The 230686-nt window shown below is 32.4% G+C and carries 218 protein-coding genes and 2 tRNA genes (1 of these 220 running past the window's edge); 52 read left to right on the top strand and 168 right to left on the bottom strand.

What is annotated here, in order from left to right:
• Positions 1–53, top strand: the end of a protein-coding gene (gene lepB, locus RB619_RS16160) for a signal peptidase I (RefSeq protein WP_308099316.1). 1504 nt of this gene lie to the left of the window's left edge; 53 of the gene's 1557 nt are visible here — the last part of the coding sequence; its start codon lies beyond the left edge, outside the window; the stop codon is at positions 51–53.
• Between the two features lie 90 nt (positions 54–143).
• Complete coding sequence (locus RB619_RS16155; RefSeq protein WP_308099314.1) at positions 144–758, top strand: WbqC family protein; 615 nt, start codon at positions 144–146, stop codon at positions 756–758.
• An 87-nt stretch (positions 759–845) separates the two neighbouring features.
• On the opposite strand, the gene RB619_RS16150 is transcribed toward RB619_RS16155, so the two are convergent.
• The 6 genes from RB619_RS16150 to RB619_RS16125 form a co-directional block, all read right to left on the bottom strand.
• Positions 846–1868 (bottom strand): endonuclease/exonuclease/phosphatase family protein, encoded by a 1023-nt coding sequence (locus RB619_RS16150; RefSeq protein WP_308099651.1) that lies wholly within the window; start codon positions 1866–1868, stop codon positions 846–848.
• A 47-nt stretch (positions 1869–1915) separates the two neighbouring features.
• Entirely contained in the window at positions 1916–2782 is an 867-nt protein-coding gene (locus RB619_RS16145; protein WP_308099313.1) for a rhomboid family intramembrane serine protease, read from the bottom strand.
• 46 nt (positions 2783–2828) lie between these two features.
• On the bottom strand, positions 2829–3578 hold the full coding sequence (locus tag RB619_RS16140; protein ID WP_308099312.1) for a rhomboid family intramembrane serine protease: 750 nt from the start codon (positions 3576–3578) through the stop codon (positions 2829–2831).
• Positions 3575–5506, bottom strand: coding sequence for a DNA mismatch repair endonuclease MutL (mutL, locus tag RB619_RS16135; RefSeq protein WP_308099310.1), 1932 nt, complete (start codon positions 5504–5506; stop codon positions 3575–3577). The genes RB619_RS16140 and mutL overlap by 4 nt, the downstream gene beginning before the upstream one ends.
• 206 nt (positions 5507–5712) lie before the next feature.
• Positions 5713–6285, bottom strand: a complete 573-nt coding sequence (ribH, locus tag RB619_RS16130; RefSeq protein ID WP_308099307.1) for a 6,7-dimethyl-8-ribityllumazine synthase — start codon at positions 6283–6285, stop codon at positions 5713–5715.
• Positions 6286–6369: 84 nt separating this feature from the next.
• Positions 6370–7149: a hypothetical protein gene (locus RB619_RS16125; protein ID WP_308099305.1), complete on the bottom strand. Its 780-nt coding sequence runs from the start codon at positions 7147–7149 to the stop codon at positions 6370–6372.
• 241 nt (positions 7150–7390) lie between these two features.
• On the opposite strand from RB619_RS16125, the gene recF reads away from it, so the two are divergent.
• The 3 genes from recF to RB619_RS16110 all read left to right on the top strand — a co-directional run bounded on the left by recF (position 7391) and on the right by RB619_RS16110 (position 10462).
• Positions 7391–8470 carry a DNA replication/repair protein RecF gene (recF, locus tag RB619_RS16120; RefSeq protein ID WP_308099303.1) on the top strand — a complete coding sequence of 360 codons (1080 nt, stop codon included), beginning with the start codon at positions 7391–7393 and terminating at the stop codon, positions 8468–8470.
• A 173-nt stretch (positions 8471–8643) separates the two neighbouring features.
• On the top strand, positions 8644–9321 hold the full coding sequence (locus tag RB619_RS16115; RefSeq protein WP_308099301.1) for a DUF2461 domain-containing protein: 678 nt from the start codon (positions 8644–8646) through the stop codon (positions 9319–9321).
• A 100-nt stretch (positions 9322–9421) separates the two neighbouring features.
• Complete coding sequence (locus RB619_RS16110; protein WP_308099298.1) at positions 9422–10462, top strand: glycosyltransferase; 1041 nt, start codon at positions 9422–9424, stop codon at positions 10460–10462.
• 95 nt (positions 10463–10557) lie between these two features.
• Here the strand turns inward: RB619_RS16110 and RB619_RS16105 are convergent, their stop codons facing one another.
• Positions 10558–11232: a hypothetical protein gene (locus RB619_RS16105; RefSeq protein ID WP_308099296.1), complete on the bottom strand. Its 675-nt coding sequence runs from the start codon at positions 11230–11232 to the stop codon at positions 10558–10560.
• A gap of 232 nt (positions 11233–11464) precedes the next feature.
• On the opposite strand from RB619_RS16105, the gene murB reads away from it, so the two are divergent.
• From murB to RB619_RS16075, 6 genes are all read left to right on the top strand, one after another.
• Positions 11465–12478, top strand: a complete 1014-nt coding sequence (gene murB, locus RB619_RS16100; RefSeq protein WP_308099294.1) for a UDP-N-acetylmuramate dehydrogenase — start codon at positions 11465–11467, stop codon at positions 12476–12478.
• Positions 12479–12615: 137 nt separating this feature from the next.
• Positions 12616–13230, top strand: coding sequence for an FMN-binding negative transcriptional regulator (locus RB619_RS16095; protein ID WP_308099292.1), 615 nt, complete (start codon positions 12616–12618; stop codon positions 13228–13230).
• A gap of 83 nt (positions 13231–13313) precedes the next feature.
• The gene (locus RB619_RS16090; protein ID WP_308099290.1) at positions 13314–14420 is read left to right on the top strand and encodes a glycosyltransferase; all 1107 of its coding nucleotides are present in this window, start codon (positions 13314–13316) and stop codon (positions 14418–14420) included.
• A complete protein-coding gene (locus RB619_RS16085; RefSeq protein WP_308099288.1) occupies positions 14411–14962 on the top strand; it encodes a sigma-70 family RNA polymerase sigma factor in 552 nt (183 codons plus the stop codon). The genes RB619_RS16090 and RB619_RS16085 overlap by 10 nt, the downstream gene beginning before the upstream one ends.
• 155 nt (positions 14963–15117) lie before the next feature.
• Entirely contained in the window at positions 15118–15942 is an 825-nt protein-coding gene (locus RB619_RS16080) for an energy transducer TonB (RefSeq protein ID WP_308099286.1), read from the top strand.
• Positions 15943–16108: 166 nt separating this feature from the next.
• Positions 16109–16489 carry a PH domain-containing protein gene (locus RB619_RS16075; protein WP_308099284.1) on the top strand — a complete coding sequence of 127 codons (381 nt, stop codon included), beginning with the start codon at positions 16109–16111 and terminating at the stop codon, positions 16487–16489.
• 53 nt (positions 16490–16542) lie between these two features.
• Here the strand turns inward: RB619_RS16075 and RB619_RS16070 are convergent, their stop codons facing one another.
• Positions 16543–17424, bottom strand: coding sequence for a M48 family metalloprotease (locus RB619_RS16070; RefSeq protein ID WP_308099279.1), 882 nt, complete (start codon positions 17422–17424; stop codon positions 16543–16545).
• A 330-nt stretch (positions 17425–17754) separates the two neighbouring features.
• Between RB619_RS16070 and lipA the strand changes: the two genes are divergently transcribed.
• The 3 genes from lipA (at position 17755) to RB619_RS16055 (ending at position 21923) form a co-directional block, all read left to right on the top strand.
• Complete coding sequence (lipA, locus tag RB619_RS16065; protein WP_308099277.1) at positions 17755–18621, top strand: lipoyl synthase; 867 nt, start codon at positions 17755–17757, stop codon at positions 18619–18621.
• Between the two features lie 102 nt (positions 18622–18723).
• The gene (gene gap, locus RB619_RS16060; protein WP_308099275.1) at positions 18724–19722 is read left to right on the top strand and encodes a type I glyceraldehyde-3-phosphate dehydrogenase; all 999 of its coding nucleotides are present in this window, start codon (positions 18724–18726) and stop codon (positions 19720–19722) included.
• A 26-nt stretch (positions 19723–19748) separates the two neighbouring features.
• Complete coding sequence (locus tag RB619_RS16055; protein WP_308099273.1) at positions 19749–21923, top strand: ATP-binding protein; 2175 nt, start codon at positions 19749–19751, stop codon at positions 21921–21923.
• A 19-nt stretch (positions 21924–21942) separates the two neighbouring features.
• Here RB619_RS16055 and lpxK read toward each other — a convergent pair whose 3' ends face one another.
• Positions 21943–22986: a tetraacyldisaccharide 4'-kinase gene (gene lpxK / locus RB619_RS16050; protein WP_308099271.1), complete on the bottom strand. Its 1044-nt coding sequence runs from the start codon at positions 22984–22986 to the stop codon at positions 21943–21945.
• 79 nt (positions 22987–23065) lie between these two features.
• Between lpxK and RB619_RS16045 the strand changes: the two genes are divergently transcribed.
• The 3 genes from RB619_RS16045 to RB619_RS16035 all read left to right on the top strand — a co-directional run bounded on the left by RB619_RS16045 (position 23066) and on the right by RB619_RS16035 (position 26014).
• A complete protein-coding gene (locus tag RB619_RS16045) occupies positions 23066–24160 on the top strand; it encodes a Nif3-like dinuclear metal center hexameric protein (RefSeq protein WP_308099269.1) in 1095 nt (364 codons plus the stop codon).
• 13 nt (positions 24161–24173) lie between these two features.
• Positions 24174–24953 carry a zinc ribbon domain-containing protein gene (locus tag RB619_RS16040; protein ID WP_144338743.1) on the top strand — a complete coding sequence of 260 codons (780 nt, stop codon included), beginning with the start codon at positions 24174–24176 and terminating at the stop codon, positions 24951–24953.
• A 188-nt stretch (positions 24954–25141) separates the two neighbouring features.
• Complete coding sequence (locus RB619_RS16035; RefSeq protein ID WP_308099265.1) at positions 25142–26014, top strand: alpha/beta hydrolase; 873 nt, start codon at positions 25142–25144, stop codon at positions 26012–26014.
• A gap of 197 nt (positions 26015–26211) precedes the next feature.
• Here the strand turns inward: RB619_RS16035 and RB619_RS16030 are convergent, their stop codons facing one another.
• A complete protein-coding gene (locus tag RB619_RS16030; protein WP_308099263.1) occupies positions 26212–26904 on the bottom strand; it encodes a winged helix-turn-helix domain-containing protein in 693 nt (230 codons plus the stop codon).
• A gap of 62 nt (positions 26905–26966) precedes the next feature.
• Between RB619_RS16030 and RB619_RS16025 the strand changes: the two genes are divergently transcribed.
• The 3 genes from RB619_RS16025 to rluF all read left to right on the top strand — a co-directional run bounded on the left by RB619_RS16025 (position 26967) and on the right by rluF (position 29537).
• Positions 26967–28118 carry a cytochrome P450 gene (locus RB619_RS16025; protein WP_308099261.1) on the top strand — a complete coding sequence of 384 codons (1152 nt, stop codon included), beginning with the start codon at positions 26967–26969 and terminating at the stop codon, positions 28116–28118.
• 11 nt (positions 28119–28129) lie between these two features.
• Positions 28130–28474, top strand: coding sequence for an antibiotic biosynthesis monooxygenase (locus RB619_RS16020; protein ID WP_308099258.1), 345 nt, complete (start codon positions 28130–28132; stop codon positions 28472–28474).
• Positions 28475–28712: 238 nt separating this feature from the next.
• A complete protein-coding gene (rluF, locus tag RB619_RS16015; protein WP_308099256.1) occupies positions 28713–29537 on the top strand; it encodes a 23S rRNA pseudouridine(2604) synthase RluF in 825 nt (274 codons plus the stop codon).
• A gap of 52 nt (positions 29538–29589) precedes the next feature.
• On the opposite strand, the gene RB619_RS16010 is transcribed toward rluF, so the two are convergent.
• From RB619_RS16010 to RB619_RS15960, 11 genes are all read right to left on the bottom strand, one after another.
• Positions 29590–30984 carry a DUF4173 domain-containing protein gene (locus RB619_RS16010; RefSeq protein ID WP_308099254.1) on the bottom strand — a complete coding sequence of 465 codons (1395 nt, stop codon included), beginning with the start codon at positions 30982–30984 and terminating at the stop codon, positions 29590–29592.
• A gap of 58 nt (positions 30985–31042) precedes the next feature.
• The gene (locus RB619_RS16005; RefSeq protein ID WP_053472423.1) at positions 31043–31333 is read right to left on the bottom strand and encodes a transcriptional regulator; all 291 of its coding nucleotides are present in this window, start codon (positions 31331–31333) and stop codon (positions 31043–31045) included.
• A gap of 4 nt (positions 31334–31337) precedes the next feature.
• Positions 31338–31952, bottom strand: coding sequence for a hypothetical protein (locus RB619_RS16000; protein ID WP_308099249.1), 615 nt, complete (start codon positions 31950–31952; stop codon positions 31338–31340).
• Positions 31953–32566: 614 nt separating this feature from the next.
• A complete protein-coding gene (locus RB619_RS15995) occupies positions 32567–33493 on the bottom strand; it encodes a magnesium transporter CorA family protein (RefSeq protein ID WP_308099247.1) in 927 nt (308 codons plus the stop codon).
• A gap of 219 nt (positions 33494–33712) precedes the next feature.
• Entirely contained in the window at positions 33713–34600 is an 888-nt protein-coding gene (locus tag RB619_RS15990) for a tetrahydrofolate dehydrogenase/cyclohydrolase catalytic domain-containing protein (RefSeq protein WP_308099245.1), read from the bottom strand.
• A gap of 128 nt (positions 34601–34728) precedes the next feature.
• Positions 34729–36081, bottom strand: coding sequence for a signal recognition particle protein (gene ffh / locus RB619_RS15985; RefSeq protein ID WP_035650191.1), 1353 nt, complete (start codon positions 36079–36081; stop codon positions 34729–34731).
• Positions 36082–36328: 247 nt separating this feature from the next.
• Positions 36329–38011, bottom strand: coding sequence for an MBOAT family O-acyltransferase (locus RB619_RS15980; protein WP_308099242.1), 1683 nt, complete (start codon positions 38009–38011; stop codon positions 36329–36331).
• 1 nt (position 38012) lies between these two features.
• Complete coding sequence (locus RB619_RS15975) at positions 38013–39431, bottom strand: GDSL-type esterase/lipase family protein (protein WP_308099240.1); 1419 nt, start codon at positions 39429–39431, stop codon at positions 38013–38015.
• Positions 39424–40905 (bottom strand): SGNH/GDSL hydrolase family protein, encoded by a 1482-nt coding sequence (locus RB619_RS15970; protein WP_308099238.1) that lies wholly within the window; start codon positions 40903–40905, stop codon positions 39424–39426. The genes RB619_RS15975 and RB619_RS15970 overlap by 8 nt, the downstream gene beginning before the upstream one ends.
• A gap of 279 nt (positions 40906–41184) precedes the next feature.
• On the bottom strand, positions 41185–42594 hold the full coding sequence (locus RB619_RS15965) for an HmuY family protein (RefSeq protein ID WP_308099236.1): 1410 nt from the start codon (positions 42592–42594) through the stop codon (positions 41185–41187).
• 21 nt (positions 42595–42615) lie between these two features.
• Positions 42616–44769 carry a TonB-dependent receptor domain-containing protein gene (locus tag RB619_RS15960; protein WP_308099234.1) on the bottom strand — a complete coding sequence of 718 codons (2154 nt, stop codon included), beginning with the start codon at positions 44767–44769 and terminating at the stop codon, positions 42616–42618.
• 105 nt (positions 44770–44874) lie between these two features.
• Here RB619_RS15960 and RB619_RS15955 point away from each other — a divergent pair, with 105 nt between their 5' ends.
• Positions 44875–45780, top strand: coding sequence for a DUF6607 family protein (locus tag RB619_RS15955; protein ID WP_308099232.1), 906 nt, complete (start codon positions 44875–44877; stop codon positions 45778–45780).
• Between the two features lie 181 nt (positions 45781–45961).
• Here the strand turns inward: RB619_RS15955 and RB619_RS15950 are convergent, their stop codons facing one another.
• The 5 genes from RB619_RS15950 to argS form a co-directional block, all read right to left on the bottom strand.
• Positions 45962–47353 carry a SusD/RagB family nutrient-binding outer membrane lipoprotein gene (locus tag RB619_RS15950; RefSeq protein ID WP_308099230.1) on the bottom strand — a complete coding sequence of 464 codons (1392 nt, stop codon included), beginning with the start codon at positions 47351–47353 and terminating at the stop codon, positions 45962–45964.
• A 17-nt stretch (positions 47354–47370) separates the two neighbouring features.
• Entirely contained in the window at positions 47371–50436 is a 3066-nt protein-coding gene (locus RB619_RS15945; protein WP_308099228.1) for a SusC/RagA family TonB-linked outer membrane protein, read from the bottom strand.
• A 372-nt stretch (positions 50437–50808) separates the two neighbouring features.
• Entirely contained in the window at positions 50809–52311 is a 1503-nt protein-coding gene (locus RB619_RS15940) for a SusD/RagB family nutrient-binding outer membrane lipoprotein (RefSeq protein WP_308099226.1), read from the bottom strand.
• A 9-nt stretch (positions 52312–52320) separates the two neighbouring features.
• Complete coding sequence (locus RB619_RS15935; RefSeq protein WP_308099224.1) at positions 52321–55578, bottom strand: SusC/RagA family TonB-linked outer membrane protein; 3258 nt, start codon at positions 55576–55578, stop codon at positions 52321–52323.
• A 581-nt stretch (positions 55579–56159) separates the two neighbouring features.
• On the bottom strand, positions 56160–57938 hold the full coding sequence (gene argS / locus RB619_RS15930; protein ID WP_308099222.1) for an arginine--tRNA ligase: 1779 nt from the start codon (positions 57936–57938) through the stop codon (positions 56160–56162).
• Between the two features lie 323 nt (positions 57939–58261).
• On the opposite strand from argS, the gene RB619_RS15925 reads away from it, so the two are divergent.
• Positions 58262–60679 (top strand): TonB-dependent receptor domain-containing protein, encoded by a 2418-nt coding sequence (locus RB619_RS15925; protein ID WP_308099221.1) that lies wholly within the window; start codon positions 58262–58264, stop codon positions 60677–60679.
• Between the two features lie 90 nt (positions 60680–60769).
• Here the strand turns inward: RB619_RS15925 and RB619_RS15920 are convergent, their stop codons facing one another.
• The 3 genes from RB619_RS15920 to RB619_RS15910 form a co-directional block, all read right to left on the bottom strand.
• Positions 60770–61441 (bottom strand): copper homeostasis protein CutC, encoded by a 672-nt coding sequence (locus tag RB619_RS15920; protein WP_308099220.1) that lies wholly within the window; start codon positions 61439–61441, stop codon positions 60770–60772.
• Positions 61442–61545: 104 nt separating this feature from the next.
• Positions 61546–61869: a GIY-YIG nuclease family protein gene (locus RB619_RS15915; protein WP_308099218.1), complete on the bottom strand. Its 324-nt coding sequence runs from the start codon at positions 61867–61869 to the stop codon at positions 61546–61548.
• A 333-nt stretch (positions 61870–62202) separates the two neighbouring features.
• Positions 62203–63210 carry a beta-ketoacyl-ACP synthase III gene (locus tag RB619_RS15910; protein WP_308099216.1) on the bottom strand — a complete coding sequence of 336 codons (1008 nt, stop codon included), beginning with the start codon at positions 63208–63210 and terminating at the stop codon, positions 62203–62205.
• A gap of 262 nt (positions 63211–63472) precedes the next feature.
• Here RB619_RS15910 and RB619_RS15905 point away from each other — a divergent pair, with 262 nt between their 5' ends.
• Positions 63473–65884 (top strand): prolyl oligopeptidase family serine peptidase, encoded by a 2412-nt coding sequence (locus RB619_RS15905; protein ID WP_308099214.1) that lies wholly within the window; start codon positions 63473–63475, stop codon positions 65882–65884.
• 111 nt (positions 65885–65995) lie between these two features.
• Here the strand turns inward: RB619_RS15905 and RB619_RS15900 are convergent, their stop codons facing one another.
• The 3 genes from RB619_RS15900 to RB619_RS15890 all read right to left on the bottom strand — a co-directional run bounded on the left by RB619_RS15900 (position 65996) and on the right by RB619_RS15890 (position 68283).
• Positions 65996–66946, bottom strand: a complete 951-nt coding sequence (locus RB619_RS15900; protein WP_308099211.1) for an ABC transporter ATP-binding protein — start codon at positions 66944–66946, stop codon at positions 65996–65998.
• Between the two features lie 107 nt (positions 66947–67053).
• Entirely contained in the window at positions 67054–67749 is a 696-nt protein-coding gene (locus RB619_RS15895; RefSeq protein ID WP_308099209.1) for an OmpA family protein, read from the bottom strand.
• Between the two features lie 30 nt (positions 67750–67779).
• Positions 67780–68283: a lipocalin family protein gene (locus RB619_RS15890; RefSeq protein ID WP_308099207.1), complete on the bottom strand. Its 504-nt coding sequence runs from the start codon at positions 68281–68283 to the stop codon at positions 67780–67782.
• 202 nt (positions 68284–68485) lie between these two features.
• Between RB619_RS15890 and htpG the strand changes: the two genes are divergently transcribed.
• The 5 genes from htpG (at position 68486) to RB619_RS15865 (ending at position 73668) form a co-directional block, all read left to right on the top strand.
• On the top strand, positions 68486–70369 hold the full coding sequence (gene htpG, locus RB619_RS15885) for a molecular chaperone HtpG (protein WP_308099205.1): 1884 nt from the start codon (positions 68486–68488) through the stop codon (positions 70367–70369).
• 171 nt (positions 70370–70540) lie between these two features.
• Positions 70541–71467: a thrombospondin type 3 repeat-containing protein gene (locus tag RB619_RS15880; RefSeq protein WP_308099204.1), complete on the top strand. Its 927-nt coding sequence runs from the start codon at positions 70541–70543 to the stop codon at positions 71465–71467.
• Complete coding sequence (locus tag RB619_RS15875; protein ID WP_308099202.1) at positions 71468–71893, top strand: hypothetical protein; 426 nt, start codon at positions 71468–71470, stop codon at positions 71891–71893.
• Between the two features lie 98 nt (positions 71894–71991).
• Positions 71992–72798 (top strand): hypothetical protein, encoded by an 807-nt coding sequence (locus RB619_RS15870; protein ID WP_308099200.1) that lies wholly within the window; start codon positions 71992–71994, stop codon positions 72796–72798.
• Between the two features lie 132 nt (positions 72799–72930).
• Positions 72931–73668, top strand: coding sequence for a DUF4369 domain-containing protein (locus RB619_RS15865; protein ID WP_308099198.1), 738 nt, complete (start codon positions 72931–72933; stop codon positions 73666–73668).
• A 61-nt stretch (positions 73669–73729) separates the two neighbouring features.
• Here RB619_RS15865 and RB619_RS15860 read toward each other — a convergent pair whose 3' ends face one another.
• The 8 genes from RB619_RS15860 to idi all read right to left on the bottom strand — a co-directional run bounded on the left by RB619_RS15860 (position 73730) and on the right by idi (position 77561).
• A complete protein-coding gene (locus RB619_RS15860) occupies positions 73730–74188 on the bottom strand; it encodes a hypothetical protein (protein WP_308099196.1) in 459 nt (152 codons plus the stop codon).
• Positions 74189–74463: 275 nt separating this feature from the next.
• Positions 74464–74540 (bottom strand) — tRNA-Thr (locus tag RB619_RS15855).
• A gap of 109 nt (positions 74541–74649) precedes the next feature.
• A tRNA-Thr gene (locus tag RB619_RS15850) sits at positions 74650–74723 on the bottom strand.
• 76 nt (positions 74724–74799) lie between these two features.
• Positions 74800–75066: a hypothetical protein gene (locus tag RB619_RS15845; protein WP_308099194.1), complete on the bottom strand. Its 267-nt coding sequence runs from the start codon at positions 75064–75066 to the stop codon at positions 74800–74802.
• 56 nt (positions 75067–75122) lie between these two features.
• Complete coding sequence (locus tag RB619_RS15840; protein WP_308099192.1) at positions 75123–76091, bottom strand: type I phosphomannose isomerase catalytic subunit; 969 nt, start codon at positions 76089–76091, stop codon at positions 75123–75125.
• Between the two features lie 47 nt (positions 76092–76138).
• Positions 76139–76597, bottom strand: coding sequence for a peroxiredoxin (locus tag RB619_RS15835; protein ID WP_155103810.1), 459 nt, complete (start codon positions 76595–76597; stop codon positions 76139–76141).
• Between the two features lie 3 nt (positions 76598–76600).
• Positions 76601–77011, bottom strand: a complete 411-nt coding sequence (locus RB619_RS15830) for a 6-carboxytetrahydropterin synthase (RefSeq protein ID WP_308099188.1) — start codon at positions 77009–77011, stop codon at positions 76601–76603.
• Positions 77012–77033: 22 nt separating this feature from the next.
• Positions 77034–77561, bottom strand: a complete 528-nt coding sequence (gene idi / locus RB619_RS15825) for an isopentenyl-diphosphate Delta-isomerase (protein ID WP_308099186.1) — start codon at positions 77559–77561, stop codon at positions 77034–77036.
• A 293-nt stretch (positions 77562–77854) separates the two neighbouring features.
• On the opposite strand from idi, the gene msrB reads away from it, so the two are divergent.
• Positions 77855–78409, top strand: coding sequence for a peptide-methionine (R)-S-oxide reductase MsrB (gene msrB, locus RB619_RS15820; protein ID WP_308099184.1), 555 nt, complete (start codon positions 77855–77857; stop codon positions 78407–78409).
• Positions 78410–78416: 7 nt separating this feature from the next.
• Complete coding sequence (msrA, locus tag RB619_RS15815; RefSeq protein WP_308099182.1) at positions 78417–79025, top strand: peptide-methionine (S)-S-oxide reductase MsrA; 609 nt, start codon at positions 78417–78419, stop codon at positions 79023–79025.
• A gap of 90 nt (positions 79026–79115) precedes the next feature.
• Here the strand turns inward: msrA and RB619_RS15810 are convergent, their stop codons facing one another.
• Positions 79116–79553 carry an META domain-containing protein gene (locus RB619_RS15810; RefSeq protein WP_308099180.1) on the bottom strand — a complete coding sequence of 146 codons (438 nt, stop codon included), beginning with the start codon at positions 79551–79553 and terminating at the stop codon, positions 79116–79118.
• 263 nt (positions 79554–79816) lie between these two features.
• Here RB619_RS15810 and RB619_RS15805 point away from each other — a divergent pair, with 263 nt between their 5' ends.
• Both RB619_RS15805 and RB619_RS15800 read left to right on the top strand, forming a co-directional pair.
• The gene (locus RB619_RS15805) at positions 79817–81220 is read left to right on the top strand and encodes an aminopeptidase P N-terminal domain-containing protein (protein ID WP_308099177.1); all 1404 of its coding nucleotides are present in this window, start codon (positions 79817–79819) and stop codon (positions 81218–81220) included.
• A gap of 82 nt (positions 81221–81302) precedes the next feature.
• The gene (locus RB619_RS15800; RefSeq protein ID WP_308099175.1) at positions 81303–82262 is read left to right on the top strand and encodes a quinone oxidoreductase; all 960 of its coding nucleotides are present in this window, start codon (positions 81303–81305) and stop codon (positions 82260–82262) included.
• A gap of 355 nt (positions 82263–82617) precedes the next feature.
• Here the strand turns inward: RB619_RS15800 and RB619_RS15795 are convergent, their stop codons facing one another.
• Entirely contained in the window at positions 82618–84177 is a 1560-nt protein-coding gene (locus RB619_RS15795) for an FAD-dependent protein (RefSeq protein WP_308099173.1), read from the bottom strand.
• Positions 84178–84501: 324 nt separating this feature from the next.
• On the opposite strand from RB619_RS15795, the gene RB619_RS15790 reads away from it, so the two are divergent.
• The gene (locus RB619_RS15790) at positions 84502–84741 is read left to right on the top strand and encodes a hypothetical protein (protein WP_308099171.1); all 240 of its coding nucleotides are present in this window, start codon (positions 84502–84504) and stop codon (positions 84739–84741) included.
• Positions 84742–84837: 96 nt separating this feature from the next.
• Here RB619_RS15790 and recQ read toward each other — a convergent pair whose 3' ends face one another.
• Positions 84838–87033 carry a DNA helicase RecQ gene (recQ, locus tag RB619_RS15785; RefSeq protein ID WP_308099169.1) on the bottom strand — a complete coding sequence of 732 codons (2196 nt, stop codon included), beginning with the start codon at positions 87031–87033 and terminating at the stop codon, positions 84838–84840.
• An 88-nt stretch (positions 87034–87121) separates the two neighbouring features.
• On the opposite strand from recQ, the gene RB619_RS15780 reads away from it, so the two are divergent.
• The 4 genes from RB619_RS15780 (at position 87122) to lptB (ending at position 90073) form a co-directional block, all read left to right on the top strand.
• Entirely contained in the window at positions 87122–88087 is a 966-nt protein-coding gene (locus RB619_RS15780; protein WP_308099167.1) for a KpsF/GutQ family sugar-phosphate isomerase, read from the top strand.
• Positions 88087–88902: a twin-arginine translocase subunit TatC gene (gene tatC, locus RB619_RS15775; protein WP_308099165.1), complete on the top strand. Its 816-nt coding sequence runs from the start codon at positions 88087–88089 to the stop codon at positions 88900–88902. Before RB619_RS15780 ends, tatC begins: the two co-directional genes overlap by 1 nt.
• Complete coding sequence (locus tag RB619_RS15770) at positions 88895–89248, top strand: carboxymuconolactone decarboxylase family protein (RefSeq protein ID WP_308099163.1); 354 nt, start codon at positions 88895–88897, stop codon at positions 89246–89248. The genes tatC and RB619_RS15770 overlap by 8 nt, the downstream gene beginning before the upstream one ends.
• Before the next feature lie 84 nt (positions 89249–89332).
• On the top strand, positions 89333–90073 hold the full coding sequence (gene lptB, locus RB619_RS15765) for an LPS export ABC transporter ATP-binding protein (RefSeq protein ID WP_012022391.1): 741 nt from the start codon (positions 89333–89335) through the stop codon (positions 90071–90073).
• A gap of 151 nt (positions 90074–90224) precedes the next feature.
• Here lptB and RB619_RS15760 read toward each other — a convergent pair whose 3' ends face one another.
• Positions 90225–91079, bottom strand: coding sequence for a glycoside hydrolase family 25 protein (locus RB619_RS15760; protein WP_308099159.1), 855 nt, complete (start codon positions 91077–91079; stop codon positions 90225–90227).
• 11 nt (positions 91080–91090) lie between these two features.
• Positions 91091–91801 (bottom strand): CDP-alcohol phosphatidyltransferase family protein, encoded by a 711-nt coding sequence (locus RB619_RS15755; RefSeq protein ID WP_308099157.1) that lies wholly within the window; start codon positions 91799–91801, stop codon positions 91091–91093.
• Positions 91802–92129: 328 nt separating this feature from the next.
• Between RB619_RS15755 and RB619_RS15750 the strand changes: the two genes are divergently transcribed.
• Both RB619_RS15750 and RB619_RS15745 read left to right on the top strand, forming a co-directional pair.
• On the top strand, positions 92130–93113 hold the full coding sequence (locus RB619_RS15750) for a PorV/PorQ family protein (RefSeq protein ID WP_308099649.1): 984 nt from the start codon (positions 92130–92132) through the stop codon (positions 93111–93113).
• Positions 93114–93152: 39 nt separating this feature from the next.
• Entirely contained in the window at positions 93153–94289 is a 1137-nt protein-coding gene (locus RB619_RS15745; protein WP_308099155.1) for a DUF4105 domain-containing protein, read from the top strand.
• Position 94290: 1 nt separating this feature from the next.
• Here the strand turns inward: RB619_RS15745 and RB619_RS15740 are convergent, their stop codons facing one another.
• The 74 genes from RB619_RS15740 to RB619_RS15375 form a co-directional block, all read right to left on the bottom strand.
• Positions 94291–95682, bottom strand: coding sequence for a sugar transferase (locus tag RB619_RS15740; protein WP_374119723.1), 1392 nt, complete (start codon positions 95680–95682; stop codon positions 94291–94293).
• Between the two features lie 73 nt (positions 95683–95755).
• Entirely contained in the window at positions 95756–97093 is a 1338-nt protein-coding gene (locus RB619_RS15735) for an O-antigen ligase family protein (protein WP_308099152.1), read from the bottom strand.
• 19 nt (positions 97094–97112) lie between these two features.
• Positions 97113–98201: a glycosyltransferase gene (locus RB619_RS15730; RefSeq protein WP_308099150.1), complete on the bottom strand. Its 1089-nt coding sequence runs from the start codon at positions 98199–98201 to the stop codon at positions 97113–97115.
• A gap of 3 nt (positions 98202–98204) precedes the next feature.
• Positions 98205–99320: a glycosyltransferase gene (locus tag RB619_RS15725; protein WP_308099148.1), complete on the bottom strand. Its 1116-nt coding sequence runs from the start codon at positions 99318–99320 to the stop codon at positions 98205–98207.
• 30 nt (positions 99321–99350) lie between these two features.
• The gene (locus RB619_RS15720; protein WP_308099146.1) at positions 99351–100280 is read right to left on the bottom strand and encodes a methyltransferase domain-containing protein; all 930 of its coding nucleotides are present in this window, start codon (positions 100278–100280) and stop codon (positions 99351–99353) included.
• 8 nt (positions 100281–100288) lie between these two features.
• Positions 100289–101275: a glycosyltransferase gene (locus RB619_RS15715; RefSeq protein WP_308099144.1), complete on the bottom strand. Its 987-nt coding sequence runs from the start codon at positions 101273–101275 to the stop codon at positions 100289–100291.
• Between the two features lie 3 nt (positions 101276–101278).
• The gene (locus tag RB619_RS15710) at positions 101279–102817 is read right to left on the bottom strand and encodes a glycosyltransferase family 2 protein (RefSeq protein WP_308099142.1); all 1539 of its coding nucleotides are present in this window, start codon (positions 102815–102817) and stop codon (positions 101279–101281) included.
• 12 nt (positions 102818–102829) lie between these two features.
• Positions 102830–103972: a glycosyltransferase family 4 protein gene (locus RB619_RS15705; protein ID WP_308099140.1), complete on the bottom strand. Its 1143-nt coding sequence runs from the start codon at positions 103970–103972 to the stop codon at positions 102830–102832.
• A gap of 4 nt (positions 103973–103976) precedes the next feature.
• Complete coding sequence (locus RB619_RS15700) at positions 103977–104858, bottom strand: hypothetical protein (protein WP_308099138.1); 882 nt, start codon at positions 104856–104858, stop codon at positions 103977–103979.
• Complete coding sequence (locus tag RB619_RS15695) at positions 104858–106291, bottom strand: MBOAT family O-acyltransferase (protein WP_308099136.1); 1434 nt, start codon at positions 106289–106291, stop codon at positions 104858–104860. Before RB619_RS15695 ends, RB619_RS15700 begins: the two co-directional genes overlap by 1 nt.
• Before the next feature lie 28 nt (positions 106292–106319).
• Entirely contained in the window at positions 106320–107393 is a 1074-nt protein-coding gene (locus tag RB619_RS15690) for a glycosyltransferase family 4 protein (RefSeq protein ID WP_308099134.1), read from the bottom strand.
• Positions 107386–108783 (bottom strand): hypothetical protein, encoded by a 1398-nt coding sequence (locus tag RB619_RS15685; RefSeq protein ID WP_308099132.1) that lies wholly within the window; start codon positions 108781–108783, stop codon positions 107386–107388. Before RB619_RS15685 ends, RB619_RS15690 begins: the two co-directional genes overlap by 8 nt.
• Before the next feature lie 66 nt (positions 108784–108849).
• Entirely contained in the window at positions 108850–109824 is a 975-nt protein-coding gene (locus RB619_RS15680; protein WP_308099130.1) for a glycosyltransferase family 10 domain-containing protein, read from the bottom strand.
• A gap of 112 nt (positions 109825–109936) precedes the next feature.
• Positions 109937–110845 (bottom strand): alpha-1,2-fucosyltransferase, encoded by a 909-nt coding sequence (locus tag RB619_RS15675; RefSeq protein ID WP_308099127.1) that lies wholly within the window; start codon positions 110843–110845, stop codon positions 109937–109939.
• A gap of 2 nt (positions 110846–110847) precedes the next feature.
• Positions 110848–111612 carry a class I SAM-dependent methyltransferase gene (locus RB619_RS15670; protein ID WP_308099125.1) on the bottom strand — a complete coding sequence of 255 codons (765 nt, stop codon included), beginning with the start codon at positions 111610–111612 and terminating at the stop codon, positions 110848–110850.
• A gap of 18 nt (positions 111613–111630) precedes the next feature.
• A complete protein-coding gene (neuC, locus tag RB619_RS15665; protein WP_308099123.1) occupies positions 111631–112770 on the bottom strand; it encodes a UDP-N-acetylglucosamine 2-epimerase in 1140 nt (379 codons plus the stop codon).
• Positions 112763–113803 (bottom strand): N-acetylneuraminate synthase, encoded by a 1041-nt coding sequence (gene neuB / locus RB619_RS15660; protein ID WP_308099121.1) that lies wholly within the window; start codon positions 113801–113803, stop codon positions 112763–112765. The genes neuC and neuB overlap by 8 nt, the downstream gene beginning before the upstream one ends.
• Positions 113804–113818: 15 nt before the next feature.
• Complete coding sequence (locus RB619_RS15655) at positions 113819–114487, bottom strand: acylneuraminate cytidylyltransferase family protein (protein ID WP_308099119.1); 669 nt, start codon at positions 114485–114487, stop codon at positions 113819–113821.
• A 59-nt stretch (positions 114488–114546) separates the two neighbouring features.
• Positions 114547–115365, bottom strand: coding sequence for a hypothetical protein (locus RB619_RS15650; protein ID WP_308099117.1), 819 nt, complete (start codon positions 115363–115365; stop codon positions 114547–114549).
• A gap of 35 nt (positions 115366–115400) precedes the next feature.
• Complete coding sequence (locus RB619_RS15645) at positions 115401–116318, bottom strand: glycosyltransferase (protein ID WP_308099115.1); 918 nt, start codon at positions 116316–116318, stop codon at positions 115401–115403.
• Positions 116308–117303: a glycosyltransferase family A protein gene (locus RB619_RS15640; RefSeq protein WP_308099113.1), complete on the bottom strand. Its 996-nt coding sequence runs from the start codon at positions 117301–117303 to the stop codon at positions 116308–116310. Before RB619_RS15640 ends, RB619_RS15645 begins: the two co-directional genes overlap by 11 nt.
• A gap of 82 nt (positions 117304–117385) precedes the next feature.
• A complete protein-coding gene (locus RB619_RS15635) occupies positions 117386–118591 on the bottom strand; it encodes a hypothetical protein (RefSeq protein WP_308099110.1) in 1206 nt (401 codons plus the stop codon).
• On the bottom strand, positions 118588–119484 hold the full coding sequence (locus RB619_RS15630) for a glycosyltransferase family A protein (protein WP_308099108.1): 897 nt from the start codon (positions 119482–119484) through the stop codon (positions 118588–118590). The genes RB619_RS15635 and RB619_RS15630 overlap by 4 nt, the downstream gene beginning before the upstream one ends.
• A gap of 16 nt (positions 119485–119500) precedes the next feature.
• Positions 119501–120412, bottom strand: coding sequence for a glycosyltransferase family A protein (locus tag RB619_RS15625; protein ID WP_308099106.1), 912 nt, complete (start codon positions 120410–120412; stop codon positions 119501–119503).
• A 10-nt stretch (positions 120413–120422) separates the two neighbouring features.
• Positions 120423–121337 carry a glycosyltransferase family 2 protein gene (locus tag RB619_RS15620; protein ID WP_308099105.1) on the bottom strand — a complete coding sequence of 305 codons (915 nt, stop codon included), beginning with the start codon at positions 121335–121337 and terminating at the stop codon, positions 120423–120425.
• Positions 121338–122387, bottom strand: coding sequence for an acyltransferase (locus RB619_RS15615; protein WP_308099104.1), 1050 nt, complete (start codon positions 122385–122387; stop codon positions 121338–121340).
• An 11-nt stretch (positions 122388–122398) separates the two neighbouring features.
• The gene (locus RB619_RS15610; protein WP_308099102.1) at positions 122399–123226 is read right to left on the bottom strand and encodes a glycosyltransferase family A protein; all 828 of its coding nucleotides are present in this window, start codon (positions 123224–123226) and stop codon (positions 122399–122401) included.
• Positions 123227–123228: 2 nt separating this feature from the next.
• Positions 123229–124008, bottom strand: coding sequence for a glycosyltransferase family 2 protein (locus RB619_RS15605; protein WP_308099100.1), 780 nt, complete (start codon positions 124006–124008; stop codon positions 123229–123231).
• A gap of 14 nt (positions 124009–124022) precedes the next feature.
• A complete protein-coding gene (locus tag RB619_RS15600) occupies positions 124023–125240 on the bottom strand; it encodes a glycosyltransferase (RefSeq protein ID WP_308099098.1) in 1218 nt (405 codons plus the stop codon).
• Complete coding sequence (locus RB619_RS15595; protein ID WP_308099096.1) at positions 125237–126334, bottom strand: DegT/DnrJ/EryC1/StrS family aminotransferase; 1098 nt, start codon at positions 126332–126334, stop codon at positions 125237–125239. The genes RB619_RS15600 and RB619_RS15595 overlap by 4 nt, the downstream gene beginning before the upstream one ends.
• A 1-nt stretch (position 126335) precedes the next feature.
• Positions 126336–127085: a class I SAM-dependent methyltransferase gene (locus RB619_RS15590; protein ID WP_308099094.1), complete on the bottom strand. Its 750-nt coding sequence runs from the start codon at positions 127083–127085 to the stop codon at positions 126336–126338.
• Positions 127086–127087: 2 nt separating this feature from the next.
• Positions 127088–127516 carry a hypothetical protein gene (locus tag RB619_RS15585; protein ID WP_308099092.1) on the bottom strand — a complete coding sequence of 143 codons (429 nt, stop codon included), beginning with the start codon at positions 127514–127516 and terminating at the stop codon, positions 127088–127090.
• Positions 127513–128478 (bottom strand): sugar transferase, encoded by a 966-nt coding sequence (locus RB619_RS15580; protein WP_308099090.1) that lies wholly within the window; start codon positions 128476–128478, stop codon positions 127513–127515. Before RB619_RS15580 ends, RB619_RS15585 begins: the two co-directional genes overlap by 4 nt.
• Positions 128471–129175, bottom strand: coding sequence for an FkbM family methyltransferase (locus tag RB619_RS15575; protein WP_308099088.1), 705 nt, complete (start codon positions 129173–129175; stop codon positions 128471–128473). The genes RB619_RS15580 and RB619_RS15575 overlap by 8 nt, the downstream gene beginning before the upstream one ends.
• On the bottom strand, positions 129151–130440 hold the full coding sequence (locus RB619_RS15570; protein WP_308099087.1) for an ABC transporter ATP-binding protein: 1290 nt from the start codon (positions 130438–130440) through the stop codon (positions 129151–129153). Before RB619_RS15570 ends, RB619_RS15575 begins: the two co-directional genes overlap by 25 nt.
• Positions 130441–130482: 42 nt before the next feature.
• Positions 130483–131349 (bottom strand): ABC transporter permease, encoded by an 867-nt coding sequence (locus RB619_RS15565; protein ID WP_308099085.1) that lies wholly within the window; start codon positions 131347–131349, stop codon positions 130483–130485.
• A 151-nt stretch (positions 131350–131500) separates the two neighbouring features.
• Entirely contained in the window at positions 131501–133444 is a 1944-nt protein-coding gene (locus RB619_RS15560) for a polysaccharide biosynthesis protein (protein ID WP_374119722.1), read from the bottom strand.
• Between the two features lie 112 nt (positions 133445–133556).
• Complete coding sequence (gene rfbA, locus RB619_RS15555) at positions 133557–134435, bottom strand: glucose-1-phosphate thymidylyltransferase RfbA (protein WP_308099081.1); 879 nt, start codon at positions 134433–134435, stop codon at positions 133557–133559.
• A gap of 91 nt (positions 134436–134526) precedes the next feature.
• Complete coding sequence (gene rfbD, locus RB619_RS15550; RefSeq protein WP_308099079.1) at positions 134527–135369, bottom strand: dTDP-4-dehydrorhamnose reductase; 843 nt, start codon at positions 135367–135369, stop codon at positions 134527–134529.
• A complete protein-coding gene (gene rfbC, locus RB619_RS15545) occupies positions 135369–135917 on the bottom strand; it encodes a dTDP-4-dehydrorhamnose 3,5-epimerase (RefSeq protein WP_308099077.1) in 549 nt (182 codons plus the stop codon). The genes rfbD and rfbC overlap by 1 nt, the downstream gene beginning before the upstream one ends.
• Before the next feature lie 18 nt (positions 135918–135935).
• Positions 135936–137069: an aminotransferase class I/II-fold pyridoxal phosphate-dependent enzyme gene (locus RB619_RS15540; protein WP_308099075.1), complete on the bottom strand. Its 1134-nt coding sequence runs from the start codon at positions 137067–137069 to the stop codon at positions 135936–135938.
• Positions 137062–137499, bottom strand: a complete 438-nt coding sequence (locus RB619_RS15535) for a WxcM-like domain-containing protein (protein ID WP_308099073.1) — start codon at positions 137497–137499, stop codon at positions 137062–137064. Before RB619_RS15535 ends, RB619_RS15540 begins: the two co-directional genes overlap by 8 nt.
• A 56-nt stretch (positions 137500–137555) precedes the next feature.
• Positions 137556–138716, bottom strand: a complete 1161-nt coding sequence (locus tag RB619_RS15530; RefSeq protein WP_308099071.1) for a DegT/DnrJ/EryC1/StrS family aminotransferase — start codon at positions 138714–138716, stop codon at positions 137556–137558.
• Positions 138713–139303 (bottom strand): sugar transferase, encoded by a 591-nt coding sequence (locus RB619_RS15525; protein ID WP_308099069.1) that lies wholly within the window; start codon positions 139301–139303, stop codon positions 138713–138715. Before RB619_RS15525 ends, RB619_RS15530 begins: the two co-directional genes overlap by 4 nt.
• Positions 139287–139898 (bottom strand): GNAT family N-acetyltransferase, encoded by a 612-nt coding sequence (locus RB619_RS15520; protein ID WP_308099067.1) that lies wholly within the window; start codon positions 139896–139898, stop codon positions 139287–139289. Before RB619_RS15520 ends, RB619_RS15525 begins: the two co-directional genes overlap by 17 nt.
• 92 nt (positions 139899–139990) lie before the next feature.
• On the bottom strand, positions 139991–141118 hold the full coding sequence (locus RB619_RS15515) for an N-acetyl sugar amidotransferase (protein WP_308099065.1): 1128 nt from the start codon (positions 141116–141118) through the stop codon (positions 139991–139993).
• A gap of 18 nt (positions 141119–141136) precedes the next feature.
• The gene (locus RB619_RS15510) at positions 141137–141898 is read right to left on the bottom strand and encodes an AglZ/HisF2 family acetamidino modification protein (RefSeq protein WP_308099063.1); all 762 of its coding nucleotides are present in this window, start codon (positions 141896–141898) and stop codon (positions 141137–141139) included.
• Entirely contained in the window at positions 141898–142530 is a 633-nt protein-coding gene (gene hisH, locus RB619_RS15505; RefSeq protein WP_308099061.1) for an imidazole glycerol phosphate synthase subunit HisH, read from the bottom strand. Before hisH ends, RB619_RS15510 begins: the two co-directional genes overlap by 1 nt.
• Positions 142531–142541: 11 nt before the next feature.
• On the bottom strand, positions 142542–143786 hold the full coding sequence (locus RB619_RS15500) for a glycosyltransferase family 4 protein (RefSeq protein ID WP_308099059.1): 1245 nt from the start codon (positions 143784–143786) through the stop codon (positions 142542–142544).
• The gene (locus tag RB619_RS15495) at positions 143786–144889 is read right to left on the bottom strand and encodes a DegT/DnrJ/EryC1/StrS family aminotransferase (RefSeq protein ID WP_308099057.1); all 1104 of its coding nucleotides are present in this window, start codon (positions 144887–144889) and stop codon (positions 143786–143788) included. The genes RB619_RS15500 and RB619_RS15495 overlap by 1 nt, the downstream gene beginning before the upstream one ends.
• A 1-nt stretch (position 144890) precedes the next feature.
• The gene (locus tag RB619_RS15490; RefSeq protein ID WP_308099055.1) at positions 144891–145346 is read right to left on the bottom strand and encodes an acyltransferase; all 456 of its coding nucleotides are present in this window, start codon (positions 145344–145346) and stop codon (positions 144891–144893) included.
• A complete protein-coding gene (locus RB619_RS15485) occupies positions 145347–145760 on the bottom strand; it encodes an FdtA/QdtA family cupin domain-containing protein (RefSeq protein ID WP_308099049.1) in 414 nt (137 codons plus the stop codon).
• Position 145761: 1 nt separating this feature from the next.
• Positions 145762–146169, bottom strand: a complete 408-nt coding sequence (locus RB619_RS15480; RefSeq protein ID WP_308099047.1) for an FdtA/QdtA family cupin domain-containing protein — start codon at positions 146167–146169, stop codon at positions 145762–145764.
• Positions 146170–146175: 6 nt separating this feature from the next.
• Positions 146176–147387 (bottom strand): glycosyltransferase family 4 protein, encoded by a 1212-nt coding sequence (locus RB619_RS15475; protein WP_308099045.1) that lies wholly within the window; start codon positions 147385–147387, stop codon positions 146176–146178.
• Positions 147362–148600, bottom strand: a complete 1239-nt coding sequence (locus tag RB619_RS15470; protein ID WP_308099043.1) for an O-antigen ligase family protein — start codon at positions 148598–148600, stop codon at positions 147362–147364. Before RB619_RS15470 ends, RB619_RS15475 begins: the two co-directional genes overlap by 26 nt.
• 12 nt (positions 148601–148612) lie before the next feature.
• The gene (locus RB619_RS15465) at positions 148613–149779 is read right to left on the bottom strand and encodes a glycosyltransferase family A protein (RefSeq protein ID WP_308099041.1); all 1167 of its coding nucleotides are present in this window, start codon (positions 149777–149779) and stop codon (positions 148613–148615) included.
• A 1-nt stretch (position 149780) separates the two neighbouring features.
• Positions 149781–151286 carry an oligosaccharide flippase family protein gene (locus RB619_RS15460; protein ID WP_308099040.1) on the bottom strand — a complete coding sequence of 502 codons (1506 nt, stop codon included), beginning with the start codon at positions 151284–151286 and terminating at the stop codon, positions 149781–149783.
• A gap of 10 nt (positions 151287–151296) precedes the next feature.
• Complete coding sequence (locus tag RB619_RS15455; RefSeq protein ID WP_308099038.1) at positions 151297–152157, bottom strand: SDR family oxidoreductase; 861 nt, start codon at positions 152155–152157, stop codon at positions 151297–151299.
• The gene (locus RB619_RS15450) at positions 152157–153173 is read right to left on the bottom strand and encodes a polysaccharide biosynthesis protein (protein WP_308099036.1); all 1017 of its coding nucleotides are present in this window, start codon (positions 153171–153173) and stop codon (positions 152157–152159) included. Before RB619_RS15450 ends, RB619_RS15455 begins: the two co-directional genes overlap by 1 nt.
• Positions 153174–153282: 109 nt before the next feature.
• Positions 153283–154578: a nucleotide sugar dehydrogenase gene (locus RB619_RS15445; RefSeq protein ID WP_308099034.1), complete on the bottom strand. Its 1296-nt coding sequence runs from the start codon at positions 154576–154578 to the stop codon at positions 153283–153285.
• 41 nt (positions 154579–154619) lie between these two features.
• Positions 154620–155690 (bottom strand): Wzz/FepE/Etk N-terminal domain-containing protein, encoded by a 1071-nt coding sequence (locus RB619_RS15440; protein ID WP_308099031.1) that lies wholly within the window; start codon positions 155688–155690, stop codon positions 154620–154622.
• A 9-nt stretch (positions 155691–155699) separates the two neighbouring features.
• A complete protein-coding gene (locus RB619_RS15435; RefSeq protein ID WP_308099029.1) occupies positions 155700–158144 on the bottom strand; it encodes an SLBB domain-containing protein in 2445 nt (814 codons plus the stop codon).
• A gap of 33 nt (positions 158145–158177) precedes the next feature.
• Complete coding sequence (gene rfbB, locus RB619_RS15430) at positions 158178–159224, bottom strand: dTDP-glucose 4,6-dehydratase (protein WP_308099026.1); 1047 nt, start codon at positions 159222–159224, stop codon at positions 158178–158180.
• 12 nt (positions 159225–159236) lie between these two features.
• The gene (locus RB619_RS15425) at positions 159237–160244 is read right to left on the bottom strand and encodes a mannose-1-phosphate guanylyltransferase (RefSeq protein ID WP_308099024.1); all 1008 of its coding nucleotides are present in this window, start codon (positions 160242–160244) and stop codon (positions 159237–159239) included.
• Between the two features lie 32 nt (positions 160245–160276).
• On the bottom strand, positions 160277–161560 hold the full coding sequence (locus RB619_RS15420; RefSeq protein ID WP_308099022.1) for a nucleotide sugar dehydrogenase: 1284 nt from the start codon (positions 161558–161560) through the stop codon (positions 160277–160279).
• A gap of 298 nt (positions 161561–161858) precedes the next feature.
• Positions 161859–162323, bottom strand: a complete 465-nt coding sequence (locus RB619_RS15415) for a UpxY family transcription antiterminator (RefSeq protein WP_308099020.1) — start codon at positions 162321–162323, stop codon at positions 161859–161861.
• 82 nt (positions 162324–162405) lie between these two features.
• Entirely contained in the window at positions 162406–163797 is a 1392-nt protein-coding gene (locus RB619_RS15410; protein ID WP_308099018.1) for a UDP-glucose 6-dehydrogenase, read from the bottom strand.
• Positions 163798–163817: 20 nt separating this feature from the next.
• Positions 163818–164807 (bottom strand): SDR family oxidoreductase, encoded by a 990-nt coding sequence (locus tag RB619_RS15405; RefSeq protein ID WP_308099016.1) that lies wholly within the window; start codon positions 164805–164807, stop codon positions 163818–163820.
• 11 nt (positions 164808–164818) lie between these two features.
• On the bottom strand, positions 164819–167260 hold the full coding sequence (locus RB619_RS15400) for a polysaccharide biosynthesis tyrosine autokinase (protein ID WP_308099013.1): 2442 nt from the start codon (positions 167258–167260) through the stop codon (positions 164819–164821).
• A gap of 15 nt (positions 167261–167275) precedes the next feature.
• Positions 167276–168070 carry a polysaccharide biosynthesis/export family protein gene (locus RB619_RS15395; protein ID WP_308099006.1) on the bottom strand — a complete coding sequence of 265 codons (795 nt, stop codon included), beginning with the start codon at positions 168068–168070 and terminating at the stop codon, positions 167276–167278.
• Between the two features lie 71 nt (positions 168071–168141).
• Complete coding sequence (gene recR / locus RB619_RS15390) at positions 168142–168762, bottom strand: recombination mediator RecR (protein WP_308099004.1); 621 nt, start codon at positions 168760–168762, stop codon at positions 168142–168144.
• A 151-nt stretch (positions 168763–168913) separates the two neighbouring features.
• Positions 168914–169279 carry a CoA-binding protein gene (locus tag RB619_RS15385; RefSeq protein WP_308099002.1) on the bottom strand — a complete coding sequence of 122 codons (366 nt, stop codon included), beginning with the start codon at positions 169277–169279 and terminating at the stop codon, positions 168914–168916.
• A 129-nt stretch (positions 169280–169408) separates the two neighbouring features.
• The gene (locus RB619_RS15380; protein WP_308099000.1) at positions 169409–169879 is read right to left on the bottom strand and encodes a hypothetical protein; all 471 of its coding nucleotides are present in this window, start codon (positions 169877–169879) and stop codon (positions 169409–169411) included.
• Between the two features lie 4 nt (positions 169880–169883).
• Positions 169884–171080: a C10 family peptidase gene (locus tag RB619_RS15375; RefSeq protein ID WP_308098999.1), complete on the bottom strand. Its 1197-nt coding sequence runs from the start codon at positions 171078–171080 to the stop codon at positions 169884–169886.
• A 252-nt stretch (positions 171081–171332) separates the two neighbouring features.
• Between RB619_RS15375 and RB619_RS15370 the strand changes: the two genes are divergently transcribed.
• Positions 171333–171959 carry a MarC family NAAT transporter gene (locus RB619_RS15370; RefSeq protein WP_155103717.1) on the top strand — a complete coding sequence of 209 codons (627 nt, stop codon included), beginning with the start codon at positions 171333–171335 and terminating at the stop codon, positions 171957–171959.
• A gap of 84 nt (positions 171960–172043) precedes the next feature.
• On the opposite strand, the gene ctlX is transcribed toward RB619_RS15370, so the two are convergent.
• The 37 genes from ctlX to rpsL form a co-directional block, all read right to left on the bottom strand.
• Complete coding sequence (gene ctlX / locus RB619_RS15365) at positions 172044–172979, bottom strand: citrulline utilization hydrolase CtlX (RefSeq protein WP_308098997.1); 936 nt, start codon at positions 172977–172979, stop codon at positions 172044–172046.
• A 77-nt stretch (positions 172980–173056) separates the two neighbouring features.
• Complete coding sequence (locus RB619_RS15360) at positions 173057–173971, bottom strand: arginine deiminase family protein (protein ID WP_308098994.1); 915 nt, start codon at positions 173969–173971, stop codon at positions 173057–173059.
• A gap of 64 nt (positions 173972–174035) precedes the next feature.
• Entirely contained in the window at positions 174036–175313 is a 1278-nt protein-coding gene (locus RB619_RS15355) for a citrate synthase (protein WP_308098992.1), read from the bottom strand.
• A gap of 156 nt (positions 175314–175469) precedes the next feature.
• Positions 175470–176762 carry a phosphopyruvate hydratase gene (gene eno / locus RB619_RS15350; protein WP_308098989.1) on the bottom strand — a complete coding sequence of 431 codons (1293 nt, stop codon included), beginning with the start codon at positions 176760–176762 and terminating at the stop codon, positions 175470–175472.
• A 100-nt stretch (positions 176763–176862) separates the two neighbouring features.
• Positions 176863–177981: a glutamine-hydrolyzing carbamoyl-phosphate synthase small subunit gene (gene carA, locus RB619_RS15345; protein WP_308098987.1), complete on the bottom strand. Its 1119-nt coding sequence runs from the start codon at positions 177979–177981 to the stop codon at positions 176863–176865.
• A gap of 246 nt (positions 177982–178227) precedes the next feature.
• Positions 178228–178716 carry a 50S ribosomal protein L17 gene (gene rplQ / locus RB619_RS15340; protein ID WP_017495007.1) on the bottom strand — a complete coding sequence of 163 codons (489 nt, stop codon included), beginning with the start codon at positions 178714–178716 and terminating at the stop codon, positions 178228–178230.
• Between the two features lie 62 nt (positions 178717–178778).
• Positions 178779–179771, bottom strand: a complete 993-nt coding sequence (locus RB619_RS15335) for a DNA-directed RNA polymerase subunit alpha (RefSeq protein WP_026109818.1) — start codon at positions 179769–179771, stop codon at positions 178779–178781.
• 21 nt (positions 179772–179792) lie between these two features.
• Positions 179793–180398 (bottom strand): 30S ribosomal protein S4, encoded by a 606-nt coding sequence (gene rpsD / locus RB619_RS15330; protein WP_029272055.1) that lies wholly within the window; start codon positions 180396–180398, stop codon positions 179793–179795.
• Positions 180399–180490: 92 nt separating this feature from the next.
• The gene (rpsK, locus tag RB619_RS15325) at positions 180491–180874 is read right to left on the bottom strand and encodes a 30S ribosomal protein S11 (protein ID WP_007803677.1); all 384 of its coding nucleotides are present in this window, start codon (positions 180872–180874) and stop codon (positions 180491–180493) included.
• An 8-nt stretch (positions 180875–180882) separates the two neighbouring features.
• A complete protein-coding gene (gene rpsM / locus RB619_RS15320; RefSeq protein ID WP_012022478.1) occupies positions 180883–181257 on the bottom strand; it encodes a 30S ribosomal protein S13 in 375 nt (124 codons plus the stop codon).
• 2 nt (positions 181258–181259) lie between these two features.
• Positions 181260–181376, bottom strand: a complete 117-nt coding sequence (gene ykgO / locus RB619_RS15315; RefSeq protein WP_002987490.1) for a type B 50S ribosomal protein L36 — start codon at positions 181374–181376, stop codon at positions 181260–181262.
• A gap of 12 nt (positions 181377–181388) precedes the next feature.
• Positions 181389–181604 (bottom strand): translation initiation factor IF-1, encoded by a 216-nt coding sequence (infA, locus tag RB619_RS15310; RefSeq protein ID WP_026714631.1) that lies wholly within the window; start codon positions 181602–181604, stop codon positions 181389–181391.
• A 7-nt stretch (positions 181605–181611) separates the two neighbouring features.
• The gene (gene secY, locus RB619_RS15305; protein ID WP_029272054.1) at positions 181612–182958 is read right to left on the bottom strand and encodes a preprotein translocase subunit SecY; all 1347 of its coding nucleotides are present in this window, start codon (positions 182956–182958) and stop codon (positions 181612–181614) included.
• Between the two features lie 12 nt (positions 182959–182970).
• Entirely contained in the window at positions 182971–183423 is a 453-nt protein-coding gene (rplO, locus tag RB619_RS15300; protein ID WP_308098966.1) for a 50S ribosomal protein L15, read from the bottom strand.
• Positions 183424–183434: 11 nt separating this feature from the next.
• A complete protein-coding gene (gene rpmD, locus RB619_RS15295; protein ID WP_017495010.1) occupies positions 183435–183617 on the bottom strand; it encodes a 50S ribosomal protein L30 in 183 nt (60 codons plus the stop codon).
• Between the two features lie 12 nt (positions 183618–183629).
• Entirely contained in the window at positions 183630–184154 is a 525-nt protein-coding gene (rpsE, locus tag RB619_RS15290; RefSeq protein ID WP_085950926.1) for a 30S ribosomal protein S5, read from the bottom strand.
• A gap of 3 nt (positions 184155–184157) precedes the next feature.
• On the bottom strand, positions 184158–184508 hold the full coding sequence (gene rplR, locus RB619_RS15285; protein ID WP_035650451.1) for a 50S ribosomal protein L18: 351 nt from the start codon (positions 184506–184508) through the stop codon (positions 184158–184160).
• Positions 184509–184519: 11 nt separating this feature from the next.
• On the bottom strand, positions 184520–185062 hold the full coding sequence (rplF, locus tag RB619_RS15280) for a 50S ribosomal protein L6 (RefSeq protein WP_111285050.1): 543 nt from the start codon (positions 185060–185062) through the stop codon (positions 184520–184522).
• Between the two features lie 18 nt (positions 185063–185080).
• Entirely contained in the window at positions 185081–185479 is a 399-nt protein-coding gene (gene rpsH / locus RB619_RS15275) for a 30S ribosomal protein S8 (protein WP_029272051.1), read from the bottom strand.
• 106 nt (positions 185480–185585) lie between these two features.
• Entirely contained in the window at positions 185586–185855 is a 270-nt protein-coding gene (rpsN, locus tag RB619_RS15270) for a 30S ribosomal protein S14 (RefSeq protein WP_031456037.1), read from the bottom strand.
• Positions 185856–185858: 3 nt separating this feature from the next.
• Positions 185859–186410, bottom strand: coding sequence for a 50S ribosomal protein L5 (gene rplE, locus RB619_RS15265; protein WP_017495015.1), 552 nt, complete (start codon positions 186408–186410; stop codon positions 185859–185861).
• Between the two features lie 2 nt (positions 186411–186412).
• A complete protein-coding gene (rplX, locus tag RB619_RS15260; RefSeq protein WP_144338057.1) occupies positions 186413–186727 on the bottom strand; it encodes a 50S ribosomal protein L24 in 315 nt (104 codons plus the stop codon).
• Positions 186728–186738: 11 nt separating this feature from the next.
• Entirely contained in the window at positions 186739–187107 is a 369-nt protein-coding gene (gene rplN / locus RB619_RS15255) for a 50S ribosomal protein L14 (protein ID WP_007803649.1), read from the bottom strand.
• A 2-nt stretch (positions 187108–187109) separates the two neighbouring features.
• Positions 187110–187370 carry a 30S ribosomal protein S17 gene (gene rpsQ / locus RB619_RS15250; protein ID WP_007803646.1) on the bottom strand — a complete coding sequence of 87 codons (261 nt, stop codon included), beginning with the start codon at positions 187368–187370 and terminating at the stop codon, positions 187110–187112.
• Positions 187371–187387: 17 nt separating this feature from the next.
• Complete coding sequence (rpmC, locus tag RB619_RS15245; protein ID WP_008464297.1) at positions 187388–187579, bottom strand: 50S ribosomal protein L29; 192 nt, start codon at positions 187577–187579, stop codon at positions 187388–187390.
• Positions 187580–187591: 12 nt separating this feature from the next.
• Complete coding sequence (gene rplP, locus RB619_RS15240) at positions 187592–188017, bottom strand: 50S ribosomal protein L16 (RefSeq protein WP_017495016.1); 426 nt, start codon at positions 188015–188017, stop codon at positions 187592–187594.
• 19 nt (positions 188018–188036) lie between these two features.
• Complete coding sequence (gene rpsC / locus RB619_RS15235) at positions 188037–188795, bottom strand: 30S ribosomal protein S3 (RefSeq protein ID WP_008464292.1); 759 nt, start codon at positions 188793–188795, stop codon at positions 188037–188039.
• Positions 188796–188800: 5 nt separating this feature from the next.
• Positions 188801–189214, bottom strand: coding sequence for a 50S ribosomal protein L22 (gene rplV / locus RB619_RS15230; RefSeq protein WP_007803631.1), 414 nt, complete (start codon positions 189212–189214; stop codon positions 188801–188803).
• A gap of 6 nt (positions 189215–189220) precedes the next feature.
• Positions 189221–189499, bottom strand: coding sequence for a 30S ribosomal protein S19 (rpsS, locus tag RB619_RS15225; RefSeq protein WP_012022488.1), 279 nt, complete (start codon positions 189497–189499; stop codon positions 189221–189223).
• Between the two features lie 6 nt (positions 189500–189505).
• Positions 189506–190330 carry a 50S ribosomal protein L2 gene (gene rplB / locus RB619_RS15220; RefSeq protein ID WP_308098957.1) on the bottom strand — a complete coding sequence of 275 codons (825 nt, stop codon included), beginning with the start codon at positions 190328–190330 and terminating at the stop codon, positions 189506–189508.
• A gap of 9 nt (positions 190331–190339) precedes the next feature.
• A complete protein-coding gene (rplW, locus tag RB619_RS15215) occupies positions 190340–190630 on the bottom strand; it encodes a 50S ribosomal protein L23 (RefSeq protein WP_294789219.1) in 291 nt (96 codons plus the stop codon).
• 7 nt (positions 190631–190637) lie between these two features.
• The gene (gene rplD, locus RB619_RS15210; protein WP_308098955.1) at positions 190638–191267 is read right to left on the bottom strand and encodes a 50S ribosomal protein L4; all 630 of its coding nucleotides are present in this window, start codon (positions 191265–191267) and stop codon (positions 190638–190640) included.
• A complete protein-coding gene (rplC, locus tag RB619_RS15205; RefSeq protein ID WP_057124294.1) occupies positions 191267–191884 on the bottom strand; it encodes a 50S ribosomal protein L3 in 618 nt (205 codons plus the stop codon). Before rplC ends, rplD begins: the two co-directional genes overlap by 1 nt.
• Before the next feature lie 405 nt (positions 191885–192289).
• Positions 192290–192595, bottom strand: a complete 306-nt coding sequence (gene rpsJ, locus RB619_RS15200) for a 30S ribosomal protein S10 (RefSeq protein ID WP_007803605.1) — start codon at positions 192593–192595, stop codon at positions 192290–192292.
• Between the two features lie 11 nt (positions 192596–192606).
• Positions 192607–194763 carry an elongation factor G gene (gene fusA / locus RB619_RS15195; protein ID WP_308098948.1) on the bottom strand — a complete coding sequence of 719 codons (2157 nt, stop codon included), beginning with the start codon at positions 194761–194763 and terminating at the stop codon, positions 192607–192609.
• A gap of 10 nt (positions 194764–194773) precedes the next feature.
• The gene (rpsG, locus tag RB619_RS15190) at positions 194774–195250 is read right to left on the bottom strand and encodes a 30S ribosomal protein S7 (RefSeq protein ID WP_026727879.1); all 477 of its coding nucleotides are present in this window, start codon (positions 195248–195250) and stop codon (positions 194774–194776) included.
• Positions 195251–195274: 24 nt separating this feature from the next.
• A complete protein-coding gene (gene rpsL / locus RB619_RS15185) occupies positions 195275–195658 on the bottom strand; it encodes a 30S ribosomal protein S12 (protein WP_007136570.1) in 384 nt (127 codons plus the stop codon).
• Between the two features lie 167 nt (positions 195659–195825).
• Between rpsL and RB619_RS15180 the strand changes: the two genes are divergently transcribed.
• From RB619_RS15180 to RB619_RS15160, 5 genes are all read left to right on the top strand, one after another.
• A complete protein-coding gene (locus RB619_RS15180) occupies positions 195826–197544 on the top strand; it encodes a hypothetical protein (RefSeq protein ID WP_308098945.1) in 1719 nt (572 codons plus the stop codon).
• Between the two features lie 85 nt (positions 197545–197629).
• The gene (locus tag RB619_RS15175; protein WP_308098943.1) at positions 197630–200860 is read left to right on the top strand and encodes a SusC/RagA family TonB-linked outer membrane protein; all 3231 of its coding nucleotides are present in this window, start codon (positions 197630–197632) and stop codon (positions 200858–200860) included.
• A 10-nt stretch (positions 200861–200870) separates the two neighbouring features.
• Entirely contained in the window at positions 200871–202358 is a 1488-nt protein-coding gene (locus RB619_RS15170; RefSeq protein WP_308098941.1) for a SusD/RagB family nutrient-binding outer membrane lipoprotein, read from the top strand.
• Between the two features lie 88 nt (positions 202359–202446).
• Positions 202447–203181, top strand: a complete 735-nt coding sequence (rlmB, locus tag RB619_RS15165; protein ID WP_308098939.1) for a 23S rRNA (guanosine(2251)-2'-O)-methyltransferase RlmB — start codon at positions 202447–202449, stop codon at positions 203179–203181.
• Between the two features lie 43 nt (positions 203182–203224).
• A complete protein-coding gene (locus RB619_RS15160; RefSeq protein ID WP_308098937.1) occupies positions 203225–204028 on the top strand; it encodes a DUF2490 domain-containing protein in 804 nt (267 codons plus the stop codon).
• Here the strand turns inward: RB619_RS15160 and RB619_RS15155 are convergent, their stop codons facing one another.
• Together RB619_RS15155 and RB619_RS15150 are read right to left on the bottom strand one after the other, a co-directional pair.
• Positions 204029–204535 carry a hypothetical protein gene (locus RB619_RS15155; RefSeq protein ID WP_308098935.1) on the bottom strand — a complete coding sequence of 169 codons (507 nt, stop codon included), beginning with the start codon at positions 204533–204535 and terminating at the stop codon, positions 204029–204031.
• 67 nt (positions 204536–204602) lie between these two features.
• Positions 204603–205367, bottom strand: a complete 765-nt coding sequence (locus RB619_RS15150; protein ID WP_308098934.1) for a rhomboid family intramembrane serine protease — start codon at positions 205365–205367, stop codon at positions 204603–204605.
• A 170-nt stretch (positions 205368–205537) separates the two neighbouring features.
• On the opposite strand from RB619_RS15150, the gene RB619_RS15145 reads away from it, so the two are divergent.
• Positions 205538–206815 (top strand): replication-associated recombination protein A, encoded by a 1278-nt coding sequence (locus tag RB619_RS15145; protein ID WP_308098932.1) that lies wholly within the window; start codon positions 205538–205540, stop codon positions 206813–206815.
• Between the two features lie 15 nt (positions 206816–206830).
• Here RB619_RS15145 and RB619_RS15140 read toward each other — a convergent pair whose 3' ends face one another.
• The 5 genes from RB619_RS15140 to RB619_RS15120 all read right to left on the bottom strand — a co-directional run bounded on the left by RB619_RS15140 (position 206831) and on the right by RB619_RS15120 (position 211275).
• Positions 206831–207610 (bottom strand): hypothetical protein, encoded by a 780-nt coding sequence (locus RB619_RS15140; RefSeq protein WP_374119721.1) that lies wholly within the window; start codon positions 207608–207610, stop codon positions 206831–206833.
• A gap of 2 nt (positions 207611–207612) precedes the next feature.
• Positions 207613–208299: a YjjG family noncanonical pyrimidine nucleotidase gene (locus RB619_RS15135; RefSeq protein ID WP_308098927.1), complete on the bottom strand. Its 687-nt coding sequence runs from the start codon at positions 208297–208299 to the stop codon at positions 207613–207615.
• A 3-nt stretch (positions 208300–208302) separates the two neighbouring features.
• Positions 208303–208992, bottom strand: a complete 690-nt coding sequence (gene radC / locus RB619_RS15130; RefSeq protein WP_308098925.1) for a DNA repair protein RadC — start codon at positions 208990–208992, stop codon at positions 208303–208305.
• Positions 208993–209174: 182 nt separating this feature from the next.
• Complete coding sequence (murC, locus tag RB619_RS15125) at positions 209175–210530, bottom strand: Mur ligase family protein (protein WP_308098923.1); 1356 nt, start codon at positions 210528–210530, stop codon at positions 209175–209177.
• A gap of 58 nt (positions 210531–210588) precedes the next feature.
• On the bottom strand, positions 210589–211275 hold the full coding sequence (locus RB619_RS15120; RefSeq protein ID WP_308098921.1) for a tetratricopeptide repeat protein: 687 nt from the start codon (positions 211273–211275) through the stop codon (positions 210589–210591).
• Positions 211276–211405: 130 nt separating this feature from the next.
• Between RB619_RS15120 and RB619_RS15115 the strand changes: the two genes are divergently transcribed.
• Positions 211406–217918 carry an MG2 domain-containing protein gene (locus RB619_RS15115; protein WP_308098919.1) on the top strand — a complete coding sequence of 2171 codons (6513 nt, stop codon included), beginning with the start codon at positions 211406–211408 and terminating at the stop codon, positions 217916–217918.
• Positions 217919–218087: 169 nt separating this feature from the next.
• Here the strand turns inward: RB619_RS15115 and RB619_RS15110 are convergent, their stop codons facing one another.
• Entirely contained in the window at positions 218088–220232 is a 2145-nt protein-coding gene (locus RB619_RS15110) for a S46 family peptidase (protein WP_308098917.1), read from the bottom strand.
• A 313-nt stretch (positions 220233–220545) separates the two neighbouring features.
• On the opposite strand from RB619_RS15110, the gene RB619_RS15105 reads away from it, so the two are divergent.
• Complete coding sequence (locus RB619_RS15105; RefSeq protein WP_308098915.1) at positions 220546–221076, top strand: outer membrane beta-barrel protein; 531 nt, start codon at positions 220546–220548, stop codon at positions 221074–221076.
• A 119-nt stretch (positions 221077–221195) separates the two neighbouring features.
• On the opposite strand, the gene obgE is transcribed toward RB619_RS15105, so the two are convergent.
• The 4 genes from obgE to hpt all read right to left on the bottom strand — a co-directional run bounded on the left by obgE (position 221196) and on the right by hpt (position 224953).
• Positions 221196–222197, bottom strand: a complete 1002-nt coding sequence (gene obgE, locus RB619_RS15100; protein ID WP_308098913.1) for a GTPase ObgE — start codon at positions 222195–222197, stop codon at positions 221196–221198.
• A 103-nt stretch (positions 222198–222300) separates the two neighbouring features.
• Positions 222301–223575 carry a hemolysin family protein gene (locus RB619_RS15095; protein ID WP_308098911.1) on the bottom strand — a complete coding sequence of 425 codons (1275 nt, stop codon included), beginning with the start codon at positions 223573–223575 and terminating at the stop codon, positions 222301–222303.
• A 202-nt stretch (positions 223576–223777) separates the two neighbouring features.
• Positions 223778–224350, bottom strand: a complete 573-nt coding sequence (locus RB619_RS15090; RefSeq protein ID WP_308098909.1) for an adenylate kinase — start codon at positions 224348–224350, stop codon at positions 223778–223780.
• A gap of 72 nt (positions 224351–224422) precedes the next feature.
• A complete protein-coding gene (hpt, locus tag RB619_RS15085) occupies positions 224423–224953 on the bottom strand; it encodes a hypoxanthine phosphoribosyltransferase (protein ID WP_308098907.1) in 531 nt (176 codons plus the stop codon).
• 191 nt (positions 224954–225144) lie between these two features.
• Here hpt and RB619_RS15080 point away from each other — a divergent pair, with 191 nt between their 5' ends.
• From RB619_RS15080 to RB619_RS15065, 4 genes are all read left to right on the top strand, one after another.
• A complete protein-coding gene (locus RB619_RS15080; protein ID WP_308098905.1) occupies positions 225145–226422 on the top strand; it encodes a sorbosone dehydrogenase family protein in 1278 nt (425 codons plus the stop codon).
• A 183-nt stretch (positions 226423–226605) separates the two neighbouring features.
• Positions 226606–228708 (top strand): TonB-dependent receptor, encoded by a 2103-nt coding sequence (locus RB619_RS15075; protein WP_308098903.1) that lies wholly within the window; start codon positions 226606–226608, stop codon positions 228706–228708.
• A gap of 22 nt (positions 228709–228730) precedes the next feature.
• A complete protein-coding gene (locus RB619_RS15070) occupies positions 228731–229282 on the top strand; it encodes a hypothetical protein (RefSeq protein WP_308098901.1) in 552 nt (183 codons plus the stop codon).
• Between the two features lie 186 nt (positions 229283–229468).
• Positions 229469–230629: a 5-(carboxyamino)imidazole ribonucleotide synthase gene (locus tag RB619_RS15065; RefSeq protein ID WP_308098899.1), complete on the top strand. Its 1161-nt coding sequence runs from the start codon at positions 229469–229471 to the stop codon at positions 230627–230629.
• The last annotated feature ends 57 nt before the right edge of the window (positions 230630–230686 follow it).

Here is a 230686-nt window from a genome sequence, read left to right as displayed (position 1 = left end):
TTTATTTCGTTGGAGATTTCTTCTGGAGAAAGAGAAAAGAAAATAAAGCATAATCAAAAATTGTTATTTTTGTTTCAGGTTTCAAGTTTCAAGTTCGCAAAAACATGAAACTTGAAACCTGAAACTTTTAAACAAAAATCAAAATGAACTCTTTACTACTTCCTACCTATTTTCCTTCAATCAGTCACTTTGCAGTAATGGCTCAATCTGAGACGATTACTTTTGAAATGGAAGATAATTTTCAGAAGCAGACTAATAGAAATCGTACTTATATTTATAGTCCAAACGGAATTCAGTTATTAAATATCCCCGTAAAACATTCAAAATCGGCTCATCAAAAAACGAAAGATGTTTTGATCGAAAATGAATTTGATTGGCAAAAACAGCACTTCAAATCTTTAGAAGCTGCTTATAGAAGCTCTCCATTTTTTGAGTTTTTTGAAGATGACATCACGCCTATTTTCGAAAAGAAGCACACTTTTTTAATGGATCTCAACTTGGAAGTTTTTGATATCGTTACAAAATGTCTGAGAATGAAATTAGAATTCGGAAAGACTACCGAATATTTCCATGAAGTTGAAAATGTTTCGGATTTCAGATATTTGGCAAACGGTAAAAAAGATGCCAATTCATTCGAAAAATATACTCAGGTTTTTGATGATAAACATGGTTTTATCAACAATTTAAGCGTTTTAGATTTACTTTTTAACGAAGGTAAATTTGCAATGGATTATTTAAAGACGCAGAAAATAGTATAAGTTATGAATTAGAAATTATGAGTTATAAGTTTTCTTAAACTTTCAACAATTACTCATAACTTACAACAAACAGCTTCTAACTTTCCTCTAAAACTGATCTATCGAAAGTCGGGTCATTATTGGGTAATGATCTGAATTTTCGAAATCAGAAAAACTTTCAAACTGTTTTACTTTCATTTTAGTATCAGTAAAAATATAGTCAATTCGCGCAGGATAGTATTTAAATTTATAAGTTGCTCCAAAGCCTTCTCCGGCTTCTTCAAAAGCATCTTTAAGCTTTCCTTTAATATTTCGGTAAACGTATGAAAACGGACTGTTATTCATGTCTCCGCAAATAATAATTGGGTATTTACACTTTTTAATATGTTCCTTAAAAATTTCAGCCTGCTCTTGCTGTTGCGTAAATCCTTTACTGATTCTAGCATAAATACGCTGTGATTTTTTCTGGTTTACATTATCAATATCATTCGAAATATCACTTACATCTGGAGATATTTTAATGGATTGCAAGTGCATATTATAAACACGAATAATATCTTTTCCTCGTTTAATATCGGCATAAACCACATTATTATCAGATTTAGGAAAAACGATGTTTCCTTCATCAATAATTGGGAATTTTGAAAAAATAGCCTGGCCCGTTTTAATTTGATTTCCATCGATAAAAATATAACGGTGCGGATATACTTTTAAATCCAAATGCGCTGAATTAGAATATTCTTGAATACACAAAATATCAGGGTCTTTATCATCGATAAAAGTTTTAATATTCTCAGGAATATCATCACGATCTAGCCATTTAAAAACATTAAATAAACGGACATTGTAACTCATAACCGAAAAGTCTCTTTCATCTTTTACATATTCCTTTGCCGAAAATTTATAGAATTTACTAATAAATGTAATTCCCATCAACAACACCAAACCAGATAAAATAAGGCGTTTTTTAAACTGAATCGCCCAATAAACGAAGAACAATCCATTGGCAACAAAAAAAGCAGGCATAAACAACGTAAGCACCGATAAAAGCGGAAAACTTTTAGGTGCTAGAAATGGCAAAATATAGACGCTAAATGTGAGCACAGTTAGCACTATATTCAAAAAGAACATTATTTTATTAAACCACGAAAGGTTTTTCATATTATTTGCTAAAAGGATTATTTTCCAGCTCTAAATAGAAACTCTTTTTCTTCTTTTGTGAGACAATCATAACCAGACTGGCTAATTTTGTCCAAGATTTCATCAATCTGTTGTTGCGTTTTGTCTTTCGTAACAATTCGTGATGTCGTCACTTTTTCCGTAGGTTTTTTGTAATTTTTATGAACTTTTGTAAATGGGGTCGATGGAGATTTTCTAAAGAGATTAGCAAAAAAGTCTAACACTTTAGAAACAATGATACTTAAATCAGTACCATTTTGAAGCAATTTTATAAATATAAATCCAAAAAATGCTCCAGCTAAATGCGAAATATGGCCACCCATATTTTCAAGGCGCAACTGCATTAAGTCTAAAAGCAAAATTACTCCGGTAATATGCCAGAGTTTAACATTTCCAAAAAACAACAATCTAACACTCATTAAAGGTTGATAGGTTGTCGCTGCAACTAATATTGCCATAATTGCCGCCGAAGCACCAACTATTAAAGCTGAATTTCCTAAAATATAATAGCTTAACACAAATATGATTCCTGAAAAAACAGCCCCTAAAATATAGAGACCCAAATATTGTTTTTGAGTAAAAAACGTCAAAAATAAATTACTTGCAAAGTTTAAAACCAGCATATTAAATAACAGATGCATTGGTCCATAATGAAAGAAAGCATACGTTAAAAACGTCCAAGGCTTAAACATAAAAACCTGTGGATCTGACGATAATGCAAGCCAATTAGGAAAATTAAATTGACCATTTGAAAACTGATAGAAAAATATCAAAGAAATTAAAAAACAAGCAACATTCCAATAAATAACACGCATGGCGATACCACCAAGTTTATATTGCAGTTTTAAATCATCAAGAATATTCATAAAGTCTCCGTTTCGTTTTTTAAAGTTAATAAATTAAAGTTAAAAATTAATTCCAACGATTGTTATTAAACTGATTTTTTTTCCAGTACAACATCATCAAAAAACCAGCCACTGCACCACCAAGGTGTGCAAAATGCGCAATTCCTGTTCCTCCGCTTCCAAAAAGCGAACTTCCTTTTAAACCCAAAAATAAATCTACTAATAAAAGTCCTGGCACAAAATATTTAGCTTTAATTGGAATCGGGATAAACATCAGAGCCAATTCTGCATTTGGGAACATAAATGCAAAAGCTGTCAGCAAACCATAAATAGCACCAGAAGCACCTAAAACTGCGCTTCCATAAGCACCTGAAAAATTATCCCATTGAGAAACGGTTAACATTTCTTTCCATTGGACTACAATTTTGCCTTCACTTAAAAGTTGCAATACATAGCTTTTTGAAAATCCATTAGCAACTAAAACATTCAAACCTTCCTGAAAATAATAGTAATTAACTGCAAAATTCAGCAGAGCAGCTCCCAAACCGCATGAGATGTAAAAGAACAAAAACTTTTTACCACCCCAAAAATGCTCCAGCATTGATCCAAAAGAGTAAAGCGCAAACATATTAAATGCAATGTGCAAAAAATTAGCATGCATAAACATATGCGTAATTATCTGCCAGATTCCAAAATTTGGATTTTCTGGAAAATACATAATCAAGTAGTTATAAGAAACTGGCACTATTTGAGCACCAATAAAAAATATAATATTAATAATAAGCAGCTGTTTTACAACTGGAGTGATATTCATCATAAGGCAAACTTTTTATCTATATCTTCAACACGCATGGTGATGAAAGTAGGTTTTTGAAAAGGTGAAATATTTGGATCTTTGCAGGCAAATAAACCACTTACCAAGTTATCCTGCTCTTTTTCGGTTAAATAAGATCCTGTTTTAACCGCTAAACTTTTAGCCATCGATTTTGCAATGGTATCATTTTGACTGTAACTGCTCGCCGGAATTCCATCCTGTAAGTCACTTAACAGCTGATCTATTACGATCGGAACTTCACTTTCGGTAATATTTACCGGAATTCCCGAAATTACTATATGATCTGTTTTGGCATCTTCAAAAATAAATCCGGTTGTTTCTAGTGAAGGTTTTAATTCTTCTATCAATTTCATTTCAACAGCAGAATAAAACAAATCTAACGGAAAAAGCAATTGTTGACTTGAAGCTTGATTAACAGTCATATTCAATAAAAACTGCTCGTACAAAATACGTTGATGCGCACGCTGTTGATCAACAATAATCATCCCCGATTTGATAGGAGAAACAATATATTTTTTATGAATTTGATAGGTTTTTTGACTTGCCTGTTCAACATCATCATCATTAAATAAAGATGAAGTCACTTCTTCATTTTCGAATGTAAAAGGCGAACTCTCGATCGTTTCCGGATTTTCTAAATCTAAGCCAACATACAAACTTTCCCAACTAGCTGTTGGTTCTACTCTTTTTGAATAACCTGAATAGGATGATCCAGTATACGAAGAACCTGAAGAGGACGAAGAAACTGAACTATAACCAGATCCCGAACCTCCTTTAGTATAATGCTGATTCGTTTTATCATCTGTAAAAGGATTAAAAGTTCCATCAACTTGAATTGTTGGTGTTTCAGCTTCTAAATCTTTATAATGATATGGCGTATCTAAATTTGAATCTCTGTCAAAATCTAAAACTGGCGCCACGTTAAACTGCCCTAAACTATGTTTAATTGATGCTCTTAAAATCGCATACAAAGCTTGTTCATCATCAAACTTAATTTCTGTTTTAGTTGGATGAATATTAATATCGATTGTATTTGGCGGTACTTGCAAATACAAGAAATAACTTGGCTGTGAACCATCTTTTAAAAGTCCGTCATAAGCCGCCATAACTGCATGGTGCAAATAACCACTTTTTATAAAACGGTCATTTACAAAAAAGAACTGCTCTCCTCTGCTTTTCTTAGCAAATTCTGGTTTGCAGACAAATCCCTGAATATTTATAATCTCAGTATCTTCATTTACCGGAACCAATTTTTCATTGGTTTTCCCCGACATAATCCCAACAATTCTTTGGCGATAGCCTGCTGATGGAAGATTATACAATTCGCTTCCATTGTGATAAAAGCTAAAATGAATATTTGGATGCGCCAAAGCAACACGCTGAAATTCGTCCATAACATGACGAAACTCAACTGTATCCGACTTTAAGAAATTACGTCGCGCCGGAATATTGAAGAAAAGGTTTTTTACAGCAAATGAAGTTCCTTTTGGCAAAACCGCCACTTCCTGCGAAACAAATTTACTTCCTTCAATTACAATATGCGTTCCAAGTTCGTCCTGATCTTGTTTGGTTTTCATTTCCATGTGCGCAATCGCCGCAATAGAGGCCAATGCTTCTCCACGAAAACCTTTTGTGCCAAGTGAAAACAAATCTTCGGCCTGGCGAATTTTTGAAGTTGCATGACGAGCGAAACACAAACGTGCATCTGTAACTGTCATTCCAACTCCATTATCAATAACCTGAACTAACGATTTCCCAGCATCTTTAATAATCAATTTGATATCAGTTGCTTTTGCATCAACAGCATTTTCTAACAATTCTTTTACCACAGAAGCAGGTCTTTGAACCACCTCTCCAGCGGCAATCTGGTTAGCAACGTGATCGGGAAGCAATTGAATTATACTCGACATTAAGAAATTTGGGTTAAAGGTTTGTCTTTGATTTTACTTAAAAATCTTAGATTGATGTTATTAGTTCACTCTGATTTTAAAAAACCGAGGTGTACAAATTTAATGAATTTTGGTTGTGATTTTGAATATCTGCAGTCATAAAAAAAACAAAAAACCTATACTATTTTACACAGTATAGGTTTTAGCATTTTTAAAACAATTGTGTTTTATTCGTTCTCGATTTTTCTAGGCTTATCTTCGATTTGAAGTGCGCCTGACGATAATAATGGCTGATTAAAAGGATGCGAAATTGAAGCCTGTTGACGAATATACGCCATTTTGATTGCAGCGATTGCCGCTTCAGTTCCTTTGTTTCCGTGAGCACCACCGCTTCTGTCAATTGATTGCTGCATGTTATTATCTGTCAAAACACAGAAAATAACAGGAATATCAGTTTGAACATTCAAATCTTTAATTCCTTGCGTTACGCCTTCACAAACAAAATCAAAATGCTTAGTTTCTCCTTGAATCACACATCCAATTACGATTACAGCATCGACATTTTGTGTTTGAAGCATTTTTTTTGCGCCATAAATAAGCTCAAAACTTCCAGGAACATTCCAACGGATAATTTGCTGCGCTGGAACATCACAGTCAACTAATGCATCAAAAGCACCATTATAAAGTCCTTCAGTTATAATGTCGTTCCACTCAGAAACAACAATCCCAAATCGAAAGTCTTTCGCATTTGGGATTGTGTTTTTATCGTATTCTGATAAATTTTTATTTTCGGTAGCCATCTTTAAATTTTAGATTTTTGAATATAGATTTCAGATTGCTAAAATACGAATCTAAAATCTAAAATCTGAACTCTAGAAATTAAATTATTGCGCTAATCCAATCAATACATCAACAGAAGCTGCTTCTGGAGTTGCATCGAAGTTATCCTTAATATCGTTTAAATATTTTAAAGCGTCTTCTTTTTGACCTAAAGCCAAAGCAGTTTTAGCCGCTTTTAACAAGAAACGAGGCGTAGTGAAATCATTTTTATTTGACTCAGAAGCTTTTACATAATAGCTTAACGCTTCTTTTTGGTTATTTTTCTGAGAATAAGCATCTCCAATAGCACCTTTTGCCAAAGCACTTAAAATTGCATCTTCAGATTTAAATTCTCCAAGATATTTGATAGCGTCATCAAATTTACCTGTATTCAAATATGCCATACCAGCATAGTAGTTTGCTAAGTTACCAGCATCTGTTCCAGAATATTCGTCAGCAATTTTAACGAATCCGAATTTACCTTCAGAACCATTTAAAGCTAATTTGTACAATGAATCACTTGCAACACCATCAACAGCTTTTTGGAAATTTTGCTGTGCAACAAACATTTCATTTGCAGCTTCGTCTTGCTTAGGAGTTTCAATAAATTTTTGGTAAGCCAAATAACCAATAGTAGCCACTGCAATACCTGCAACTAAACCAATAATGATTTTTTGATTTTTAGCCACCCAATCCTCAGTTTTTGAAGCAGTTTCATCCAATTTTGAAAAAACACCAGCTGTTGTGCTGTCTTTTTCGTCAATAATTACCTGTTGTTCTTCATTAACTTCTTTTACTTCCTTCTCTTTTGGTGTCTTATATCCTCTTTTATTGTAAGTTGCCATTTAATAATAATTTAGTGAACGGCAAAAATAAAATTTTTCTTGAAACTGAGGCAAAAAAAATCAATTTTATCACTATTTTAAAAAAAATAATTTTCCGCCAAGCTTGTCCTTTCGCGGAAGCGGTAAAATAAATCAACTTGAAACAGAGCAAAAGCCCCATATATCGATAAAATTAGATAATTTTACAGCCTCAATTTTACTGCTTTCAAAACAGTAATTTTTCTTCTTAGAACCTCTTAAAATGCATTTAAACAAAATTTCTTTATTCAATTATAAAAATTTCTCTGAAGCGAGTTTTGATTTCGACGTCAAGATCAACTGTTTTGTGGGGAAAAACGGAATTGGCAAAACCAATGTTTTAGATGCAATTTATCATTTGGCTTACGGAAAAAGCTATTTCAATCCGCTTGCGGTTCAAAATATCAAACACGGAGAAGAGTTTTTTGTAATTGATGCCGAAATAGAAAAAAACGAAAGAACAGAGCAAATTGTTTGCAGTTTAAAAAAAGGGCAAAAGAAAGTTTTAAAAAGAAACGGAAAAGCCTATGATAAATTTTCAGATCATATTGGATTTATTCCGCTTGTGATTATTTCGCCTGCCGACCGTGATTTAATTGTTGAAGGAAGCGAAACACGTCGCAAATTTATGGACAGCGTTATTTCGCAATTAGATTCAACTTATCTGCATCAATTAATTCAGTATCAAAAAGTAATTGTACAGCGAAATGCACTTTTAAAATATTTTGCCCTCAATCATACTTTCGACAACGACACCTTATCTATATATAATGAGCAACTGAATGAATTTGGAAAATCGATTTTTGAAAAACGAAAAGATTTTCTGGAACAGTTTATACCTATATTTAATATACACCATCATGCAATAACTGGATCTGAGGAAAAAGTGCAATTGGTTTATGAAAGTCAGTTATTCGAAAAAGACTTATTATCGCTTCTTCAGGAAAATATTAATAAAGACCGAGCGTTGCATTACACAACTTCGGGAACTCACAAAGACGATTTGTCTTTTGAAATTGATTCGCATCCAATAAAAAAATTCGGATCACAAGGACAGCAAAAATCATTTTTGATTGCTTTAAAATTGGCTCAATTTGAATTTTTGAAGAAAAAAAGCGGTGTAAAACCTATTTTATTGTTTGATGATATTTTTGACAAACTCGATGAAACCCGAGTTGCAAAAATTGTTGAAATGGTAAATACCGAAACTTTCGGCCAGCTTTTCATTTCTGACACACATCCTGAACGAACGGAAGCAATTGTAAAATCAACGCATCAAAGTTATAAAATATTTAATTTGTGATTTTTATGCCACTAATTACACGAATTTTCACGAATTAAAACTTTGACAAAGTTTTAAACTTTGTCAAAGCTTAACAATTAAGCAATTTAAAAATTCGTGTAAATTCGTGAAATTCGTGGCGAACTAAATCAGTAAATTAGCCCAAACATTAACTGCAATAAAAAAAATCGATTATGCTGACTAAAGAATCATTGCAATTTTTAGACGATTTAAAAAAGAACAACAATAGAGACTGGTTTCAGGAAAATAAAAAACGATACGAAATCTTCAAAAAAGATTACCATCAATTGGTAAGCGACTTTCTGGATATTATGAAACCTCTAGATCCTTCATTAGAATTATTAGAAGTTAAAAACTGTACTTTCAGAATTAATCGAGACATTCGTTTTTCTAAAGACAAATCTCCTTATAAAGCGCATTTAGGCGTTTGGATGTCAGGCGGAACTAAAGGTTTAAACCGTGCGGGATATTATGTTCATATTGAAAAAGGAGCCAGTTTTATTGCGGGCGGATTTTATTCTCCGGAATCAGAAGATTTAAAGAAAGTTCGAAAAGAAATTGCTTTTTTTCACGATGATTTAGAAGAAATTTTAAACAATAAAGATTTCAAAAGAGAATTTGGAAGTCTTGATATCAACGAAAATAATTCACTAAAAAGCATGCCCCGCGGTTACGAAAAAGATCATCCCGCAATTGAGTTTTTAAAATTGAAGAGTTTTACTGCAACTCAAAAATATGATATTTCTGAAGTTACACAGAAAGATTTCGTTTCGAAAATGAGCAAAAAACTAATTGCATTAAAGCCTTTAAACGAATTTATCAATCGTGCTTTAGATACTGAAGAATTTTAATTTTATTTGCCACAGATTAAAAAGATTAACACAGATTATTTTTTCGCAACAGCAAAAATCCTTTTAATCTTTTTAATCTGTGGCAAAAAACAATAAATGAATGAAAAGAAAAATACTTTTTCTTGGAGAATCTTATCGCGCTGACGCCATAACTTGGATGAAAGGTCTGAAAGAATTTGGCGATTTTGAAATTATCACTTGGGAACTTCAAACCTCGAATAATCAAAGATTCAAACGTATTCTAGAATATTTCTTCGCGCCAGTTTCAATTCGAAAAATAATCCGAAGAGAAAAACCGGATATGGTTATCGCCGAAAGAACAACAAGCTACGGATTTCTTGCTGCTTTATCAGGATCTAAAACCATCGCGATTGCACAACAAGGCCGAACGGATTTATGGCCAGAAACTTCTGTTTTATATCCGTTTAAAAAATTCATTCAGAAATATGCTTTCAAAAAAGCACATTTAATTCACGCTTGGGGTCCAGTAATGGCAATTCATATGAAAGCGACTGGAGTTGATATGAATAAAGTTTTGGTTCTTCCAAAAGGAATTGATTTATCGCTTTTTACGCCATCAACAAATACTTCAACTAAAATCGAAGCGATTGTAACGCGTTCTTTACAGCCCGAATATCGTCACGATTCTATATTGAAAGCTTTCGGAATTTTGAATCAAAAAGGAATTGATTTTTCACTGACGATTGTTGGCGACGGAACTCGGTTGCAATTTTTAAAAGATTTAGCCAAAGAACTGCAAATCGACAATAAAGTAATTTTCACCGGAAGAATTCCAAATACAGAACTTCCTAAATTATTACAGCAATCCAATATTTATATCAGCATGCCTATTACCGAAGGCGTTTCGGCCTCTTTATTTGAAGCTATGGCTTGCAATTGTTATCCTGTAGTTTCGGATATTCCAGGAAATCAAAGTTGGATTACGCATCGCGAAAACGGACAATTAATTGAAATTGACAATATCGAAATGCTGGCCGAAGAATTGATTTGGTCTTTTGAAAATGCTGAATATAGAAATGAAGCCATTATTCGAAATAGAAGATTTGTAGAAGAAAATGCTAATTATGATATTAATATGAAGGTTATTGCGGAGAAATATCATGAGCTTCTTGATTCTTAAAAATAATTTAACCGCAAAGACGCAAAGTCTTACGCAAAGTTCGCTAAGCTTTGCGTTCATTGCGTAAGACTTTGCGTCTTTGCGATTATAAAATCTTATTTTCGATAAGCCAAAGAAACCTTTTTGTTAAAAGCATTATAAACTACGTAATGAAAATCTTCATTTCGCCTAAAAAGAAAGACATTTCCATAATCTTCAATTTTAGAAAAAACTATTTTATATTGAGATAAATCAACTGGTATTCTTTTGTCTTCACAATCTTTCACAATTTCGTCTGGCAGATTACTATCTGTATTTCTCCAAACATAATTATAAGACTTCCACTGCTTATCAAAGGAATCAAGCAATTGAGTGTAAAGCATTTTATCTTTATCATCTTGCAAAATGCCGTTACTCGAAATCAATCGAATTGAACCTTCTTCCTTATAAATGTAAAAAATGCCTAAATCTTTAATAATCTTCGATTCATCTACTTTCATCATTCCACAAGTTATACCACTGTAATGAACTTTTCGAACATTAATATGTATGTGATAATCGTCAATTATTTTATAATTTCCAGAAGTAAAAACAGAACAACCACTTAAACATTCTCCATATTCATCACTTAAAAAAGTACCATCATCTCTGAATGTTAAATATCGCCCGAAATCCTGAGTCTTTTGCTCTTTTAAAGAATATTCAAGAACATTATTAAGGCCAATTATTTCCTTAGTACTCCAAATTCCAACTATATTCATTTGAGCATTAGAGCCAATAGAAACAAACATAGTAACTATTAAAAAACCGATAATCTTATAGCTCAGAAATGATTTCGACATAATTATACCTAATATATTCAATCAAACATACAAAAAACAAAAATTCAACTGAGTGCATCGTAAGTAAAACTTTATATTTAATTAAAAGCCTTGTGAACTTTGCGCAAAACTTTGCGTCTTTGCGGTTAAACCAAAAATTATAATCCTTACTTTTGAACTCTGATTAAAAAGCCTTTTATATATGGAAATCCAATCCAATTTTTCTTTAAAAAACTACAATACTTTTGGCATTGAAGCCAAAGCAAAACAATTTGTTGCAGTGCATTCGGTTGCCGAATTGAAAACCATTTTAGAAGAAAACAAAAACGAGAAAAAATTTATTCTTGGTGGCGGAAGCAATATGCTTTTAACCAAAGATATTGATGCTCTGGTTATTCATATTGATTTAAAAGGCAAAGAAATAATTAAAGAAGACGATGATTTTGTTTGGGTTGAAAGTCAAGCCGGCGAAACTTGGCACGATTTCGTTCTTTGGACAATCGAAAACAATTTTGGAGGATTAGAGAATATGTCATTGATTCCGGGAAATGTCGGTACAACTCCTGTTCAGAATATTGGTGCTTATGGAACCGAAATTAAAGACACTTTTATTTCATGCGAAGCAATAAATATTGCAACTCAGGAAATAAAAACTTTCAGTAATGTCGAATGCAATTTCGGATACAGAGAAAGCATCTTTAAAAATGAAGTTAAAGATCAATTTATTATTACTTCGGTTATTTATAAATTGACAAAACGCAATCATAAAATCAATACATCTTACGGCGATATTTTGGCTGAATTAGCTAAAAACAATATTGCTGAACCAACATTAAAAGATGTCAGCAATGCTGTAATTGCGATCAGACAAAGCAAATTGCCAGATCCAAAAGAATTAGGAAACAGTGGCAGTTTCTTTAAAAATCCGATTTTATTGAAATCTGATTTTGAAAAAATTCATCAGAAATTTCCAGAAATGAAATTTTACGAAGTTTCTGCAACCGAAGTAAAAGTTCCGGCAGGATGGCTGATAGAACAGGCTGGTTTTAAAGGAAAACGATTTGGCGACGCCGGAGTTCACAAAAATCAAGCTTTAGTTTTAGTCAATTATGGAAACGCAACCGGACAAGAAATTTTAGCCGTTTCAAAAGAAGTTCAAAAAACTGTTTTTGAAAAATTCGGAATTCATATTGAAGCAGAAGTAAATGTGATTTAAAACACAAATTTCACTAATTATCACGGATTTACAATCATTGTTAAACTGAGCAATCCCGAGGATTCGGGAGAAGTCCTTTTGAGATAAAAACCTTTGAGCCTTTGTTTCTTTGAGCCTTTGAACCTAAAAAAGAAAAAATGTACACTCCAGACTTATACAAAAACGAGAACCCTGAAGAAATCAGAACTTTTCTAAAAGAAAATAGTTTTGGAATTCTGATTAATCAGACTAACGGAAAATTATGCGCAACACATATTCCGATAGAGCTTGAAATTAATGCCGATGGAAAAGAAATTTTACAAGGACATATTTCAAAACTGAATCCACAGGCTGAAGGTTTTGCAGAAAATGATGAAGTTTTAGCTGTTTTTACCGGTCCGCACAGTTACATTTCTTCCTCTTGGTATGATCATGAAAATGTGCCAACATGGAATTATATAGCCGTACATGTTTACGGAAAAATTAAGATTGTAGATTATGAAACTTCGGTCGAGCAATTAAAAAAATTAGTTGACAAATACGAAGCAAATTCAGAAAACCCAATCCGCGTTGAAGATTTATCAGCAAAAACAATGCGCGAAGCGAGAGGAATCTTTGGTTTTGAGATTGAAATCAGTGAAATTCAAGCAACTAAAAAATTGTCTCAAAATCGTGATGATTTTAATTATAAAAACATAATTTCGGAATTAGAAAAGACCGAAAACCCTCAGGCTATTGCTGTTGCAAAAGAAATGTCAAAATGCCGAAAGTAAATTGGTTTTATACATTGAAAATTAGGAATTCATAAGTACATTTGCACTCGCAAGATTCAGAAATTAAAAGATATTAAAATCAGATGCTTACAATTTTATTTTACTTTTTTATTGCTATTGTTGTTGTACAACTTTTTTATTACTTAGGTGTATTTGGAAAGTTTGCCTTTGCTAAACCACAAGAGATTACACCAAAAAAACTTCCCGTTTCGGTAATTGTCTGCGCTAAAAATGAAGAAGAAAATGTAAAGAAATTCATCCCGCTTTTAGCAGAACAAGATTATCCTGATTTTGAAATTGTTTTGATTGATGACGCTTCAAGCGACGAAACTTTAGAAGTTTTTGAAGAATTTGAAAAACAATTCTCTAATATTCGTTTAGTAAAAGTTGAAAACAACGAAGCTTTCTGGGGAAATAAAAAATACGCTTTAACTCTAGGGATCAAAGCTTCTAAAAAAGAATACCTATTATTTACAGATGCTGATTGTTATCCAACTTCTAAAAACTGGATTACTTCAATGACATCGCAATTTACCATGAACAAAACTATTGTTTTAGGTTATGGAGGTTATGAAAAAATCGACCGTTCATTGTTGAACAAAATCATCCGTTTTGAAACTATTTTAACTGCAGTTCAATATTTTTCTTGGGCCAAAATTGGAGCTCCATATATGGGAGTGGGACGAAATTTAGCTTACAAAAAAGAAGAGTTTTTTAATGTAAACGGATTTATTGATCATATCCAGGTTCGTTCTGGTGATGATGACTTATTTATCAACCAAGCCGCAAACAAATCAAATACAACAATTTCATATAATCCAGAAAGTTTTACGTATTCAAAACCAAAGGAGTCTTATAAAGAATGGTTCAGTCAAAAAAGAAGACATGTTTCTACCGCAGAACATTATAAGTTTTTTGATAAAATGCAGTTGGGTATTTTTTATACCTCACAACTATTCTTCTTTATATTCTTTATTCTTTTATTGGCTTTCCAATTTCAATGGATTGCTGTGTTGGCAATTATTGCAACACGTTATACTGTAGCTTGGACAGTAATGGGATTTTCGGCAGGAAAATTAAAAGAAAAAGACCTCAAAATTTGGTTTCCAGTTGTAGAGATAGTGCTTATATTAACACAAATTAATATCTTTATAACTAATATCTTTTCAAAACCGGTACATTGGAAATAAATTCTAAAATAGAAAAAGCAAAAAAAGGCGATCAGATCGCCTTTACTTTTTTATTAGATTTTTACTGGAATGAAGTGTACGGCTTTATGCTAAAACGTACCGAAAACGAAACAACTGCTGAAGATATTACCATTGAAACTTTCTCAAAAGCTTTCGACAAAATTGCCACTTACAACTCTGAATTCAAATTCAATACCTGGTTAATCAGTATTGCAAAAAATGTTTATATTGATTTGCTTCGAAAAAAGAAAACCAATCTTTTTATCGAAATCACAGACAGCGAAGACCAACAGGCATACAATATCGCCGACCCTACTCCCTCTGCAGAAGATGCTTTAATTAAAGAGCAAAATTTATCCCGTTTGCTACTTTGCATCAAAGAATTAAAACCCCATTATCAGGAAGTAATCCAGCTTAGATACTTCCAAGAATTGTCCTATCAAGAAATCGCAGACAAAATTGACGAGCCTTTAAGCAATGTAAAAGTAAAATTATTACGCGCTAAAAAATTATTAGCAGAAATTATAGAACGTAACAGATAATTCATTATCTTTAGGTAAAGAATAAAATATAATCATATTTTTTCTTAAAAAACTTAATTTCTAACATAATAAAACAACAACATCTACGTTGTTTGCTAAAACCCAATCCTAATCGCGTATGATTTAAAGTTACTTAACCTTAAAATCCAAAAATCATGTCTAAATCAAGCATCTATGAAAGCAAGTGGACCAATCTTGTTTTCGAAAACAAAAACAAAGAGTACGGAGCGTATCAATTACGTCAAGAAAATCCGAGAACTACAATTAATGCCTTATTTATCGCATTGTTGTTAATAACCGCCATGGGAAGCGTATCGATGCTGATTAATAAGTTTAGAACACCTGTTGTTGATGACCCAGGAATAATTTCTTGTCCGATAACACCAATTAACATTACACCTGACCTTGTAAAACCAGAACCAAAGGAAACTGTTGCTCCGCCTGCACAAAAACAGGAAGCTGCTAAACCAATTACTTCTGCACAATTAACAAATCCTGTTGTATCTCGTACAGAAGAAGCTGTTCAGGAAATTGCAACTAATAATGAAAACACTCCTGTTGTAGACAATGCTACACCTGGTGATGGAACAATAACAAATGCAATACCAGGAAGTGGCACTAGCGGAAGCGAAGCAATCGGCGAACCAGCAACTAATGAACCTGTAATTGCTGCAACATTAGACAAAATGCCTGGATTTCCTGGAGGAATGGACAAGTTTTACAGCTATGTTGGAAACAACTTTAAAAGACCAGAACTTGATACCGAAATGACTCTTAAAGTATATGTTTCTTTTGTAATTGAAAGAGATGGATCAATAACTGACATCATGGTACAAAAAGATCCAGGATATGGAATGGGCAAAGAAGCTATTAGAGTGTTAAAATCATTAAAAACAAAATGGACTCCAGGTATCTTAAACGGCAAACCTGTTAGAACAGCATATAATCTTCCGATAACAATTAAAACACAACCGGAATAAAATAATAATCAAAAAACGGAGAAAGCAGAACTTAGGTTCTGCTTTTTTTTGCTTACTATTTTTAAATACATTCTTATCAAATCAAAAACAGCTTCTTTTTTAATTTTACTTACCTTTACGCCTCCTTAAAAGGCAAAACAATTTTATTAAAATTAAAAACTAAAAAATGGGAATATTTTCTGCACTAATGGGCAACGCGGGTACTGTCAGCCAAGATGATCTATTAAAAAAATACGGTCAACTTTTAACTGATAACGAAGAAATTGAAATGGGTTTCAAATTAATTCGTGATACTTTTATTTTCACAAATAAAAGATTAATCCTGGTTGACGTACAAGGAATTACAGGAAGCAAAACAGAATACAAATCGATTGCTTATAAAAGCATTACACGTTTCAGCGTAGAAACTGCAGGTACTTTTGATTTAGATGCCGAATTAAAAATTTGGGTTTCAAGCGAATTACACCCAAGTATTGTAAAGCAATTCAACAAATCTGTAAATGTGTATGATGTTCAGAAAGTTTTAGCACATCACGTTTTAGGATAATCAATAAAATAAAAAAACCGGCAAATTTAAATTGCCGGTTTTTTTATAACTTATTATTTCTTTTTTGCTGTTGTTGTTTTCTTAGTTGTTGTTGCTTTTTTTGTCGTTGTAGCTTTAGCAACTGGAACAGTGTTTACAATTTTCTGCTGTACATATGGTTTGTATAAACCGTCTTTCTCAGCTCTCTTTTTTGCGTCATCGGCTCTTTTAGCAGAATCAGGGTGTGAGCTCATCATTCTGTCAAGAAACGAAGCTTCAGCTCCTTCGCTCATTTTTGCTAAAATTCTAAAAGCAGATTCTTCAGCATTCACATCATATCCATTTTTCTTCAAGAAATTATACGAAAACAAATCTGCTTCAGCTTCTTGTTTACGACTGTGTTTACTGTCAATCATTGCGCTTCCAATTTTACCTAACTGGCTATCCGTAACAGAAGAAATTTTTGCTGATTGCGAAGATGCCCCATCGATTAAAGCTTCTTTTTGGTACGCAGCACGCATAGCATCTCTTGTATCATTATTGGCAACGTGACCAATTTCGTGGCCGATAACCGCTAGCAATTCATTATCATCCATAATATCCATTAAACCAGAATATACGCGAACACTTCCATCAGCTGTTGCAAATGCATTTACTTCTTTCAATTTATAAACTTTATAATTCAGCGTATATCCTTCACCTGAAGTATATTTTCCAAAAACTCTGTTTAATCTTAAAGTATAACCATCATTTGGTCCTGCAACTTCATTAGTAGAATCTAATTTACGAACAGCTTCTTTAGATAAAGTCGCCGCATCAGCATTTGTCAAGGTAAAACTAGTAACACCTTTTTGCAGCGCTCCCATTGCCTTATCTCCTAAATTAATTTGCGCATTCATTTTAGTAAAACCTAATGTGGCAAATAAAACTCCTAAAACGATAAATTTCTTTTCCATGTTTTTATTTATTACAATTTAACACCAAATGTACTACATTATATTTCTAATTTTATTTCGAAAAAACGCTATTTTACAACAAATAAAGGTATAAAATTTAAAGGATTAAAAGTCAATCAGATATCATAATTATCAGACTTGGCGGACTAAATAAATTAAAACAGAAATATTTAGACCAATAAAACTCTGAAAAATTGCATTTTTAACATTTAAAACAAATTATATTCAAAACAAACTTCAATTTCATTAAAGGCAAACACACCAAATTAACCCTCAAACAAATCTCAAAATAAACTACATTCCGTATCTTTGTGTTTTGAATTTTGATATATGGAAACAGTCATTGAGAATATACCAAGCGGAAAACCTAAATGGTTGAAGGTTAAACTTCCGATTGGACAAAAATATACTGAACTTCGCGGTTTAGTTGATAAATACAGCTTAAATACGATTTGTACCTCTGGAAGTTGCCCAAATATGGGTGAATGCTGGGGCGAAGGAACTGCAACTTTTATGATTCTGGGAAATGTCTGCACGCGTTCTTGTGGATTTTGCGGTGTAAAAACCGGCCGACCAGAAACTGTAGACTGGGATGAACCTGAAAAAGTAGCACGTTCTATTAAAATCATGAACATCAAACACGCTGTAATTACAAGTGTTGATAGAGATGATTTAAAAGATGGCGGTTCTATCATCTGGATAGAAACAGTAAAAGCAATCCGCCGAATGAACCCAAATACTACCTTAGAAACTTTAGTTCCTGATTTTCAAGGAATCGAAAGAAACCTTGACCGTATTGTTGAAGCAAATCCAGAAGTGGTTTCGCACAATGTTGAAACGGTTCGCCGTTTAACTCGCGAAGTGCGTATTCAGGCAAAATACGATCGTAGCCTTGAAGTTTTACGTTACTTAAAAGAAAAAGGAATCAACAGAACCAAATCAGGTATTATGCTAGGTCTTGGTGAAACTGAAGAAGAAGTTTTTCAAACCATGACTGATTTACGCAATGCAAATGTTGATGTTGTAACTATTGGCCAATATTTACAGCCAAGTAAAAAACATTTGCCTGTAAAGGAATTTATTACTCCTGAACAATTTGCAAAATACGAAAAATTTGGGCTTGAATTAGGTTTTCGTCATGTCGAAAGCGGGCCATTGGTTCGTTCTTCATACAAAGCGCAAAAACATATTTTATAAATAAAAGTTAATCGTTTAATTGGTTAGTCGTTTAATCGTAGATGCGCTTAACGGTTTAAAACAATTAAACGATTTCAACGATTAAACGAATAAACCAAATAATTGAAAACAAGAATTGCTATAAATGGTTTTGGAAGAATTGGAAGAAATTTATTCCGCCTTCTTTTAAACCATCCCGAAATTGAAGTTGTTGCTATCAACGATATCGCTGACAACAAAACAATGGCACATTTAATAAAATACGACAGCATCCATGGTGTTTTGCCTTTTGCTGTAAGTCATAATGAAGAATCAATTATTGTTGACAACAAGCCGTATTTGTTTTTTCATGAAAAAAGCATTTCTAACTTAGACTGGAAAAGCCAAAATATTGATTTTGTAGTTGAATCAACCGGAAAATACAAAACGCACGAAGAATTAAACGCGCATTTAGAAGCTGGAGCAAAAAAGGTAATTCTTTCAGCCCCATCAGAAGTTGACACTATAAAAACTGTAGTTTTGGGTGTTAATGAAACTATTTTAGACGGAAGCGAAACAATTGTTTCAAATGCAAGCTGTACAACAAACAACGCCGCACCAATGATTAAAATCATTGATGAATTGTGCGGGATTGAACAAGCTTACATTACAACCATACATTCATACACAACTGATCAAAGTCTTCACGACCAGCCCCATAAGGATTTACGCAGAGCGAGAGGAGCAAGTCAGTCAATTGTTCCAACAACAACAGGTGCAGCTAAGGCATTAACAAAAATTTTTCCTAAATTGCATGAAAAAATCGGAGGATGCGGCATTCGTGTTCCTGTTCCCGATGGTTCATTAACAGACATTACATTCAATGTAAAGCGTGCTGTTACTATTGAAGAAATTAATAAAGCATTTGAACAAGCTTCTAAAACAAATTTAAAAGGAATATTAGATTACACAGAAGATCCTATCGTTTCTGTTGATATAATTGGCAATACGCATTCGTGCTTATTTGATGCACAACTTACTTCTGTCATTGACAAAATGGTAAAAGTAGTGGGCTGGTACGATAACGAAATTGGCTATTCATCAAGATTAATTGATTTGATTTTACTGATAAGAAAAACATAGAATTCATTGTAAAAGCATTGCCATACATGAAATACCGCATTCTTATTCTTGTTTGTTTTTTAAATTCATTTTTGTATTCTCAAACCAAGAAGAATACAGACAGTGTTTCCTATTATAATAAACTAGCCAACTCAAATCTTGATAAGAAAAAGTATAATCAGGCCGTTTTTTACACTAAAAAATCTATTGACTTTTGCCAAACTAACAATAAAGGTGAAAATTTAGCCAATCAAACTTTCAAACTGGGTAAAATCTATTACAACCAGCAGAAATATGACGCAGCGTTAAAAAACTTTCACAAAAGCGTTTCGTTATTTGATAAGGTAAATCCAACTTGTACTAAAATCTTGGCTTTGCATTATATTGGTGCCACAAATACTGCACAGGGAAATTTTGAAATTGGCAATATTTATTATAAAAAAGCAGACAGTCTTCTAAAACAGCTAAAACTTGTTGATCACGCTGAAGTTTTAGATTATCAAAAAGCAACGGCGTTAAAAATTGGTAAAAATTTGCCACTTGCTGCTAAAACTTTTCAAAAAATAATAAAGAAGTCTGATAATCCAAAAATCATAAAAACCAAAGCAGATTCTTATTATCAGCTTGGATTGATTGAAACAACTCTTAAACGAAATGACTCAGCTTTAGTTTATTTTGACAATGCTTTGGACTACAGCGCTAAAAACAATGATCTATTTCAAAAATCAAAGATCATTCTCGCTATTAGTCAGTATTACAAAAAAAACAGAAACTTTGATCTCGCCTACTCTTATCTCGACGAACATTATCAGATCGAAAATTATATTTCAAAACTTAAAAATGCGAAACTGGATCTCAATGAATTTGAGAAATTCAAAAAAACGCAGTCGATCAATAATACGCTAAAACGCGAAAGCGACCAAAAAATTCAATTAAAAACCTATCGATATTCAAAATTGGTAAGTATTTTGGCGATTGCCTTGATTTCGATTTTATCCCTTTTAAGTTTGGCTTTATACAAAAATAATATTATTCGAAATCAGAATAATTTACTTTTAAGAGAGAAAAACAAAGAACTGATTCTTGCCAAAAACAAAGCCGAAAAAGCATCAAAAGCCAGATCTGAATTTTTATCAACCGTGAGCCACGAACTCCGGACGCCTCTGAATGCCATAAACGGAATTACACATTTGCTTTTAGAAGATAATCCGAAAAAAAATCAGTTGAAATATTTAGAATCGCTGAAATTTTCGGGAAACTATCTCACAACTTTTATTAATGAAATTCTGGAAATCAATAAAATTGATTCTACAAAAGTTGAAGTCGAATACATTAGTTTCAATTTAAAGGAGCTTTTGTTCAACATTCAGAGTTCGTTAAAAGAATTGGCTACAGCCAATAAAAACTATTTCAATCTTGAAATTGACGAAGCTATTCCGGATAATTTAATTGGAGATCCAACAAAATTGTCTCAAATCATATTGAACTTAATCAACAATGCTTTAAAATTTACTCAAAACGGACATGTAAATGTAATTGCAAAATTATATGCAATTGAAGAAGAAAATGCAACCGTTTACTTCGAAATTGTTGATACCGGAATTGGTATTCCTGAAGACAAATTACAATCTGTTTTTGAAAGTTTTTCGCAAGGTTCTATCGAAGTGAACCGCAAATATGGCGGAACAGGATTAGGACTTACGATTGTAAAAAAACTAATTGAACTTTTGGGCGGTGAGATCAAACTTAAAAGTGAAGTTGGCAAGGGGTCAACTTTTACATTTAAACTGAATTTCAACATCAACAAAGAACCATTAGAAGTTACAGAAGAAATCACTAAACTTTACAACGACAAACAATTAGAGCACAAATCGATTTTACTGATTGAAGACAACAAAATCAATCAAATGATTACTCGAAAAATGCTCGAAAATAAAGCAATTCAGTGCCAAATTATCGACAATGGCGAAGAAGCTGTCGAGCTTTTGAAAGTAAATCGTTTTGATATGGTTTTAATGGATGTTCATTTACCTGGAATCAACGGAACAACTGCTACAAAGCTGATTCGGGAATTTGACAAAACTACTCCAATTATTGCTCTTACAGCAATTTCGCTTGACGAAAACAGAGATATGCTTTTATCTTTCGGAATGAACGATGTAATTACAAAACCATTTGTTCCTGACGAATTTTACAGCACAATTGCGAAGTTTTTTGATTGATTTTTGAGATGCTAAGTCTCTAAGTTGCTATCCCGATAGCTATCGGGACCAAGCTTCTTTTGACATACTCCAAAACCGTCGCATCAAAATTTTGATGATGATTAATAAAAGTACTTTTTATAGGTAGATAATACAATTGCGAAACCAGTTTAGAATCTTTTAAGCGAACATAATCTTTCTCTGTTGTGATGATTTTTTTTCCATTTGCTTTATTCTGAATGGAATCTAAATCGGCCTCAGAAAAATGGTGATGATCAGGAAAAGTCAGACATTCATCTGTTTCATTTTTCAGATAATCGAAAAATGGTTTTGGTTTTGCAATTCCAGCAAGAAGCAATTTCGATTCTGATTTTATTTCACTAACCGCAATTTTTTCTTCTTTTCCATAAATTACATCATCATAATCTATAAAAGTAAAAAAGCTTTGTTGCGAACAACTTAAATTTAATTTCAATCGAATTTCAGCCTGTTTATCATCTGATAAATTCCTCGGGCACTTTGTTACAACGACAATATTTGCACGATTTGCTCCGCTCCTACTTTCACGCAAATTTCCTGTCGGAAGCATGAAATCATCTGCGTACAAATCATCGTAAGAAGTCAATAAAATATAAAAACCAGCTTTTACTTTTCGGTGTTGATAAGCATCATCAAGCAAAATAACTTCTGGTTTGTTTTTCTGCGAAAGCAATTGTGAAATTCCGTTTGTTCTGTCGGCATCAACTGCAACTTGAACATTGGGGAATTTTTGATAGAATTGAAAAGGTTCATCTCCCAAAATTTCGGCATTCGAAGTTGCATCAGCCAAAACAAAACCTTCCGATTTTCTTTTATAACCACGGCTTAAAGTCGCAACTTTATATTGACCAGACAATAACCGAATTAAATATTCAATTTGAGGTGTTTTCCCGGTTCCTCCAACGCTTAAATTTCCAACGGCAATAACCGGAATATCAAATGAAGTTGATTTCAGAATTCCTTTATCAAAAAGAAAATTTCTGATTGAAGTAATGAAGCCGTATAAAATGGCGAACGGGAAAAGGATTTTTCGGAGTAGATTCATTTTACGAAAGTATAATTTTTTTCGTTAATTTGTTTCAAGTTTTAGCGAACCTGAAACTTGAAACCTGAAACTTGAAACAATGAAAATATCAAATATAATAGCAGTCCTCGAAGAAATGGCGCCTTTGGCTTACGCCGAAGATTTTGACAATGTTGGACTTTTAGTTGGAAATGCAGAAACGGAAAGCACCGGAGTTTTAGTTTGTCACGACGCATTAGAAAGTGTTATTGACGAAGCAATTTCTAAAAACTGCAATTTGGTGGTTTGTTTTCATCCCATTTTATTTTCGGGAATTAAAAAAATTACTGGTAAAAACTATGTCGAGCGTGCGATTTTAAAAGCGATTAAAAATGACATCGCAATTTATGCTGTTCATACCGCTTTAGACAATCATTCGGCTGGCATAAATAAAATATTCTGTGATGCTTTAGGATTAACAAATGCTAAAGTTTTAATTCCTAAACAGAATTTCATTCAAAAACTAGTGACTTATACTGTTCCAGAAAATGCTCAAAAAGTTCGTCAGGCTTTATTTGATGCTGGGGCAGGAACAATTGGAAATTATGAAAATTGCAGTTTTAATTCTGATGGAATCGGAACTTATAAAGGCAATTCAGAAAGTAATCCTGTTATTGGAGAACGTCACGAATTAACCGAAACTCAAGAAATAAAAATTGAAGTTACATTTGAAAAACATTTGCAATCCAGAATTTTAAAAGCATTATTCTCCAATCATATTTATGAAGAAGTTGCTTATGAAATTTATAATCTTGAAAATTCCCATCAAAACATTGGTTTAGGAATGATTGGCGAATTTGAAAATGAAATGGATGAAAAAGAATTTCTTCAGTTTGTAAAAAGTAAAATGATTGCTGACGGAATCCGTCATTCTACCTTTTTAGGAAAAAAAATCAAGAAAGTTGCCGTTTTGGGAGGCTCAGGAAGTTTTGCGATAAAAAATGCGATTCAGGCTGGAGCCGATGCTTTTTTAACCGCCGATTTAAAATATCATCAATTTTATGAAGCAGAAAATCGACTACTTTTAGCCGATATTGGTCATTTTGAGAGTGAACGCTATACAAAAAACTATATTGTTGATTTTCTTCGAAAAAAAATCCTTAATTTTGCCATCATTTTATCAGAAGAAAATACAAATCCAGTTAAGTACTTATAGAAACTTATAGAATATGGCGAATACGAAAGAATTAAGTGTTGAGGACAAGTTAAGAGCAATATACGATTTACAGCTTATTGACTCTAGAATTGACGAAATCAGAAACGTTAGAGGAGAACTTCCTTTAGAGGTTGAAGATTTAGAAGATGAAGTTGCAGGTTTGAGCACTCGTTCAGAGAAACTGAAAGGTGAACTTGAAGTGATTGAGGAGCAAATCAAAGCAAAGAAAATTGCTATTGAGGAGCACAAAGAAGTTATCAAAAAATACACAAAACAACAAGAATCAGTTCGTAATAACAGAGAATTTAATTCTTTGACTAAAGAGGTTGAATTTCAAGAATTGGAAATTCAATTGGCTGAAAAGCAAATCAAAGAAATGAAAGCTTCTATCGAACATAAAAAAGAAGTTATTTCTAACTTAAAAGAAAAACTTGACGCAAAAAGCTCTCATTTAAAACATAAAAAATCTGAACTTGATGCAATTATGGCTGAAACTCAAAAAGAAGAAATCTTCTTATCTGAGAAATCAGCGGAGTTTGCTGCTCAAATCGAAGACAGATTATTAGCTGCTTACAACAGAATCAGAAGCAGTGTTCGTAACGGATTAGCTGTAGTTTCTATCGAAAGAGGAGCTTCTGCTGGATCTTTCTTTACGATTCCACCACAAACTCAAGTTGAGATCGCTTCAAGAAAGAAAATCATCACTGATGAGCATTCTGGAAGAATTTTAGTTGATACTCAATTAGCTGAAGAAGAAAAAGAAAAAATGGAACAATTGTTCTCTAAATTCTAAATAACACGAGTCCCGATTAAATCGGGACTTTTTTTTTGCACTTATTTTTCGCCACGAATGACACTAATTTCCACTAATTTTTAATTTGTTCCTAAATGGAATAAAAATTCGTGCTAAATTTGTGTAATTCGTGGCGAAACTTTTTTAAATCGATTCCCGCATATTATTTTACATTTAAATTACTTGTTTTGGGAATTAAAAAAGGAATTCGTTTTATCACATTAAAATCAGTTGGATCATATATTAACTTTTTAAGTTATGTTCGTCCGCAAAAAGCTGTTGAACTTTCATATGCACTTTTCAGTCAGCCGAGAATTGGCAGATTGCAGAAAGAAACATTACCTAAAGTTTTAAAAAACACAGAAACCGAAACCTTTCATCATAACGAACATCATTTTCAGACGTATGTTTGGAAAGGAAATGAAACCAAAATTTTACTAGTTCACGGCTGGGAAAGCAATGCTTCACGCTGGAAAAAAACCTTGCCACATCTTCAAAAATCTGGAAGTACAATTATTGCTATTGATGCACCCGCGCACGGACAAAGCAGTGGAAAAGAATTCAACGTCCCGCTTTATGCTGAATTCATCAATAAAGCTGTAGAAAAATATCAGCCGAAAATTATTATTGGACATTCTATTGGAGGCGCCGCTTGCGTGTATCATCAATATTTATTTCCGAATACGAGCATAAATAAAATGGTGATTTTGGGAGCTCCATCCGAATTAAAAACCTTGATTGACAATTACGTTTCAATGTTGAGTTTAAACACCAAAATGTTTTCACTTTTGGAAAGCAAATTCATGGAACGTTTCAACTTTAAATTAGAAGATTTTTCGGGACAGAAATTTGCTTCAGTATTTAATGTTCCTGGCTTAATTGCGCATGATACTTCAGACAAAATTGTTGCTTTTGAAGAAGGAAAAAAAATCGCCAGTAACTGGAAAAACAGCCAATTTATTGAAACCAAAGGTTTAGGCCACGGAATGCATGATGATGAATTGTATGATAAGGTGATTGAGTTTCTTTTTTCTGAAGGTTCTGAGCCACTAAGTCGCTAAGACACTAAGTTTTTTTATAGAACATTTTCCACAATATTGTCATTCTGAGGAACGAGGAATCTCCGCAAGAAACTCCGTTCCTAAAATTGTCAATCTTTGTAGAGCTACTCGTGGAGATTCCTCGTTCCTCGGAATGACAAACTTTATCTAAAGTCTAAACTTCTAAGAAGTCCAACAATCTAATAAGTCTAAGTTGACTAAATAACAATCTTAAAATACTTCAACAACGCCACCTCTCCTTTTCCGGTGACAATTATTGCTCTTGAATTTTCGGTTTTTCTAAGCCAGTCTTCTTTTATCATTTTATTGAAAAGCAAAGTTCCAACTGAACCGGCAATATGATTTCTTCGTTCGCTCCAATCCAGGCAAGGTTTCAAAAATATTCGTTTTTGTTTTTGAGCTTCTTCTAAATTAATTCCAAAATCATAAAACCATTTTTCTCCTTCTCGGCTAATTTCGAAAGCGTTGTTTTTCTCTACAAGTATATTTTGTTCCAATAAACTATCGGTCAAAGCAACTCCAATTTTTCCAGCCAAATGATCGTAACAGGTTCTGCAGAATTTTATTGGAGGATATTTTTCGGGTTTATTTTTTGAAGGAACAACTGGCTTCGGGACAAGATTTGCCATTGCTTCAAGCGCATATGCAACTTCTTTATTCGAAAATCTATAATATTTATGACGGCCTTGTTTTTCTACACAAAGCAAATCGGCATCGAGCAATTTCCCTAAATGCATGCTTATATTTTGCGGTGACGTATTTACAGAAACAGCTAATTCTGTAGCTGTAAAAGCTCTGCCATCCATTAAAGTCCACAGAATTGAGGCGCGCGTTGGGTCGCCAATTAATGATGCCGTTTTTATAAATTGATCTTCCATTTCGATATTCATAGTTAAGCGCAGACTGAAGTATTGCTTTGTAAAGTTAAATAACTTTGTCAAAAACATTCAACATGAATTCGACTTTATTCCTTCAATCTGAGATCGGCAATCCTTATTTGATCTATAAAACTATGTTGCATAACAATCCTGTTTTTTGGGATGAAACGAATAAAATATGGGCAATTTATTCTTATGAAGATTGTGTTTCTATTTTGAAAAATCCGAAAGCCGAAATTCCAGTTGTAAATCGAAATAATGAACAAAAACTGAATAAAAAGGCTTTAGAAATTTTAAATAATCTTACTCGATTATCAAACGGAATTCAGCATGAAATTTCAAAAGAAATCGCAATGTTGTTGTTTTCAAACATGAAATCTGTCAATATTAATTCGATTATTTCTGATTTAATAAAAAGCAACTTAGCAAAGCATAAAATCGATTGGGTAAATTCGGTTTGTAAAAAATTGCCTGTTTTGGTTATTTCGAAAAGTTTTGGTTTTGAAGAAAAGGATTGTGAATTTATTTCAAATCAAATTGAATATTTGGTTAAAATAATGCTTCCGCAGAAAACAGAAGCGCAAGTCGAATCTATAAATAAAATTTCGTCAGCAATCTTTTCGATTGTAGAAAAACAGCTTTCTTCATTAGATTTTTACGAATCTTTGTTAGCCAAAATTTTACAATCAAATTCTCTTTCGCTTGACGAAATCAAAACAATAAGCATTAGTAATTTAATCGGTTTATTTATTCAGAGTTATGATGCCGGAAGAGGAATTTTGAGCAATTCTTTGCTACAAATTCTTAATAATAAAACATTTTCGAATAAAATCGAAATACAAAAATCGGTTATTGAAACTTTGCGTTTTGATCCTCCAATTCATAATACCAGACGAATTGCGACTGAAGATTTTTACATCGGCGAAAGCCTAATTAAAAAAAATGATCCAATTTTAGTCGTGCTTGCATCGGCTAACCGCGATTCTGAAAAGTTTAAAAATCCAATTAACTTTGACATTGGAAGAAGCAATAATAATGAAAATCTAACTTTCGGAATTGGTGGACATATGTGTCTGGCAAAATATTTTTCGATTCAGTTAGCAACTGACGCTTTATGGTTTTTATTTGATAACTATAAAACGATACAACTTTTAGAAAACAATATTCAATACGAACCCATGATCAACGCCAGATTACCAAAGACAATCTGGATTTCATTACAATAAAAAATAAAAATATGATAGCTGTAATTTTTGAAGTTATTCCGAACGAAGGAAAAAAAGAAGAATATTTGGATATTGCTTTGAACTTGCGTCCTGAATTAGACCACATTGAAGGCTTTATTTCGATTGAACGTTTTCAGAGTTTTAGCAATCCTGAAAAAGTTTTGTCTTTGTCTTTTTGGAGAGATGAAGAAAGCATTCAGCAATGGCGAAATCTGGAAATGCATCGCCATGCACAAGCAAAAGGCAGAAATGAAGTTTTTAAAGATTATCATTTGAGAATTGCGAATGTTGTTCGTGATTATGGGATGTTTGATCGGAAAGAGACGCCTCAGGATAGTTCAGAATTTCATTCTTAAAAAAGGTTCTGAGGTTCTGAGTTGCTAAGGTTCTAAGTTTTTTTCGATTATCCAAACCCAGTTTTGTCATTCCGAGGAACGAGGAATCTCCGCAAGTAACTCCGCATAGAAAAGCGAACAATCTTTGTCGAGCTACTTGCGGAGATTCCTCGTTCCTCGGAATGACAAGATTGTGGAAATCTAAGAAGTCTAAAATCTAAAATTCCAAGAAGTCTAAACTTTTGCCTATTTTTGCAGTATGGAAGAGAATTTAAAACGTCTGAATAAATTTATTGGAGAAACCGGCTATTGTTCTCGTCGTGAGGCCGATAAATTAATTGAGGAAGGACGTGTAACAATAAATGGTGCTGTACCGGAAATGGGGACGAAAGTTTCGCCAGATGATGAAGTACGCATCGATGGAAAATTAATCGTGGAGAAGCACGAAAAGTTAGTGTATTTGGCTTTTAACAAACCGGTTGGAATTGAATGCACAACGAATCTTGAAGTTCGAAACAATATTGTAGATTATATTAATTACCCGAAACGTATTTTTCCAATTGGAAGATTGGATAAAGCCAGTGAAGGACTGATTTTTATGACCAATGACGGTGACATCGTAAACAAAATTTTACGCGCCAGAAACAATCACGAAAAAGAATATACGGTTACGGTAAACCGACCAATTACCGATCGTTTTATAGAACGAATGGGAAATGGAGTTCCGATTTTGGACACGGTTACCCGAAAATGTAAAGTGGAACAAATTAGTAAATACACTTTCAAGATTATTTTGACGCAAGGTTTGAACCGTCAAATTCGTAGAATGACCGAGTATTTGGGTTATGATGTTACGGCTTTGAAACGTATTAGAATTATTAATATTTCTTTGGATGTTCCGGTTGGACGCTATCGCGATTTGACTGATGATGAAATCAAAGAATTAAATCAGTTGATTGAACCTTCAAGCAAAACGGAGGAAGCTAGTTTACCGAAAGTTGAAAGTCCGAAACCAGCTTCAAATCGAAGAACAACGTTTATATCGAAACATGATCCAAGATTTAAGAAAAAAGGAGATAATTAAAATAAACACATAAAAAAGTCCGAACCGTAAAACAGTTCGGACTTTTTAATTTTTATTTTTTCTCCGTTAGAAAATCATAATATAAAGCTTTCGACAAAAAAGTAGAATTTTGATAAAAATCGATTAATTCTTCTCTTTGTATTTCCGTTTTGCCTCCATCTAAATGGTTTTGAAGAAAATAAGCTCTTCGCGCGTCATCATTAAAATTCAAACTGCTTAGAAATTGTGGCGTCACTCCTTTGTTTACAGAAATATTATAATTTGTAATTAGATTTCCCCAATTCACATAACTGCATAAAAGAACCGTTCCATAAAAATACCAAACCATTTGATTCACCAAATAAGCATTTGTTTTTTGCTTTGTAATTTTAAGAAAAGAATAAAACAAACCAATAATTGCTAAAACAAGAAAAGCGTAAACTCCTAGTCGTTTGTAAGTTAAACCAAAATATGAAATGTATTCTGAATTTTTAATGATGGTGCTTACAATCAAAATTCCATTTAAAAAAATCCAGATTTTAGCAAGTGTTTTAAGAAAAGTCGCTTTTTTATCAAAATTGAATCCGCCTTTAAAATAAAACATGATTACACCAACTGCCATCAGAATTGAAAAGATAACAGCATTTACTCTTTCATGCGTATCAGCACTTAGTTTAGAAGCTTGTGCTGCGACTACTTCAAAAAACTGTTCGTAATTGTACGTTGCAATAAAAACCAAAAGCATCAAATTTAAAAGTGCTAAAGTAATTTCGCCACTTCTTCTTTCGAAATCTAAATCAAGAAACGAAAATGTATTCTGATTTTTGACTTCGGCTATATCTTTAAATTCATTGTCAAGCAGTTCATTTTTTTCATAGCAAACTTCTGGGACCCAGTAATTCCAAAAACTGAACGAAATATAAAACCCTGCAATGCTCAACAATAAAAACTGTGGCACATCAATATCTAATTGATAATCTGTAAAAAGAGAAGAAAAATGTTCGCTTCCAAAAGAATATACAACGAAAAACAATCCTAGAAAAATAGCAGGAATTAAAACAAAAGCAATCAACTTTTTAGCAAAATTATTATGAATTTGCTTCTCTGGAAGCCATTGCTTAAAAATCCAAATGCGTCCTAATGAAGTAAATCCGTTTAAGAATACCAGCGGAAAAATCTGAACGATTTTTAATTTGTTATCCTGGGTTTTGAACTGCAAAAATAATATTGATAACGCCATTGCAAAAAACGAAGGCGCATCACCGTACCAACCAAAAGCGAGACATGACAAAATTGATGTTACAACTAATAGCAAATGTGTTCGCTCAGTAAATTTATCCTGAAAAAAATAGCAAATAAAACCAGTTAGCACAAGTCCAAAAATAGACCAGTTAAGTCCTGGATCTTCTCTATAAAAAAGCAGTAAAAAAATAAAACTGCAAACAAAAATAATGTGGTGTTTTTTCATGATTACTTAATTAAAAGTACTTTGTTTTTCAAAGTTGTTAGACAAAAAAATATAGTTATTAGGACTTCATTAATTTTTCGAGATAAGAAAGGTGCTCTTTGAACGCCGCGCGGCCAAGCGGTGTTACCTGATAAGATGTTTTAGGCTTTTTGCCAACAAATTCCTTTTTAACCTCGATATATTCTGATTTTTCTAATGCAGAGGAATGACTTGCTAAATTACCATCGGTGATATTCAAAAGCGTTTTCATCTCGGTAAAATCTACCCAGTCGTTAACCATCAGAACGGACATAATACCCAGTCTGACACGGCTTTCAAAATCTTTATTTAGTTTATCAATAATTCCCATTGGGTTATTTGTATTTTTTGAACATCACTAATCCGTATATAATATGCAGGATTCCAAATCCAATGATCCAAAATATCAAACCATAACCTATATAAAAAAGCGAAATACCTCCTAAAATAAGCTCTAAAAAGCCTAAATATTTTATATCCGAAAATGTATATTTTTCGGCATTTATAACTGCAAGTCCGTAAAATATCAAAGTCGATGGCGCAACTAAACCATAATATCCGTGATATATTAAAGCCACACAAAATAGCCCTCCTGACACCAAGGGAACAGCCAAATTGAAAAGCATATTTTTTGTTGCCGATGTCCAAATTGGCAAATTGTATTTTCGGCTTTTTCTAATCGTAAAAAAAGCTCCAAAAACAAAAGCACATACTAAAATTACAACACCAGTTAAAAACAAATGAGAAACCAGATTACCCGTCAATAAAATATGCTCATCTGTAAAATACTCAATACCATTTATTTTGAAAAGCTGGTAAACATACAAACCGCCAATCAAAGCCGAAAGTCCAGCAAAAACTCCTGAAAGTCCGCTTAAGGATATAAATCTTGAAGAACGCTCCATCATGGAACGAATATGTGCTAAATCTTCTTGGTGTTTCTGATTCATAATTAAAGTACTTTGCGGTACAAAGTTATTATTTATTTTGAATTGGCAAATAAAAAAAACGGAAATTGTTGAAATAAATTAAAAAGCCGATCTGATAAGGAATCATTTTATTAAATATATAATCCCTACGGGATATTTTTAGGGTGGTTCATTTTTTTTTTGTTACCGATATTTAACTCCTAGCGGAGTTATTTGGGGAGATTAAATATTCGTTGAAAAGATTGTCCCTTTTTTTGTCCCGTAGAAATCAAAGATGATTATTATTAAACATTCAACGAAGCAATCTCGGAGAGATTAAATATTGGTAGAAAAAATTATTTCCACAGTTTTTTTGTCCCATAGGGACTATATATTTTATTGATATTACTTTTTAATAAATGTCTACAAGGTTTTAAAAATCTTGCGAGAATGATAGTTTCTAATATTACGAGTTGCGTGAGGGATAGGAGCTGGCTACCGAAGTAGCGCGGATAGCCCGACCGGATTTGCGAAAGGCGCAGCTAAGCGGTTTGTTAAATAGCGCCTTTTGTAAATACGGTCACGCCCAAAGTATGAAAATAAAAAAGCCTATTCGCAATGAACAGGCTTTTTCAATATTGTTATTTCTATTTTTATTAAAACCATCTTCGTCTTTTGAATAAAAAGACTCCGAAAGTGGATAGAATAATGGAGACTAATAGTAAAATCCAGATTCCATATTTGCTTTCTTCTAAACCGTTTGGAACATTCATACCATATAAACTGGCGATCAAGGTTGGAATCATTAAAATAATAGAAATTGAAGTCATCTGCTTCATGATGTTATTCATATTATTTGAAATTACCGAGGCGTAAGCATCCATCATTCCGGTCAAGATGTTGCTATAAATATTTGCCGTGTCTTGTGCCTGACTTAATTCAATTTCAACATCTTCCAACAAATCTAAATCGTAACTCGCCTTATGCACTTTTAAATTTTTAATACGTTGAAATAAAACATCATTTGCTTTCAGAGATGTAATAAAGAAAACTAAACATTTTTCAATCTGAAGCAAAGCCTGCAGTTCTTCATTTTTAATCGATTTCTCTAAATTATCCTCGGCAAGTTTTATTTTTTGATTTATTTGTTTTAAATACTTTAAGTACCAAACGCTTGATGAAAGAAGCAATCTCAAAACCCAATCAAAATTGTTCTTTACCTGAATGCATTTGCGTCGCGAATACAACATAAAATCATAGATAACTTCTGTTTTGTAAAAAGTGATTGTGACGCAGATATCATCTTTGAAAATTATCCCCATAGGAATAGTTTGAAAAGGAAGTTTAATGTCGTTGCTTTTTATAGGAACGCGCATGATAATAAGTGTCCAGCCATCTTCGATTTCTATACGGGGTCTCTCGTCGATATCTTCGATGTCATTGTAAAAGGCTTCAGGAATTTGAAGCTCTTCGAGTAAGTATTTTTTTTCTGTTTCTGTAGGATTCTCGATAGTTATCCAGCAATTTGGAATCCATTTTGGTATTTCTAGTAATCCGTTGTCGTTTGTGTAAAAGGCTTTCATTTCAAAATACAGGGTTTTATCGCAGCATTTTGAAATTTCAAAAGCTGCTTTTAATTAAATACTAACGAATAATAATCGTCCATTGCGGAGAAGTGTTTTTTAAGTGGTGCAAAAGTATCCTTTATTTTTAAGAACCAAAAGTTTAAACTATTAATTAAATATTAAAAACAACAAAGCCTGTTCAAACGAACAGGCTTTGTTAAGTTATTATGAAGAGAATTATTTATTTCTTGCGCTTCTCATTTTTCTTGCTAAAAGTGTATTTTTTAACAACATTGCAATTGTCATTGGTCCTACTCCACCTGGAACTGGTGTAATAAATGCAGCTTTTTTGCTTACGCCATCAAAATCAACATCTCCTTTTATCACATATCCTTTTGGGTTAGATGCGTCATCTACACGAGTAATTCCAACGTCAATGATTGTTACTCCTTCTTTTACCATATCTGCTTTTAAGAATTCTGGAACTCCTAAAGCTGTAATGATAATATCAGCGTTTTTAGTATATTCTTCTAAGTTTTTAGTGCGGCTGTGCGTCAACGTAACGGTAGAATCTCCTGGATTTCCTTTACGGCTCATTAAGATACTCATTGGACGCCCAACAATATGACTTCTTCCAATTACTACAGTATGTTTTCCTGAAGTTTCAACTTTATAACGCTCTAACAACTCCATAATTCCGAATGGTGTTGCAGGAATAAAACTTTCCATTTCAAGAGCCATTCTACCAAAGTTCGTTGGGTGAAAACCATCAACATCTTTATCAGGATCAATTGCTAATAATATTTTTTGCTCGTCGATATGTTTTGGCAAAGGCAACTGAACGATATATCCGTCTAGATTGTCATCTTCGTTTAACTCTTTAATTTTTGCAAGCAATTCCTCTTCAGTAATTGTTTCTGGCAGACTTACTAAAGTTGAATCAAATCCGATTTCCTGACATGATTTTACCTTACTTCCTACATAAGTTAAACTTGCACCATTATTACCAACCAAAACCGCAGCCAAATGAGGTACTTTTCCTCCTGCAGCTTTTATAGATTGAACTTCGATTGCAATTTCGTTTTTAATGTCGTTAGATGTTTTTTTACCGTCTAGTAGTTGCATTGTGTTTTGTTTCAGGTTTAAAGTTTCATGTTTCACGTTATTTGTGAAACTTAAATATTTATGTAATTAAAAAAGTTTCAAATTTCAGTCTCTAACTTGAAACCTGAAACTTGAAACTTTTAATTTTATTATCTCGGCATTCCGCCTGGCATTCCTTTCATGCCGCCCATCATTTTCATCAAGTTTTTTCCGCCTGGACCTTGCATCATTTTCATCATTTTGCTCATTTGGTCAAACTGCTTCATTAACTGATTTACTTGCTCGACTTTAGTTCCGGAACCTTTAGCGATTCTGGCTTTTCTTTTTACGTCGATTATGGCAGGTTTGCTTCTTTCTCCCGGAGTCATCGAGTGAATGATGGCTTCGATATGTTTGAAAGCATCATCTTCGATTTCTACATCTTTCATGGCTTTTGAAGCACCTGGTATCATTCCAACCAAGTCTTTCATATTACCCATTTTTTTAACTTGCTGAATCTGCGTTAGGAAATCATCAAAACCAAATTCGTTTTTAGCGATTTTCTTTTGAAGTTTTCTAGCTTCTTCTTCGTCAAATTGTTCCTGAGCTCTTTCAACAAGAGACACAACGTCTCCCATTCCTAAGATACGCTCTGCCATACGTTCTGGATAGAAAACATCAATTGCTTCCATTTTCTCTCCAGTACCAACAAATTTGATTGGTTTGTTTACAATCGATTTGATTGAAAGCGCTGCTCCGCCACGAGTATCACCATCTAATTTCGTTAAAATAACTCCATCAAAATTCAAGATATCGTTGAACGCTTTTGCTGTGTTTACAGCATCTTGTCCTGTCATCGAATCGACAACGAATAAAGTTTCTTGTGGCTGAATTGCTTTGTGAACACGTGCAATTTCGTCCATCATTTCCTGATCTACTGCAAGACGTCCAGCTGTATCGACAATTACGACATTGAAACCGTTTGCTTTAGCATGTTTAATTGCGTTTTGAGCAATTTCAACAGGATTTTTATTTTCTGGTTCTGAGTAAACCTCAACACCTATTTGATCTCCAACAACATGAAGCTGATTAATCGCCGCAGGACGGTAGATATCACACGCTACAAGTAGTGGTTTTTTATTTTTCTTAGTCTTTAAAAAGTTGGCTAATTTTCCTGAGAAAGTAGTTTTACCAGAACCTTGAAGTCCTGACATCAAAATAACAGTTGGATTTCCTGATAAGTTAACACCAGCAACATCTCCACCCATTAATTCCGTCAACTCATCTTTTACCAGTTTTACTAATAATTGTCCTGGTTGTAAGGTTGTAAGTACGTCCTGACCAATTGCTTTGTCTTTTACTCTAGCTGTAAAATCTTTAGCAATTTTAAAGTTAACATCGGCATCAAGCAATGCACGACGCACTTCTTTTAAAGTATCGGCAACGTTTACTTCTGTAATTTTACCGTGTCCTTTTAATATATGGAACGCTTTATCTAACTTATCGCTTAAATTATCAAACATATTATTTTCTTTATTTGAAGTGCAAAGATAATCTAATTAGATATTTCAGGCAATTTTTATTTATACGCAATTTTGCCACGAAGGCACTAAGACACAAAGTTTTTTGTTTCTCGCAGATTTAGCAGATTCAACAGATTATTTTTTAGATTGAGTATAAAAAAATCACCTAGATCTGCAAAATCTGCGAGAGAAAAAAAGGCGCAAAGAATAAAACCTTTGCGCCTTTGTGCCTTTGTGGCTAGAACCTTTAAAATTGGAAGTATATAAACGGCTGTGAACCCGCCACTGCTGTTGCGTAAACAATCCAGTAAACAAATCCCAGAATTATTGCTTTTACTAATAATGGCGTTTTATCAAAAACAGATTTCATTCCGTTTGTGAAAGTTTCTGGCAAGAAATGCCAAACATAACCGAATAACATTAATCCGAATACGTTTTTGTAGCCTATTACAATTGTTTTCCACAATTCTGGCTCGAATGTCAATTGGCCGATATTATTAATTACTTGTAATGCTGTTTCGAAATCTCTTGCGCGGAAAAAGATCCAGCAGAAAACCACAAAATGAAATGTAATTACGATAGAGAAAAATCTCCACAAGAAATTTGGGCTTTTATCTTTTTTAGAAGGGAAAATCTCCACGAAAATTTTATGAATTGCCAAAGCTAATCCGTGTAAAGCTCCCCAAACAATGAACTGTGCTCCGGCTCCATGCCACAATCCGCCCAAAAGCATTGTCGTAAATAGATTCAGATTGGTCACTAAAGTTTGTTTCTTTTTGCTGGAAAGCAAGAAAGACAAACAAAAAAGCAATATTGAAACAGATGCAACAATCAACGGAATTACACTTGTATTGTAACTTGTGATTCCCCAAACCAATAATCCAAAGAAAAATAAACTAGGAAATAAATATCCGGCGAAAGAACCTTCACGGTTTCCTCCCATCGAAATATATAAGAAATCTTTCAGCCAAGTTGAAAGCGAAATGTGCCATCTTCTCCAGAAATCGGTAATCGAAGTTGATTTATAAGGCGTTCTAAAGTTTACCGGTAATTTGAACCCAAGCAATAAAGCAATTCCGATTGCCATATCTGAATATCCTGAGAAATCACAATAAATCTGAATTGCATATCCGTAGGAAGCCATTAAATTTTCGAAAGAAGTATAACTCATTGGCGTATCAAAAACACGATCTACAAAGTTTACTGAAATGTAATTTGAAATTACTGTCTTCTTAATCAATCCACCAATAATCAAAAACAAAGCATTGTTTACATCTTGTCTCGAAAGATTTAATTTTTGATAAATCTGCGGAAGAAAATCTTTTGCACGCACAATTGGCCCAGCAACTAACTGCGGGAAAAATGAAACGAAAAACAAGTATTCAATGTAGTTTTTAGTTGGCTTAATTTCTTCGCGATAAATTTCAATAATATAACTCATCGACTGAAAAGTATAAAATGAAATTCCGACAGGAAGAAAAATATCATGAAGTGCATAATTTCCCTGAAACATATCATTGAAAGTCACAATCATGAAATTCATATACTTGAAATAACCCAGCAATCCTAAATTCAGAATCACACTTATAACAAGATAAATTTTCTTTGTACTGTCTTTTGTTGCTTTAAAAATAATCTGGCTTAGTCCGTAATCAACAACTGAAGAAAGCAATAAAAGCAAAAAGTAAATACCGCTTGACTTGTAATAAAAGAAAAGCGAGAAGAGAACAACATACGTTAATCTCAAATAAAATGTTTTGCGTAAAAAGGCATACACAAAATAAAAAACCAGGAATAATCCGAGGAATAAACCCGTATTAAATAATAATTTTTCGTCTGGATTATAAACAAACCAGCTTTTAACTTGTTCTATTGTAATTGCACCAAAATTTTGGATGAACCAATCATTAATGCTATCTATTGTTATCAATTTAATTCTTTGATTTAAAATTATCGTATGCTTTTAAAACTGCCTGTGCAAACAAATCGCCTTGCTTTTCATATCCTTTTTTAGAATAATGAACCCAGTCTGGACCAATTAATTTCTGAGTTTTTAATTTCCGAATTCCGTCCATTCCACCAAATTCATCGTATAAATCCCAAACGGCAAAACCGTCTTTTTGTGCGATTTCTAAAATTTCTTTTGCATAATCTTTTATATAAGTATTAGGCTTTCTTCTAAGCAAAGACGGAGGTGGCGTCATCACAATTATCGGAACATTTATGTTTTGAGCTTTGATATTGCTTATGAATTCTCTTAAATGCTTAATGTAACCTTCAACTTCTAGTTTGTCATAACTTTCATTTGTTCCGAGTGAAAAAACTAGCAAATCTGGATGCACTGCTTTCAGCTGTTCAAAAAACAAAGGATATTTATTGTAATCTGAATATTTAGCGCCGTTTACTCCAATACCGCTATATAATATTCCTGGTGAATCTTTCTCTAAAACAATTCCGTTCAATTCGTATTTTGAAGCTTCTTTATTCGGAACTAAATAAATTTTTTCTAAAGCTTTATCGGAATTAAAATAATGACAAAAAGAATCCGATTCTAAATTCAACGGAACAAATTCTGAACTTTTAATCGTTTTTTGTTTCGTTTCGTTTGTTGGGATTTTTAACGTTCGACCCGCACGAATATTATTCGATTTTAATCCGTTCGCTTTTTTAATATCTGCAACCGAAATATTGTATTTGTCTGCAATCGTCGAAATCGCTTCGCCTTTTTTGATTTTGTGTGTGATTACTTTTTTCTCTGAAGTCTGAATCAAATTGACTTGAGATGAAGTTGCCAAATCAAACATATGCTGGTTTTGTGGCGTAATAATTTTTATTGTATTGAATTTATAAGCCATATCCTTCACTCGCAATTCTACTGCAAATCCGCCATTGTCTCTCCAAAGTCCAATACCGCTTAAACCAATAGGAGCATTTTTTGTTGGAAGAATATTTCGATAACTTTCCCAAGTTCGGTTTGAATAAAAACGTTCATTATAAGAACCGTTTGTTTTAGCAAGTTGATACGGAAAAACCAAACCTCGTCCCGCATTTCCAAATTGCTGTTGCAGTTTTTTACGCACTTCATTGGTCATTAAATCTCCTTGAATATGAGAATCGCCAATATGAACAATATTTATTTTCCGATTATTGTGGTCTTCATTTTCCTTTAATTTTTCGAAAAAATCTTTTAAAACTTTCGCATTATAAATTTGATCATCAGAAACTGGATCAGCCACTATTGAATCGACTTTATGAATCATATTTTTTGTTGTTGGAAGTGAATCTGTTTTTTGCGCCTTATCATTTGCAGAGAAAAAAAGACAACAGAAAATAATAATCAGTTTATTCATTTACACTATCTTTTTTAACAGAGGTAGAATCTGCATTGGTTTTTCGAGCTGCCTTTTGCTGATTGGCAACAGCTTCACGTTTTTCACGCAATATTTTATATTCTTCGTAACCTTTATTTAATTGAGTATATAATAAATTTCCAATTGCTTTTGCACCACGCTGATTAAAGTGCGTGTAATCTTTATTGGCTTTAGCCGGAGTTTCGTCAACCCATTTTACCATCGATCCGTCACCGCCCATTAAAGTATATAAATTCACAAAACCAGACTCTGTATCCAGCGCGTATCTTTTTTGTGCTTTCATCAAAGGTACAACAGCCGAATCGGTTTTCATTTCTAAATCATATTTGGTCGATTTATCTGCTGTTGAAACAATTAAAATAGAAACACCTGGGAAAGATTCTTTTATTTTATTTACCGTTTTGGTCATTCCTCTTTCGTACCAATTATAGTTTTTGGTTCCGTAATTCAATACATTTGTTCCGTAATGTAAAATAATCAAATCGTATTTCAGGTTGTTATTGAAACCTTGCATTACATTGGCATTAAACATCGAAATTGGCAATCCCGAATTTCCTCTTTGTGAAAAGTTATCGACGTGAACACCACTTCCGTTATCGAAATTGAAACCGTAAATTGGGATTGAATCTGCGCTTACGAAATTAGCTTTAAACGCTTTTAAATGTCCAGAACTTACTTTTAAAGTGTTAATTAAATTATTCGGATTCAGATTCTTCTTTAAAGTATCTTTTCCAATAATAAAATTCACCTTCCCTTTTTTAGATGCTCTTCCGTAGAATAAAGTCGGATTATCTAAAGTCGTAGAATATTTATTGGTTCCGGCTTCATATTGTACCCAAGTTGGATTGGTTTTATCATTAGCAAAAAACACATGTCCGTTTACGCCAAAAGGACTCGAAGGTCTTTTTACATTTAAATACGATTGTGTTTTCCAGTTTTTAGAATAAGTAGATTTTACAGAACCGCGCGACGCAGCTGACTCCGAAGTAATCGAAACAAAACCAACTCCGTTTCCACCAAAACGTTCTTGATAATTTGTTCTCACGTCCTGAACAATCAAATCACCATCGGTCATTGAATCGCCATAATATGCAATTCTGACATTCGATTCTGGATTTTTTTCTAATTGGTAAAGCTTTTCATAAAAAGAAATCAGGTATTGATATCCTTTGTAGTTATCAAAAGTTTCAGATGGAAATTCAATTCCTTCTATATTTTCATAAACGATTTCTTCCTTTCCTTGAGCGTCTTCAATGGCTTCAATACTGTCGTTTTCAGTCAAAGAATCTTTAGCAACAGCCTCTAAAAGCAGACTGTCGATCAAAACGTTTTTAGAATTTATTTTGCTTTCAGAAAAAATCTTATTAGGTAAAACTTGCTTGAATCCAATAAAAGCAACAAATGCTAATGCAACAATGGCGAAAGACTGAAAAAAATATGATTTTGTATTCACTTGTAATTTTAAATTTTAAAGGATGTATTGCAAAAACTAATTTGAACGAAATTTCCTCTAATTTATTATGAAAAAATATGTGCAAAGATAAGATTAAACCTTAATTAATAATTGTTTTTATAAACAAAGTAAAAACAAAAAAAGAGGCCAGACGAATCTAACCTCTTTATCAAAAAAAAATAAAAAAAACAAAGCTAATGATTAACTAAATATCGATGCTTGCACATCATAAGTTAAAATAAAACGATCTTTATAATCTTAATTTTTTTAAATCTTAAATTACTTCAAGATTGCATATTGGAATGTTGGGTGACCTCTTTCTAAATCAGCTTTAGCACCACCTGTAAATTTCAATTTATAAACATTTCCTGCTGGATCTTTTATTACAAAGAAACGATCTGTTCTCAATACGAACTGAGAAACTGGAATTCCGTCAGCACCTGTAACACTAGTTCCTCTCCAGTTTGATCCAATATTTCTTTGGTCTGCAGTAAATTTAGAACTGTCAACATTTGCTAATGTGAAAGCCTCATAAGTAAATGCAGAAGTAAGAACTTGGTATGCTTTTGCATTTCCATTCAAGTTGCTAGTTACGAAATCTGGGTAGAAATATGGAGTTGGAGTCGCTCCAGGAATAATGTTTGTAAAAGTTGTAAAGTTAATATCCCACTGATTTTTTTGTGGTTCAACGTTCACTACTTTTTTATCAATTAAGCTTAAAAATGTAAAGTTATAAGCACTGTTTTTAGAAATTAAAATTTCTTCGTGAGTAGTAGCTGCGATATCAGCGTATTGAACTTTATAATCACTTCCGCTTCTTAAAATTCTAACTTTTTTCCATCCTCTTGTATCACCTCCAACAGCTCCTTCTTTTCCTAAAGCAGGTGCAGCAGCAGCAGGTTTATTACCTAAATAAAGTAAGTAAACTTTATTATCAGCATCGGTAGCAGAAACAGCAGCAATAGTTGTTTTTGTAATATCTCCAGTTGGATCATCAATTTGAGTAGCGATTCCAGTTCCTTGAGCAATAATCATAGTTTCATCAGCAGTTTGAACTTGGTCAATATTTGTTGTAGCCAATTGTTTCGCTGCCATTTTTACAGAACTATTCAAAACTACTCTAAAGTCACTACCTGAATAAAATCCTAAATCCCAAGAATTTCTAACAGCTGTTGTCATTTTTCCGCTGCTTAAATCAACATAAACTTGATTTGGCTGTAAAGGCCCACCAACTTCTGGCGCTAATGCAGTCCCTAAAGAAGCCGCTTCATTAAAATTCAACTGAATTGTTTTGTTTCCTGAAATTTGAGCTCCTAAAGAAGTTCCTGAAATCGTGAAAACTACATTTTTAACCTCAGTTGCAGTTGCATTTTTAATTTTATTAAAAGTAAATTCAACTGAAGTTGCACCTTGTGCGAAAGGAACAACAAGTTTTTTTGAAGCTGCTGCAGGATTAGTAGTATAATCTGTAGTATAAGCTACTGCAGTTTCTGTAATATCAAGAGTAATTGTTCCAGCAACCGGAGCTGCTTTAGAAAATTTTATCTGAACTGGTGTTGCTTCACTTGTCAAATTGTATGATGCCTCTGCAAATGCAACAGCAACATCTGAGTGCTGATCGTCGTCACTATTACAAGCTGTAAAAGCCAATAAGACGAAAGAAAGAATTAAAACGAAGTTCTTTTTCATGGTATTTAAGGTATTTATATATTAATTAAAATTTAGGTTATACGTAAGTTTAAGAAAGCAAGAGCGTCCGTACCCAAGCATCATAGCTGAGACTCCGCCTCCATGTGTGCCACCGGTCGATCCGCCACCGCCTTGTGTAATTTGTACATCTGTAACGTTAAACAGATTACGCGCTCCAACGGTTACTTCAAATTGATTATTAAAGAAGTTTTTTCGAACCGAAGCATCCATCCAGCTGTATGGTTTTATTTCGTTTAAATAAAATTCAGCATTGCCACTTGCATTAGTTCCAGCTGCCCATTGCTGTTGCTGCCCATTGTATTTGTAATAAAGAGCAAACAGTGTATTCCATTTTGGAATATTATATGAAATACTAGAATTTAATTGTAACGAATACAAGTATTTATCATCAGAAGTAATATTCAATTCAGCCAAATCAAGTTTTTGAGAAATTCCCACTAATGCCGCTCCTACTTTTAGATTCCAGTTTTTATAAGCGAATTGTTCTGTTGTCGAAATATTCCACATTTTATATTTGTTGATATTAATGTATTTGTATTTCGAAGGCATAATTTGCGTCAATACCATATCAATTCTATCATCAACATCTAAAAAAGTTACTGCTACATTATTAGCAATCTGTGCACCTGACTTAAAATTGCAAAGTCTTTTAAAACTCACTTCATATGAAGTACTGTTCTCCGGAACCAGGTTAGGATTTCCCTGAACGTTATGATTAGAGTCAACGAAATAAGTATATAACTCATCAAAATTTGGCGTACGATATGATTTCCCAAGTGATGCTCTAGCTTCTAAACCTTTTTTGAAAAGATATCTTAATCCTAAAGAACTAGCATATTGATCTTTAAAAGCTGTCTGAATTGAATAACGAAGTCCTGGACGGATTGAAAATTTATCAGTCAAACTAATTTCGGCAACTGTAAAAATGTCATAATTCTCTAATCGCTTTCTAACATCAACAGATTGCAGTACATCATCTAAGAAAGTTCCCGCCGCACCGCTATAAAAACCATTTTCATTTGTGATTTCATATCCCAATTGAAAATCAACTTTTTTATTATTAAAGAAATTACTCAAAGTTCCTGTAGAATAAAGAACTTCTTTAGATTGATAAGTGAACCTATTGTTATTTGACTCTTCCCCTGTTTCCAATTGATAATCAAACAATTCAGCGTCGCGTTCTTGTTTTTGATGCGATAATGATACATTATAATTTAACTTCGAAAAAAGCTTTCCGTTTGCATTCAAATGGTGGTAAAAACGATTTGTCAAGTAACGTTTATCTCTTGCAAAATACGTTTCTGGAAAAGGATAATTATCTTGAGGGACCAAAATTGGACTATAGTAATCCACATTTTCTCCGTAGTAATCAAACTTGTAAAAAATCTTGAAATTAGTTTTCTGATATCCTAACATAGCGTTACCAACCCATTGTTCTTTTGGCAGCCAACTGTATCCTCTTAAACCATCATTAACGGTATAATCTTTTCCCTGTTTATCATCATAAAAACCTTCAAAATTATTATGATTTCCACCAACATTAATGAACCAGTTATCATTGAAATTATGTCCAAGTTTTGCAGATTGAATATGTCTACCTTTATCTGTAAGCGAATATTCATTACCCACTGTTTCTTCCTGAACAGTTGCGCTGATATCCCATTTATTAGGTCCGCCCTTTTTTGTAATAATATTCAAAATACCGCTGACAGCATTCGCCCCATGAGTTACTCCCATCGAGCCTTCAATAATTTCGATACGTTCTACGTCATCAAGATTTACTTGCGTCAAATCGACATTTGTTCCCATTCCTGTATCACTTACTAATGGTATGTTATCTACTAAGATTTTAAAGTACTGAGAATCCAATCCAAACATTGAAACTGTCGAACGACCGTCACTTCCACTATTCTGAACCGTAATATTCAAGTACTGATTTAAAACATCTGAAAGATTATTTGCCGCTAATTGCTTAATATCTTCTTTAGAAATCACACGAACATTAAAAACAGATTTCTTAATTGATTGTGGCTCTAACTGTCCTGTTACAACAACCTCAGAAAGTTTTTCCTGAGACACGATGCTATCTTTCTGCTGCGCATAAGAATAAGTACAAAAAAGAAGTCCAGCAAAAAGGGTAATTTTAATTTTCATTATTTTTATTCAATCTTAATAATGGCGCAAATATATAAACTATTTTTATTTGTTCTAAATAAATTATTTATATTTGCCAAAAAATTTAAAACAAAACAATAAGTTATGATTACAAAAAGCCTCTATTTAACGGCCGTAATGGCTTTGACTTGTGCTCTTGGTTTCAGTCAAGACAAAAAACAACAAGACATTAAATCAATAAAATCAATGTGTGGTTGTTATGAAGTAAAATTCAATTTCACAGAAACTTTTTCATACCCTAAAGATTCTGCTACTTATAAGCCATCAGAAACTAAACATGAATCTGCTTTAGAATGGGTTCAATTATTAGACGATACACCTAATAAAATTGTAATGCAGCATTTATTGATTGTCAGTGATGATATGATCATCAAACACTGGAGACAAGATTGGTTGTATGAAAACACAGATTTATATTCGTTTGATAAAGGAACTTCTTGGAAATATAAAAAATTAGACAAAAAAGCCGTTAAAGGTCAATGGACTCAAAAAGTATATCAAGTAGATGATAGTCCAAGATACGAAGGATCATCAACTTGGGTACATGTTGACGGACAAGATTACTGGTCAAATGTTGCTGATGCTCCTCTACCAAGAAGAGAGCAGACAAAACGTAATGACTATAATGTTTTAAAAAGAAGAAACATTCACGAAATTACTGCTACAGGATGGAATCATGAGCAAGATAATGACAAATTAGTTAGAGATGACAGCGGAAAAGATGTTCTTTTAGCGCAAGAAAAAGGGTTTGACGTTTACACAAAAGTTCCAGATTCTAAATGTGCTGCTGCTCAAAAATGGTGGGCTACTAATAAAGATCTTTGGCAAAACGTTCGTAACAAATGGCAAGTTCTTTTTGACAGAAAACAAGACTTAAACTTAGAAGCAAAAGTGGATCGTAAAGCTTTATATTCTCTTTTATTTGACTTAAAACCAGATGCAACAAAAGCAGAATCTGACGCTATTATCGACAAGTTCGTTAAGAAATAAAAATATTTTTTTAGATAAAAAAGCCGATAGTTTTAGGACTATCGGCTTTTTGCATATAAAAAAAACCGTCTAAAGTATAGACGGTTTATCCCTTGCATTATTTTTACTAAAAGGGTTACTAATTCAAAATAGCTAAAATGATATAAGGAGTTTTTTTTCTTAAAATCTTTATTTAATCATCTTACTCTTTATCCCACCAGACATTTGTAGTAACATTACTCACTACTGTCGCATTTGGATTGTACTGTCTTTCATCTGAAGGTGTTGGCAATCTCAACGGAATTACTTTTTTGTTCGAAGCTTGATTTGGAATTAAAACCGGAAATCCAGTTCTTCTATAATCATTATAAGGTTCCATAGTTAAGAAAAGAGCAAGATATTTTTGTTTAATAATATTTCCTAAATCAACTGTAGCCGTTGCAGATGCCAAGAATTGAGAGGTTGCGGCTGTTCCAGTAATTTTCAATACCGATGCACCAACAGCCTGTTGTAATGCTGATTTTGCATCTTGTCCTAAACGTAGTTTTGCTTCGGCTTCAATAAATTTTGCCTCAGCATATGTTACAATACCAACTGGCGATGTAGCACTTGCAAAAGCTGACCCGATATAAGACGATGAAGTTGTGTCTAAATCTTCTGGAATATTACCAACATAAATTGGAACTATTGGTGGTTTTGGCTTATTTAAGGCAATTGAAAATGATAATCTTGGATCATTTGAATTTTGTAATGAGTTCACAAAATAAGCTCCAACTTTTAGATAATTTGCACGGCTTCTATCAAAAGCATACCATTGATTAAGTCCGTTTGAAGTACCTGGAAAAAAAGTATTAGCATCATCATCATTTGAACTTACTCCAGAAGCGTTTATATACTCTAAAGCTTTTTTTGCTGCATTATTGTCAACTTGAGTAAGTCGTAAAGCAAATCTCGCTTTAAGAACATAAGCTGTCTGAATCCATTTTTTTGTATTACCATTAAAAATATAATCATCATTAGCCGGCACAGAAATATTACTTGAAACTGATTTGCTTAAATTTACAATTGCTTCATCTAAAATTGTCTGCAGCCTTTGATAGATTTCTTGCTGAGTATTATATTTTGGAGTTTTATTTCCTTCATCTGCTCTAAAAGCCTCATCATATGGAACATCACCCCATAGATCTGTTGCGTAACCTAAATTTATCGCAGTTAGTATCTGACCAATACCGTTGTAATATGGATAATGTACGGCAAAATCGCGGCTTAATATATGACCACTAATTAATGTCGTCCCATATAATGTATTCCATTCGTTATTTACGTCTTGTTCACTGACGATGTAACGCTGAATATCTCCTAATTGCCCCACACTTGTCCCAGCTAAATGCTGATCAAAAATATTTGAAGTCCTAATTAATCCGCCTGTATGGGTTGAAAAAGTAGAAACTTCCATCGCAGATAGCAATAAAGTTGGGGTAGTAGTAATAGGAGAATTTGGATTTTCATTAAAGTGATCTAACTCAGAATCACAACTTGTAAGCAAGCTAAAACCAATCGCTGTTAGAATTATACTTTTTATATATTTTTTCATTTTTATTTAATTTGAAATTAGAAACCTACTTTAAGAGTCATTATAAATGATTTGCTTCCAGGATTATTAAAGTAATCTAGCCCGTTGATTCTTGAGCCTGCACCAGTCAAACTAGTTTCTGGATCAACACCTTTATAATTAGTATCTAACCATAAATTTCTTCCGGTAAACGATAACTGAGCAGAATTAATAGCTGTAAATTTTTTTACAATAAAATCATAACTTAAAGTAACGTCACGAAGTCTAACCCAATTTACATTTGTAATTGCTTCTTCTGAAGCTCCACCTCCATCACCTAAGTATTTCTGGTAGTAGTTTTTGGCAGTAATCGCAATATCATTTGGAGTACCATCAGTTTTTACACCATCAATAATATAAGTATGTTCTCTATCAGCAGAAGCTTCAGAAACTCCAAAGTTGTGCAATCTTGCTAGCGTTCCATTATAAACCGCGCCACCATGCCTAAAGTCTAATAAACCTGACAGCGTAACTCTTTTATAAGAAAAAGTATTTCTAAAACCACCAGTCCATTTTGGAGCAGAATTTCCTAGATTTCCTGTTTCAGATTGTATTAACGGCAAACCATCAGTTCCAATAATTTTTTGTCCGTTTGCATCTCTTTGCCATTTAGTTCCATAAAAACTCCCCAAAGGCTGTCCTTTAACTGCATAATATCCTATTGATCCAAAAGCAGTTTCGATAGAAATTGCATCTAGATTTCCTGAAATATCAGTAACCTTGTTTTCGTTTTTAGACCAGTTTGCATTAACATTCCATTGAAATGCATTCCCTTTCTTAAATAAGTCATAACCTAACTCAACTTCGAGACCTTTATTCACTAATTCAGCAGCATTTTGATATACTACTCCAAATCCGCTGGATTGTGGTAATGGCATTTTTATTAATAAATCTTTAGATGTTTTATAATATAAATTCACATCTAATGTTAAACGATTTTCTAAAAATTTAGTGCTTAGTCCTAATTCATGACCTAAAACTCTTTCAGGTCTTAAATTTTGATTTCCTAAAACACCTGAAACAGACATACCATTAACTCCATTATATGGAAAACTTAAACCATCTGTAAAGCCATCTGTCATGAATGGTTGCGAGTAAGTACTGATGGTATAATAAGGCTGAGGCGCAATACCTACTTCTCCATAACCATATGTCAATTTTGCAAAACTAGTCCATTCAGGAAGATCAAATGAATTCGTCAAAATCCATGATGCTGAAGCAGCTGGAAAAATAGCACTATTTGCATTTGTTCCGTAAGTTGATGACCATTCTTTTCTAACAGAACCTGTTATAAAAAGTTGGTTTTTAATATCAAATTCCAATTGTCCAAACAGTGCTCTTGACATTATATTAACTTCTGAATTAGAAGCATAAAGTTGGGTTGCATTTGACAAATTGTAAACTCCTCTTACAGCAAGTTCTTTCCCTCTTGAAAATACATCTGTATTTTGTGAGGAACGCAAGTTAAGTCCCGCTGTGTAATTTACTTTTAACCATTCAGAATGTAATGGCAATAATCCACTTGCTATAAAATCACCGTAGAACTGCTTATTATTAATATTATTAAAAGCTACTTCTCCAATACCAGCAAGATTATCTCCGTTAGATGAAATTGCATAAACTTGTTTTCTGTAATCTGAATAGGCATCTACTCCTCCTTTTGCAGTTAGTGACAACCATTCAGCTGGAGAATAAGTTAAATACATATTTCCAAAAACACGATTCACATCACTTGTTGCAGGGTTTTCATGAACTGTAAAATATGGATTATCATAACTCGGAACATAATTCATATTATTTCCTTCCGCATCTTTATAATTTCTTAAATCATAATTCCCTACAGAACGCAGTAAACTAAGCATTACTCCAGACACATTACTTCCGTTTTGAGCCAATGTATTTGTTGTGTGCGTATATTGAAGACTTCCTCCTGTTTTCCATCTATCATTTAATTTTAAATCTCCAACAACTCTTAAAGTGTTTCTTTTTAAACCGGTTTCTGGAATCATACCTATTTGTGTAACATTTCCGTAAGAAGCTCTGTAAGTTGCTTTTTCATCACCGCCATAAAATGATAAATTATTTGTAAATGTCAAACCTTCTTGAAAGAAGTTCCCAACATTATCATACATTGGCACACCAATAGACTGTGCAGATGGTCCCCAACTTTGAGGTGTATTGGGGTTTATCACAGTAGCAGAAGCACTTGTCCCTTGTACATATATATTTTGTCTCGCTGGTAATTTATTTACTTTATCAATTCCTAAAGAAGTAGAATAATCAATTCCTAGACCTTTTCCTGCTTTACCTTTTTTAGTAGTATAAATGATTACACCATTTCCGGCTCTTTCTCCATACAAAGCAGCTGCAGCCGGGCCTTTAAGAACAGATACACTTTCGATATCATTTGGATTGATGTCTAAAGCTCTATTTGAATTATTTATCCCTGACAAATTTGCATTAAAAGGATTATCTCCAGCACTCGTTTGACTTGTACTGTTATCAATTGGCACACCATCAACAACAATTAAAGGATCGGACGTTCCTGTAATCGTATTTACACCTCTAATAATAATTTTACTCGAGGCACCTGGGGTTCCACCAGAGCCAATTACTTGAACTCCCGCTGCTTTCCCTGCTAACGCCTGAAGAACATTTTGCTCACCTGATCGTGTAATTTCTTCCGAGGTAACTTTCGAAACAGCATAACCAAGCTTTTTCTCGTCTTTTTTAATTCCCAGCGCCGTAACAACAACACCTTCTAATTCTACAGAATCATCTTTCAATTTCACATTAATTGAAGAAGATGTAGCTGAAACTTCTTGTGTTTTCATTCCGATGTAGCTGAAAACCAAAACTTGATTTGAAGATGCCTTAATAACATACTTACCATCAAAATCAGTTTGCGCTCCTAATTTTGTTCCTTTTATCAAAACACTCACACCAGGCAAAGGAATTCCAGCGTTATCTGAAACAGTTCCTGAAATAGCTCTTTCCTGTGCAAAAATCAATTGTATTCCTGTTATCAAAAACAGCAACACAATTCTTACAATTTTTTGTTTCATTATTTATTTATCTTTTTTGATTATTTGACGCAAATCTATCAAACTAAGATAATTTTAACAAGAATTATAAGTCTTTTAACATTATTAAAAGAAGGTTTTATATTACAAATAAATAATACCCAAATAGAAAAATCACAACACACTACAAATCAACCAACTAATAAATTCTTATAAAATTTACTTTTAACGCTAAAGAATAAAAAAAAGCCAATAGTTTTAAAAACTATTGGCTTAAAAACCTTCAAGCAAAATCAGGTTGAGAAAATCGCACTCCAAATATCTTTATAATTTAGATGTACTTCGCGTAAAACATAACCTAATTAGCAGAGCAAATTATATTCCTTGCTAATCGTAAGTCTGAATATATAATACTTAATTTTTATCCCAAAATAATTTAGTTTTCAATTTATCTCCACCTACTGAAGCAGCCGCCACATTATAATTAGTGGCATTTAAAGTTTGTTCTCTAATTGGATAAGTCATTCTTGACGGAATTTGACCTTCTGCTTCAGCTACAGCGTTAGAAGGAGGCATAAGAACTGGAAAATTTAATCTTCGTGTAAATGTCCATCCTTCAAAACCTCTGTTAAACATTGCATACCAAGCTTGCTCACCAATTTTTTGCTCCCAGCTTCCTGCCGCTGTAGAATAAGCAACTGATGGTTGAGCTAAATATGACTGAATGTCGCTTGATGCTACTCCCCAATCTTCCATTGATGCTTTAATTGCATTTGTATAATGAGTAGCTGCATTTCCATTTATTGATACACCTCTTTCAACCGCTTCAGCTAATAAAAACTCCACTTCGGCATAATCAAGATATGTCCCTTTGAAATCAGGATTTTGGATTGTATCACTTACATGAGTAAATTTTGAATAGGTATTTTTTATACCAATTACTCCTCCTTTATAAGGCAAAGGATTACCATTTTCATCTTTTAGGTTTTGTGCAAAATAAGCTTTTGTTCTAGGATCATTTTTAGAAACCAAAGCATCAACGAAAGGTTTTGCAGGAACAAAATCGTGTCTTCCACCAGAAACTAATTCAACATAAATTGGATTCGTATTTGGAACATTAGTCTGATATGAAATTTTTGCATTATCCTTATTTGATGTAAAACAAGATTTAGAAGCTGATATAATAGCTGCATCAGCCAAAGCATTTTCTAGACCCGAAGCTTTTAAATTGATTGCTAATTTCAATTTAACACTGTTTGCAAACTTTATCCAAGAAGATAAATTGTCTTTATAAATAACATCAGCAGATCCAAAACCTTGATAAGAAGTGTTTATATTAGTAATTGAATTATCTAAACGAACAATTAAATCTTTGTAAATATCTAATGCTTTATCATACTTAGGAAGATAATTTCCCGACCCTTTGAAAGCATCAGAATAAGGTACATCTCCAAATGTGTCTACAAGAATCTGATACGAATAAACAATCAATACGTCAATCATCGCAAGCTGATTTTTTTTAATGGCAGTCTTAGCAACAAAGTCAGGATCTGCTGTCAAAATAACTTCATTTTCAACATAAGATTTTGCTTGTATTAAATCGTAAAGCGAACCATCATTTGTTGTCGTACCAGAAAAAAAAGCATTCCAATGATTATCAGATATTTTTCTAGTTGTCCATTGGTAAATAGATTCATCAATATATGTAGTTTCCGTCCATTGCTGATTAACGAGTCTAAAAATATTTTTATTGACACTTGTGTTAATTACCTGTTCTGCAATTCCTTTTTCAGCACTTGTAAATAAAGTCGATGCAGGCACTTTCGAAGAATTTTTTTCATCTACATTTAAGTCTGATAAATCACTGCAAGAACTTACAAGCATTATGATGCTTAATAAACAAATTATTTTTTTCATGTTATACTATTAAAATTTAAATGTTAGGTTAAATCCAATGTCTCTTGTTGTAGGCAATGACCCAACAGAATAACCTCTTGATTTATTTCCTGATGATAAGCCACTTTCAGGATCTGCATAAGGTAAATTTTTGCTTATGATCCATAAATTTGATCCTAATAAACTTAATGTTGCTGCATTTACAAATGTTCCTTCAAACATTTTTTTAGGGAAATTGTAAGAAATAGAAACTTCTCTTAATTTCACATAAGAAGCATCATACACGAATGCCTTAGCAGGTTGCGCCAAATAACCATAATTATTCGAGTAAGCTCCCGGGCCAGTTTTAGCAGCTGTATCATTATTATTTACCGTCGAAACTGTATTTGGAATAACAGTTTGTGTGCCATCAATTGGGTTTACAATTACACCTACACCTGGATTTACAAGGCCTTTTTCTCTAAGATCTGCTGTTGCAGTTTCTGGATATAGTCCATTTGCAAGACCATAATACATATCTAGTGAAAAAATATCGCCGCCTTTTTGCGTGTCAATTAAAAAACTCATAGAAACATTTTTATAAGAAAATTTATTTCTTACACTACCTATCCAATCCGGTGTAACATTTCCAATTGTTTTATCAGCTGTTCCAGATATTAAATATTTACCTGTTTTTTGATCAACAGTTCTTTGACCATCTGTGTACACATAATCTGTACCTTTAATTGTTCCATATGCCTCACCAGGAGTAGCATTTATAGAAACACCTCCCTGAAAAGAAGCAATTTGCAAATTATCTATTCCTGCAGGCAAAGAGACAACCTTGCTTTTATTATTAGACCAGTTTACAATAACATCCCAAGTAAAATCTTGTGTTTTTATTGGTGTTACTGTAAGTTGAACTTCTAATCCTTTATTTTCAATATTTCCTCCATTTACCCAAGCAGAAGTAAATCCTGATGCTGATGAAGTTTCAGCAGATACTATTTGATCAACAGTATTTGTTTTGTAATAAGTAACATCCAGTCCTAAACGTCTATTAAAAGTGCTTGTTTCTAAACCAACCTCAAATGATTTTGTTCTTTCTGGCTTAAGATTTGGATTCTTATTTATGTTTGGTAAAGTATATATAGGTTCGCCATTAAAGTTTGAACTTCTTGTATAGGTATTAACCAAACTTAAAGGTGTTGCGTCATTACCAACTTCAGCATAGTTTACTCTAAATTTACCCAGGTTTAACCATTTTTTATCTACTAGATTTGAGAATAGGAAAGATCCTGAAATAGCAGGATAAGTGTACGTATTATTGCCTTTTGGTAATGTTGAAGAAACATCTCTTCTAATAGAAGCATCAACAAAATAAGTATCCCTAAAACCTAGAGAGCCCTGAGCATAAACACCATCAACTCCCCACTTTGCTTTGCTTTCTGTTGGAAAAGGAAGTTCATAACGAGAATTAGACAACGCATATTTTCCAGCTTCAACTAAACCACCAATTGTAGAAGACAAAATATTATCTTTTCCATTTCTTCTACTATTTGTTCCAAGAACTCCGGTCAAACTTAGATTATCGCCAAACTTTTTATTGAAGTTCAACATAAAGTCGTAATTAATTTCCTGAAAATTGACATCGTATCTTTGGTAACCTGAACTTTCGTCAACAGGTGACAATCCAAATCCGGATGCAATTGATCCCACTGCTCTTCTTTCTTCCTGAAGTTGTTTAGACGTATCAAGAGAAACTCTTCCTAAAGCACTTAGCCAACTGGTTATTTCATAATTTAAAGAGGCATAACTAAATAAACGCGTTTTATTATCCGAAGAATAATTCTGATAACGAGTAAAATATGGGTTATCCCAATACGCAGGTTTTAATGGAGAAGCTGTTGGATCAGCCCAGTTCCAAGTAATATTTTGACCGCCAGAAGCATTATATACATTTTGAAGTTCTTTAATATCAGTATTTGTTTGCCACCATTGTCTAAAAGTTCCCATTATATTATCATTGTAACCTGTAGAGTTTCTACCGATAGTATTTTGGAGTGTTACAGCCGCATAAGCATTTGCCGTTAGCTTGTCAGTGATTTTTTGACTGAATCTTGCGCTTAACTGATTTTTTTTCAATTCACTATTTGGCAATATTCCAGTTTGCAGTGTATTTACATACGACATAGATAAACTAGATCTCTCAGTTGCTTTTTCCAGAGATAAACTATTCGTACTTGTTTGTGCTGTTTTAAAAAAAGTAATTGGTCCATTTTTAGCTGCACTCCAAGAAGTTGCTTTACCATAATTTTTAGAATATGGAGTAAATGAATCCCATTGATAAACAGGTTGTCCGGTAAAAGCATCTCCGTAAGAAGCATCATTTGATGTATCTACTGTTGGAATTGTTTCGTCATCTAAAAAAGAACTTCCAAATCCGTAACCTGAACCGTATTTATTCTGATATTTTGGAAACGTAGATTTATCAACTGTACCTACTGTAAATGAGCTCGAGAAGGTAAAACCAACTTTTTTATCTTCGCCTTTTTTACCTTTTTTTGTAGTTACCATTACAACACCATTTGCTGCTCTGGATCCATAAAGCGCAGTTGCCGCTGCTCCTTTTAAAATATTAATGCTTTCAATATCTTCCTGATTAATATCCGAAGCATTATTACCATAATCATAACCACCTCTACCTGTCGCTTGAGTATCACTATTTGAATTAGAATTATCAATAGGAACTCCATCTACGACCCATAACGCCTGATTATTTCCTGTAAGTGATTTATTCCCTCTAATTACAACATTTGTAGAGCCTCCAAAATTTGTGTTTCTTGAAACTTCAACTCCTGCGGCTTTTCCAGACAAAAGATTGGCAACATTTTGATTTCCAGCACCGCCATTAACTAAATCTTTACCACTTATTTGTTGTGATGCGTACCCTAAAGATTTTTTTTCTCTTTTAACACCAAGTGCAGTTGTAACTACAAGTCCTTCCAATTCAGTTGCATTATCTACCATCTTTACATTAATAGTAGAAGAACTCGCAGTGATTTCCTGAGTTTTCATTCCCACATAAGTAAATACCAAAACTTGATTTGCTGCAGCTTTGATTGAATATTTTCCATCTAAATCAGTCTGTGATCCAGATTGCGTTCCTTTAACCAAAACACTAACACCGGGTAACGGTATTCCTGCATTGTCCGAAACAGTTCCGGTAATTTTTCTTTCTTGCGCAAATGTCAATTGTAGAGCAAGTGCAAAAAAAAATACCATAAAGCCTTTTAATTTTTGTCTCATTGTTTATATTTTTTTGATTTGAAGGTGCAACTTATCACATTATTATATTTTTAACAAGAAATTTACACTATTTAACATTATAAAATATAAATATTATATTACAAAATAACCAATAAAACATAAAAATTGAAACAATAGATCACTAATTATCTTACAGTTACAGTTTTTTAAAAGACAGCTGATTTGTAAGAATAAATTCCAAGACAAAATCTGCCATAAAACAGAAAAAAGAAGTTTTTAAGATTTTTAAAGCAAAAAGACTAAAATGAAATTCTAAAAAAATGAATTAATTTTTCATAAAAAAAAAACCGCCTAAATTATATTTAAGCGGTTTAATCCTTTTACAATTTTCACTAAAAGCTTACTAATTCAAAATAGTTAAAAATAAATATAAGGAGGTATTTTTGAAATAATAATCAACTGATTGAACCATCAAAGAAACATGCGTGATGGCAATAATATCTTGGTCAAAGATAATTTAGAAGCAAGCGAAAAAGTAGGAATAATACGTTTAAAAAACAATAAAAAAAGCCAACAGTCTTTAAACTATTGGCTTTTTATAATTTTATATGTTTTTATAATTACATTCTCTCAGGAACCTCAATTCCTAATAAATCTAATGCAGATTTAATAACTTCGGCTACTTTTTGAGAAAGCTGTACTCTGAAAATTTTCTTAGTCAAATCAACTTCACCTAAAATATGAACTGATTGATAAAACGAATTATATTCTTTTACTAGATCATAAGTATAATTTGCGATCAACGCTGGGCTATGATTTTGTGCCGCATTCTGAATAATTTCTGGAAAAAGTTCAATTTGTTTGATCAATTCTTTTTCTTTTTCATGAAGTTCTGTTGTATTTGTTTTGGCAGAAAAATCAAAATCGGCTTTACGGATTATCGATTGAATACGCGCGTATGTATATTGAATAAACGGACCTGTATTTCCAGCAAAATCAACTGATTCTTCTGGATTGAACAAAATACGTTTTTTAGGATCTATTTTTAAAATGTAATATTTCAAAGCTCCAAGGCCAATTGTTTTGTACAATTTTGCTTTTTCTTCGGCAGAATAACTGTCTAATTTTCCTAAATCTTCAGAGATTCTTCTTGCAGTATCTGTCATATCTTGCATCAAATCATCGGCATCAACTACAGTTCCTTCACGACTTTTCATTTTTCCAGAAGGCAAATCTACCATTCCGTATGACAAATGATATAACGTTGAAGACCAATCAAAACCTAATTTTTTCAAGATTAAGAATAAAACTTTGAAGTGATGATCTTGCTCGTTTCCAACTGTGTAAACCATTCCACCAACATCTGGCATGTCTTTTACACGCTGAATTGCTGTTCCAATATCCTGCGTCATATAAACCGCAGTTCCATCAGAACGCAAAACAATTTTACGATCAAGGCCTTCATCTGTCAAATCAATCCAAACAGAACCATCTGGATCTTTTTCGAAAACACCTTTATCTAGACCAACTTGAACAACATCTTTCCCTAATAAATAAGTGTTGCTTTCGTAGTAATATTTATCAAAATTAACTCCTAGATTGTTGTAAGTTGTTGCGAAACCTTCGTAAACCCATTCGTTCATCATTTTCCAAAGCTCCATAACTTTCTCGTCACCACCTTCCCATTTTTTAAGCATTTCCTGAGCTTCAATGATTATTGGAGCTTGTTTTTTTGCTTCATCTTCAGTTTTTCCGGATTCAATTAATTGGTTAATTTCTGTCTTGTACGCTTTGTCAAACTCAACGTAATATTTTCCAACTAATTTATCTCCTTTTAAATTTGAACTTTCTGGAGTTTCTCCGTTTCCAAATTTCTCCCAAGCCAACATCGATTTGCAGATATGAATTCCTCGATCGTTGATGATTTGAGTTTTATAAACTTTTTTTCCAGAAGCCTTTAGAATTTCAGCAACAGAATATCCCAACAAATTATTACGAACGTGACCTAAATGCAAAGGCTTATTTGTATTTGGCGAAGAGTATTCAACCATTATTGCTTTGTCTTCCGGATTTGGAGTAACGTAACCAAATTTTGCATTTTCTTTTATTTCATTGAAGAAATTTAGATAATAACTGTCTGAAATAACAATATTCAAAAATCCTGAAACTACATTAAAGCGCGCTACTTCAGAAACATTTTCAACCAGATAATTTCCAATTTTATTTCCTAATTCGACAGGATTGCTTTTAGTTAATTTCAGCAGTGGAAAAATTACCATAGTAATATCGCCCTCAAACTCTTTTCTGGTAGTCTGAAATTCGATTTTATCAACTGAAACATCAAATAATGCCTGTATTGCTTTTTGTATAGAAGGTGTAAGAATTTGTGATAATGACATGTAAACTTATTTTAAAGTGAGCAAAGATACTGCTTATTCATGAATTACAGAAAATGAATAACATATAAAATCGCACAAAACGTTTAGAATTTCTTAAAAAAGTCTTTCAGATGAATGTTAAAATTATCAAAAAATTAAAACGCTAATCTCCTACAAAACAGAAGCTCGGACATTAATTTGAAAATTTTTTAAGTTTTTCTTGTAACATATCAATCATAAAAGAGTCTTAATAGAGACTTTGAATTTATTTAAAGCAAAAAAAATCTAACAAAAACAAAAAAAACAATCATCATCAATCAAATCAAAATAATCAATTATTAATTATGAAATTAAAATTTTTTCTGTTCGCATTATTTAGTTTAATTGCAACAGCACAGGCCCAGAATTCGGGGACAGTCTCCGGGAAAATTATCGAAAAATCAAATAACGCGCCCATTTCGTATGCTACTGTTTCTGTTAAAGAAAATGGTAAAGTTGTATCAGGCGTTAATACTGATGACAATGGTGATTTTACAATTAAAAACTTAGCATTAAAAAGCTACACTATCGAAATTCAATATATTGGTTTCAAAAAATATGTTGGCTCTCTTATTTTAAGCGAAAACAGAAAAACTGCTACTGTAAATGTTTCTCTAGAAGAAGAAGCAACACAGTTAAAAGGTGTAAACATTGTTGCTGAACGTTCAACTATTGAGCAAAAAATTGATCGAAAAGTAATTAATGTTGGTAAAGATTTAACTACTGCTGGAGCTTCGGCATCTGACATTATGAGCAATATTCCATCTGTAAACGTAGATCAGGACGGAAAACTTTCGCTTCGCGGAAATGACAATGTACGTGTATTAATTGACGGACGCCCATCTAATATTGACCCTGCTCAATTATTAAAACAAATTCCATCAACTTCAATCAAAAAAATTGAGTTGATTACAAACCCAAGTGCAAAATACAATCCAGAAGGAATGTCTGGAATTATCAATATCGTTCTGCACAAAAATGCTAACACTGGTTTCAACGGAAGCTACAGTGGTGGTATTACTTTTGGAGAAACTGCAAAATACAATCAGTCTTTAGATTTGAACTACAAAACCGGAAAAGTAAATTTCTTTGGAAATGGAGGACAAAATTTTGGTACTTATTATAACGATGGAAAAATCTTTAGATTAGACCAAGATATTAAGCAAAGACTAGACATTTCAAACGAAAATGACAATTATTTGTATAAACTTGGAATGGATTATTTAATTGATGATAAAAACACTTTATCATTCTATACGAATCAAAACAAATCAACTGGAAACGGAAATGTAATTACTGATATTGATTACAATAATGGAGATCCAAATATTTTAAAAATTTACCAAAATTCAATTTATAAAGGACCAAGCAGAACGGGAACTTACAATTTAGCGTACAAACATATCTTTAAAAAAGAAGGACACACTTTAGATTTTGAAGGTAATTATAGCGATACTAAAGTAAGCCAAAATGCGACTTTTGACACTCAGACAACAAGACCTAATAATTCTGTAAACAGTGTTGTTTACAGTGATAAAATTGGTGACCAAAGAAAATTAAGTACTTTAAACGTTGATTATGTAAATCCGTTAAATGACAAAACTACTCTTGAAGCTGGTGCCGAAGCAAGAATTACAAGAACAACGAATGATTACAACACTGGTAATCCTCTAGTTCCCGTTAACGAGCAAATTTCAAACTATACTTACGACACTGATATTTATTCAGCATATGTAACATTTGGTCAAAAATTCAAAAAATTCAGCTACCAATTAGGAACTCGTTTTGAGAGTTATAAAGTTGCAGCTAACTTAAATCACGGTCAAGATAAATTTGATGATGATTATATTACTTTATATCCATCAGCGTATTTAACTTATAATTTAACTGAGAAAAACACATTACAATTTAGCTACAGCCGTCGTGTTGACCGTCCGAGTTTAGAGCAAACAAAACCTATCCGTGAGTTTTCTACTCCGTTAGTAACTTCATATGGAAATCCTGAATTAAGACCTCAGTTTACAAACTCTGTTGAAGTAAATTATACTAAAACTCTTGAAAAAGGAAGCATTACAGCTGGAGTTTTTGTAAGAAGCATCAACGACCAAATAAGCAGAACGTTAAGCCCAGATCCAAATGACCCATCTGGATACAAACAAATTTTAAGCTACACAAATTTTGATCGCAACAGCGCTTACGGTTTTGATGTTTCGTTCAACTACAAACTTACAAAATGGTGGGATATTCAACCATCTATTGATTTTTCAAGCATTAAACAGCAAGGTGTTGTTTTTCAATTTGATCCAGCAACTGGAACAACTTCACCTCTTGAGCGCAGTGTAACAACTTCAGCATTCAATGCTCGTATGAACTCAAACTTCAAACCAACAAAACGTTTAAGCTTTTTATTATTTGGTTTTTACAGAGGACCAGTTGACGATGTTCAGCAAACAAGAAATGCAATGTACAAAATGGATATTGGTTCACGTTATACATTATTAGACAATAAAATGAACATTAGTGTACGTTTCAATGATGTTTTCAAAACCATGAAATATTCTTTTGATGGAATTTATCCTTATCCACAAACAGGTGAGTTTACTTGGGAAAGTAGAACAGTTTATTTAGGTTTGACTTACAACTTTGGAGGTGGAAAAATCAAAAATTTACAGCGTAAACAAAGAGAAGATAACACTAATAAAGGTGGTGGCGGAATGTTTTAATCCCACTTTGATTAGTAGATTTTAATAGTTCTTGTAGAAAAAAAAATCCTGGAGTATGCCAACTCCAGGATTTTTTATTTTTATAATGGTCTATAAAAAATTTCTCAATTCCTTTATTTCTTCGGGATTTGCAATTTCTGACTTATCTGTAATTGCTGACGAATGATAAAAAGTTGGCGTCAGTTTGTCCTGTAATAATTTAATATTTGAAGATCTTAACCCTCCGCCCGGCATGATTTCGATTCGGTCTTTGGCTAATTTCTGAATCAGTTCTAAATCGAAAATTCCTTCTTCAACATTCTTCCCTCTTCCCGAAGTCAAAATGGTTTGGAAACCACATTCAATTACATCTTCAAGTCCTTTTTCAATTGAGTCGACAACATCAAAAGCGCGGTGAAAAGTACACGAAAGCGGATGCGCTAAATGTACTAATTCTCTATTTTGTTTTTTATTGATTTTTCCGTTAGCCTTTAATATTCCAAAAACAAAACCATCAACACCCAGTTTTTTATACTGTTTGATATCTTGTTTCATTTCCGTAAGTTCTTCATCAGAATACACAAAATCACCACCGCAAGGCCTAATAATAACGTGCATTTTTATATTTATGCTTTCGCGGACTTTCACTACCAAAATAGAATTTGGTGTTGTGCCTCCTAATTCCATGTTTTCGCACAGTTCAATTCTGTCCGCGCCACTTTCCTGCGCAATCAAAGCTGACTCGTAATTAAAACAGGCTATTTCTAGTTGATTTTTTTTCATTGTAAATATCTAAAAGGGCTTCGACTTTGCTCAGCCTGACAACAATTAATTAAGTGACTTTTAACTCGATGTCATCCTGAGCGAAGTCGAAGGCTAAATTACAATTAAAGTTCTTTTTTATTAAATTTTTTATGACTTGATTCATTCAAACATTCTGATAATTTTTCCAAATCTTCCCATTTATCATTTATTATTGCCTCTTTCTTTTTACGGCTCCATCCTTTTACTTGTTTTTCAAATGCAATGGCTTGATTTACATCATTAAATTCGGTATAAAAAACTAATTCTAATGGTCTTCTATCAAATGTATAACACGTCACATTTAAACCATAATTGTGTTCATTTAATCTTCTTTCAATATTATTTGTAAATCCTGTGTAATAACTATTATCAGAACATTTTAATATATAGACGTAATATAATTTCATCTTAATTTAAAAAATTTAATTTCATATAAAAGTAAGAAAATTATTTCATTATATTATAAAACTACAACATTCCAGTTGTCACCCTGAGCGGAGTCGAAGGGCGCCCCAATGGACACGTGGGCTTCGACTCCGCTCAGCCTGACAAATCTATTCTTTTACAATTTTCACACCTTGCTTGTCACCCTGAGCGGAGTCGAAGGGCGTTCCAATTGGCACGCGGGCTTCGACTCCGCTCAGCCTGACAACCGTTGAATTGTCCAACCTAAATAAAGGATACAAAAAAACCTGCTCCAAAATGAAGCAGGTTTAAAATATAATGCAAGATGAATTAATTTACCATTTGATAATAGCACTCGCCCAAGTGAATCCACTTCCGAAAGCGGCTAAAACTACTGTATCGCCAGATTTTATTTTTCCTTGTTCCCAAGCTTCAGTTAAAGCAATCGGAATAGATGCTGCAGTTGTATTTCCGTATTTCTGAATATTATTGTGTACTTGATCGTCTGACAATTTGAATTTATTCTGAATGAACTGCGAAATTCTCAAATTCGCCTGATGCGGAATCAACATATCAATATCTGAAACCTGAAGACCATTTGCTTCTAAACCTTCATTGATTACTTCTGCAAAACGAACTACTGCATTTTTAAATACAAATTGTCCGTTCATATATGGATAATAACTTTCGTCATTTGGATCATTATCAGCAATAATATCAGTTACCCAACGTGCGCCCATTCCTGGTGCCTGTAAAGCTAATTCTTCAGCATGTTGCCCTTCAGAATGTAAATGTGTTGATAAAATTCCTTTTGTCAAATCTTCTTCACGGCTCAAAACAGCTGCTCCTGCTCCATCTCCAAAAATAACTGAAACGCCACGACCACGTGTTGTCATATCCAATCCTGTAGAATGCACTTCAGAACCAATTACCAAAATATTTTTATACATTCCGGTTTTAATATATTGATCAGCAACAGAAATAGCATAAACAAAACCTGAACACTGATTTCTTACATCTAAAGCTCCAACAGTTTTTAATCCTAAATCTCTTTGAACCAAAACTCCAGGACCTGGAAAATAGTAATCTGGACTTAAGGTTGCAAAAACTACAAAATCAATATCTTCTTTGGCTACGCCAGAACGTTCTATTGCAATTTTAGCTGCTTTTACTCCCATTGAAGTTGTGGTATCTTCTCCACGAATGATATGTCTGCGCTCCTGGATTCCAGTTCTTTCCTGAATCCATTCGTCATTAGTATCCATAATTTTAGACAAATCGTCGTTGGTCACAACATTTGAGGGAACATAATATCCTAAGCCCGCTATTTTTGAATGATACATATTCTTTTATTGTTTGTTAAAAATTGGATTGCAAATTTACGTATAGTTTAAAACATAAGCACCCAAATTACTATTTTTTTCGTTATTGACAATTTAATATACTTTAATTCTAAAGTTCTTTAAAACTTTTTCTTTTAAGAAATATCAGTGTTTTGTTAAAAATGATGAAAACTATTGAAAATATGCTTTAAAATGTAACAAGATTGAAGTACTTTAGTCAAACATTACGAATACCATTTTTTAAACCCCTAAAATTCAAATTATGAAATTAAAGGTTACACTGCTCTTATTTCTAAACGTTGGTTTTTTTGCTTTTGCCCAAGAAAGCTTAACGTACCAAAAACCATCAAAATCCATTTTAGACTTAGCCGACTACGAACGTGCTCCGACAGTATCAATGGATACTAAAAAAGAATACATGTTGCTAATGTACAGACCCACTTATAAAACATTAGACGACTTAAACCAAGAGGAACTGCGTTTGGGCGGATTAAGAATTAATCCAATTACTAATATTTCTAGTACAGTTACGTACTTAAACAATTTAAAAGTACGTAAAATTAATAGCACGGCCGAAGTGCAGGTTTCAGGTTTACCAAGTAATCCTAAAATTAGTAATATCTCATGGTCGCCAAATGACAAAAAAATATTGTTTTCGCACACTACTGCAACAGGAGTTGAACTTTGGATTTTAGATGTTGCAACCGCAAGTGCTACAAAACTTACTGAAGGAACTGTTAATGCAAATCTTGGAAATCCGTTTAACTGGTTTTCAGACAATGAAACAATTCTGGTAAAAATGCTTCCTAAAAACAGACAGCCTTTACTAGATGCTAAAAAAGATTTGCCAACTGGACCAATTATCTCAAATACTTCTGGAGAAAAATCTCAAAACAGAACCTATCCAGATATGTTGAAAAACAAAAATGATGAAGTAAATTTTGAAAATATTGTTACTTCTGAATTGTACAAAGTAAACCTTAAAGGTGACGCTGTTTTGTTTAAAGATGCAGCAATGTATTTTGGAGAAAGAATTTCACCAGATGGTAATTACATCATGCTGACTACACTTCAAAAACCATTTTCATATGTAGTGCCTCTTTACAGATTCCCATCACGAACAATTGTTTATGATTCAAGAGGAAAAGAAATTAAAACAGTAAATGAAGTTCCGTTAAACGAAATAATTCCTAAAGGTTTTATGGCTGTTAGAAAAGGAAAACGCGAAATGGCTTGGAGAAATGACAAACCAGCTACATTGGCATTTGTAACTGCTTTAGATGAAGGAGATCCGGCAAACAAAGTTGAATTTAGAGATGAAGTTTTTCTTTGGGATGCGCCTTTTACAAACAATCCAACTTCATTGGTAAAAACACCACAACGTTTTAGTGATGTAACTTGGGGGAATGATAATATTGCTATTATTTCTGACGAATGGTACGATACACGTAATACAAAAACGTATTTAATCAATCCTTCAAATCCAAGTGAACAACCAAAATTGATTACAGACCGAAACGCACAAGATGTTTATTCCGATCCAGGTACATTTGAAACTAAGAAAAACGAGTACAACAAATATGTTTTAGCTATTGAAAACGACAATGCGTTCCGTATTGGACAAGGATTTACTAAAACAGGCCAATTTCCTTTTATCGATGAATTCAATTTAAAGACATTAAAATCAAAACGTATTTACACTTCTTCTTATAAAGACAAAAAAGAAGATTTACTGGAAATTGAAGATTTTAAATCAGGCAAAGTTTTAGTTCAGATTCAGTCTAAAAGCGAATATCCGAATTATTATTTCAGAAACATTAAAAAACAAAATAGCCTGACTCCAATTACGGCTTTTAAAAACCCATTTGAAAGCATTAAAGATGTGAGCAAAGAAGTAATTAAATACAAACGCAAAGACGGTGTTGAACTTTCCGGAACTTTATATTTGCCTGCTGGTTACGACAAAGTTAAAAAAGAAAAACTGCCTTTGTTAATCTGGGCTTATCCAGCAGAATACAAAGACAAAAACAGTGCTGGACAAGTGACTCAAAATTCAAATGAATTTACTGTTCCTTATTATGGCTCGTTTGTATATTGGGTAACAAAAGGATATGCTGTTTTAGATGATGCTGCGTTTCCAATTATTGGAGAAGGCACAACAGAACCAAATGACAATTTTATTTCGCAATTAGTTGACAATGCCGAAGCTGCAATTAACGCTGTAGACGCTTTAGGCTACATCAACCGTAAAAAAGTAGCAGTTGGCGGACACTCTTATGGTGCGTTTATGACAGCAAACTTATTGACGCATTCTAATCTTTTTGCCTGCGGAATTGCTCGAAGCGGTGCATACAACAGAACATTGACTCCGTTTGGATTTCAAACAGAACAGCGTAATTACTGGGAAGTTCCACAAGTTTACAATACAATGTCGCCATTTATGAATGCTGACAAAATGAAAACTCCAATTTTATTAGTTCACGGTGAAGCGGATAACAATCCTGGAACTTTCACCTTGCAGACAGAGCGATATTTCCAAGCTTTAAAAGGTTTAGGTGCCAATGCAAGAATGGTAATTTTACCAAAAGAAGCACATAGTTATGTAGCTAAAGAAAACATTTTACACCTTCTTTGGGAACAAGATCAGTTTTTAGAAAAGTATTTGAAAAACTAATTCTTTTAAAACAATTATATAAAGCAAACCCGACAGGTTTTTAAAACCTGTCGGGTTTATTATTTTAAGCATTAAAAATTTATCTAATTATCAAATTGACACATTCTCTAATTACAGATAATTTAAGCCAAGAAATATTTCCTGTTCAAGAGGCAAATCAATTTCACTTTCAAAAAAGATCAATTGTCTTTTAAAAACAGTTTCAATCAAATAATGATTTCCCCTAAAATAAGTTCTTCTGATTTTAACTGGAAGTTTTGATTCCGCAACCATTTTAAACTGATGCGGATACACTAATGTTTTATGCGCTTCGTCATTATAATCAAGCAATAAATGTGTCGCAACTTCATTTACTTCACCAAACAATGACGCCACATATTTCGTTTCAGGATCTTCGTATATTTTTGTCGGATCACCTTTTACAATCACTTCCCCATTTCGCATTACAATTGCTTCGTCTGCAAATGACAATGCATCTGTACTGTCGTGTGTAGCAATAATACAGGTAATTCCTTTTTGCTTTAAATATCTAAATAAATTTCTGCGTAAAGCATTTTTTCTAAAAGCATCAATCTGGCTGAAAGGTTCGTCAAGCAAAATTACTTCTGGCTCTAAAGCCAAAACCCTAACCAAAGCTACTCTTTGTTGTTGACCTCCACTCAAAAATTTAGTTTTTACATTGGCAAAATTTTCCATTTCGACCATTTCCAATAATTCCTGAACGCGCAGTTTTTTCATATTGGCAAAACCATTCGACAAGAATTTCCCAACATTCTCTGCCACTGTTTCATAAGGAGACAAATCAAAATCCTGAGCCAAGTATTTCATATACGGCATTCCTGGAATCAAATTATATTTTGGACCTAAAACTGGTTTTTCGTTATAAAAAATCTTGCCTTCGTCTAAGTCATACAAACCATAAATGAGTTTGAGCAGTGTACTTTTTCCGCAACCGCTTTCACCAATAATGGCAATATTTTCACCTTTATTTACAGTAAAAGAAACGTTATTTATAACGGGTTTGTCAGTGTACGAAAAAGAAATATTTTGAATGTCGAGCATGAGTTGAATTTGAGAGTTCAAATTTACAATGTTTAATTCCTAAAGTCAAAAAAAAAGCTGCTTCAATTATTGAAACAGCTTTTAAGATTTTTTATTGTCTTCTGAAATTATTTTCCAGATTCAGCTTTTGCGTCATTAACCATTTTGTCATTTGCAGTAATTGAAAACTCTACACGACGGTTTTGAGCTCTTCCTTCTGGCGTATCATTAGTTGCAATTGGATCAACAATTCCTAAACCAGAAGTTTTGAAACGGCTTGATTTTAATCCTTTAGAAACTAAATAAGCTTGTACAGAAGCTGCTCTTTGTCCAGAAAGTGTCAAGTTATATTCTGGTTTTCCAGTATTATCTGTGTAACCAAAAATCTGAATATCAGTATCACCGTAATCTGTAAAAACAGGAACTAATTTATCTAAATTTGCTTTTGCAGTTGCAGTCAAAGTCGATTTGTTAGTATCAAAACGAACAGCATTTTCATTAAGTGTTAAGTGAATTCCTTCACCTACTCTCTCAACATCTGCACCTGGCAATGCCTGATCGATTTCACGAGCCTGTTTATCCATTTTGTTCCCAATAAGAGCTCCAGTTCCTCCACCTACAGCAGCACCAATAGCAGCACCTAAAGCAGCGTTTCCACCATGTCCTAAATTGTTTCCTAAAATACCACCGATAAGACCTCCGGCAACTACTCCAATTCCGGCACCTTTTTGTGTATTATTTGCATTCTTTACTGAATCACAGCTTGCAAAAAAGCTTACTAACACAAGTAAACTACTCAAACCTAAGACTGTTATCTTTTTCATATTTTATATTTTTAATTTTACTTAGCTTTCTTAGTTAGCTCTTTGAAATTGGTATGTAACGTCTTTAACTTGTCCGCCTACATTAATGTTGTCGATTAATTGAAAAGAATTGTCACTTAGTCCAGCAACTTTAAGCAAATAACCTTCTTTCACGTTTTTAGATTTTGTTCCAGGATTAACAATTTTAAGAACAAAAAGACCTTGACTATTTATACTCCAAACAATTGGCGAAGTAAATGCAGTACAGCTTGGCGCTGTTAAAGTCATAGTACCTTTATTATTGTTCGAAATAAAATTCCAAGTACTGCCAATGAAACATTTTGAATCAGCAAGATCAAAAGAATTGACCTTAATATAGTCAGAACCCGGATAAGATACATTGGTTAATACCCAATTTCCTTTAATTGCAACTTGAGTCGATTTGTCAAGTTTAGTAGAAAGAGTTGGCGCTTCTGTTGAGGCAGTTGTAGACGAAGATGATTTACACGCAAATAACATCGTGGCAATCATGCAAATGAAAATAATTTTCTTCATTTTGTACATTTTTTAAGTTAATACTTACACGTTTAACAATTATTGTACCACAAATATACGATTCGTTGCGCTAATTACTCTTCCAAAATCTATTTATTTTCTTTCAAAATTAACACTTCCGACATTTTGTCACCCAAAAAACAATTGGTATTCTATTTGAATAAATGAATATCATCACATTAAACTCAAAAATTAAAAAAATATGACAACAGGTAAAATTAATGTTTCTGTAGAAAACATCTTTCCCTTAATCAAAAAGTTCTTATACAGCGATCACGAAATCTTTTTACGTGAGCTTGTTTCAAACGGAACAGACGCTACTTTAAAATTAAAACACCTAATCAGCATTGGCGAGGCTAAAGTTGAATACGGAAATCCAGTTATCGAAATTAAAGTTGATAAAGAAGGTAAAAAAATCCACATCATCGACCAAGGTTTAGGTATGACAGCAGATGAAGTTGAAAAATACATCAACCAAGTTGCTTTTTCTGGTGCTGAAGAATTCTTAGATAAATACAAAGATTCTGCAAAAGATTCTGGAATTATTGGTCACTTTGGTCTTGGTTTCTATTCTGCATTTATGGTTGCTGAAAAAGTAGAAATCATCACAAAATCATACAAAGATGAACCAGCAGCACACTGGACATGCGACGGAAGTCCTGAATTTACTTTAGAGCCTGCTGACAAAACTTCACGCGGAACTGAAATCATTCTTCACATTGCTGAAGATTCTTTAGAATTTTTAGAAGATTCAAAAATCAGTGGCTTGTTAAGCAAATACAATAAGTTTATGCCTATTCCAATTAAATTTGGAACAAGGACTGAAACACTTCCAAAACCAGAAGATGCTCCAGAAGATTACATAAACGAAACTATAGAAGTTGATAACATCATAAACAACCCAAATCCAGCTTGGACAAAACAGCCATCTGAATTATCTGATGAAGATTACAAAAATTTCTACAGAGAATTGTATCCAATGCAATTTGAAGAGCCATTATTCAACATTCATTTAAATGTAGATTATCCGTTCAACTTAACTGGTATTTTGTATTTCCCTAAATTAGGAAACGATATGCAAATCCAGAAAGACAAAATTCAATTGTACCAAAACCAAGTTTACGTTACAGATAACGTAGAAGGAATTGTGCCTGAATTTTTGACCATGTTAAAAGGTGTAATCGATTCTCCAGACATTCCTTTGAACGTTTCTCGTTCTGGTCTGCAGGCAGACGGTGCTGTTAAGAAAATTTCAAACTATATCACGCGTAAAGTTGCTGATAAATTAAAATCTTTATTCAACGAAAATCGTGCTGATTTTGAAGCAAAATGGAACGACATTAAAATCGTTTTGGAATACGGAATGCTTTCCGAAGATAAATTCTACGAAAAAGCAGGTGCATTTGTATTGTATCCAACTGTAGATGATACTTACTTTACTTTAGAAGAATTAAAAGAAAAACTAAAAGAAAACCAAACTGATAAAGATGGTAAACTTGTAGTTCTTTATGCTGGAAACAAAGATGCACAACACTCTTATATTGAAGCAGCAAAAGACAAAGGTTACGAAGTATTGCTTTTAGATTCTCCTATTATTTCGCATTTAATTCAGAAAATTGAAGGTGACAACAGCGAATTAACTTTTGTGCGTGTGGATTCTGATCATGTTGACAATTTGATCAAAAAAGACGAAAACACGATTTCTAAATTATCTGATGAAGAAAAAGCAACTTTAAAAACTTCTTTAGAAGCTTATATTCCAAAAGCATACAGCGTACAATTAGAAGCTATGGATTCTCAAGCAGCTCCGTTCATTATTACGCAACCAGAATTTATGCGAAGAATGAAAGAAATGAGCCAGACTGGTGGAGGCGGAATGTTCGGAATGGGAAATATGCCGGAAATGTACAATTTGGTTGTAAATACAAATTCTGATTTGGCTTCAAACATTTTAAATACTGAAGATAAAACACACCAGGAACACTTGGTAAAACAAGCTTTAGACTTAGCAAAATTATCGCAAAACCTATTAAAAGGTGAAGCTTTAACTGCTTTTGTAAAAAGAAGTTTCGAGATGATTAAATAAGATTTTAAAATCTCATTCTATAAAATGGAAACCTGCAAATATAAATTTGCAGGTTTTTTTATTTAATTAACTGAAAAACAATTACTTAAAATGAATTAGTTAAAATATTTTTTTAACTTTATATTTCCAAAAAAGCGAGAAAACTTAATCTACAAGATAAAAACCAAATAGATGAAGAAATCAATACTCTTGATCATTTCTTGTATATTCCTTTTTTCCTGCGTTTCAAACAAAGAATTTCGGTCTAAAGAATTGGAAGTTGCTTCTCTGCAAAAACAATTAGATAGTATTTCCAAAAACGGTTTGCTAGATAGTGATAGCGATGGCATAATTGACAAATATGATGCTTGCCCGAATTTAAAAGGAGAAGTATCGGCATATGGATGTTCTGACAGAGATGGCGACGGCGTTCCTGACGCAGTAGACAATTGCCCTGATCATCCCGGCGCTAAAGAAGACAACGGCTGTAATGTCGCCATGATGAAAAATCCGTTGCCTAATTACGTTACTTATTTCCAAAAATTAAATCCAACCAAAACGATTCACCTCACTCCTTACTTCAAAAAAGGAATCCCTTTAAAACAGCTCAATTCGCAACTTATTTCAGTTGTAGAAAAGAAACTAAAAAGAGAAACTGGAAATTACAAATATTTTGATGTCGGCAATGGAAATTATGCCATTATTACCCGAAAAGAATGCATTACAAAAGACGGAAAAGCAATCAATACCGAACAATGCAAACCTGATAAAGATTGTTCCTGGTTTCAATTTTCTTGTGTCGAAGAAGGATATTCCAGATTCTATTTATTCTTAATTACTAAAAAAGTTCTTGGCGAAAATCCAGCTGGATTTGATTTAGAAGAATTCAGCCGAATTTATGAAACCGATGCATTAGACTCCAATTGGAAATCTATTCCAGAGCTAAGCAAACTGCTTTCAAATCCTGAAAACAAGTTTACAGATGAATATTCAGTAATTGTAAAATTGTTCGAAATAAAAAAAGAAGGACAAATGGGAGATGCCGAAGTACTGGAAGATCCAACATATGAATTTGAAAAACAGATCAAAAACAGTTTTAAACCTAATACACCACAATAAATGACATTCTTTTTAGCACAAAAACAATTAATCAAACTCTGGTTTATCTGGACCATGATCTTATTAATTTTTGTTGGTTATCATTTGCTCTTTGGAATTTTCAAACCAATCCCAAAAGAAGTTATGACCTGGTTTGCCAAATACCTCGCTTCTATATTTGCCTTGATAATGAGCAGTACTTTTTTTAGTCAAAAGCTTTTTGAAGAAGAATTAAAGGACAAGATATATTTTTATCTTGCAATAGGCACTTCGGTACTTTATCTTGCTTTTATTTCTGTCGTTCTCATAATATTACCGCGAACAGAAGAAATCAATTCTAAAGACGATTATATAGCGCAATTAAAAAACATGGGATTGATTTTTAATTTCCTTCTACCGATTCTTACTGGAGTTCTTGGTTATTTTTTCTATAAAAGCAAAAAATAAATGCTGTTTAAAAAGGCTCTTTCTTAATTTTTCATTGCGATTCATTTTTTTTGTTACATTTGAACACCTTTAAATCTAACTTAAACAAAAAAACTGCTATGAAAAAAATCGCTCTTGTAGTCACAACTATCTGTGCAACAGCACTAACTTACATTTCTTGTTCTAGCGACAATGAAATCGCAAATCAAACTGATACGACCGCAGTAGGCGCTTCAATTACAATTGATGCAGCAAACGAAATGGACGTTAACACAGGATTATCTGTTACAAACAGTTCAGGCACATCAAAACCTGCAGGAGCAGTTTGCGCAACAATTACCGTTTCTGGATCATCTTATCCTAAAGTTTATACTGTAGATTATGGAACTGCAGGATGCGTAGACAATCAGCTTACTAGAAAAGGAAAATTAAAGCTTACTCTTTCTGGACCAGTAACTACCACAGGAAGTAAATTGACAATTGAAAGAATCGACTATTCTATTAACGGAATAAAATTGGAAGGAACAATTGAATATACGAATACTACAACTGTTGCAACTGTTCCTCAATATACAAGAAAAGTAACTAATGGAAAATTTACTGATTTATTAGGAAGGGTGTACACAAACTCTGGATCATACACAGTAAAACAAACTGCAGGTGTTGATACTCCTCTTGTTCTTGAAGACAATATTTATGAAATGACAGAAGGAACACATACTGTAACAACAGACAAAGGCGCAACATTAACATTGACTGTTCAAAAAGCTTTAGTTAAAAAATACTCTTGCCAGTATATTTCAAAAGGAGAATTAAAAATTGAAGGTGGCTTCCTAAAAGGAGTTATTGACTACGGAAACAATGACTGCGACAGCAAATACACTTATACGCATGAGACTGGCGTGAGTTACAACTTACAAATGTAAAAGTCTCATTTTTATAAAAATACAGTGAATCCCAATTTAGAAATAGATTGGGATTTATTTTTTATTAAAATTTAAAACACCATAGTTGCATTTAAACTATTTTCTTTATTTTGCACCAAAATCTAAAAACCAATGAAAAAATCAATTATTGCCTTTGCTGCAATTGCCTTATTAGCATCATGTAGTAAAAAAAATGAATCTACTGACAACCTGCACATCACAGGAAACATTAAAGGATTAAAAAAAGGAACTTTATATATTCAAAGAATTGTTGACACATCACTTGTTGCAATTGACAGTATCAAAATTGACGGAAACTCAGCTTTTGAACGTGATATTAAACTTGAATCTCCAGAAATGCTTTATTTGTTTTTAGACAGAGGCGTAACAAACTCAATGGACAATAACATTTTATTCTTTGCAGAACCTGGAAATATAAATATTGATACAAACTTGGATAACTTTATTTATAGCGCTAAAATTACAGGATCTAAAAATCAAGAATTATACGAAGAATACAAAAAAATCAACAATCGTTTCAATGACGAAAGTCTTGCTCTAGTTGAGCCAAGATTTAAGGCAATGAAAAGAAACGACCAAAAAGCGATCGACAGCTTGAACGCAAAACAAGATTCAAATACCAAAAGAAAATATTTGTATGCTACAAACTTCGCTCTTAACAACAAAGATCACGAAATTGCACCTTATATCGCTTTAGCAGAGATTTACGACATCAATATCAAATTTCTAGATACGATTCAGAAATCGATGACACCAAAAGTAGCTCAATCGCTTTACGGAAAGAAATTAACCAAATATGTTGCTGACATCAAAAAGCAAGAACAAAAAACTCCTGCAGCTGCAGAATAATAAAAAAAACGTCCTGAAAATTCAGGACGTTTTTTTTATATCAAATCGTTTCTCTAAAAGATTACCTCCCCAATAAAGCTCCGGTGATTGCAAGCAAGAAAAACAAAGCATACAATACCAAAATAGAAACCATTAAAATTCCGATAAATTTATAGTGTGATTTCAAATATCCCAAAGAAGATGACAACGCTTCAGAATCATTTTCTCTAAAAGCTCTTTTAGCATTTGAACTAAACTTAAATAAATAATAAACAGGGAAGAAATAAACTGCCGCAATCAATAAGTAAAAAAAGCTCATTAACGCGCCGAAAGAACCTCCGTAAGCACCCATTCCTGGCATTGCAGCGCCCATTGTAGAAAAGAATGCTCCCGCAAAGATTGCGATTAAAACAAAAAATCCAATTCCGACAAATCCTAGAATTGATAAAAAATAAGCCCACTTAGCGGTTTCCTTTAAAAAATCTTTTGCAGATTGATCGAGCTGCATCTCAAAATTTTCAAATACTGAAGTTTCTTCCATTATGTAAGGTTTTTGGTTAAGAAACAAACATAAGAAAAATATTGTTACTAAAATATTAAATAGACGTTGTGGGGATTTGGTTTCAAGTTTCAAGTTTCAAGTTTCAGGTTCTGACTACACTGTCAGGCTGAGCGAAGTCGAAGCCCTATGCGCAACGATATTCATTTTGCTCAAAATGGCAATATGCGTCCCCAACCTGAAACTTGAAACCTGAAACAAAAACTAAACCTTAAATTTTGAACAAAAAAAAACCACCACATTTCTGTGATGGTTTTTGGAGCCGATAGAGGGACTCGAACCCACGACCTGCTGATTACAAATCAGCTGCTCTAGCCAGCTGAGCTACATCGGCCTATTTTCCGGGTGCAAAGATAAAATTGTTTTTTATATTTCCAAAAAAAATTTCACACCTCTCTTTATTATTAAAAAAACCACCACATTTCTGTGATGGTTTTTGTTTGAGCCGATAGAGGGACTCGAACCCACGACCTGCTGATTACAAATCAGCTGCTCTAGCCAGCTGAGCTACATCGGCCTCAATACGGGTGCAAATATAAAGCGGTTTTTCGTTTTTCCAAAATAAATTTGCCCTTTTTTATGCTTTTTTTTGCTTATAGCGCGTTGATTTTTTCAATCAATTGATTAGCAGTTTGTTCTAATTCAACATTTATTTGTTTGAAGTGCGCTTTTTTGTTTTCAACGTTCTTTGCGTTCACTTTTGTGATCAAAGTATCAAATGCAGCGATAGCTTCATCGATTAAAGCATTCGTTTCTGGAGTTGGGTTTCCTGTTGTTGAAAGCTCAAACAAGTAAACTGCTTCAATAATATCTCCTAATACAAAATTGATGTCTTTCTTTAAATTTTTAACGTTTGCCATTTTATTATAATTTTAATTTGCGTTTGCAAAAATACACATAATCTTTAGATTAACTGCTATGAAATGTAAATTTCTAAAATTGAAGCTTTTCCGCTCAAATTAAATGCATTTATCGCAGCTGGAACTAAAACCGTGTCCCCTTTTATATAAGTATGTTTAAAACCATTAAACTCGATTTCAAAACTTCCTTCGATACACATATAAACTGTAAATGTTTCACCAGATTTAGCAACTTCGATTTTATCTTCTAAAGGAATAAAATTCGTTGTAAAATAAGGACAGTCAACTACTGTGTTAGAAACATTTTGTTTTGTCTCATATTTCTTTTGTGTATCAACTTTGTTGTAATTGATAGCATCAAGAGCTAAATCTACGTGCAATTCTCTTTTATTTCCTTGCGCATCAACTCGATCAAAATCATACAAACGATATGTAATATCTGAAGTCTGCTGAATTTCGGCAACAACCAAACCAGCTCCAATTGCATGAACAGTTCCAGTTTCTAAAAAGAAAACATCTCCAGATTTTGCTTTTACATCATCTAAAATAGAAACAAGTGTATTATCATTCAAATGTTTCAAATATTCCTCTTTGCTTGAGTTTTCTTTAAAACCAACAATAATTCTTGAATCTGAATCAGCTTGCATTACGTACCACATTTCAGTTTTACCAAAAGAATTATGACGCTCTTTTGCTAATTTATCATTTGGGTGAACCTGAATTGAAAGATCCTCGCGTGCGTCTAAATATTTAAAAAGCAACGGAAATTGTTTTCCAAAACGCTCATAAACTCTAGTTCCCAGAATTTCATTTGGCGTTTGATCAATAAGTTCCATTAAAGATTTTCCTTTTAAGTCACCATTTGAAACAACGCTTACATCGCCCTCAACAGTAGACAATTCCCAGCTTTCACCAGTAATTTTAGAAGTGATTGGTTTATTTAAAACTGTTTTCAATTTTTCGCCTCCCCAGATTCTTTCTTTCAAAATTGGTTCAAACTGTAATGGATATAATTGTGTACTCATATTATTTTGGTTGCTATCTTTATTATTTTAAATATTGTTGTTTATGATTATAATACTAACTCTTTAATGGTTTCCAGCGCTTTCTGTATATGCTTTTCAGCATTCATGCTGTCAAAAATAAAAATAACAACACCGTTTCTATCAACAATGTAAGTTACTCTTCCTGGCAGAAGTCCAAACAAATTATTTCGAACACCAAATAACTGTCTTAATCTTTTATCTTGGTCTGACAATAAAATAAAAGGCAGTTTGTACTTATTGGCAAATTTGTGATGCGATTTTACACTATCACTGCTAATACCAATAACTTCGGCACCTAAATCTTTAAAATCTTCGTATTGATCGCGGAAACTGCAGGCTTCAGTAGTACAGCCTGGCGTATTATCTTTTGGATAAAAATAAATCACTAGCGGTTTTCTTCCTAAAACGCTTTGGCTTTCAAAAAGTTCTCCGTGACTATCTTTTGCAGTAAAATTCGGAACTATATCTCCTATTTTTAATGACATTTATTATTCTCCTTTATAAGTTACAAAATTGCGGTCCGTTTCATAAAGCACGACTTCTAAATCAAAATCGGGCTGAATTCTTTTTCTAATTTTATTCCATATCACAACGGCAATATTTTCTGCAGTTGGATTCAAATCCTGAAATTCCGGAACATCCAGATTCAGGTTTTTGTGATCAAACGGAATTTCAACTTCTTCAAGTATAATATCCGCTAATACTTTCACATCTAAAACAAAACCAGTTTCCGGGTCAATTTTTCCTGTAACACTAACAGTTAAACCATAATTGTGACCATGAAAATTGGGATTATTGCACTTCCCAAAAACAGCATTGTTTTTTTCAGCTGTCCAATCTTTCCTATGCAATCGATGCGCAGCATTAAAATGTGCTTTTCTTGATATGGTTACTCTCATTTAGGTTTTTGGTTAATTTTGGTTATAATTTATGGTCTTCAAGATAATGATCAAATTCGTCAAAAATTATCTTAAACCAAACCGTATAAATTTCGGGCTGTTTTTCAATATCAGCTTTAACATCTTCAATACTCATCCATTTCCAGTCTTCAACTTCTTCAGGATTTATGGCTGGCTCATCATCATAATAACCAATCATTACGTGATCAAGCTCATGCTCTGTCAAACCATTATCAAAAGGCGCTTTGTATATAAAATGAAAAAGCTCTTTTAATTCACTCTTAAATCCCATTTCTTCAAACAATCTTCGGCTTCCGGCTTCAATATTATTTTCACCTTCACGCTGATGACTGCAACAAGTATTTGTCCAAAGCAAAGGAGAATGATATTTATGATGCGCTCTTTGCTGCAGCATAATTTCATTTTTATTATTTAAAATAAAAACCGAAAATGCACGATGCAAAAGTGCTTTTTCATGTGCTTCTAATTTTGGCATTAAGCCAATCTGTTCGTCGTTTTCGTTAACTAATATTACGTTTTCTTCTGTCATAGGGCGTATTGAATTAACAAAAATACGAAAAAAGAAATGGCTATAAAATCCTAGAAGACATTGTGAAAAGTTTAACTACTTTGTCATTTTTATAAGATTTTGATTAACAGAACAGTACAATCATTAAACAAACAAAAATCCTTTAAAAATAAGATACAAAAACTATGAGGTTTGTTTTTACGTAAATAATGAAAAGTTAAAACATACTTAAAAATATCTGAATTCTAACTTTGATACTGTTTTGAAGTCAACGACATCGTATCTTTGAGAATCAGAATAATGCACCCAATTATATGAAAACAAAAAACTTAATTTTTACTCTTTGCTTTTTAATGCCTCTTTTTATTTTTCAAGCTTGCGGGCAAAATACAAAAAAGCAATCTTCAAAAATAACTACTATGGAAAATAAAATTAGTAAACCTGGAAATCCCTATTACTCAAATACCGATACCACAAAATTAAATGTGAGTGATGCCGAGTGGAAAAAGGTTTTACCCGAAGATGTTTATGCCGTAATGCGCCAAGCCGACACCGAAAGACCATTTACAGGAAAATACTGGAACACGGAGGAAAAAGGCACTTATTATTGTGCTTCGTGCGGAAATAAACTTTTTAGATCGACTGCTAAATTTTCAAGCCAATGTGGATGGCCGAGTTTTTTTGAACAAGAAAACAAAACCAGCATAGTTTTTAAAAATGACAATTCATACGGAATGGAACGAATCGAAGCACTTTGCGGGCGCTGTGGCGGACACTTAGGCCATTTATTTGACGACGGACCAGAACCAACCGGAAAACGTTATTGCATGAACTCGATTGCTCTTGATTTTATACCTGACAACAAATAATTTAATTATGAAAAACATACTTTTAATCTGTTTAATTACTTTTTCCTTAAACGGATTTTCACAAAACAAAAAAGCTTCTAATCTTGAAACGATAACAGTTGGCGGAGGTTGTTACTGGTGCGTCGAAGCTGTTTACGAAAACTTGGATGGCGTAAAATCTGTTGTTTCTGGATTTTCTGGCGGAAATGTTCCGAATCCTACTTATGAAGAAGTTTGTACAGGAGAAACGGGTCACGCCGAAGTAGTTCAGATTACTTACGACAAAAACGTAACTGATATTAACGAAATTTTCAAAGTTTTTTTTACCGTTCACGATCCAACAACTTTAAATCGACAAGGTGCCGATGTTGGAACACAATATCGTTCTGTTATTTTTTACAAAAATGACGAACAAAGAAAAGCGGCACAAAGCATTATTGCTGAATTAAACAAAGCAAAAGTATACAGCAATCCAATTGTGACAAAAGTAGAACCTTTTAAAGTTTTTTATAAAGCCGAAGATTACCATCAAAACTATTATGCTAACAATAAAAATCAGCCATATTGCAAAATGGTAATTCAGCCAAAAATTGAAAAATTTGAAAAAGTTTTTAAAGACAAACTGAAAAAGAAATAAAAGCAAAAGCTTGTAAATTAAAAAAAGGGAAATGACAAAATCATTTCCCTTTTTTATATGTTGAACTTTGTCAAAGTTTAATAACTGAAATTATTGTTTTACTACTTTTTTAAATCTCATCATCGGCACATCGCCTTGAATTAAATTTAACTTTCCATCCTTATCAATAGAGTAGCTTGTGATTTTTTTCATTTGCTGTAAAAATTGTTGCTCCCCGCCTCCATCACAAAACATTAATGTACTTGGTCCTGGCTCTCCAAAAGTCAACGATTTTCCGTTTAAAGTATAAGGCGCGCTATATCCGTTACAACCATTATTTCCAAAAACTTTAGTTTCTTTTTGATCAAAAGTAATTTGCGGTTTTTTATTTGGATACAATCCTTCAAAAGCAATTCTTGGCCCAGAAATATATTCCAATTCCCAAGTTGTACCAAATAAATTTCCTCCGCTTGAAGTATCTTTTGATGTCTTGCAAGAAGTAAATAATACCATTAAAACGGAAACGGCTGCGAGTGTGTATTTTTTCATAAAAAAAGTGTTTTAAAGATTAATATAATTGTTTTTTTGAAGATTTAAATTATTCTATAAACATTCCTTTCTCAATATTCGTGCCCAGTTGCACGATTTATTAAAGTTTAAATTATACAACAAAATGTTATTTCTAATCTCTAAGTTACATCATTTTGTTTAAAACTATATTAATCAAACATTTAAATTACAATTTGTGATTGTATTTTTTTTGTAATTTGCACTGATCAAAAAACCAAAAAACATCAATAAAAAACCAAAAAATGAAGCGATTATTATTATTCTTTGCCATTTTGTTAACCTTCTCACAAATTCATTCTCAAGAAAATCTCCCGACTGATTATCTTTCAAAAAAATTTCACAAAGGCCGTCGCGAAGCTTTTAGAGCTTTAATGCCTGCCAATTCTGTAGCGGTGGTTTTTTCTTATCCGGAAAGAGTTTTTTCAAAAGACATCAATTACAATTACCACGCAAATCCAGATATGTATTACCTTACTGGCTACAAAGAACCAGATGCCGTTTTAGTACTTTTTAAAGAAGAACAAGGAACTGAAAAATACAACGAAATTCTTTTTGTAAGAGAAAGAAATGCAAGCAGAGAAACTTGGACTGGAAGACGTTTAGGTGTTGAAGGCGCAAAATCAAAATTAGGTTTTACAACTGTGTATAATGGAAAAGATTTTAATGCTTTTGCTATAGATTTTAGCAAATTTGACAAAGTTATTTATGACAAAATTCCAACAGACCTAGAAAATGATAAAAGTGGATTTGATCTTTTTGGTTTACTTGAAACTTTTAAAACCAAAGCCGGAATTAAACAAAACGACATTACTTCTATAGATTTATTCACTAACATTACTAATTCGCTTAGAGAAATAAAAACTCCCGAAGAACTTGATTTAATGCGCAAAACCGTAAAACTTTCCTGCATTGCGCACAACGAAGTGATGAAAGCAGTTGGCCCAGATATGAGCGAAAATGAAGCTGATGGAATTCACGCTTACGTTCACAGACATTACGGCGCCGAAGGCGAAGGTTATCCGCCAATTGTTGGTGCCGGAGCAAACGGATGTATTTTGCATTATGGCGAAAACAATTCGACAAAAATTGACAACCAATTATTGCTAATGGATGTTGGATCAGAATATCACGGTTATTCTGCCGATGTTACCAGAACAATTCCGGCAAACGGAAAATTTACCGAAGAACAAAAAGCAATTTATCAAATCGTTTACGAAGCTCAAGAAGAAGTTTTTAAAATCTGTAAAGAAGGAACGCCTATTCAAGATTTAAACAAAAAAGCCGCAGAAATAGTTGCAGCAGGATTAATTAAACTAGGAATTATCACAAACCCAAAAGAGGCACGAATTTATTACCCACACGGTTGTTCGCATTTTCTTGGATTAGATGTTCATGACAAAGGAAATTACATGGGCAACTTGAAAGAAAACATGATTTTGACTGTTGAACCAGGAATTTATATTCCGGCAAACAGCAAATGTGATAAAAAATGGTGGAATATTGGCGTTCGCATCGAAGATGATATTTTAATCAAAAAAGATTCATACGAAAATCTTTCTGCTGAATCTCCAAGAAAATGGCAAGATGTTGAAGCTTTGTCCAAACAAAAAAGCACGTTCAACGAAATGAAATTCCCAAAAATCTAGTTTACAAAGCCTCATTTAAAAAATTAAATGAGGCTTATTTTTTGAATTTTGACGTACTTTTGTAGTCCTAAAAAATTAAAAAATGAAAGCACTTACCTTCTCTAAATTCGGAGATTCAGATGTTTTAGAATATATCGAAATCCCTAATCCAACATTAAAAAACGACGAAATTTTAGTCGAAATGAAAGCCATCGGATTAAATTTTGCCGATGTTTACAGACGTAAAGGAAATTACCACTTAAAAGGAAATCCGCCTTTTATTGCCGGTTACGAAGGTGCCGGAATCGTAGTTGACGCAAATAATCATCCTGAATATAAAGTTGGTGACCGTGTGGCTTTCGCCGATGCTCCTTTTGCAAATGCAGAATTGGTTGCAGTAAATACAAATCACGTTTTGCCACTGCCGGAAAATATTTCTTTTGAGGCCGCAGCTTCGATTTTATTGCAAGGATTAACAGCGCATTATCTAGCAACCGACAGTCATAAAACTCAAAAAGGAGAAACTATATTAATTCACGCCGTTGCCGGTGGTGTAGGACAAACTCTAACACAAATCAGCAAGCTTTTGGGTGCAACTGTCATTGGTTTAACTTCTTCAGCAGACAAAGCAAAAGTTGCAATTGAGCAAGGAGCCGATCATGTTTTCTTGTATAATGAAGATTGGAAATCTCAAATTTTCAAACTTGCTTCAAACGGCGTTGATGTTGTTTATGACAGCATTGGAAGCACTTTAGCAGAAAGCTTCGAAGTTACAAAAGAATGCGGACAAGTAGTTTTCTTCGGAATGGCCGGAGGCGATCCCGCACCTGTAGATCCAAGAATGTTAATGGACGGTTCTAAAACTTTAACCGGAGGCGATTTATGGAGTTATTTAAATTCCAAAGAAGAAAGAATCAAAAGAGCGACACAATTATTCAATTGGATTATCGAAGGAAAAATTAAACTTTCAGAACCAACATCTTTCAAATTATCCGAAGGAAAATTGGCGCACGATTATCTAGAAAGCAGAAAAAGCACTGGAAAAATAATTTTAATCCCGTAAATAATAATCTGGGCGTGCCAGCAATAAAAAAAGGGGCCAACTATTCAAAACGCTTAGTCGGCCCCTTTTTTATTACTGTCGGGCTTTCACTGCTACTTCGGTAGCTTAGCTCTATCCCTCACGCGAAAATACTTTACCTATAACTTATATATAGTCCCTACGGGACATTTTCAACATTTTCAATATCCTTTACTACCAATATTAAACTCCTAACGGAGTTGTTATCATCAAGAATAATATTCAGCAATTAAAGTCTCACAAGATATCTCGTAGAGATTATATATCGGTAGAAAAAAAATAATTCGCGTATTACAATTTGTTCCGTAGGAACTATATATTAAAACGCAATAAATTATTACTTCAAAGCCTCTGCAATCATCAAAGCACATTTCTCCCCATCAATTGCTGCAGAAATAATACCACCAGCATAACCCGCTCCTTCTCCGCACGGATATAATCCTTTTATCTGCAAATGCTCATAAGTAATCGGATCTCTCGGGATTCTGACAGGCGAGGAAGTTCTACTTTCTGGCGCGTGCAAAATGGCTTCATTAGTTAAATAACCACGCATTGATTTTCCAAATTCCTTAAAACCTTCACGCAAAATCTGCGATAAAAATCCTGGAAAAACTTGCCCCATTTCAACCGAAGTTGTTCCCGGAACATAAGAAGTTTTTGGAATATCGGCAGAAACTTTATTCTGTGTAAAGTCGATCATTCTCTGCGCTGGAACTTTTTGAGTTTCTCCGGCTAAATGCCATGCTTTTTGTTCAATACTTTTTTGAAATTCCATTCCGGCTAAAGCACCAAATTTTGCAAAAGGCTTAAAATCTTCTAATTTCAACTCAATTACAATTCCAGAATTTGCCGTTGCCTGATCACGTTTAGATGGCGACCAACCATTTGTAACCACTTCGCCCGGGCTTGTAGCACAAGGCGCAATAACACCACCCGGACACATACAGAACGAATACATGCCACGGCCGTTAACTTGTTTCACAATCGAATAAGGCGCCGGAGGCAAATGTTCGCCACGATAATCACAACTATATTGAATGCTGTCGATTAATTCTTGTGAATGTTCTGCACGCACACCTAAAGCAAAAGGTTTTGCTTCGATTAAGATTTTCTTTTTATCTAATAATTCAAAAATATCGCGCGCCGAATGTCCGGTTGCCAAAATCAATTTGTTAGCCAGAATCTTATCTCCGTTTTGAGTGACGATTCCTTCAACTTCATTATTTTTTACCAAAATATCATCAACTCGTGTATCAAATAAGACCTGTCCGCCAAACTCGATAATTTTATTTCGAATATCTTCAATAATTTTTGGCAATTTATTGGTTCCAATATGCGGATGCGCTTCAACTAAAATATCTTCTGAAGCTCCAAAAGCCACTAAAAGCTCTAAAATTCTAGTAACATCGCCACGCTTTTTAGAACGCGTATATAATTTCCCATCAGAATAAGTTCCTGCTCCACCTTCTCCAAAACAATAATTAGAATCCTCGTTTACAATATGCTCACGATTTATTGCTTTTAAGTCGCGTCGACGTCCTCGAACGTCTTTTCCACGTTCGATTACAATTGGCTTTAAGCCTAATTCAATTAATTGCAAAGCGGCAAAAAGTCCGGCCGGCCCTGCACCAACCACAATAACTTCTTGTGAATTGGAAACATCTTTATATAAAGGAAGTTCGATTTTAGTTTCCTGAAACGCTTCTCCTTTTAAATATATAATAACTTTCAAATTGATTTTAATCGCTTTTTGGCGCGCATCAATCGAACGTTTTAAAATTGTAATATGCTGAATTTCGTTTGGAGAAACTTTAATTTGTTTGGACAAATAATCTTTAAGCAACACTTCGTTTGCAGCAGTTTCTGGAGTTACCTGAAGTAAAAGTTCTCTTGGCATTGTATCTTATTTATTAGCTTTTCTTTCTATGAAAAGAAGTTGCAAAAATAACATTTTAAAATGAGATTACATCTCTACTGTAAAATTTGCCCACAGATTCACACAGACCTAAACAGATTATACTTAATCTCTTTGCGTTTTTTTTTGCCACAGATTATTATGATTAAAGAGATTTCTTCTTAAGAGACGTTAAACACACTGCAATACGCCTCTACAGAAAAAAAACTCAGTCCCGATAGCTATCGCGATAGTATCTCAGAATCTCAGAACCTTTAAAAAGACTTCGTACCTTTGCAACTCTGAACCTTTACAACTTTAAAAAAAATGTCTAGAAAAATAAAACTGATTTGGGATTTCCGAGGCCCGGCTTCTGCAAAAACTGCCGAACATCATGAAATTCATTTAAAAGAATATATTGCTATTGAAAAGCTTCCTTTAAATATTACAGGTTTTAAAATCATCGATGATATGTACGCCATAGCTTTTATGGTTGTAACCGATGAAAATATGATTCAGGTAAGAGACGCTTTGAAACCGCATCGAGGGGAATTGTATGAGGGATAAAATTCCAATAAAAAAATTCCAAATCCCAATTGCTGTCAATAGCTTGGAATTTGGAATTTATATTTTAAGTTGTTTTTTTTTTTGGAATTTAACTTTTTAATTAGCTACCTCGCTGATAAACTTAATACGCATTAAACGCAATTCATCAATATCATAATCGCCGTCAAATTCTTTTAGGGCGTCTTCAATTTTATCCGATTCTGATTCCATGAAGTAATCGTGAATTTCTTCTTGTTGATCATCGTCAAGCATATCATCAACCCAATATTTGATATTCAGTTTTGTACCCGAATATACGATTTGCTCCATTTCTTTGATCAAAGCATCCATCGAAAGTCCTTTTGCAGAAGCGATATCACTTAAAGGCAATTTCCTGTCAATATTCTGGATAATGTATAATTTGTTTGCCGAGTTAACTCCTGTAGATTTTACAACTAAATCATCCGGACGAATAATATCGTTATCCTCAACATATCGACTGATTAATGCTACGAATTCTCCACCGTATTTTTTAGCTTTTCCTTCTCCAACTCCATGAATATTATACAATTCAGTTAACGAAATTGGATATTTTAGAGCCATATCTTCAAGCGAAGGATCCTGAAAAACCACAAACGGAGGAACACCTAATTTTTTGGCTACTTTTTTACGTAGTTCGCGAAGCATTCCCATCAAAACTTCATCAGCAGTTCCCGATGATTTTCCTGCGGTTACGATTGCTTCATCATCAGCTTCACTGTATTCATGATCTTCAGACATCATAAACGAAACCGGTTTTTTAATGAAATCCAATCCCGCTTTCGTAATTTTTATAACGCCATAAGTTTCGATATCTTTTGACAAATAACCCGAAACTAAAACTTGTCTCAACAACGCCATCCAATATTTTTCATCATGATCAGAACCTGAACCAAAAAAGGACTGTGTATCTGTTTTATGTGCTTTAATTACAGCATTTATACGCCCAATTAAAGTAAAGACAATTTCTTTTGACTTGTATATATGTTTCGTGTCTCGAACGATTTCCAATAATTTAACGACTTGTTCTTTTGCCTCAACTTTGTGTTTAGGATTTCGAACGTTGTCGTCCATATCTGCACCTTCTCCAGTTTCGCTGTCAAATTCTTCTCCGAAATAATGAAGAAGAAACTTTCTACGTGACATTGAAGTTTCGGCGTAAGCCACAACTTCCTGCAAAAGCGCAAAACCAATTTCCTGTTCGGCAACTGGTTTGCCAGACATAAATTTCTCCAGTTTTTCTACATCTTTATAAGAGTAATAAGCAAGACAATGTCCTTCTCCTCCATCACGGCCGGCACGACCCGTTTCCTGATAATAACTTTCTAGTGATTTTGGAATATCATGATGAATTACAAATCGAACGTCTGGTTTGTCAATTCCCATCCCGAAAGCGATTGTTGCTACAACAACATCAACATCTTCCATCAAAAACATGTCTTGATGTTTGGCGCGTGTTTTTGCATCCAATCCTGCGTGATACGGAACAGCACTGATTCCGTTCACTTGTAAAACTTCGGCAATCGATTCTACTTTTTTACGGCTTAAGCAATAAATAATTCCAGATTTGCCTTTATGTTGTTTGATAAATCGAATAATATCCGATTCAATATTTTTCGTTTTTGTGCGAACTTCGTAGTATAAGTTCGGTCTGTTGAATGATGCTTTAAAAGTATTTGCATCAGACATATCAAGGTTTTTCAGAATATCCTCCTGAACTTTTGGGGTTGCAGTTGCGGTAAGTCCAATAATTGGCACTTTACCTAATTGCTTGATAATATTTCTAAGATTCCTGTACTCCGGCCTAAAATCATGTCCCCATTCTGAAATACAGTGTGCTTCATCAATCGCAACGAATGAAATTGGCACGCTTTGCAAAAAAGCAACATATTCCTCTTTAGTTAAAGATTCTGGAGCCACATATAAAAGCTTGGTCAAACCGGAACTGATATCCTTTTTCACCTGAGCAATTTCTGTTTTTGTAAGGGAAGAATTAAGCACATGCGCAATTCCGTTTTCTGAAGAAAGGCTTCGAATCGCATCAACCTGATTTTTCATCAAAGCAATTAGAGGAGAAACAACAATTGCTGTTCCTTCCTGAATTAAAGCGGGTAATTGATAACAAAGAGACTTTCCACCACCAGTCGGCATGATTACAAAAGTATTAGTTTTACCTAAAATACTTGTAATGACTTGTTCCTGCAAGCCCTTAAATTGGCTAAAGCCGAAATACTTCTTTAATTCCTTATGTATTTCAATTTCGTTTGAATTCATTCTTTATTTTAATGGATATTTTTGTATAAATTTGCAACACATAAAGATACAACTTTCTTTTATACATACAAATTTTAAATATTCTGTTTTGATCACAAAAGAAAATATATTGGCGATTGCCAAAAAAACCATACTATCTGAAAGTGAGGCAATTACAAAACTAATTGATTTTTTAGACGAAAATTTCTACGAAGCCGTTCAACGCATTTACGAAACTAAAGGCCGTTTGATCGTTACAGGCATCGGAAAAAGCGCAATCATTGCGCAAAAAATGGTTGCTACTTTTAACTCAACAGGCACACCATCTATGTTTTTGCATGCTTCTGAAGCTATTCATGGAGACTTAGGCATGATTCAGAATGAAGATATCATCATCTGTATTTCAAAAAGTGGCAATAGTCCTGAAATTAAAGTTTTAGTTCCGTTATTGAAACGCTTCGGAAACACTTTAATTGCAATGACTGGTAACATAACTTCCTTTTTAGCAAAAGGTTCTGACTATGTTTTAAATACAACTGTCGAAATCGAAGCTTGCCCAATAAATCTTGCACCAACAAACAGCACAACAGCACAGCTTGTCATGGGTGACGCTCTTGCGGTTTGTTTAATGGAAATGCGCGATTTTAAACCCGAAGATTTTGCAATTTATCATCCAGGCGGCGCTTTAGGTAAAAAACTGCTTCTTAAGGTTAAAGATATGATTGAACATTCTTTAAAACCGATGGTTACACCAGAGACTTCAATCAAAAAAGCTATTTTTGAAATCTCTGAAAAAAGATTAGGTGTAACTGCGGTAATTGAAGACAATAAAATTATCGGAATTATTACAGATGGAGACATCCGACGAATGCTAAACAACGTAGATACTATTGCAGATTTAACTGCTAGAGATATTATGTCTAAAAACCCAAAATTAGTTTCATCAGAAACAATGGCAGTTGATGCCTTGAACATTTTGGAAGATTTTTCGATTACACAGCTAATCGTTGCCGACAATGGCGAATATAAAGGAGTATTACATTTACATGACATTTTAAAAGAAGGAATCGTATAATGGCAAAGAAAAACCTTGGCGAGATGTCATTTTTAGATCATCTTGAAGAATTAAGATGGTTATTAGTTAGAAGCACAATTGCAATATGTATAATGGCATTTGTGACTTATTTTATTAGTGATTATTTGTTTGACCAAATTATTTTGGGACCTATCAGGCCAACATTTTTTACTTATGTATGGTTTTGTGATTTATCGCATCAATTAGGATTTGCAGACAGCATTTGTATTACTGAACTGAATTTCATTATTCAGAATACTGAAATGGAAGGACAGGTAAATATATTTGTATGGATGTGCCTTTTAGCAGGTTTCATCTTAAGTTTCCCTTATATTTTGTGGGAAATCTGGAAATTTATCAGCCCAGCTTTGTATGAGAAAGAACGCAAAAACGCAAAAGTTTTCATTTTTGTTTCTTCGCTTCTTTTCTTTTTAGGAGTATTATTTGGGTACTTTGTTGTAATTCCAATGTCGGTAAATTTCGTTGCCACTTTCTCTGTGAGTGACGTTGTGAAAAATCAATTTACGCTTGAGTCTTATATGGGAATGGTAAAGACAAGTATTTTAGGAAGTGCAATCTTTTTTGAATTGCCGATCGCTATTTATTTTTTAACCAAATTAGGACTTGTAACTCCTACTTTTTTAAGAAAATATTGGAAATATGCCGTAGTAATCATCTTGATTATTGCTGCAATTGTAACTCCTCCAGATGTAGTAAGTCAGACTATTGTAGCAATACCAATGTTGATTATCTACGAAGTGAGTATCCTTATCTCAAGGATTGTTTATCGAAATAAAATGAAAGAAAATGTCTGAATTAATACAAGAATTTAACGACTACCGTTCTAAAATGAACGAAAAATTATTAGCTGACAATAACAAAATTGTAAAGCGAATTTTCAACCTTGACACCAATGCATACGCTCCAGGAGCTCTTGATGTAAAAACTAAAGAACTTTTAGGATTAGTTGCATCGACAGTTTTGAGATGTGATGACTGTGTAAAATATCACTTGGAAACAAGTTATAAAGAAGGCGTTTCGAAAGAAGAAATGATGGAAGCAATGGGAATCGCAACTCTTGTTGGCGGAACAATTGTAATTCCGCATTTAAGAAGAGCTTACGAATTCTGGGAAGCGCTTGAAGAGCAAGGAAATAAATAATTGTTAATACGTTTAACTGTTGAATCGTTTATTCGTTAATTTGCAACGACTACGATTTATCGATTAAACGATTAAACTAATAAAATGAAATTAAGAGCCGATAATTTAATCAAAACATACAAAGGCCGAAGTGTTGTAAAAGGAATTTCTGTTGAAGTAAATCAAGGAGAAATCGTAGGACTTTTAGGTCCGAATGGTGCTGGAAAAACCACTTCTTTCTATATGATTGTTGGATTGGTAAAACCAAATCAAGGAAATATCTATCTTGATGATTTGAATATTACTGATTATCCGATGTACAAACGTGCACAGCAAGGAATTGGTTATTTGGCACAAGAAGCTTCAGTTTTTAGAAAATTGAGTATCGAAGATAATATCTTGAGCGTTTTGCAATTAACTAAACTTTCGAAAGAAGCTCAAATTGCAAAAATGGAAAGTTTAATTGAAGAATTCAGCTTAGAACATATTCGTACTAACCGAGGCGATTTACTTTCTGGAGGAGAACGTCGTCGTACTGAAATTGCTCGTGCATTGGCAACCGATCCAAAATTTATTTTATTGGATGAGCCTTTTGCAGGAGTTGACCCGGTTGCGGTTGAAGATATTCAGCGAATTGTTGCTCAGTTAAAAAACAAAAATATCGGAATCTTAATTACCGATCACAACGTTCAGGAAACTTTAGCTATTACCGATAAAACATACTTGATGTTTGAAGGAGGAATCCTGAAAGCTGGAGTTCCAGAAGAATTAGTAGAAGATGAAATGGTTCGCCGTGTTTATCTTGGACAAAACTTCGAACTTCGTAAGAAGAAACTTGAGTTTTAAAAAGTGTTCAGTGGTCAGGTTTTTAGTGATCAGTTCTTAAAAAAGTAAGCAGTATACAGTTTTTTAGTATTGAGTTTCAAGCTGATCACTAAAAAACTGTTTTTTTTTATTCTAAAAGACTGAACACTAAAAACCTGACCACTGAACACTTTTATTCCACTGTAATAAACTGCAACTGCTCCAAGTCGCCATTATAAATATTCACATCAACTCGATGTTTGATTCCTGGCAAAGAAGCTTTTTCTGTAAACTGCCAAAAAAGCCAATCGTCTTCAATTTTTTCTCTGTAGAAATTGTAGTTGGCAATCCAGAATAAATATTCGCTAAATTCTTCTTTTAAGAAATCACTATAATATCTTTCACCTGAATAAATTATTGGACGAACCTGATAATGCTTTTCGACTTTAGTTAACCAACGCTTCAAACCTTTTTTTAAACTGTCTAAAGGCTGGTTTTTCGGTAGTTTTTCGATATCTAAAACTGGCGGAAGATCGCCTTTTTGCAATTTTACGGTTTTGATAAAAAGATTTGCTTGTTCAATTGAATTTTCATTTGGGCGATAATAATGATACGCGCCGCGCATAATTTTATTTTCTTTTGCGCCTTCCCAATTTCTTTTAAATTGTCTGTCAACATAATCATTCCCAGCTGTTGCTCTGATAAAAACAAACTGCACCGGATATTTCTCGTCTAAAATTTCGACTTCTTCCCAATCTACTTTTCCCTGAAATTCCGAAACATCAAATCCGACAACTTTTCCTTTGTGATTTTCGAGAACACGAATATTTCGAACATCCGAAAGATGCTTGTCCACTTCATTTTCATCTAAAGTTTTATCCGATTTAAATCCGAGGTAATACGCTAATCCGGCGCGATAATGATATATTGCCCCAATGAAAAGCACTATTAAAAAAGAATATACAACAAACCGAATCAGCTTGCTTAAAAAAGATCTTCCAGCCGGTTTTCTTGCATATGTTTTGCGGTAAGTTGTTTTTCTTGCCATTACAATGTAAACTACTTCTTCAAAAACATATTATTTATGATTGACAACAATACATAAAAAATGATGATAACTGGAATTGCTCCAAACTGAAGCAATAAAAGCAAAACAAGAGAAATTGCCAAGAACACAATTTGAAGTACATTATCTTTAAAAGTGAATTTTTTAATTTTTAATGCAAACAAAGGGATTTCGGCATTTAAAATATACGCACTGCATAACGTGATTATTAGCAAAATATATTGATTGGTTAAAATTTCAAGAAGCATTAAAGAATCTGAAAACTTTAAAACCAACGGAAGGCTCAAGATAAAAAGAGAATTTGCAGGAGTTGGCAAACCAATAAAAGAATCTGTCTGACGTGTATCGATATTAAAATTTGCTAAACGATAGCAAGAACCCAAAGTAACAATAAAACCTAAAAATGGTATAAAAGAATTAGTCCCTAACTCGTGTGCACTATTTGCAAACAAAGTATACATTACATAGCCAGGCGCAACTCCACTGGTAACCATATCTGCCAAAGAATCCAACTGTAATCCAAGCGGACTTGAAACTTTAAATAATCTGGCAAAAAAACCATCAAAAAAATCAAAAAATATTCCTAAACAAACCATGTAAAAAGCCATTTCATAATTGGCTTGAGATATAAAAACAACGGCTACACAGCCACAGAAAAGATTTATTAAGGTAATTAAATTAGGAATGTGTTTTTTAATATTCATTTTTATAAAGTTTGATAATGGTGAGAACAAATTTCGTATAAAATAACATGCCATTTTTACATTTATGATAAATTATTTAAACAATCTGCCTGAATTTCTATACTAGATAGAAAACGAGTCCATTAAAAAGAAGTTTCAAATTGCAACTTTGTCGATATTTATCAGAAGGACGAAAATTAGATGAGTAAAATATTCTATTTTTGGAAAAAATTAAAACAGGCCTCAGTCTGCAAATAAATAGCCGTTGAAAAAACTTTTTGCGTTTTTATTGTTTTGGAGTTTCGCTTCACAGTATGCACAAACCGTTCGTAAATACTCGAATGAGTTTATGAATATTGGTGTTGATGCTGCGGCATTAGGAATGTCGAGCGCCGTTGTTGCTTCAACAAATGATGTTAACGCTACATACTGGAATCCAGCCGGTTTAACAAATCTTGAAGATCATCAAATATCCTTAATGCATGCAAATTATTTTGCTAACATTGCACAATATGATTTTATAGCATATGCAAGTCCAATTGATGACCGAAGTGCCTGGGGAATCTCGATGATTCGTTTTGGAGTTGATGACATTATGGATACCACGCAATTGATCGACAGCCAAGGAAATATTGATTATAATCGAATCAGTTTGTTTTCGACTGCAGATTACGGTTTTACTTTTTCATACGGCCGAAAATTGCCGGTTGAAGGTTTTCAATACGGCGTGAATGCAAAAGTAATCAGACGAATTATTGGAAAATTTGCCAATTCATGGGGATTTGGTTTTGATATAGGATTGCAGTTTGAACGCAATGACTGGAAATTCGGCTTAATGCTTCGTGACATTACAACCACTTACAATATCTGGAATATTGACGAAGAAGAATATGCAAAAATTGCCAACGCCATTCCGGGAGAAAACAATGAATTGCCTGAAAGCACTGAAATCACTTTACCAAAAGCGCAATTGGGAGTTTCAAAAAAGTTTGATTTTCATAATGATTATAGCCTTTTAGTCGCAACAAATTTGAATATGCGTTTTGAGCAGACAAATGATATTATTTCATCAAAAGTAGTAAGTATCGATCCAGCAGTTGGTTTTGAATTTGGATACACCGATCTTGTTTTCTTGAGAGCCGGTGCAGGAAATTTTCAGAATGTAATGCAATTAGACAATACCGAAAAAGTAAATTTCCAGCCCAATATTGGTCTTGGCTTCAAATACAAAGGAATTCAGGTCGATTATGCTTTGACTGATTTAGGCAATCAAAGTGCGGCACTTTATTCGAATATTTTTTCTTTAAAAGTAGATTTAGGTATCTTTAGATAAATTTTGCAACTCAATAAAACTTCTTAAAAATTTTAAATCATGAAAAATGTCCTTTTCAAAAAAACACTTTTTTGTTTACTATTCTTAGTGAGTTTTATTGGTTTTAGCCAAAATTTACCTTTATCAAAAGATGCTAAAATAAGCGTTCTAACCTGCGGGCTAGGAAACGAAACTTACTCCTATTTTGGTCATACTGCCATTCGTGTTGCTGATCCTGTAAACAATATTGACTACGTTTACAATTATGGTGCATTTGATTTCAGAACACCAAATTTTGTTGCCAAGTTTGCAAAAGGTGATCTTCAATATTTTGTGATTGTTCATCCATTTATTGATTTTATGAATGAATACAATTATGAGAAACGAAGCGTTTTTGAACAAGAATTACTTATTTCTCAAGATTCAAAACAAAAGCTGTTTGATAACTTGAACGCGACTTTGCTTTCTGAAGATCGCTACTATACCTATAAATTCATTGATAAAAACTGCACATCGATGGTAGTCGACATTATCAATAAAACACTAAACGGAAGCGTTATCACTAAAAAAGGAGATACAGACAAAACATATCGTTCTATTTTATTCCCGTATTTTGATGGCCATTTTTATGACAAATTAGGAACCAGCATTATTTTTGGCACCAAAGTAGATCAATTGGGAACCAAAATATTCTTGCCTTTTGAGCTAAAAAACAGTTTAGAAAAAACTACTTTTAAAGGACATCCTTTAGCAGGAAAAAGCCAAACACTTTTGAATTTTGAGAAAGAAACACCTTCATCATGGTGGAATAATGTCTATACTTATATAATTATTTTAGCATTTGTGGTTTTTGCCAAAAATAAAGTAATCGACAAAATCTATCTTTTTATTTTGTCGTTAATGGGAGTATTTTTTGTGGCGGTTGGATTTTATTCTTTTCACCACGAATTGGCAATGAATTACAATGTATTATTATTTAGTCCGCTATTATTGATTTTGATTGTTTTATCTGCGCTAAAAAACAAAAGATGGACGTATCGATTTGCGGTCTTACATTTATTATTCTTACTAGTTTACACTCTTTTTCTAATCAACAAAGCACACTTTTTTATTGTTTTGCCAATGATTATTACTAGCGGATTTGTCTTGGCAAGAGTCGTAATCAGAAACAAAAAACGTATTCCGATTATTATCTAAATTATTGTCCGCGATAAAAAAGAACCGTTGTAATTGTTTTGAAAGTGATACTTAAATCTAAAAAGATACTTCGGTGTTTGATGTAGTATAAATCATATTGAAGTTTTATCAAACTTTCATCAATTGATTCTCCATACGAATAATTTACCTGAGCCCAGCCCGTTAAACCTGGTTTTATAACATGACGCGTTTCATAAAAAGGCATTATTTTAGCAATTTCAGAAACGAAATAAGGACGCTCTGGTCTTGGGCCTATTACACCCATATCTCCCATTAGCACATTAAAAAACTGTGGCAATTCATCTAATCTGGATTTACGCATAAATTTTCCAAATGGCGTAACCCTTTTATCATTTGACTGTGCAAAAGGACCGTTGACATCGTTATTTTCAACCATTGTTCTGAACTTATAAATCTTAAAGATAACACCATTTTTGCCAACGCGTTCCTGCGTATAAAACAAGCTCCCTTTATTTGCTATAAGATTACCGATAAAAATAAATGGCATAAAAATGACGCAAAAAATCAAACCTATAAAAGACAGAACAAATTCTATTAAACGAATTAATATTAAATATAATTTATTGCTGTTACTGCGACTAAACGGGAAAAAACGATAAAAATCACGTTCAATATAATGTACCGGAATTCGCTGTGTTTTATTTTCATACACATGCGTATATTCTTTTATAATATTACCCGATTCTAATAAGTGAAGTAATTGCTGATAAAGATCAGCCGTAATTCCGTCTGTTTTTTGAGCCGCGATGACAATTTCAGAAACGTTATGATGAACCACAAAGTCTTCTAAATCTTGCTTCTTAATCTCTTTTACATAATTAAACTCGTTGCTTTCAACAGAAACTGAATCTGAATTCACAAAACCAATTATAGTGTAATGTGGATCAACATTTTCAAGGCCTAGAACCAATTCTTCTACCTGATCCTGATCACATATCAAAACCACATTCTGAGAAAATCGATGTGAAGCTAAGAAAATGGCATAAAAAAAACGCCAAACCAGCATGGAGCCAAGAACTGTAAAGTAGAAAACCAAAATAACTAAACGTTTTTTCGGAAGTTCGGGCGATAAGATTGGAGTAAATAAATAAAGTATTATTGCTGCGGTGACCGCTAAAATAACGCTTCGAAGTATTTGAAACTGATTACTAGCGATCTGGAGATTATACATTTCGAAAATTGCTCCAAAAATAATTATATAAGCAATAAGCAAAATTGGTCTGAAATAATAATGGAAATCTAAAACATAATACCGGTTATCAAATAGAAAATGTAATACGTATAAACCTGTAAAAATAAAAACGGCATCAAAAATATGCAATAGTATTTTCCTTTCCGAAATCTCGAAATGCATTTTTTTATTAATCATAATCAGTCGTAAGTTTTAAAGTTTGGGGACTTTTTCTTAGACACAAATGTATTATAAAAAATCACAATTCACTGTCTTAATTCTCAGCTTTTTCCGGAATCGTAATTCGCACTGAAAGCAATGATAAAGCATAAATAAATGCTGGAGCAGCAGTTCGCATTGCGGCATGATTTATGGTCAGTAGCCAAAAGATAAAAAATGATAAGAAATACAAATGTTGCCGATTATTGAAGTAGAAAACAAAAGGCGTTATCAATAATATTAAAAGCCCAAAGATCCCGAACAAACCATGCTCAGCAAACATTCTTGTAACTTCATTGTGAGAAGCAATTTCATATCCCAAAGATTCTTTTCTGACTTTTTTACCCAATCCTGCACCTGCCCCAAAAATAGGAGACTCTAGAAATAACTTAAATTCTGCATTAATAATCTCTTCGCGGCCTCCTAACCTATCTTTCTTAGCTCTTCCTAAAGCATCTTCATTTGCATATCTTTTACCTATAAGTCCAGAAGTCTGAAGAGAACTGTAAGTCCAAATCCCAATACCCATCAAAAAAGTAAGCATCATTACAAAACCAAGTTTAGCCTTATTTTTGGCAGTGGAATAAAAATACATTAACAAGAGAAATGAAACAATCATTGCAACCGCAGTTATTATTCCGCCCCTAGAAAAAGTCACTACCCCCCTATAACTAAGAAAAAGAAATAAAAACCCATTTAGAAATAACATTTGTTTTGATTTTGAAAACAAAACCAATTGCGAAAAAAATATAAACATGCCTAAGCCCAAAATTGTTGAAACTTGATTTGGGCCAAAACCACCAGAAGTTGCAAAATTAGACTGAGTACTTTTAACCACATCTTGAACGCTAGGGTTATATAAAAACAAATAAACAGTCATAGAAATAATTGGCAATCCCATTGTAACCATTATATTTTGCAATTGTTCAAATAAAATTTTTCTCTTAAACATATAGATAGCACTGATTGCTAAGCAAACTGGTCCCGATAAATTAAAAAACAGTACTTTTCTAATATCAATGTCAAAATATTCGGTATTCGCAGTAATTAAAATCCCAGGTATTAGAAGGAGCAGAAAAAAACAGTAAATAATGGAATTTTTAGAAAAGTTACTATATATCATTCCTAAAAACATGAAGAACATAACTAGGTATTTTACATATTCATTGCTGAAATTTCCCCCTGTCATTCTCAAAAAAACCTCAGCTCCAACAAGGTAACTTGCAACATAAAGCACTTCATTATTTTTATTTTTTGTTCGAAAGACAATAAAAGTGCCAGTTACTGGAATTAAAAGTGCATAAATTTTAGACAAAAATGGCTCAACGAAAACCGCTAATGCAATCGATGCATGAATTAAAATAAGGTAGGTGTATGAAAATTTTGTTTTCATTAATTTTTTATAAATTTACTTAAAGAGCACAACCCAACCAGCGATCTAATTTTAAGAGATATCTATCAATAATGATTTTTTCGCTATAATTCTCACTAATTTTACAATATAATCTTAAACCAAGTTCCTTTCTCCAGATTTTGTCAGAAATTAAATTTTCGATCGCAATTGTGAATCCATTCAGATCAGACGATTGTATTATAATTCCATCTTCACCAGAAATAACAATATTTGGTATTTCTCCAACATCAGTTACTACTACAGGCAATTTATTTAATCCGTACTCTAAAAGCGCCAAAGGGAGGCCTTCTGACAATGAGGGCAATACAGCAATATCGCATTGTTGTAATGCAGAACCAATATTATTTATCGCTCCGTAAAAGAAAACGTTCTCCTGAAGTTTCAAATTTCTTACTTTTTGAAGCAAATGTGTAGCATATAAATCCTCAAAATTTTTACCAAATAAATGAAAACTCCAATCGGGAAATTTATTTTTTAAGACAGCAGCTGCATCTACGATTAAATTGTGATTTTTTTGCGGACGCAAATTTGCCACGCATATGATTCTTTTACCTTCTTCCCCTTTTAATGTCACTGTTTCGTTTGAATCACAGGAATCCTCAATAAAATTTGGAAGATAAATACTATTTGAACAAAATAAATAGGATTTCGCCCAATATCTCAGTTCCGAATTTACTGCAATAATTCCGAGAAAAAAATAAGAGAAAAATTTTAAAACCAGATTTTTCCTAGAAACCAGATCTTGTGAGATTCCGTAATGATCATGCCAAACAATTTTAACGTTCGGTAATGTAAATTTCACTAAAACAGCTGCAAAAAATGAAGAACTATGAGCATGAATTATATCAATTTTATTCTCTATTAGATATTTTCTCAATTTTCTGATTGCTTGAAAATCGATTACTTTTCTTTTTTTTAAAAAATTATACGAAACCCTTTCATCTATTTGAGCTAAGAGCAACCCTTCGCTTCTTGTTGCGATTAAGCCTGAAAACGTAATCTTTTTTACTAAGGCATTGGCATAATTGACAGCCATCCGTTCTGCACCTCCAGGTTCTAAAGTGTCAATTAGTTGTACAATTCTCATTTTTTATACTAAATTTTTAATTTCTTTTTCAAAAAGATCTGTTGTATAAATCTGAGACCATTCTTGAGCCAATTTACTTTTACTCACAAAAAAGTCATTACTTTTAAGAACAGAATCAATCTTTACCGAATCATCTTTTAAATTCATATCTAGTAAGATACCGCTATTTCCGTAATCAAGCATAAAGGGCACACACGACACTTTTGTGGCAATAGGAATGCATCCCCAAAACATTCCCTCGGCGATAGCTTTTGGCCAGCCTTCACTTTTAGATGGTAGTATTACAAAATGGCTTTCTTGATAGGCTTTTTTAACTATTTCTTTACTCTGATTTCCATGTAAAAAAATATGATTCTTCAAATTATTCTCTTTGATGTAAGCTTCTAAATGACTTCTTTCAATTCCATCTCCATAAAGATCTAAAACCACATTTTTGTCTTTCTTAATTAATTTGTGAATCAATTTTATAGCATAAAGAGGATTTTTTCCAGATACTAAACTTCCGACAAAAATAAAACGAATAGTGATATCAAGCTTTTGTTTAGAAACATTTTCTTTTTCAGATTCAGAATAAGTAGCTGTAAAAAAAGGTTTGATATTTTTAGATTGATTTTTCCAATTCCCATAAACTAAAACTTGCATATTACGAGTTAAAAATGAATTACTAAGAATCCATTTTTGCAAACGATAACTTAAAGGCTGTTTACTTTCGGGATCCCAATTGCCTGCATATTTAGCTGTTTTCTTTTTACTTGGAAAAAAGATCTGTGCCACACATCCTAGTAAACCAACATTTCCTGGACAACGCAGATGAATGTGATCTGACTGTTTCATAGCGCAGAAAATTGTCCAAAAAACGATTGGTAACTTATATATTGCCCCCAGTATGTTTAAAAAATTAGTGATATTAAAATCAGGAATTTGTTTAAAATCAATACTTTTAAGACTGTAAAAATCATCAATTTCTGTTATATTCTTTTTTTGCGATAATGGAGCAACGATAACTAATTCGTCGACATATTGTAGCCAAATGTTCATTTCGCGCACATAAGGAGAATATCCAAAATATTTGTCATCTTCTTTTTTATGCACAACATGTGTTATAATTGTAAATTTCATTAATAGTATTCTAAAATTTTTAAAATGCCGTTATTTTTTCAAATCATAAAACTCTTTTAATAAATCTTTAGAGCTTCTCTTTACAATATCTTTCTTAAATGTAAAAGCATACCCTTTTGGCATAGAAACACTTCTTCTGTTTAGAATTCCTTGTTTTTTGTCTAAATATTTCATCCATCCAAAAAGTAATCTTGTAACAAATAACCAAGCACTTCTAACAATCTTTTTTGAACTAAGGTTTACAAAATAATTGGAAATTGTAACGGCGACATTAGAAGCACTACCTTCTGTTAACTCTGCTTTTACAACTTCACATTCAGGAAAAAGGCTTCTCATTCCTGTAAAGGTAAATCTAAAAAAATCGTATGGTTCTGCATGATAAGGAAAGCTCTGAGGCGCTTCAATTTGAAGTAATCCGCCCGTTTTAGTTACTCTTTGTAACTCAGAGCAGAACTTCCAAGGATTGATCGTGTGTTCTATAACTTGTGCTGCCAAAACTGCATCAAAAGAATTATTGCCGAAAGGAATAAAATGACCGTCAAAAATAAAATCAGGATTAAATTGATTATGAACATCTGATGTAAACACTTCATGATTATGAAAGATCTTTTTATAGTAATTCACTTTTTCTCCTGCACCTAATATTAGTATCTTACCTCCTTCATCAATTAATTGTCCAAACACTTCATATCTCTTTTCTAAATTAAAATCTGTACAAAGAGATGGAAGCAATTTTCTTCTAATATAATTTTTAAATCTAGAAGTATCTAATTGAGAACGATCCTGAGTGGTAGCTTTTGAATTAACAATATCCTGTGTACTAAAAATAGAGTCTGCACCAAATAAAATTGGAATTCCATTATGAATCGGCAGTTTCGAATCATCCTCAAAAACATAAAAATTAGTATTTACTTCTTTTAATTTAGAGTGAGAATCAGGATGTATAATATTTTCAAACATTAGTTATTTTATTTTCTTATTAAAACTTGAAACCAGCCTACCACTCTTCCTAGTGATTCAGTAAAAGCTTCCTTTCTCTTTTTACTCGTAAAGACATTACAAAATCTTAGGAATATCAAAAGTAAAGTTATTAAATGCCATTTTAACCGATCTATTACTACTGGTTGTGCGTTTTTTACGTGCCAAACATACCAACCATTTTTCACTACCATTTTTCCATAACTATATTTATTTGGTCTTCCTGAAAGGGCATGAAAATGATTTAACTTGACATTTGTATTAATTACATTTTTCCCAAATTGCAAGGCTCTTAAACTAAAATCTGCATCTTCGTACAAACTATAGCCGTCAAAGAACTTAGAAAATTTAATTTTTTCAACTATTTCTTTTCTAAAAGACATCGACATGCCAATAAGCAAATCTACATTATAAGTTTTTCCTGTTTGAGGAAATGCTGGTGGTTTAGCATGAGAGTAAAGTGGCATTCTTCCAGGTTCTAGATTAGATCCCAAACCTAGATAATTTCTCACTAGATTTCTTAAGCTTTCACGATAAAAGTATTCTTCAAACAAATAAAATTTCTTTTTGTTATAATATTTGTTCTTGTCTTGAAGCTTCCATTTATTTTCGTTAATCGCAACACCTCCAACACCAACAACATTGCTATCAGCTTGAAATGATTTTATAATTTCTTCAAAATATTTTTGTTCTAAAACAGTATCATCATCTAAAAAACAAACAATTTCTGAACTTGAATCTAATTTCGATATTCCGAAATTTCGTTGCCTGGTCAAACCACGATTTTCCTCTGAGACTAAAAAATAATTTAGATTTTGAAAATGTTTTTGCTTTAAGACATTTTCTGTTTCCAAATCTTTCGATCCATCAATTATTAAAATCTCGTTTGGATATAAACTTTGTTGTTGAACCGATTCCAGTAATGCTAGTAACGATTCTGGTCGCATATAGGTACATATAACTAATGAAAAAATCATGTTTTATTTATATCTAATTCCTAGATTATTTAATTTTTTTGCATAAAAAAGTGATTTCTTGAATTGCAGATTTTTATATGGAAGCCGTAAAAATCGATATAAAAAGCCTTTTTTTGAACCTTTGAAAAGATAAAGAAAAAAGTGTTTATGTTTATATTCGACTACTTGTTGCGTTTCAAAATGCTTAACAATTCCATACATAACGGTAGGACTTGGCACGGGACGAATAAACTTTACAGGATTATCTAATTCCCACGGTTGCGTTTTTCTTTTCTTACCTATAATTTTAGCTTGATTGCCCCAAAATCGATAACCTCCTACTGGTGGTTTTAAGTGCAGGTTAGCTGAGAAAGGGTTATGAATAACAATTTGCCCTAACTTGAATAATGATAACCCAAAATCGCTGTCTTCTCCATAACCTCCATCAAAATTAATATCATTACCTATTAATTTTTTAACATATTCTGATTTAGCACAAGAATTTGCATTGCTAAAATTACCACTGGCTCCAACTTTCCATCTACTTTTATCTACTTTTTTCAGTTTTTTCTTTAGATCTGTCAAATTTTGTTGCTGATTATCTGCAAGTATATCTAAGCCATTGCATGCACCCGCTTTATAAGTCTGCAGAATTTTTATATGATTTTCTATAAAATTTGGAAATACTCGAATATCATCATCTCCAAACACAATATAATCACCTGTACACAATTCAATAGCCTCATTTCTGGCTCTGCAGCTTCCTTTAGTTTCCTGCCATTTAACAATTAGTTCAAAAGGAAAATCTTGCTTTTGATATAACTTTTCATCTCTTGCATTTGCTGGAGTTGCATCAACAATAACAACTTGAGAAAGTGGATAAGTCTGGACTGCTAAATCTTGTAATAATTTTAAAGTAAACTCCTGACGCATCATCGTAGGAATAATATAACTTACTGTTGGTTGTCCCTCGATTGGTAATAACGTACGAGGTTTAATCAAAGGCTTTTTAGCTGATAAATTGAAATTTTTCTTTGCATAAAATAGAGCATTCCATTCTTTCCATTTCCAAAATCCTTTTCTGTATAACATAAAAACAGAATGATCCATTTTGAAATTCTTCCTGAAGAAAACGTATCTATCTTTTGCTGATATATTAATTTCTTCTTTTTGATTAATATCAAAAAGCCCTTTTATATATAGAGGTACCGCAGCTGAATTTCGTAACGCATTATATCCAAAATCTAATGCTTGCAATTGAATATTTTGATATTCAGAATCAAAACCTTGTAGCTGTTCCCAAACAGATTTACGAACCGCAAATTGATTTGGATTGACTCTCCAGCTTACACATTCATCAAGATTATCAAAATCATTAATAAAAATAAAAAAAATGGCAGTCTGATACACTAATTCTGGAAAAGCATTTTTATATCCCTGCTCAAATGAACTGTGCCAAATATCTCCCGCTCCTAAAATCAAGGCATCTAATTTTTCAAAATTAGGCTTGCCGTTGTAAAGTATAATTTCTCCGGTACTTGCAATAAACTCCTTTAGTATCATTTTTAATATGAATTATACTTTCACTTTTTTATAAAACTCTATATTTCTCTTTGCCAAAACATTAATATCAAAAGCTTCTTCAACTTTTTTTCTTGCTGCTTTTCCTGTTTCAAAACAAAGTTCCTTGTTGTTTAAAAACTCCATTATTCTTTGAGCATACAAATCATGATCTTTTGGATAAACCAAAAAGCCATTTTCTCCTTCACTAATCATTTCAGAAGCCCAGCCAATGTTTGATGCGACAATTGCCTTTTCCATTGCCATCGCTTCTAACCAAGAAACTGGAAAAGCCTCAGCAAAAGATGGAAAAACACATATTTTTGATTCTTGAATTTTTTGCTTTATTTCATGATATGGGACACTTCCAAGATATTCGACATTTTTTAATGCTTGTTCAGAAAAAAGTTTTTGCATCATTTGCCATGTTGATGCATTTCCAGATATAATATCTGGAACATCATTACCTACTAAAATCAACTTTGCATCTGGTTTTTTTTTGATAACCTTATTAAAAATCAAAGGCAATTCTAAAAGTCCTTTTTTCCGAATAAGGCTTCCAAAGTATAGAATATTTTCGCATTTATCATTATACTTGCTATTCCGAAACAATTGAAAATCAATAGGATTTGGAATAATTTCAAATTTTTTATTGAAACCAAAAATAGAATTTGTTACATCAGCTGTAAACTGACTCACAGATAGTAAGGCGTCTGCATTTTTCAAAGCCCTTTTTTCATGAAACTTATTTATCCATTTTACAGGACGATTATCTAAATGACAAAAATAAGTATCAGAACCATTTAACCTAATTATTAATGGACATTTATTAGGCTTAATAAAAGAGGTAATTCCTGTCCAATCAGGCGCTTCAACTATATCAATTTCTTTATTAAGATATAATGTATTAATTATTCTTTCAAGCTTTTTTCTGGTAAACCACCAAGATAATCCTTTTACTTTAATGTTTTTAATCTGCTGAATTAAAATGCCATTATCATCAAAAAAATTATCTTCTTTTTGACCATAAACAAGAACTCGTACTGAAACTCCTTGAGCTAAAAGACCAATTGCTAAATTTTTGATACTTGTGCCAATGCCCCCTGAATTACCAGTTTGGGCATGTGGATATTCTGGCGTCAAAAAAGCTATCTTCATGTTTTTATTTTTGGAAAAAATCTTTTAAAATTCTGGCTGTAAATAATTTTGCTCCAGTATCTGTCATATGCCCACAGGATGAAAAATATTTATCCTCAACAACAACATTTTCGTAATTATGAATTTCCGGATATGCTTTTTTTACCTTTTCAAAATAATCCATCCCTGCAACGTTTTCGCACATTGGAGTCATGACAGCAATAAAATTAATGTGATTTGCTTTGCAAATGTTTTTTATTTCTTCGTAATACTTATTCTGAGGAAGTAGATTTAAATTAATTATATTATTTTTCATATTACCATTTTTATTTTTTTGCAAAGGGTAATATCCTAAATTATCTAGTTTATTAGTTTTTTTATGAATTACTGTGAAAAACGTCTCTCGAACACCAATTTTTGTTTCATATTTAATATATCGATAAAATGGAATATAATATAATTGATTGAAATTTTCTTGTCCTGAAAAATGCTCTTTAATGATATTCGAGTTATGAATATAAGGCAGAAAAAGAGCTGAAATACCATCAGCCATATGCTCGCTAGCCAAATTTAAATCGGCCTCAAGAATTACATTTTTAATTGTATATTTTCTTTCAATCATTAATTTCAACATTAATGACGCCTCAAATAAATGTCCACCACTCATTCCGTAATTGAAAGTTTTTAATCCTTTATCTTCAAACATTTGTGATACAAAATGATTGTTTGCTCTTGAAGAACCTAAAATAACAACATCATACTTTTGTGCATTTGAATTAAAAACAGTTTCAATTTTCCCTCTATTTTTAGATTGGAGAAAGATATACGTATAAAGTCCATCTAATGCTACAGAAATGAGAATAACTAAAGCTGAAATTTTTGCTATATAAATTAAAAAATTCTTCATTAAAACTGAAAATATATAAATTCTTTGTAATCTGAAAAGGTTCCGAAAGCCATTATTGCTATTATTGCTAAAGCGATCTTCAATAAACTTCTTTTCCCTGAAAGAGGTTCTTCCTTATTTCGATTATTCCATTCGATGAGTAAAAACAAACCAATCAATCCCAATAGTTCATAACTGTATCGTTCGTTTTCTAAATATTGAAAGCTAAGATCTCTATTTGAAAAAATTCGTTTTATATACAAAACGGCATCAGTTATTGTTTTAGCTCTAAAAAATATCCAAGCCGCACAAGTCAGTAAAAAAGTATATAAAATACTCATTACAACTTTGACAGAATCAAAATCAAATTTTAATTCAATAGCATCCATGTTATTTCGGTTGCTGTTGGATAAAAGCAAAGGCAGAAAATAAACTGCATTTATGAATCCCCAAACTACATACGTCCAATTTGCTCCATGCCAAAATCCACTTACAAGGAAAATGATAAATGTATTTCTGATTTTCATCCAAAGTCCGCCTTTGCTTCCGCCCAGTGGAATATATAAATAATCGCGAAACCAAGACGAAAGTGAAATGTGCCAGCGACGCCAAAACTCGGCAATATCTCTCGAAAAATAAGGATAATTGAAATTTCGCAATAAATCTAAACCAAAGAGTTTTGAAACTCCTAAAGCGATATCGGAGTAACCTGAAAAATCTCCATAAATCTGAAATGCAAAATAAACAGCACCTAGAATTAATGAAAATGAATTCATCGACGTATAATTATCAAAAATAGCGTTTGCATAAGTTGCGCAAGTATCAGCAATAACTACTTTTTTCACCAAACCCCAAATAATTTGATAAACACCTTCTTTTGCAGTTTGAAAATTGAATTCTCTCTTTACTTTTAGTTGAGGCAACAAATGTGTAGCTCTTTCAATTGGACCAGCTACTAAAAGAGGAAAATAACTGACAAACAAAGAATAATCGACAAAATTATATTCGGCTTTAATTCTTTTGTAATAAATATCTATAACATATGAAAGTCCGTGAAAAGTATAGAATGAAATTCCAACTGGCAGAATAACTTTTAATAAAATTGGACTTGCCTTAAACCCAACTATACTTAATAGATCTGAAAATGAAGCCGCAAAAAAGTTATAGTATTTAAAAATTCCTAAAAATCCGAGATTTACTATGATACTTAGCCAAAACCAAAATTTACGGCTGTTTTCAGATTTCCCTTTTTCGATTTGGATTCCTGTATAGTAATCAAGAAATGTTGAGAAAACAAGCAAAAACAAAAATCTCCAATCCCAGCAGGAATAAAAATAATAACTGGCTATAATTAATAAAGCATTTTGTGTGCTTTTGGTTTTATTAAAGACAAACCAATACAAGAAAAAAACGATTGGCAGGAAAATAGCAAATGCTAATGAGTTAAAAAACATTTATGTATTTGTAAAATTGTAAACTTATCTATTTGTAAAGCAGTTCAAAATGGTCTTTTACCATTTTCGGCAAAGAAAAGGAATTGCAAATTAATTCCCTCGTATTAATCGATATCTTTTTGTTTCCTAAATAAATATCTTCAAGAATTTGAGCCAAGGCCTTTGTATCTTTTGCTTCAAACATATATCCGTTTTTGGCATTCTTTATAACCTCTGCATTTCCTCCAACATTAGTAGTTATTACAGGAACATTCGCTGCCAAGCTTTCTAAGATTGATAAACTGAAACATTCCATGTGCGTAGGTTGCACCATATAATCATAATGAAAAAAAATCTCATTCAAATTGGGTTTGCTCCCTTTAAAATCAAAGCAATTTTGAAGTGAATGTTGTTCAATTTTTTCTAACAGTTCATTCTTATAAGGACCATCTCCATAAATATCAATCTTAATTTCTTCTTTTATTTTATCTGGAAGAAACGAAACAGATTCGATTAAATCTTGTATTCCTTTTGATTCTCTAATGTGTGAGGCTACTAAAAAAGTTGGTTTAAAAGCATTTCTATTCTCTCGAACTACAATTTTATCTATAATTACTCCATTATAAATTGTTTTAGTTTTAGATTTTAAATGTGAGCCAAAATCTTTTAAAATTTCATTTACAGTATAATCAGAAACACCGACAAAGAGATTTATATATTTTGAAAAAAGTGATCCCTTTAGTTTTTTATTTATTCTTTTCTTTAATGCATATCCATTTAAAGGCCTAGGATTATGATCAACAGTAATAATTTCTGCTTCTGAAAATTGCTTTACTTTTTTAAAAAATGGCGTACACAACTCAACAAAATGAGTAATAACATAGGTGTACTTAGGTTTGTTTTGTTCGAGAAAAGTTAGAAAATTGTTTTCTACATTCGGTCCCGAGGCATAAATATTCAACTCTGAATAATTCCCGTGGTTTGACCTATTGGGGAAAAACCAATCAATTTCAATATTATTTTCTTTACATTTTTTATCAAAGCTCCAAAAAAAATGATCCATTCCTCCAACTCGTTCTGGAAGAAGTACATAATTACAGATAATTGCTATTTTCTTACTCATTGAATTTTGCTAGAGTTGAAGCAATTCTTTTGCTTGTTCCTTGAAGACTTTGTCCGATTTGCAAATTAATCATTTCAATTCTTTCCTGTTTTCTTTCCTCAGGATTATTCAAAGCCTTATTAATTTGATCAACAAGTTTCCTTTTATCTTTGGCAATTGTAACAGCATTTCCGTCAATTACTTTTTTATAATGATCATAATTTAAAAATCGCTGATCATTATATAAACCATTTTCAAGATTTCCAAAAACAGTATTAATTACAGGTTTATCAAAAAGCATGAAATCCAAACTCATCGTAGAACACATATTAATGCTAAGATCTGAATTTTCTAACAGTGCTCTCAAATCCATGATATCTTCTTGGCTTGGAATTCTCTGAGACCAGCTTTCTTGATGATTTTCTCTTGTTAAAACCCATTTTGGTACATTCCAAATAATTTCTGGAAATTCGTCACGTAGTATTTTAAACCTGCTGTCATCCTCTGCAGGAGAAGTTCTGACCAAAAGCTGCACATCAAATTTAATTTCATTATTTCGAATAGCCTCAGCAATAGTTCTAATCACTATAGGATCATTTGGTCCAATAGAAACATCGGCACAACTATAACAAATTATTTTTTTACTCTTATCTAACCCAAATTTACTTAAGAAACTTTCTTTTGAAGATTTATATTCATCTAAAACATAAGGCTCAAATTGTGGCGTCCCAACAATTTGTACATCTTGTTCTTTTGTATTTGAATAAAAATAAAGCAACTCTTCTTTCATTAATTTACTCCAAACCAAAAACTTGTCAAAAGTACCCAGCATTCTTCCTTTTGAAGCTAAATTATCCCAACTAAAAATAAAAGTACTCGTTGGAATTTTTGATTTAATCGCAGCATATAAAAAAGGAGCCAAATACGGAGGTCGTTGATGGGTAAAAAATAATTGCGAAGGAGTGTCTGTTTTTAATAATTCAATATATTCTTTTGTAATTCTATTTTTGGAAAAAGATAAAAACTGAAGCTTTTCGGCAAATAACATACTTGAATTACCATTAATGTATTTTGTAAAAAGATATATTCCCTTTATTAATAAAGATCGAAGAGAATTGTTTTTAGGATAACCCGAAACGAGATTATCATTCATTCCATAAAATTTTTTATTTTTTTGCAAATGAGCAATTTCTTTCCATTTTCTAAAGGCCCAAGTTGCTTTTCCTTCTTTAAAAACAGCAAGTTCCTTAATTTCAAGTTTTGGATTATTTAAATCTGGATAACAACTTTCAGACAAGCCAGAATAGATAATAATTTTATCAAACTGACTTACTGCTTCTGCAAGAAAATCACTCATGACAAAATTTCTAAATCCGACACCATCGGTTATTACGATTCCTAATTTTTTCATTTTATTTTCTACTATATAATCTCGTTTCGATATAAATCTATTTATCAAATTTTGAAAATCTTATTATTAGAATTTACTTCCTACTTTATCCATTATCTTTAATGCTTGCTTTTGGATCGCGACACTAAGCGGATAATTATCAAAATAAGCATTTCCTCCTTTAAAAGAAATCAATTCTTTTTCTGAAGATAAATTGTTTCCTTTTGCTAATTCAAATGATTTTATCTGATTGCATAGAAAAGGAAACAATTGATATTCATTTAAAATTAATTGTCTTGCTTTTGAAATTGCATCCAAATTTTCCTCCCATTTATTAGACTTCGTAATTTCTTTTAAAAATAATTTAATATGCTTGTCATTAGGATCTATTTGAATGTAAGAATTTGCAGGGAAAAAATTTTCTATTTTATTGCATCCAAAGTACAAAGGCATTGTATAACTTAAAAAACAATCTGCTATTTTTTCAGTCCAATAAAAATCGTTTTGAAAATTTTCATAAGCAATTGCATATTTGGATTTACTTAAAACATCCCATTTATCTTGAATTGGCTGAATTCCTCTCCCGTATAAATGCACAAAAGGCTCTAATTTAATTTCATCCAAAAATTTCATTCGGGCTTTATGTCCTTTCGATGTTCTTTGATTACTTGTAATCCAGGCTATACTATTTTCTTTGCATAAGGTTTCGACATTTAGTTCGCTTAAAAAATCGAAATCTTTGTTAATATGCCATGGTAATGCGCCATGGGAGAGAATATTATTTTTTTTAATATCCAATTGATTGAAAATCCACTTTACATTTTTATTAGCATATTGCCTGTATTTGGAAAATTCATTTGGCGGTTCTAAACAAAGATGTAAAATATTATTTTTATTAACCTTAATAGTGAAATCTTCTTTTGGATAATCAAGAATTACTAGATAATCGCATTCATCAATTTTCTCTTCTGTAAAAATAATATCACCCCATTTCATAGAACAATTTGGTGTCTGTCTTTTATAGTCTGGGGCATTAAAATATCGTTCTATTTTTACTAACATTTAATATTCTTAAAATCTTACTGATGGTTAAAGGTCAAGGTATTCTATTTTCGAAAACATTCAAAATTTTCAAGTCTGAAATCACTATTATCCGTCTTTACTTTTTATAAATCTATTTGTTATAATTTATAAGCTTTTTGATTCTTTTTTTTAATGACTTTTTATTTTTTTTATAAATGTATTTTACTCTTTGAACTGCATTATATAAAAAACCATAAATTTTTAATTTTAAATATTTATTAGGCAAATCATATTTAGTATCATCATGTGAAATCCATCGATTTGGAAAATAATCAGATTCATCATATTTTTTTGAATATTCATTGTCAAATATTTGAACTGGCCGAATTATTTTTGTTTCTTTTTTTTCGCCTAACCAAGCCAGCCACCAAGAAAAAGTCGAATTACTTATTACATAATTATCCAATTTAGAACCTAAACAAAGCTGTTCTAGCGGATTCAAATTTTCAAGAAAAAAAACATTAGGAAGAAACGAAAAATGCTTTTTACAGTAACTTATATTATCACTTGTAAAAACAATATTGTATTCTTCTAAATTTTCAAAATGATAAATCAACGCTGTCAAATAAAAATGATAAGACAATTGAAAATAATTGGGATTATTTACAAAATCTCCTCTTCTGACACTAACTAAAATGGTCTTTTTGGAAAATAAAAATTTATACTTTTCGATTAAATCATTTTCAAATTGACTGTTAAATTGAAATGCTTCCTTTATTTTAGATTCTACAAAATATTTTTCACTTTGCAACCACCCAAATAAATCATAATTCCCATCAATTAATTCCCATTCATAGTAATTAAACTTATATTCTTTTACTTGAATCCAATCTTCAATATCGGAACAAGCATTAAAATTAAATTTAAAATATTCTGAGAATTGCCATTTTGGAAAACAATATTCATGATTATTGTTTTCTGCAATTCCAATAGTTGATGCAATTTGGAACAATTGATTCCCTAAATTTCCTTTTTTACCAAGATTAGAAAACGTAATCATTCTTATTTAAACTGATTGTTTCTTAATTTATTAGACGGTTCATTATTATCTCCTTTATAAATAAATATCATATTGTGATAAAAGTGCATCGAAATTATATGCTTATCATAATACGACTTTTTGTAACCTGGCAATAAAAACTCTTCGTTATTTAAGCAATCTATCAACGATTTAAAATAATGATAAATTGTTCCTTTTGTATTAAAATCTTCAGAATTCCCTCCATATTCTTCCCAATAAGAAGTCTGGGTGTCTTCAATTACATAAATTCCTCCTTTTTTTAATTTAGGAAATAGAAATTCAAATGATTTAATTACATGCTCATTAATATGGCTTCCGTCATCAATTATTAAATCAAACTCACCTACTTGCTCACAAATTGCGCCTAATACTTTTTCATCGACTTGACTTCCTTTAAAAATCTGAATTCGGCTTTCCTGCAGAAATGATTTATCAAAAATGTCTAATGAAAATATTTTAGCAAAAGGAAAAAAAGACTTCCACATTCGAAGTGATTCTCCTCCTAAAATAGGGTTTTCATAACCTCCTACTCCAATTTCAAAAAACTTGATTTTTTTAAATTTATATGGCCTAAAATGTTTTTGATAATGCTGTGTATAAAAATGATATCTGTTTTTATCTGTTTTATGAATAGTCGCTAATTTGTCTAAATCAAACATATAGAAAAAAGCTTTTATACTTCTCCATTTAAATCTGATTTTTAAACGAGTTTCATAAGTTGTATATTTTTTGAACAAATTTTTCATAAGTAGTTTTTGTTGAAATCAAATTCCTAGATCTCTAAATTGTTTTTGATGATTTAACTTCCATATCGCCTCTTTTTGAAGACATTTTAAAAACAAGTCATTACTGTTCCCTTCGCCAAAATCATCTTGAATAATTTGTACTTTATGAGAATCAATTATGGAAAGTGATCGATCAATTCCCTTTTCAGAATAATCTGTGTTTATAATATCAGCATGAAGTGCTCTATTTTGCTGACGCGTTCCGATATTGATAATCGGAATTCCATAATAAGGAGCTTCTCTTATTCCAGCACTACTGTTTCCAATAATAAACTGGCTATTTTTTAATAAAGTCAGAAAATATTCAAACCTAAGAGAAGGAAAAATTCTAAATCTTGAGTTCCCTTTTAATTTCTCATAAGCTTCAATAATATATTGGCTTCCTAGATCATTATTTGGAAAAATAACAATGTAATTATGATTGTCTCGCAATAGTGAAGAAACGAAAGCCTCAGCAAATTGCTTCATATTTTTAATTTCAGTTGTAACAGGATGAAACATAACAATTGCATACTTTTCAAAATCTATTTTGTAATACGATTTTGCCGTAGCCAAGTCTGGCAATTGATCAGAAAACATAATATCAATATCAGGCGATCCAATTTCAAAAACAGATTCTTTTATTTCACCCATTTGAATAAGCCTTTTTGCTGCCAGTTTATTTGACACAAAATGTATATGGCTCAATTTACTCACACTATGACGAATTAGCTCATCAACAGTTCCCGAAATTTCGCCTCCCTCAATATGTGATACTAAAATGTTATTTAAAGAACCTACAATTGCTCCTGCTAACGTTTCAACTCGGTCGCCATGCACTACAATCATATCGGGATTTATCTCTTTACAATAATTTGATAATCCTTCAATGGTTTTAGCCAAAGTCAAATCCATTGTTGTTTCGTGCGTATGATTTTTAAACGTAATTACATTTTTAAAATTACAACGCTCAATTTCTATTAAAGTATATCCATAGATTTCCTGCAGATGCATTCCGGTTACAAATACAAAAACTTCAAATTCTGGCTGACTTTCCAAAATTGAAATTAATGATTTTATTTTTCCAAAATCAGCCCGTGTTCCGGTTAGGAAAAGAATTTTTTTTGTTGAATTACTCAAAATCTGAAAAGTCTAATTGCTCATCATTTTCAATATTTCTTGTGGCAGTTTTGCCTAAAATATCTTCAAATTTTTCGGCAAGAATTTTACCCGTCCCTGGGCGTTTAACCCAGATGTTTTCTTTTGTAAAAACCTCGCCTTTTTTAATTGAAGCAATGCTACAAACGGTAGCAAAAGCAAAATCAATTGTTACTTGTTCTTCTAAGGCTGGCTTTTTAGTTCCGCCACGCATTAAGGCAATTTCAGCACTTGAAATAATTAATTCCTGACATGCCTTTTCGTCCATACTGCAAACGATATCTGGACCTGTTCGTTGCATATGATCTGTAAAATGTCTTTCTAAAATACTTGCCCCAAGAGCCACAGCACCTAGACAAGCATTATTATTTAAAGTATGATCACTTAATCCGAAAACTTTATCAGGAAAAGCTTCGTGCAATTCAGTCATCGCGCCATAACGCACCAAATGTATTGGAGTAGGATATAAATTTGTAGTATGCAAAAGTGCTACTGGAATATTATGTTTGTCAAAAACAGCAACTGCTTTTTGAACACTTTCGATTGTATTCATTCCTGTACTTAAAATAACAGGTTTTCCAAAAGAAGCGATGTGTTCTAATAAAGGATAATTATTACATTCACCTGAGCCAATTTTATAAGCTGGAATATCAAATTTCTTTAGTCTTTCAGCAGCTGCACGTGAAAACGGTGTCGAAATAAAAATCATGCCTTGACTTTCGACATAATTTTTAAGGTCTAATTCCTCAGTTTCATTTAAGGAACAGCGCTCCATAATTTCATATATAGAAACATCTGCATTTCCTGGAATCACTTTTTTGGCTGCGCCAGACATTTCGTCTTCCACAATATGCGTTTGGTGTTTGACAACCTCAACGCCTGCTCTTTTTGCAGCATCAACCATTTCTTTAGCTACTTTTAAAGAGCCTTCGTGATTAATTCCTATTTCGGCAATAACTAAGGGCGGAAAATCTGGTCCAATTTTTCGACCTGCAATTTCTATATATGGGTTCATAAAGTAGGTTATGAATTAGGGTTTTATATGTTTTTGGAATAAATATTCAGCATACTCAAAATCTTCTTGAGTATCGATATCTACGCTGGCAAAAATATGATTAATCTCGAATGGAAAAGCATTTTCTGAAATAATTATATCATCAAAAATCAATTTGGATTTAGTGATATAAAGCAATCCGTTTTCATAAAATATTGGCTCTAAATCTTGGCTTCTTTGTCCAACTTTATAATTAAATGGAATAAATTTATTCTTTTCTATTTTTCCAAATTTTTGATGGTTCTGTGAAACTGTAAATAAACTTTCACAATTTTGAGATTTAAACAAATTAAATGCTTCTTTAAGCAAATCTTCCTGTCTTAAAGGATTTGTGGGTTGCAGTAAAATTACATTTTCAACCTCATCTTCAATTTGTTCCAAAACATTCTTCAACGCAGAAATTGTCGGTTCTAAATCTCCAGAAATGCTCTCGGGTCTGTTTATGACTTTTGCTCCAAATTCTATCGCAATTTTTTTAATCTCTTCATCATCGGTAGAAACATAAATTTCATCAATTATATCGCTATTTGCTTTAGCATATAAAATACTATGTGCAACAATTGGAATTCCTGCCAATGGAAGAATATTTTTAAAAGGGAGTCGTTTTGAACCACCTCGAGCTGGTATAATTGCAATCGTTTTCATATCAAAATTTTAAACTTGATAAATTTCTCATTTTTATGATCAAAGATTTTTTTTAATTCCTAATTTGAAATCAATCCAATTTTAACTAATCTAAGTCTTGTATTCTTTTTAAATCTTCTAAATCTATTTTTAAGTGGAAACAATTTATCTTTATAAATTTTAACTGGTTGTGATCCATAATTTTTATTCTCAAATTCTTCAAATACTCTATCTATTCTAGCTGTATGCCTACCTCGCAAATCTCCATATTCGCGTGAAAACCAAGTGTGATATACCAACGGCTGATGATTTAAATCATAAACTACATTTGTTATTTGGTCATCAGAAAAAGGCAAATCAACATCTAAGAACAACATCTTTTTATTTTTCCTTTTTAACCAAAGATAAAAACAATAATAAGGTTCGCTCATACTCATTTTGTCATAAGGGTACTTCAAATTAGACAAATCATCATCGAATTCATTTTCTATAATGTAATGGTTTTTAAGCATTTCTTTTTCATCCCATATTTTTTTCAACTCTTTAAAATTAATGATTGAAAAAAAAGGATTCATTACATAAGGATTGCCCGAACGCTCGGGTAAAGCACCGCCATCTCTCACTCCTGATATTATATAATCATTAGTTTTCATATAATCTATCAATGGATAAATCAAATCTGGCTTTACAAATAGCGCGTCCTCATCCATCAAAACTAGCCAATCAATATCTTTCTTCTTGAACACCTTCATCATGAATTTGATGCTGAAAATCCCAAACATCCCATTTCTTCCATCAAAAACATATGATTCAATATTCGAAGGATATAACGAGGAACTTTTTGCGTATAATTTAAAATTATTAACTGTAGATAATATTGCTACTTTAGAACTCTTCATTGTCTTATTTTTTTTTTATATACTCTTGTATAAAATTATTTTATTTTAGGTTGCCAGTATATTTTTGTTTCATTAATTTTTTGATATTCCCTATATTCCTTCATCGATAAACGATTCGCATTTTTAACAATTCTAGGAATTGAAAACAGCACATCAAACATTGCTAATAAAATTGCCTTTAATGCTTTAAAGTCTCCTTTAAAAACTTTCAATTTAAGTTGCATCCAAACTGAAAAAGCTAATTTTCTTGGAATTAATTGAATTGGAAAAAACAAAAAATACAAATACCAGCCCGAGCGCAAAGAACGTCGCAATCGAATACCATAATCAGCATTTTTCTTTCTTGATTTTACATCAACCCTGTGATTTACTAAAATTTCAGGCAAATAATGGATTTCCCATTTCTTTTTAAACAATTGAAATGCTGCGAAATCTTCTTCCCCATAAAAAACAAACCACTCAGGGTAATCAGCAACATCAATCCAAGCATTCATATTCCAAATATGGCCACAACCAACAAAACTTCTCGAACGTTCAGGTTTTTCATTTGCAAATATTTCATTTGGCGGGTTTAAACCCCAAAATATTCTACAAGTTATAACACCACATTTTTGATTAGAAACAAAATAATTTTCTATATTTTCAAGCACATTCTCAGATAAAAAATGAGCATCATCATCTAATGAAATTGCGTATTTTGCTTTAGTGAGATTTAACATCTGATTACGGCAATAAATCAATCCTTTAGAAACCTCATTTCTTAATAAAATAATGTTAGGAAAATTTTCTGCAATAAATACACTTGTTTCATCAGTAGAACCATCATCAAAAACAATACATTCTAAATCATTTCTAACAAAAAAATACTGAATTTTATCTAAAGTAAATTTTAGATCCGAAAGTCTATTTTTGGTAGTAATTTGTAAAGAAAAAACTATTTTACTATTTGTCATAAAAAAAAGAAAATAGTTTTTTCAAGAGCTTTTTTTTCAAACCATATACCTTATTATCTAATTTTGAATTAAACAAATCATCTGATGATATGGGAACATTAAATTTGCTTTTCGAAGTTAGAGTATTTTCTATATTTTTTTGCTGTATATCAATCATCCAATCTTCGACTTTATTGCCAATATGAAATGCATAATTATTAAAAGTTGCTAGACGAAGCTTTCCAGATTTATCAATAGGGACATCTACATAATTATGCTCTGAATTTCCTCCGACAAGAGTCAAGGAAGGATTTGACGGAGAAGTTGTAAATAAAATATCACGATCTATAGTCAACACCTGATGCGCACTACCAATTATAGCCTTAATTTTATTATGCTCAACTACTGGCCATTTTAAGTTTTTATCAGTATCTAAATCCCAATTGATGCTTGATAAAAATTTATTGAAATTTTTAAAATTTTCTGGTATTTCAATAAATTTTACTTTTATTTTCTTTAAAATAATATATTTTAACACAGAACTTGTTCCAGCATATAAGCCTGTTCTAACAGGTATAGGAGATACTGAACCAACGTTTGGAAATACAGAAAAAATTTCCTCTACTTTCTCCTGCCATCCATTGCTGAACAAAATATCCGCATCTGTAAGGGTAATAAGTTTTTCTCTCGCCCCTCTAGCAGCTCCTATTTGTGCATCAATTTTTCCGATATTTAAATTATGTGAAATAAGTGTATCTATCTTTTTTTCTTTAAAATATTGCCCTAAAAGATCTGACACTTTTTCATATGAACCATTATTAATTACTGTAATTGCAACATGAGAATTTACAGTCGCTATTAAAGAATCTAAGCTTAACTTAAAAACACTTAATGAATCTTTGTAGAATCCTTCTTCATTAGGAATATATACCACAATAACAATTCTGTGATTGGTGTTTAATATCACTTTTCTTTCCTCCTTTTGAGGATTCATTCCTATTCTCATAATTTATTATTATTTTTTTAACCCAAGAGATACTTATATCTAACAGCTGATAAACTCTTTTATGTTTTAAAACCAATTATATTTAAGCTTTCAAGACTTGGTCTAATTGCTTTTTAAAATTATTGTCTGAAAAATAGTCTCCAAAAGGCTGAAATTTTTCATTCGAAATCATTCGATTATCAATTAATAATTTTAGTTTTTCTTTGATTTCTTTGACATCGTGCATATTTGCAATACATCTTTCATCGGTAATAATATCTTTTAATTCACTTTTTTCTGGTGATATAGATAAAAGAGGTTTTTCGTATGCCGCTAAAAAAGGGGCCTTACCAACTAAAATATTACAATACAAAGGCCCGTTTTCTAAAATTATCACAATATCGCTCTCGTAAATTTGTTCGTGAGATGAATTTGAAAAATTAAACATATCTAGAATTTTAATATTAGATATATTTTTAAATTGATCGTTCAACTTTTTTACTCCGTCGCCTTTGATCCTTAAAACAAATTCAGTCTGTTCTTTATATTTAGGATTTTCATTAATTAAATTCTCATAAGCTAATAACAAATTTTCCACATTTCGGCCAAACATCAATGCTCCATGATAAGAAATTGCTACTTTTTTAGTTTTTTTTCGCGATTGAGTAATGTCCGATAAATCAAAAACTGAAGCATCAAATTGATGCGCCAAGGTATAAAATTTCTTTTTCGAAGCGTACAAATGTTGTAGATCATGCGACATATACTGGGCAGAACTTGAGCAAGTTTTTGCTTCTGAAACTACTTCCATCATTCGTTTAAGTCTGAACAATTCTAAATTTGAAAAATCAGTTTTCGATCCAACATACCAAGATAAAGGATAAGGATCATGAAAAATTATATTTGCTTTTTGCAAAATTGGCAAATTATGTGTGGCCAATATCATTTCGTGATCTATTCCTGCACTTCTTATAAAAATATGATCATAAGCAGTATAATCAATTTCAGCAATTATCTTTGCATATTGCTTTTGAACATAACGTTCATTTAATGACACGTGAAACAATCTCCAATAAAAACGATTTATTAAAATAGTATTAAATGGAATTTTTGTATTTACAATATACTTTTCTATTTTATCAACTGGCAATAAATGCAATTGATCATCAGTATCAGTGTGAATAATGTAAACTACATCTATAATAGCTGTTGGGTAGATTCTTCGCAACTTGGCTATAAAAGAACGCGAAACGATCCCTTCACTAGTTCCCACAATTCTTAAATCCTGCGCTATTACCAAAAATTTCATACTATGCTTTTTTTTATTTTCAAACTTAAAACTAAAAACCGTTTATATCTAAAAAACTTAAAATATAATAAAAAAAGCTGAAGCCAATGCTTAGTATTCCTTTTGTTATTTAAGAGAGTCTTTTCTATATTATCAAAAAGTAAATTTATCTCCGATGAAGAAAATTGAGTACTATAATTATATAATAAATAATAATAAAACTGAAAAGTTGCGCAATTTTTAATTACATCATCATCTTTTTTACTTGTAATATTTAGACCGCTTAATCTAAAATAAACTAATGCATCATTAATAGTAAAAATCTGTCTCCATTTTGAGAACTCTAAAACTGCCAGTAAATCACTATGCCACGCTAAAGGAAAATCTTTAAATTGTATACTTTCAACCAATTCCTTTTTAAAAATATATTCACTCAAAGAGCTTCTGGTTCCTCCTTTAAATTTTCTTATTAAAAAATCCGCAGCTTTTTCTGCTTTAGGGTGCTGATGCACTTTTGAAATTGGCAAACCATTTTCATCAATAACTTGAGTCGAAAATCGCACTACAGAAGTATCAGTATATTGTATTTCTGATAAATTATTATAAAATGAATCAACACAATTGCTTTCTAAAACATCATCATCTCCTAGGATCATTACCCATTCCTCTTCATTACAAAGATTCAGACATCTATTCCATTGTTGTACTAAAGATTTACCTCCTAAATTTTGTTCGAATCGTTGATAAATAAAATCGAACTCATTTTTATATTTTTCTATTATTTTTTTTGGATCATTAGGACTTGCATCATCTCCAATATAAACTTTAAATTGCTTACTGGTTTGATTAGCTAAAGATTGTAAGGTAGCTTCAAAGAAATTGATTTTATAATAAGGGATGACTATAGCCAGCATAGATTGAGCTAAATTGTTATTTAGATTTCAATTTCAAAATAAAAGGGAAAATTTTTCTCGATAAGGGCAATAGACCAAAAATTTTTAAGCCTTTCTTTACAAATAATCCAGTTTGATAAGTATTCGATTCTTTATAATCCTTGATTCTTTTTTTAGATTGTGAACTAGACTTAAAATACCTTTTAATTAATACTAATGTTAATTGTTGGAATTCATTCTCAGTTAAAAAATTTCTAAAATAGTCGTATGCTTTCAAGTTATCATCAAGAGTATCTTTCATTGTTCTGCTGTATAAATTCATCCGATAAAAAGAAAGCGATTCATCAATAAATTTTATCTTCGGATTTTCTTTAAACACATTCACCCAGAAAACCCAATCTTCCTGTGCGGTCATATGCTCTGGAAAACGAATATTTTCCAGAAGTTTTTTTTCTATCAAAGCAGTCTGTATTGGAATTGAAAAACTTTCATTCCATTCATAAATTAGATTATCATAGGTAAATAAAGATTCTTTTAATTTACAAAATGCAGCTATAGGCTTTTGAACATTGTTAGTAAACATTTTAAAGTTCGTAAAAACAATTTCTAAATTATTATTCAGAATAGCATTCAATGATAATTCTAATTTATTATTAGATATCAAGTCATCTGAATCAAGAAATTGTATGTAGTCGCCTTTTGCATTTTGTAACCCCAAATTTCGTGCACTACTTACACCTCCATTTTTTTTAAAAAAATATTTGAATCGACTATCTTTTTGAACCCATTTTTGTGCTATTTCTGCAGAAAGATCGGTACTTTCGTCATTTATAACAAGACATTCCCAATTTTCATACGTTTGTATAAAAACTGAGTTTAATGTCTCATCTAAAAACATTGCCTGATTATAACAGGGAATAATTACAGAAATTAATTTATCTTTAGTCATAGAATATTATCTAATTTTTGATTTTCTTTTTACTTCTGTGAATTAGAATTCTTCTTATCAACTTAGATAAGTGAATTAGGCTAAAATTCTTGAAATAAAATTTCAGTAAAAATAAATATTCCTTAAAACTAATTTTTCTATATTTTTTTATTTCAATTTCAAAAATCAACAATAAATGCAACGTTTGATTTTTAGTGAATAAAACTAATTTTTCAGTTATCAAATCAGTCATAAATAGAACTGAAGCCTTATTTTTTAAAATTTTATTGTCTCTTTTGCCCGAAATACTGACATTTGATTCTCGTATAAATACAAGACTTTCATTAATAGTAAAAATTAGCTTCTGTTCACAAAAATCAATCCAGGCCATATCGTCGCTGTGCCAAGCTAGCGGATACGTCCGAAATTTATATTTAGTATAAATTTTCTTTGAAAATAAATACTCAGACAAAGAACTCCGTGTTAGAAAATTAGCTTTTCTACAAAAAGAATCAGAAGCCGTTTCCCATTTGGGATGCAAAAAAGATTCTGATACAGTTCCGCTTTTTTCATTTATTATTTTAGTTGCAAATCTGACAACATTAGATTTATCATCAAATTCTATTTTCTTTTTATAGAATTCTTCAACAACATTCTTACCTAAAACATCATCATCTCCCAAAATCATAATCCATTCTTCATTTTCAGTTAAATCGATACACCGTTCCCATTGTCGAGTAAGGGAAATACTTCCTAAATTTGATTGAAATCGAAAATAATCAAGATTAAATCTGCCCTTATATTTTTCTATTAATTGTTTCGGATTGTCTGGACTTGCATCATCGCCAATATAAACTTTAAATCTCTTATCTGTCTGATTAGCTAATGATTTTAAGGTCTCTTCGAAAAAAAGAAGATTAAAATATGGGATGACTATTGCAAGCATCTAATTTAGCGATTGAAAATTTGGAGAATAGCCTGAAAAAAAATCTTTTAACTTTAAAAATTTTTTCTCCACTAAATTCCATGATAAGTAACCAAATAATAATGAGGCTAAAACTGACCAAAACATAAGGTGCAACGTATCGAACTTGAAGAAATACATCAATGTTTGCTGAATTGGGAAACTATAAATATAAACACCATATGAAAAATCACCAATTTTATGCATTTCATTAAAAGGTCTAAATGATTGGATTCCCAATAAAATAACAGTGAATGTCAAAAATATATATTTCACATTATTATAAAAGCCAAAATAAAAAGATGTGATCAGCGCTAAAACTGAAAAACCCATCAGAAGCGGTTTTCTATTTATCTTTTCAATTTTAACTACTGCTAATAACGCACCACCCATAAAAAATGTCCCGAATTCTAATAAGTAAAAACTAGATAACCCATAAAAATTAAATGGTTCAAAGAGTTTTAATGAAAAAACTTCTATAACAAACATTATTAAAAATGCACCCAAAATTAGACCTTGTTTTGCTTTCTTGTTTTTCATAAAAAACAAGAAAGCAAGTAAGATATAAAATGTAAATTCATAACAAATAGTCCATAAAGACCCATTAATGGCACTTGGATAAGGATTATTTTCAAAAACTCCTTTTATGTCATACTTTAAATTGTAAAGAGATAAATTTCTTATCATGTACCAGTAAACACTTTTGTTTTGTAAATAATACATTGAACCCTCATATACAAAAGGAGCAAGAATCAATGTTAATAATAAAACTACAAAAAGGGCAGGAAATAATCGCAATACCCTTTTCCAAAAATAGATGGTAAGTGTTTTACTTCGATCTAAACTTTGAAAAATCAAGTAACCACTTATTATAAAAAATCCGTTTACGCCTAAACTGGAAAATTCGGTTTGATCATTAGTAAAATGACCTAACCAATTTTCTGAAATATTGGACCCTGACAATGGATAAGAATGAGCAATTACAACAAATAGAGCAAAAATTAAACGCAAAAAGTCAAAATTATTCTTCATAAAGTAATCTGCTATTTAAAAAAATCGAGTTTAAAAAATGCTTTTAAAAAAACTTTAAGAGCTATTCGTTTATTAGAAATATTTTTAAAACTCTCTTTTTTTAATAATTTGATTTCTTGCTCTAATGCGATAAAAGATCCTTTTTGCACAACAAAAAAATCGGCGTGTTTAATACTTAAATATTCAAACAATTCTTTTCTTTCGCTATTTTTTAAATCTTTCTGTCTTGAATTTGTTTTTATTCTATAGTAAAAGCCCACATCTTCAAGTTTAAAAACTTCTCCGGAATTCTTTAACAATGCAATCCAAAACTCCCAATCTTCGAGACCTGTAACCATCTTTTCATCATAACCGCCAATAAGTTCCCAATCTGATTTTTTGTATAAAGCAGAACAAAAAATCAGATTATCAGAAGAAAGTTCTTGAAGTGTAAAATTTGGTAAATTCCACGAGCCAACTTCATCTCCAAATTTTTCGGCTCTACAATACACCAGTTTTAATGAATTATTTTCCTCAAAAGCAATAACTGCTTTTTCAATATAATTCATTCCTATTTTATCATCGGCGTCTAGAGGTAAAATAAACACTCCCTGTGCAACACCTATACCAACATTTCGCGCACTACTTACGCCACCATTTTCTTTTTCAATATATTTAAAACGAAGATCCTTTGCCTGCCATTTTTTTGCTATTATGCCTACATCATCAGGACTTCCATCATTAACAATAATACATTCCCAATCTATATAAGTTTGCTGTAAAACTGACTGAAGGCATTCATCCAGATATTGTGCCTGGTTATAACATGGCACGATAATCGAAATTAATGTGTTTTTCATTTTTAAAATTTATTCAGCAATCCTAATTTTATTAATAATTGAATTTTTTTTGACTTCTTTAAATTCGAAATTAGCTGCTTTTGCTTATTGGACTCATCCAAATCATTTAAGAAAGCTGAAAATTCAGATTCTAAAACCAATTGTTTTTCATCAAAAATTATTTTTTGGTTTTTGGGATCTGAGCTCAAACCATCTAAATAAAACGTTGATAGAGTTTGATCAATTCTAATATAAGAGCTGTTAAACTTGCAAATACTTTGTATAAAAAATTTCCAATCAGAAACAATTTTCAAATTCTCATCGAATAAACCAACTTTATGGAATAAAATCTTTTTTATAAAAGTTGCAGGATGTGGCAGCGTATCTTTTGCTAAATAAGAAAAAAACAAATTATCAGTATAGGTACGTATCCAAGATGCAGTTTGATCTACTATGTTTAGATTAAAATAAATTAGATCTTTTTCGACTAAAAACTTATTACACTTTTGCAAAACATCGTTGTTATAAAAATGATCTCCACTATTCAAAAATAATAGATACTCACCTTTTGCTTTTATAACGCCTTTGTTCATAGCGTTATAAACGCCAGTATCTTTTTCGTTGATCCAATAATCAATTTTATCACTTTTCGATTCTATATATGCCACACTTCCATCTGTCGAACCTCCGTCAATAATAATGTATTCAAACTCTTGCCAAGTTTGGTTTATGATACTTTCTACTGTTCTTTTTAATCCGTCAAGATTGTTAAAGTTGATGGTTATAATAGATAATTTTGACATTCTTTTTTAATCTTTTAAAAAATTTTATCATTTGTTCCCCAACAAAATCGTACGCTTTTGATTTCTGAAAATGCGCTATCTATTTGATTTAATGCGTTTTTTATATTAAATTTAGAATTATACAAACGAGATTCTCCATTTTGTTTATCCTCAATCATTTTAATTATCATTTCTGCCATTTCTTTTGGTTTTAATGGGTCAAAATAATAAGCATAATCAACCAATTGCTCTTTATGTCCCTCTAAATTTGAACAAGCTACAAAACATCCTAATTCTGCTGCTTCCAGTAATGGCATATTTGTTGGGCCTAAAAAAGTAGGCATTACCAACCCTTGAGAATTTATATAAATCCATTTTAATTCTTCAATTTTAACAAATCCTAAATCTAAAACTTCATTGGATAATTTTAGTTCTTCAATCAATTTTAAAATATAATCTTTATTGCCTTTATCTGAACCACTAAAAATAAGCTTCAAATTTGGAAAGTTTGACAAAACAATCTTAAATGCTAATAATAAGTTGTAATGATTTTTATGGCTCCAAAACTGAGCAGGATAATGAATAAAAAATAAATCATTACTTAATTTGTCCGGTTTTGAAGCAATAATTTTTTCATTGATTATTTCAGATGGAAAAATTGGAACGACTTTAATTCTTTTTTCATTTAAATTCAAATATTTTATCGCTTCTTGTTTTCCATGTTCAGATTCTGAAAACACCATTAAAGCTTTCTGCAGAAAGATATCATGATGCTGTTTCCTTGATTCGTAAACTTTATTCATGCTGACCTCAGGAAAAGCATACATAGACAGGTGACCAATGTCCCATAATGTATAGATGTATGGAAAATTATCAATTAAACAACCCGGTATAGGATAATATATCAAATCAACGACCTTATACATTTCATCCTTAATCAACTCATTGATCCTCTCTTTTTCTTTAGAATAATCAACTGTTATAGTTTGCAGTCTAAATTTATCGGCTACTTTTTTTAATATCCTGTTGCGCAATGGCAAAACCGGAGGGATAAAATCGAGTGTTTGTATTTCGTAACTTTTATCCTTTTTATCCCAGAGACTGGAAAATTTTTTAGAAATAAAAATAATTTCAGCATCTGCAAAAGCATAATCATATATTGCATTAATTAGTTGAGAATAATAACCAAATCCACCCCCTTTTTCTGGTTGATAGTCTTCATTAACCCAAATTCCAACTCGTAATTTTCTCATCTTAAAAGCAATTCACAAACTGTTGCTATTTCTTCATTAGACAGCCCCAAACCACTTGGAATATAAAATCCATTTCGAGCTAATTTTTCTGCCACAGGATAGGATTCGCTTTTAAACAACCCCATTTTTTTAAAAATTGGCTGCTCGTGCATGCACCAAAAAAATGGTCTTGTTCCTATTTGTGCATTATTTAGTTTTTTGACCAGATCTTCTTGTTGTTTTTCACTATCAGCTAACAGTCCAAAAACCCAATAAATATTTTCTGCATAATCTGTCTTTTTTAAAGGAAATTGAAACCCAGTAAGCCCTTTTAGTCCTTCATTATATAAACTACCAATTTCTCGTTTCCTTTGAATATGATAATCTATTTTTTCTAATTGGGCAACACCTAAAGCGGCTTGCAGATTTGTCATTCTATAATTCCAACCTATCTCATTATGCACAAAACGCCTTCCTTTTGTTTCAAAAGCTAAATTTCTCAGTTTTTTACATTGTTCAGCAATATCTTCATCGTTACAGACAATCATTCCTCCTTCTCCTGTTGTAATGTGTTTATTGGGATAAAAACTAAAAATACTTATATCTCCAAAACTGCCACACATTTTGCCTTTATAGGTTTGCCCGTGCATTTCGGCTGCGTCTTCAATCAGTTTTAAATTGTATTTTTCACATAATGCCAAAACGGGATCCATATCAACTGGCAATCCATAAATATGAACGACAAGTATTGCCTTGGTTTTAGAAGTAATTTTCGCTTCAATTTGACTTACATCCATATTCCATGTAATTGGATCACTATCGACTAAAACTGGTGTGGCTCCAGTTGTAACAACAGATTGCGCTGGAGAAATAATCGTAAAAGTTGGCATTATAACCTCATCATCTTTACCTATACCTAATGCTTTTACAGCTATATCTAAAGCTGCTGAACCATTTGAAACAGCCATTGCGTGTTTTCTATTTACATATTGAGCAAACTCTGTTTCAAATCTTGTAACAAAAGCACCTTCTGAAGATATCCAACCGGATTCAATACATTCAGTTACATATTTCAACTCATTCCCAGACAATAAGGGCGTATTTACTGGTATCATTTTATTTTTTTCTTAAAATTAAACAAACTCCCCACGTATTTTCTGAAGGCTCGTTTTTAGTTAAAAATTCTTCTGATTTAAGAATCTCAAAACCAGCAATTTTTGCTAGTAAATCCAATTCTGGTATAGAAAAATGACGCATTGGGTGTAGTTCTTTCAAAACTTCCGTTTGAGATGTCTTTTTATCCTGAATATGGACTTCGAAATTCACATCAACAATATTGGTTAGTGTATGAACAGTAGATTCTGCAATTCGCACGACCGAAATAGATTCATCTTCTAATCTTTTAATTCTAGTTTCAGGTTTTAAACTATAGACAGCGGGTGTGTACCAAAAATCGAACAGAAATATTCCGTGTGGTTTTAAATGCTTATGGACCAATCTCAGACAATTAATTAAGGAATCATTATGAGTTAAATAACTGATTACATGAAAGAGAGAAATTACTGCATCAAATTCTTGATTCACCTCAAAATCAGTTATATCAGCTTGAATTGGTTTAAAATTAAGAATTTTCTTTTGCAATGATTCCTGCACCATACTTTGACTTCGCTCTATCCCAGTTATATTGAATCCGTTTTGAGATAAAAAATAAGCATGTGATCCGCTACCTGAACCCAATTCTAATATATTTTTTGCAGAAGAATCAAATTCTTTTAAAACCTGTATTATATAGTCTACTTCCTCTTTATAATTTTTGTCTTTATAAAGCAAGTCGTAATATTTACTATAATTCTGAAAATTTGCCATTTTTATCTTATTTTCAAATTAGAATCGTCCACTGGAGTAAATCTCACTTTATCCCTATCACCACAATAAGGGCCTTGTTTAACTTCAATCAATTCAGATTCTTCTAGCATTTTGAATCCATGTCCACCATCAGAAAGCAAGATTACATCTCCTTTTTCTAAAACAGCACTTTGTACGTAGTTTTGCTCATTGTCATAAAAATCAACTCGAATTTTCCCACTTCTCACCAATAGGACCTCTTGTGTCAAATGCACTTTACGAGGCACTAAATTATGACGGTGAGGCTCTATAACATAACCTTCGGGTCTGCTCATGTATCCTAACTGTTGCGAATCATTATCATTAGTAAAAAACTCAATGCCTTCTTTTTTAAAATCCGATCGGATTATAATAGCAAGTAAAAGATTATTATGTTGAATATTTTCTATCATTTTATAATTTTTTCCCATATAACAAAAATAATTGGCGGTATAAATAATTTAATTATTCTTTTTATTTTTTTGATCACTAATTCTTTTTTTTCTTTACCGTGATAATTTCCTTTTCCAGAATAACCTAATTTAAATGCTGTAATTACTTTATTAATTTCTTCTACTTCAATTGTGTAAAAATTAGAAGATGAAAAATTCATCGGAGGAGTGATATTCACATTTGCATGAGTTGCTTCATTAGACTCTTTATGATTAGTCATTGAAAGGTTTGGATAAAGTGTCAACCAGCCTTTTAAAACACAAACTGCTTGCCAGCGTATTGCCCATGAATCAACTTTTCCTTGTTTTTGCAAATTTAACATATTCATAAAATCATAAGCACCATAAGCATTAAAGACATCCCTTTTAGCTTCATCTTCTTCTAATTGTTTTATCAAATCATCAACATTTGGATTAAAACATTGCCATCTGTCTTTCCAAGTTGCCCAACCCCAGCAATCCGGCAATGGTACAAAAAAATAATTAGGGTATTTTTTTCCACATGCAAAAAAATTGCAAGCTCCTATTTGACCAACTTTCAAATTCTTCTCATACCTATCTAATGAATCATTCATGTATGCCAAAAAAACAGGAGATATAACTAAATCATCCTCCAAAACAATAACCTTTCCATGATTATTTAAAACTTCGGTAACCCCTTCAATTATAGAATTGGCTAGGCCTTTATTTTCTGGTTGAATTTTAATTATTACTTTCTTAAATCTATTTTCTGCAACAACTAATGCCCTAACAGCCTCAATTTTCAAAAAATCTTCATCAACTGCACTTGTTTTAGCGCCATCACAAAAAACATACAGAATACTATGCTTAGCTTCTCCATTTTGAGCAAGAGAATTCAATACTTGCTGGGTATGGAAAGGACGATTATAGGTAAAAAGAACTATGGGGGCATAATTATTCATTCTTTTTATATATTGAGGTATTAAATGTTCTGCACACTAAGGAATAATCATATTGTTTTAAATATAAGCTTATTTCTCCCTCATTTAAGATATTTTCAATTGAAGTTCTTAATTCCTCTATTAAAATATAATTAGGTTTATATTTAGACCAATCATTTGATTGTAAAACTTCCAAATCAAGTCCTTCTACATCAATACTTAAAAAATCAATTTTTTGGAAATTTTCGATATATTCATCTAAAATTTTAGCTAAGGGAAAAGTTTTAATTTTCCTTTCTTCAGTAATATAAAATTGGCCATTATTAATACCGTTCTTTAAATTAGCCTCAACCGTATTAAAAGTATTTAAAGCTGGCTCATTAAAAATATAATAAGTTAACATCTCTTCTTCTTTAGAAATCCCAATTTCTAGGTTAATATCCCTTGGTCTAACTTTATTAAATTCTTGCATTATCCCGGGCATTGGATCAATATTAATACCTTTCCACCCTTTTAAGTAAAATAAATAAGTGTTTGAGAATCTTTGTGGATGATGTGCACCAATATCCAAATAAAAACCATCTTTTTTTTCTTCAAAGATTCTACTTAAAAGTATATCTTCTCCTTCTTGGGAATAAGCCTTATTGAAAAACTCTTCTTTTAAAGAAGGTTTCTTTACTAAAATAATTTTTTTTACAATTCTTTTGATGATTCCCATGTGCCTTTGATTAAAAACGGGGTATTTATTTCACTAATTTTTCCTGTTGAATAAAAATTTCCTTTTTCAACATCAATTATTGCTAATGGTTCCTTTAACCAGTCTGATTCAACACCATCCACTTCAATTCTCCCTTTAATAATAATTCTCCCATCATTAAAAGGAAATTGTTTTATTTGACAACGAATACTTAACAATTCAGTTTCTTCTCCACTAAAAGTAATATCCTGAAAATCACTATACAAATAAGTTAATACATCTTCATATTGATTATGCAACGAAAAACCAAGATTAATTTTTTTTGACTTTTTTTTGACTTTTATTATAAAAACAAAATTAACAGAATCTCCTGTAAGTATTTTATCTATAGGATTTCCAGCTAAATCTTCTATAAAAAATTCATGAAATCTAACATTTCCATTACCGCTTCTATTTTGAATCTCAAATAACTTTGTTGAATCATATCCTTCATAATTAATCAAATACGCATTTAAAGCTGCATCAATATCACCCTGAAAAACTAACCTTCCATTCTCCATAACTATTCCTTTTGTGCACAACTGCTTCACCGCTGCCATATTATGACTAACAAACAATACAGTGCGTCCTTGACCTTTAGAAATGTCCTTCATTTTACCAATTGCTTTTTTCTGAAACTCAGCATCACCAACAGCTAAAACCTCATCTACGACTAAAATTTCAGGCTCCAAAAATGCTGCCACAGCAAAGGCCAAACGAACTGTCATCCCTGAACTATATCTTTTAACTGGAGTATCGATATAACGTTCACAACCTGAAAATTCAATAATTTCATCAAGTTTCGAAGCAATTTCTTTTTTAGTCATTCCAAGAATGGCGCCATTCAAAAAGATATTTTCTCTTCCTGTCATTTCGCCATGAAAACCAGTCCCTACTTCTAAAAGTGATGCAATACGTCCACGAGATTTTATACTACCAGTCGTGGGAGCTGTAACTTTAGATAAAATTTTTAACAGTGTTGATTTTCCTGCACCATTTTTACCAATGATTCCTAAAACTTCACCACGCTCAACTTCAAAGTTTATATCCTGCAAAGCCCAAACATACTCTGAAGTGCCTTTAGAGGAACGATCATTTACATCTCCGATCTTTAAATAGGGATTTTCCTTGCCACGAATTTCATGCCACCAACGGTTTAAATCATGCCGAATAGTTCCCGTGCCTACTTGTCCTAAACGATATTGTTTAGAAATATTTTCAGCTTTTAAAATTATATCTTTTTCCAATTTTGAAGTTTAATTAAAGAAGTATTTTCGAAGACTAAATGTTTAGACTGTATCGATAAAAGTTTTTTCTGTCTTATTGAAAGCTAAAACTCCCATAAAAAAAACGCAACAAGTGAAAACAAAAGTATAAAGTATTCCTAAGGGCGAAATCTTACCAACATTTAAAAGCATATAACGAGAGGTTTCGATTATATAAGCTAATGGATTATACGCTACAAGCCAGCCAAATTTTGGTATTTTTTGTTTAATCAATTCCATTGGATACATAACCGCAGAAAGATACATTAGTAATTGAACACCAAAACCCACCAAATTACTAAAATCTCGATATTTTGTCACTACAGAGGAAATAAGCATTCCTAATCCTAGTCCTAAAACCCCCATTAATACTACTAAAAGAGGAAAAAAAACAACTGCTGCGTTAATACCAATAACTGCACCTTGCCAAAAAAAATAAATATAAAACACGATAAAAATTAGAAACTGAATTCCAAATTTTATCAAATTAGAAATAACAACCGATAATGGCGTTATAATCCTAGGGAAATATACTTTCCCAAAAATCCCTGCATTACCGGCAAACGTGTTTGATGTCCCATTTAAACATGACGTAAAATAATTCCAGACAGTAATTCCAGCTAGATTGAATAAAAATGGCGGAACTGTTCCTGTATTAATCCCCGCTACGTTATTGAAGATTATTGTAAAAGTTATAGAAGTAAATAAAGGCTGAATTAAATACCAAAGTGGCCCTAAGACAGTTTGTTTGTATACCGTAATTATATCACGTTTAACAAAAAGAAACAATAAGTCTCTATATTGCCAGACTTCTTTAAGGTTTAAAGAAAAGAACTTATTTTTAGGTGTTATTTCAAACAACCATTCATTAGGATTTGGGGAATCACTCATTTTGCTTATATGTTCTGTTTATTAATTGAATTAAAGTGCCCAAATCCTATCTTTTAACAGGATTTTTACCCTTTAACAAAATTTCTTAAAATAGAAAGAGGCGTTTATAAAAAACACCTCTTTTAACTATAAATTTTCTTCAAATGTAAAATTATTTATCCAAAACTTCAAAAGCAGAATTCATACTTTTAAACTCGGGAACAATTTTTTTCATTTTTGCCACGATGTCATCATTATCATAGAAATCAGCAATACCAATCAGTTCATCAATATCGGTATGCAGGCTTTCATATTCATCCTGAATTTCTTGAGCAATCATTATCTTATTATGATATGTTGGTAACGTTTTAGAAGTATCATTTAATAATTCTTCATAAAGTTTTTCTCCTGGGCGCAAACCAACAATCTTTATCTTTATTTCTTTATCTGGAATAAAACCCGCTAATTTGATCATTTTTTTAGCCAAATCAATAATACGAACAGGTTTGCCCATGTCAAAAATATAAATTTCACCCCCATTACCCATTGCTCCAGCTTCAAGAACCAATTGGCAAGCTTCGGGAATAGTCATAAAATAACGAATAATATCTTGATGCGTTATAGTGACTGGACCTCCTTCTGCAATTTGTTTCGTAAATAAAGGAACAACTGATCCATTTGATCCTAAAACATTTCCAAAACGTGTTGTGATGAACTTTGTGCTACTATCAATATTTTCTCTTTGATTCTTTAAAAACAAAGATTGTACGTATTTTTCTGCAATTCGCTTACTCGCTCCCATGACATTACTAGGATTAACAGCCTTGTCTGTTGAAACCATAACAAATTTCTTGACATGGTACTTACATGACAAATCTGCTAAATTTTTTGTTCCTTTAATATTTGTCAAAATAGCCTGTGATGGGTTTTCTTCCATTAATGGAACATGTTTATAAGCTGCTGCGTGAAAAACGACATGCGGATTATAATTTTTGAAGACTTTCTCTAAAGCTTTTTTGCTTTTTACATCGGCAATTACAGCAACTATTTTAGTTTCTGCTTTAGTTGCGAAAGTTTCTAAACATAAATTATGTAGGGGAGTTTCAGCATGATCAAGAATGATTACAACTTTTGGGTTGAAGCCAAGAACTTGTCTAACGATCTCACTTCCTATAGAACCAGCTGCACCAGTAATTAAAATTGTCTTGTCTTTTAATTGCTTAGAAATTGACTTACTGTCCAACACAATAGGTTTTCTTTCTAATAAATCTTCAATCTGAATATTCTTAACTTTCTGAGAAATTTCTTTTTGATTTTCCCAATCCGAAATTAATGGAACCGTATAAACTCTATAATTGAATTCCAGACATTGATCTACAATAATTAATTGTTCATCTTTTGACAAACTTTTATCAGCAATAATCACTCCTTCTGCAGCAACAGAACGCATTAAAGCCGGTAATTTTTTTCTTAGAATCAAAATTGGCAAATCAAGCATTCTCTTGGATGCATTTTGATTGTTTTTGTCTACAAAACCAACAATTTTAAATCGAGAAGGCGTTTCAAATTTTAAGGCGTTGGCAACAGATATGGCATTGGCATCTGTTCCGTAAATTACAGTTCTAATCAGTTTTGTATTTGCCTTTTCTGAAAAATATAACTCAAAAGTTTGTTTAACAATTACACGATACAAAAAAAGTCCACAAAATGATAAAACCAAATTGATGAAAAGGGCAGTATTTAAAAATGCTTTATGCCCTGTATATAATTCAAAAACTAAATTGAAAAATAAAAAGAACACCAAGACTGACATTTGGGAGAACAACAGCTTTATTGCATCAATGTAAGAGGAATGCCTAATAATTCCTGAGTAAGTTCTGAACAGCCAGAAGAAAAATATATTAATTATTATTAAACTAGAAACAAAGTAAAAATCATGAGATGTAATAATGTAGCCCAACGCCGTTCCTTCAAACAGCATATAGGTAAACGTAAAAGAAAAAATCAAAACCATTACATCTATCGCAACAATAATCCATCTAGGTAGATAACTTAGATTATTGATATTAGCTTTCAGATTCCTTGGTGATAAAAAAGTATAAAGCAAGGACGACATTTTTGTTGATTTTTCGGTATCCAATTTGGTTTAGTTTAGTTTTGTAAACTTATAATATCTTACAAAAATACAAATTAAAGGCTTAAATCGTTATTTATAAAAGAAATTAAATTTATCCTCTTTTTTCTTTTACTTTTAAAAAATCTAACAAATATGTTCCGTATCCTGATTTAACTAAAGGTGTGGCTATTTTTTGAAGTTGATCGTCATTAATAAAACCTTGCCTCCAAGCAATCTCCTCAATACATCCTACTTTCAATCCTTGTCTTTCTTCCAAAACTTGAACAAATTGCCCAGCCTGCATTAAACTATTAAAAGTTCCTGTATCCAACCAAGCTGTTCCTCTGCTTAAAATACCAACTTTTAAAGCGTCTCTTTCTAAGTAAACTTTATTAACATCTGTAATTTCATATTCACCACGGGCGCTTGGTTCAATATTTTTTGCAATTTCCACTACAGAATTGTCATAAAAATACAATCCAGGAACTGCGTAACTTGATTTTGGTTCAAGTGGCTTTTCTTCTATAGAAACTGCTTTAAAATTTTCATCAAATTCAACAACTCCATACCTCTCCGGATCTGAAACATGATAAGCAAAAACAACCCCTCCTTTTGGTTTTGTATTTGATTTTAAAAGCTCTTGCATATTTGAACCGAAAAATATATTATCTCCCAGTATTAAAGCTACATCATCATTACCAATAAACTCTTCCCCAATTACGAAAGCTTGAGCTAAGCCATTAGGTATTAATTGTTCAGCATAACTAAACTTACAACCGATTGAATTTCCATTACCTAAAAGTTTTTTAAAATTAGGCAAATCATGAGGAGTTGAAATAATCAAAATCTCATTAATACCCGCCATCATCAAAGTCGATAATGGATAATAAATCATCGGTTTATCATATATGGGCATCATTTGCTTACTCATTGCTAATGTCAATGGGTGTAAACGGGTACCAGAACCTCCAGCTAATATTATTCCTTTCATAAAATTGATTTTAGATTTTTAGATTTTAGATTTTAGATTTCCCTTAAATTGAAACTATATACCTAAATCTTTTAAATCATTTCATATTTGCTCAAAACATTTTTTTTAAACTTTCCTTGTAATCTGGAATAGCTAAATTGTAAATCTCTTTAATTTTTTTCTTATCTAATAATGAAAATTTTGGGCGTTTAGCAGGAGTAAAATAAGATAATGATGGCACGCCTACTACATTACAATTGTACCCGCCTAATTCTTTAATGCTCAACGCAAAGTCGTACCAACTTATTTCACCTTCATTTGAATAATTATAAATTCCAGGAATCCAGTTTAGAGATTCAACGATATCAATCATTACTTTCGCCAAATCATTGGCATAAGTTGGTGAGCCAATTTGGTCGTTAACTACATTTATCGTTTCTCTTTCCTGCATTAATCGCTGCATAGTTTTAACGAAATTATTACCAAACTTACTATAAACCCATGAAGTCCTAATAATAATTGAATCTGGATTTTCTTTTAAACATGCAATCTCTCCAAACAATTTACTTTCTCCATATATATTTATTGGATTTGTTTTTGCCTCTTCATTTAAACCAATTGATGATGACCCATCAAAAACATAATCTGTTGAAATATGAATCAATTTAATTTTATTTTGAAAAGCATATTTTGCAATTAAATTTACCGCTGAATAATTTATTCTGAAGGCTAGATCAATTTCTTCTTCAGCTTTATCAACTGCAGTATATGCACCGCAATTAAAAATAATATCAGGATTAATTTCATTTAATTGAAAGTCCAAAAATTCCAAATCATCTAATGTTACTTTCTTTCTGTCGGCAAATATCCACTCAAATTGTGGATATGAAGATGACAAAACTGAAAGCTCAGATCCTAATTGACCTTTTGCACCAGTGACCAAAATCTTTTTCATTAAAACAAACTTTTGCAATTTTCAATATAGGGAAGAAATTGATCTTTTTCAGATATAATTGCGTCGTTGATATCTATTCCCCAGTTAATATTTAAAGAAGGATCATTATACTTTATTCCGCCTTCAGAAGCCTTGTTATAAAATTGGTCACATTTGTACATTACACAAGCCGTTTCGCTTATTACAGAAAAACCATGAGCAAAACCTTGCGGAATAAATAATTGTTTTTTATTCTCTTCAGATAATAGTATGCTGAATGCTTTTCCATAAGTAGCAGAATTTTTTCTCAAATCTACAGCTACATCAATAATCTCTCCCTGTAATACACTTAATAATTTAGTTTGCGCAAAAGGTGGATTTTGAAAATGCAATCCCCTTAAAGTATTTTTCTTTGAAAAAGACTGATTATCCTGAACGTATTCTATATCAATTCCAAAATCAGAAAATTTTTCTTTATTATATGATTCAAAAAAATAGCCTCTTTCATCTTTGATAATTTTGGGTTCGACTATTAATAAATCTTTAATATATGTTTCCTTAATTTTCATGTACACTAAAACTCTTTTTTATTTTTTAAAAAAATTAAAAATCACTTTTTTTATTCTATTCATTTCTTCGATTGTTAAATTTGATCCTGAAGGCAAACATAATCCCATTTCAAATAAGCTCTCAGCAACTTTTCCTCCATAGTAAGGATATTTTTCAAAAACTGGCTGTAAATGCATTGGCTTCCATAAAGGCCTACTTTCAATATTTTCTTGATCTAACGCAATTCTTAAATCTTCACTTCTTTTTCCGCTTTGTGGCAATATTAAGATTGCATTTAACCAATGAATAGATTCATAGTCCTGATTTAAAACTTGCAAAAGTTCTACATCTTCTATCTGATCAAAAATCTCTTTATAAAATTTATGATTTTCTTTTCTTCTAAGAATATTTTCATTTAGTACTTTTATTTGCCCCAACCCTACGCCTGCACAAATATTACTCATTCTGTAATTATATCCAATTTCACTGTGCTGATAATGTACTGCTGGGTCTTTAGCTTGAGTTGAGTAAAAAATAGCTTTCTTTTTTTGAGAAAGGTTTCTAGTAACTAAAGCTCCGCCACTTGAAGTAGTAATAATTTTATTTCCATTAAATGAAAATATACTTACATCACCAAAAGTACCACATTTTCTGTCTTTATATGTGCTCCCTAAGGCTTCAGCACTGTCCTCTATCACAGGAATAGAATATTTATATGCAACTGCATGAATTTCATCAACCTTATATGGAACACCATATAAATGAACCGCAATAATCGCTTTTGGCTTCTTTCCTTTTCTAATTCGATCTTTAATTGCAACTTCCAATTGCTCGGGACAAATATTCCAAGTATCCACCTCACTATCAACAAATACAGGAGTAGCATTTTGATATACAATAGGGTTTGCAGAAGCCGAGAATGTCAAACTTTGACAAATAACCTCATCGTTTTCATTAATGCCTAGTAAAATTAAAGCAAGGTGTATCGCTGAAGTTCCTGAGTTTAAAGCCGACACAAACGATTTTTCTCCTAAGTAATTTTCCAATACATTTTCGAACTCATCAACATTAGGACCTCCAGTAGTAATCCATTTTGTTGTTAAAGCCCTTGTAATGTATTCTTTTTCAAATCCACTTTCTTGACATACCGATAAATATATTCTCTCATTCATTAATACGCCAATAATCCGAAGGATAACGAACACTATCGTCACCTACATTATTCAAAGGTAATGTTGTAAACGATATCAATTTTGAATTTGATTCCAAAAATTCAATGGCATTAGCATAACCTTCTGGAATATGAAGTATATTGCTTTCCCCTGAAGTAAGTAATATGCTTTCTACCTGTAAGTCTTTCGAAGGAGATTCCCATTTGTCTATTTTTACAAAATGAACCCTAACTTTTCCATGGACACAATAAAAAAATTTATTATCTATTTTGTGCCCTTGCCAGCCTCTTAATGGATACTCATCTGAATTGCAAATTATATAAAATCGCTCAATAATATCAAACTTAAAATCATTAACAAACGAAATCTGCCCTCGTTGATCTGTATGAATTCCTCCCTTTATTAAATGAGGTAGTTTAATTTGTTTCAATATAATATAGTTTATTTAGAACAAATTTTATTTACATACTATTCTTAAAATATAGACTAAGCTAATATATTTTTAACTGCATCAACAATGTATTGCAGTTCTTCACTAGTCATATAAGGATATAAAGGCAAAGAAACATTTCCTGACCAAGTTAACTCGGCATTTGGATAATCTTCTTTAATCAAATTGTATCGTTCCTTATAATAGGTTAATTGATGAATCGGTTTGTAGTGTACAGAAGTACCAACTCCTTGCTCCGACATTTTTTCAATAAATTCATTTCTAGAGATTGAAGCTTTTTGGTTTAAAACGATTGGAAATAAATGCCAAGCATGATCTTCCAATTCACCATGACATATTGGCAAATCTATCATAGATAAATCTTTCAATTTTTCATAATAAAACTGTACTGCCTTTTGTCTCTCAGATCTAAACAATTCAGCTTTTTCTAACTGTCCTAATCCAATAGCAGCAGCTAAATCTGGCATATTATATTTGTATCCAGCATCAATAACATCATATTCCCAAGATGGAGTTTTTGATGTAAATCGATCCCATATATCTCTATTAATCCCATGCAAACGCATAGTTTTCACCCTCTTATACACACTTTCATCATTAGTGACTAGCATCCCTCCTTCTCCCGTTGTTATTGTTTTATTTGCATAAAAACTAAAACAAGTAATATCTCCAAAAGTGCCTACTAATTGCCCATCCTTTCGAGTTGGAAATGCATGAGCTGCATCTTCCATAATTTTTATTCCATGACGATTACAAATCTCAATTAATTCTTTGATTTGAGCAGCTTGACCACCATAATGAACAACAATTAACAACTTAATGTCTTTATGTTTTTCTATTGCTTTTTCTAAAATCTCTGGTGTAATCAAATTAGTACCATATTCTGTATCGATTGGAATTATCTCTGCGCCAATATACCTTACAACTTCTCCGGTTGCTGCAAATGTCATACTTGGTATAAGTACTTTATCTCCAGCTTTTATTCCTAATGCATCGATTCCGAGATGCAATGCGGCTGTACAAGAATTTACAGCACAAGCATATTTGGCTCCAATAAAATCAGCAAATTTTTTTTCAAACTCAAGTGTTTTTCCTGCCGTAGTTAACCAGCCAGAATCTAATACCTCATTTAAATATTTTCTTTCACTATCTCCTATGAAAATTTTAGAAAAAGGAATTTTAGTTATTGTACTCATTTTATGATTATTTCTTTGATTGTTGTTAAAATAATTTTCGCATCCATGAAAACAGAATGATTCTCGACATAGTCAATATACATTCTAAGTTTTTTAGGCAAAATTTCTTCTTTATATGTTAGTGTTGGATCCTGAGAATTAGCTAATATTTCTTCTTCATTCCTAAACATTATCGAAGCATTATCTGTTATTCCTGGACGTATTCTATGAACAATTTTCCATTGATCTGGATAAATTTGCGTCCATTGTTGCACTTCTGGTCTCGGCCCTACGATAGACATATCACCAACTAAAACATTTATTAATTGTGGTAATTCATCCATTTTAGTTTTACGTAATACACTTCCCAGAGGGGTAATACGTGAAGAATCTCCCGCATCAAAGCTACCACTTGTTTTTCCCGAAGCCACACTCATTGTTCTAAACTTAAAGAGCTTAAAGAGCTTACCATTTCTACCTACTCTAGACTGAACAAAAAAAACAGGACCAGGCATTTTAATTTTGATCAACAGTGCAATAAATATGAAAGGCATTATTAAAATAACTAGACCGATTAAAGAAAATAAAAAATCAATTATCCTTTTCATCTAACTTTTTTATCAATTTATACATATGCCTATTTGGGTAAGCTATGAAATCATAATATACTTCATAACCTGATTTGTTATAAAATTTTATAACATTATCATTATTATTATAATCAGTAGTCAAAGCAATTTTTGATGCTTGATGACATTTCGCTTTTTTCTCAAATTCATCTAATAGAACTTTTCCATAACCAGAACCTTTAAGATCTGGTAGAATAGCGATAGACAACAACTCTGCATATTGTTTGTCATCTTTTTTATCCGATTTTTTATTTATATTTTTAAATAGTCTAAAGATAACTTTTGGTCTATTTAATGAAACAAGTAAAAGACTTTTAAAAAAAAGAAAGCTATTTTGCAACAGTAGTGTTTTATGGTATCCAAGTGATTTACTTGTACCTGTAGCAAATCCGTATAACTTTTCTTCATTATCAAATAAACCGATTCCAATGCTCTTATTGTTATTAATAGAAGCTGCGTAATATGTTTCAAGAAAGTGTCTGCCTAAAGATGTTAAGAAAAAATCTTTGAAAGATTTTTCATGAACTTCTGCTACTTTTTTCACATCTGAGATTTTTAAATCTCTTATTTCCATGTCTTTTAGTTTAAAATATTAATTAACTTTCCAGTATTTCTGACAGTTAATCTTCTCATTCGTTTTATAAACTTAAAAAAGGTGTTTTACTATTAGCCAACTCGGATAATATAATTTCTTGCAACTCGAATTATACTATGAAATCTTTTCCACAAGCTTTCATTATTAGGATAATCTGCATAAGTTTTATTTGGTGATTTCATAATTACGTCAAACTCATCTTCAGTAAGACCTAACTTTTTAATTACATAATCTCTATCTTGATCTAACATTTCTTTAGGGGCTGGCGGTTTACTTATTTCTTCTAGAGCTTCATCTCTAGAAATTTGACCAGAACAAACCAATGCTGATAAATATGATTTTCTCAAATCGTAGCCAAATTTAACTGGTAAATAAAAAGCATGAAAAAATCTAGTAAATATAGACTCATAGTGCTTTCCTCCATAATCCTGCCATCCAAGTTCATCGATAAGTTTTTGTTTCGCTTCCGCTTTATTATACGGTATATAATTTAGAATAGGAACCCATCTAATTCCTCTAACCAACAAATAATCAACATAATCCAATGTTGACAAACTTGGATAAGTTTTCATCTTAACTTTTCCAAACTGTTTGTGAAGAGATTTTATTAATTTTGAATCTTTAGATCCATATAACCATGATTCTGGCATGATCGATTCTGTAACAACATTATTACCTGCTATGATATATGGAATTTTCATTTTAGCGGCAGTCTTAATTAAAAGTGCCCAGATTGCATGGTCAGTTGGGATTTCAATGTTAGAAATAGAAGATTTTATAAATGAAGTCTGAATATCTCTAAATTCTTTCCAGTCTAAAACATAAGTATCAAGATCAATATCCAAACGCTTAACAATTTGCTCAACATTTGCAACAGCTAATTCTGTATTCCATCCATTGTCAAGATGAATGGCAAAAGCTCGAAGACCATATTTCTTTTTTATAACATAAGCAACATAAGAACTATCTACACCACCACTTAATCCAATCAAACAATCATATCTTGAATTTTTTCCTTTACGCTTTATCTCTTCAATTAATTTCTCTAATTTCTCTTCACCTCCTTTATCAGTATGCACATCATTAACAAGTACATTATCATAATTATGGCAAAAATTACAAACTCCATCGTTATCGAATGTTATTTCTTTTGCCGTTTCATCCATTATACAACGGCTACAAACTTTTACTTTATTCATTTTTTTTGATTAATATGATTATTCTTTTAATTCTTGTTCAAGTTGATCTGCAGTGATGTAACTTATTAATACAGCTCTATGCACTCCTTGAAAAACAAACATTGATCCTGCTGCAACGGCAGAAGCACCTGCTTTTATAGCTTTAATAAAATCATTAATTGTACCAGCTCCCCCTGCAGAAACAACAGGTATATCGAGCATTGCAGTAACTTTTCCTACGAGATCCAAGTCATATCCTTGCATTGTTCCGTCTTTGTCTATATTATTAATTACTAATTCGCCAAAACCTATTTCTTGAATTAATTTAATACAGCTATCCAGACTTATATTTTGCTTCTTTTTTCCGCTATTTGAAAAAATTTTGTAATTACCCCAAATATCTTTTTTAACATCTATCGATGCAACAATACTTTGGCTGCCATAAATTTTTATAGCCTCTTCAATTAGTTCTTTGTTCTCAAAAATAACTGAATTCAAAATTACTTTCTCAACTCCTATATTAAATAATTGTTCGATATGTTCCATTTTTGAGATCCCACCTCCATATCCAACTGGCATAAATGCTTCGGAAACAATTTCTTTAATCTCCATAAAATTTGGAGATGTTCCATTTCTACTAGCACCAATATCCAACAATACTAACTCGTCAACTTCTTTTTTATTAAAAATTTTAACCGCATTTATTGGATCACCAATGTATCGGTCTTTCGAAAATTTCACTGTCTTAACCAGTCCTCCATCGTTTAACAATAGAATTGGTATTATTCTAGTCCTTAGCATTAATATTTTTCTAAAAAGTTCTTAAATAAAGTAACCCCAAAACGATGGCTTTTTTCTGGATGAAATTGTGCTCCTATCAAATTATCGACTTGAAAAGAAGAAACAAAATCAAATCCGTATGTTGTTTTTGTAAGTATATCGATTTCATTTTGACATTTTACAAAGTAGGAATGGACAAAATAAAACCTAGAATCATCATCTAAACCTTCCAAAATATCTGATGCTTTATTAACATGGATTTTATTCCATCCCATATGAGGAACTTTAAGTTTGGAATCTGTTCCAAAATCAAATTTTTTAACTTCTGCATTAATAAATGAAAGACCTGGCAAACTACCTTCTTCACTAGATTCACACATAATTTGCATTCCTAAACATATTCCTAAAAATGGTTTTTTCTTAACTAAAGCCATTTCTTTTAGGACATCCATTAGACCTAAATTTTCAATATTGGTCATTGCGCGATCAAAATGACCAACTCCGGGTAAAATAATTTTATCGGCATCAGATATAATATTCGGTTCAGAGCTTATTATAGCTTTTACGCCCAAATATTTTAACATGTTATCTATTGAACCAATATTTCCCATACCATAATCAATAATAACAACTTTTTGATTTTTATATTCCATTAAATGATTTTCTAAATTTGGCTAATCAATTCAACATAACGTTCCGTTAGTAACTTGTAATCGTAATTCTCAGAAGCATTTCTCGCATTTATACAAATTGCATTATATTCATTCCTATCCATTTTATAAAAAGACAAAATTGCATCTGCATATTCCTTAGAATTTTTAAATTCTTTGGCTATACCAATGTTAAACTTTTTAATAGGGCAATAATTCATTTCTACATTCGCACAAATAGGTTTTCCACTTGCCATGTATTGAAAAGATTTACTCTGACTACCGCCATAACGAAGAATTGAACTTGGTTTATAATTCAATATATTTAAAGAACTTTTACTCAAAATATAAGGCACATATTTAAGTTCTACCCATTTTTGCTTGAAAACAACATTTTCAATTTTGTTATCTTTACAATATTGTTCTAAGGTTGATCTATCTTCTCCATCTCCATAAATTAAAAATTTAATATCAGACACATCTTTTAAATGCTGAGCCGCTTCTACTAATTGCATAACATTATTGGCAAGTCGAATTGATCCTATATAAATGACTTTAAAAATATGATCATTCTCTAAATCATCATCTGATATTTTATAATTTATTTTGTTATAATCAAAGTCTTTTAAATCTACGCCATTGTTGATATAGTGTACATTATTAATATCTATTTTACCCCCTTGATCAATATCCCATTTTTTTTCTTTAATGTAATCTTTTCCTCCTTCCATTGAAAAAATAAGCAAGTCTGCTTTTTTATAGAGCCAATATTCTGCCCAATATGCAAGTTTAACTAATGGATTTTTTTTAGATACTAAACCATAAGCAACAAAAGATTCCGGCCATAAATCAACAATATCGACAATAAATTTGGCTTTAATTTTTTTAGCAACAAAATAAGTGATATTGCCAAAAGGAACGGCAGCTAAATGAGAAATAAAATCAGGTTTTTCAAAACGTGATGCATACCACCATAGCCTAAAATAAAACTGCAAAATGCTATAAATTCGAATTAAACCATTAGAATTATAATTAAATGTTCTAATATGAATAAACTTCTGTCCATCTTCATATTCTGCAAATTTATATGATGCCTTATCATCAATCAAATTGATATCAGTATTGTGAAGATAACTCCCACTTATAATTGTTACATCATAGCCTTTTAAGCGTAAATATTGTGCGCGCTTAAGAGTCTGGATTCTTGCCTCATACTTTGGAGGCATAGCAGCGGGATTAATTAACCAAACTTTTTTCACTACAGACTCCAGTTATTAATTGCGGCAACAACACTTGTAATCTCTTCTTCTGTCATAACAGGACTAATTGGCAAACTTAATTCCTCGTTATGAATTTGTTCTGTTATTGGAAATGACATTTCATTATACTCTTTATAACATAACTGTTTATGAGGAGGAATCGGGTAATGAATCAAGGTCTGCACTTCATTAGCTGTAAGATATTGCTGGAGTTCTTTTCTGTTTTTTGAAAAAATTGGAAATAAATGAAAAACATGACTATTCCAATCTGAAAGCGCTGGTATAACAACTAAAGAATTTTTTATTTCATTCATATACCTGCGAGCAACATGCTTTCTTGCTTCGACATCTCGATCAAGATATTTTAATTTCACATCCAATACAGCAGCTTGAATTTCGTCTAATCTACTATTCAATCCTTTATACTTGCTTACATACTTTTCACTTGAACCATAATTAGCTAAGGCTCTAATTGTTTGCATTAGTTCATCATCATTAGTAGTAACTGCTCCTGCATCTCCTAAAGCTCCTAAATTTTTGCCTGGATAAAAACTGTGCCCTGACGCATCACCAATAGCACCCGTTTTAACATTTCCAAATAAGCAACCATGAGCCTGCGCATTATCTTCTATAAGTTTTAAGTTATATTTTTTACATAAACTTCCAATTTTATCAGTATAACTACATCTACCATAAAGGTGTACAATCATAATAGCTTTGGTCTTATCTGAAATAATCTCTTCAACTCTGCTATCATCAATCTGAAGTGTTATAGGGTCTGGTTCTACAAAAACTGGAATCAAATTGTTATCAGTAATTGCCAATACTGATGCTATATAAGTATTTATTGGAACTATTACTTCATCTCCTTCATTTAATACACCAAGTTCGATATAGGCTCTCAAAATAAGTCTTAAAGCATCCAAACCATTAGCAACTCCAATTGCATGCTTTGTGCCTATATAATTAGAATAATTTTTTTCAAATGTATTGTTTGCCTCGCCTTGCAAATACCATCCAGAAGAAACTACTTTGTTTATAGCATCTTGAATTTCATTTGAAAATTCATCATTTATTTTCTTTAGATTTAAGAATGGAATCATATTATTTTTCAATTTTTCTTATAAATTTTGCAGGACTTCCCAACCATAGTTCATTATCTGGAATATCTTTTGTAACCAAACTTCCTGCACCAATCATAGCATTTTCTCCAATGGTTATTCCTCCTAAAATTGTAGAGGCAGCACCTATCGAAGCATTTCTCTTGATTAGTGTTCTTTGTAATTCAAAAGGCATTTTGGCACGTGGATATTTATCATTAGTAAAAGTTACATTTGGACCAATTTGAACGTTATCTTCAATTGTTATCCCATCCCAAAGATAAACACCATTTTTAACCGTTACATTGTTCCCTATTACCACATCATTTTCTATAAAACAATGAGCACAGATATTACAATCGCTGCCAATTTTTGCATTTTTAAGCACTACGACATACTGCCAAATATTTGTGCTTTCATGTACGTTTTCACTAATACACTCTGCTAATTTATGTATCATCTATTTTTTATAATTTATAAATTCTTGCAAATCTCTGATATAATCAGACTCTTTATACAAATGCGAAGCTAGCACCAAACACACAGAACCTGAAGAAAAATCATCAAGTTCTCGCCAAATACCTGGCACAATTAACAAACCTACATTTGGATTATTTAAAAAGAAAGTTCTTTTAATATGTCCATCATTTAGTGTAATGCTAAAACTTCCACTAGCTGCAACAATCAATTGATGTAACTCTTTATGACCATGACCACCTCTACTCTCATTTCCTGGAATATCATATAAATAATATATCCTTTCAATCGAAAACGGAACACTTTTGTTCTCCTCGATAATAGTTATGTTACCAGCTCTATTGTGTATTTTATTCAATTCAATTAAACCACAATCATAAACAGTACTCTCTCTCATATTAAATTCCTTTTAACTTTAAAAATTGATCATAATCTCTAACATAATCATCATCAGAAAATAATGTTGAACTAGAAACCATAGCCAGCGAATTGGTTGAAAAGTTATTCATTTCCCTCCAAAGCGTTGAAGGAATGTAAAGACCATAGTATGATCTATTTAATGTAAAAGTTTTCTTTTCCTTTCCATCATCAACAATTACATCAAAACTACCCGATAATGCAATTATAAATTCATGTTGTTCTAAAAATGCATGACCACCTCTTGCAAAACCACCAGGCACATCATAAATCCAATATGTCCTTTTAATTTTAAAAGGAATATGATTATTAGATTCCAAAAATGACAAATTACCTCTCTGATCTTCAATTTTTGGAAGATTAATTATTTTGACGTCTTCTAAAAGCATATAAAACTAATTATTAATAGTTATCTTTTCTAAATAATTTAATGCAACTTTACTATCCGTTAAATGTGATGCAGTTTCAATAGCCTTGTTCGCTACAAGCATTTTATCCTCGTAAGACATTTCATTTATCTCTATAAACAAGTCTTTTAATTCTTCTACATTTCTTGCCTCACAAAGAAACCCGTTTTCTCCATGCTTTATAACGCCATCTATTCCTTGCCCAATCGTTCCGATAGTAATACATCCCTTACTCATTGCTTCAACATATACTAAACCAAAAGCTTCGGGCTTACTTACCATTACAAAAACATCTTTCTCAATCATTTTCTTTTGCACTTCATCTCTTGACAATTTACCCAGCATGGTAACGCATTGTCCTAGGCCAAGTTCTACAATTTTTTGTGAAATTTTTTCGTGCAACATTCCTTCTCCTAATATTTCCAATGTAAAATTTCGATCTGGAAATGCCAAATTTACAGCTTCAAGTAGAATATCAATATTTTTAAGCGGGATTAACATCCCTACAAAGCAGATTGAAATTTTATTCCCTCTAAACTTTGTCTTTGGAGTTTCTGATAAAATATAGTTTTCAGGAATTCCAGAAGGGCAAATAAAAACATTCTTTCTTTCCCCAAACAACCTTATAAAATTATTCTTCATCTCGTCAAAACGAAACCCTACATAATCTAAATTATTCAACAACTGTTTTGCATTTGAACCAAATAAATCAGAAATTACTTTTGGATTTTCATGCAGTACTAATGAGGTTTTTACATTTGGATAATATTTTTTAAGCTCTGTTATTAAGGGTAATTGTGGATTAACAAAATGCGAAATAATTACATCGGGCTGAAATTTTTTATTCAAATTGTCATTATAAATAATCTTTGCTTGTTTTCTAATTGTACTATTAAAAAACTTAAAATGAGGGAATATTTTAAAGATAGGCTGGCTTATTATATTAATATCCTCATGAGTAAATTCAACCCTTTTATTTAGCCTTACAAAGGGTATAAAATCTGTTTGGAAAATTTTTTTTAAAAGAGTTTGGAAAATTTTTGCAAAAAAGTAGAAAAAACGAGGAAAAACTGATCTAAAATGAACAACACGAACTTCATGTCCTTGTTGAACCCATTCTTTTGCGTAATAGTGTACAACGGGAGTGTCAAAAGTACTATTGGGATTAGGATATTCAGAAGTTATCACTAATAATTTCATTTTTTTTGTTTTTTAAATTATTAAAGGGGTAAGAAAACACGTATGATAAAGAAAACCAAAAAAATGGCTCCTGTAAATAACTACTTGAAAAGAGAAGCAAAACTACCGAATATATTGTTGGAATAAGAATAACATCTTCATCTTTTTTAAGCCTAATTAGCAAGGATAATTTCAAGAAAAAACTTATCATAATTACTAGAAAAATAATAAGATAAATTATTCCGCCTTGTAAAAGAATTTCTAAAAATATATTATGAGGATAATATTCACCTAGTGAATCTACTAACCCAAAAATTCCGTATCCAAAAATTAGGCTATTGGAAATTTTAGAAAGCGCAATACCGTAAAAATCATCTCTATTAGATGTTCCTTCCATATTAATTCCATCTGATGAAACAAAAGAAAATAATCTATCAAAACTCTCTGTTATCCTTTCGGAAAAGAAAAAGTTAGATTTACTTACAAATAATAGTAACAAAAAAATTGTTATAGAACTCAAAAAAAAATACTTGAAAAACTTTAAAAAACCCTTTTTCCTAATTATAAAAACTATCAACCCGGTAAAAACAACAATTAATCCACCACGGCCACCTGAAAGAATTACTCCAGCGCACAATACTAATAGTACAAAAATGTAAATTAAGTATTTCCAAAATTTCAAATTATCTTGATAAAGAAAATAACGAAAAAAGGCTAAAAAAGAAAATGCGCAAAAATATGAAAATGCTTGATATTGACCTCCACCAAAAACATCCATTAAATCTATAACAGAGGAACTGAGTAATCGTGGCAAAACTCTTAAAACTCCAATAAAAACAATTGTCCCCGTAATAATAAAGCTTCTATTAATTGAGCTAAGCTTGTCGGTCCTTGCAACAATATAACCAACAAAAGCAGCTGGTAAAACTAGTACAAAAAAGAGATTTGTTTGAGATTTTACAAAAGTATGTTCTGGAGCTATAAAATTAAAAAACAAAAAAACTACAGGAAATGCGAATATAATAGCTAAAACAGGTTTGAAAGTAACTCGTTTGATTAATTCAAAGAAAAAAATAGAATAAGCTAGAAGTGCAGAACCAACTAAATACAATGTATATATACTACTTTCTCCACTTCCTTGATATGTCAATCCTAATATAGCAAATACAGAAAAAAAAAGTGTTTGACTAAGCAAAATATTCGAATAGATCAGTATTTTGATTTTCTTTAACATTAAAATTTCAGTCTATTTAATTTTAGTACCAGAAACAAAAATCACTTTATTATGAAGCAAGTTATTTAAAGCATTTTGAGATTCAAATATGTCTTTAGCACTAATAGATAAATTAGATTTGTTATTAAATTTAAAATAATTGCTAATATAATTAAATGCTCTAAATGTGGTCAAATTAAAAACATATACTGATAAAAGCGGTATTTGTAAAGGATTTTTCGAAATAACAGAAAAAACTTCCTTCATATAGCTAGGTTCAAAAACTAAACAGAAGGCCCAAAGATAAGTATAGTTTAATTTGTAATCCTTGGAATTATCAGTTCTATTAAGTGCTTCCCTTGCTGAAGTAGCATAAATAGTTGCACCTGACCAAAATCTTGGAATATTACTAGACCATTGTCTTATTGTATCTTTGGGTAAAAATGGCTGATCCTCAATTTTACCATGATGTTTTTTTTCACCTCCCATTCCCCCTCCGCTTTTTTTGCTATGTCCAGATATTACTGCGGGAACGTCAATTTCTATTAAATGTTTAACAACTTTTGCTAGTCCAATAGCATTGGCCATATCTGGGCTAGGACCAGGAAAATAAGATCCTGATATTTGTCTTAATTCATCAAGTTTTTCTTTTTTAACAAAACCATGATATACTCTTGGTAATAGACCGAGTGACCATGCTGAGCCTTCTCTTAATACGTTTGACAACTCATCGTTAACTGATATTTTTTTCGTATGAAACTTGTAGTCCTTGTAAAATACTTTACCTGCTAACAAATCTTTCCAAACGGCATGACTAGTCTCTGGCCAATAATACTCTGCTTTATTAACTATTGCCGCTTCGTATTTGTTGTTTATACAAAATTTTACGACATCCATTGAAATTTCGAATAATACTCCATCATCATCTCCTAACATACAAACATATTCACCTAATGCTAATTCAATAGATCTGTCACAATTTTCGACCATGGATAGCGAGTCCTTTGAATAATTATACTTTATCCTTTTATCATTTACAGATTCTAAATAATCTAAGAACTCTACAGATTGAATATCACTATTATCCTGAATCACTAGCTCAATTTCTGAGGACTCAAATGCTACAAATGATTTAACAAAATTTTCTAAATAAAAATATCTATTTTTTGTTGGTATAACTATACTTAATAGTGGATTCATTCTATTTTTTTTTAAAATTTAATATGAAACTATATATATTTTTTTTCTGATTTTTATCGACCAATACTAAAACTGATATTACAGCGGCAAAAAATGTTGATAATCCTATCAAGAATAAAGTAATAATTCTATTATTTGGAATTTGATTCGAAATAAATGAAAATAAAAATGCAACCAAAAGTGATAGTATTAATGGAAAAAGCATTTGATTAAAATATAAACTTGATAAACTTTGCGCTATAGAAAACTTCTTATTGACGTAGTAAACATAGAATAAAGTTGTTAAAGATTGTACAAAACAAAAAACATAGGCTGTCCCTATAGCCCCAAAATATCTCGTAGCAAACCAATAACCAGGTATCGTAACAAATAAACTTAAAAGTCCAAGTAAATTATTAAGTTTAGTATAACCATTTGCTACACATACATTAAAAGCCATTATTTGTAATGATAGCATTCCCATTGCGAAAGCAATAATTGGCAGATAAACACTTGCCATTTGAGATAATTCTTTATCTCCGGTCCAAATCCATAATAACTCCCTTGAAAAGACAATCATGTTAGACATTATAGAAAAAATTAATATCGAAACGAATAAACTAATTTTAGAGTAGAGATTTGCGGCTTCAAAGTTCTTTTTTTCAGAATAAAGTGCTGTAAATCTAGGTAATAAAGCTGTAGAAATAGGATTGACAATTGTTATAATTCCCATAGATAAAGTTATACCCAAAGTATAGTAGCCCAAACTCTTTATCGGAAGCAATTTACTAATTACAATTTTATCCATTTGTGTATTTAAACAAGCCACCAGAGAGATTAATAACATACCTCCTGTGAAACGCCATACTTTTTTAAAAACCAAAATATCAATGGTTGGTCTATAATAATATTTGTAATATCCTGTCAATGATCCCATAAGAGCAAATCTAATTAGGATTGTAAAAAATACTGTTGAGACAGCTTGCCACATAAAAAAAAGTTTCAAACTAGGTAATATCAAAATAACAATTAAAACAAGTCCATTACGAACAACTCCCCAAATCACTTGATAAATATTAGCGGTAACTTGTTTTTGCAAACCTAATAAACCTCCTAAATAAAAACGCATAATCAACTGGAAACCAAAGTCAACAATTACAATTTTTAAAAAAAAAGAAACCTTTTCTACTTCTATTGTATTTAGATTTAACCATGATCTTGCAATATTACTTGTAAAAATTAATACTGAAAAGGTACACAGACCACAAATAATAAAGTAACTTGTTTCTAATGTTTTAAATAAATTTATTTTCTCGTTAACAGTAACATCTAACCGAGCAAACTCTCTCGATAATGTGGCCGTTAAACCAGCGTCCAACATAGCCATTAAACCAGCAATAACAAGCGAAAAGCTTATAATAGAATAACTATCAAAACCTAAAAATTTAATATAAAGTGGTATAAACAAAAAGTTTGATAAAATGCTCCAAAACCTACCAATAAAGTTAGCAGCAATATCTTTAAACATATTTAAGCATTTACGAAATTTTATATTGTGTGTATAATTGAGAATGATTTTCCATAAATTTTTTCATTTTCTCTAACATTTCTCGATATGTAGAAACTTTATAACTTACAAGATTATTTGTATTAATAAAAGATTTATCACAAACATATTCCTTATCATTTGATATCAAGATTTCTTTATTAAAAACAGAGGATATTAAAGTCAATAAATCAAATTTTGAAATGCTCTCGTTATTTGTTAAATGAACTAATCCGGTTAATTCTGTATTTAAAATCCATTCAATAAAATATGCCAATTCCAAAGTTGTTACACCAGACCAAAAATTACGTTTATAACCATTAATTTCTTTTTCTTGAAACATAAACCAATGAAACAATCCTTCTCCTATTGATTTAATTTCAGGTCCTATTATGGATGTTCTAATTGTAACATTTCTTTGATCATCTATCTCACCAAGAGATTTCGAAATACCATAAAGATCCGTTGCATTTTTAAATGACTTTTCTGTATATCTTCCTTCTTTACCAGAAAAAACGCAATCAGTAGAAATATGAATTAACTTAAAATTATTATCATAACTTAACCTAGCTAAATGATGAGGCAAGTAAGAATTTGCTAAAACAGCATTTTCAGGCGTTTTTTTTGAGCTACTAATTAGAACTCCAATACAATTTATAATGAAATCTGGTTTAAAATTATGTATTAAATCATCAAGCTCTGCAATATTAAAGATATCTAGTTTTACAGAATTATTTCCGAAAGAATTACTATTTGTTGTACCTAACAATTCGTACTTGTTTAACTCATTCAAATAAGTATAAACAACATGACCAGCCATGCCTGAAATACCAAGTATTAATATTTTTTTCATTACATTGATTTGAGTTCGTCTTTAACGTAATCTAAAGTGAGTAACAGTTCTTTTAACTCACCCACAGACAATCTTTTTGTGTTATGAGAATTATACTCCTCATTAACTAATTTAGGACCATCCTCTTGCAAATATTTAGTGTAATTTAAATCTCTAAAATCTGCTGGAATCCTATAAAAAAGCCCTAAATCTTCAGCTTTAGACATTTCTTCCTTAGAGCATAAAGTTTCATATAATTTTTCGGCATGTCTCTCTCCAATAATACTAACTTCATTATTGGCTTCAAACAATTCTATTAGTGCTTTAGCCAAAACCTCAATAGTAGCTCCAGGAGATTTTTGTACAAAAATATCGCCCGCATTACCGTTTAAAAATGCATACATAACCAAATCTACAGAATCCCCTAATGACATCATAAATCGAGTCATTTCAGGGTTAGTTATGGTTAATGGTTTACCTTCTTTAATTTGTTTAATAAAAAGTGGAATGATAGAACCTCTAGAACACATTACATTTCCATATCTTGTTGCTGTGTATACAGCATCAATCTTTTTTACTCTAGGATCTCTTGCTTTTGAAACAGCTAATTTTTCCATCATAGCTTTAGAAATTCCCATGGCATTAATCGGATAAACTGCTTTATCTGTACTTAAAACAACAACTTTTTGGACATTGTTTACTGCCGCCGCTTCTAAAACATTTTCAGCACCTTGGATATTAGTTTGTACCGCTTGCATTGGAAAAAATTCGCATGAGGGTACCTGTTTTAAAGCTGCAGCATGAAATACGAAATCAACTCCCTGCATTGCTAAATTTATACTCTTAAAATCTCGAATATCTCCAATTACGAAATTCAATTTATCATTTTTAAATTCAATACGCATGTCCTCTTGCTTTTTTTCATCTCTTGAAAAAATTCGAATCTCTTTTAAATCAGAATTCAAAAAACCTTTCAACATCGCATTTCCGAAAGAGCCAGTTCCACCCGTAATTAGTAATACTTTATCTTTAAACATAATTACTTTATATTATTTAATATCTTTTTAAAGTTATTCAAGATAACCTACAAATTTTCTTTTGTAAAAATTATGCTTAAAAAACACTTTGTTTTCTTTCTAAATTAATCTATAATCTCCAATAATTTTTAAACTCAGATGGCTTTAAACATCCTTTAATATCGAACATAAAAATTTCATCTTTGGATAATTTTTGAAAATCTTCTGCAGTCATTTGAATATATTTTTTGTGACCAACTGCCAATATAATAATATCGTATTCACCTACTGGTTCTTCCATCAATGTAATGCCATATTCATGAGACAATTCATTCGGACAACCGTGCGGATCAATTACATGGACATCAATGGAATAGTCCATTAACTCTTTAACTAAATCTACTACTTTTGAATTTCTAATATCTGAAACATCTTCTTTAAAAGTAATACCCATCACTAAAACCTTAGATTTCCCAGGATTTTTCTCTTGTTCAATAAGCGCTTGTACGACTCTTTTTGCAATAAAACTAGGTATAAAATCATTAACACGTCTACCAGCCGCAATTACTTGTGGATCTACACCTAACTGTTTAGCTTTATGCATCAAATAAAAAGGATCTACGCTAATACAATGTCCTCCCACTAAGCCAGGCTGGTATTTATGAAAGTTCCATTTGGTTCCCGCAGCTTCAATTACAGCTTTGGTATCTATACCGATCTTATCAAAAATAATAGCCAATTCGTTCATTAAAGAAATATTAATATCACGTTGTGTATTTTCAATAACTTTTGCAGCCTCTGCAACTTTTATAGATTCTGCTTTGTGTAAACCTGCTTGGATAATTGTTCCATATATTGCAGAAATGACTTCTAAGGCTTCTTGGTCATTACCTGAAACAATTTTAAGTATATTCGTCAATGTTTTAACTTTATCTCCAGGAACAATTCTCTCTGGACTGTAACCAAATTTAAAATCAGTACCTTTCTCAAGACCTGATAAAGATTCTAAAATAGGTACACAGTCTTCTTCAGTACATCCTGGATAAACTGTTGATTCATACACTACATAATCACCTTTTTTAAGAGCAGAAGCGACGCTTTTAGTAGCTCCTAACAAAGGATTTAAATTTGGAACTTTATTTTCATCAATATCAGTTGGCACACCAATAATATGAAAATGAGCTTTTTTTAAATCCTCAACATCTGAAGTAAATTCAATGTCGCAATCTTTAAATGCAGAATCATCTAATTCTTTAGAAGGATCAACACCTTTCTTCATTAATTCCACTCGTGCTTTATTGATATCAAATCCTATCACCTTAAAATGTTTAGCAAATTCCAAAGCTAAAGGCAAACCTACATAGCCCAAGCCTGTTACAGAAATAACTTTCTCTTTATTAGCAAATGATTGTATTATTGGAAACATAATTATTATAAAATATTAAATGACTAATTTCTAAATGCAGTTTAAACCTCTAACCCTTTTAAGAATCTTCTTATTGTTAAAAACAACGCCATTAGAAACCCTGATAAAAAACCTCCCAAAACTAAACCTTTTATTTTTCCGAATTTCTCCATCTTCAAAGGCAAAATTGGCCTATCTATTACCTGAATTAAAGGAGTTTCTTTTCTCAAAGTAACTTTTGCTAATTCGGATTGTTTAACCAATTCGGTTAAAATCGCAGTGTTAGCCTGAACATCGACCTGTTTTCTGACAGAAGGTGCTCGACGCACATTGAGGGCAGGATTTAAATTAAATGTATTATCATTTGCTACAGCCACGCCAGTAATAGCAGCATTTAATTCACCACGCACAGAGTCAACCTGATGCTCTAAAATTTCCATGTTCATACGTGCTTTTTTACTTTTCGTACTCACATAAAATTTACCGACTTGTCGGGCTAGTGCTTCACAAAAATAAAGAGAAAACAATTCGTTAGTGGAAATCATGTCCACAGATATAATCGAAATTTTTTTGTCTTTTTGGGCGACAGTCAAAGATTTTTTTGATAAATCCTGATAAATCTCTCCCAATATACTATCCTGCACTCGAGTAAAATCCTTACGTTTTTTCTCAGGTAAAAATTGTATGTTTTTAAGTTTAGGTTCATTACTCCACTTCTCTCTCCAACCATTATTTTGAATGTACAACTCGGCTAACGACATCTCTTTACCCTTGATTGTGATTGAAGTCAGTAAAGTCTGCTCCACCATAGTTCGAGATTTGAATAATTCCGTTAAATTAGGGCCAGTAAAAATGCTACCACCACTAGTTCCTACATCTAAACCGAAAGAACTTGCAAGCCCTAAAGCCCCTCCAAGTCCTCCACCAGACTTTTCATCTTCTAATGCAAATGTTAATGTTGCGGTATAAATAGGTTTTTTAATGAAGGAGTAAGCTAATCCGAAGATCGCTCCGATTATTGCCGATAGAATTATAATTTTCCATTGACTTAATAAATCCTCATACCATTCTTTTATTTTTTGTATTAATTCTTTTAATGAAATTTCATCGTTCTCTATAATTTTATTTTCCATTTAAAAAAATTATTTAAAAGCGGTTACAATTAATACTGCTAAACTAGTCAAAACACTTCCAATACTTATCCACTCTCCTGCCGACATTTTTCTTGCCTCTGGTTTTTCTGGAACTACAATTTGAGAATCAGGCTCAACTTTTGGATATGATCTAAAAAACAAGAATGAACTTGTAACAGATGCCTTACCATTTGGATAAATTATATATGCTTTTTTCTTCCATCCTTTACTATCTACACCACCCACGGCGTCTATATAATATCTAAACCCTTTACCACTTCTAAAAGGAATTTCAGAAGTTAAAAGTACATTCCCTGTCACTTTAACACCCTCATTATAAACAGCAACTTCAATTTCATCACCGGGGAATAATGTAACATTTGAATAATGATTTTTATCCTTGACTATCTTCTCCCAATTAACTGGAATAGTAGCATACTTTAAATCCTCTTTTAACTTTTTAGACAATTTTTCTTTAAGAGTATCATTTTTAGTCAAGTTCAAATCAATACTTTCTATTTTTTCAATTTGTTCTTGCTTAATAGGTCTCTTAATTTTCATTCCATCTAAATTCGCTATTGATGTCAATCCACCAGCTCGCATAACTACATTATAAACAGTTTCTTTTTTATTAGCTAAGACATATTTTCCAGGATATCCCACTGCACCGCTGACAATTACCATTTGTGGCTTTTCATAAACTGCCATTTTTCGTATATTAATAACATCAAAAGGCTTTAAAATAAAATTTTTGATTTGTTCGTTATTATCTGAAGTAATTTCAAGTTCGAATAACTCTATGCGTTTTGGATCTGCATCATCAATAACATCAGATTTTACCATTCTCGCAATCTCAACTCTTTTCGATGCTGAACCTGTAAGCCCTCCTACTTGAACTACCAGATCATTTAGTGTTAAATTTTCAAAATATTCATATTCTCCAGGATTTTTAACTTCCCCATCGATGGTAACTTTATACTCTTCTCTAAAATCTAAAACTGAATATACAGTTATAATATCTTCTCTTTTTAATTCGATATCGGCGTTTAAATCACCTGATAAAGCACTTGATAAATCAACGTTTACAATTTCAGTAGTTAAATCTGTTTTTAAGCGAATAATTCGTGCTCTTTTTGTATAGGCATCTTCTTTCAATCCTTCTGCTCTTGTTATAAGATCAGAAATTCGCATTCCTTCACTATAAGAATAATAATCTGGTCTAAATACTGCACCCTCAATTTTAATACGGTTTTCAAAACGATTTAAAATCTTAGTTACTTTAAAAACATCTCCTGATTGAGGTAAATATGTATTATATTCGCTTTCATTGATATCATAAACTTTGAATTCTTTTCCTGTTTTTTGCAAAACATTTACAGAAGCAGTGTAGGCGAATTCATTAAATCCTGATGCAAAATTTAATAAATCAGAGAATTTCTCTCCTTTTTTCATTTCAAAAATACCAGGACGTTTTACTTCTCCTTCCACAATAACTCTTTGGTTATAAGCCGGAATTCGTATAACATCATTATCCTTTAAACTAACATTATCTGATTGATCACCTTTCACCAAAAATCTATAGATATCGATATTTCGATACACCTTGTTGTTTCTAATTAATTCTATATTTCTATAACTTCCATTCTTTCCTGGCCCTCCAGCTAAATGCAATGCATTATAAACTGTCGCTAAAGATGATATAGAATAATTTCCGGGCTGTTTTCCTCCAACAATTGTTACTTTGATAGTACGAATTTGGCTTAAACTAACACTAACTTGAGATTGTCCAGACCTTACCGTACTATAAACACGCGCGATTGCACTTTTTATTTTTTGAGTTGCAGCTTCAATTGACATACCTGAAACTGCAATTTGTCCCACATAATCTATAGTAACTTTCCCTTCAACACTAACTGGAATACTTGCATTATATTCCTGAACGCCATATACACTAACTTGCAATTCGTCGCCAGGGCCTAAAACATAGTTCATTGGTGTGGCTAATTTTAAATCCGGTTCAAAATTCAATGTAGGATTATCAAATAATTCAGAGCCAAATATCAATGCGTTAACTGAATCTTTAACTTTATCATTTTTGATTTTGTCTTGCTTTCTGCCAAACTCAGTATCTTTGTCGTTTTTTTTCAGTTTGCTATCTTTATCTATATTTTTATCAGAATCTTTACTTGCTTTCTTTTCATATTCTGCAAGCTTAATTTTTAATTTATTAAACTCTGTTGAGCTCATTCCTTTGGATAAAGCCATTGACTCAACTTGATCAAGAGTCGCATTATTACTTTTTAATTGAGCACTAATTTTTGCCAAATCATCATCAGACAAATAATCAACTTTCACGGTGCTTAAATCTTTAGATTTTAATAAATCTTGTGCATGTACGTTAAATGAAATCATCACCACAAAAAGCAGAGTAAGAACGTAAGTTATTTTTTTCATATTAAATTTTTAATTAAACTTGTTTAAAAAAGTTTAAGAATACTGTTTTTTATAATAATCTTTATATGCTCCCGAAGTCACATTTTTCAACCATTCTTCGTTGGTTAAATACCAATTAATAGTTTTTTCTAGTCCTTCTTCAAAAGTAACTAAAGGTTTCCATCCCAATTCTCTGTTAATTTTTGAGGCATCAATAGCATAACGTAAATCATGACCTGGCCTATCTCTTACGTATGTAATTAATTTTTCGGATGTACCATTTGCTCTTTCTAATTTGCTATCCATTATTTTGCAAAGCAATTTTACTAAATCAATATTCTTCCATTCATTAAAACCTCCAATATTATAAGTTTCATGATTTTTGCCTTCATGAAAAACTAAATCTATAGCTATTGCATGATCCTCAACAAATAACCAATCACGAGTATAATTACCATCGCCATAAACAGGCAAAGGTTTATTATTTATGATATTATTTATAAAGAGAGGTATCAACTTTTCAGGAAAATGATAGGATCCATAATTATTTGAGCAATTAGTCAATACATAAGGCAGTCCATAAGTTTCCCCATAAGCTCTTACAAAATGATCCGAACTTGCTTTTGAAGCAGAATATGGTGAATTTGGATCATAAGAAGTGGTTTCCGTAAACAATCCTTCAGTTCCTAAAGAGCCATAGACTTCATCAGTGCTTATGTGATAAAACCTCTTTCCATCAAAATTACTCTTCCAATGATTTTTTGCAGCATTTAGCAAATTCATAGTTCCTATAACATTAGTTTTGACAAATGCCAAAGGATCTTCTATAGATCGATCAACATGAGACTCCGCCGCTAAGTGTAAAATCCCGTCGAATTTATGTATAGAAAAAAGCTCATTGATAAAAGACTCATCAACAATATCTCCTTTTATAAACATATAATTTGGATGATCTTCTATGTCTCTAATATTTTCAAGATTTCCAGCATATGTTAATGCATCTAAGTTAAAAATTTGATAATCTGAATATTTATTTACAAAACGCCTTACTACATGTGAGCCTATAAAACCAGCACCGCCGGTGATAAGAATTTTTCTCATTTTTAATTTAAATTAATTTAGTAATTCAGAATTTTGTTTTTCCAACTCACTGTAAACATCCTTTACATCTTGTGAATTTTCTTTTTGTAAGATCAAATTAGCAGAATCAGTATACACAAAAATAATATTTTTTAATCCAATAAAAGTGGTATGTTTATCACTGCCAATTACCATATTTCCATTTTGATCAATTGGATGACCTTTAGAAATCAAATAGTCATAAACTGATTCAAATGAACCTAAATCTGACCATGAGAAAGATGCAGGTACAACTTTAATTTTTTTGCTTCGCTCCATTACAGCATAGTCGATACTGATTGATGGAATTTCTAATGATTGATCTAAATCTAAAAAACCTTCATTGCTTGATTCCCAAACAGCTTTAGATTTTTCATAAACATCAGGCTGAAACTGTTTTAATTCATCTAAAAGAACTCCGGCTTTAAAACAGAACATACCGCTATTCCATAAAAAATTCCCTCTAGCGATAAACTCTTTGGCTGTTGTTTCGTTTGGTTTTTCACGAAATGACATCACTTTATCGCCTTTCGATTCAATATAACCATATCCGGTTTCAGGTTTAGTTGGAATAACACCAAAAGTAACTATAAAACCATCATTTGCTTTTTCAATTCCCTCATTAATGGCATTATTATAATTATCCATCAAATCTATAATATGATCTGAGGGAGTAACTATTAATATATCCTCTGGATCAGATGCAAATGCAGCAAATGCAATTGCTGCTGCAGTGTTACGGGGCGTAGCTTCAACAATGTTAATATAAGAAGTTAACTTTTTCGTCATTACTTTCCCGCTCAAATGATGATTATCCACATTCCCAACAACCATTACTTTATCAGCTAAATGACTATTACGATCTACTGTCATCTCGAATAAGGATTTCCCTTCGAAAATCTCTAAATATTGTTTTGGTTGACTTTTTCGAGAAAGTGGCCACAATCGGCTGCCTACTCCTCCCGTTAAAATTACATGCGTAATTGTTTTTTTTGCACTCATTGTTTTTCTAAATAAAAAAAGAATTTCAGTTACTATAATCTATTATCTGCTATAGTACCTAAAACTCCTTTGACATCATATAATAAATTATTATCTTTTTGCAACTCTGAAAAATTTAATTTTAAAAATTCAGCATGTGCAACTCCTAAAACAATAGCATCAAATTTTTCTTTTGGAATTGAACTCACAGTTTTCAATTCATATTCTTTTTGCACTTCTTCAGTATTTGCTAAAGGATCATATATGGTCACTGATATTCCATATTCTGTCAATGATTTAACAACATCAACTATCTTGGTGTTCCTGACATCTGGGCAATTTTCTTTAAATGTTATACCTAACATTAAAAGATTAGCTCCATTCACTGAAATGCCTTTTTTAATCATCAGTTTTACTACTTGCGAAGCGATATATTCACCCATACTATCATTTAAACGTCGTCCTGCTAAAATTATTTCAGGATGATAACCAAATTCTTGGGCTCTCTGTGCTAGGTAATAGGGATCAACACCAATACAATGTCCGCCAACTAAACCAGGTTTAAAAGGCAAAAAATTCCACTTTGTTGCAGCTGCTGCTAATACTTCTTGTGTATCAATATTCATCAGATTGAATATTTTTGCCAATTCATTAACAAAAGCAATATTTATATCTCTTTGAGAATTTTCTATAACTTTAGCTGCTTCAGCAACTTTTATTGATGGTGCTAAATGAGTACCAGCAGTAATTACAGATTTATATAAAGCATCTACTTTTAAACCAATTTCTGGTGTTGAACCAGAAGTTACTTTTAAAATTTTTTCTACTGTGTGTTCTTTATCACCAGGATTAATTCTTTCAGGAGAATACCCTGCATAAAAATCAACATTTAATTTAAGTCCTGAAATTTTTTCTAGAACAGGAACACATTGCTCTTCTGTAACACCTGGATAAACTGTTGATTCATAGATAACAATATCGCCTTTTTTTAACATCTTACCGACTGTTTCACTTGATTTATACAAGGGCGTTAAGTCAGGACGGTTATTTCTATCAACAGGAGTTGGCACTGTAATTATAAAATAATTACAGTTTGACATATCAGCAAGAGTACTTGAGCAAAACAATCCAACTTCATCTGTTGGTCTATCAACTAGTACTTTTTGCAAATCGTGTTGACCAACCTCTAATGTCGAATCGATTCCAGATTTCAAACTAGCAACTCTAGGTTCATTAATATCAAATCCAACAACTGGGTATTTTGTAGCAAACAATCTTGCTAAAGGAAGACCAACATAACCTAAACCTATAACAGCTATTTTTATACTTTCATTCATTTAAAAAAAAATTAGCTTTACTCATTACAACACACGGCTTCGCCATTCCAAGTCCCATTTTATTTGCTCGGTCCACTAAAAAAGTATATTCTCGGCAAATATAACATAATAACTCAATTTATTCAATACGGTTTCCCGTAATACTATATAACAAAAAAATAAGAAAAAAACTAAAGAACAGCAACACACTACTAATCAGACTGTAAAAATTCACACATTAAAAAAAACAGGGAATAAAATCTAAAATAATTGCGATTTTATTCCCTGTTTGTACTTTCTCCAGTTATTTCATCAATAACTATTTATATTTAATCTTCAGCACACATCCCATCGATTCTAGAACCAAAATATAATGGGTTTTTGATACTTCCTGCACAATTGCATCTTGATTACTAAAAGCTCCTGACTCTAATTTTATTCTGTCCCCCACTTGAATAGAGGCAACCGTAATGTCACTTACATCCGTAGCCTTAAGACTAGATTTTATTATATTGATTTCCTCGTCACGGACAATAGCAGGCTTTCCCAGCCAAAACAAATATCTCACAACTCCAGGTACATTAAAAACTGAGTTACGATCATTTTCAGAAAGCTGTACAAATACGTAAGAATTAAAAAGAGGAACTTCCACTTTTTTCTTCCTATCAGACCATTGTTTGACCTGAGTAATCAAGGGACAATAGCATTCGATACCAATTTGCGCTAGTTTCTCTGCTACTTTTTTTTCCCATTTGGGCTTTGTATAAACCACATACCAATTCATAACTCTAATTTATTGAAATAAAATTTGCAACACCACCTCCACTATTATCTTAATATTAAATTTACTTCAATATCAATTGTAATTAAGAACCTATTCCTCTATAAACAAATCCGATTGATTCAAGTTCTTTCGCATCCAATATGTTTCGACCATCGAATAAGAAAGCTGGTTTATGCATCGAATCATAAATTTTTTGCCAATCATAGTTAACAAATTCATCCCATTCAGTAAGAATTGAAATTGCATGTGCTCCTTTACAAGCCTCATAAGGGTTATCAAATATCGCAAGTGCATTATTGTTTTCTTCACTTGATCTTGTTTGCAAATAATCCAAGTCATTCAACATTTTGTTTCTTGACACTTTAGGATCATACACAGAAATTTTCGCTTGCTCATTAATCAAATCATCAGCTACATAAATAGCCGCAGATTCCCTGGTATCATTTGTATCTTTTTTGAATGCCCATCCTAAAAATGTTATCTTTTTATCAGCAACAGTATTGTATAACGTCTGAACTATCTTATTTGAAAATCTTCTTTTTTGATGATCATTCATAATAATTACCTGTTCCCAATAATCAGCCACTTCAGTCAAACCATATGATTTGGCAATATAAACCAGATTTAATATATCCTTTTGAAAACAAGATCCTCCAAAACCTACCGAAGCCTTTAAAAACTTTGATCCGATTCTGCTATCCATTCCGATTGCTTTTGCTACTTCATTCACGTCTGCACCGGTTTTTTCACATAATTCTGACATTGCATTTATCGAAGATATACGCTGCGCTAGAAATGCATTTGCAGTAAGTTTAGAAAGTTCAGAAGACCAAACATTTGTTGTTAGAATTCTATCTTTATCAACCCAGTTCGCATAGACCTCGACTAAAGCATCTATAGCTTCTTGACCTTCTTTGGTGGTGTCTCCTCCAATTAAGATTCTATCTGGATTCAGCAAATCTGTTACTGCTGTTCCTTCTGCCAAAAATTCTGGATTAGATAAAATTTGAAATTGCACTCCATTTCCTGTATTATCTAAAATGCTTTTTATAGCCTCTGCTGTTCTTACAGGCAGGGTAGATTTTTCTACAACTATTTTATTTTGTTTTGCAACTTTTGCAATTTGTCTTGCACATAATTCAATATATTTTAAATCAGCTGCCATGCCTTTTCCTTTACCATAGGTTTTTGTTGGCGTATTAACTGATATAAAAATAACCTGAGCTTCGTCTATTGCTTTTTCAACATCTGTAGAAAAAAACAAATTTCTTCCTCTTGCCTCCGCAACGATTTCAGACAAGCCTGGCTCATAAATTGGAATATTCTCTGTATTTGGGTCATTCCAATCCTTAATTCTTTGTTCGTTCAAATCAACAACAGTGACTTGAATATGGGGGCATTTTTGAGCTATAACTGCCATTGTTGGACCTCCAACATAACCTGCACCTATGCAACAAATTTTTGTTATTTTCATTTTTATACTATTATCTTGGTCTACTTTTCTTTTAAATTATTCCAATACCATTTTACAGCTTCTTTCAAACCTTCTTGCAAAGAATATTCTGGATTATAATCTAGCATTTTCTTTGCTTTATCAATACTAGCCAATGAATGTGGAATATCACCTGCTCTATTATCAGCATAAATAATTTGGATGTCTGCAATTTTTGGATCAAACTCAGAAAGATATTTTTTCAAATACCCTACCAAGTCATTTAGTGTATTTCGTTCACCAAATGCGGTATTGTAAATTGTATTTGCAGCTTCCGGATTTTGGCTTTTCATTGCCAATTCATTCATCTGAATTACATTTTCTATATATGTAAAATCCCTGGAGTAATTCCCGTCTCCATTTACAACAGGACTTTCATGTTTCATTAATTGCATAACGAATTTTGGAATTACAGCAGCGTAAGCTCCCTGCGGATCTTGTCGTTTTCCAAAAACATTAAAATAGCGCAATCCTATAGTTTCCAAACCGTAAGTTCTACTAAAAATATCAGCATACAATTCATTCACATATTTTGTTATAGCATAAGGAGACAACGGTTTTCCAATTACCTCTTCAACTTTTGGAAGTCCAACAGAATCTCCATATGTTGAAGAACTCGCTGCATAAACAAAACGTTTCACTTTTTCATCTCTGGAAGCAACCAACATATTTAGGAATCCTGACACATTTACATCATTTGTTGTAATTGGGTCATTTATTGATCTGGGAACAGAACCTAAAGCTGCCTGATGTAAAACATAATCTACACCTTTGACAGCTAAAACGCAATCAGTAATATTTCGAATATCGCCCTCAATTAAATTAAAATTTGGATTATCAATAAAACTATCCAAATTATGACGATGACCTGTTGAAAAATTATCCAAACAAACTACTTTATTGCCAAGCTTTAAAAAATGCTCGCACAAATTTGAGCCAATAAATCCGGCACCCCCTGTGATTAAAATAGTATTTTGATTCGATCTTTCCATTTCGGCCAATTTTATTTCTTAATCAATTTATTTAAAAAAGTTTTCACAGAATTTGGCTTTTTCTCATCCTCAAGATATCCATTCGAATAGTCTCCATAACCATATCCATAAGAAGACCCATATTTTGCTTTATTTTCATAACCATTCAAAACTATACTCGCATTACTTAACTCTCCCCTTTTAACTCTCGTGTTCAACAACGTAATCATTTCCTTTTTAGTATAATTCTGCCTTACAATATACAATGTAACATCAGAAAACTGAGAAAGCTCGAGAGCATCAGAAACTAAACCAACAGGAGGCGTATCTAAAATAATATAATCGTATTTCTGCTTTAACTCATCAATTAATTCACGCATGGCATCGCTTAAAATCAATTCTGATGGATTTGGCGGAATTGGACCTGAAAGTATTACATCAAGATTTGGAATTTTAGTTGAATTCGTAATTTCTTCTAAACTATTTTGTTTAATTAAATAATTGACAACACCTGTCTGATTTGTTAAATTAAACTCATCGGCCAATCTTGGTTTTCTTAAATCCAAACCTACAATCACTGTTTTCTTTTCGCTTAAAGCAAAAACTGTAGCAATATTTATAGAGCAAAATGTTTTTCCTTCTCCACTTATCGATGAAGTAATCATCAAGGTTTTTGAACCACTTACTTGTTGCTTTTTATACAAAAACTGAAGTGACGATCTAATCGCTCTAAAAGCTTCAGAAAGTGCCGATTTTGGCTTATCAAAAACAGCAAGATCAACTCCTTCTTTATTAACACCAATAACACCTATTATTGGTATTTGACTTAACTTAGTGACATCCTCTGTATTCTGAATCGAATTATTAATGAAGAAGATAGCCAGAATAAATAGCAATGGAATCAAGACTCCTAAAAACAAAGCCAAAATATAATTTACTGAAGTTTTAGGCCCTACTAATCCACCTCCAATATCTTTTGCAGGATCGATAAAATGAATATCTGACAAATTGGATGCTTTTACAATTTCAGCTTCATTCCTCTTTTGTAGAAATGTAGTGTAAATATTATCATTTAAATCGTATTTCCTTTGAATTTTCAACAACTCTTGTTGTTCTTCCGGCAATCTTTTAACTGTATTTTCAGCCTCTCCGATTTTTGCATTTACTAGAGACAAATCATACAACAGTGCTGATTTTGCTGAAACAATATTCTCCAGAAGAACACTTTTTACAGCCTGCATCTGGTTATCAAAATCTTTAAAAATCTTATCGCTTTTTACTGCATATGCCATTTCAGATCTTTGAGTTGAAAGTGCAATAAGTTTAGAAATATTTGTAACAACATTAGGATCATCAATTCCAGCAACCGAAGGGGCTGGCAATCTTGAATAATCTACACTATTATTCAAGTATGCTTTCAACGAATTATAATAAGTAATTTTTCTTGTAACCTGATCTTTTTCAACATCAAAATTTGATATTTTATCAGAAAATTTAGCACCTCCCCCTTCTATTTCGTAGATATTTTTATCTTTTCTAAACGATTTTAACTCATTTCCAGTTTGTTTCAATTGCGACTCCATAGCAACAAGCGTACTATCAATAAATCTAATAGTATTGTTAGCAAATTGATTTTTACCATCTAGCTGAATTTTAATCAACATTTTCACTGTTGCATTAAGGTACTCAACTAAACGGGCTTTGTTTGTTCCTTGCATGCTTAAGGTCAATATGGAACCTCCTTTATCATCAGAACTAACGTTTATTCCTCTATAACGAGAAACAGTTCCATCAAAATCATTAAATCTGACAAAATATTCGTTTCCTACATATAAACCTGGGTTATCATTAATTTGCAATTTCCAATTTAAAAAAGGCAACGAAACTTGTTCTCCAACTTTATATCTTTTTACAAATTCTACAGGCTGAACTGCAGTATTCGAATATTTATTTTCAGCATAGTTAATAAGTGAAACTGAATTGCTTTCAAATGGTATGCGTACTTCATAAACATTTTCGCTGATAAACTTAATTTTAATCAGAGTATTTGCCAACTGTCCTCTTGACTTATCAATATCGACATAAAAAGGAACAGCGCCATAAGAGTCTATCATATTATATTTACCCATTGTGAGATAGTCAATATAATATTGTAATTTACTAACCACTAATTCATTGTGAGATCTCGTCTGTAGTATGGTCGTGATTCCATTAACTTGATCTGAAATTCCACCCCAGTTAAAAACCAAACTGGTATTAGAAGTGAAAAATGGATTACTTTCTTCCTTAATTGAAATCATAGTCTGCATTGCGTAAATTTTTTCTTTTCGAATATTTACTTGATATGCAATGGCAAATGCAATGATTAAGCTGACCAAAAACCATTTCCAATAGCTGAGAATTTGCAGCAACAAACCTTTAAAATCAAAACTTGACTGATTTTCAAAAATCGAAAAATCTTTTATATCTAACATCTTTTGAATTCAGTTTTAATTTTTGATAATTAAATATACAGTTGTCGCGAGGGACAATAAAGTAATAATGGTTCCAATAGACTGTATCCCTGTCTGTCCCGTTCCCCAAGTTTTTTGCCTCAAGGGTTTTACATAAATATAATCGTTGGGTTGTAAATAATAATAAGGCGATTTCATAACATTGGCATCTGTTAGATCAATATCATTCATTTGAACTCCAGTAGGAGTCTGGCGAATAATGGTTACAGCTTTTCTATTTCCTACAGTTGTAATATCTCCAGCGTTTGCAATAGCTTCCATGATATTAACATGTTCTTGAAACAATGTTTTGGTTCCGGTACTCCCAACCTCTCCATTTATTGTATATCTAAAACCTGCCAATTTCACTGTAACAAAAATGTTTGCCTCGGTTTTAAAATATTCTTCGAGCAATTTTTTCTCAATCATAGCTCGTACTTCTTCTAAAGTGTAACCAATAACATTTACCTCACCTAATATTGGAATTCTAATATTTCCATGATCATCAACCGTAAATCCATCAAAATACAAGCCTGATTCAGACTTGGCAGATGTCATACCAGTACCTTCTGACTTACTAAAAATTGAAACTAATTTAGGGTCTATCGCTTTTATACTAATACTTAAAACGTCATTCACTTGTAACCTGTAGGGCTTTGCTTCAACCGCGGCAACAACACTTTTCTCTTCAGAAGTATTTTTATCCTGAAGATATACTAGATCTTTTATAGGTATGCACGAGGTAAAAAGCGTACTAACCAGTAACAGAATATAAAAGCTATTTTTTGTCATTATTGAAATTTTATCGCAAATATAGGTTTTCATTTAATCTTCAGAAAATCTATATCTTATTTGGGGTTTGTTTAATTATTTTTAAATGTTTTTTCAAAAGGAACACGATGCAAAATACTTCTCCCAAGGGTAACTTCATCAGCATATTCCAATTCATCACCCACGGAAATTCCTCTAGCAATTGTCGAAATTACAATTTGAGATTCGGCGATCTGTTTATAAATATAAAAGTTGGTTGTATCTCCCTCCATAGTTGAACTAAGTGCAAAAATGATTTCAATAACTTTTCCTGCTTTTACTTTTTCAACTAAGCTTGAAATATTCAACTGACTTGGACCAACTCCTTCGATAGGAGAAATCTTTCCTCCAAGTACATGATAAATCCCTTTGAATTGACCTGTATTTTCGATCGCCATTACATCACGAATATCCTCCACAACACAAATAATCTGCTGATTTCTTGAAGCGTTTGCACAAATTTCGCAAATTTTTGTATCTGAAATATTATGGCAATTTTCACAAAACTTAATATCTTCTCGCATGTTTAACAAGGCTTGAGAAAGAAACCCAGTTTGCTCTTTTGGCTGTTTAAGCAAATGGAGAACCAATCGCAAAGCTGTACGCTTACCAATACCTGGCAATTGTGACATTTCGTTAACCGCTTTCTCTATTAATTTCGATGAAAATTCCATGACGACAAAAGTAACATTTTTAACGGTATCAAGGGCTTTGAAACAATTAAATTCAATTTTTTAAGAAATTAGATTGTTGATTTTTTGTGTCTGCCAATAAAAAACGAAGCTTTCCAATTGAATTGGAAAGCTGATAAAAAATTTCGTTTAGTTAATATTGATTTGTTGCCAATAAAACCAACGTACAAGCAACCTCTACTTTAATATTATTCAATTCTAATAATTGATATAATTCAGGATTTTCTGTTCCAGGATTAAAAATTACTCTTTTAGGTTGCGCTTCAATAATATAATTATAATAATCGCGCTGACGAGCTGGATTTAAATATAAAGTAACTGTATCAATATTTTTAACAGGGATAGTTTTTGTATGAATTTTTACACCTGCAACTTCTCCTGTATTTTGACCAATTGCTAATACTGTGTGCCCTTTTTGAGTAAGCATATTTATAGCTCTAAATGCATAACGATCTGTTTTTGTTGTAGCACCAAGAAGCAAAGTTTTTTTATTTTTCATCTTTTTAAAATATTTCACAAAAGTAGCTAAAAAGAATGAGCTAAATTAGAAGATTGATCCTGAAAAGATTCAGGATAAATTATTACAAAAAAGCCAAACTTAAAAGTTTGGCTTTTTCTAGAAATATTTTCATTTTATAATGGTATAAACATTTTCAGCATAAGGACTATCTAAAATCAATTTATTATTAAGCCAAACTTTATCAACTCTTGTATAACAATGACCTGTATCAAAAGTTGATTGTAACATATCTTTATCTCTTTCGTTCCATTGAATGTAGGTTACTGTTTTCTTATTTAAGTCAAAACTATTTAACGGTATTGAAATCTGGTATTTATTTGTTATCATATTTTTAAAAACACCCTTGACAAAATTCGGGTTTAGTCCCTGCTCTTTAACTTCTCCATTTATCTCATAAAACAATCTAATTTTAGACACATCAAAACCATTTGGATTTTCAGGATCTAACAAATCGTCGCCCTTGGCATTCAAAACAGAAAAACTCATGGTTGTATCATAATTAAAACATAATGTATCTTCGTCTTTGTTATTACATCCAAAAAAAAATATTGCAACTAAAAATATTAATGCTTTTTTCATGGCTTTAAGGTTTTATGTTATAAATCATCTTTGTATTCGGATTAAAAGTATAAACCTCAGGATTAAAATTATCAAAAGCAAAGTAATCATTTGCACCATTAGGTCCCCAGCCCCAGTTCATATGAAAGTACAAATAACTAACACCTGAACAATCATTGAAATAATACTTAACGCTCTTATATCCATCACATACCCACATATGCCCGCCTTTATTACCACTTCCACTTAACAAAACAGGTTTGCCTGCTGTTATATTATCTTTTACAACTTGATAGTTATAATTAGCCCAATCTGCCGAAGAATATTTGAATTGAGTTTTCAACACAACTCCCATATCAGCACTAGAACTTACGCCAGTAGCATCACAACTGTATGTTGGCTGTCCAGGATATACAGTTCGAATCGCATTATGAATATCTACTATAAAATTCGCAGTGACACTTGTTGCATAAGTTGGATCCATTAAAGACCAGTTATAATTAGAAGGATAGTTATAATATTTCATAATTTGAGCCATTGCAACAGGTACACAACCGGCTAAAACTTGTGCACTATACCCATTACAATTCATATAAGGCAATTGATAATTAAAATTAGCTTCCTGTTGCCAAGCCGAACTTAAATATGGTCCTTGAATAGTTGTTTCAGTATGCTCATAACAAACATCTGTAGGTGGTTTTCCTGATAAATTTTGATTAACAAAAATACTTTTAACTTGTCTCCATGCTAATTTATGCTCTTCAGTTTGTTTTAAGTCAGAATTCTGTATATCAGTAATTTGTTTTTCAGAACTTTCCATCCAATCTTTCAAACCTTCTGAATAAACACTTTCATCAAGCATAAATTTACCACTCTCTGAAAAGGCTATTATTGGCCTCATTCTATTATCAGATGATAAAATTATATATCCACCATTAACATAGTTTATTATATAAAACACAGTTTTGCCTTTTTTATTCTTGATCTCATTTATATCTTGTATTGCTTTTTTTTCAATCCCAAAAGAACTGGTCTTACTGGTTTTTGATTCAGATTGTTTTTTAAATGAAATATCCTTAGCAATCTCTTTTGCTTGAGTTAACCCCACGAAATTTTCCTGAGATGCTTGGTTCGAATTATCTAATTCATTATCCTTTGAACAGGAAAATAAAAAAAGCAAACTCAAAATAAAAACCCATTTATTTCCTTTTAATTGTCTCATAATTATGGTTTTAAAATTAGTATTCCTCAAAATAAACCAATTAAAGCCCCCAATTTTACCACAATAAGCCATAAAAAGACAACTATGAGATAATTATTATAAAAAAAATCAAACTAACTATAACTTTGAAAATTAATTATTCCCCATAACAATAGAATAGTATTGAAAAAATAGTTTTCTAAATATAGAGTTCAATAAAATAACTTTCAAATCTCAAAATTTAACTACTTTTACTTGACAAATCACAACTCTATGGATCTATTCATTTATTTATTTGCCGCACTTTTTTCAGTATTAAACCCAATTGGTACGGTACCAATTTTTGTCGGATTGACACAACATGATTCTCAAAAAGAACGCTCGAGAATTTCACTTTGGACCGCAATAAATGTTGGTATAATTTTACTGGTCTCTTATTTTATTGGGCAATATGTTTTAACATTTTTTGGAATAAGCATTGATGCATTACGAATTGCAGGAGGAATTGTAATTGTAAATTCAGGCTTTTCATTATTGTCGGGAAAATTCAACAAGAAACGAGGCATCAATAAAAAGATCGAAAACGAAGCTCAACAGAGAAACGACATTGCGCTAACGCCTCTAGCAATTCCAATGCTTGCAGGTCCTGGATCAATGTCATTGCTAATAGCATTCTACCAGGAACATCATCAAATGGAAGAAATCATCTTTTCGTGTCTTGCTATTTTAGCCATTGCTGTTGTTATTTTTGCAATTCTAAAAAGTGCTCACTATCTCGCAAGAATACTGGGTGCGTCTGGAATTGTAGCGATATCAAGAATTGTTGGTTTTATTGTAATTTCCATCGGAATTCAATATATCGTAAGTTCTATTGTAAATATTATAAAGGGGAATTTTTAATATAAATCATCTTTTTCAACCATAAAAAATGGGATAAAACTTAAGCTTTATCCCATTTTTTTGTGTCTTATTAAAATTGTATTTTTAGTTTCTTGGCAAGAAAACTTCAGCCATCATACATCTTGCACTTCCACCTCCGCAAGCTTCGATAGTATCTAGACTTGAACTCAAAATTTCAGCATGCTTTTCTAATTGTGCTATTTGTTTAGGAGTCAAACTCTGATGTGCCGATGCACTCATTACAATATATTTTTTATCATTTGCCCCTCTAACTTCTAACATATTTCCAGCAAAATTATTTACTTGATCTTCGGTAATTAGAATGATTTCTTTTTTATCGTCTTTCAAATTATCAAGAACCATTTTGCGCTCTTTTTTATCATCAATGCAATCTGCACAAATGACCGCGAAAGTTTCTCCAAGGCACATCATTACATTGGTATGATAAATCAGTTTTCGCTCACCATCAACAGTCTGAAAAGCTTCAAATATTACAGGTGCATAATCAAAATCTTCACAAAATTCAATGAATAATTCTTCGTCAGCACGAGGTGATAATGCACAATATGCTTTTGCATTGGCACGATCTAAAAGCAAACTTCCGGTTCCTTCTAAAAAATAACCATCATCTTCTGCAGAAGTATAATCCATTATATTAGATATTTCGAAACCCTTTTCTTCTAAAGTATCTAAAATATCCTCGCGACGTTCTTGACGTCTATTTTCAGCAAACATTGGATAAAGCGCTACATCTCCATTTTCATGAAATGAAACCCAATTGTTCGGAAAAATACTATCCGGAGTATCTGTTTCCAATGTATCTTCGATTACAGTTACATCAACTCCAACAGCTCTCAGCTTTTCAACAAAAACATCAAATTCTTGTTGCGCTTTTGCATTAACAGTACTTGGCAATAAACCGTCTAATACTTTTTGGTAATAATTATTAACCGCAGTCTGCTCATTCATTCTAAAAGCAACTGGCCTAATCATTACGATTGCGTTTGTTGTCTGTCTCATTTTTTATTTTTTTTTGTTTCAAGTTTGAGGCTTCACGTTCTGTAAAAACTTGAAACCTCAAACTTGAAACAATTATTTTAATCTCTTATTAATGGCAAAGTTGAACATCTTAACAAGCCTTCTTGCTTAGCGATTTCGGCATACGGAATTTCTTCAACCGTAAAACCATTTGCACGCAACCAATTATTTAATCGCGTGAAATTCTTCTCCGAAACCACAACATTTTTGTCGATAGAAAATACATTTGAAAACATATTATACATTTCATTTCTTTCGATATGAAATAAATTTTCTTTTCCAAAAAGATTTACCAAATACAAATAATCAGCTTCTTCACGGAAACCTCTTTTATAAATAATCCCTTTATTTTCACCAACTGGCTGAAAACAGCAATCTAAGTGCAATGCATTATCTCTAGCTTCTAATTTTGATTTAACCAAATCAAATTCTTTTACAATTTTATTTGGAAACAGCTCTTTGATAAAATTAACACCATGCATATTAGTTCTGGCAGTGATATAATCTTTATAATCACTCCCTTTATAAGTACCTATAAAAATATGGTCATTCCAAAGCATAACATCACCGCCTTCAATGTGAACTTCTTCTGGCGGACGAACAACTTTTTGCGGATCAATTTGGTCAATTACATATTGAATCGCATCTAATTCACGTTCGCGATCAGGCAATATATTCGATTTCACAAAAACATCATCAATTACAAATCCTATATCTCTGGCAAAAATCTGATTATAATTCTCGATCATTTCCGGACGATAAACTTTTACGTCATATTTTTGAAAAACAGAATTAAAAGCTTCCATCTCAGGAACCATGTCTTTTTCTATTGGATATGTTCCTGCTTTAATATGTTCCAATGACTTAGGGTCATAAGCTTCCTCTAAGGTTGGAGTTGGCCCATTATGAACGGCTGAACCCAAAACTACAGCTCGCAGTCTTGAAGTTTCGTTCTTTACATTTAATTGCAACATGACTTTATTATATTTTGAGCAAAGATAAAAAAAGCTTCACATTGTAAGTGAAGCTTTCTGTTTTTTATTTGTTACGTTTAAATTCTCTCAAAGGATGACCTGTGTAAATTTGTCTTGGTCTTCCAATTGGTTCTTTGTTTTCACGCATTTCTTTCCATTGTGCGATCCAGCCTGGAAGTCTTCCAATAGCAAACATAACTGTAAACATATCTGTTGGAATTCCCAATGCTCTGTAAATAATTCCAGAGTAGAAATCAACGTTTGGATATAAGTTTCTTGATTTGAAGTATTCATCTTCAAGAGCCGCTGCTTCTAATTTTTTAGCAATTTCTAAAATTGGATCTTCAACACCTAAAGTTTCTAAAACTTCTTTAGCTGCTTTTTTAATGATTTTTGCTCTTGGATCGAAGTTTTTATAAACTCTATGACCAAATCCCATTAAACGGAAAGGATCATTTTTATCTTTTGCTTTCGCCAAAAATTTATCAGTATCTCCACCATCATTATTGATATCTTCCAACATTTCAAGTACAGCTTGATTAGCACCTCCGTGAAGAGGTCCCCAAAGTGCAGAAACTCCAGCAGAAACTGATGCAAATAAACCTGCATGAGAAGAACCTACCATTCTTACTGTTGAAGTAGAACAGTTTTGTTCGTGATCTGCATGAAGAATAAATAATTTATCTAAGGCATTAACAATTACAGGATTTGCTGCATATGGACCAGTAGGCAATTTAAACATCAACTGCATAAAGCTCTCAACATATCCTTTTGTATTATCATAATAATTCAACGGATAACCCATTGATTTTCTGTATGTCCAAGTTGCAATAACTAAAAATTTAGCCATTGTTTTGCAAATTGCTTCATACATTTCTTTTTCATTTTCAACGTTTACCGCTTTTGGATTAAAAGCTGTTAAAGCACTTGTCAAAGCAGACAATACGCCCATTGGGTGTGCAGTTTTTGGGAAGCCGTCAATGATATTTTTCATTTCTTCGTTTACTAACGAATGTTTTTTAATACCATTTTCAAATTGCTCCAACTCAGCTGCAGTAGGCAATTCTCCAAAAATTAAAAGATATGATACTTCTAAAAAACTAGCTTTATCAGCCAAATCTTCGATTGAGTATCCTCTATAACGCAAAATTCCTAATTCTCCGTCTAAGAAAGTGATTTCACTTGTACAAGATCCCGAGTTTTTATAACCTGGATCAATTGTAATAATACCTGTTAAGTCACGTAATTTGTTAATATCGATAGCTGATTCATTTTCGCTTCCTGTGATAACCGGAAGTTCAATTTTTTTACCATCTACTTCTAATGTAGCTATTTTTGACATAATATAATCGGGAATAATTCTATAAAATAATAATTTATCAAATCTAAGGAATTTAAGACTAATTAAAAAAAGAATCCTGCTATGAATTTGTTAAAACTCCAAAAAAAAACCATTCGTTAACACGAATGGTTTCTTTTCAATATATAACTCTTACAATTATTTGATCTTGAAAGCGTTTAAGCCAGGGAAATAAGCAGTACTTCCTAGCTCTTCTTCAATTCTCAATAATTGGTTGTATTTAGCCATACGGTCAGAACGTGAAGCAGAACCCGTTTTGATTTGTCCACAGTTTAAAGCAACCGCTAAATCAGCAATAGTATTATCTTCTGTTTCTCCAGAACGGTGTGACATAACTGAAGTATATCCAGCATTTTTAGCCATATTTACTGCAGCAATAGTTTCTGTTAAAGTTCCAATTTGGTTTACTTTTACTAAAATTGAATTAGCAATTCCTTTTTCGATTCCAGTTGACAAACGCTCAACGTTAGTAACAAATAAATCATCACCAACTAATTGTACTCTATTTCCAATTTTTTCAGTCAAGTATTTCCATCCATTCCAGTCATCTTCGTACATACCATCTTCGATAGAGATAATTGGATATTTAGAAGCAAGTTCAGCTAAATAATCTGCTTGCTCTTCAGAAGTTCTGATTTTTCCAGTTTCACCTTCAAATTTAGTATAATCGTATTTACCGTTTACATAAAACTCAGAAGCAGCACAGTCAAGAGCAATCATAATTTCGTCACCGAAAGTATATCCTGCTTTTTCAACCGCTAATTTGATAGTATCTAAAGCATCTTCAGTACCACCAGCCAAGTTTGGAGCAAAACCTCCTTCATCACCTACAGCTGTACTTAAACCTCTGTCATGCAATACTTTTTTCAAGCTGTGAAAAATCTCAGTTCCCATTTGCATAGCATGTGTAAAAGAAGTAGCTTTTACTGGGAAAATCATAAATTCTTGGAATGCAATAGGTGCGTCAGAGTGAGAACCACCATTGATGATATTCATCATTGGCACAGGTAATGTATTAGCAGAAACTCCACCTACATATCTGTATAAAGGCAATCCAAGTTCATTTGCAGCAGCTTTAGCAGCAGCTAAAGAAACTCCTAAAATTGCATTAGCTCCTAATTTAGATTTATTAGGCGTACCGTCTAAATCAATCATTAATTGATCGATAGTATTTTGTTCAAAAACAGAAGTTCCAACTAATTCTTCAGCAATAACAGTATTTACATTATTCACTGCATTCAAAACTCCTTTACCTAGATAAGCTTTACCTCCATCACGTAATTCAACAGCTTCGTGCTCTCCAGTTGATGCTCCAGATGGAACAGCAGCTCTACCTAAAACCCCATTTTCAGTTACTACATCAACTTCAATAGTTGGGTTTCCTCTAGAATCAAGAATTTGTCTTGCGTGAACTTTAATTATAATACTCATTATTTTTGTTTTTTATTAATAAATTATATTTTTTTTCGAAATTATAAAAATATTTAATAGAAAAAATGCATTCTCACTATTAAACAGCTTTATTTATTAACTATATCGTTTTAGCAGAAGCTTCTTTAATGTTCTCTACGAATTGATCAAACAAATAAGACGAATCATGTGGCCCAGGACTAGCTTCTGGGTGATACTGTACAGAAAAACAGTTTTTGTTTTTCATACGCATACCTGCTACTGTACCATCATTTAAATGTAAGTGTGTAATTTCTAAATCAGGATGATTATCCAACTGTTCTTTATTAACAGCAAAACCATGATTTTGAGATGTGATTTCACCTTTACCTGTAATTAAATTTTTCACAGGATGGTTAATTCCACGATGCCCATTAAACATTTTATAAGTTTTAACTCCATTTGCCAAGGCAATAACCTGGTGACCTAAACAAATTCCGAATAATGGTTTATTATCAGCTAATATCTCTTTTGCAACTTCGATAGCTCCAAACAAAGGATCTGGATCACCAGGTCCGTTTGACAAGAAATATCCATCAGGATTAAATTCAGACATATCTTTATATGTCGAATTATAAGGATACACTTTAATGTAACAATCTCTTTTTGCAAGATTTCTTAAAATGTTCTTTTTTATTCCAAGGTCTAGTGCTGAAACTTTGTAAGTCGCATTTTCATCACCAAAAAAATAAGGCTCAGTAGTTGATACTTTTGACGCCAACTCCAAACCTTCCATATTTGGCACGTTTGCCAATTCTTTTTTTAAATCTTCAATCGAAGTTCCATCAGTACATATAACAGCATTCATAGCGCCATTATCACGGATATAACTTACAAGTGCACGAGTGTCAACATCAGAAATACAGATTAGATTCTGTTTTGTAAAGTAATCTTCTAAACTCCCTGAAGCTAATTCACGAGAAAAATTAAAACTGAAGTTTTTACAAACTAAACCAGCAATTTTGATACTATCAGATTCTACCTCTAAATCATTAACACCATAATTTCCAATGTGAGCATTTGTTGCTACCATTATTTGTCCAAAATAGGAAGGATCTGTAAAAATCTCCTGATATCCGGTCATTCCAGTATTAAAACAAACTTCACCAAAAGTCTTACCGCTAATCCCGATAGATTTTCCGTGAAAAATAGTTCCATCACTTAGTAATAAAATGGCGCTTTGTCGTGTTGTGTATTTCATTCTTTAATTTGTATTGTTTTTAATCGTCTTATAAAACCAGCAAAGCTAGTTTCATTGTAATTAGATATTTTGCAAATTTACTTCTTTAAAAGAGTGCTTCCAAGATTTTTTAAAAAATTCATTCAGAAAAATAAAACCTAAGCATTCAAAAAAGTTAAATTTTACAGTCTTTAAAAAAAATCAAAAAAAAAGGATAAACTAAAAATTAGCTTATCCTTGATTTCTATAGAATCATTACTTTCATAATTATTCAGAAGCTTCAGTAGTCGTTTCTGATTCAGCAGCAGGAGCTTCAGGAGTACCTTCAGCTTTTTTAGCTTTACCACCACGACGGCTTTTTGCTTTTTTAACTTCTTTTTTACCTCCATTGTAAAGTTCATTGAAATCTACAAGTTCGATCATCGCCATATCAGCGTTATCTCCCAAACGATTTCCAACTTTAATGATACGAGTGTATCCACCTGGACGGTCACCAACTTTAGCAGCTACATCTCTGAACAAGTCAGTTACAGCATATTTGCTACGTAAGTAAGCAAAAACAATACGACGGTTGTGAGTCGTATCTTCTTTTGATTTTGTGATTAAAGGCTCAACAAATTGTTTAAGCGCTTTAGCTTTAGCAACAGTAGTATTAATACGTTTGTGCTCAATAAGAGAACAAGCCATATTAGCCAACATAGCTTTTCTATGTCCAGTCTGTCTGCTTAAGTGGTTGAATTTTTTTCCGTGTCTCATGACGTGTTTTTTTTATCTTCATCTTGCTACAATCCACTATGGAGAGCAAAATATGAAGTAAATTATTCTTTATCTAATTTGTATTTAGCTAAATCCATTCCGAAAGTTAAATTTTTAACTGCAACAAGTTCATCAAGTTCAGTTAGAGATTTTTTACCAAAATTACGGAATTTCATTAGGTCATTTTTATTGAACGATACTAAATCACCAAGTGTATCAACTTCAGCCGCTTTCAAGCAATTTAATGCTCTTACAGATAAATCCATATCAACAAGCTTAGTTTTAAGCAATTGTCTCATATGCAATGACTCTTCATCATACGATTCTGTTTGTGCAATTTCGTCAGCCTCAAGTGTAATTCTTTCGTCAGAAAACAACATGAAATGGTGAATTAAAACTTTGGCAGCTTCAGTAAGAGCATCTTTTGGATTAATAGATCCATCAGTTTTAATTTCAAAAACTAATTTTTCATAATCTGTTTTTTGCTCAACACGGAAGTTTTCAATTGCATATTTTACATTTTTTACCGGAGTAAAAATAGAATCTGTAAAAATGGTTCCAATTGCAGCATTCTGTTTTTTGTTCTCTTCAGCAGGAACGTATCCTCTACCTTTTTCGATTGTTAAATCGAAGTTCAATTTGATTTTTGAATCTAAATTACAGATAACAAGGTCTGGATTCAAAACTTGGAAACCTGAAATAAATTTTTGAAAATCACCTGCTGTCAATTGATCTTTACCAGAAACAGAAATTGTAACTGCTTCATTATCTATATCTTCGATCTGACGTTTGAAACGTACTTGTTTTAGATTAAGGATAATTTCGGTAACATCTTCAACAACACCTGAAATAGTAGAAAACTCATGATCTACACCTTCGATACGAACAGATGTAATTGCATAACCTTCTAATGCTGAAAGCAAAACTCTTCTAAGTGCATTACCAACTGTCAATCCGTAACCAGGTTCTAAAGGTCTAAATTCAAATTTACCTTCAAAATCGGTTGAATCGATCATGATAACTTTATCGGGCTTTTGAAAATTAAATATTGCCATAAATTTCGACTAAGTCAATTATTATTTGTTGTACAACTCTACGATTAATTGTTCTTTAATGTTTTCTGGAATTTGAAGTCTTGCAGGTACAGAAACGAAAGTTCCTTCTTTAAGATCATTGTTCCAAGTAATCCATTCATAAACATGACTTGAATTTGATAAAGAACGTTCGATAGCTTCTAAAGATTTAGATTTTTCACGAACTGCAACTTTATCACCAGGCTTAAGGTGGTAAGAAGGGATATTTACAACTTCACCATTAACAGTAATGTGTCTGTGAGATACAATTTGACGAGCACCTCTTCTAGATGGAGCAATTCCCATTCTAAAAACAACATTATCCAATCTTGCTTCGCATAATTGTAATAAAACCTCACCAGTTACACCTTTAGTTGCTGATGCTTTTTCGAATAAATTTCTGAATTGTTTTTCTAAAATTCCATAAGAATATTTAGCTTTTTGCTTTTCCATTAACTGAACAGCGTACTCAGATTTTTTTCCTCTTTTTTTAGCCATCCCGTGTTGTCCAGGTGGGTAATTTCTTTTTTCGAAAGATTTATCATCTCCGAAGATTGCTTCGCCAAATTTACGAGCGATTCTTGTGCTAGGACCAGTATATCTTGCCATTTTAATTTGTTTAAGATAGAGATTATGAATTCAGGTCTTATCCTTCGATAATCTATTTTCTATCTAGGTTATACTATAATAAATTTTGAGTATTAAACTCTACGTCTCTTAGGAGGACGACATCCGTTATGAGGCATTGGAGTAACATCGATAATCTCAGTAACTTCAATTCCACCGTTATGAATAGAACGGATAGCAGACTCACGCCCGTTTCCTGGTCCTTTTACATAAACTTTAACTTTTTTAAGTCCTGCCTCAAGAGCTACTTTGCTGCAATCTTCTGCTGCCATTTGAGCTGCATACGGAGTGTTCTTTTTAGAACCTCTGAAACCCATTTTACCAGCTGAAGACCAAGAAATAACTTCACCTTTCTTATTTGTCAACGAAATAATGATGTTGTTGAAAGTGGCAGAAATATGAGCTTCACCCGTTGATTCAACGATAACTTTACGTTTTTTTGCAGTTGCTTTAGCCATATTACTTATTATTTAGTTGCTTTTTTCTTGTTAGCAACAGTTTTTCTTTTACCTTTTCTTGTTCTAGAGTTGTTTTTAGTTCTTTGTCCTCTTAATGGAAGACCAGATCTATGACGGATACCTCTGTAACAACCAATATCCATTAAACGTTTGATGTTCAAAGAAACTTCAGAACGTAATTCTCCTTCAATTTTGTAAAATGAAACTGCATCACGAATTGCTCCGATCTCGTCATCATTCCAATCTTGAACTTTTTTATCTTGGCTTACTTGAGCTTTTTCTAAAATCTCAATAGCTCTACTTTTTCCTAATCCAAAGATGTAGGTAAGTGCGATAACACCTCTTTTGTTTTTTGGGATATCTACCCCTGCTATTCTTGCCATAATTATCCTTGTCTTTGTTTAAATCTAGGATTCTTTTTGTTTATTACGTACAGTCTCCCTTTTCTACGCACGATAATGCACTCGGCACTTCTCTTTTTTACTGATGCTCTAACTTTCATAGTAATTATCCTTTAATATCGATAAGTAATTCTTGCTTTTGACAAATCATAAGGACTCATTTCTAGTTTCACTTTATCACCAGGTAATAATTTGATGTAATGCATTCGCATTTTACCAGAAATATGAGCAATTACAACATGTCCATTTTCTAACTCCACACGGAACATCGCATTTGACAATGCTTCAATGATTGATCCGTCTTGTTCTATTGCTGATTGTTTTGCCATAAATATATTAAGCTACCGCTTTTCTATTTTTACCAGTCTTCATTAAACCATCATAATGCTTGTTTAACAAGTATGAATTGATTTGTTGAATAGTATCTATTGCAACCCCAACCATAATTATTAATGAGGTACCTCCAAAAAACATTGCCCAAGATTGTTGTACATCCATAATACTTACAACAATAGCTGGGAACACAGCAATCAAAGCAAGGAATAAAGATCCTGGGAAAGTTATTAAAGACATCACTTTATCTAAGAAATCTGAAGTCTCAGCTCCTGGACGAACACCAGGAATAAAACCACCACTTCTTTTTAAATCATCAGCCATTTTGTTCGTAGGAACAGTAATTGCAGTATAGAAAAATGTAAATACAATAATTAAAGTTGCAAATACAAAATTATACCAAAAACCGAACATATTACTAAATGCTCCAACAATAGATTGTGATGTATCTGATTTAGATAATCCAGCTACAGCCGCAGGTATAAACATAATTGCCTGAGCAAAAATGATTGGCATAACTCCAGAAGCATTAAGCTTAAGAGGAATCCACTGTCTATTACCACCTGCCAAATCTTGCTCATAGTCTCCAGTTGTAGTACGACGAGCATACTGTACTGGAATTCTACGTACTGCCATTGTAAGCAATACACAAGAAATAATTACTAATAACCATACAATAATTTCAATGGCCATTAACATTAAGCCTCCAGTGTTGTTTGTAACTACAGACTTAAATTCTTGCATAAAAGCTTGTGGTAAACGAGCTAAAATACCAACCATAATCAATAATGAAATTCCATTTCCAATACCTTTATCAGTAATTTTTTCACCTAGCCACATAGCAAAAATAGTACCAGTAACTAAAATGATTACAGACGAGAATAAAAATTCAGGTGAATTAAAGCCTAGTAGAAAAGCACTACCAGGCAATGTTCTGTATAAATTATAGATATAAGTTGGACCTTGAACCAATGTAATAGCAATAGTTAACCAACGTGTAATTTGATTAATCTTTTTTCTACCACTCTCCCCATCATTTTGAAGTTTTTGTAAATAAGGAATCGCAATTCCCATTAACTGAACAACAATAGATGCAGAAATATAAGGCATAATTCCTAAAGCAAAAACTGAAGCCTTAGAAAATGCACCTCCGGTGAACATGTCTAGGATAGATCCTAAACCATTTTTAGTTTGTCCTGCTAACCCCATCAATTGAGTTGCGTCAATTCCAGGAAGCGTAACGTGTGCTCCAAAACGATATACTAAAAGCAATCCTAAAGTGATTAGAATTCTATTCTTTAGTTCTTCGATTTTCCAAACATTGCTAATTGATTCAATAAATTTCTTCATACAATAGAAAAATTATATTGTTACAGCCTCTCCTCCAGCAGCTTCAATAGCAGCTTTTGCAGTAGCAGTAAATTTGTGAGCAGTTACTTTTAATTTTGCTTTCAATTCTCCTCTTCCTAAAATCTTAACGATTTCATTTTTGGTAGCTAGACGGTTTGCAACAAATTCTGCCATAGAAACAGAATCAGTAACAACACCTTTGTCTACTAATAATTGAAGCGTATCTAAATTAACACCTTCGTATTCTTTACGATTGATGTTTGTGAAACCAAACTTAGGTACACGTCTTTGAAGTGGCATTTGCCCTCCTTCAAAACCAATCTTTTTAGAATAACCAGAACGAGATTTTGCTCCTTTGTGACCTCTTGCAGCAGTGCCACCTTTTCCAGAACCTTCTCCTCTACCTAATCTTTTATTTTGATTGTGCGTTGATCCTTCAGCTGGTTGTAAGTTACTTAAATTCATAACAGTATTTGTTATTTAGCTTCTTCAACAGAAACTAAGTGTTTAACTTTGTTTATCATACCAAGGATAGCAGGGTTTGAATCATGCTCTACAACTTGTCCCATTTTACGTAGACCTAAAGCTTCCAAACCTCTCTTTTGAGAAAGAGGACAGTTGATTTTGCTTCTTACTTGTTTTACTAATAATTTAGCCATAATTTCCTTGAATTAACCTTTAAAAACTTTTTCTAAAGAAACACCTCTTTGTTTTGCAACAGTATGAGCGCTTCTCATTTGTAATAAAGCATCAAAAGTTGCTTTCACTACGTTATGAGGATTTGATGATCCTTGAGATTTAGATAATACATCGTGAATACCTACTGATTCAAGAACTGAACGAACAGCTCCACCAGCAATAACTCCTGTACCATGAGAAGCAGGAATTAAGAATACACGTGCACCACCAAATTTACCTTTTTGTTCGTGAGGAACAGATTGTCCGTTCAAAGGAATTTTTACTAAATTTTTCTTAGCATCTTCTACTGCTTTCGCAATTGCTTCAGAAACGTCTTTAGATTTTCCTAATCCGTGACCAACCACTCCATTTTCATCACCTACAACTACAATAGCAGAAAAACCGAAAGCTCTACCACCTTTTGTAACTTTAGTAACACGATTAACACTAACTAGACGATCTTTAAGTTCAAGACCACTAGGTTTTACCAATTCTACATTTTTGTATTTAGACATAATATATTAGAATTTAAGTCCAGCGGCTCTTGCGCCTTCTGCTAATGATTTAATACGACCGTGATATAAATATCCACCTCTATCAAAAGTGATGGTATCAATCCCAGCTTTTAACGCTTTCTCCGCAACTAGTTTTCCAACAGCAGCAGCTACTTCAACGTTAGTACCTTTTCCTATTTCTTTTTCTCTAGAAGATGCAGCTAATATAGTAACTCCATTTACATCATCAATGATTTGAGCGTAAATTTCTTTATTACTTCTAAACACAGATAATCTAGGTCTTGCAGCAGAACCACTAACCGATTTTCTAATTCTGAATTTAATTCTCTGTCTTCTTTCAGATTTTGTTAATGACATAATCTTATTTTTTAAGCTGATTTACCTGCTTTTCTTCTTAATACTTCACCCACAAATTTAACACCTTTTCCTTTATATGGCTCAGGCTTACGGAAACCTCTGATTTTCGCAGCTACTTGACCTAAAAGTTGTTTATCAAATGATGTTAATTTTACGATAGGGTTCTTACCTTTTTCAGATATTGTTTCTAAAGATACTTCTGGAGCAATTTCTAAAACAATATTGTGAGAATATCCAAGAGCTAAATCTAATTTTTGACCTTGGTTTGAAGCTCTATAACCAACTCCAACTAATTCTAGTTCTTTTGTGAAACCTTCAGATACACCAACAACCATATTACTGATCAAAGATCTGAATAATCCGTGTTTTGCTCTATGGTCTTTATGATCAGATGATCTTTCTACTGAAACTTGATCACCTTCAACAGTTACAGTTACGTCCGAAAACTCCTGAACTAGTTGACCTTTTTTTCCTTTTACTGTAATAATACCGTCTTTAACTTCAACAGTTACACCAGCAGGGATTACAATTGGGCTTTTACCTATTCTTGACATCTTATCTAGTGTTTAAAATTAGTATACGTAACAAATTACTTCACCACCTACATTTAATTGCTTAGCTTGTTTTCCAGTCATCAAACCTTTTGATGTAGAAACAATAGCAATTCCTAATCCATTAAGGATTCTAGGTAATTTGGCAGCACCTGCGTACTTACGTAAACCAGGTTTACTAATTCTTTGGATATCTTTGATTACAGGCTCTTTAGTATCTTTATCATACTTCAAAGCAATTTTGATAGAACCTTGAACAGTGTTCGTCTCAAATTTGTAACTTAAGATATAACCTTGATCAAATAAGATCTTAGTTATTTCTTTTTTTAGATTAGAAGCTGGAATTTCAACAACTTTGTGGTTTGCAGCCACAGCGTTACGAACTCTAGTCAAATAATCTGCAATAGGATCTGTATACATATGTATTTGATTGCGATTACGGTTTTCAGGAAGCACTATGCTTCCTGAACCTTTAATCAATTAAAAATTATTTTTTGGTTTGCAAAAGTAATAACTTATTGCGAGATTACCAAGATGCTTTTTTAACTCCAGGAATTAACCCATTATTAGCCATTTCACGGAAAGTTACACGTGAAATACCAAATTGACGAATATAACCTCTTGGTCTACCTGTTAATTTGCAACGATTGTGCAAACGAACTGGTGAAGCATTTTTAGGTAATTTTTGTAAGCCTTCATAATCTCCAGCTTCTAATAAAGCTTTTCTTTTTTCAGCGTACTTAGCTACCGTTTTCTCTCTTTTAACCTCACGGGCCTTCATTGATTCTTTAGCCATGTCTTAATTCTTTTTAAAAGGTAATCCTAATTCAGCCAATAATGACTTTGCTTCCTTGTCTGTTTTTGCAGTAGTAACAAATGTAATATCCATTCCTGAGATTTTGTTTACTTTGTCAATATCAATTTCTGGGAAAATGATTTGCTCCAAAACTCCAAGATTGTAATTACCTCTTCCGTCGAAACCAGTAGCTTTGATACCACTAAAATCTCTAACACGTGGTAAAGCAGAAGTAATAAGTCTATCTAAAAACTCATACATTCTTTCACCACGTAAAGTAACTTTTGCTCCAATAGGCATTCCCTTTCTCAATTTGAAAGACGCAACGTCTTTCTTTGAAATTGTAGATACTGCTTTTTGTCCAGTGATCTTTGTTAACTCATCAACAGCATAGTCAATAAGTTTTTTATCAGATACAGCTGCACCAACTCCACGGCTCAAAACGATTTTTTCAAGTTTTGGAACTTGCATTACGTTTGTATATCCGAACTCTTCTTTAAGAGCAGAGATTACTCTACTCTTATATTCTTCTTTTAGTCTAGGTGTATATGCCATTACTATAGTACTTGATTAGATTTTTTTGAAAATCTTACTTTCTTATCTCCTTCTACTCTAACTCCTACTCTAGTTGTTTCCTTAGTTTTAGGATCAATTAAAGCAATGTTAGAAATTTGAATAGAAGCTTCTTTCTTAACGATACCACCTTGAGGGTTTTTAGCACTTGGTTTTGTATGTTTTGAAACCATGTTCACACCTTCAACTATCGCTTTATTTTTCTCACGGTAAACACGTAAAACTTTACCTTCAGCACCTTTATGGTCTCCAGCAATAACTCTTACGATATCTCCTGATTTTATTTTTAGCTTTATCATCTTAAAACGAATTAAAGCACTTCTGGTGCTAATGATACAATTTTCATGAATTGTTTTTCACGAAGTTCTCTTGCTACCGGACCAAAAACACGAGTCCCTCTCATCTCACCTGCAGCATTCAAAAGAACGCATGCATTGTCATCGAAACGGATATAAGAACCATCAGCTCTTCTCACTTCTTTTTTGGTACGTACAACAACTGCAGTTGAAACAGCTCCTTTTTTAACGTTTCCGTTTGGAGTTGCATCTTTAATAGATACTACAATCTTGTCACCAACAGAGGCATACCTTCTTTTGGTACCTCCTAAAACACGGATAGTTAAAACTTCCTTAGCTCCCGTGTTATCTGCTACTTTTAGTCTTGATTCCTGTTGTACCATAATTATTTAGCTCTTTCTAAGATTTCAACTAATCTCCAACATTTTGTTTTACTTAAAGGACGCGTTTCGCTAATTCTTACAGTATCTCCAATGTTACAGTCGTTTGTTTCGTCGTGTGCAACATATTTCTTAGTTTTCAACACGAACTTACCGTATAATGGGTGTTTTACTTTTCTTACTTCAGCAATAACAATAGACTTATCCATTTTATTTGAAGTAACAACACCTATTCTTTCTTTTCTTAAATTTCTTTTTTCTTCCATCTTTCAGCAGAATACAATTATTGTAACTCTCTTTTAGTTAACTCTGTAGCTAATCTTGCAACTGTTCTTCTAACGCTTCTAATTTGAAGTGGGTTAGCAATTGGAGAAATAGCGTGAGCCATTTTTAGGTCAGCATATACTTTCTTAGTTTGACTAAGCTTTTCTTGCAACTCCGCTGCAGAAAGATCTTTTATTTCTGATTGTTTCATAATAAATATAAATTATGCTTCGAAATCTCTAGCAACGACGAATTTAGTTTTTACTGGAAGTTTCTGAGCTGCAAGACGTAAAGCCTCTTTTGCAACTGATAACGGAACTCCTCCAACTTCAAACATAATTCTTCCTGGTTTAACAACAGCAGCCCAATACTCAACTGCTCCTTTACCTTTACCCATACGTACTTCAAGAGGTTTCTTAGTGATAGGTTTGTCTGGAAATATTTTAATCCATAATTGTCCTTCTCTCTTCATGTAACGAGTTGCAGCGATACGTGCAGCTTCGATTTGACGAGAAGTTAAGAACATTCCATCTTCATGTACAGATTTAATACCAAACATTCCATTAGAAAGTTCATGCCCTCTTTGAGAGTTACCTTTCATTTTACCTTTTTGTACCTTACGGTATTTTGTTCTTTTAGGCTGTAACATTTTTCTTTAGTTTAAAAATTTACTTTCTTTTACGAGCGTCTGGTTTACCACCTTTGTTAAAGTTAGATTTGCCTCTAGGAGCATCTCCACCTTTACCACCACCTGTACCAGATTGTTTTTTGTCCATTCCAGCAAGTGGAGAAAGTTCTCTCTTACCGTAAACTTCACCTTTCATGATCCATACTTTGATACCCATTCTACCATAAGTAGTATGAGCTTCAGCCAAAGCATAATCAATGTCAGCTCTGAAAGTTGATAGAGGAATTCTACCTTCTTTGAAACCTTCCGAACGCGCCATCTCAGCTCCATTCAAACGACCAGAAATCAAAACTTTGATACCTTCAGCGTTCATACGCATAGAAGCAGCAATAGCCATTTTGATTGCACGTCTGTAAGAAATACGGCTTTCGATTTGACGAGCGATGCTTGTCGCCACAAGATAAGCATCTAACTCAGGTCTTTTGATTTCAAAGATGTTAATTTGAACCTCTTTGTCAGTAACTTTCTTAAGTTCTTCTTTTAACTTGTCTACCTCTTGTCCACCTTTTCCGATAATGATACCAGGTCTAGCAGTAGTGATAGTAACGGTTACAAGTTTCAAAGTTCTCTCGATGATTACTTTTGATACACTAGCTTTTGATAAACGAGCATGGATATACTTTCTGATTTTGTGATCTTCGGCTAATTTATCACCGTAATCATTTCCACCATACCAGTTTGAGTCCCATCCTCTGATGATACCAAGTCTATTTCCAATTGGATTTGTCTTTTGTCCCATGCTGCTTAAGAATTGCTTTGTGTGTTATTGATAGCTCCAAGCACGATTGTTACGTGGTTAGAACGTTTTCTGATTCTGTGTGCACGACCTTGTGGAGCTGGACGAAGTCTTTTCAACATCATTCCACCATCTACTCTGATCTCTTTAACAAATAATCCAGCTTCTTCTAAATTACCTTCACTATTTTTTTGCTCCCAGTTGTTGATTGCAGATAATAATAGTTTTTCTAATTTTCTTGAAGCTTCTTTAGAACTGAATCTTAAAATGTTAAGTGCTCTTTCTACCTTCTGACCTCTTACCAAGTCCGCTACTAAGCGCATTTTTCTAGGTGAAGTAGGGCAGTTATTCAATTTTGCGAAAGCAATAGACTTATTAGCCTCTTTTCTCGCATCTGCTGTTTCTCTTTTACGAACTCCCATTGCTTCTTATTTTTTACCTTTATTTTTTGCTCCAGCATGACCTCTAAAAGATCTAGTTGGTGAAAACTCTCCTAATTTGTGACCTACCATGTTTTCTGTTACGTAAACTGGTACAAATTGACGACCGTTATGAACTGCGATAGTTTGTCCAACGAAATCTGGAGTAATCATAGAAGCTCTAGACCAAGTCTTTACTACACTATTTTTACCACTTTCTACGTTTTCTTGAACTTTCTTGTCTAATTTATAATGAACGAAAGGTCCTTTTTTTAATGAACGTGCCATATCTTATTATTTCTTTCTACGTTCTACGATATACTTGTTACTCGGGTTTTTCTTAGAACGAGTTCTGTAACCTTTAGCTGGCAATCCGTTTCTTGAACGTGGGTGCCCTCCAGAAGAACGTCCTTCACCACCTCCCATAGGGTGATCAACTGGGTTCATCGCTACTGGTCTAGTTCTAGGTCTTCTTCCTAACCATCTTGTTCTACCTGCTTTTCCAGATACAACTAATTGGTGATCAGAATTAGAAACAGCTCCAATTGTAGCCGAACAAGTCAACAAGATTAATCTTGTCTCACCAGATGGCATTTTAATTGTTGCATATTTCCCGTCTCTTGCCATTAACTGAGCAAAAGTTCCAGCTGAACGAGCAATAACAGCTCCTTGTCCTGGACGTAACTCAATACAAGATATAACAGTTCCAAGAGGAATTCTGCTTAAAGGTAATGTATTACCAATTTCAGGTTGAGATTCTGGACCAGAAACTAATTTCTGACCAACTTTCAATCCGTTTTGAGCAATAACATAAGTTTTTGCTCCATCAGCATAAGCTAATAAAGCAATAAATGCAGTACGATTTGGATCGTATTCGATTGATTTCACTGTAGCTGGAATTCCATCTTTAGTTCTTTTGAAATCAATAATACGATATCTCTGCTTGTGACCACCACCCGTATAACGCATGGTCATCTTTCCTTGACTATTTCTACCTCCAGAGTTTTTTATCGGCGCTATCAAAGAGCGTTCCGGCTTATCAGTTGTAATGGCGTCATAACCATTCACAACTCTAAATCGCTGACCTGGGGTAATAGGTTTTAATTTTCTTACTGACATTTTTCTATCTTAGATATTGTTGTAAAAATCAATTGTTTCTCCTTCTTGTACTTGAACAATTGCTTTTTTGATTGCATTTGTCTTTCCACTGATTAAACCACTTTTAGTGTATTTAGTAGATCTATCTGGTCTCACATTCATTGTGTTAACTGAAACGATAGTTACTCCATAAGCAGCTTCAACAGCTTTCTTAATTTCAACTTTGTTTGCTTTTCTGTCAACAACGAATCCGAAGCGGTTTAGAACTTCACTTTCTTTGGTTACTTTTTCCGTTACTATAGGTCTAATAATGATGCTCATAATCCTATTATTTGCTTAAATTTTCTTCAATTAACTCTAAAGAACCTTCTAAAAGCACTAAATTATTAGTGTTTAAAATAGCGTAAGTGCTTAATTCAGAGCTAGTTACGATATTTGAAGCCTTTAAATTACGTGACGACAAATATACGTTTTTATTCGACTCTCCCAACACAAATAGAGATTTTTTATTTTCTAACCCTAAAGCTTTCAAAACGTTAATGAAATTTTTAGTGTTTGGCGCATCAAAATTAAAGTCTTCTAAAACGATAATATTTGATTCTTTTGCTTTGATTGAGAAAGCTGATTTTCTTGCCAATCTTTTCAAAGCTTTATTCAATTTGAATGAATAGCTTCTTGGTCTTGGTCCGAAAACTGTTCCTCCACCTTTAAACAAAGGATTCTTAACACTTCCAGCACGAGCTGTACCCGTTCCTTTTTGTTTTTTAATCTTACGCGTACTTCCAGTTACTTCAGCTCTTTCTTTAGCTTTGTGAGTACCTTGTCTTTGATTAGCAAGATATTGCTTAACATCAAGATATACTGCGTGATTGTTTGGTTCAATTGCGAATACTGAATCAGAAAGTTGAACTTTTCTTCCAGTATCTTTTCCGTTGAAATCTAATACTTTTACTTCCATTACTTCTGAATGATTACGTAAGAGTTTTTGTGCCCAGGAATACATCCTTTAACAACAAGTAGGTTCTTTTCAGCAACTACTTTTAAAACTCTAAGGTTTTGAACTTTTACATTATCTCCTCCCATTCTTCCAGCCATACGCATTCCTTTGAATACTCTAGATGGATAAGAAGAAGCTCCTACAGAACCTGGCGCTCTTAAACGGTTGTGCTGACCATGAGTAGCTTGTCCAACACCACCAAAACCGTGACGTTTAACAACACCTTGGAAACCTTTACCTTTAGACACACCTTGTACATCTACAAATTCTCCTTCTTCAAAAATAGAAACATCAATAAGATCCCCTAATTTTTGTTCAGTTGCGAAATCTTGGAATTCAACGACTTTTTTCTTAGCAACAGTTCCAGCTTTTTTAAAGTGACCTAAAGCCGCTTTAGTAGAATGTTTCTCGTTTTTGTCATCGAAACCAAGTTGCAACGCTTCGTACCCGTCAACACCTTTGGTTCTGACTTGGGTAACAACACATGGACCAGCTTCGATTACTGTACAAGGAATGTTTTTCCCGTTTTCATCAAAAATACTTGTCATGCCGATTTTCTTACCAATTAACCCAGACATAAATATTAATTATTAATTACTAAAATTCCCTTCAATTTGAAAATAACAGAAATTTCCAAACAGGGAGTGCAAAAGTAGACATTAAAATTGAATATACCAAACGGTTACAAAAATTAAATCGCTCATAATCAAAATCCAAGCTCCGAAATAACATCAAAAACAACTTTATTCATCTCAAGTTTTGAAACTTTTTTTTTAATCTTTAGGCAATTTACACTTAACAATTACTTAATAAAATTGAAATAAAAAACTTCCGCACTTCCCTAAAACAAAGGACTTTAAACAAATCTGAAAATTTTTTAAATCATAAAATATTCAAAAAATAAACAAATTAAAACCACCTTTCAAAACAAAAAAAAAGCGAGACATTTCTGTCTCGCTTTTTATATGAAAAAATATAAAAAATTATACTTTTATCTCTACTTCTACTCCACTTGGCAATTCAAGTTTCATTAAAGCATCAATAGTTTTAGATGAAGATGAATAAATATCAATCAATCTCTTGTATGACATTACTTCAAATTGCTCTCTCGCTTTTTTGTTAACGTGCGGAGAACGTAATACAGTGAAAAGTTTTTTGTGAGTTGGCAACGGAATTGGACCTGTTACAACTGCTCCAGTAGTTTTTACTGTTTTTACGATCTTTTCAGCAGATTTATCTACCAACATGTGATCGTAAGATTTTAGTTTTATTCTGATTTTTTGACTCATTTTCTTAAGAATTAAGCGTTACCTTTTGCTTTTTTAATTACCGCTTCTGAAATATTAGAAGGCGTTTCTGCATAGTGAGAAAACTCCATTGTTGAAGTTGCTCTACCAGAAGACAATGTTCTTAATGTTGTTACATAACCAAACATTTCTGATAAAGGCACGTCAGCCTTGATAGTTTTAGCTCCATTTCTGTCACCCATATCATTAACCTGACCTCTACGACGGTTCAAGTCACCTACGATATCACCCATATTTTCTTCTGGAGTAATAACTTCGATTTTCATGATTGGCTCAAGAATAACAGCTCCAGCAGCACGTCCAGACTCTTTATAACCCATTCTTGCAGCCAACTCAAAAGATAATGCATCAGAATCCACAGGGTGGAAAGATCCATCAGTTAAAGTCACTTTCAAACTATCCACAGCATATCCTGCTAATGGACCAGTTTTCATAGCCTCTCTAAATCCTTTTTCAACAGCAGGGATATATTCTTTAGGAACGTTACCACCTTTTACAGCATTGATAAATTGTAATCCAACTGGAACTTTACCATCAACTTCATCAGCAGGCTCAATTGTAAATACGATATCACCGAATTTACCACGACCTCCAGATTGTTTCTTGTAAGTCTCTCTATGTGTTGCAGATCTTGTAAACGCTTCTTTGTACTCAACTTGAGGCTCACCTTGGTTCACTTCAACTTTAAATTCACGTTTCATACGATCTACTAAGATATCTAAGTGAAGCTCACCCATACCTGAAATAATAGTTTGACCAGAAGCCTCATCAGTTCTAACTGTAAATGTTGGATCTTCCTCAGCTAATTTAGCTAAAGCCATACCCATTTTATCAACGTCAGCTTTTGTTTTTGGCTCAATAGCAATACCAATTACAGGATCTGGGAATTTCATAGATTCCAAGATAATTGGATTCTTTTCATCACAAAGCGTATCTCCTGTTTTAATATCTTTAAACCCAACAGCAGCACCAATATCTCCAGCCTCAATAAATTCGATTGGATTTTGTTTATTAGCGTGCATTTGGTAAATACGAGAAATTCTTTCTTTGTTACCAGAACGAGTATTTAAAACATAAGAACCAGCATCTAAACGTCCAGAGTAAGCACGGAAGAAAGCTAAACGACCTACGAATGGGTCAGTAGCAATTTTAAATGCTAAAGCAGCGAATGGCTCTTTAACATCTGGCTTACGCAAGATTTTAGTTTGATCTTCTTCCAATAAATCAGCATCATCAGGGTGAATTCCTTCAATACCTTCTTTATCTAATGGAGATGGCAAATACTTACAAACTGCATCCAACATAAATTGAACACCTTTATTTTTGAAAGATGAACCAGCAAGCATTGGGATAATTGCCATATCAATAGTAGCAGCTCTTAATGCATTATTGATTTCTTCCTCTGTAATAGAGTTTTCATCTTCCATGTATTTATCTAAAAGATTCTCGTCGTAAGTAGCAATCTCTTCGATAAGGATAGAACGATATTGTCTAACTTCATCTACCATATCAGCAGGAATATCAACAATATCAAAAGTAGCTCCTTGAGTCTCATCATGCCATACAATAGCTTGATTTTTAACTAAGTCAACAATACCTTTAAAATCAGCTTCATCACCAATAGGCAAAGTAATTGCAACCGCATTCGATTTCAACATATCTTTAACCTGTCCGCATACTCCTAAAAAGTTAGCACCTTGACGGTCCATTTTATTTACGAATCCCATACGTGGAACTCTATATTGATCAGCAAGTCTCCAGTTAGTTTCTGATTGAGGCTCAACACCATCAACAGCACTAAACAAGAAAACTAAACCATCAAGTACACGTAAAGAACGGTTTACCTCTACAGTAAAGTCAACGTGTCCAGGAGTATCAATAATGTTAAAGTGATAAGGCAATGATTCTGGAAGAGCCTTACCTTGCTCAGTTGGAAAATTCCAAGTACAAGTTGTAGCAGCAGAAGTAATTGTAATACCTCTTTCTTGCTCTTGCGCCATCCAGTCCATTGTTGCAGCACCATCGTGTACCTCACCAATCTTGTGTGACTTTCCAGTATAAAAAAGAATACGCTCAGTTGTTGTTGTTTTACCAGCATCAATGTGAGCAGCAATCCCGATATTTCTTGTATATTTTAAATCTCTAGCCATTTCTTACGAATTAAAATCTAAAGTGAGAGAATGCTTTGTTAGCTTCTGCCATTTTGTGAGTATCCATTCTTTTCTTAACCGCAGCACCTTCTTCTTTAGCAGCAGCTAAACATTCTGAAGCTAAACGTTGTGCCATAGATTTTTCATTTCTTCTTCTTGAATAAAGTATCAACCACTTCATTGCCATAGAAATTTTTCTGTCTGGACGAATCTGCATTGGAATTTGGAATGTAGCTCCACCAACTCTACGGCTACGTACTTCTACGTGAGGCATAACGTTTGTTAAAGCATCTTTCCAGATCTCTAATGAAGTCTTCTCATCATTTTGCTTCTTAGTTTCGATGATATCAATTGCATCATAAAATACTTTAAAAGCTGTAGATTTCTTACCATCCCACATTAAGTTATTCACGAAACGTGTTACTAATTGGTCGTTAAACCTTGGATCCGGTAAAAGTGGTCTTTTCTTTGCCGCTCTTTTTCTCATGTCTTTTTCTTAAAAGTTTTTAAATTACTTTTTTGCTTCTTTTGGGCGTTTAGCACCGTACTTAGATCTTCTTTGCGTTCTTCCTGCAACACCTGACGTATCAAGCGCTCCACGAACGATATGATATCTAACACCTGGTAAATCTTTTACCCTTCCACCTCGCACTAATACTATCGAGTGCTCTTGTAGATTATGTCCTTCTCCAGGGATGTAAGCATTCACCTCATTACCATTTGTCAAACGTACACGCGCAACTTTACGCATTGCAGAGTTTGGTTTTTTTGGTGTAGTAGTGTAAACACGCGTACAAACCCCTCTTCTTTGAGGACAAGAATCTAAAGCAACCGATTTACTCTTCTTAGTGATCTGAGTTCTTCCTGTTCTTACTAATTGTTGAATTGTTGGCATAATTAATACTAAAAATTATTATGTTTATTAAATTCCCGCTTTTTACGGGGTTGCAAATGTATAAAATATTTTTCACTATACAAACGTTAATTCATTAATTTTCAACAACATTATTTAGACTTATGATTTTACAAACAAACATTAGATATTTGCAATACATTTAACAAATGAAAAAACAGCTTTTGAAACACTTATTACAAATATTCTTCCTTTGGTTTTTAAGCTTTTCTGGCTATGCCCAAAATTTTCACCTAAGCATCAAAGGAACCAATGAAGCTGAAAATCAAATTATTGATTCGCTAAAATATAATTTGATCCATCCAAATTTAAAATCATTGTTTGACGAAGTTAAAATCACTTCTGAAAAATTATCAAAAATTGGATATTTAGAAAACAATACCCTAAAAACCAACCAATTAAACGACAGCACTTTTCTCTCAATAATAGAACTAAAAAGACAGACAAAATACATACATATATATATAGGTATAAATAATTCTTTTTTTAGCTCCGAAAAAGCTAAAAATGACACCATTATTTTACCGTATAATGAAGTTGAAACCTACTTAAATCAAAAAATAATTGAAGCTGAAAAACAAGGATTCGCTTTAAGCAAAATCAAACTTGAAAACATCAAAAAAAAGAATTCGATAATTTATGCCGATTTAAATTTTAAATCCGAAAAAAAACGAATAATAAATTCAATCATTCTAAATTACATAAATCCTAAAGGAAAAGATTTTTTCCCAAAAGGACATTTAAAACAACTAAACAAAAAATACCTAAACAAAACTTTTAACCAAGAAACCACCCAACAACTTTATGAAGACATAAACAGTTATGAATTCATTTCGCAGACAAAATATCCTGAAATATTATTCATTACCGATTCAACCAAAATCTACACGTATATAGAAAAAAGAAAAGCAAATACTTTTGATGGATATATTGGCTTTTCAAATGACAAGGACGAAAAAGTAAACATAAACGGATATGTCGACATAACGCTGATAAACACGCTACGTGCAGGAGAGCAATTTTCTTTGTACTGGAAAAGCGATGGCAACCAACAAAAGACTTTCAACACCAAATTAGAAATTCCATATATTTTTAAATCCCCTTTAGGCATAAAAGCGCAATTAAACATCTTCAAACAAGACAGTACATTTCAAAATACAAAAACAGCAATTGATTTAGGATATTACATAAATTATAATTCAAGAATTTATGCCGGCTATCAGTCAACAGAATCGAGCGACATTCAAAACACAAATAATTCACAAATTAGTGATTTTAAAAATGCATACTTCACATCTAGCTTTGATTATAAAAAAATAGACAATATCAATACACTTGTTCCAAGAAAAGCATTAGTAAACTGGATAATTGGTTACGGACAAAGAAACACTAACTCTTCACCTGAAACAGTTGGGTCGAGCAAACAGTTTTACACAAACTTAAATGCCTCTTATAATTTTGAAATAAACAACAAAAATTTCATTAACATAAATTCACAAAATTTTTATCTTAACAGCAAGAATTACATTTCTAATGAATTATTTCGATTTGGAGGAATGAACTCTATACGTGGCTTTTTAGAAAACAGCCTCCAATCAAACTTCAATTTTCTAATTTTAACAGAATACAGATACAAATTTTCAAAAAATATTTACGTCCACACAATTGCCGATTATGGTATATATCAAGACTTAACATCGACAATTAACCCAAACGAAACAAAAAAACTAATTGGAATAGGAATAGGTTCTGTTTTGCAAACACCTAACGGATTACTAAAGATAAACCTTACAAACGGAAGCCAAAACATTCAAGAATTACAATTATATAACACTATAGTAAACATATGTTATAATGTTAAATTTTAGCAGGAACTGAAAAAAGTTTAATCTAATATTAGGATAGTTAACAAATTATTAAGAGTTTTGCGATACTAATTCAAAATATTTAAAAATGAAACTAAAGTTCAATGGATTCTTAGTGCTTTTATTAGTACTAGTAGCGCAACTTACTTTTGCGCAAGAAAGAGCCGTTTCAGGAACAGTTTCTGATAATGCAGGAATGCCTTTGCCAGGTGTGAGTGTATTAGTTAAGGGAACAAAATCTGGGACGCAAACTGATTTTGATGGTAAATTTACGATCAAAGCATCAACAAGCCAAGTTTTGGTATTTAGCTACATTGGGATGAAAACTCAAGAAGTAGCAGCAAGTTCATCTGTAATTAATATTAAATTAGCTGGAGATGCACAAGAACTTGAAGGTGTTGTAGTAACAACGGCTTTAGGTATTAAAAGAGAGAAAAAATCTCTAGGATATGCTACACAAAAAATTGATGGTGACGAGGTTAACAAAACTCCATCAACAAACTTTGTTAACAGTATGTCTGGTAAAGTTGCTGGTCTTCAAATTAAAAACAACAACAACTTAGGAGGTTCTACAAACGTTGTAATTAGAGGTTACAAATCTATTGGTTTCAACAACCAGGCTTTATTCGTTATCGATGGAGTTCCAGTTGACAACAATGAGGTTTTAGGTAACACATCTTCACAAAAACAAGCAGGTGCTGGTTATGACTACGGTAATGCTGCATCTGATATTAACCCTGCAGATATCGAATCTGTGAACGTGTTAAAAGGTGCTGCTGCAACTGCACTTTATGGATCTAGAGCTGCCAATGGTGCGATCATGATCACAACTAAAAAAGGAAAACAACAAAATGGTCTTGGAGTTTCTTTAAGCTCTAGCGTAAGTATTGGTACTATAGACAAATCTACATTTGCAAAATACCAAACACAATACGGAGAAGGTTATTTCCCATCTTTCAGAACTACATTTGATGTTAACGGAGATGGAACTTTAGACAATACAGTAAGAACAAACCATGATGCATCGTTTGGTCCTGCTTATGATTCTTCTAAATTGGTTTACGGATGGGATTCATTTGTACCAGAATCTTCAACTTACAAAACTGCACGTCCATGGGAAATCGCTAAACACGGTCCTGCAGATTTCTTCGAAAACCCAGTTGTAAATTCTAACACAATTGCTGTTAACGGAGGAAATGACAAAGGAACTTTTAACTTATCTTACACTAATTTAAGTTCTACAGGTCTTATGCCAAACAGTGAGCAAAAGAAAAACTCATTCTTAGGTAATGCTAGTTACAAATTAACTGACAAATTAACTGCTTCTTTCTTTGCTAACTATGTAGTTACAGACACAAAAGGAAGAAATGGAACAGGATACAACGGAAACTTAGTTTCAGGTTTCAGACAATGGTGGGCTACAAACGTTGACGTTTTAGAGCAAAGAGCTATCTACCAACAAACAGGAAAAAACTATACTTGGAATGCTAACAGCCCAACTAACATTACTCCTGCTTTCTGGAATAACCCTTACTTCCAACTTTACGAAAACTACGAAAGTGATACAAGAAACAGATTCTTAGGTAATGCAAGTGTAAACTACAAAATTACAAGCTGGTTAGATGCTACTGGTAGAGTTTCTGTGGACACTTATTCAGATTTCCAAGAAGAAAGAAGAGCTAACGGTTCTTATGCTGGAGACCCATTCGGTATTGCAAGAAGCAATGAAGAATCAGGATACCAAAGACTTAACAGAAACTACTCTGAGTTTAACTACGATTTAATGTTAAACTTCAACACTAATTTAAATGAAAATTTAAACTTAAAAGGAGTAGCTGGTATTAACATCAGAAGACAACAAGTTGATCAAATTTTAGCTTCAACTTCAGGAGGTCTTTATGTTCCAAAATTATTCTCTTTAACTAACTCTGTAAACACAGTTGAAAAACCAGTTGAAGCAATGTCTGACAAAGGAGTAAACGGATATTACATCAGTGCTTCTTTAGGATACAAAGATTATTTATTCTTAGACGCTACATTAAGAAGAGACGTTTCTTCTACTTTACCTAGCGACAACAATGAGTACTACTACCCATCTGTTTCTGGAAGTTATGTTTTCTCAAACACTTTACAACAAGATTGGTTAACATTAGGAAAAGTAAGATTAGGTTATGCAGAAGTTGGTAACGATGCTCCTTTTGCTAAAACATTAGATACTTATACAAGTAACTCTCCTTTTGGAACTCCTTTATACTCTGTTCCTTCAACAAGAAACAATCCTAACTTGAAACCAGAAAGAACAAAAAGCTGGGAAGCTGGTTTAGAGCTACAAATGGCTCAAAGAAGAATTGGTTTAGATTTATCTGTTTACAAAACAAACACTGTAGATCAAATTGTTGACTTACCAGTTTCTGAAGCAACAGGTTACACTAAATTATTCAAAAACGTTGGTAACATCGAAAACAAAGGTATCGAGGCTACTTTAACTTTAGTTCCAGTAAAAGCAGATAATTTCACTTGGACTATCGTTACTAACTGGGCGAAAAACAAAAACAAAGTTGTCGCTTTAGATGAAGGAATTGACAACTACCAATTAGGTTCTTTCCAAGGAGGAATCACTATCAACGCTACTGTTGGTCAGCCTTACGGAACTATCCAAGGATCTGATTATGTTTACTTAAACGGACAAAGAGTAATTGATCCTGCAACAGGAAAATACCAAATTACTGGTACAAATGATAACGTAATTGGAAACTTTACACCAGATTGGACAGGTGGTATCAACAACATCTTCAATTACAAAAAATTCTCTTTCAGTTTCTTAATCGACATGCAAAAAGGTGGAGATGTTTTCTCTCTTGACAGATGGTATGGAGAAGGTTCTGGTTTATACACTAACACAGTTTACACAAACGACTTAGGAAACCCAGTAAGAAATACAATTGCTGATGGTGGTGGTCATATCCTTCCAGGTGTTTACCCTGATGGAACTCCAAACACTACAAGAATTGAAGCTAATGACGGAACTGATGGATCATTTGGTTATTTAGGTTCTGCAAATAAAGATTACGTTTACGATGCATCTTATATCAAACTTCGTGAGCTTACACTAGGTTATACTTTTGACAAAAAAGTATTAGGTGGTGCATTTCAAGAACTTTATTTAGGAGTATCTGGAAATAACTTATGGATCATCCATAAAAACTTACCAGATTCTGATCCTGAAGCAGGTTTAAGTGCTGGAAATTTACAAGGATACCAATCTGGGGTTCTACCAACAACAAAAACTTTTGCTGTAAATTTAAAAGCTAAATTCTAATAAAGAAAACATGAAAAAAATAATTATATTCATAGGAATATTAACGCTTACATGGGGATGTAACGATGATAGCCTAACCGATTTAAACGTAGATACCAAAAACCCTAGCTCTGGAGTTCCTTCAGGTGCTTTGCTTGGTAATGCCGAAAAGAATCTTTTTGACCAAATGACCAATACTAACGTTAACACAAATGTCTTCAGACTTTGGGCTCAACATTGGTCAGAAACAACGTATCTTGACGAATCAAACTATGATGTATTGCAAAGAAACGTTCCTGATAGCCACTGGCAAATTTTGTACCGTGATGTACTTAAAGATTTAAAAGAGGCTACTAAACTAACAGAAGCTGAAGAGACTGTAACACCAGCTGAATTAAAAGTAAAAACAAACAAACTTGCTATTATCGAAGTTTTAAATGTTTATGCTTATACTGTATTAGTAGACACTTTTGGAAATGTACCTTACACTGAAGCATTAGATCCAGATGCACACCCAAGTCCTGCTTATGATGACGCTAAAGTTATCTACGCAGATTTATTCAAAAGATTAGATGCAGCTATTGCTAAACTTGATGCATCTGCAAAAAGTTTTGGAGAATCTGATTTCATCTACGCTGGAGATGTTGCTCACTGGAAAAAATTTGCAAATTCATTGAAATTGCGTATGGCAATTACAGTTGCAGATGAACCAACATTAGCTGCTACTGCAAAAACTGCAGCTGAGCAAGCTGTTGCTGGTGGTATCATTGCTTCTACTGCTGACAATGCAACATTACAATACAAATCAACTCAACCAAACACAAACCCTTTATATGAGGATCTTGTAACTAGCGGAAGATATGATTTCGTTGCTGCTGCACCATTAGTAACAAAAATGAACACACTTAATGACCCAAGAAGACCATACTACTACATTCCAGTTGGAGGTGTATTTATTGGTGCTCCTTATGCTCAAGGTGTAGATTTCGAAACTTATTCTTCTGCTGGTGACCCGGCTGATGACGAAGGAGATCATACAAGATTATTAGACCCAACTTTAGAAGGTTTATTAATTGATTACACTGAAGTAGAATTTTACTTAGCTGAAGCTGTTGAAAGAGGTTTTGCTGTTGGTGGTACTGCTGCTACGCATTACAACAATGCAATTACATCTTCAATCGTTTACTGGGGTGGAACTACTGCTCAAGCAGCTACTTACTTAGCACAGCCAACAGTAGCTTATGCAACTGCAACTGGTACTTGGAAACAAAAAATTGGAGAGCAAGCTTGGATTGGTTTCTACAACAGAGGTTATGAGGCTTGGACATCTTGGAGAAGATTAGACTTCCCTGTATTAACAGCTCCATCTTCTGCAGTTCCTGCATCTGAAGGACAAGTTCCAAAAAGATTTACTTACCCTGTTTTAGAGCAAACATTAAATAAAACAAACTATGCTGCTGCTGGTACTGCAGTAGGTGGTGACAAGCTTAAAACAAAACTTTTCTGGGATAAATTCTAATTTTAGACCGAAAAACTTAATATTAAAACCACTCTGTTCATTCAGAGTGGTTTTTTTTTTATATAAACAATATACCTATATTTGCATCATGGAAAAAGAACATCAAATATTTGGAATTAGAGCCATTATAGAAGCAATTCAGGCGGGAAAAGAAGTTGACAAAGTATTTATACAAAAAGAAATTTCTGGAGAATTAATGAAAGATTTAATGAAAGTGATGAAACGCGCTAACATTAATTTCTCTTATGTACCGGTTGAAAAATTAAATCGTCTTACTCCAAATAACCACCAGGGAGCTGTTGCCACTATATCGCCCATTGGTTTTATCGAATTAGAACATTTAGTTGAATCGACAATTGAATCAGGTTCAAAACCTTTATTTTTAATTCTAGATCAAATTTCTGACGCACGTAATTTTGGAGCCATTATCAGAACTGCGGAATGTACGGGAGTAAACGGCATTATTGTTCAAAAAGCGGGTTCTGCACCTGTAAATGGCGACACAGTAAAAACTTCTGCGGGAGCTGTTTTTAATGTTCCAATTTGTAAAGTTGAACACATTAAAGATGCCATCTTCTATTTGCAGGGATCTGGAATCAAAACAGTAGCTGCAACTGAAAAAACAGATCAAAATATCTATGATGTAACACTAAACGAGCCTGTAGCAATTATTATGGGTTCTGAAGACAGAGGAATTAATCCATCGGTACTTAAAATTGTAGACGAAAAAGCGAAACTGCCAATGTTTGGTTCTATAGGTTCATTAAACGTTTCTGTGGCTTGTGGAGCCTTTTTATACGAAGCTGTTCGCCAAAGAGGATAAAAAATATTGAGAATTAAGATGACTCATAAATAACAAAAAATGAATGTCTTCAAAAAATGCTCATAACACTATACTTAAAAAACGCTATTTAATACTTGTAATTTTCTCAATTACAAGTATTATTTATGGACAGACTACCACCTATAATCAGTTTTGGAACGAGTATCAATTCAATAAAACGATCAACAAAAAATGGTCTGTTGAATTAAACCTTGGAGCCGTCTATAGTAGTACCGCATCTTCTTCTAATATTTTCGACGAAAACACTCAAAGATCAATAAGAGGCTGGGGACATTATTACTTAACTCCACGCTGGAAACTTTCTTCGTTTTTAGCTTACAATCATAACAAAGATGTTCCTGAAATTGGCCAATTTGAATCACCGGAATGGAGATTTGCACTTCAAGGAATTTATTATTTCCACAAAACAGGCTACACTTTAAGCACCAGAATGAGGCTTGAACTTAGGCATATGAAAAATGAAGATGATAATTACGACAATGTACTTCGCTATCGTCAGCAAATAAAATACATAAAACCAATTAACAGTAAAGTCTTAAGAGAAGGCGTTGTTTATGCAATTGCCTCGGAAGAAGTATATTTTAAATCAGGAGCAAAAGTAACCGGAGAAAACTTTTTTGATCGAAACAGATTAAACATTGGTGCAGGTTATTTGTTTACAGATGATATTCAAGTTGAACTAACGTATGCTAATGAATATCTTCCAAGAAACAGTGGCAATCAAACTGTAAACGCTGCATCATTGACTGTAACATTTAATAATCTTTTTAAAAATCTAAATAAAAAATTATTTCACAACAATGAACCAGTGATAGAAGATCAATAACTATTCCTTATCTTCTTTCAAAAAGCAGGCAAGCTGTCTAATAATTGCTCGTTTATGCAGTTTAAAATTAAATTCTCGTACAAAATCAGTTCCTTCCATTTTAATTTCAGCAGATACGGCTTCAGATTTAGAAAAAGAACCTAAATCTTTATCATCAATTAAATATAAAACCTGCATAATTGAGTCATTTTTGATATACTGCGTATCATAATGTTTCAATTTATATATTTTATTGTCTGCCAAGTGCATGATTAAATCATCTTTAATTTTCTTTCCTTCTTTTTTTGATGGAAACGGCGTTGGCTGTAAGGCTATAAAATAATGCTCTTTATCTGTTATGATATTTATCTTTAAGGATTTTGAATTTGTTGTATAAAAAATTTCAGGATTAAAATAATACACCATTGATCCATCAGCTAATATTCTATTTTTAATATCGCATTGTGCAGTTCCTTTGGTATTTACTAAAAAGAACAAAACAAAAAACACAAATCCTATCTTCTTCATATCTAGTCAAATAAAATTAGAATATCTATCACAAAAATAGCCTTTTTAACTCAAATAATAATAACCACTATATTTTATCCTCTGATTCAGACTTTGTTACAACATAAATTACAGGAAAACTTGAACTGAAATAATTATTCCCTAAATATGTCTCTTCTTCTGGAATTTCAGTATTTACAAAATTTCCGTTTTCATCAAAATGTTTCATGAAAGGATCTTCTTCTGGATTAAAATCTGGCTTCTGCCAATCATAAACAATAGGTTTTGCATATTCTGGCGTTTTATAAAATAAAGACAATACAAAACCAGTAATAAAACCAGCCAAATGACCTTCCCAAGAAATCGCTGCATCAACATCTGGAAAAACATACCAGATCATTCCCCCATATAATAAAATTACAGAAAGTGAAAGTGCAACCAAACGATAATAACCGGTTTGAATCCCTTTAAAGAAAATAAAACTCACTAAAACATAAATCAATCCGCTGGCACCAATATGATAGTTTTCTCGGCCAATAATCCAGGTTATTAAACCTGAAAATAAAATTCCATAACCAATAACAGGAATTGTTTGCTTAGGATAAAAAAATTGCAATGCAGCGAGCAAAACTAAAAGCGGAATGGAATTATTATAAAGATGTTCCAAATTTTCATGGATAAAAGGACTGAATAAAATTCCCTGCAAACCCGAAAAATCTCTCGGATAAATTCCGTTTTGGTAAAAATCAAAATCGAAACGAATCTGAATCCAATAAATGATCCATAAAAAAAGGACAAAAAAAACAGGAAGCCCAATTACAGCAGTAGAAAATTTAAAATCTTTATCGTTCATGTTTTAAAAAATCAGTTCAATTATTGGCATCAAAAAACTGTCCAAATCTAATTTACTGATAATTTGTCATATTATAAAACATGTCTCAGATTGTAACAATCCTTCTCTGAATCATTTGTTTTAACTTTTAAGAGATAAAATCTAAAATTAAAAAATAGTAATTTTGTAAAATGGAAGCACCTTTAGCCGAGCGTATTCGCCCACAAAAATTAGAAGATTATGTAAGTCAGAGTCACTTAGTAGGCCCTAACGGATCTTTGACACAGCAAATTTCAAAAGGAATTATTCCGTCTTTAATTTTTTGGGGACCGCCAGGCACAGGAAAAACCACTTTGGCACAAATTATTGCACAAGAATCCAAACGTCCCTTTTATATATTAAGCGCCATTAATTCTGGTGTAAAAGACATAAGAGATGTTATTGACAAAGCAAAACAAAGCGGCGGGTTATTTACTGCCAAGAATCCTATTTTATTTATTGATGAGATTCATCGTTTCAGCAAGTCACAACAAGACTCTCTTTTAGCCGCTGTTGAAAAAGGCTGGATTACATTAATTGGCGCAACTACCGAAAATCCAAGTTTTGAAGTTATTCCAGCATTATTATCGCGTTGTCAAGTTTACATTTTAAATGCTTTCACAAAAAGTGACCTTGAAGCATTATTGCATCGCGCAATGAAAGCAGATGCTTATTTGGCATCAAAAAAAATCATTTTAAAGGAAACGGAAGCTTTATTACGACTTTCTGGCGGAGATGGCAGAAAACTGCTGAATATTTTTGAACTGGTTATCAACGCTTCGTCAGGTGACGAAATCACGATTACAAATGACCGAGTTTTTGAGTTAGTACAGCAAAACACTGTTTTGTATGACAAAACGGGTGAACAACATTATGATATTATTTCGGCTTTTATAAAGTCGATTCGAGGCAGTGATCCAAACGGAGCGGTTTATTGGCTCGCTCGAATGATTGAAGGCGGCGAAGATGTAAAATTCATCGCCAGAAGAATGCTGATTTTATCGAGCGAAGATATTGGAAATGCAAACCCAACTGCATTTATCATGGCAAATAATACTTTTCAAGCCGTAACCACTATTGGTTATCCCGAAAGCCGCATTATTTTAAGCCAATGTGCCATTTATTTAGCAACTTCTCCTAAAAGCAACGCATCGTATATGGCAATTGGAAATGCACAGCAATTAGTAAAACAAACAGGTGATTTGCCGGTGCCAATTCATTTGCGAAATGCGCCGACTAAATTGATGAAAGAATTAGGATATGGCGACGATTACAAATATTCGCATGACTACGCCAATAATTTTGCTGAACAGGAATTTTTACCCGATGCCGTAAAAGAAACGGTTCTTTACAATCCCGGAAACAATTCTAGAGAGAACAGCAACCGCGAATTTTTAAAGAACCGTTGGAAAGATAAATATGGTTATTAAAACCAAATTTTATATTTAGAATTTAACTGAAACTTTTTCAGAAACTAATTTGTCATTTTGATAATACTCAAAAAACCACTGATTGTCTTTTGCATTCAAAGTCCCTTGAACACCATCTTTAATTGCGATGAATGAATCTGGACGTGAAGTTTTCAATAATTTCATTACCACTTTTGGTGTTTTGTCAATTAACTGAAATCCGTTGTCTGTTGGCTGCGCATAAAGTAAATTTGGATCTGCAACATCAGCAACTGGAGTTGGAGTTACCTGAGTTGCAACTGGCTGAGAAGGTCGTGCAGCTGCAGCAACTGCTACCGGAGCGGCAGTAACCATACCAGCTCTTGGGTTAGGAGCTATCGTTTTTCCGCTATATTTATAATGAAGACCATTTACTGAGATGAAAGCCATGTTTAAACTTTCTCTGTAAGCTGTCTCATAATCTTTTTCTTTGCTTTTACCCACTTCAGATGTGTAAACTACCTTACCGTAACAATCTTTTAGTTCAACAAAAAGTTTAGTAACTAGAAAACCACTATCCTTTCTTACATCCATATATAAAAGCTGACAACGGTCATTCAATTCAGCAGGAAGTTCTTCATTTGCATAAAAAGCTTGAAAACCTGCTTTAGTTAAATTTCCTTTGCTTATTGTTGCCATTCTATATTGATTATCTGATTTTAGAAAATCATATTTCAACGGTACAATAACCGCTTTGTAATCATTAACAGACTCCGCAGATTGTGCAAATCCAATAACTGAAACAAAAAGTACAGTCAGCAAAAATTTAATTCTCATCATTATAAATATTTTTTAAGTTCTAATAAATGGTTTATTTGTTTAATATTTTGAGCTACGTCAATTTTTTTCTCATTAAAGAAAATGGCGTCCAGACCCGCATTTAAAGCTCCGTTCACATCGGCATCTAAACAGTCGCCAATCATGATACTATTTTCTTTTGAAGCCTGAGCCAAATTAACAGCATAATCAAAGATAATACTATTTGGTTTTTTTACACCAGCTAATTCCGAATTTGTAATGGTATTAAAATAACCTGAAAGTGCTGCATTCCTAATCTTTTTATCCTGAACATTTGCAAAACCGTTGGTTATGATGTGCAGTCGGTATTTTGGTTTAAGATATTCCAAGACTTCAACAGCTCCATCAAAAAGATGGTTATTATCTGTTAAAAACTCAATATAGTAATTTGCAATTTCATTGATATTTTCATCTGAAATCTCATAATTCAGAGCATCAAATGAAAACTTTAATCTGTTGTAACGAAGTTCAAGGTGTGTTATTTCATCATTTTGATATAACTTCCAGCATGACTGATTGATAGGGATATATTTTTCAATAAAATCAGCTGTTTTTATTTCTGGAAATTTAGTTTTAAAGATACGATCGAAAGCCATTTCAGAATTTTTGTCAAAATCCCAAAGTGTATGATCTAAATCAAAAAAAACGTCTGTAATTGTGGTATTCATAATCTAAAAAATTCCTTCATCTACAAAACTATAATATTTTGTTTCAGTAATAATCAAATGGTCTAAAACTTTAACATCTAAACTTTCGCCGACCTGCTTTATCCTTTTCGTAATCTGTTTATCAGCTTCACTTGGGGATAAATTACCTGAAGGATGATTGTGACACAAAATCAAGCTAGTAGCTCCATTTTCAAGTGCCAATTTAAAAACCAACCGAACATCAACTATCGTTCCTGTAATACCGCCTTTGCTAAGCTGTGATTTTGAAATAACCTTATTAGAATTATTCAGAAAAAGTACCCAAAATTCTTCATGAGCTAATTCACCTATAATAGGAACCATCAATTCAAAAACTAATTTGCTAGAAGTAATTTTTATTAAATCGACAACATCTTCGGCCCGACGACGGCGCCCGAGTTCCATAGCTGCAATAATTGTAATCGCCTTGGCCTCTCCTATTCCCTTAAAATTCATCAATTGCGAAATCGACATTTTCCCCAAAGCATTCAAATTTTCGGCATTCTTCAAAATTCTCTTGCTTAAATCCACAGCCGATTCGTTTCGGCTTCCTGAACCAATCAGAATCGCAATTAATTCGGCATCACTTAAAGCACTTTTTCCTTTCAGCATTAATTTCTCGCGAGGCCTGTCATCTTCTGACCAATTCGTAATTGGAAAATGAGTTTGTTCCATAAACTAAAGATTTTACAAAAAGCGAATATATTAAAAAGAAAGAAAAATCGCTCAAAAAATAATTAGAGAATATGCCAATTAGTTAATTAGATCATGAGAAAATCATCAATTAGGAAATTCCAAACTCAAAAAAAAAGCCGATTGTCTGAAACAATCGGCCTATTATCTAATTGACTAATTTTCTAATTAATCAGACCTTTTACTTCGTCAAAGTTTAATCCGCCATAATTTCCGGAACTCATTAATAAAAGTGCCGAATTATCTAAATTCAAATTGAATAAATATTCCTTGAATTCAGCCGGATTGGTATAAATCACAAGATCTTCACGATTAAATGCTTTTGCAATCTGCTCATAAGTCACTTCTTCTAATTGCTTGATTTTTACAGCATCTGGCGAATAAAAAACAACTGCGACATCAGCATATTCTAAAGCACCTTCGTACTCTTTCAAAAATTCAGCATTCAAACTGCTGTAGGTATGAAGTTCTAAACACGCCACTAAAGTTCTGTTTGGATATTGTTCTTTTACCGCTTTTGTTGTCGCAGCAACCTTACTTGGCGAATGCGCAAAATCTTTATACGCAACCTTCCCTTTTCCTTCAGCAATTTTTTCTAAGCGTTTCGATGCGCCTTTGAAACTTGCAATTGCTTCATAAAAATCAGCTTCATCAACGCCCATATTCTGGCAGATCCATTTTGCTCCGGCAAGATTATTCAAATTATGTGCTCCAAAAACCTCAATTGGCATGTCGCCTTCTGGAGTTTCTAATAAAGTTACGCCGTCGCTTACTGTATAATTTGGAGTTGAGTATGCCAATTTACGAATTGGATTTGTAGCTGCTTCGGCAACTCGTTTTACTTCTGGATCATTTTCGTTATAAACCAAAATCCCTCCATTTGTAATTTTTTGGATGAAAATCTCAAACTGCTCTACATAATTTTCATACGTTGGAAACACGTTAATATGATCCCAAGCAATTCCTGAAATCAAAGCAATATTTGGCTGATACAAATGAAATTTCGGGCGTCTGTCAATTGGCGACGATAAATATTCATCACCTTCCAAAACCACAAAATCATTTTCTTCAGTAAGATGAACCATCGTGTCAAAACCTTCTAACTGAGCTCCTACCATATAATCAACGGCAATATTGTGATAATGCATAACGTGCAAAATCATCGAAGTAATAGTAGTTTTTCCATGAGAACCACCAATTACGACACGTGTTTTGTTTTTAGACTGTTCGTATAAAAACTCTGGGTACGAATAAATTTTTAATCCCAATTCCTGAGCTTTCAGTAATTCTGGATTATCCGCTTTTGCGTGCATTCCTAAAATGATTGCATCAATATCAGCCGTAATTTTTTCTGGAAACCAACCTAATTCAGCAGGAAGAATTCCTTTTTTTTCTAATCTTGATTTTGAAGGTTCAAAAATAGCATCGTCGCTTCCTGTAACCTGATATCCTTTGTTGTGCAATGCTAATGCTAAGTTGTGCATAGCACTTCCGCCTATCGCGATGAAATGTGTTTTCATTTAAATTCCAATTATTAATCCCAATAGCTATCGGGACAAATTCTAATTAATTTTTATGTTAAGCTTCGAATTTTCGTTTTAAATCCTGCGCTTTTTTTGTGTCTTTTAATTTGTTCAAATATAAATTATATAATTTTTGAAATGTGACTTTTGAATTGCCAATTTCATGTGCTTTTTTATAATTTTTTTCTGCCGAGTCATATCGTTTGAAATACTCATCAATTCGTCCTCTTGACAAATAGCCGTCGACTGGGGAAAATTGTGCTAATTCGTTCGAATATCCAATTGCTTTTGATTCACTTCCGCCTAAAATTCCAGGTAATTGCAAGTATATTTCGATTAGCGCCCATCTCGCCTGAACGTGTTTTGGATTTAATTCGATTGCTTTTTCAAAAGCTTCTTTCATATCACCAACCATCCCAAAAGCCTTTATTTTATTTACTTCTAGAGAATGCATGGCCAGACATCCGCCGTATTTAAAGAAATAATCAGCAACTGAAGGTTTTAATTCTTTCAGTTTTTTAAAATATGATGCGCCTTTCACCCAAGATTTTTGATATGCAGCAATATCTCCCAAATATTCCAGTGATTTAATATCTGACGGGTTGTTTTTTACTATTCCTTCAAATAGCAATTGGGCTTCACTATACTTTTTAGAATGAAATAATTTCTCTGCTTTTTCAAAATTAGTTTGCGACCAACAGCACATTGGAACAATTAAAAACAAAATCAGCAGCTTTTTCATATTTCAAAAATAAGGAAATATAAAATGCTATTTGCTTTTGAACATAAATTAGTAATTTGTACGAAAAATATTTTTAATCTTATTCCAACCTTTTCTGCAAAATTCCACTCTATAAAAGAAAATCGATTTTATGAAAAATATAGTATTTGCATTTTTATTTCTTTCCACCACAATTTTTGCACAGCAATTTGAAAAAAAATGGGACAAAATTATCGCTCTTGAAAAAGAAGGAAAAATAAAATCTTCAAATGAAATTGTCGCTGAAATTTACAAAAAGGCAAAAGTTTCAAAAGATGAAGAACAAATCATAAAATGTTTTTTTTTTCAATCAAAATACATGCAAATTCTGGAAGAAAATGCACAAACCAAAATTATAAACAATTTAAAATCGACTATAAATCAAGTTTCTGTTCCTTCAAAAGCCATTTTAAATATTGTGTATGCTAAATGTTTGAATGATTATTTCAGCAGAAATAACTATCAAATCAGACAGCGAACCAACATTGAAACAGCTGATTCAAATTTTCTGACTTGGACGCAAAAGAATTTTGACACTCAAATAAATAGTGCAATGAAACAAACATTGCAAAACGAAAATGCGTTAAAAAATACACCACTTAGTAAATACGAATCTATATTTGATTATGCTTCTTCAGAAAAGTTCAAAACCGAAAACTTATATAATTATATTTTAAAAGAAAACATTACTTTTTATACGCAAAAATTACAAACTTGGAATATCTCAAAAATTGCTTTTATACCTTATAAAAAAGATTTCTTTGGAGATTCTTCTACATTTATAAAGCTGAATTTAGATTTTATAAATGATGAAAATCTTCGTTCACTTATTTCATTGTATCAAAAAAAGGAAAACAACAGCCCAACATTAGACAATCAATTTGAACGTTTGCTTTTTTGCAAAAACTTCTTATTTCAAGCCGATGACGATTATTATAAAGCACTTGCTACACTTCAAAAAAAAGCTGAAGATAAAATACTAATTCAAAAAATCCAACTAGAAAAAGTTCAGTATTTACTCCCACTTGCATCAAAAACTTTGCATCCTGACTACAACACTAAAGCTCTTGCCATTCTAGACAGCGTTATACAGGTAAACAATAGATCAAATGAGTATAAGAAAGCGATAAGCCAAAAACAAAAACTGCTTACGAAATCGTTGACCGTACAACTTCAAAAATACATTTATAACAATGAAAATACACGTGCTTTTATTCAATACAAAAATGTAGAACACTTAAAAATTTCATTTTACAAAATCAATCAAAAACAAATTTCCTTTTTTATGGCGTATCAAAATCCAAGAGACGCCGCCGTCGATGAAATTGTAAAAAACAAACAACCCGAAAGAACAGAAACCTACGAATTAAAAAATAAAAAAGATTGCTTTCAATACTCGACTGAAGTACTATTACCTAACTTAAAAACTGGGTCCTATCTTGTTTATTTTGAAACTGAAAAAGACACAAAAGATCAAAAAGTAAGCACATACGAAACCATAACCGTAACCAATTTTACGATAGCAGCATCAGAAGCTAACATGACTGAAACCTATCAGGTTTTAGATAGAAAAAATGGGAATCCTTTACAAAATGCAAAGGTTACTTCACCAAAATTTACGGCTTTAACGGATAAAAATGGTACGGTTTCTTATAAAAAAACAACTAACGATCGAGATTACGAAACGTTGCAGGTTTCATTAGAAAATGATACCATTGCGATCGGAACTTATTACTTTCAGCGCAGCAACATTTATCAATTAGATACTCCAGAAAATTCAAAAGCAAAAGTAGAATTTTACCTAGATCGTGCGATTTATCGTCCAGGCCAGACTGTGTATTTTAAAGGAATTGCAATTCAGAAAAACAATGACAAAACTACTGTTGTTCCTTATACTACATTTACAATTATTATTAAAGATGCCGATCAGAATGATTTCAATATGTTTGATATCACTACAAATGAATTTGGGTCTTTTTCTGGAGAATTTGTTTTGCCAAAAACGGGTCTAACCGGGAATTTCAGTATTACAGCAAAGGAGCCAGATGAATTAAAAAAAGATAAATTTTATGATAAAGAGAAAAAGGAACATCCATTTTGGGATAATGTTGATTTCTCATATTCAGCTTTAAATTTTAAAGTTGAAGAATACAAGCGCCCAAAATTTGAAGTTACTTTTGATCCGAAAAAAGAAACTTTTCAAGTCAATCAATCTGTAAAAGTAAAAGGTACAGCAAAAGCTTTTGCTGGAAGTAATGTTTCTGACGCTGAAGTAAGTTACACCGTTACTCGTTTTACCAGTTACCATAAAAACTATTTTGGAAGAGAAGATGAGGAAGAAATTGCCGATGGAGAGATTAAAACCGATGCTTCAGGAAAATTTGTTATTGATTTTATTGCTTTGCCTCCTGAAGATTCCGCAAAAGAAAAATTACCCGTTTTTACCTATGAAATTGAAGTTTCGGTTACAGATATTAATGGCGAAACGCATGATTCACGCACTCAAATAATAGTTGGTTATCATGATTTGATTTTAGAAACTGCAATGCCAAGTAAAATTCAAACTAAAGATAAAAACGAAATTATTTTAACCAGCACCAACCTCAACGGTGAATTTAAAGCAGCAAAAGGAGAAGTAAAAATATATTATATCCGTCCATTTTTGAATAAATTTAAAATTAGAAATTCAGAAAAACCAGAAATTGAAACCATTTCAGATGAAGATTTCGAAAAATTATTTCCTTATGAAATCACAGGAAAAGAGTTTTTAAACGAACCGAAAAAAACTTTAGTATACTCTAAAAAAGTCAACACAGAAAAAGATAAAACCATTCCGTTAGATTTTATTTCAAATTTTAAATCAGGAAGCTATGAAGTTGTTTTTACTGCAAGAGACAGCTTTAACAATTTAATTGAAGCAACAACAGATTTCAAGCTTACGCAAAGCAAAGACAAGTTTGATCCAAGTAAATTATTTACGGTACAACAAGTCAATGACGATCCTAAAAAAGATGGTTTTGTTGAAATAAAACTGACTTCACCAATTCAGGAACTATACATCAACACTTCAGGAAATTACAAAAATGCATTATTTTTTGAAGAAACTAGTCATCTGCAAAACAATGAAGTCGTTGTTAAAATTCCGCTTAAACCTGAATTCGAAAAAATACTAAAAATATCATTTGAGAGTATTTTTGAAAATCAAATTTTTAATGATGATTTAGCAGTTACTTTAAAAAGTGAAACACCAAAATTAGAATGGACGGCATCAAGTTTTAGAACTAAAATTGAACCTGGAAGTACTGAAAAATGGTCATTTCAATTGAAGGCAAGCAACACTAAAAAAGAAGCTGAAGTTTTAGCATCGATGTATGACAGTTCGCTAGATAAACTTGCATTTGCGCAATGGTCAGGCCTATCTATATATGACTACAATTATAATTCTGGGAATAGAAAAAGGATTTTAGGTTTTGTCCAAATATTTAGAACATTAGAAAATCTAAATACCTATGTACCAAAGATGCAGTATTCGAGCGAATCGACAAGCTTAATTTGGTTTGGTTTTGATTTTAATGATCCTAATGCGACTTATTTACAAAACCAATATTTAAAACAGCTTACGAAAAAAGTAAAAAAACCTGCAAACGCAAAACTGATTTCAGGAATTCTTACAGACACCAGCGGATTACCACTTCCCGGCGTTTCAATAACTGTAAAAAACACAAAAAGAACTGCAACTTCAGACTTTGATGGTTATTATGAAATCGAAGCTGTAACCGGCGAAGAACTAGCTTTCTCTTACCTCGGATTAAAAAGCACTTCAGTTAAGGTGACTAATGACAAAGTTATAAATTTAAGTCTTGAGGACGAATCTAGCCAACTGCGAGAAGTTGTTGTTACTGGTTATGGCACTCAAAAAAAAATGTCTGTGACTGGTTCTGTAACACAGGTTTCAACTTCATCCTTCAAAGTTGAAGCAGATAATAATGTGTATAATACTGAAGGACTTCTATCGGGAACAGTAAGCGGTGTAGAAGTTACACAAGTTCCATCTGATAAAATTATGATTCGTGGCACATCTTCAATCACAGCTACAAATCTCTTATATATTATTGACGGTGAAATTGCTGATGAAAAAGCGGTTAAGAACTTAAATTCTTCAGATGTTATTTCCATCAGCGTTTTAAAAGAGCAAGAAGCAACTGCGCTTTATGGAAATAAGGGTGCAAACGGTGCAATCATTATTACAACCAAAAAAGCATTAGAAGAATTAACCCAAGTAAAAGCAAGAAAAAATTTATCGGAAACTGCTTTCTTTCTGCCACATTTAAAAACAGATTCTAAAGGAAATATCAGTTTCAACTTCACTTCACCTGAAGCATTGACTTCTTGGAAACTTCGTTTACTGGCACATAATAAAGATGCCGTTACTGGATATTTAGAAAAAAGTATTATTACGCAAAAAGAATTAATGGTTTTGCCGAATTTCCCAAGATTCTTGAGAGAAAAAGATACGATTGTCATTAGTGCCAAAATTTCGAATGTAACCAATGAAGCAAAAACCGGAATAGCAAGTTTACAATTTTTCGATGCCACAACAATGCAACCAATTGACGCAAAAATGCTGAACACGAAAAACATCAAAAACTTTACAATTTCCGCTTTTGGAAACACAAGTGTAAACTGGACAATCACAATTCCTGAAGGTTTGCAAGGCGTTCAATATAAAATTGTGGCAAAATCTGGCAATTTCTCTGATGGGGAAGAAAATATACTTCCGGTGTTGACAAATAATATGCTGGTTACTGAAAGTATTCCGCTTTGGGTTCGTGAAAATTCGACTAAAGAATACGCGTTTGATAATTTAAAAAACAACACTTCTTCAACTTTAAGAAATCATCAGTTTATACTTGAATATACTTCAAACCCAACTTGGATTGCCATTCAGTCGCTTCCGTATTTAATGGAATATGAACATGAATGCGCAGAGCAGACTTTTTCTAGATTTTATGCGAATGCACTTGCTTCAGAAATTATTTCAAGAAACCCTAAAATTGCGTCCATTTTTGAAACTTGGAGAAAAAATGGAAAACTGCATTCAAAATTAGAAGAAAACGAAGAATTAAAATCGATAATTCTTGCCGAAACGCCTTGGCTAAATGATGCACAAAGTGAAGACGAAAAGAAGAAAAACTTAGCGCTTTTATTTGATTTAGAAAAAATGAAAACTTCTCAGGAAGCCACTTTTCAAAAATTAAAAAAGAAACAAAGTGCTTCTGGTGGATTTCCATGGTTTGAAGGTTCTCAAGAAAATGAATATATCACAAGACATATTCTTGCCGGTTTAGGTCATTTAGGAAAGTTGAGCAAATCTGAGGATAATGACCAAAAAATAGATCAAATTGCAAAAACTGGAATTCCTTATATAGACAACTTCTTTCTAGAATTTTACAGAACGAGAATCAAATACCTAAAACCAACTGAGAGATTAATTTGGATCAATCCCTATTCTGATTTGCATTATTTATACACCAGAAGTTTTTATTTGGAAAAATATCCAATGTCTGAAGAATTAAAAAAGGCTTCGCAATTATATTTGGAAACAGCTAAAAAAGATTGGTTGCAATATTCACTTTACGAAAAAGGATTGCTAGCAATAACGTTGAATCGTTTTGGCGAAAAAGAAACAGCCAAAAAAATAATTGAAAGCCTAAAAGAAACGGCTTCAAATAATGAGGATTGGGGAATGTACTGGATTGCAAACAAATCTGGGTGGTATTGGTATCAGGCGCCAATTGAAACTCAAGCTTTATTGATTGAGGCTTTCGCCGAAGTGATAAACGACAACAAATCTGTTGATGCGATGAAAGTCTGGCTTTTGAAAAACAAACAATCCAAAAATTGGCCTACAACAAAATCAACCACCGAGGCTATTTACGCTTTATTAATGCAAGGAACTGACTGGCTTTCTGTAAAAGATAACACGGTCATAAAATTGGGAGACGAAAAAATCGTCACAAAAAAATTATCCGAAAATGAAAAAGAAACTGAAACTGGTTACATCAAGCTAAACTGGAAAGCTGATGAAATTAAAAAAGAAATGGCTTCAATAAAAATCCAAAACAAATCGAAAGTTCCGGGCTTTGGTGGCGTTTATTGGCAATATTTTGAAGATTTGGATAAAATCAAAAACGATTCAGGTGCTGTTTTATCTGTTTCGAAAGAATTATATCTAAAGAAAAATACTGCCAAAGGTGATGAACTGCAAAAGATAACTGCTCAAAATACCTTACAAATTGGCGATTTAGTAACGGTTCGTTTAATTATTACTTCGAAAGAAGATACGGAATATGTTCATTTAAAAGATATGCGAGCTTCGTGTTTTGAACCTGTCGATGTTCTTTCAGAATATAAATATAAAGATCGATTAGGATTTTACATGAGCACAAAAGATGCAGCAACACATTTTTTCTTTGATCATATCAACAAAGGAACGTACGTTTTAGAATATGATATTAGAGTGAATAACGGCGGTGAATTCTCAAACGGAATTACAACTATTCAAAGTATGTACGCGCCAGAATTTTCAAGTCATACAAAAGGAATTCGTGTGAAAGTTCAATAAGTTTTTCCGAACTAATTGAAGTTTGTCAGTCTGAGCGAAGTCGAAGACCCGTTCCAATTAGCGAGCCTTCGACTTCGCTCAGGATGACAAACTTTTTCAAAAGTAAAAAAATCAAAAAACCCGATAGCTTTAAAAACTATCGGGTTTACTTTTTATAAATAAATTGAGATTATTTAGCAATCGTCAATTCGTCAATAATGTTTTTCGCTCCGGCGTATTTGTCAATAATCCAAAGTACATAACGAATATCAACGTTGATTGTTCTTTGTAATTTAGGATCAAAAATAACATCTCCAGCCATAGCCTCGATATTTCCATCAAAAGCAATTCCAATTAATTCCCCTTTTCCATTAAGAACTGGTGAACCAGAGTTTCCTCCAGTAATATCGTTATCTGTCAAGAAGTTTACTGGCATATATCCTGCTTTATCAGCATATTGTCCAAAATCTTTTTTCTTGTTCAATTCTAATAAACGAGCTGGCAAGTCAAATTCCTGATCTCCTGCTTTGTATTTTTTAACCATACTTTCCATTGTAGTATAGTTGTTGATTTTTGCATCGTTACGGGGATCAGCAGGCAAAGCGCGAACTTTTCCGTAAGTCAATCTCAAAGTAGAGTTTGCATCAGGGTATTTGATAGCATTTAGTTTTGACTCTCTCAAACCTTCAACTAATTTGCGGTAAGCAATTGCAAAACCATCGTCAGCTTTAGCTTGATCATCTGTTTTTGCACGGAATTTAGTCATCAAATCATTAGAAATTATATACAACGGATCGTGTACAATTGCTAATGGTTTTGGATCAGCTAAAAATGCTACAATTTTTTCTTTATTTGTAAAGTAACTTACTTCAGTTGCTTTCGCTACATCTGCAGTAAAATCACCATTATTAGCCGCTTTCATTTTTGCGATTTCTGGAGCAAGTCCGTATTCAGAAGCTTTAGCTGCATATAAATTCAACTGAGCAGTTAAAACATCTTTTTCTAAAGGCGCATAAAAATCACCATAAATAGTTTCAACTAAAGCGTTGATCTTTGGTAATAATTCTGCTCTTTTAGCATCATTTTCTTTGTAGTAAGCAATCAATGCATTACCAAGATTTGCTGGACCAGCAGCATAACTTGATGTACGTAAAACTTGAGATAAATAATTATCGTGACGCGCTTTTAAATTCGTTTCTCTGTAATAATCATTAATCGTCGGAATTACATTTTCGTATTTATCTTTGTTAGCTGGTTTACTAGCCCACTCATAAAATTTATCTTCTTGCTCTGCTTTTGCATCTGCTGTTCCAGCCTTTGTTAAAGCATCGATCATACCTTGACGGTTTTTCCAGTAATTTGCTGTAGAAGCATATTTAGAAGCGTACTTTAAACGAACAGTTGCATCCTTATCCATATACTTTTTCATTTGGTCCATTCCGGTTTTAGCACCTTCAACCCAAGCAGGATAAGCGTATTTTACGTTTTGCTCAATTCCACCAGCTGGCATCCAACGGTTTGTTCTTCCTGGATAACCAAGAATCATTGCAAAATCATTTTCTTTTACACCTTTAATACTTACAGGCAAATAATGTTTTGGTTGCAAAGGCACATTATCTTTTGAATAAGTTGCAGGATTCCCGTCTTTATCAGCATATACTCTAAACATTGAGAAATCTCCCGTTTGACGAGGCCACTCCCAGTTGTCAGTATCTCCACCAAATTTACCAACACTTTCTGGAGGCGTCCCTACTAAACGAACGTCTGTATAATCTTGGTACACAAAATAGTAATATTCATTTCCTTGAAAGAAAGGACGAACAGAAACAGTGTATTTCCCGTTTTCGCTGTTTTCTTTTTCAATTAAACTGATTTCTTGCTGAATGATTTTGTTTCTTTCCGTTTCTGTCATTTGATCATTTACTTTTGACAAAATTCTTTTAGAAACGTCATCCATACGAACAAAGAAACGAACGTATAAAGATTTTGGTTTCATTTCCTGACTACGGTCTTTTGCCCAAAAACCATCTTTCAAATAGTTTTGCTCTGCAGTTGAAAGTTCTGCAATTGCACTATATCCACAGTGGTGATTTGTAAGTACCAAACCCGTATTTGAAACGATTTCAGCAGTACAACCTCCGTTGAACTGTACAATCGCATCTTTTAAACTGTGGTGATTGATACTGTAAATTTCTTCGGCAGTTAATTGAAGTCCCATTTTCTCCATATCTCTATGGTTCAATCTTTCGATAAACATCAAAAACCACATTCCCTCATCAGCTCTTGCAGGAAAAGCCATTAAGCACATGGTTAAGAATAAAACTATTTTTTTCATGTTATTTTATTTAAGTGATGCGAATATAGCGCATTTTCGCAAAAAAAATAATCATATCACATAAAAACAAAACATAACAAATCAAAATGTAGATGATTTTGCGAAATTCACAATTCCAGTAAACAACAAAACTATCTTAAAAATCCTGCATTAATCTTCAAAAAATACTTAAAGTATGATAAATTAAATTATTCAAATTTTAAAAAATAGGATAATTTGTAATAATATACATATTCTATTTAATTTTTATTATAAATTAATTCTTACAAATTTAAATCTATTAAATTTGCCATCTCATTTAAAATTTAATAAGATGAAAAAACTATTAACAGCAGTTATTATTTTAATTGCAACTTTTGCAAGCGCGCAAAAAAACTCGATTTTACTTGGAGGAAACATCGGATTCTCTTCAGAGAAAATTGGTGACTCTAAACTTGAGAATTTTGAATTTTCTCCAAAAGTAGGATATCAATTTGCTGATCAATGGACCGCAGGAGTCGAAGGTTCAATTATGAATGTAAAAACTTCTGGATCTGATACAACTGAGAGATATAAAATTGGAGGTTTTGTGCGTTATACTGTGCCACTTTCAGATTTATTTTCTGTTTTTGGAGATCTAGGAGCAGGTTACCAATCGACAAACCTAAACGATGCTAAAGGAATGTATGCAAATTTAACTCCAGCATTATTCATTAATATGAAAAGAGGATTCGGTTTAAATTTCTCTATTGGAGGATTAAACTATGATAATCTTGATGGAAAAAACGATCCAAGACAAGAACGTTTCGGATTTGATTTTGGAAAAACTTTGAAAATCGGAATTTCTAAAAACTTCGGATTATAATTTCAAGGATTTTAAGTGGATAGCAAAATCCTTTATGCTTTTTGTTTTTTCGCACAAAAAGTAAAAAACCCGACAATAGAAATTGTCGGGTTTTGTATTTTTATAACTAAACGTTTTTTTTACTCGTTAAGCATTTTCCAAAGCTTATCTTTCAAATCTGTAAGCCCTTGCTGAGCAACAGATGAAATAAACATATACGGAACATCTTTAAAAGAAACATCCAACTCCGCTTTTAATTCAGCTTTTAGTTCGTCATCCAGCATATCACATTTTGAGATTACTAAAAGACGTTCTTTGTCAAGCATTTCAGGATTGTATTTCGTTAATTCATTAACCAAAATATCGTATTCTGCTTTAATATCTGGCGTATCAACAGGAACTAAAAACAACAAAGTCGAATTACGCTCAATATGACGCAGGAAATAATGTCCTAAACCTTTTCCTTCGGCTGCACCTTCAATAATTCCCGGAATATCAGCAATTACAAAAGATTGATAATCTCTGTAAGCAACGATTCCTAAGTTTGGTTTTAAAGTTGTAAAAGGATAATCAGCAATTTTTGGTTTTGCCGAAGTCAATACAGAAAGTAAAGTCGATTTTCCAGCATTTGGGAAACCTACTAAACCAACATCTGCCAAAACTTTAAGTTCCAGAATAACATCCATTTCTACACCTGGCAAACCTGGTTGCGCGTATCTTGGTGTTTGGTTTGTTGAACTTCTAAAATGCCAGTTTCCTAAACCTCCTTTTCCTCCTTTTGAAAGAATTCTTTTTTCACCGTCTTCGGTAATTTCGAATAAAGTTTCTCCGGTTTCTTTGTCTTTTACAACGGTCCCTAATGGCACTTCGATAAATTTATCATCACCATCTGCACCGGTACTACGGTCTCCTCCTCCATCTCCACCGTGACCGGCTTTAATGTGACGCGCAAACTTTAAATGAAATAATGTCCAGAGTCCTTTATTTCCCACTAAATATACATGTCCTCCGCGACCTCCGTCTCCTCCGTCTGGACCACCTTTTTCAATAAATTTCTCTCTATGTAAATGCGTAGATCCTTTTCCTCCTTTTCCGGAAGAAACAAATATCTTAACGTAATCTACAAAATTTCCTTCTGTCATTTTTGTTTGTTTATGTGGAGTTTCAAGTTTCAGGTTTCAAGTTTCAGCCCCGATAGCTATCGGGATTGAAACTTGAAACTTGAAACTTAAAACAAAATTCTCTCTACTCTTTAAGCGCTTTTACAAGAACTTTGTCAATTTTAACGCCATCCATGTCGATGACTTCTAAAACGAATTTTTGCCAAACTAGTTTTTCACCTTCTTTTGGAATATGCGAAAGCTCGGTCATTATCATACCGCTTACGGTGTTAACTTCGTAATCATTTGTTAGTTCATCTAACTCAAAATACGTTAAGAAATCGTGCAATGAATAATGTCCGTCAACCAGCCATGAACCATCTTCTCTTTCAATAAGCTGAAATTCATCTTTGTAAAATTCTGATGCATCACCCACTAAAGCTTCTAAAATGTCATTCAACGTAATCATACCTTGAAAAACGCCATATTCATCTGAAACTAAAGCGTAATGAACACCTGTTTTCTTGAAGTTTTCCAACGCTTTATACGCTGTTGTCTGCTCCATTAAATAAGGTGCATCAGTCATTATTGATGCCAAATCGAAATTATCATTTTCAATATTGGCAAAAATATTTTTTAAGGTTACAATACCAACTATGTCATCATAATTGTGATTGTAAACCGGGTAAACAGTGTGCAAATCCTGAACGATTAGTTCTTTGATTTTAGCTTTGTCTTCTTTTAAAGGAAGCATATCAACCGACTTGCGGTGTGTCATTAACGAACTTACTTTTCGGTCACCAATGTGAAAAACACGTTCCACAATATCTTGTTCAATTTCCTGAACTTCACCAACTTCGGTTCCTTCTTTTATAATTGCTTTAATCTCTTCTTCGGTAACTTTTCCGTCAGCGGTTGGTTTTATCTGAAGAACATTCAATAAAAAATCTGTCGAAGATGTTAGCAACCAAATAAAAGGTGCTGTAATAATCGAAATCACTTTCATTGGCATTGCAAACATTTTTGCAATAGTTTCAGGATAATTTAATCCAATACGTTTTGGGAGCAATTCTCCTAAAACCAATGAGAAAAAAGTCAATACCACAACAACAATCCCAACTGCGATTGAATGCGCGTAAGGTTTTAAAACTGCAAAACCAGTCACAAAACTTTCTACGTCTATTGTAATTTTATCACCACTGTAAATACCTGTCAAAATTCCGATTAAGGTAATTCCGATTTGTACGGTTGATAAAAATTTATTTGGAGAATTAGCCAGATCCAACGCGATTTTAGCTCCTTTGTTTCCTTTTTTCGCCGATGTTTCAAGTCTGTTTTTCCTAGCCGAAATCAATGCGATTTCTGACATCGAGAAAACTCCGTTTAATAGTATTAGAAAAAATATTATTAGTATTTCCAATGTTTAGTAGATTCGTTATTTGTTTGGTTCGCTTATATATTTAAGATATTCTTATTCTTTTTAGCCCAGATGGAAGTGAAGAGCCCGGAGCTAAAAAAACTAATTTTTCCTGCCAGAAAACAGCGACCGGAGGAAACTCGTTTTATGGTTTGGAAAAATAGTTTTTTTAGTGAGGACTCGTAACGTACAGCTGGATTAGCTTCTACAAATTATCTATAACTGACGTTAATCTTTCTGTAATTTGCTCAATTGTTCCAATACCGTCTACGGCATGAAATTTATTTTGTTCTTTATAATATCCAATTAATGGAGCTGTTTTTTCATTGTATTCCTGATATCTTACGCGAATTTTCTCTTCGTCCTGATCATCAGCTCTTCCGCTTGTTTTTCCTCTTTCTAGTAAACGTGCTACTAAAATTTCGTCATCAGCCTCTAAAGCAATTGTAGCCGTTACGCTTGAACCAATTGTTGGCAAAAATTTATCTAAAGCCTCAGCTTGATCAATTGTTCTTGGGTAACCGTCGAACAAAAATCCTGCTGTATCAGGGTGTTTTTTTACTTCATCAATTAACATTGCAGTCGTTACTTCGCACGGAACTAATTCTCCGTTGTCCATAAAAACTCTTGCTTTTTTTCCTAAATCTGTATCATTTTTTAAATTGAAACGAAAAATATCTCCTGTTGAAAGGTGTGTTAAATTGTATTTTTCTTTTAAAAATTCTGCCTGAGTTCCTTTTCCTGCACCAGGCTTTCCAAATAAAACGATGTTAATCATAATGACTGTTAGTGTTGCGACTTCTTACTTTAAGAAGTTTAAAATGAATATATAGTTGTGTTTGTTTTTAAATTATTCAGCTAATTTATAAATCTCTGTCAGGTTTCTTCCAAGACCATCGTAGTCTAATCCGTAACCAACAATAAATTTATTCGGGATTCTGATTCCGATATAATCGATTTTAATGTCTTTTTTATACGCTTCTGGTTTAAAGAATAATGTTGCAATTTTGAAATGCTTTACATTTCGTTCTTTAAATAAATGTTTTAACTCTTCGATTGTGTTTCCGGTATCAATAATATCTTCAAGTATAACAACAGTTCTGCCCGTTAAATCTTGATTGATTCCTATTAATTCTTTTACCGAATTTGTACTTTCAGTTCCTTCATACGATGCCATTTTTATAAATGAAACTTCGCACGGTTTTTTATATTTTTTCAAAAAATCGGAAACAACCATAAAGGCACCGTTCAAAACTCCAATAAAAATGGGAGTATCATCTCCAAAATCGTCTTCTACCTGAGCCACTAATTTGGTTAAAGCAAAATCAATTTCTTTAGCCGAAATAAACGGAACAAATTGTTTATCGTGAAGTTGTATCATTATTTTTTAAATTTAAAATAATGGACAAAGATACAGAATTACAACTAAACTGTAAGTATCAAAAATAAACTGTGCGGTTATAATTTTTTAGGAATGTTAAATATCAGTTAATATTTACAAAGGTCTCCCCTTCACTTTCTATTATTTAATTAAATTGTTTATGTTTAAACCTTTAACTTCCAAAAATACCAATGAAAACATTTTTAAACCTATTTTCGATATCAATAATAGCATTAACAACCGCCTGTCACGGCCAAGTTAGTAAAGAAGAAAAAGAAGCGCTGGCCAAACAGCCTTCGAATATTGTAAAAACTGCGATTGGAAATATTACACTTCCTCCACCGTATGCAACTGAATCTAGCCGAAAAAACAGTAAAGTCATAGGCTGGCCCGAAGGAAAAACGCCAATAGCGCCAGAAGGTTTTACAGTTACAAAATTTGCTGACGGTTTTAATAATCCGCGCTGGTCTTATATAGGTCCAAACAATGACATTTTTGTTGTCGAAAGCGGTACAAGAACGAGCAAAAACCAAATTATAATTTTGCGCGACAAAGATAAAGACGGAACCTATGAAACTCGAGAAGTTTTCTTAAAAGACCTTAACCGACCTTTAGGAATGTTAATTTTAAAAGACTTTTTTTATGTTGCAAATACTGACGGGCTTTACCGATATCCGTATAAAAACGCTCCACTAAAATTAGAAACTAAAGGTGTAAAAATTGTTGAATTACCAGCTGGCGGATACAACAATCACTGGACAAGAAGTTTACTTGCTAATCCTGACGAAACAAAAATCTATATTGGCGTTGGTTCTGGAAGCAATGTGGGAGAAAACGGAATGGATAAAGAAATTCGCCGTGCAGCCATTTTAGAAATTAATCCCGATGGAACGGACGAAAAAATATATGCTGACGGACTCAGAAATCCAATGGGAATGGATTGGAATCCGGCCAATAAAAAAGAACTTTGGACTGCAGTAAATGAAAGAGATGAACTTGGCGACGATTTAGTTCCAGATTATATTACGAGTGTAAAACGAGGTGGTTTTTATGGATGGCCGTATTCGTATTTTGGAAGCATTCCAGATCCAAGATGGAAAGACGAACGAAAAGATTTGATCAAAAGGGCAATTGTTCCAGATGTTCCTGTTGGTGCGCATACTGCTTCGCTCGGATTGGCTTTTTATACTAAAGACGCTTTTCCCGCTAAATATAAAAATGGTGCTTTCGTAGGTCAGCATGGTTCTTGGAATCGTTCTATAATTTCAGGTTATAAAGTTTTATTTGTTCCTTTTAAAGACGGAAAACCTTCAGGAAAACCGGAAGATTTTTTAACTGGTTTTATTTCTGATAATGATAAAGCAGAAGTTTATGGGCGACCAGTTGCGGTTACTGTTATGAAAGATGGTTCGCTTTTGGTAAATGATGATAGCGGGAATACAATTTGGAAGGTTACTGCGAATAAGTAAAATTCCAAATTCCAATTTAAACACATAGAAACATAGATTTTTGTTTCGTAGAATAAAGATTGAAAAGAAAACTCGTTTTCACACATAGTTGCTATGTGAATTTAAATAAGTGAAACGCCTTTTTGCCTCAATGAATACTATGTTTCTATGTGTTAAAAAACTCGCCCTTAATTACACTTCTTTATGATTTCAAAAAAATATTCTCTTCTTCTTTTTGCGCTCTTTATTTCTCTAAACATTTTTGCGCAAGAAAAAGAAGTTCGAAATATTGATTCTGTCAAAACTCAAAAACTAAATGAAGTTTTAATTAGTCCGCTTCATATTAATCGGGATTTGCAGAATAGTCCGGCTTCTATAGGCATTTTATCCGAAAAAGAATTACTTCGAAATAATACCACAGATATCAGCAATGTTATCAATACGATTCCTGGTGTTTTTATGCAATCGTCTAATATTACCACAACTAGAATTTCAATTCGAGGAATCGGTGCCAGAACTCCATACGGAACTAATAAAATCAGGGCTTTTTATGGAAATATTCCGTTGACTTCTGGGAATAGCGAAACCGTAATTGACGATATTGATCTTCAAAATATTGGTCAAGTTGAAATTATAAAAGGTCCGCTTTCGAGTATTTACGGAGCAGGATTGGGTGGAGCAATTTTGATTTCCCCCCAAACAATAAAAAAAGAAAAGTATCAAACTGAAATAAGTTCTGTTTTTGGTTCTTTTGGATTATTGAAAAATAGAGTTTCTTTTGATTTGAATGAAAAAAGTGCTTCTTTAAATCTGAGTTATCACAATTTAAAAACCGACGGTTGGCGCGAAAACAGTGCGTACAATCGGGAAGGAATTACACTTTCAGGAGAATTATTTCGAAAGAAAAACAGCAAACTGACTTACTTTTCTAATTATACTTATTTAAAAGCTTTTATTCCGAGTTCGATTAACAAAACCACTTTCGAAAATAATCCGCAAGCAGGCGCGCCAACTTGGGTTGCTTCAAAAGGATTTAAAGAATACAAATCGACTTTGGGCGGATTGGCTTATGATTTTTCAATTAATGAAAACTTAAACAATTCAACTTCTGTTTTCATCAATTATAAAGATAGCAACGAACCGCGTCCGTTTGATATTTTGCGTCAATATACTTTTGCTTCGGGCGCAAGAACACAGTTTTCGGGAGATTTTAAAATCGGGAAAATCAAAAATCAGTTTATTGCCGGATTAGAATATTTCAGAGATAATTACAGCGGCAATACTTTTCAAAATCTTTATCAGCAAAATAAGGGAAATGGAAGTTTGCAAGGCGATCAACTTACAGCAACGAATCAAAAAAGAGATTTTTATAATGTTTTTTCACAAATAAGAACTTTGCTTTCTGATCGATTTGAAATTCAGGCTGGTTTAAATTATAATAAAACCAAATTTGAACTTCAGAATGATTTTCCCGCTTCCGCGAATAATCCAAAGGAAAAATATAGTTATGATGGCATTTTTTCGCCACAGCTTTCTTTTTTATTTAAGCCGAATGAAGTCCGAACTTTTTACTTTTCTGTAAGCCGAGGATTTTCTTTGCCTGCTACCGAGGAAACTTTGACCTCGACAGGAAACATCAATCAAAATATTAAACCGGAAACGGGTTATAATTTTGAATTCGGAACAAAACTTCATTTTTTCAGCAAAAAACTTTATACCGAAATTGCTCTTTACCGAATGGAAATTAAAGATTTATTAGTTGCCAAAAGAATCGGCGATGATCAATATGAAGGTGTAAACGCCGGAAAAACTTTTCATGAAGGAATCGAAATCTCGTTAAATCACAATTGGCCAATAAATAGAATTTTCACTTTAAATTCTTATGTCGGAACGTCAATTGGGAATTATGAATTTAAAGAATTTATCGACAGAGGAAATGATTTTTCTGGAAACAAATTAACTGGAGTTCCTGCAAATACGGCAAGCGCAGGTTTTACTTTAAACACAACTTCTGGAATTTATTTTAGCGCCGATTTTCAGTTTACCGATAAAATTCCGATGAACGATTCCAATGCTAATTTTTCAGATTCTTATTCTCTTTTGAATTTAAAAACGGGTTATCAATTTGAAATTATTTCTGGTTTAAAAGCGCATTTAGACGCAGGCATAAATAATGTCACAAATGAAAAATATGCCTCGATGATTTTAACCAATGCAACTGGCATAGGAAACGCGCAACCAAGATTTTATTATCCCGGTTTGCCTATAAATTACTACGGAATTATCGCATTAAATTACTTATTTTAGCTTAGTATTTAAATATCAAATAATGCTTTCTGAATTGCAAAAAAAACTGGATTATGTAAATGCTTATAGAGAAAACCGTCTTAAAGCAGCACAAGATGTTTTAGAAAATCCTTCACTTTTTAGCGAATTGGTTTCGATTTGTTTTTCTCCCGAAGACAAAAACAATCATAAAGCCTGCTGGATTTTAGAATTTGTGTCTTACGAAGAATTGCTTTGGCTACAGCCACATCTTGATTTTTTCTGTTCGAATTTAAAAATTTTAAAAGATGAAAGTGCCATTCGGCCAATTGCAAAAGTGACGCAACTTTTGATTAAGTCACATTATAAAAAAGATGAAAATTGTATTTCTCTTTCCGAAAATAATTTACAAGACATTATTGAAGCTTCTTTTGATTGGCTAATAAATGATGTCAAAGTGGCCACAAAAGCCTATTCTATTAGAACTTTATATGTTTTGGGAAATCACTACGCATGGATTCATCCTGAACTCCGAATTATTTTAGAAAAAGATTATGGCGATCATTCGGCCGCTTACAAAGCAGTTGCTAAGGAAGTTTTGAAGAAAATGAAATAGTATTTTAGTTGCCACGAATTACACAAATTTCCACTAATTTTTTAGATTAAATAAAAAAATAATTCGTGAAAATTTGTGTAATTCGTGGCAAACAAAAAATCATACTAATCTTTTAATCTGTGGCTAAAAAACTAAATTTTGGCTAAAAAAAGATTAAAAGGTATCTTTGCAAAAACACAACACAAAATGAATTATTTTTCTTCTGATTTTAAATTAGGAATATTAGGTGGCGGACAATTAGGCAAAATGCTTTTGTTCGACACTAGAAAATTTGACATACAAACTTACGTTCTTGATCCGAGCGACGAAGCGCCGAGTAAAATTGCCTGCAATAAATTCTTTCAAGGCGATTTAATGGATTATGAAACAGTTTACAACTTTGGAAAACAAGTCGATGTTTTGACTTTCGAAATCGAATTGGTAAACCTTGAAGCATTAACGCAATTAGAAAACGAAGGTGTAAAAGTATATCCATCTCCAAAAACTTTAAAAGGAATTCAGAATAAAGGCGTTCAAAAAGATTTTTACGCTAAAAATAATATCCCAACCGCACCATTCGAAAGGTTTGAAAATTTAGAAAATCTAAAATCAGCAATCGTTAATCAACAATCAACAATCAAATTGCCTTTCGTTTGGAAATGTACCGAATTTGGTTACGATGGAAATGGCGTAAAAGTAATTCGCCAAATTTCTGATATGGATGATTTGCCAAATGTAGAATGTATCGCAGAAACTATGGTTCCTTTCAAAAATGAATTGGCGGTAATCGTGGTTAGAAATCCATCGGGAGAAATAAAAACATATCCGGTTGTAGAAATGGAATTTCATCCAGAAGCAAACCAAGTGGAATATGTTATCTGTCCAGCAAGAATCGACGAAAAAGTAGCCGAAAAAGCAAGAGCAATTGCTTTGAATGTTTCGGAGAAATTCAATCACGTTGGACTTTTGGCTGTTGAAATGTTCCAAACTCAGGAAGATGAAATTTTGGTAAACGAAGTTGCTCCTCGCCCACATAATTCTGGACATTACTCAATCGAAGCAAGTTATACTTCACAATTCGAAAATCATTTACGTGCTATTTTAGATCTTCCATTAGGAAACACAGACAGTAAAGTTGCCGGAGTTATGGTAAATTTAGTTGGTGCCGAAGGATTTTCTGGAGATGTAGTTTATGAAAATATAGAAACCATTTTAGGATGGAATGGCGTTACACCTCATATTTACGGTAAAAAACAAACAAGACCTTTCAGAAAAATGGGTCACGTTACGATTGTAAATGAAGACATGCAGGAAGCAAGACGAATTGCTGAGGAAGTTAAGAATACTATTAGAGTGATTAGTGCATAGTAATAGTGATTAGTCGCAGTCACAGTTTTAAGTTCCCAGCAAAAACTTGAAACTTTA

It is taken from the genome of Flavobacterium sp. LHD-80 (assembly GCF_030929605.1).
Classification (GTDB): domain Bacteria; phylum Bacteroidota; class Bacteroidia; order Flavobacteriales; family Flavobacteriaceae; genus Flavobacterium.
This window is presented reverse-complemented; position numbering and strand designations above follow the sequence as displayed.

Coding starts and splice junctions, on each gene's coding strand:
- RB619_RS16155 (WP_308099314.1), top strand. CDS start 144: ATGAACTCTTTACTACTTCCTACCTATTTTCCTTCAATCAGTCACTTT.
- RB619_RS16150 (WP_308099651.1), bottom strand. CDS start 1,868: ATGTTCTTTTTGAATATAGTGCTAACTGTGCTCACATTTAGCGTCTAT.
- RB619_RS16145 (WP_308099313.1), bottom strand. CDS start 2,782: ATGAATATTCTTGATGATTTAAAACTGCAATATAAACTTGGTGGTATC.
- RB619_RS16140 (WP_308099312.1), bottom strand. CDS start 3,578: ATGATGAATATCACTCCAGTTGTAAAACAGCTGCTTATTATTAATATT.
- mutL (WP_308099310.1), bottom strand. CDS start 5,506: ATGTCGAGTATAATTCAATTGCTTCCCGATCACGTTGCTAACCAGATT.
- ribH (WP_308099307.1), bottom strand. CDS start 6,285: ATGGCTACCGAAAATAAAAATTTATCAGAATACGATAAAAACACAATC.
- RB619_RS16125 (WP_308099305.1), bottom strand. CDS start 7,149: ATGGCAACTTACAATAAAAGAGGATATAAGACACCAAAAGAGAAGGAA.
- recF (WP_308099303.1), top strand. CDS start 7,391: ATGCATTTAAACAAAATTTCTTTATTCAATTATAAAAATTTCTCTGAA.
- RB619_RS16115 (WP_308099301.1), top strand. CDS start 8,644: ATGCTGACTAAAGAATCATTGCAATTTTTAGACGATTTAAAAAAGAAC.
- RB619_RS16110 (WP_308099298.1), top strand. CDS start 9,422: ATGAAAAGAAAAATACTTTTTCTTGGAGAATCTTATCGCGCTGACGCC.
- RB619_RS16105 (WP_308099296.1), bottom strand. CDS start 11,232: ATGTTTGTTTCTATTGGCTCTAATGCTCAAATGAATATAGTTGGAATT.
- murB (WP_308099294.1), top strand. CDS start 11,465: ATGGAAATCCAATCCAATTTTTCTTTAAAAAACTACAATACTTTTGGC.
- RB619_RS16095 (WP_308099292.1), top strand. CDS start 12,616: ATGTACACTCCAGACTTATACAAAAACGAGAACCCTGAAGAAATCAGA.
- RB619_RS16090 (WP_308099290.1), top strand. CDS start 13,314: ATGCTTACAATTTTATTTTACTTTTTTATTGCTATTGTTGTTGTACAA.
- RB619_RS16080 (WP_308099286.1), top strand. CDS start 15,118: ATGTCTAAATCAAGCATCTATGAAAGCAAGTGGACCAATCTTGTTTTC.
- RB619_RS16075 (WP_308099284.1), top strand. CDS start 16,109: ATGGGAATATTTTCTGCACTAATGGGCAACGCGGGTACTGTCAGCCAA.
- RB619_RS16070 (WP_308099279.1), bottom strand. CDS start 17,424: ATGGAAAAGAAATTTATCGTTTTAGGAGTTTTATTTGCCACATTAGGT.
- lipA (WP_308099277.1), top strand. CDS start 17,755: ATGGAAACAGTCATTGAGAATATACCAAGCGGAAAACCTAAATGGTTG.
- RB619_RS16055 (WP_308099273.1), top strand. CDS start 19,749: ATGAAATACCGCATTCTTATTCTTGTTTGTTTTTTAAATTCATTTTTG.
- lpxK (WP_308099271.1), bottom strand. CDS start 22,986: ATGAATCTACTCCGAAAAATCCTTTTCCCGTTCGCCATTTTATACGGC.
- RB619_RS16045 (WP_308099269.1), top strand. CDS start 23,066: ATGAAAATATCAAATATAATAGCAGTCCTCGAAGAAATGGCGCCTTTG.
- RB619_RS16040 (WP_144338743.1), top strand. CDS start 24,174: ATGGCGAATACGAAAGAATTAAGTGTTGAGGACAAGTTAAGAGCAATA.
- RB619_RS16030 (WP_308099263.1), bottom strand. CDS start 26,904: ATGAATATCGAAATGGAAGATCAATTTATAAAAACGGCATCATTAATT.
- RB619_RS16025 (WP_308099261.1), top strand. CDS start 26,967: ATGAATTCGACTTTATTCCTTCAATCTGAGATCGGCAATCCTTATTTG.
- RB619_RS16020 (WP_308099258.1), top strand. CDS start 28,130: ATGATAGCTGTAATTTTTGAAGTTATTCCGAACGAAGGAAAAAAAGAA.
- rluF (WP_308099256.1), top strand. CDS start 28,713: ATGGAAGAGAATTTAAAACGTCTGAATAAATTTATTGGAGAAACCGGC.
- RB619_RS16010 (WP_308099254.1), bottom strand. CDS start 30,984: ATGAAAAAACACCACATTATTTTTGTTTGCAGTTTTATTTTTTTACTG.
- RB619_RS16005 (WP_053472423.1), bottom strand. CDS start 31,333: ATGGGAATTATTGATAAACTAAATAAAGATTTTGAAAGCCGTGTCAGA.
- RB619_RS16000 (WP_308099249.1), bottom strand. CDS start 31,952: ATGAATCAGAAACACCAAGAAGATTTAGCACATATTCGTTCCATGATG.
- RB619_RS15995 (WP_308099247.1), bottom strand. CDS start 33,493: ATGAAAGCCTTTTACACAAACGACAACGGATTACTAGAAATACCAAAA.
- RB619_RS15990 (WP_308099245.1), bottom strand. CDS start 34,600: ATGCAACTACTAGACGGTAAAAAAACATCTAACGACATTAAAAACGAA.
- ffh (WP_035650191.1), bottom strand. CDS start 36,081: ATGTTTGATAATTTAAGCGATAAGTTAGATAAAGCGTTCCATATATTA.
- RB619_RS15975 (WP_308099240.1), bottom strand. CDS start 39,431: ATGAATAAACTGATTATTATTTTCTGTTGTCTTTTTTTCTCTGCAAAT.
- RB619_RS15965 (WP_308099236.1), bottom strand. CDS start 42,594: ATGAAAAAGAACTTCGTTTTAATTCTTTCTTTCGTCTTATTGGCTTTT.
- RB619_RS15960 (WP_308099234.1), bottom strand. CDS start 44,769: ATGAAAATTAAAATTACCCTTTTTGCTGGACTTCTTTTTTGTACTTAT.
- RB619_RS15955 (WP_308099232.1), top strand. CDS start 44,875: ATGATTACAAAAAGCCTCTATTTAACGGCCGTAATGGCTTTGACTTGT.
- RB619_RS15950 (WP_308099230.1), bottom strand. CDS start 47,353: ATGAAAAAATATATAAAAAGTATAATTCTAACAGCGATTGGTTTTAGC.
- RB619_RS15945 (WP_308099228.1), bottom strand. CDS start 50,436: ATGAAACAAAAAATTGTAAGAATTGTGTTGCTGTTTTTGATAACAGGA.
- RB619_RS15940 (WP_308099226.1), bottom strand. CDS start 52,311: ATGAAAAAAATAATTTGTTTATTAAGCATCATAATGCTTGTAAGTTCT.
- RB619_RS15935 (WP_308099224.1), bottom strand. CDS start 55,578: ATGAGACAAAAATTAAAAGGCTTTATGGTATTTTTTTTTGCACTTGCT.
- argS (WP_308099222.1), bottom strand. CDS start 57,938: ATGTCATTATCACAAATTCTTACACCTTCTATACAAAAAGCAATACAG.
- RB619_RS15925 (WP_308099221.1), top strand. CDS start 58,262: ATGAAATTAAAATTTTTTCTGTTCGCATTATTTAGTTTAATTGCAACA.
- RB619_RS15920 (WP_308099220.1), bottom strand. CDS start 61,441: ATGAAAAAAAATCAACTAGAAATAGCCTGTTTTAATTACGAGTCAGCT.
- RB619_RS15915 (WP_308099218.1), bottom strand. CDS start 61,869: ATGAAATTATATTACGTCTATATATTAAAATGTTCTGATAATAGTTAT.
- RB619_RS15910 (WP_308099216.1), bottom strand. CDS start 63,210: ATGTATCATTCAAAAATAGCGGGCTTAGGATATTATGTTCCCTCAAAT.
- RB619_RS15905 (WP_308099214.1), top strand. CDS start 63,473: ATGAAATTAAAGGTTACACTGCTCTTATTTCTAAACGTTGGTTTTTTT.
- RB619_RS15900 (WP_308099211.1), bottom strand. CDS start 66,946: ATGCTCGACATTCAAAATATTTCTTTTTCGTACACTGACAAACCCGTT.
- RB619_RS15895 (WP_308099209.1), bottom strand. CDS start 67,749: ATGAAAAAGATAACAGTCTTAGGTTTGAGTAGTTTACTTGTGTTAGTA.
- RB619_RS15890 (WP_308099207.1), bottom strand. CDS start 68,283: ATGAAGAAAATTATTTTCATTTGCATGATTGCCACGATGTTATTTGCG.
- htpG (WP_308099205.1), top strand. CDS start 68,486: ATGACAACAGGTAAAATTAATGTTTCTGTAGAAAACATCTTTCCCTTA.
- RB619_RS15880 (WP_308099204.1), top strand. CDS start 70,541: ATGAAGAAATCAATACTCTTGATCATTTCTTGTATATTCCTTTTTTCC.
- RB619_RS15875 (WP_308099202.1), top strand. CDS start 71,468: ATGACATTCTTTTTAGCACAAAAACAATTAATCAAACTCTGGTTTATC.
- RB619_RS15870 (WP_308099200.1), top strand. CDS start 71,992: ATGAAAAAAATCGCTCTTGTAGTCACAACTATCTGTGCAACAGCACTA.
- RB619_RS15865 (WP_308099198.1), top strand. CDS start 72,931: ATGAAAAAATCAATTATTGCCTTTGCTGCAATTGCCTTATTAGCATCA.
- RB619_RS15860 (WP_308099196.1), bottom strand. CDS start 74,188: ATGGAAGAAACTTCAGTATTTGAAAATTTTGAGATGCAGCTCGATCAA.
- RB619_RS15845 (WP_308099194.1), bottom strand. CDS start 75,066: ATGGCAAACGTTAAAAATTTAAAGAAAGACATCAATTTTGTATTAGGA.
- RB619_RS15840 (WP_308099192.1), bottom strand. CDS start 76,091: ATGAGTACACAATTATATCCATTACAGTTTGAACCAATTTTGAAAGAA.
- RB619_RS15835 (WP_155103810.1), bottom strand. CDS start 76,597: ATGTCATTAAAAATAGGAGATATAGTTCCGAATTTTACTGCAAAAGAT.
- RB619_RS15830 (WP_308099188.1), bottom strand. CDS start 77,011: ATGAGAGTAACCATATCAAGAAAAGCACATTTTAATGCTGCGCATCGA.
- idi (WP_308099186.1), bottom strand. CDS start 77,561: ATGACAGAAGAAAACGTAATATTAGTTAACGAAAACGACGAACAGATT.
- msrB (WP_308099184.1), top strand. CDS start 77,855: ATGAAAACAAAAAACTTAATTTTTACTCTTTGCTTTTTAATGCCTCTT.
- msrA (WP_308099182.1), top strand. CDS start 78,417: ATGAAAAACATACTTTTAATCTGTTTAATTACTTTTTCCTTAAACGGA.
- RB619_RS15810 (WP_308099180.1), bottom strand. CDS start 79,553: ATGAAAAAATACACACTCGCAGCCGTTTCCGTTTTAATGGTATTATTT.
- RB619_RS15805 (WP_308099177.1), top strand. CDS start 79,817: ATGAAGCGATTATTATTATTCTTTGCCATTTTGTTAACCTTCTCACAA.
- RB619_RS15800 (WP_308099175.1), top strand. CDS start 81,303: ATGAAAGCACTTACCTTCTCTAAATTCGGAGATTCAGATGTTTTAGAA.
- RB619_RS15795 (WP_308099173.1), bottom strand. CDS start 84,177: ATGCCAAGAGAACTTTTACTTCAGGTAACTCCAGAAACTGCTGCAAAC.
- RB619_RS15790 (WP_308099171.1), top strand. CDS start 84,502: ATGTCTAGAAAAATAAAACTGATTTGGGATTTCCGAGGCCCGGCTTCT.
- recQ (WP_308099169.1), bottom strand. CDS start 87,033: ATGAATTCAAACGAAATTGAAATACATAAGGAATTAAAGAAGTATTTC.
- tatC (WP_308099165.1), top strand. CDS start 88,087: ATGGCAAAGAAAAACCTTGGCGAGATGTCATTTTTAGATCATCTTGAA.
- RB619_RS15770 (WP_308099163.1), top strand. CDS start 88,895: ATGTCTGAATTAATACAAGAATTTAACGACTACCGTTCTAAAATGAAC.
- lptB (WP_012022391.1), top strand. CDS start 89,333: ATGAAATTAAGAGCCGATAATTTAATCAAAACATACAAAGGCCGAAGT.
- RB619_RS15760 (WP_308099159.1), bottom strand. CDS start 91,079: ATGGCAAGAAAAACAACTTACCGCAAAACATATGCAAGAAAACCGGCT.
- RB619_RS15755 (WP_308099157.1), bottom strand. CDS start 91,801: ATGAATATTAAAAAACACATTCCTAATTTAATTACCTTAATAAATCTT.
- RB619_RS15750 (WP_308099649.1), top strand. CDS start 92,130: ATGAATATTGGTGTTGATGCTGCGGCATTAGGAATGTCGAGCGCCGTT.
- RB619_RS15745 (WP_308099155.1), top strand. CDS start 93,153: ATGAAAAATGTCCTTTTCAAAAAAACACTTTTTTGTTTACTATTCTTA.
- RB619_RS15735 (WP_308099152.1), bottom strand. CDS start 97,093: ATGAAAACAAAATTTTCATACACCTACCTTATTTTAATTCATGCATCG.
- RB619_RS15730 (WP_308099150.1), bottom strand. CDS start 98,201: ATGAGAATTGTACAACTAATTGACACTTTAGAACCTGGAGGTGCAGAA.
- RB619_RS15725 (WP_308099148.1), bottom strand. CDS start 99,320: ATGAAATTTACAATTATAACACATGTTGTGCATAAAAAAGAAGATGAC.
- RB619_RS15720 (WP_308099146.1), bottom strand. CDS start 100,280: ATGTTTGAAAATATTATACATCCTGATTCTCACTCTAAATTAAAAGAA.
- RB619_RS15715 (WP_308099144.1), bottom strand. CDS start 101,275: ATGATTTTTTCATTAGTTATATGTACCTATATGCGACCAGAATCGTTA.
- RB619_RS15710 (WP_308099142.1), bottom strand. CDS start 102,817: ATGATACTAAAGGAGTTTATTGCAAGTACCGGAGAAATTATACTTTAC.
- RB619_RS15705 (WP_308099140.1), bottom strand. CDS start 103,972: ATGAAGATAGCTTTTTTGACGCCAGAATATCCACATGCCCAAACTGGT.
- RB619_RS15700 (WP_308099138.1), bottom strand. CDS start 104,858: ATGAAGAATTTTTTAATTTATATAGCAAAAATTTCAGCTTTAGTTATT.
- RB619_RS15695 (WP_308099136.1), bottom strand. CDS start 106,291: ATGTTTTTTAACTCATTAGCATTTGCTATTTTCCTGCCAATCGTTTTT.
- RB619_RS15690 (WP_308099134.1), bottom strand. CDS start 107,393: ATGAGTAAGAAAATAGCAATTATCTGTAATTATGTACTTCTTCCAGAA.
- RB619_RS15685 (WP_308099132.1), bottom strand. CDS start 108,783: ATGAAAAAATTAGGAATCGTAATAACCGATGGTGTCGGATTTAGAAAT.
- RB619_RS15680 (WP_308099130.1), bottom strand. CDS start 109,824: ATGTTAGTAAAAATAGAACGATATTTTAATGCCCCAGACTATAAAAGA.
- RB619_RS15675 (WP_308099127.1), bottom strand. CDS start 110,845: ATGATTACGTTTTCTAATCTTGGTAAAAAAGGAAATTTAGGGAATCAA.
- RB619_RS15670 (WP_308099125.1), bottom strand. CDS start 111,612: ATGAAAAATTTGTTCAAAAAATATACAACTTATGAAACTCGTTTAAAA.
- neuB (WP_308099121.1), bottom strand. CDS start 113,803: ATGAACCCATATATAGAAATTGCAGGTCGAAAAATTGGACCAGATTTT.
- RB619_RS15655 (WP_308099119.1), bottom strand. CDS start 114,487: ATGAAAACGATTGCAATTATACCAGCTCGAGGTGGTTCAAAACGACTC.
- RB619_RS15650 (WP_308099117.1), bottom strand. CDS start 115,365: ATGAAGAGTTCTAAAGTAGCAATATTATCTACAGTTAATAATTTTAAA.
- RB619_RS15645 (WP_308099115.1), bottom strand. CDS start 116,318: ATGACAAATAGTAAAATAGTTTTTTCTTTACAAATTACTACCAAAAAT.
- RB619_RS15640 (WP_308099113.1), bottom strand. CDS start 117,303: ATGAGAATAGGAATGAATCCTCAAAAGGAGGAAAGAAAAGTGATATTA.
- RB619_RS15635 (WP_308099110.1), bottom strand. CDS start 118,591: ATGAAATTTTTGGTAATAGCGCAGGATTTAAGAATTGTGGGAACTAGT.
- RB619_RS15630 (WP_308099108.1), bottom strand. CDS start 119,484: ATGCTGGCTATAGTCATCCCTTATTATAAAATCAATTTCTTTGAAGCT.
- RB619_RS15625 (WP_308099106.1), bottom strand. CDS start 120,412: ATGACTAAAGATAAATTAATTTCTGTAATTATTCCCTGTTATAATCAG.
- RB619_RS15620 (WP_308099105.1), bottom strand. CDS start 121,337: ATGCTTGCAATAGTCATCCCATATTTTAATCTTCTTTTTTTCGAAGAG.
- RB619_RS15615 (WP_308099104.1), bottom strand. CDS start 122,387: ATGAAGAATAATTTTGACTTTTTGCGTTTAATTTTTGCTCTATTTGTT.
- RB619_RS15610 (WP_308099102.1), bottom strand. CDS start 123,226: ATGAAAAACACATTAATTTCGATTATCGTGCCATGTTATAACCAGGCA.
- RB619_RS15605 (WP_308099100.1), bottom strand. CDS start 124,008: ATGTCAAAATTATCTATTATAACCATCAACTTTAACAATCTTGACGGA.
- RB619_RS15600 (WP_308099098.1), bottom strand. CDS start 125,240: ATGAGAAAATTACGAGTTGGAATTTGGGTTAATGAAGACTATCAACCA.
- RB619_RS15595 (WP_308099096.1), bottom strand. CDS start 126,334: ATGATACCAGTAAATACGCCCTTATTGTCTGGGAATGAGTTGAAATAT.
- RB619_RS15590 (WP_308099094.1), bottom strand. CDS start 127,085: ATGGCAAATTTTCAGAATTATAGTAAATATTACGACTTGCTTTATAAA.
- RB619_RS15585 (WP_308099092.1), bottom strand. CDS start 127,516: ATGATAGAAAATATTCAACATAATAATCTTTTACTTGCTATTATAATC.
- RB619_RS15580 (WP_308099090.1), bottom strand. CDS start 128,478: ATGAATAATTATGCCCCCATAGTTCTTTTTACCTATAATCGTCCTTTC.
- RB619_RS15575 (WP_308099088.1), bottom strand. CDS start 129,175: ATGGGAATCATCAAAAGAATTGTAAAAAAAATTATTTTAGTAAAGAAA.
- RB619_RS15565 (WP_308099085.1), bottom strand. CDS start 131,349: ATGAGTGATTCCCCAAATCCTAATGAATGGTTGTTTGAAATAACACCT.
- RB619_RS15560 (WP_374119722.1), bottom strand. CDS start 133,444: ATGTCGTCCTTGCTTTATACTTTTTTATCACCAAGGAATCTGAAAGCT.
- rfbA (WP_308099081.1), bottom strand. CDS start 134,435: ATGAAAGGAATAATATTAGCTGGAGGTTCTGGTACCCGTTTACACCCA.
- rfbD (WP_308099079.1), bottom strand. CDS start 135,369: ATGAAAAAGATTTTGGTCACTGGTGCAAAAGGTCAATTAGGATCTGAG.
- rfbC (WP_308099077.1), bottom strand. CDS start 135,917: ATGAAAATTAAGGAAACATATATTAAAGATTTATTAATAGTCGAACCC.
- RB619_RS15540 (WP_308099075.1), bottom strand. CDS start 137,069: ATGAATGAGAGAATATATTTATCGGTATGTCAAGAAAGTGGATTTGAA.
- RB619_RS15530 (WP_308099071.1), bottom strand. CDS start 138,716: ATGAGTACAATAACTAAAATTCCTTTTTCTAAAATTTTCATAGGAGAT.
- RB619_RS15525 (WP_308099069.1), bottom strand. CDS start 139,303: ATGAAAAGGATAATTGATTTTTTATTTTCTTTAATCGGTCTAGTTATT.
- RB619_RS15520 (WP_308099067.1), bottom strand. CDS start 139,898: ATGGAAATAAGAGATTTAAAAATCTCAGATGTGAAAAAAGTAGCAGAA.
- RB619_RS15515 (WP_308099065.1), bottom strand. CDS start 141,118: ATGAATAAAGTAAAAGTTTGTAGCCGTTGTATAATGGATGAAACGGCA.
- RB619_RS15510 (WP_308099063.1), bottom strand. CDS start 141,898: ATGCTAAGGACTAGAATAATACCAATTCTATTGTTAAACGATGGAGGA.
- hisH (WP_308099061.1), bottom strand. CDS start 142,530: ATGGAATATAAAAATCAAAAAGTTGTTATTATTGATTATGGTATGGGA.
- RB619_RS15495 (WP_308099057.1), bottom strand. CDS start 144,889: ATGATTCCATTCTTAAATCTAAAGAAAATAAATGATGAATTTTCAAAT.
- RB619_RS15490 (WP_308099055.1), bottom strand. CDS start 145,346: ATGATACATAAATTAGCAGAGTGTATTAGTGAAAACGTACATGAAAGC.
- RB619_RS15485 (WP_308099049.1), bottom strand. CDS start 145,760: ATGAGAGAGAGTACTGTTTATGATTGTGGTTTAATTGAATTGAATAAA.
- RB619_RS15480 (WP_308099047.1), bottom strand. CDS start 146,169: ATGCTTTTAGAAGACGTCAAAATAATTAATCTTCCAAAAATTGAAGAT.
- RB619_RS15475 (WP_308099045.1), bottom strand. CDS start 147,387: ATGAAATTATTAGTGATAACTTCTGAATATCCTAATCCCAATAGTACT.
- RB619_RS15470 (WP_308099043.1), bottom strand. CDS start 148,600: ATGTTAAAGAAAATCAAAATACTGATCTATTCGAATATTTTGCTTAGT.
- RB619_RS15465 (WP_308099041.1), bottom strand. CDS start 149,779: ATGAATCCACTATTAAGTATAGTTATACCAACAAAAAATAGATATTTT.
- RB619_RS15460 (WP_308099040.1), bottom strand. CDS start 151,286: ATGTTTAAAGATATTGCTGCTAACTTTATTGGTAGGTTTTGGAGCATT.
- RB619_RS15455 (WP_308099038.1), bottom strand. CDS start 152,157: ATGAAAAAAATATTAATACTTGGTATTTCAGGCATGGCTGGTCATGTT.
- RB619_RS15450 (WP_308099036.1), bottom strand. CDS start 153,173: ATGTTTAAAGATAAAGTATTACTAATTACGGGTGGAACTGGCTCTTTC.
- RB619_RS15445 (WP_308099034.1), bottom strand. CDS start 154,578: ATGTTTCCAATAATACAATCATTTGCTAATAAAGAGAAAGTTATTTCT.
- RB619_RS15440 (WP_308099031.1), bottom strand. CDS start 155,690: ATGGAAAATAAAATTATAGAGAACGATGAAATTTCATTAAAAGAATTA.
- RB619_RS15435 (WP_308099029.1), bottom strand. CDS start 158,144: ATGAAAAAAATAACTTACGTTCTTACTCTGCTTTTTGTGGTGATGATT.
- rfbB (WP_308099026.1), bottom strand. CDS start 159,224: ATGAGAAAAATTCTTATCACCGGCGGTGCTGGTTTTATAGGCTCACAT.
- RB619_RS15425 (WP_308099024.1), bottom strand. CDS start 160,244: ATGAGTGCAAAAAAAACAATTACGCATGTAATTTTAACGGGAGGAGTA.
- RB619_RS15420 (WP_308099022.1), bottom strand. CDS start 161,560: ATGAATGAAAGTATAAAAATAGCTGTTATAGGTTTAGGTTATGTTGGT.
- RB619_RS15415 (WP_308099020.1), bottom strand. CDS start 162,323: ATGAATTGGTATGTGGTTTATACAAAGCCCAAATGGGAAAAAAAAGTA.
- RB619_RS15410 (WP_308099018.1), bottom strand. CDS start 163,797: ATGAAAATAACAAAAATTTGTTGCATAGGTGCAGGTTATGTTGGAGGT.
- RB619_RS15405 (WP_308099016.1), bottom strand. CDS start 164,807: ATGGAAAGATCGAATCAAAATACTATTTTAATCACAGGGGGTGCCGGA.
- RB619_RS15400 (WP_308099013.1), bottom strand. CDS start 167,260: ATGTTAGATATAAAAGATTTTTCGATTTTTGAAAATCAGTCAAGTTTT.
- RB619_RS15395 (WP_308099006.1), bottom strand. CDS start 168,070: ATGACAAAAAATAGCTTTTATATTCTGTTACTGGTTAGTACGCTTTTT.
- recR (WP_308099004.1), bottom strand. CDS start 168,762: ATGGAATTTTCATCGAAATTAATAGAGAAAGCGGTTAACGAAATGTCA.
- RB619_RS15385 (WP_308099002.1), bottom strand. CDS start 169,279: ATGAAAAATAAAAAAACTTTGCTTCTTGGTGCTACAACAAAAACAGAT.
- RB619_RS15380 (WP_308099000.1), bottom strand. CDS start 169,879: ATGAAAAAAGCATTAATATTTTTAGTTGCAATATTTTTTTTTGGATGT.
- RB619_RS15375 (WP_308098999.1), bottom strand. CDS start 171,080: ATGAGACAATTAAAAGGAAATAAATGGGTTTTTATTTTGAGTTTGCTT.
- RB619_RS15370 (WP_155103717.1), top strand. CDS start 171,333: ATGGATCTATTCATTTATTTATTTGCCGCACTTTTTTCAGTATTAAAC.
- ctlX (WP_308098997.1), bottom strand. CDS start 172,979: ATGAGACAGACAACAAACGCAATCGTAATGATTAGGCCAGTTGCTTTT.
- RB619_RS15360 (WP_308098994.1), bottom strand. CDS start 173,971: ATGTTGCAATTAAATGTAAAGAACGAAACTTCAAGACTGCGAGCTGTA.
- RB619_RS15355 (WP_308098992.1), bottom strand. CDS start 175,313: ATGTCAAAAATAGCTACATTAGAAGTAGATGGTAAAAAAATTGAACTT.
- eno (WP_308098989.1), bottom strand. CDS start 176,762: ATGAGTATTATAATTAAAGTTCACGCAAGACAAATTCTTGATTCTAGA.
- carA (WP_308098987.1), bottom strand. CDS start 177,981: ATGAAATACACAACACGACAAAGCGCCATTTTATTACTAAGTGATGGA.
- rplQ (WP_017495007.1), bottom strand. CDS start 178,716: ATGAGACACGGAAAAAAATTCAACCACTTAAGCAGACAGACTGGACAT.
- RB619_RS15335 (WP_026109818.1), bottom strand. CDS start 179,771: ATGGCAATATTTAATTTTCAAAAGCCCGATAAAGTTATCATGATCGAT.
- rpsD (WP_029272055.1), bottom strand. CDS start 180,398: ATGGCAAGATATACTGGTCCTAGCACAAGAATCGCTCGTAAATTTGGC.
- rpsK (WP_007803677.1), bottom strand. CDS start 180,874: ATGGCTAAAGCAACTGCAAAAAAACGTAAAGTTATCGTTGAATCAACG.
- rpsM (WP_012022478.1), bottom strand. CDS start 181,257: ATGGCAAGAATAGCAGGGGTAGATATCCCAAAAAACAAAAGAGGTGTT.
- ykgO (WP_002987490.1), bottom strand. CDS start 181,376: ATGAAAGTTAGAGCATCAGTAAAAAAGAGAAGTGCCGAGTGCATTATC.
- infA (WP_026714631.1), bottom strand. CDS start 181,604: ATGGCAAAACAATCAGCAATAGAACAAGACGGATCAATCATTGAAGCA.
- secY (WP_029272054.1), bottom strand. CDS start 182,958: ATGAAGAAATTTATTGAATCAATTAGCAATGTTTGGAAAATCGAAGAA.
- rplO (WP_308098966.1), bottom strand. CDS start 183,423: ATGAATTTAAGTAACTTACAACCAGCTGAAGGATCAACGCACAATCAA.
- rpmD (WP_017495010.1), bottom strand. CDS start 183,617: ATGGCTAAATTATTAGTAAAACAAGTAAGAAGCAAAATCAACTGTCCT.
- rplR (WP_035650451.1), bottom strand. CDS start 184,508: ATGTCATTAACAAAATCTGAAAGAAGACAGAGAATTAAATTCAGAATT.
- rplF (WP_111285050.1), bottom strand. CDS start 185,062: ATGTCAAGAATAGGTAAAAGCCCAATTGTAATCCCTGCTGGTGTAACT.
- rpsH (WP_029272051.1), bottom strand. CDS start 185,479: ATGTATACAGATCCTATTGCAGATTATTTGACTAGAGTTCGTAACGCT.
- rpsN (WP_031456037.1), bottom strand. CDS start 185,855: ATGGCTAAAGAATCAATGAAGGCCCGTGAGGTTAAAAGAGAGAAAACG.
- rplE (WP_017495015.1), bottom strand. CDS start 186,410: ATGGCATATACACCTAGACTAAAAGAAGAATATAAGAGTAGAGTAATC.
- rplX (WP_144338057.1), bottom strand. CDS start 186,727: ATGATAAAGCTAAAAATAAAATCAGGAGATATCGTAAGAGTTATTGCT.
- rplN (WP_007803649.1), bottom strand. CDS start 187,107: ATGGTACAACAGGAATCAAGACTAAAAGTAGCAGATAACACGGGAGCT.
- rpsQ (WP_007803646.1), bottom strand. CDS start 187,370: ATGGAAGAAAAAAGAAATTTAAGAAAAGAAAGAATAGGTGTTGTTACT.
- rpmC (WP_008464297.1), bottom strand. CDS start 187,579: ATGAAACAATCAGAAATAAAAGATCTTTCTGCAGCGGAGTTGCAAGAA.
- rplP (WP_017495016.1), bottom strand. CDS start 188,017: ATGTTACAGCCTAAAAGAACAAAATACCGTAAGGTACAAAAAGGTAAA.
- rpsC (WP_008464292.1), bottom strand. CDS start 188,795: ATGGGACAAAAGACAAATCCAATTGGAAATAGACTTGGTATCATCAGA.
- rplV (WP_007803631.1), bottom strand. CDS start 189,214: ATGGGAGTTCGTAAAAGAGAAACAGCAGATGCGAGAAAAGAGGCTAAT.
- rpsS (WP_012022488.1), bottom strand. CDS start 189,499: ATGGCACGTTCATTAAAAAAAGGACCTTTCGTTCATTATAAATTAGAC.
- rplB (WP_308098957.1), bottom strand. CDS start 190,330: ATGTCAGTAAGAAAATTAAAACCTATTACCCCAGGTCAGCGATTTAGA.
- rplW (WP_294789219.1), bottom strand. CDS start 190,630: ATGAGCATCATTATTAGACCTATAGTAACGGAAAAAGTAACCAAAGAA.
- rplD (WP_308098955.1), bottom strand. CDS start 191,267: ATGGAAGTAAAAGTATTAGATTTCAACGGAAAAGATACTGGAAGAAAA.
- rplC (WP_057124294.1), bottom strand. CDS start 191,884: ATGTCTGGGTTAATTGGTAAGAAAATCGGCATGACAAGTATTTTTGAT.
- rpsJ (WP_007803605.1), bottom strand. CDS start 192,595: ATGAGTCAAAAAATCAGAATAAAACTAAAATCTTACGATCACATGTTG.
- fusA (WP_308098948.1), bottom strand. CDS start 194,763: ATGGCTAGAGATTTAAAATATACAAGAAATATCGGGATTGCTGCTCAC.
- rpsG (WP_026727879.1), bottom strand. CDS start 195,250: ATGAGAAAAAGAGCGGCAAAGAAAAGACCACTTTTACCGGATCCAAGG.
- rpsL (WP_007136570.1), bottom strand. CDS start 195,658: ATGCCAACAATTCAACAATTAGTAAGAACAGGAAGAACTCAGATCACT.
- RB619_RS15180 (WP_308098945.1), top strand. CDS start 195,826: ATGAAAAAACAGCTTTTGAAACACTTATTACAAATATTCTTCCTTTGG.
- RB619_RS15175 (WP_308098943.1), top strand. CDS start 197,630: ATGAAACTAAAGTTCAATGGATTCTTAGTGCTTTTATTAGTACTAGTA.
- RB619_RS15170 (WP_308098941.1), top strand. CDS start 200,871: ATGAAAAAAATAATTATATTCATAGGAATATTAACGCTTACATGGGGA.
- rlmB (WP_308098939.1), top strand. CDS start 202,447: ATGGAAAAAGAACATCAAATATTTGGAATTAGAGCCATTATAGAAGCA.
- RB619_RS15160 (WP_308098937.1), top strand. CDS start 203,225: ATGTCTTCAAAAAATGCTCATAACACTATACTTAAAAAACGCTATTTA.
- RB619_RS15155 (WP_308098935.1), bottom strand. CDS start 204,535: ATGAAGAAGATAGGATTTGTGTTTTTTGTTTTGTTCTTTTTAGTAAAT.
- RB619_RS15150 (WP_308098934.1), bottom strand. CDS start 205,367: ATGAACGATAAAGATTTTAAATTTTCTACTGCTGTAATTGGGCTTCCT.
- RB619_RS15145 (WP_308098932.1), top strand. CDS start 205,538: ATGGAAGCACCTTTAGCCGAGCGTATTCGCCCACAAAAATTAGAAGAT.
- RB619_RS15140 (WP_374119721.1), bottom strand. CDS start 207,610: ATGAGAATTAAATTTTTGCTGACTGTACTTTTTGTTTCAGTTATTGGA.
- RB619_RS15135 (WP_308098927.1), bottom strand. CDS start 208,299: ATGAATACCACAATTACAGACGTTTTTTTTGATTTAGATCATACACTT.
- radC (WP_308098925.1), bottom strand. CDS start 208,992: ATGGAACAAACTCATTTTCCAATTACGAATTGGTCAGAAGATGACAGG.
- murC (WP_308098923.1), bottom strand. CDS start 210,530: ATGAAAACACATTTCATCGCGATAGGCGGAAGTGCTATGCACAACTTA.
- RB619_RS15120 (WP_308098921.1), bottom strand. CDS start 211,275: ATGAAAAAGCTGCTGATTTTGTTTTTAATTGTTCCAATGTGCTGTTGG.
- RB619_RS15115 (WP_308098919.1), top strand. CDS start 211,406: ATGAAAAATATAGTATTTGCATTTTTATTTCTTTCCACCACAATTTTT.
- RB619_RS15110 (WP_308098917.1), bottom strand. CDS start 220,232: ATGAAAAAAATAGTTTTATTCTTAACCATGTGCTTAATGGCTTTTCCT.
- RB619_RS15105 (WP_308098915.1), top strand. CDS start 220,546: ATGAAAAAACTATTAACAGCAGTTATTATTTTAATTGCAACTTTTGCA.
- obgE (WP_308098913.1), bottom strand. CDS start 222,197: ATGACAGAAGGAAATTTTGTAGATTACGTTAAGATATTTGTTTCTTCC.
- RB619_RS15090 (WP_308098909.1), bottom strand. CDS start 224,350: ATGATTAACATCGTTTTATTTGGAAAGCCTGGTGCAGGAAAAGGAACT.
- hpt (WP_308098907.1), bottom strand. CDS start 224,953: ATGATACAACTTCACGATAAACAATTTGTTCCGTTTATTTCGGCTAAA.
- RB619_RS15080 (WP_308098905.1), top strand. CDS start 225,145: ATGAAAACATTTTTAAACCTATTTTCGATATCAATAATAGCATTAACA.
- RB619_RS15075 (WP_308098903.1), top strand. CDS start 226,606: ATGATTTCAAAAAAATATTCTCTTCTTCTTTTTGCGCTCTTTATTTCT.
- RB619_RS15070 (WP_308098901.1), top strand. CDS start 228,731: ATGCTTTCTGAATTGCAAAAAAAACTGGATTATGTAAATGCTTATAGA.
- RB619_RS15065 (WP_308098899.1), top strand. CDS start 229,469: ATGAATTATTTTTCTTCTGATTTTAAATTAGGAATATTAGGTGGCGGA.